This window comes from Pseudomonas sp. JQ170C (assembly GCF_035581345.1).
Lineage (GTDB): Bacteria > Pseudomonadota > Gammaproteobacteria > Pseudomonadales > Pseudomonadaceae > Aquipseudomonas.
Window position 1 is genome coordinate 4232063 of the sequence record NZ_CP141608.1, and the last position, 228481, is coordinate 4460543.

At 61.7% G+C, this 228481-nt stretch carries 207 protein-coding genes, 15 tRNA genes and 1 pseudogene (2 of these 223 cut by a window edge); 80 read left to right on the forward strand and 143 right to left on the reverse strand.

Translation table 11 applies throughout. The annotated features are described in order from the left end of the window. The 3 genes from U9R80_RS19200 to U9R80_RS19210 form a co-directional block, all read right to left on the reverse strand. Positions 1 to 191, reverse strand: partial view of a transcriptional regulator gene (locus U9R80_RS19200; protein WP_301841684.1) — the 5' portion only. 121 nt of this gene lie to the left of the window's left edge; only the first 191 of its 312 coding nucleotides appear in the window; its start codon is at positions 189 to 191; its stop codon lies off the left edge, out of view. A 92-nt stretch (positions 192 to 283) separates the two neighbouring features. Further along, positions 284 to 715 carry a D-Ala-D-Ala carboxypeptidase family metallohydrolase gene (locus U9R80_RS19205; RefSeq protein ID WP_301841685.1) on the reverse strand — a complete coding sequence of 144 codons (432 nt, stop codon included), beginning with the start codon at positions 713 to 715 and terminating at the stop codon, positions 284 to 286. Between the two features lie 94 nt (positions 716 to 809). After that, positions 810 to 1046, reverse strand: a complete 237-nt coding sequence (locus U9R80_RS19210) for a glutaredoxin family protein (protein WP_301841686.1) — start codon at positions 1044 to 1046, stop codon at positions 810 to 812. Between the two features lie 177 nt (positions 1047 to 1223). Between U9R80_RS19210 and U9R80_RS19215 the strand changes: the two genes are divergently transcribed. Further along, entirely contained in the window at positions 1224 to 3182 is a 1959-nt protein-coding gene (locus tag U9R80_RS19215) for a monovalent cation:proton antiporter family protein (RefSeq protein WP_301841687.1), read from the forward strand. A 6-nt stretch (positions 3183 to 3188) separates the two neighbouring features. Here U9R80_RS19215 and U9R80_RS19220 read toward each other — a convergent pair whose 3' ends face one another. Continuing rightward, complete coding sequence (locus U9R80_RS19220; protein ID WP_301841688.1) at positions 3189 to 4397, reverse strand: ammonium transporter; 1209 nt, start codon at positions 4395 to 4397, stop codon at positions 3189 to 3191. 302 nt (positions 4398 to 4699) lie between these two features. On the opposite strand from U9R80_RS19220, the gene U9R80_RS19225 reads away from it, so the two are divergent. The 6 genes from U9R80_RS19225 (at position 4700) to U9R80_RS19250 (ending at position 11730) form a co-directional block, all read left to right on the forward strand. Beyond that, a complete protein-coding gene (locus U9R80_RS19225; protein WP_028945888.1) occupies positions 4700 to 5014 on the forward strand; it encodes a DUF883 family protein in 315 nt (104 codons plus the stop codon). Between the two features lie 10 nt (positions 5015 to 5024). Further along, entirely contained in the window at positions 5025 to 5402 is a 378-nt protein-coding gene (locus U9R80_RS19230; RefSeq protein WP_301841689.1) for a phage holin family protein, read from the forward strand. After that, positions 5399 to 5731, forward strand: a complete 333-nt coding sequence (locus U9R80_RS19235; RefSeq protein ID WP_301841690.1) for a hypothetical protein — start codon at positions 5399 to 5401, stop codon at positions 5729 to 5731. Before U9R80_RS19230 ends, U9R80_RS19235 begins: the two co-directional genes overlap by 4 nt. 78 nt (positions 5732 to 5809) lie before the next feature. After that, positions 5810 to 7141: a deoxyguanosinetriphosphate triphosphohydrolase gene (locus U9R80_RS19240; protein ID WP_301841691.1), complete on the forward strand. Its 1332-nt coding sequence runs from the start codon at positions 5810 to 5812 to the stop codon at positions 7139 to 7141. A 306-nt stretch (positions 7142 to 7447) separates the two neighbouring features. Then, positions 7448 to 8071 carry a response regulator transcription factor gene (locus tag U9R80_RS19245; RefSeq protein ID WP_301841692.1) on the forward strand — a complete coding sequence of 208 codons (624 nt, stop codon included), beginning with the start codon at positions 7448 to 7450 and terminating at the stop codon, positions 8069 to 8071. 8 nt (positions 8072 to 8079) lie between these two features. Continuing rightward, on the forward strand, positions 8080 to 11730 hold the full coding sequence (locus U9R80_RS19250) for a transporter substrate-binding domain-containing protein (RefSeq protein WP_442964916.1): 3651 nt from the start codon (positions 8080 to 8082) through the stop codon (positions 11728 to 11730). Positions 11731 to 11769: 39 nt separating this feature from the next. Here U9R80_RS19250 and U9R80_RS19255 read toward each other — a convergent pair whose 3' ends face one another. Further along, positions 11770 to 12114 carry a YggL family protein gene (locus tag U9R80_RS19255; protein WP_028945882.1) on the reverse strand — a complete coding sequence of 115 codons (345 nt, stop codon included), beginning with the start codon at positions 12112 to 12114 and terminating at the stop codon, positions 11770 to 11772. A 203-nt stretch (positions 12115 to 12317) separates the two neighbouring features. Here U9R80_RS19255 and dacB point away from each other — a divergent pair, with 203 nt between their 5' ends. After that, positions 12318 to 13784 (forward strand): D-alanyl-D-alanine carboxypeptidase/D-alanyl-D-alanine endopeptidase, encoded by a 1467-nt coding sequence (gene dacB / locus U9R80_RS19260; protein ID WP_301841694.1) that lies wholly within the window; start codon positions 12318 to 12320, stop codon positions 13782 to 13784. A 9-nt stretch (positions 13785 to 13793) separates the two neighbouring features. Here dacB and U9R80_RS19265 read toward each other — a convergent pair whose 3' ends face one another. Both U9R80_RS19265 and rlmKL read right to left on the reverse strand, forming a co-directional pair. Next, positions 13794 to 16190: a sensor domain-containing diguanylate cyclase gene (locus tag U9R80_RS19265; protein WP_301841695.1), complete on the reverse strand. Its 2397-nt coding sequence runs from the start codon at positions 16188 to 16190 to the stop codon at positions 13794 to 13796. Positions 16191 to 16290: 100 nt separating this feature from the next. Continuing rightward, a complete protein-coding gene (rlmKL, locus tag U9R80_RS19270) occupies positions 16291 to 18498 on the reverse strand; it encodes a bifunctional 23S rRNA (guanine(2069)-N(7))-methyltransferase RlmK/23S rRNA (guanine(2445)-N(2))-methyltransferase RlmL (RefSeq protein WP_301841696.1) in 2208 nt (735 codons plus the stop codon). A 540-nt stretch (positions 18499 to 19038) separates the two neighbouring features. On the opposite strand from rlmKL, the gene rmf reads away from it, so the two are divergent. Beyond that, positions 19039 to 19254, forward strand: a complete 216-nt coding sequence (gene rmf / locus U9R80_RS19275) for a ribosome modulation factor (RefSeq protein WP_010223328.1) — start codon at positions 19039 to 19041, stop codon at positions 19252 to 19254. A 97-nt stretch (positions 19255 to 19351) separates the two neighbouring features. On the opposite strand, the gene U9R80_RS19280 is transcribed toward rmf, so the two are convergent. After that, entirely contained in the window at positions 19352 to 20374 is a 1023-nt protein-coding gene (locus tag U9R80_RS19280) for a quinone-dependent dihydroorotate dehydrogenase (protein ID WP_301841697.1), read from the reverse strand. Between the two features lie 151 nt (positions 20375 to 20525). On the opposite strand from U9R80_RS19280, the gene U9R80_RS19285 reads away from it, so the two are divergent. The 5 genes from U9R80_RS19285 to cobA all read left to right on the forward strand — a co-directional run bounded on the left by U9R80_RS19285 (position 20526) and on the right by cobA (position 26161). Further along, positions 20526 to 21740 carry a CmpA/NrtA family ABC transporter substrate-binding protein gene (locus U9R80_RS19285; protein WP_301841698.1) on the forward strand — a complete coding sequence of 405 codons (1215 nt, stop codon included), beginning with the start codon at positions 20526 to 20528 and terminating at the stop codon, positions 21738 to 21740. A gap of 15 nt (positions 21741 to 21755) precedes the next feature. Further along, positions 21756 to 22331: an ANTAR domain-containing response regulator gene (locus U9R80_RS19290; RefSeq protein WP_028945876.1), complete on the forward strand. Its 576-nt coding sequence runs from the start codon at positions 21756 to 21758 to the stop codon at positions 22329 to 22331. Positions 22332 to 22502: 171 nt separating this feature from the next. Continuing rightward, entirely contained in the window at positions 22503 to 23714 is a 1212-nt protein-coding gene (locus U9R80_RS19295) for a nitrate/nitrite transporter (protein ID WP_301841699.1), read from the forward strand. Between the two features lie 9 nt (positions 23715 to 23723). Next, positions 23724 to 25394, forward strand: coding sequence for a bifunctional protein-serine/threonine kinase/phosphatase (locus U9R80_RS19300; protein ID WP_301841700.1), 1671 nt, complete (start codon positions 23724 to 23726; stop codon positions 25392 to 25394). A gap of 29 nt (positions 25395 to 25423) precedes the next feature. Then, complete coding sequence (gene cobA, locus U9R80_RS19305) at positions 25424 to 26161, forward strand: uroporphyrinogen-III C-methyltransferase (RefSeq protein ID WP_301841701.1); 738 nt, start codon at positions 25424 to 25426, stop codon at positions 26159 to 26161. A gap of 57 nt (positions 26162 to 26218) precedes the next feature. Here the strand turns inward: cobA and U9R80_RS19310 are convergent, their stop codons facing one another. The 8 genes from U9R80_RS19310 to ppsA form a co-directional block, all read right to left on the reverse strand. Continuing rightward, the gene (locus U9R80_RS19310) at positions 26219 to 27256 is read right to left on the reverse strand and encodes an OmpA family protein (protein ID WP_301841702.1); all 1038 of its coding nucleotides are present in this window, start codon (positions 27254 to 27256) and stop codon (positions 26219 to 26221) included. Between the two features lie 110 nt (positions 27257 to 27366). Further along, the gene (gene sigX, locus U9R80_RS19315; protein ID WP_036990388.1) at positions 27367 to 27933 is read right to left on the reverse strand and encodes an RNA polymerase sigma factor SigX; all 567 of its coding nucleotides are present in this window, start codon (positions 27931 to 27933) and stop codon (positions 27367 to 27369) included. Positions 27934 to 28046: 113 nt separating this feature from the next. Continuing rightward, positions 28047 to 28871: a mechanosensitive ion channel family protein gene (locus U9R80_RS19320; protein WP_028945870.1), complete on the reverse strand. Its 825-nt coding sequence runs from the start codon at positions 28869 to 28871 to the stop codon at positions 28047 to 28049. A gap of 2 nt (positions 28872 to 28873) precedes the next feature. Next, positions 28874 to 29128, reverse strand: coding sequence for a CrfX protein (locus U9R80_RS19325; protein ID WP_425313008.1), 255 nt, complete (start codon positions 29126 to 29128; stop codon positions 28874 to 28876). Positions 29129 to 29223: 95 nt separating this feature from the next. Then, entirely contained in the window at positions 29224 to 30219 is a 996-nt protein-coding gene (locus U9R80_RS19330) for a zinc transporter ZntB (RefSeq protein WP_301841703.1), read from the reverse strand. A 27-nt stretch (positions 30220 to 30246) separates the two neighbouring features. After that, the gene (gene rraA, locus U9R80_RS19335) at positions 30247 to 30735 is read right to left on the reverse strand and encodes a ribonuclease E activity regulator RraA (protein WP_301841704.1); all 489 of its coding nucleotides are present in this window, start codon (positions 30733 to 30735) and stop codon (positions 30247 to 30249) included. A 199-nt stretch (positions 30736 to 30934) separates the two neighbouring features. Then, positions 30935 to 31933 (reverse strand): alpha/beta fold hydrolase, encoded by a 999-nt coding sequence (locus U9R80_RS19340; RefSeq protein ID WP_301841705.1) that lies wholly within the window; start codon positions 31931 to 31933, stop codon positions 30935 to 30937. 107 nt (positions 31934 to 32040) lie between these two features. Further along, entirely contained in the window at positions 32041 to 34416 is a 2376-nt protein-coding gene (gene ppsA, locus U9R80_RS19345) for a phosphoenolpyruvate synthase (RefSeq protein WP_301841707.1), read from the reverse strand. Positions 34417 to 34592: 176 nt separating this feature from the next. Between ppsA and ppsR the strand changes: the two genes are divergently transcribed. Beyond that, positions 34593 to 35411 (forward strand): posphoenolpyruvate synthetase regulatory kinase/phosphorylase PpsR, encoded by an 819-nt coding sequence (gene ppsR / locus U9R80_RS19350; protein ID WP_301841709.1) that lies wholly within the window; start codon positions 34593 to 34595, stop codon positions 35409 to 35411. Positions 35412 to 35523: 112 nt separating this feature from the next. On the opposite strand, the gene U9R80_RS19355 is transcribed toward ppsR, so the two are convergent. After that, complete coding sequence (locus U9R80_RS19355; RefSeq protein ID WP_301841711.1) at positions 35524 to 40389, reverse strand: NAD-glutamate dehydrogenase; 4866 nt, start codon at positions 40387 to 40389, stop codon at positions 35524 to 35526. Between the two features lie 348 nt (positions 40390 to 40737). Here U9R80_RS19355 and U9R80_RS19360 point away from each other — a divergent pair, with 348 nt between their 5' ends. The 13 genes from U9R80_RS19360 to U9R80_RS19420 all read left to right on the forward strand — a co-directional run bounded on the left by U9R80_RS19360 (position 40738) and on the right by U9R80_RS19420 (position 57089). Further along, a complete protein-coding gene (locus U9R80_RS19360) occupies positions 40738 to 41091 on the forward strand; it encodes a hypothetical protein (RefSeq protein WP_301841713.1) in 354 nt (117 codons plus the stop codon). A 75-nt stretch (positions 41092 to 41166) separates the two neighbouring features. Then, complete coding sequence (locus U9R80_RS19365; protein WP_301841714.1) at positions 41167 to 41877, forward strand: FadR/GntR family transcriptional regulator; 711 nt, start codon at positions 41167 to 41169, stop codon at positions 41875 to 41877. 118 nt (positions 41878 to 41995) lie between these two features. Then, positions 41996 to 43189: an L-2-hydroxyglutarate oxidase gene (gene lhgO / locus U9R80_RS19370; RefSeq protein WP_301841715.1), complete on the forward strand. Its 1194-nt coding sequence runs from the start codon at positions 41996 to 41998 to the stop codon at positions 43187 to 43189. A 45-nt stretch (positions 43190 to 43234) separates the two neighbouring features. Beyond that, positions 43235 to 44563, forward strand: coding sequence for an MFS transporter (locus U9R80_RS19375; protein ID WP_301841716.1), 1329 nt, complete (start codon positions 43235 to 43237; stop codon positions 44561 to 44563). 194 nt (positions 44564 to 44757) lie between these two features. Further along, entirely contained in the window at positions 44758 to 45717 is a 960-nt protein-coding gene (locus tag U9R80_RS19380) for an AAA family ATPase (protein ID WP_028945859.1), read from the forward strand. A 4-nt stretch (positions 45718 to 45721) separates the two neighbouring features. Next, on the forward strand, positions 45722 to 46666 hold the full coding sequence (locus tag U9R80_RS19385) for a DUF58 domain-containing protein (protein ID WP_301841717.1): 945 nt from the start codon (positions 45722 to 45724) through the stop codon (positions 46664 to 46666). Then, positions 46663 to 47157 carry a DUF4381 domain-containing protein gene (locus U9R80_RS19390; RefSeq protein WP_301841718.1) on the forward strand — a complete coding sequence of 165 codons (495 nt, stop codon included), beginning with the start codon at positions 46663 to 46665 and terminating at the stop codon, positions 47155 to 47157. Before U9R80_RS19385 ends, U9R80_RS19390 begins: the two co-directional genes overlap by 4 nt. Next, a complete protein-coding gene (locus tag U9R80_RS19395) occupies positions 47150 to 48226 on the forward strand; it encodes a vWA domain-containing protein (protein WP_301841719.1) in 1077 nt (358 codons plus the stop codon). The genes U9R80_RS19390 and U9R80_RS19395 overlap by 8 nt, the downstream gene beginning before the upstream one ends. Next, positions 48223 to 49941 (forward strand): vWA domain-containing protein, encoded by a 1719-nt coding sequence (locus tag U9R80_RS19400; RefSeq protein ID WP_301841720.1) that lies wholly within the window; start codon positions 48223 to 48225, stop codon positions 49939 to 49941. The genes U9R80_RS19395 and U9R80_RS19400 overlap by 4 nt, the downstream gene beginning before the upstream one ends. Continuing rightward, positions 49938 to 51563 carry a BatD family protein gene (locus U9R80_RS19405; protein ID WP_301841721.1) on the forward strand — a complete coding sequence of 542 codons (1626 nt, stop codon included), beginning with the start codon at positions 49938 to 49940 and terminating at the stop codon, positions 51561 to 51563. The genes U9R80_RS19400 and U9R80_RS19405 overlap by 4 nt, the downstream gene beginning before the upstream one ends. Before the next feature lie 50 nt (positions 51564 to 51613). Next, positions 51614 to 52855 carry an exonuclease SbcCD subunit D C-terminal domain-containing protein gene (locus U9R80_RS19410; RefSeq protein ID WP_301841723.1) on the forward strand — a complete coding sequence of 414 codons (1242 nt, stop codon included), beginning with the start codon at positions 51614 to 51616 and terminating at the stop codon, positions 52853 to 52855. Beyond that, on the forward strand, positions 52852 to 56499 hold the full coding sequence (locus U9R80_RS19415) for an AAA family ATPase (protein ID WP_301841724.1): 3648 nt from the start codon (positions 52852 to 52854) through the stop codon (positions 56497 to 56499). The genes U9R80_RS19410 and U9R80_RS19415 overlap by 4 nt, the downstream gene beginning before the upstream one ends. Continuing rightward, entirely contained in the window at positions 56496 to 57089 is a 594-nt protein-coding gene (locus tag U9R80_RS19420) for a glutathione S-transferase (protein WP_301841725.1), read from the forward strand. The genes U9R80_RS19415 and U9R80_RS19420 overlap by 4 nt, the downstream gene beginning before the upstream one ends. On the opposite strand, the gene U9R80_RS19425 is transcribed toward U9R80_RS19420, so the two are convergent. The 11 genes from U9R80_RS19425 to U9R80_RS19475 form a co-directional block, all read right to left on the reverse strand. After that, positions 57076 to 57291: a hypothetical protein gene (locus tag U9R80_RS19425; protein ID WP_301841726.1), complete on the reverse strand. Its 216-nt coding sequence runs from the start codon at positions 57289 to 57291 to the stop codon at positions 57076 to 57078. The genes U9R80_RS19420 and U9R80_RS19425 overlap by 14 nt on opposite strands. A 121-nt stretch (positions 57292 to 57412) precedes the next feature. After that, positions 57413 to 58552 (reverse strand): lactonase family protein, encoded by a 1140-nt coding sequence (locus U9R80_RS19430; RefSeq protein ID WP_301841727.1) that lies wholly within the window; start codon positions 58550 to 58552, stop codon positions 57413 to 57415. Further along, positions 58518 to 58808: a DUF5629 family protein gene (locus tag U9R80_RS19435; RefSeq protein ID WP_301841728.1), complete on the reverse strand. Its 291-nt coding sequence runs from the start codon at positions 58806 to 58808 to the stop codon at positions 58518 to 58520. The genes U9R80_RS19430 and U9R80_RS19435 overlap by 35 nt, the downstream gene beginning before the upstream one ends. A 102-nt stretch (positions 58809 to 58910) precedes the next feature. Then, on the reverse strand, positions 58911 to 61316 hold the full coding sequence (locus tag U9R80_RS19440; RefSeq protein ID WP_301841729.1) for an efflux RND transporter permease subunit: 2406 nt from the start codon (positions 61314 to 61316) through the stop codon (positions 58911 to 58913). Beyond that, positions 61313 to 62359, reverse strand: a complete 1047-nt coding sequence (locus U9R80_RS19445; protein ID WP_301841730.1) for a WD40/YVTN/BNR-like repeat-containing protein — start codon at positions 62357 to 62359, stop codon at positions 61313 to 61315. The genes U9R80_RS19440 and U9R80_RS19445 overlap by 4 nt, the downstream gene beginning before the upstream one ends. A 218-nt stretch (positions 62360 to 62577) precedes the next feature. Then, entirely contained in the window at positions 62578 to 65235 is a 2658-nt protein-coding gene (gene pepN, locus U9R80_RS19450; protein ID WP_301841732.1) for an aminopeptidase N, read from the reverse strand. Positions 65236 to 65247: 12 nt separating this feature from the next. Continuing rightward, complete coding sequence (locus U9R80_RS19455) at positions 65248 to 66078, reverse strand: DUF2797 domain-containing protein (protein WP_301841733.1); 831 nt, start codon at positions 66076 to 66078, stop codon at positions 65248 to 65250. Then, positions 66075 to 66335: a YeaC family protein gene (locus U9R80_RS19460; protein ID WP_301841735.1), complete on the reverse strand. Its 261-nt coding sequence runs from the start codon at positions 66333 to 66335 to the stop codon at positions 66075 to 66077. The genes U9R80_RS19455 and U9R80_RS19460 overlap by 4 nt, the downstream gene beginning before the upstream one ends. Positions 66336 to 66348: 13 nt before the next feature. Continuing rightward, positions 66349 to 67221, reverse strand: coding sequence for a rhomboid family intramembrane serine protease (locus tag U9R80_RS19465; protein WP_301841736.1), 873 nt, complete (start codon positions 67219 to 67221; stop codon positions 66349 to 66351). Further along, complete coding sequence (locus U9R80_RS19470) at positions 67218 to 68189, reverse strand: metallophosphoesterase (protein WP_301841738.1); 972 nt, start codon at positions 68187 to 68189, stop codon at positions 67218 to 67220. Before U9R80_RS19470 ends, U9R80_RS19465 begins: the two co-directional genes overlap by 4 nt. After that, on the reverse strand, positions 68189 to 69079 hold the full coding sequence (locus U9R80_RS19475; RefSeq protein ID WP_028945842.1) for an NAD(+) kinase: 891 nt from the start codon (positions 69077 to 69079) through the stop codon (positions 68189 to 68191). Before U9R80_RS19475 ends, U9R80_RS19470 begins: the two co-directional genes overlap by 1 nt. 136 nt (positions 69080 to 69215) lie before the next feature. Here U9R80_RS19475 and U9R80_RS19480 point away from each other — a divergent pair, with 136 nt between their 5' ends. Continuing rightward, positions 69216 to 70160 (forward strand): DUF1853 family protein, encoded by a 945-nt coding sequence (locus U9R80_RS19480; RefSeq protein ID WP_301841741.1) that lies wholly within the window; start codon positions 69216 to 69218, stop codon positions 70158 to 70160. Positions 70161 to 70237: 77 nt separating this feature from the next. Here the strand turns inward: U9R80_RS19480 and U9R80_RS19485 are convergent, their stop codons facing one another. Further along, on the reverse strand, positions 70238 to 71518 hold the full coding sequence (locus U9R80_RS19485; protein WP_301841742.1) for an arsenic transporter: 1281 nt from the start codon (positions 71516 to 71518) through the stop codon (positions 70238 to 70240). Positions 71519 to 71686: 168 nt separating this feature from the next. Here U9R80_RS19485 and U9R80_RS19490 point away from each other — a divergent pair, with 168 nt between their 5' ends. Beyond that, entirely contained in the window at positions 71687 to 72235 is a 549-nt protein-coding gene (locus tag U9R80_RS19490) for a cytochrome b (RefSeq protein ID WP_301841743.1), read from the forward strand. Here the strand turns inward: U9R80_RS19490 and U9R80_RS19495 are convergent. From U9R80_RS19495 to U9R80_RS19515, 5 genes are all read right to left on the reverse strand, one after another. Beyond that, a complete protein-coding gene (locus U9R80_RS19495; protein WP_301841744.1) occupies positions 72232 to 73128 on the reverse strand; it encodes a 1-aminocyclopropane-1-carboxylate deaminase/D-cysteine desulfhydrase in 897 nt (298 codons plus the stop codon). The two genes, U9R80_RS19490 and U9R80_RS19495, sit on opposite strands and share 4 nt — an antisense overlap. A gap of 72 nt (positions 73129 to 73200) precedes the next feature. Further along, positions 73201 to 75237, reverse strand: a complete 2037-nt coding sequence (locus tag U9R80_RS19500) for an NADPH-dependent 2,4-dienoyl-CoA reductase (protein WP_301841745.1) — start codon at positions 75235 to 75237, stop codon at positions 73201 to 73203. 249 nt (positions 75238 to 75486) lie between these two features. Beyond that, positions 75487 to 77934 carry a TonB-dependent siderophore receptor gene (locus U9R80_RS19505; protein ID WP_301841746.1) on the reverse strand — a complete coding sequence of 816 codons (2448 nt, stop codon included), beginning with the start codon at positions 77932 to 77934 and terminating at the stop codon, positions 75487 to 75489. A 76-nt stretch (positions 77935 to 78010) separates the two neighbouring features. Next, positions 78011 to 78853 (reverse strand): FecR family protein, encoded by an 843-nt coding sequence (locus U9R80_RS19510; protein ID WP_301841747.1) that lies wholly within the window; start codon positions 78851 to 78853, stop codon positions 78011 to 78013. After that, entirely contained in the window at positions 78850 to 79371 is a 522-nt protein-coding gene (locus U9R80_RS19515) for an RNA polymerase sigma factor (RefSeq protein WP_301841748.1), read from the reverse strand. Before U9R80_RS19515 ends, U9R80_RS19510 begins: the two co-directional genes overlap by 4 nt. A gap of 195 nt (positions 79372 to 79566) precedes the next feature. Between U9R80_RS19515 and U9R80_RS19520 the strand changes: the two genes are divergently transcribed. Together U9R80_RS19520 and U9R80_RS19525 are read left to right on the forward strand one after the other, a co-directional pair. After that, positions 79567 to 80688 (forward strand): nitrilase-related carbon-nitrogen hydrolase, encoded by a 1122-nt coding sequence (locus tag U9R80_RS19520; RefSeq protein WP_301841749.1) that lies wholly within the window; start codon positions 79567 to 79569, stop codon positions 80686 to 80688. A 7-nt stretch (positions 80689 to 80695) separates the two neighbouring features. After that, positions 80696 to 81736: an AraC family transcriptional regulator gene (locus U9R80_RS19525; RefSeq protein WP_301841750.1), complete on the forward strand. Its 1041-nt coding sequence runs from the start codon at positions 80696 to 80698 to the stop codon at positions 81734 to 81736. 216 nt (positions 81737 to 81952) lie between these two features. On the opposite strand, the gene U9R80_RS19530 is transcribed toward U9R80_RS19525, so the two are convergent. From U9R80_RS19530 to leuC, 21 genes are all read right to left on the reverse strand, one after another. Continuing rightward, positions 81953 to 82837: a DUF2242 domain-containing protein gene (locus U9R80_RS19530; RefSeq protein WP_301841751.1), complete on the reverse strand. Its 885-nt coding sequence runs from the start codon at positions 82835 to 82837 to the stop codon at positions 81953 to 81955. A gap of 189 nt (positions 82838 to 83026) precedes the next feature. Beyond that, positions 83027 to 83103 (reverse strand) — tRNA-Asp (locus U9R80_RS19535). A gap of 111 nt (positions 83104 to 83214) precedes the next feature. Continuing rightward, positions 83215 to 83291, reverse strand: a tRNA-Asp gene (locus U9R80_RS19540). Positions 83292 to 83390: 99 nt separating this feature from the next. Further along, positions 83391 to 83467: transfer RNA gene (locus U9R80_RS19545), tRNA-Asp, on the reverse strand. 76 nt (positions 83468 to 83543) lie between these two features. Then, positions 83544 to 83619, reverse strand: a tRNA-Val gene (locus U9R80_RS19550). Between the two features lie 156 nt (positions 83620 to 83775). Then, positions 83776 to 84549: an SDR family oxidoreductase gene (locus U9R80_RS19555; protein ID WP_301839545.1), complete on the reverse strand. Its 774-nt coding sequence runs from the start codon at positions 84547 to 84549 to the stop codon at positions 83776 to 83778. Continuing rightward, positions 84546 to 85757, reverse strand: a complete 1212-nt coding sequence (locus U9R80_RS19560; RefSeq protein WP_301839544.1) for an O-succinylhomoserine sulfhydrylase — start codon at positions 85755 to 85757, stop codon at positions 84546 to 84548. Before U9R80_RS19560 ends, U9R80_RS19555 begins: the two co-directional genes overlap by 4 nt. Positions 85758 to 85772: 15 nt before the next feature. Continuing rightward, positions 85773 to 87278 (reverse strand): amidophosphoribosyltransferase, encoded by a 1506-nt coding sequence (purF, locus tag U9R80_RS19565; RefSeq protein ID WP_028945828.1) that lies wholly within the window; start codon positions 87276 to 87278, stop codon positions 85773 to 85775. A 41-nt stretch (positions 87279 to 87319) separates the two neighbouring features. Beyond that, on the reverse strand, positions 87320 to 87874 hold the full coding sequence (locus tag U9R80_RS19570) for a CvpA family protein (RefSeq protein WP_028945827.1): 555 nt from the start codon (positions 87872 to 87874) through the stop codon (positions 87320 to 87322). Positions 87875 to 87973: 99 nt separating this feature from the next. Continuing rightward, positions 87974 to 88639 (reverse strand): SPOR domain-containing protein, encoded by a 666-nt coding sequence (locus U9R80_RS19575; RefSeq protein WP_301839541.1) that lies wholly within the window; start codon positions 88637 to 88639, stop codon positions 87974 to 87976. Beyond that, a complete protein-coding gene (gene folC, locus U9R80_RS19580) occupies positions 88623 to 89930 on the reverse strand; it encodes a bifunctional tetrahydrofolate synthase/dihydrofolate synthase (protein ID WP_301839539.1) in 1308 nt (435 codons plus the stop codon). The genes U9R80_RS19575 and folC overlap by 17 nt, the downstream gene beginning before the upstream one ends. Next, positions 89927 to 90847 (reverse strand): acetyl-CoA carboxylase, carboxyltransferase subunit beta, encoded by a 921-nt coding sequence (gene accD, locus U9R80_RS19585; RefSeq protein ID WP_301839537.1) that lies wholly within the window; start codon positions 90845 to 90847, stop codon positions 89927 to 89929. The genes folC and accD overlap by 4 nt, the downstream gene beginning before the upstream one ends. 280 nt (positions 90848 to 91127) lie before the next feature. Beyond that, positions 91128 to 91748: a phosphoribosylanthranilate isomerase gene (locus U9R80_RS19590; protein WP_301839535.1), complete on the reverse strand. Its 621-nt coding sequence runs from the start codon at positions 91746 to 91748 to the stop codon at positions 91128 to 91130. A 38-nt stretch (positions 91749 to 91786) separates the two neighbouring features. Beyond that, complete coding sequence (gene truA, locus U9R80_RS19595) at positions 91787 to 92632, reverse strand: tRNA pseudouridine(38-40) synthase TruA (RefSeq protein WP_442964985.1); 846 nt, start codon at positions 92630 to 92632, stop codon at positions 91787 to 91789. A gap of 120 nt (positions 92633 to 92752) precedes the next feature. Further along, positions 92753 to 95470, reverse strand: a complete 2718-nt coding sequence (locus tag U9R80_RS19600) for a FimV/HubP family polar landmark protein (protein ID WP_301839531.1) — start codon at positions 95468 to 95470, stop codon at positions 92753 to 92755. A gap of 72 nt (positions 95471 to 95542) precedes the next feature. Further along, positions 95543 to 96553, reverse strand: coding sequence for an aspartate-semialdehyde dehydrogenase (locus U9R80_RS19605; RefSeq protein WP_301839529.1), 1011 nt, complete (start codon positions 96551 to 96553; stop codon positions 95543 to 95545). Between the two features lie 194 nt (positions 96554 to 96747). Continuing rightward, entirely contained in the window at positions 96748 to 97860 is a 1113-nt protein-coding gene (asd, locus tag U9R80_RS19610; protein ID WP_010223256.1) for an aspartate-semialdehyde dehydrogenase, read from the reverse strand. A 68-nt stretch (positions 97861 to 97928) separates the two neighbouring features. After that, entirely contained in the window at positions 97929 to 99011 is a 1083-nt protein-coding gene (gene leuB / locus U9R80_RS19615) for a 3-isopropylmalate dehydrogenase (protein ID WP_301839527.1), read from the reverse strand. Positions 99012 to 99066: 55 nt separating this feature from the next. Further along, positions 99067 to 99831: a class I SAM-dependent methyltransferase gene (locus U9R80_RS19620; RefSeq protein ID WP_301839525.1), complete on the reverse strand. Its 765-nt coding sequence runs from the start codon at positions 99829 to 99831 to the stop codon at positions 99067 to 99069. A gap of 83 nt (positions 99832 to 99914) precedes the next feature. Beyond that, the gene (gene leuD, locus U9R80_RS19625) at positions 99915 to 100559 is read right to left on the reverse strand and encodes a 3-isopropylmalate dehydratase small subunit (protein WP_301839524.1); all 645 of its coding nucleotides are present in this window, start codon (positions 100557 to 100559) and stop codon (positions 99915 to 99917) included. Beyond that, a complete protein-coding gene (leuC, locus tag U9R80_RS19630) occupies positions 100556 to 101989 on the reverse strand; it encodes a 3-isopropylmalate dehydratase large subunit (RefSeq protein WP_301839522.1) in 1434 nt (477 codons plus the stop codon). Before leuC ends, leuD begins: the two co-directional genes overlap by 4 nt. Positions 101990 to 102121: 132 nt before the next feature. On the opposite strand from leuC, the gene U9R80_RS19635 reads away from it, so the two are divergent. Together U9R80_RS19635 and U9R80_RS19640 are read left to right on the forward strand one after the other, a co-directional pair. Next, a complete protein-coding gene (locus tag U9R80_RS19635; protein WP_301839521.1) occupies positions 102122 to 103000 on the forward strand; it encodes a LysR family transcriptional regulator in 879 nt (292 codons plus the stop codon). 67 nt (positions 103001 to 103067) lie between these two features. After that, complete coding sequence (locus U9R80_RS19640) at positions 103068 to 106361, forward strand: EAL domain-containing protein (RefSeq protein ID WP_301839520.1); 3294 nt, start codon at positions 103068 to 103070, stop codon at positions 106359 to 106361. Positions 106362 to 106477: 116 nt separating this feature from the next. Here U9R80_RS19640 and U9R80_RS19645 read toward each other — a convergent pair whose 3' ends face one another. From U9R80_RS19645 to gltX, 10 genes are all read right to left on the reverse strand, one after another. Beyond that, positions 106478 to 106924 (reverse strand): Hsp20 family protein, encoded by a 447-nt coding sequence (locus U9R80_RS19645; RefSeq protein WP_301839519.1) that lies wholly within the window; start codon positions 106922 to 106924, stop codon positions 106478 to 106480. 114 nt (positions 106925 to 107038) lie between these two features. After that, positions 107039 to 107998 carry a tRNA dihydrouridine synthase gene (locus U9R80_RS19650; protein ID WP_301839518.1) on the reverse strand — a complete coding sequence of 320 codons (960 nt, stop codon included), beginning with the start codon at positions 107996 to 107998 and terminating at the stop codon, positions 107039 to 107041. Between the two features lie 49 nt (positions 107999 to 108047). Then, entirely contained in the window at positions 108048 to 108488 is a 441-nt protein-coding gene (locus tag U9R80_RS19655; protein WP_301839517.1) for an acyl-CoA thioesterase, read from the reverse strand. Positions 108489 to 108532: 44 nt separating this feature from the next. Further along, entirely contained in the window at positions 108533 to 109366 is an 834-nt protein-coding gene (locus tag U9R80_RS19660) for an alpha/beta fold hydrolase (RefSeq protein ID WP_301839516.1), read from the reverse strand. Positions 109367 to 109393: 27 nt separating this feature from the next. Then, entirely contained in the window at positions 109394 to 109933 is a 540-nt protein-coding gene (locus U9R80_RS19665) for a TetR/AcrR family transcriptional regulator (RefSeq protein WP_301839515.1), read from the reverse strand. Positions 109934 to 110112: 179 nt separating this feature from the next. Beyond that, positions 110113 to 110188 (reverse strand) — tRNA-Glu (locus U9R80_RS19670). A gap of 44 nt (positions 110189 to 110232) precedes the next feature. Then, positions 110233 to 110308: transfer RNA gene (locus U9R80_RS19675), tRNA-Ala, on the reverse strand. Between the two features lie 53 nt (positions 110309 to 110361). Next, positions 110362 to 110437, reverse strand: a tRNA-Glu gene (locus U9R80_RS19680). Between the two features lie 79 nt (positions 110438 to 110516). Continuing rightward, positions 110517 to 110592, reverse strand: a tRNA-Ala gene (locus U9R80_RS19685). A gap of 244 nt (positions 110593 to 110836) precedes the next feature. Continuing rightward, positions 110837 to 112318: a glutamate--tRNA ligase gene (gltX, locus tag U9R80_RS19690; RefSeq protein ID WP_301839514.1), complete on the reverse strand. Its 1482-nt coding sequence runs from the start codon at positions 112316 to 112318 to the stop codon at positions 110837 to 110839. A gap of 143 nt (positions 112319 to 112461) precedes the next feature. Between gltX and U9R80_RS19695 the strand changes: the two genes are divergently transcribed. After that, a complete protein-coding gene (locus U9R80_RS19695; protein ID WP_301839513.1) occupies positions 112462 to 113511 on the forward strand; it encodes an HlyD family secretion protein in 1050 nt (349 codons plus the stop codon). 49 nt (positions 113512 to 113560) lie between these two features. After that, positions 113561 to 115051, forward strand: a complete 1491-nt coding sequence (locus U9R80_RS19700) for an MDR family MFS transporter (protein ID WP_301839556.1) — start codon at positions 113561 to 113563, stop codon at positions 115049 to 115051. 92 nt (positions 115052 to 115143) lie between these two features. On the opposite strand, the gene uvrB is transcribed toward U9R80_RS19700, so the two are convergent. Then, positions 115144 to 117159 (reverse strand): excinuclease ABC subunit UvrB, encoded by a 2016-nt coding sequence (gene uvrB / locus U9R80_RS19705; protein WP_301839512.1) that lies wholly within the window; start codon positions 117157 to 117159, stop codon positions 115144 to 115146. Positions 117160 to 117453: 294 nt separating this feature from the next. Between uvrB and U9R80_RS19710 the strand changes: the two genes are divergently transcribed. Both U9R80_RS19710 and U9R80_RS19715 read left to right on the forward strand, forming a co-directional pair. Next, the gene (locus tag U9R80_RS19710; protein ID WP_301839511.1) at positions 117454 to 118650 is read left to right on the forward strand and encodes an amino acid aminotransferase; all 1197 of its coding nucleotides are present in this window, start codon (positions 117454 to 117456) and stop codon (positions 118648 to 118650) included. 62 nt (positions 118651 to 118712) lie between these two features. Next, a tRNA-Asn gene (locus U9R80_RS19715) sits at positions 118713 to 118788 on the forward strand. 67 nt (positions 118789 to 118855) lie between these two features. Here the strand turns inward: U9R80_RS19715 and U9R80_RS19720 are convergent. The 5 genes from U9R80_RS19720 to U9R80_RS19740 all read right to left on the reverse strand — a co-directional run bounded on the left by U9R80_RS19720 (position 118856) and on the right by U9R80_RS19740 (position 122345). Then, the gene (locus U9R80_RS19720; RefSeq protein WP_301839510.1) at positions 118856 to 119278 is read right to left on the reverse strand and encodes a cupin domain-containing protein; all 423 of its coding nucleotides are present in this window, start codon (positions 119276 to 119278) and stop codon (positions 118856 to 118858) included. A gap of 90 nt (positions 119279 to 119368) precedes the next feature. Then, a complete protein-coding gene (locus U9R80_RS19725) occupies positions 119369 to 119929 on the reverse strand; it encodes a DUF1285 domain-containing protein (protein WP_301839509.1) in 561 nt (186 codons plus the stop codon). Between the two features lie 9 nt (positions 119930 to 119938). Next, entirely contained in the window at positions 119939 to 120544 is a 606-nt protein-coding gene (locus U9R80_RS19730) for a DUF4823 domain-containing protein (protein ID WP_301839508.1), read from the reverse strand. Positions 120545 to 120610: 66 nt separating this feature from the next. Continuing rightward, complete coding sequence (locus U9R80_RS19735; protein ID WP_301839506.1) at positions 120611 to 121579, reverse strand: GTP 3',8-cyclase MoaA; 969 nt, start codon at positions 121577 to 121579, stop codon at positions 120611 to 120613. A gap of 127 nt (positions 121580 to 121706) precedes the next feature. Then, a complete protein-coding gene (locus tag U9R80_RS19740) occupies positions 121707 to 122345 on the reverse strand; it encodes a TetR/AcrR family transcriptional regulator (protein ID WP_301839504.1) in 639 nt (212 codons plus the stop codon). Between the two features lie 72 nt (positions 122346 to 122417). On the opposite strand from U9R80_RS19740, the gene U9R80_RS19745 reads away from it, so the two are divergent. Beyond that, positions 122418 to 123551, forward strand: coding sequence for an aminotransferase class V-fold PLP-dependent enzyme (locus tag U9R80_RS19745; RefSeq protein WP_301839502.1), 1134 nt, complete (start codon positions 122418 to 122420; stop codon positions 123549 to 123551). Between the two features lie 240 nt (positions 123552 to 123791). Here U9R80_RS19745 and U9R80_RS19750 read toward each other — a convergent pair whose 3' ends face one another. From U9R80_RS19750 to U9R80_RS19805, 12 genes are all read right to left on the reverse strand, one after another. Then, positions 123792 to 124574 (reverse strand): TatD family hydrolase, encoded by a 783-nt coding sequence (locus U9R80_RS19750; protein ID WP_301839501.1) that lies wholly within the window; start codon positions 124572 to 124574, stop codon positions 123792 to 123794. A gap of 45 nt (positions 124575 to 124619) precedes the next feature. After that, a complete protein-coding gene (locus U9R80_RS19755) occupies positions 124620 to 125606 on the reverse strand; it encodes a DNA polymerase III subunit delta' (protein ID WP_301839500.1) in 987 nt (328 codons plus the stop codon). Beyond that, positions 125599 to 126231, reverse strand: coding sequence for a dTMP kinase (gene tmk, locus U9R80_RS19760; RefSeq protein WP_301839499.1), 633 nt, complete (start codon positions 126229 to 126231; stop codon positions 125599 to 125601). The genes U9R80_RS19755 and tmk overlap by 8 nt, the downstream gene beginning before the upstream one ends. 19 nt (positions 126232 to 126250) lie before the next feature. Continuing rightward, positions 126251 to 127396: an endolytic transglycosylase MltG gene (gene mltG, locus U9R80_RS19765; RefSeq protein ID WP_301839498.1), complete on the reverse strand. Its 1146-nt coding sequence runs from the start codon at positions 127394 to 127396 to the stop codon at positions 126251 to 126253. 3 nt (positions 127397 to 127399) lie between these two features. Further along, a complete protein-coding gene (gene pabC / locus U9R80_RS19770) occupies positions 127400 to 128215 on the reverse strand; it encodes an aminodeoxychorismate lyase (RefSeq protein WP_301839497.1) in 816 nt (271 codons plus the stop codon). Continuing rightward, positions 128215 to 129459 (reverse strand): beta-ketoacyl-ACP synthase II, encoded by a 1245-nt coding sequence (gene fabF, locus U9R80_RS19775; protein WP_301839496.1) that lies wholly within the window; start codon positions 129457 to 129459, stop codon positions 128215 to 128217. Before fabF ends, pabC begins: the two co-directional genes overlap by 1 nt. A 105-nt stretch (positions 129460 to 129564) precedes the next feature. Continuing rightward, entirely contained in the window at positions 129565 to 129801 is a 237-nt protein-coding gene (acpP, locus tag U9R80_RS19780; protein ID WP_025261008.1) for an acyl carrier protein, read from the reverse strand. 195 nt (positions 129802 to 129996) lie between these two features. Next, on the reverse strand, positions 129997 to 130737 hold the full coding sequence (fabG, locus tag U9R80_RS19785; protein ID WP_274112872.1) for a 3-oxoacyl-ACP reductase FabG: 741 nt from the start codon (positions 130735 to 130737) through the stop codon (positions 129997 to 129999). 16 nt (positions 130738 to 130753) lie between these two features. Next, on the reverse strand, positions 130754 to 131692 hold the full coding sequence (fabD, locus tag U9R80_RS19790; RefSeq protein ID WP_301839493.1) for an ACP S-malonyltransferase: 939 nt from the start codon (positions 131690 to 131692) through the stop codon (positions 130754 to 130756). A gap of 129 nt (positions 131693 to 131821) precedes the next feature. Then, entirely contained in the window at positions 131822 to 132832 is a 1011-nt protein-coding gene (gene plsX, locus U9R80_RS19795) for a phosphate acyltransferase PlsX (RefSeq protein ID WP_301839492.1), read from the reverse strand. Between the two features lie 3 nt (positions 132833 to 132835). Continuing rightward, positions 132836 to 133018 carry a 50S ribosomal protein L32 gene (gene rpmF / locus U9R80_RS19800; RefSeq protein WP_010223221.1) on the reverse strand — a complete coding sequence of 61 codons (183 nt, stop codon included), beginning with the start codon at positions 133016 to 133018 and terminating at the stop codon, positions 132836 to 132838. A gap of 13 nt (positions 133019 to 133031) precedes the next feature. Beyond that, the gene (locus U9R80_RS19805) at positions 133032 to 133559 is read right to left on the reverse strand and encodes a YceD family protein (protein ID WP_301839491.1); all 528 of its coding nucleotides are present in this window, start codon (positions 133557 to 133559) and stop codon (positions 133032 to 133034) included. A 95-nt stretch (positions 133560 to 133654) separates the two neighbouring features. On the opposite strand from U9R80_RS19805, the gene U9R80_RS19810 reads away from it, so the two are divergent. Beyond that, entirely contained in the window at positions 133655 to 134230 is a 576-nt protein-coding gene (locus tag U9R80_RS19810; protein ID WP_301839490.1) for a Maf family protein, read from the forward strand. 55 nt (positions 134231 to 134285) lie between these two features. On the opposite strand, the gene U9R80_RS19815 is transcribed toward U9R80_RS19810, so the two are convergent. Genes U9R80_RS19815 through rluC form a run of 3 tightly spaced genes read right to left on the reverse strand, consistent with a single transcriptional unit; the run spans position 134286 to position 136899 of the window. Then, complete coding sequence (locus tag U9R80_RS19815; protein ID WP_301839489.1) at positions 134286 to 135269, reverse strand: S49 family peptidase; 984 nt, start codon at positions 135267 to 135269, stop codon at positions 134286 to 134288. 6 nt (positions 135270 to 135275) lie between these two features. Further along, positions 135276 to 135953 (reverse strand): HAD family hydrolase, encoded by a 678-nt coding sequence (locus U9R80_RS19820; protein ID WP_301839488.1) that lies wholly within the window; start codon positions 135951 to 135953, stop codon positions 135276 to 135278. Then, positions 135943 to 136899: a 23S rRNA pseudouridine(955/2504/2580) synthase RluC gene (rluC, locus tag U9R80_RS19825; protein ID WP_301839487.1), complete on the reverse strand. Its 957-nt coding sequence runs from the start codon at positions 136897 to 136899 to the stop codon at positions 135943 to 135945. Before rluC ends, U9R80_RS19820 begins: the two co-directional genes overlap by 11 nt. Positions 136900 to 137646: 747 nt before the next feature. Here rluC and rne point away from each other — a divergent pair. Then, the gene (rne, locus tag U9R80_RS19830; protein WP_301839486.1) at positions 137647 to 140763 is read left to right on the forward strand and encodes a ribonuclease E; all 3117 of its coding nucleotides are present in this window, start codon (positions 137647 to 137649) and stop codon (positions 140761 to 140763) included. A gap of 68 nt (positions 140764 to 140831) precedes the next feature. Here rne and murB read toward each other — a convergent pair whose 3' ends face one another. The 8 genes from murB to U9R80_RS19870 all read right to left on the reverse strand — a co-directional run bounded on the left by murB (position 140832) and on the right by U9R80_RS19870 (position 147660). Continuing rightward, complete coding sequence (gene murB / locus U9R80_RS19835; protein ID WP_301839485.1) at positions 140832 to 141851, reverse strand: UDP-N-acetylmuramate dehydrogenase; 1020 nt, start codon at positions 141849 to 141851, stop codon at positions 140832 to 140834. Beyond that, positions 141848 to 142312: a low molecular weight protein-tyrosine-phosphatase gene (locus U9R80_RS19840; RefSeq protein WP_301839484.1), complete on the reverse strand. Its 465-nt coding sequence runs from the start codon at positions 142310 to 142312 to the stop codon at positions 141848 to 141850. The genes murB and U9R80_RS19840 overlap by 4 nt, the downstream gene beginning before the upstream one ends. After that, positions 142312 to 143076, reverse strand: a complete 765-nt coding sequence (gene kdsB / locus U9R80_RS19845; RefSeq protein WP_301839483.1) for a 3-deoxy-manno-octulosonate cytidylyltransferase — start codon at positions 143074 to 143076, stop codon at positions 142312 to 142314. Before kdsB ends, U9R80_RS19840 begins: the two co-directional genes overlap by 1 nt. Next, positions 143073 to 143258 carry a Trm112 family protein gene (locus U9R80_RS19850; protein WP_011532874.1) on the reverse strand — a complete coding sequence of 62 codons (186 nt, stop codon included), beginning with the start codon at positions 143256 to 143258 and terminating at the stop codon, positions 143073 to 143075. The genes kdsB and U9R80_RS19850 overlap by 4 nt, the downstream gene beginning before the upstream one ends. A 38-nt stretch (positions 143259 to 143296) precedes the next feature. After that, entirely contained in the window at positions 143297 to 144304 is a 1008-nt protein-coding gene (lpxK, locus tag U9R80_RS19855) for a tetraacyldisaccharide 4'-kinase (RefSeq protein ID WP_301839482.1), read from the reverse strand. Next, positions 144304 to 144735, reverse strand: coding sequence for an ExbD/TolR family protein (locus U9R80_RS19860; protein ID WP_301839481.1), 432 nt, complete (start codon positions 144733 to 144735; stop codon positions 144304 to 144306). The genes lpxK and U9R80_RS19860 overlap by 1 nt, the downstream gene beginning before the upstream one ends. Continuing rightward, positions 144732 to 145367 (reverse strand): MotA/TolQ/ExbB proton channel family protein, encoded by a 636-nt coding sequence (locus U9R80_RS19865; RefSeq protein ID WP_301839480.1) that lies wholly within the window; start codon positions 145365 to 145367, stop codon positions 144732 to 144734. Before U9R80_RS19865 ends, U9R80_RS19860 begins: the two co-directional genes overlap by 4 nt. Before the next feature lie 70 nt (positions 145368 to 145437). Continuing rightward, positions 145438 to 147660 (reverse strand): DNA internalization-related competence protein ComEC/Rec2, encoded by a 2223-nt coding sequence (locus U9R80_RS19870; protein ID WP_301839479.1) that lies wholly within the window; start codon positions 147658 to 147660, stop codon positions 145438 to 145440. Between the two features lie 143 nt (positions 147661 to 147803). Here U9R80_RS19870 and U9R80_RS19875 point away from each other — a divergent pair, with 143 nt between their 5' ends. Beyond that, positions 147804 to 148346, forward strand: a complete 543-nt coding sequence (locus U9R80_RS19875) for a DUF2062 domain-containing protein (RefSeq protein WP_301839478.1) — start codon at positions 147804 to 147806, stop codon at positions 148344 to 148346. On the opposite strand, the gene U9R80_RS19880 is transcribed toward U9R80_RS19875, so the two are convergent. The 3 genes from U9R80_RS19880 to U9R80_RS19890 form a co-directional block, all read right to left on the reverse strand. Continuing rightward, positions 148314 to 149093 carry an ABC transporter permease gene (locus U9R80_RS19880; protein ID WP_301839477.1) on the reverse strand — a complete coding sequence of 260 codons (780 nt, stop codon included), beginning with the start codon at positions 149091 to 149093 and terminating at the stop codon, positions 148314 to 148316. The genes U9R80_RS19875 and U9R80_RS19880 overlap by 33 nt on opposite strands. Next, positions 149090 to 150022: an ABC transporter ATP-binding protein gene (locus U9R80_RS19885; protein WP_301839476.1), complete on the reverse strand. Its 933-nt coding sequence runs from the start codon at positions 150020 to 150022 to the stop codon at positions 149090 to 149092. Before U9R80_RS19885 ends, U9R80_RS19880 begins: the two co-directional genes overlap by 4 nt. Before the next feature lie 138 nt (positions 150023 to 150160). Further along, complete coding sequence (locus U9R80_RS19890; protein ID WP_301839475.1) at positions 150161 to 150784, reverse strand: glutathione S-transferase family protein; 624 nt, start codon at positions 150782 to 150784, stop codon at positions 150161 to 150163. Positions 150785 to 150967: 183 nt separating this feature from the next. Between U9R80_RS19890 and U9R80_RS19895 the strand changes: the two genes are divergently transcribed. From U9R80_RS19895 to U9R80_RS19910, 4 genes are all read left to right on the forward strand, one after another. Then, positions 150968 to 153415, forward strand: a complete 2448-nt coding sequence (locus U9R80_RS19895; RefSeq protein WP_301839474.1) for an acyl-CoA dehydrogenase — start codon at positions 150968 to 150970, stop codon at positions 153413 to 153415. A gap of 68 nt (positions 153416 to 153483) precedes the next feature. Beyond that, the gene (locus U9R80_RS19900) at positions 153484 to 153891 is read left to right on the forward strand and encodes a PA2817 family protein (protein ID WP_274112832.1); all 408 of its coding nucleotides are present in this window, start codon (positions 153484 to 153486) and stop codon (positions 153889 to 153891) included. A gap of 160 nt (positions 153892 to 154051) precedes the next feature. After that, on the forward strand, positions 154052 to 155650 hold the full coding sequence (locus U9R80_RS19905) for a DUF6543 domain-containing protein (RefSeq protein ID WP_301839473.1): 1599 nt from the start codon (positions 154052 to 154054) through the stop codon (positions 155648 to 155650). Between the two features lie 11 nt (positions 155651 to 155661). Continuing rightward, a complete protein-coding gene (locus U9R80_RS19910) occupies positions 155662 to 158658 on the forward strand; it encodes a hypothetical protein (protein WP_301839472.1) in 2997 nt (998 codons plus the stop codon). A 59-nt stretch (positions 158659 to 158717) separates the two neighbouring features. Here U9R80_RS19910 and U9R80_RS19915 read toward each other — a convergent pair. From U9R80_RS19915 to U9R80_RS19935, 5 genes are all read right to left on the reverse strand, one after another. Continuing rightward, positions 158718 to 158793, reverse strand: a tRNA-Gly gene (locus U9R80_RS19915). Positions 158794 to 158883: 90 nt separating this feature from the next. After that, a tRNA-Gly gene (locus tag U9R80_RS19920) sits at positions 158884 to 158959 on the reverse strand. 4 nt (positions 158960 to 158963) lie between these two features. Beyond that, positions 158964 to 159039 (reverse strand) — tRNA-Glu (locus U9R80_RS19925). 104 nt (positions 159040 to 159143) lie between these two features. Continuing rightward, positions 159144 to 159219: transfer RNA gene (locus tag U9R80_RS19930), tRNA-Gly, on the reverse strand. 2 nt (positions 159220 to 159221) lie between these two features. Continuing rightward, a tRNA-Glu gene (locus U9R80_RS19935) sits at positions 159222 to 159297 on the reverse strand. Positions 159298 to 159633: 336 nt separating this feature from the next. Between U9R80_RS19935 and U9R80_RS19940 the strand changes: the two genes are divergently transcribed. After that, positions 159634 to 160401, forward strand: a complete 768-nt coding sequence (locus tag U9R80_RS19940; protein WP_301839471.1) for a hypothetical protein — start codon at positions 159634 to 159636, stop codon at positions 160399 to 160401. Between the two features lie 82 nt (positions 160402 to 160483). Here U9R80_RS19940 and U9R80_RS19945 read toward each other — a convergent pair whose 3' ends face one another. Beyond that, positions 160484 to 160966, reverse strand: coding sequence for a GAF domain-containing protein (locus tag U9R80_RS19945; protein WP_301839470.1), 483 nt, complete (start codon positions 160964 to 160966; stop codon positions 160484 to 160486). Next, positions 160963 to 161853, reverse strand: coding sequence for an ATP-binding protein (locus U9R80_RS19950; RefSeq protein WP_301839469.1), 891 nt, complete (start codon positions 161851 to 161853; stop codon positions 160963 to 160965). Before U9R80_RS19950 ends, U9R80_RS19945 begins: the two co-directional genes overlap by 4 nt. An 82-nt stretch (positions 161854 to 161935) precedes the next feature. Between U9R80_RS19950 and U9R80_RS19955 the strand changes: the two genes are divergently transcribed. Continuing rightward, positions 161936 to 164296 carry a response regulator gene (locus U9R80_RS19955; RefSeq protein WP_301839467.1) on the forward strand — a complete coding sequence of 787 codons (2361 nt, stop codon included), beginning with the start codon at positions 161936 to 161938 and terminating at the stop codon, positions 164294 to 164296. Here the strand turns inward: U9R80_RS19955 and U9R80_RS19960 are convergent. Next, a complete protein-coding gene (locus U9R80_RS19960; RefSeq protein WP_301839466.1) occupies positions 164289 to 164774 on the reverse strand; it encodes a glutathione peroxidase in 486 nt (161 codons plus the stop codon). The genes U9R80_RS19955 and U9R80_RS19960 overlap by 8 nt on opposite strands. A gap of 16 nt (positions 164775 to 164790) precedes the next feature. After that, positions 164791 to 165183, reverse strand: coding sequence for a peptide-methionine (R)-S-oxide reductase MsrB (msrB, locus tag U9R80_RS19965; RefSeq protein ID WP_301839465.1), 393 nt, complete (start codon positions 165181 to 165183; stop codon positions 164791 to 164793). 167 nt (positions 165184 to 165350) lie between these two features. Between msrB and U9R80_RS19970 the strand changes: the two genes are divergently transcribed. Together U9R80_RS19970 and htpX are read left to right on the forward strand one after the other, a co-directional pair. Further along, a complete protein-coding gene (locus U9R80_RS19970; RefSeq protein WP_274112816.1) occupies positions 165351 to 166562 on the forward strand; it encodes a pyridoxal phosphate-dependent aminotransferase in 1212 nt (403 codons plus the stop codon). A 223-nt stretch (positions 166563 to 166785) separates the two neighbouring features. Further along, a complete protein-coding gene (htpX, locus tag U9R80_RS19975; RefSeq protein WP_028943751.1) occupies positions 166786 to 167673 on the forward strand; it encodes a protease HtpX in 888 nt (295 codons plus the stop codon). A gap of 44 nt (positions 167674 to 167717) precedes the next feature. On the opposite strand, the gene U9R80_RS19980 is transcribed toward htpX, so the two are convergent. Continuing rightward, positions 167718 to 168368 carry a thiopurine S-methyltransferase gene (locus U9R80_RS19980; RefSeq protein WP_301839463.1) on the reverse strand — a complete coding sequence of 217 codons (651 nt, stop codon included), beginning with the start codon at positions 168366 to 168368 and terminating at the stop codon, positions 167718 to 167720. Between the two features lie 104 nt (positions 168369 to 168472). Between U9R80_RS19980 and U9R80_RS19985 the strand changes: the two genes are divergently transcribed. Next, positions 168473 to 169240 (forward strand): DODA-type extradiol aromatic ring-opening family dioxygenase, encoded by a 768-nt coding sequence (locus tag U9R80_RS19985; protein ID WP_301839462.1) that lies wholly within the window; start codon positions 168473 to 168475, stop codon positions 169238 to 169240. Positions 169241 to 169359: 119 nt separating this feature from the next. Here U9R80_RS19985 and U9R80_RS19990 read toward each other — a convergent pair. Further along, positions 169360 to 171055: pseudogene (locus U9R80_RS19990) on the reverse strand (DEAD/DEAH box helicase). 323 nt (positions 171056 to 171378) lie between these two features. Then, positions 171379 to 172134 (reverse strand): spermidine synthase, encoded by a 756-nt coding sequence (locus U9R80_RS19995; RefSeq protein WP_301839461.1) that lies wholly within the window; start codon positions 172132 to 172134, stop codon positions 171379 to 171381. A gap of 129 nt (positions 172135 to 172263) precedes the next feature. Here U9R80_RS19995 and U9R80_RS20000 point away from each other — a divergent pair, with 129 nt between their 5' ends. Beyond that, positions 172264 to 173610 (forward strand): class II 3-deoxy-7-phosphoheptulonate synthase, encoded by a 1347-nt coding sequence (locus tag U9R80_RS20000; RefSeq protein ID WP_301839460.1) that lies wholly within the window; start codon positions 172264 to 172266, stop codon positions 173608 to 173610. On the opposite strand, the gene U9R80_RS20005 is transcribed toward U9R80_RS20000, so the two are convergent. Beyond that, entirely contained in the window at positions 173591 to 174832 is a 1242-nt protein-coding gene (locus U9R80_RS20005) for a winged helix-turn-helix domain-containing protein (protein ID WP_301839458.1), read from the reverse strand. The genes U9R80_RS20000 and U9R80_RS20005 overlap by 20 nt on opposite strands. A gap of 57 nt (positions 174833 to 174889) precedes the next feature. Continuing rightward, the gene (locus U9R80_RS20010) at positions 174890 to 175093 is read right to left on the reverse strand and encodes a DUF1127 domain-containing protein (protein WP_324805250.1); all 204 of its coding nucleotides are present in this window, start codon (positions 175091 to 175093) and stop codon (positions 174890 to 174892) included. Between the two features lie 124 nt (positions 175094 to 175217). Between U9R80_RS20010 and U9R80_RS20015 the strand changes: the two genes are divergently transcribed. Next, positions 175218 to 176072: a LysR family transcriptional regulator gene (locus U9R80_RS20015; RefSeq protein ID WP_301839455.1), complete on the forward strand. Its 855-nt coding sequence runs from the start codon at positions 175218 to 175220 to the stop codon at positions 176070 to 176072. Here U9R80_RS20015 and U9R80_RS20020 read toward each other — a convergent pair. Continuing rightward, positions 176062 to 176811 (reverse strand): sulfite exporter TauE/SafE family protein, encoded by a 750-nt coding sequence (locus U9R80_RS20020; protein ID WP_301839454.1) that lies wholly within the window; start codon positions 176809 to 176811, stop codon positions 176062 to 176064. The two genes, U9R80_RS20015 and U9R80_RS20020, sit on opposite strands and share 11 nt — an antisense overlap. Before the next feature lie 111 nt (positions 176812 to 176922). Between U9R80_RS20020 and U9R80_RS20025 the strand changes: the two genes are divergently transcribed. The 3 genes from U9R80_RS20025 (at position 176923) to U9R80_RS20035 (ending at position 178948) form a co-directional block, all read left to right on the forward strand. Beyond that, positions 176923 to 177876 (forward strand): LysR family transcriptional regulator, encoded by a 954-nt coding sequence (locus U9R80_RS20025; RefSeq protein ID WP_301839453.1) that lies wholly within the window; start codon positions 176923 to 176925, stop codon positions 177874 to 177876. Between the two features lie 58 nt (positions 177877 to 177934). Beyond that, positions 177935 to 178396 carry a MarR family winged helix-turn-helix transcriptional regulator gene (locus U9R80_RS20030; RefSeq protein WP_301839452.1) on the forward strand — a complete coding sequence of 154 codons (462 nt, stop codon included), beginning with the start codon at positions 177935 to 177937 and terminating at the stop codon, positions 178394 to 178396. Between the two features lie 123 nt (positions 178397 to 178519). Beyond that, positions 178520 to 178948: an organic hydroperoxide resistance protein gene (locus U9R80_RS20035; protein ID WP_301839451.1), complete on the forward strand. Its 429-nt coding sequence runs from the start codon at positions 178520 to 178522 to the stop codon at positions 178946 to 178948. Between the two features lie 59 nt (positions 178949 to 179007). Here U9R80_RS20035 and efp read toward each other — a convergent pair whose 3' ends face one another. Next, positions 179008 to 179577 (reverse strand): elongation factor P, encoded by a 570-nt coding sequence (gene efp, locus U9R80_RS20040; protein WP_028943737.1) that lies wholly within the window; start codon positions 179575 to 179577, stop codon positions 179008 to 179010. A gap of 48 nt (positions 179578 to 179625) precedes the next feature. Then, positions 179626 to 180759: an elongation factor P maturation arginine rhamnosyltransferase EarP gene (gene earP / locus U9R80_RS20045; RefSeq protein ID WP_301839449.1), complete on the reverse strand. Its 1134-nt coding sequence runs from the start codon at positions 180757 to 180759 to the stop codon at positions 179626 to 179628. 121 nt (positions 180760 to 180880) lie between these two features. On the opposite strand from earP, the gene U9R80_RS20050 reads away from it, so the two are divergent. Next, positions 180881 to 181270, forward strand: coding sequence for a hypothetical protein (locus U9R80_RS20050; protein ID WP_301839448.1), 390 nt, complete (start codon positions 180881 to 180883; stop codon positions 181268 to 181270). Between the two features lie 7 nt (positions 181271 to 181277). After that, entirely contained in the window at positions 181278 to 181760 is a 483-nt protein-coding gene (locus U9R80_RS20055; protein ID WP_301839447.1) for a GreA/GreB family elongation factor, read from the forward strand. A 19-nt stretch (positions 181761 to 181779) separates the two neighbouring features. On the opposite strand, the gene U9R80_RS20060 is transcribed toward U9R80_RS20055, so the two are convergent. Next, a complete protein-coding gene (locus U9R80_RS20060) occupies positions 181780 to 182712 on the reverse strand; it encodes a LysR family transcriptional regulator (protein ID WP_301839446.1) in 933 nt (310 codons plus the stop codon). 123 nt (positions 182713 to 182835) lie between these two features. Between U9R80_RS20060 and U9R80_RS20065 the strand changes: the two genes are divergently transcribed. After that, the gene (locus U9R80_RS20065; RefSeq protein WP_301839445.1) at positions 182836 to 183585 is read left to right on the forward strand and encodes a 3-oxoacyl-ACP reductase family protein; all 750 of its coding nucleotides are present in this window, start codon (positions 182836 to 182838) and stop codon (positions 183583 to 183585) included. A 5-nt stretch (positions 183586 to 183590) separates the two neighbouring features. Here the strand turns inward: U9R80_RS20065 and U9R80_RS20070 are convergent, their stop codons facing one another. Then, positions 183591 to 184478, reverse strand: a complete 888-nt coding sequence (locus tag U9R80_RS20070) for a LysR family transcriptional regulator (protein WP_301839442.1) — start codon at positions 184476 to 184478, stop codon at positions 183591 to 183593. Between the two features lie 106 nt (positions 184479 to 184584). Between U9R80_RS20070 and U9R80_RS20075 the strand changes: the two genes are divergently transcribed. The 3 genes from U9R80_RS20075 (at position 184585) to U9R80_RS20085 (ending at position 188595) form a co-directional block, all read left to right on the forward strand. Then, positions 184585 to 185778, forward strand: a complete 1194-nt coding sequence (locus U9R80_RS20075) for an MFS transporter (protein WP_301839441.1) — start codon at positions 184585 to 184587, stop codon at positions 185776 to 185778. A 103-nt stretch (positions 185779 to 185881) separates the two neighbouring features. Then, positions 185882 to 186262 carry a hypothetical protein gene (locus tag U9R80_RS20080; RefSeq protein WP_301839440.1) on the forward strand — a complete coding sequence of 127 codons (381 nt, stop codon included), beginning with the start codon at positions 185882 to 185884 and terminating at the stop codon, positions 186260 to 186262. Positions 186263 to 186465: 203 nt separating this feature from the next. Then, the gene (locus U9R80_RS20085; protein WP_301839439.1) at positions 186466 to 188595 is read left to right on the forward strand and encodes a TonB-dependent siderophore receptor; all 2130 of its coding nucleotides are present in this window, start codon (positions 186466 to 186468) and stop codon (positions 188593 to 188595) included. Between the two features lie 134 nt (positions 188596 to 188729). On the opposite strand, the gene U9R80_RS20090 is transcribed toward U9R80_RS20085, so the two are convergent. Continuing rightward, positions 188730 to 188819 (reverse strand) — tRNA-Ser (locus U9R80_RS20090). A gap of 288 nt (positions 188820 to 189107) precedes the next feature. On the opposite strand from U9R80_RS20090, the gene U9R80_RS20095 reads away from it, so the two are divergent. From U9R80_RS20095 to U9R80_RS20105, 3 genes are all read left to right on the forward strand, one after another. Then, positions 189108 to 189797 carry a crotonase/enoyl-CoA hydratase family protein gene (locus U9R80_RS20095; RefSeq protein ID WP_301839438.1) on the forward strand — a complete coding sequence of 230 codons (690 nt, stop codon included), beginning with the start codon at positions 189108 to 189110 and terminating at the stop codon, positions 189795 to 189797. A 124-nt stretch (positions 189798 to 189921) separates the two neighbouring features. Continuing rightward, a complete protein-coding gene (locus U9R80_RS20100) occupies positions 189922 to 190644 on the forward strand; it encodes a lysophospholipid acyltransferase family protein (protein WP_301839437.1) in 723 nt (240 codons plus the stop codon). Between the two features lie 65 nt (positions 190645 to 190709). Beyond that, entirely contained in the window at positions 190710 to 191681 is a 972-nt protein-coding gene (locus U9R80_RS20105; protein WP_301839436.1) for a magnesium and cobalt transport protein CorA, read from the forward strand. Positions 191682 to 191690: 9 nt separating this feature from the next. On the opposite strand, the gene U9R80_RS20110 is transcribed toward U9R80_RS20105, so the two are convergent. Beyond that, entirely contained in the window at positions 191691 to 192419 is a 729-nt protein-coding gene (locus U9R80_RS20110) for an amidotransferase (protein ID WP_301839435.1), read from the reverse strand. Positions 192420 to 192943: 524 nt separating this feature from the next. Here U9R80_RS20110 and U9R80_RS20115 point away from each other — a divergent pair. Beyond that, the gene (locus tag U9R80_RS20115; RefSeq protein ID WP_301839433.1) at positions 192944 to 193747 is read left to right on the forward strand and encodes a cytochrome c; all 804 of its coding nucleotides are present in this window, start codon (positions 192944 to 192946) and stop codon (positions 193745 to 193747) included. Positions 193748 to 193750: 3 nt separating this feature from the next. On the opposite strand, the gene U9R80_RS20120 is transcribed toward U9R80_RS20115, so the two are convergent. From U9R80_RS20120 to U9R80_RS20145, 6 genes are all read right to left on the reverse strand, one after another. Further along, complete coding sequence (locus tag U9R80_RS20120) at positions 193751 to 194548, reverse strand: transglutaminase family protein (protein WP_301839432.1); 798 nt, start codon at positions 194546 to 194548, stop codon at positions 193751 to 193753. Beyond that, complete coding sequence (locus U9R80_RS20125) at positions 194545 to 195495, reverse strand: alpha-E domain-containing protein (RefSeq protein ID WP_301839431.1); 951 nt, start codon at positions 195493 to 195495, stop codon at positions 194545 to 194547. The genes U9R80_RS20120 and U9R80_RS20125 overlap by 4 nt, the downstream gene beginning before the upstream one ends. Positions 195496 to 195498: 3 nt before the next feature. After that, positions 195499 to 196908 carry a circularly permuted type 2 ATP-grasp protein gene (locus tag U9R80_RS20130; protein ID WP_301839430.1) on the reverse strand — a complete coding sequence of 470 codons (1410 nt, stop codon included), beginning with the start codon at positions 196906 to 196908 and terminating at the stop codon, positions 195499 to 195501. A 164-nt stretch (positions 196909 to 197072) separates the two neighbouring features. Further along, a complete protein-coding gene (locus tag U9R80_RS20135; RefSeq protein WP_301839429.1) occupies positions 197073 to 197405 on the reverse strand; it encodes a ribonuclease E inhibitor RraB in 333 nt (110 codons plus the stop codon). A 189-nt stretch (positions 197406 to 197594) separates the two neighbouring features. Continuing rightward, on the reverse strand, positions 197595 to 197831 hold the full coding sequence (locus tag U9R80_RS20140; RefSeq protein WP_301839428.1) for a hypothetical protein: 237 nt from the start codon (positions 197829 to 197831) through the stop codon (positions 197595 to 197597). A gap of 143 nt (positions 197832 to 197974) precedes the next feature. Beyond that, complete coding sequence (locus tag U9R80_RS20145; protein WP_301839427.1) at positions 197975 to 200059, reverse strand: LTA synthase family protein; 2085 nt, start codon at positions 200057 to 200059, stop codon at positions 197975 to 197977. Between the two features lie 232 nt (positions 200060 to 200291). On the opposite strand from U9R80_RS20145, the gene U9R80_RS20150 reads away from it, so the two are divergent. Further along, positions 200292 to 200765: a methylated-DNA--[protein]-cysteine S-methyltransferase gene (locus U9R80_RS20150; RefSeq protein WP_301839555.1), complete on the forward strand. Its 474-nt coding sequence runs from the start codon at positions 200292 to 200294 to the stop codon at positions 200763 to 200765. Between the two features lie 48 nt (positions 200766 to 200813). Here the strand turns inward: U9R80_RS20150 and U9R80_RS20155 are convergent, their stop codons facing one another. Continuing rightward, complete coding sequence (locus tag U9R80_RS20155) at positions 200814 to 201005, reverse strand: PLDc N-terminal domain-containing protein (protein WP_274112751.1); 192 nt, start codon at positions 201003 to 201005, stop codon at positions 200814 to 200816. 129 nt (positions 201006 to 201134) lie between these two features. Here U9R80_RS20155 and U9R80_RS20160 point away from each other — a divergent pair, with 129 nt between their 5' ends. Next, positions 201135 to 202076 (forward strand): ZIP family metal transporter, encoded by a 942-nt coding sequence (locus U9R80_RS20160; protein ID WP_301839426.1) that lies wholly within the window; start codon positions 201135 to 201137, stop codon positions 202074 to 202076. On the opposite strand, the gene U9R80_RS20165 is transcribed toward U9R80_RS20160, so the two are convergent. Both U9R80_RS20165 and U9R80_RS20170 read right to left on the reverse strand, forming a co-directional pair. Continuing rightward, the gene (locus U9R80_RS20165; protein ID WP_301839425.1) at positions 202073 to 202603 is read right to left on the reverse strand and encodes a hypothetical protein; all 531 of its coding nucleotides are present in this window, start codon (positions 202601 to 202603) and stop codon (positions 202073 to 202075) included. The genes U9R80_RS20160 and U9R80_RS20165 overlap by 4 nt on opposite strands. 60 nt (positions 202604 to 202663) lie before the next feature. Beyond that, on the reverse strand, positions 202664 to 203188 hold the full coding sequence (locus U9R80_RS20170; RefSeq protein WP_301839424.1) for an ankyrin repeat domain-containing protein: 525 nt from the start codon (positions 203186 to 203188) through the stop codon (positions 202664 to 202666). A 274-nt stretch (positions 203189 to 203462) separates the two neighbouring features. Here U9R80_RS20170 and U9R80_RS20175 point away from each other — a divergent pair, with 274 nt between their 5' ends. After that, entirely contained in the window at positions 203463 to 203735 is a 273-nt protein-coding gene (locus U9R80_RS20175; RefSeq protein ID WP_301839423.1) for a DUF3509 domain-containing protein, read from the forward strand. 60 nt (positions 203736 to 203795) lie between these two features. On the opposite strand, the gene U9R80_RS20180 is transcribed toward U9R80_RS20175, so the two are convergent. From U9R80_RS20180 to aroC, 3 genes are read right to left on the reverse strand one after another with little or no spacing between them, the layout of a single operon-like run. Beyond that, positions 203796 to 204314 carry a 1,2-dihydroxy-3-keto-5-methylthiopentene dioxygenase gene (locus tag U9R80_RS20180; protein ID WP_301839422.1) on the reverse strand — a complete coding sequence of 173 codons (519 nt, stop codon included), beginning with the start codon at positions 204312 to 204314 and terminating at the stop codon, positions 203796 to 203798. 41 nt (positions 204315 to 204355) lie between these two features. Then, entirely contained in the window at positions 204356 to 205504 is a 1149-nt protein-coding gene (locus tag U9R80_RS20185; RefSeq protein WP_301839421.1) for an MFS transporter, read from the reverse strand. A gap of 38 nt (positions 205505 to 205542) precedes the next feature. Beyond that, positions 205543 to 206634, reverse strand: a complete 1092-nt coding sequence (gene aroC / locus U9R80_RS20190; RefSeq protein WP_301839420.1) for a chorismate synthase — start codon at positions 206632 to 206634, stop codon at positions 205543 to 205545. Positions 206635 to 206767: 133 nt separating this feature from the next. Between aroC and U9R80_RS20195 the strand changes: the two genes are divergently transcribed. After that, on the forward strand, positions 206768 to 207730 hold the full coding sequence (locus tag U9R80_RS20195) for an alpha/beta hydrolase (RefSeq protein ID WP_301839419.1): 963 nt from the start codon (positions 206768 to 206770) through the stop codon (positions 207728 to 207730). Between the two features lie 107 nt (positions 207731 to 207837). Continuing rightward, positions 207838 to 208629, forward strand: coding sequence for a hypothetical protein (locus U9R80_RS20200; RefSeq protein ID WP_301839417.1), 792 nt, complete (start codon positions 207838 to 207840; stop codon positions 208627 to 208629). Positions 208630 to 208685: 56 nt separating this feature from the next. Here U9R80_RS20200 and prmB read toward each other — a convergent pair whose 3' ends face one another. After that, complete coding sequence (gene prmB, locus U9R80_RS20205) at positions 208686 to 209594, reverse strand: 50S ribosomal protein L3 N(5)-glutamine methyltransferase (RefSeq protein WP_301839415.1); 909 nt, start codon at positions 209592 to 209594, stop codon at positions 208686 to 208688. A 189-nt stretch (positions 209595 to 209783) separates the two neighbouring features. On the opposite strand from prmB, the gene U9R80_RS20210 reads away from it, so the two are divergent. From U9R80_RS20210 to U9R80_RS20230, 5 genes are all read left to right on the forward strand, one after another. Next, positions 209784 to 210374 (forward strand): cysteine hydrolase family protein, encoded by a 591-nt coding sequence (locus tag U9R80_RS20210; RefSeq protein ID WP_028943704.1) that lies wholly within the window; start codon positions 209784 to 209786, stop codon positions 210372 to 210374. Between the two features lie 75 nt (positions 210375 to 210449). Beyond that, complete coding sequence (locus U9R80_RS20215) at positions 210450 to 210770, forward strand: hypothetical protein (RefSeq protein WP_301839412.1); 321 nt, start codon at positions 210450 to 210452, stop codon at positions 210768 to 210770. A 52-nt stretch (positions 210771 to 210822) separates the two neighbouring features. After that, a complete protein-coding gene (locus U9R80_RS20220; protein ID WP_301839411.1) occupies positions 210823 to 211380 on the forward strand; it encodes a Smr/MutS family protein in 558 nt (185 codons plus the stop codon). 69 nt (positions 211381 to 211449) lie between these two features. Then, positions 211450 to 211995, forward strand: coding sequence for a GTP cyclohydrolase I FolE (gene folE / locus U9R80_RS20225; RefSeq protein WP_028943701.1), 546 nt, complete (start codon positions 211450 to 211452; stop codon positions 211993 to 211995). Positions 211996 to 212054: 59 nt separating this feature from the next. Then, on the forward strand, positions 212055 to 212423 hold the full coding sequence (locus U9R80_RS20230) for a glutathione S-transferase N-terminal domain-containing protein (RefSeq protein WP_301839409.1): 369 nt from the start codon (positions 212055 to 212057) through the stop codon (positions 212421 to 212423). Positions 212424 to 212441: 18 nt separating this feature from the next. On the opposite strand, the gene U9R80_RS20235 is transcribed toward U9R80_RS20230, so the two are convergent. Further along, on the reverse strand, positions 212442 to 213044 hold the full coding sequence (locus U9R80_RS20235) for a glutathione S-transferase family protein (RefSeq protein ID WP_301839407.1): 603 nt from the start codon (positions 213042 to 213044) through the stop codon (positions 212442 to 212444). A 145-nt stretch (positions 213045 to 213189) separates the two neighbouring features. On the opposite strand from U9R80_RS20235, the gene U9R80_RS20240 reads away from it, so the two are divergent. Continuing rightward, positions 213190 to 214383: a benzoate/H(+) symporter BenE family transporter gene (locus tag U9R80_RS20240; protein ID WP_301839406.1), complete on the forward strand. Its 1194-nt coding sequence runs from the start codon at positions 213190 to 213192 to the stop codon at positions 214381 to 214383. A gap of 61 nt (positions 214384 to 214444) precedes the next feature. Here U9R80_RS20240 and U9R80_RS20245 read toward each other — a convergent pair whose 3' ends face one another. Beyond that, entirely contained in the window at positions 214445 to 215836 is a 1392-nt protein-coding gene (locus U9R80_RS20245; protein ID WP_301839404.1) for an aminotransferase-like domain-containing protein, read from the reverse strand. A gap of 112 nt (positions 215837 to 215948) precedes the next feature. Here U9R80_RS20245 and U9R80_RS20250 point away from each other — a divergent pair, with 112 nt between their 5' ends. After that, positions 215949 to 217118: an MFS transporter gene (locus tag U9R80_RS20250; RefSeq protein WP_301839402.1), complete on the forward strand. Its 1170-nt coding sequence runs from the start codon at positions 215949 to 215951 to the stop codon at positions 217116 to 217118. On the opposite strand, the gene U9R80_RS20255 is transcribed toward U9R80_RS20250, so the two are convergent. Next, positions 217111 to 217872, reverse strand: a complete 762-nt coding sequence (locus U9R80_RS20255) for an SDR family oxidoreductase (protein WP_301839400.1) — start codon at positions 217870 to 217872, stop codon at positions 217111 to 217113. The two genes, U9R80_RS20250 and U9R80_RS20255, sit on opposite strands and share 8 nt — an antisense overlap. A gap of 230 nt (positions 217873 to 218102) precedes the next feature. On the opposite strand from U9R80_RS20255, the gene U9R80_RS20260 reads away from it, so the two are divergent. Continuing rightward, positions 218103 to 219107: an NADP-dependent oxidoreductase gene (locus U9R80_RS20260; RefSeq protein ID WP_301839399.1), complete on the forward strand. Its 1005-nt coding sequence runs from the start codon at positions 218103 to 218105 to the stop codon at positions 219105 to 219107. Here the strand turns inward: U9R80_RS20260 and pyrF are convergent. Beyond that, entirely contained in the window at positions 219097 to 219798 is a 702-nt protein-coding gene (gene pyrF / locus U9R80_RS20265) for an orotidine-5'-phosphate decarboxylase (protein WP_301839396.1), read from the reverse strand. The genes U9R80_RS20260 and pyrF overlap by 11 nt on opposite strands. Before the next feature lie 177 nt (positions 219799 to 219975). Here pyrF and U9R80_RS20270 point away from each other — a divergent pair, with 177 nt between their 5' ends. Further along, positions 219976 to 220143 carry a DUF2897 family protein gene (locus U9R80_RS20270; RefSeq protein ID WP_301839395.1) on the forward strand — a complete coding sequence of 56 codons (168 nt, stop codon included), beginning with the start codon at positions 219976 to 219978 and terminating at the stop codon, positions 220141 to 220143. A gap of 48 nt (positions 220144 to 220191) precedes the next feature. Here the strand turns inward: U9R80_RS20270 and U9R80_RS20275 are convergent, their stop codons facing one another. The 8 genes from U9R80_RS20275 to U9R80_RS20310 all read right to left on the reverse strand — a co-directional run. Next, positions 220192 to 220518: a ComEA family DNA-binding protein gene (locus U9R80_RS20275; RefSeq protein ID WP_301839394.1), complete on the reverse strand. Its 327-nt coding sequence runs from the start codon at positions 220516 to 220518 to the stop codon at positions 220192 to 220194. A gap of 209 nt (positions 220519 to 220727) precedes the next feature. Then, positions 220728 to 221609 carry a glucose-1-phosphate thymidylyltransferase RfbA gene (gene rfbA, locus U9R80_RS20280; RefSeq protein ID WP_301839392.1) on the reverse strand — a complete coding sequence of 294 codons (882 nt, stop codon included), beginning with the start codon at positions 221607 to 221609 and terminating at the stop codon, positions 220728 to 220730. Between the two features lie 5 nt (positions 221610 to 221614). After that, the gene (gene rfbD / locus U9R80_RS20285; protein ID WP_301839390.1) at positions 221615 to 222511 is read right to left on the reverse strand and encodes a dTDP-4-dehydrorhamnose reductase; all 897 of its coding nucleotides are present in this window, start codon (positions 222509 to 222511) and stop codon (positions 221615 to 221617) included. Further along, positions 222508 to 223578: a dTDP-glucose 4,6-dehydratase gene (rfbB, locus tag U9R80_RS20290; protein ID WP_301839388.1), complete on the reverse strand. Its 1071-nt coding sequence runs from the start codon at positions 223576 to 223578 to the stop codon at positions 222508 to 222510. Before rfbB ends, rfbD begins: the two co-directional genes overlap by 4 nt. A gap of 214 nt (positions 223579 to 223792) precedes the next feature. After that, a complete protein-coding gene (gene rfbC / locus U9R80_RS20295) occupies positions 223793 to 224338 on the reverse strand; it encodes a dTDP-4-dehydrorhamnose 3,5-epimerase (protein ID WP_301839387.1) in 546 nt (181 codons plus the stop codon). Between the two features lie 118 nt (positions 224339 to 224456). Further along, positions 224457 to 225836, reverse strand: coding sequence for an undecaprenyl-phosphate glucose phosphotransferase (locus U9R80_RS20300; protein ID WP_301839386.1), 1380 nt, complete (start codon positions 225834 to 225836; stop codon positions 224457 to 224459). 238 nt (positions 225837 to 226074) lie between these two features. Next, complete coding sequence (locus U9R80_RS20305; protein ID WP_301839385.1) at positions 226075 to 227238, reverse strand: O-antigen ligase family protein; 1164 nt, start codon at positions 227236 to 227238, stop codon at positions 226075 to 226077. Positions 227239 to 227356: 118 nt separating this feature from the next. Next, a protein-coding gene (locus U9R80_RS20310) for an undecaprenyl-phosphate glucose phosphotransferase (protein WP_301839384.1) crosses the window boundary here: on the reverse strand, positions 227357 to 228481 show its 3' portion. The gene runs 261 nt beyond the window's last position; 1125 of the gene's 1386 nt are visible here — the last part of the coding sequence; the start codon falls outside the window, past its right edge — the gene reads right to left on this strand; the stop codon is at positions 227357 to 227359.

Sequence of the window (228481 nt, forward strand, 5' to 3'; positions counted from 1 at the left end):
AGCGGCCGGTGATACCCGGCACGCTGGAACAGGGCTTCGATCTCGGCAAAGCAGGTGTTGAAATGCAGTTTGTTGAACGGCGTCTTGCCCTCCAGCACCAGGCCATCGAGGCGCAACTCCAGCACCGCCTCGCTGACCACCTCGGTGGACATGCGATTGACGGTGTATTTCAGTTGTTCAACATTGACCATGATCCGGACCCTCGGGGTAAACGCCACCCCATATACTGTATTTATATACAGCATATTCAGAGATGTCTGCCGCGTCAATCAGGTAGCGGCTGTCAGACCAGCCCGGAGAGGTAACCGGTGCCCCGGCGAATCGTCAGCAATTGCCGGCGTTGCTGCCCATCGGCAAGACCAATGTGTACCCACTGGTCGTATTCGAGAATCAGCTGGTCGAACACCAGCGGGCTGTCGGCCACGCTTCGTGCCAATGCGGCTGGCGTCACGCCCGGCACGTTGATATCCACGGCCAGGCCCCGGGTATGAGCACTTGCGGGTGCCCCGCCAAGGGCGCTGTTCAACTCGACACTGCGATAGCCGCTGCTGACCAGCACCGGCTTGCCATGCAGCAGGCGTACCTGTTCAAGAAAGGCGCACAATCGAAGAAGGTTGACCTTGATCTGCGGGGTGGGTGAGTTGTCGATACCTCGACGCGCCGCCGTCTCCGACACCGTCATTTCAGCCAGCGTGAAGTGTTCACTCAAGTACATGGCCTGCTCCTTGGCATGCGGTTGCAAAACCAGGATTGTCCATGCCCGCCCCCTGCCACGCACGACAGGAAAACGCTCCACGCCCGTGGCTATTTCACTGCAAAAAGGCCACCACTTGCTCGGCATCGAACGGCCAGTTCAACTCGGCCCCGGTGTCGCAGCGGCGCAACACCGGAATCCGCAGACCATAGCGTTCGACCTGAGTCTCGTCATCGGCAATGTCGACCAGTTCGACCAGCAGGCCGTGCTCGACAAAGGGCATCAACACGGCTTCGGCCACTTCACACAGGTGGCAACCGAGGGTACCGAACAATTGGCATTCAGGAGGCATCTACAGGTACCGGCAAGAGTTACAAAGAGTCATCATTCTAGGTCCGCTGCCCATGACCGTCGAGCGGAAGGCCGCGCCCCTGACTGACATGCGGTCCCCTGATCCAGGTCAGCGCCCGAACAGCGACTATTGTTCAGACTTACTGGTTTTTCGCCGCTTTCCTACATGGAGTGTTTTGTGTTCGCCAACCTGTTAATCATCCTGGCCTCGTCACTGGTCGTCATCGCCTTCTTCAGACGACTGAAATTGCCCCCGGTACTGGGTTACCTGTGCGTCGGCCTGTTTGTCGGCCCCACCGCCCTGAACTGGGTCAACGAAAGCGAAGAGCTGCCGGACCTTGCGGAAATGGGCGTGGTGTTCCTGCTGTTTTCCCTGGGTCTTGAGTTCTCCCTGTCGAAAATGCTCGCCCTGCGCAACGTCGTATTTGGCCTGGGCAGCTTGCAGGTAGTCTGTTCGGCGGTCCTGCTGGCCGGCCTGCTGACCTTGCTGGGCATGCCGACAAACGCTGCGCTGATGCTGGGTGCCGGGCTTGCGTTGTCGTCCACCGCCATCGTCAGCAAGGAATTGACCAGCCTCGGCGAGATTTTCAGCAGCCACGGCCAGAACGCCATCGGCGTGCTGCTGTTCCAGGATGTGGTGGCCGTCTTGCTGCTGACGCTGGTGCCGGTGTTTGCCGGCGAAGGCGGCCAGGCCTGGTACTGGGCGCTGCCGCTGACCCTGGCAAAGACCGTGGTGCTGTTCATCGGTCTGCTGCTGGCCAGTCGCTGGCTGCTGCCCCGGCTGTTCCATGAAGTGGCCAGCTCCCATTCGGCGGAGCTGTTCGTGCTGTTGGCGCTGGTCATTGTGCTGCTGACCGCCTGGCTGACCCACCTGCTCGGCCTGTCCCCTGCCCTGGGTGCGTTCCTGGCCGGCATGTTGCTGGGCGAAAGCAACTATCGCCACCAGATCGAAGCGGATATCCGCCCGTTCCGCGACATCTTGCTGGGCTTGTTCTTCGTCAGTATCGGCATGCTGATCGACCTGCAACTGTTCGCCACTCACGGCCTGGAAATCCTCGGCCTGACGCTCGGCCTGCTGCTGATCAAAGGTATCGTGGTGGCAGCACTGGTCCGCCTACGCGGCAGCGATGCAGAGACGGCCTGGCGTAGCGGCCTGGCCCTGGCCCAGGGCGGTGAATTCTGTTTCGCCCTGATGGCGCAGATGCAGCAAACCCATCTGTTGCCCGAAGCCATCGGTAACCTGTTGCTGGCGGCCACGTTCTGCTCCATGGTCGTGACGCCCCTGATGCTGCGCGCCGCGCCTGGCATTGCTGCCCGCCTGCACCGCAAACCGAACCAGGAAGTCCACCTGGAAGAAATCGAGGCCCAGAGCGCCTCGATGAGTGGCCACGTACTGATCTGCGGTTACGGTCGTGTCGGCCAGTCGATCGGTCGTTTCCTGCGCCGGGAAGATATCCCTTTCATCGCCCTGGATGACGACCCTGTGCGCGTCCAGGAAGCGGCGGCCGGCGAAAACTGTGTGCATTACGGCGACTCGCGCCGGGGCGAACTGCTCAGTGCCATCGGCCTTGAGCGCGCGCGCTTGCTGGTGATCGCCGTGGACAAGACCGATATCGCCATGAGCGTGCTCAAGACGGCGCGAGAGCGTCATCCCCAGGTGCAGATCCTGGTCCGCACGCGCGACGACAGTCAGCGCGAAGAGCTGCGTGCCGCCGGAGCGACCGCCGTTGTGCCAGAGCTGCTCGAATCGAGCCTGATGCTGGCCTCCCATGCACTGGTGATGCTCGGCCTGCCCATGGAGCATGTCCAGCAGCGCATCGACGAGGTGCGCCAGACCCGCTATCGCATGCTCCAGGCCTTCTACCACGGCGCCCAGACCAGCCCGGTGGACAGCGAAGGCCAGCCCAAGACCATGATGCACGCGGTCAACCTCGGTGCCGACGCTTACGCCTGTGGGCGCGCCCTGACCGAGCTTGACCTGGAGAACCTGGGCGTCGAACTGCAAGCGGTGCAACGCAATGGCGAGGAGCTGGCCGTGAATGCTGGCACTTGCCTGCACGCGGGCGATGCAGTGTTGCTCAGCGGCCCGCTGTCGGCCCTTGAAGCATGCGAGGCACGACTGGTCGCGGGACGCTGAGGCGGATCATTCCTGGTTGGTGGCGCCGATCTTGTGAATCGACAGGTCGGCGCCGTAGTACTCCTGCTCCTGGCTCAGGCGCAGGCCATGCACCGCCTTGATCGCACCATACACGGCGAAGCCACCGAGCAGCGCCACCACGACCCCGGCCAGGCTGCCGATCAACTGGCTTACCAGGCTAACGCCCCCCAGGCCGCCCAGCGCTGTCTGGCCAAAGACCCCGCAAGCGATGCCACCCCACACACCGCACACGCCGTGCAGCGGCCAGACGCCCAGCACATCGTCGATCTTCCAAGTGTTCTGCGCCGCCGTAAAGCACCACACAAACAGCCCGCCGGCGATCGCGCCGGTGGCCAGGGCACCCACCGGGTGCATCAGGTCCGAACCCGCACATACCGCGACCAAGCCGGCCAACGGCCCGTTATGCAGAAAGCCCGGGTCATTGCGCCCCACCAGCAAGGCCGTGACGGTGCCACCGACCATGGCCATCAAGGAATTGACCGCGACCAGGCCACTGACCCCTTGCAGCGTCTGGGCACTCATGACGTTGAAGCCGAACCAGCCGACAATCAGGATCCACGACCCCAGCGCCAGAAACGGAATATTCGAAGGGGCAAAGGCCACCAACCTCCCATCCCGGTAGCGACCATTGCGCGGACCGAGCAACAGTACCGCCGCCAGCGCCAGCCAACCGCCCATGGCATGCACCACCACGGAGCCTGCGAAGTCGTGGAAGCCTGCGCCGAACTGCGCTTGCAGCCAGGCTTGCAGCCCAAAATTGCCGTTCCAGACGATACCTTCAAAAAACGGATAGACGAACGCGACGATCAGCACCGTGGCGCACAATTGCGGCGCAAAGCGTGCCCGTTCGGCGATACCGCCGGAAATGATCGCCGGAATCGCGGCGGCAAAGGTGAGCAGGAAAAAGAACTTCACCAGGCTGTAGCCGTGCTCACTGCTCAACACAGCCGCCGGCTGCAAGAAACTAACGCCGTAGGAAATCCAGTAACCCACAAAGAAGTAAGCCAGGGTCGAAACCGCGAAATCGCTGAGAATCTTGCACAGGGCATTGACCTGGTTCTTGTGCCGCACGGTGCCCACTTCAAGGAAGGCAAACCCGGCATGCATCGCCAGGACCATGACAGCACCCAGCAGAATGAACAGTGTGTTGGAGCCGTGAACGAGTGTGTTCACTGCACTTTGCAGGTTATCCATAAAGTCGGCAGGCCTCTCAAAAAGAGCACCAAGACAGCGCGGGACAACTCCTTTTTGCACCAGCCTGGATCACATGAAAGCCACCTCCTTGGCCGATCCTGCTGATAAGTGGAGTTTTTCCTTGGGTTTGTCGTGGATTGGTTTAAGGTTTAAAGGCCCGGTTACCTCCGTGCGCCCGGATTCGGCGCAGGCACCGGACCCGGCGCACCAATCCACAGCAAAAGCTGTACCAGCGTTTTGAACTGAACCTTCGCAAGCGCCCATTACTCGAAATAGCCACACACACCGTTAGGGAGAGCCCCATGGCCAGCAAATCGGCAAAGACTGCTCAAGACATATTGATGGCTGACTTCCAGGCCCTGGTTCGCGACACCGAAAAGCTGCTGGAGCACACCGCCACCTTGGCAGGTGACCAGGCTGACGAGTTGCGCGGCCAGATCCATGAGAGCCTGCTGCGTGCCAGGGAAACCCTGCAACAGACCCAGGACTCGGTACGTGAACGCGGCGAAGCGGCCCTGACAGCGACCGAGGACTACGTCCAGAGCAACCCCTGGCAATCCATCGGCATCGCCGCCGGGGTCGGCTTTCTGATCGGCCTGCTTGCCAGCCGTCGTTGAGGTCCGGGCTATGGAAAGCGAATCGAACAGCACCACCGGGGCATCCAGCAAGCGTCTAGGCGCAGCCGTGCTTGGCTTGTTGCATGGCCACGTCGAGCTGTTTGGCATCGAACTGCAGGAGCAGAAAGCCCGCACCCTGAGCCTGCTGCTCTTCGCCGGGCTGGCCCTGGTGTTCGCCCTGCTGCTGTTGGTCGCCCTCTCGGCCCTGGTGCTGGTGCTGCTGTGGGACAGCTATCGCCTGGCCGGCGTCATCGGCCTGTGCGTGTTCTACGGGGTAGCGGCCCTGTACTGTGGTTTGCGCTTAAAAGCTGCGGTGTTCGATGAGTCATCGCCCTTCAGCTCGACCCTCGAAGAACTCGCCAAGGACCGGGAGCGCCTGTTGCCATGAGCCTGCCTGAACTACCCAACACCACCAACCGCCGCGAACTGCGCAAGGCCCTGGTGCGACTGCGCCTGGAGATGCATCGCCAGGAAATCCGCCATGAGTCCGGGCAGTTGCTCAACCCACTGACTCGGCTGCGCGTCATGGGCGACAGCCTGCAGGGCGGGCTGGGCATCAAGCACGCGCCGTTGTGGGGTATCGGCGCCGTGGTGGTGCTGGGATTCCTGACTGGCAAAGGGGCCAGGGGCGGTGGCGTGAGCCGCTTGATCCGCCTGGGCACCAGCCTGATCCCGCTGCTCAAGCTGGCCCTGCAGGGTGCTGCCAGCAAGCGCTGAAGGCCAAGCACGCCAGGACTTGCAGAGACAGGCCCCACACGGGAAGCTAGGGGCCTGCATCTATCTGGAGTACAGGCCTTGGATTGGCAAACCCTGCTCACCCGCGAACGTCTCGGCAAGACCCTGCACAGCCCCGAAGAGCTGGGCCGCAGCCCCTTCCACAAAGACCATGACCGGATCATTTTTTCCGGCGCCTTCCGCCGCCTGGGACGCAAGACTCAGGTACACCCGGTATCGAGCAACGATCATATCCATACCCGACTGACCCACTCGCTGGAAGTCAGCTGCGTCGGTCGCTCCCTCGGCATGCGCGTGGGTGAAACCCTGCGTGATCGACTGCCGCAATGGTGCGAGCCCAGTGACCTGGGCATGGTGGTGCAATCTGCCTGTCTTGCACACGACATCGGTAATCCGCCCTTCGGCCACTCTGGCGAAGACGCCATCCGCCATTGGTTCCAGCAGGCCGCAGGACGTGGCTGGCTGGATGCAATGAGCGAGGCCGAACGCGGCGACTTTCTCAACTTCGAAGGCAATGCCCAGGGCTTTCGTGTACTCACCCAACTGGAATACCACCAGTTCGATGGCGGTACACGCCTGACCTACGCCACCCTGGGCACGTACCTCAAGTACCCCTGGACCGCTCGCCACGCCGACGCGCTGGGCTACAAGAAGCACAAATTCGGCTGCTATCAGAGCGAGCTGCCGCTGCTCGAACAGATCGCCCGTAAACTCGGTTTGCCCCAGCTGGAAGAACAGCGCTGGGCAAGGCACCCCCTGGTGTACCTGATGGAGGCTGCCGACGATATCTGTTACGCCCTGATTGACCTGGAAGACGGCCTGGAAATGGACCTGCTTGACTATCCGGAGGTTGAGTCGCTGTTACTGAGCCTGGTCGGTGACGATCTGCCCGAGACCTATCGTCAATTGGGCCCGCAGGACTCACGTCGACGCAAATTGGCGATTCTGCGCGGCAAAGCCATCGAGCACCTGACCAACGCCGCCGCCCGCGCATTCGTCGAGCAACAGGACGCCCTGCTGTCGGGGCAGTTGCACGGCGACCTGGTGGAACATATGCATGGGCCGGCCAAGCGTTGTGTACTGCAGGCCAAAGACATGGCACGCAAAAAGATTTTCCAGGACAAACGCAAGACACTCCACGAAATCGGTGCCTACACCACCCTCGAGATACTGCTCAACGCCTTCTGTGGCGCAGCGCTTGAACAACACGGAGGACGAACGCCTTCGTTCAAGAGCCGGCGCATCCTTGATCTGCTGGGCAACAATGCGCCAGACCCTACAGCCTCGCTACACACTTCGTTCTTGCGCATGATCGACTTTATTGCCGGAATGACCGACAGCTATGCCAGTGAAATGGCGCGAGAAATGACGGGGCGCTCAAGCCCGGTCTGAAAGAGTGAGGTGAACGGCCAGGAGGTGCGAGTGCGACAGTGCCCGAACACCTGGCCAGCGACTCAATTGAAGTAAATTAAACGCGAACGCTCCGACGCGTTTAAACACACAGTGCATTTAGCAATACCCCGTTACCAATATCCGGATTGACATTAGTGTATTCCGAGAAGACTTGTAATCCATAACTGCTATTTAAGTAAGACTTTTCCCATTAAGGCTATATCCACCCTTCCCTTCATGTGCGCTCTCCTATAACTGCGTTATGGTGCAAACCTTACCCATGGCACATTAACTGGAAAGTTCAACATGCACTCAGTTTTCATTGTCGACGATCACCCGGTCATTCGCCTGGCGGTACGAATGCTCTTGGAGAATGAAGGCTACCGCGTTGTCGGAGAGTCGGATAACGGCGTGGACGCCATGCAGATGGCCCGCGAATGCCTGCCAGACTTGATCATCCTCGATATCAGCATCCCAAGGCTGGATGGCCTTGAGGTGCTGTCGCGCTTTCACTCCATGGCCGTACCCCTGAAAATCCTGGTACTCACCGCACAATCTCCCGCACTCTTCGCTATTCGCTGCATGCATTCCGGTGCCGCCGGCTATGTGTGCAAACAAGAAGACCTGAGCGAGTTACTCAGTGCAATTAAGGCGGTACTGTCCGGCTACAACTATTTCCCGAGCCAGGCAATCAACCAGCACCCAGGCAACAACGACCCGCACGAACTGGAACTGTTCAAGCACATCAATGATCGGGAATTGATGGTATTGCAACTTTTTGCCCAAGGCAGAAACAATAAAGAAATTGCCCAGGGCATGTTCCTCAGCAACAAGACCGTCAGCACTTACAAAAAACGCCTGATGCAAAAACTCAAGGCCAATTCGTTGGTGGAACTCATTGAAATGGCCAAACGCAACTCCCTGGTTTGAGGCGGGCCATGCGAAGTTGCAGACTTTCACGTTGTCTGTTGAGCGTACTGGCCAGCCTGTTGATGGGGTTGGCGGTACACGCAGATGAAACCCAACCCGTTTCATACAACTTGCTCAGCCGTACCCCCCCGGTTCCTTTTTCCCTTGCCCTGGACGCTGCGCAACGGCAGTGGATCAACCAGAAGGAGGCCCTGGTACTGGGCACATCGGCGCCGGACTACCCCCCTTTCGACATGACCGCCAGTGGCCGTGACTACGAGGGGCTGACCGCCGATTATGCCGGGATCCTGAGCAGCACACTGGGCCTGCCGATCCGCGTGCGGCGCTTTGCCAATCGCCAGGAGGCGGTACGAGCCCTGGTCCAGGGCAAGATCGACCTGCTCGGCAGCGCCAATGGCTTTGAAGCTGCCACCCCCGGCGTAGTGCTTTCCAGGCCTTATGCCGTGGACCAACCGGTACTGGTCACCCGAGAGGACGAAAACCGTCCCCTCGATACCGGCCTGGCCAACTTGCGCTTGAGCATGGTCTACCACTACCTGCCACTGAACGAAATACGGGCCAATTACCCCGAAGCGAGGATCCAGACCTACCCTTCCTACCAGAACGCCCTCAATGCCGTCGCCTTCGACCAGGCCGATGTCTTTCTCGGTGACACCATCTCCACGCACTACATGATCAACCAGGGCCATCTTCAGAACGTCAAGATGGCCAATTTCGGCAAACATGAGCCCGAAGGATTCAGTTTCGCCGTGCAGCAGAACAATCACGAACTGCTGAAGTTGATCAACGCGACCCTCGAGAACGTCTCCAGCAATACCCGCGAAGCCATCTTCAAGCGCTGGAGCGTTGGCAGCGATGTGCTGTTGACCGATCGCAAACTGCAGCTCTCGCTGTGCGAAGAGCGCTGGTTGAGCAAACACCCGGTGGTGCGCGTCGTGGTCAACGAAACCGCAGCACCCCTTACCTTCTTCGACAGCAATGGCAACTTTCGGGGTATCGCTGCCGACTTGCTTGAACTGATCCGCCTGCGTACCGGCTTGCGCTTCGAGGTCCAGCGCGCTTCAGGTGTCAGTGACATGATCGAACGCCTGAACAACAACCAGGCCGATGTCATCGCTGCCATCGCCCCAAATACCCACGCAAGCAACCTGACCATCAGCCGCCCCTACCTGGAAAACTCCTATGTCATGATGACCCGCCAAGGCCCGGACCAACCGGGTTCTGTCGCACAGTTGAAAAACCGGCGCGTCGCCCTGGTGCGCGGCAGTTCCCTGGCTGAAACCCTGTACAAGCAGGCGCCCGGTGTCCAGTTGGTAGAAACGGAAAGCACCAACAACGCCGTCTCCCTCCTCACCAATGGACACGTGGATGCCGTGGTCACCGCCCTGATCACAGCCAATTTCAGCCTGGCGTCCCATCCGGGGTTGACCATTCGCGCAACCGTCGGCGCCGAGCCTGCAACCTTTTCCATGGCCACGGCAGGCACCGTGCCGGAGCTGGCCTCGATCCTGGACAAGGCGCTGCTGAGCATCGCGCCGGAGGAACTGGGGGTCATCAATTCCCGCTGGCGGGGCTATCGCACCGAGACCGATGCCTATTGGCACAAGTACCAGAACCTGATCCTCCAGGTCATCCTGTGCACCAGCCTGCTGCTGCTCATATCGCTGGCCTGGAACGCCCGCATGCGTCGACAGATCAAGCAACGCAAAGCGGTCGAACGCGCCTTGAGCGATCAGCTTGAGTTCATGCGCGCACTGCTGAACGGAACGCCGCACCCCATGTATGTACGTGATCGCGAAGGGATGTTGCAAAGTTGCAACGACAGTTACCTGGAAGCGGTCGAGCTGCAGCTGGACGAGGTTCTGGGCAAAGGCATCGAGGACGGGGTGTTGAGCGACTTCAACTTTGCCGGCCAGATGCAGAGTGACTACCAGAAAGTGATCAACGAAGGCGTCCCGCTGATTGTTGATCGCCCCTTGCTGCTCAAAGGCAAGGAGCTGACCATCTACCACTGGATCCTGCCGTACCGGGACTCACTGGGAGAAGTGCAAGGCATCATCGGTGGTTGGATCGATATCAGCGAACGGCGCCAACTGGTCCAGGACCTGCGCCTGGCCAAACAGCAGGCCGATGATGCCAACCGGGCCAAGAGTACCTTCCTGGCCACCATCAGCCATGAGATCCGCACGCCGATGAACGCCATCCTCGGCATGCTCGAACTGACCCTTGAGAAAGCAGGCCAGGGGCACCTGGATCGCTCGGCCGTCGAAGTGGCCTACAACTCGGCCAAAGACCTGCTGGCGCTGATCGGCGACATTCTCGACATTGCCCGGATCGAGGCCGGGCACCTGACCCTGGCGCCGGAGCAGGTCAACCTGGTCGATCTGGTGGAGTCGGTTGGCCGGGTGTTCGATGGTGTGGCACGGCAAAAAAACATACGCCTGCTGCTCGAAATCGCCCCCGCCGCCCACTGCAACGTGCTGCTGGACCCTCTGCGCTTCAAGCAGATCCTGTCGAACCTGGTCAGTAACGCCATCAAATTCACCGAACAAGGCCAGGTCATCATGGATCTGGCCCTGGAAACAGACAATGCGTCAGGTGCCCAGCGCCTGGAGCTCACCGTGCAGGACAGCGGCATCGGTATTCGTGAGCAGGATCAACACCGCCTCTTCCTGCCGTTCGCCCAAGCTGATCCTGATAGCGAGCTGGCACGTAGCGGTACGGGCCTGGGCCTGGCAATCAGCCGCGACCTTTGCCACATCATGGGGGGGAGCCTGACCTTACACAGTGTCTACGGTGAAGGCACCCGTGCGCATATCAGCATTCCGTTGAACGGTACGGCCAGCGATCCCGATACACCGGCACCCGATCCCGAGCCTTGCGCCGCGGTCTCCGGGCTGAAGGTCCTGGTCGTCGATGATCATCCCGCCAATCTCTTGCTGATAACCCAGCAGTTGAACTACCTGGAGCTACCGCACCGCAGTGCCGACAACGGCCTGGAGGGGCTGGATCTCTGGCGGCAGGAGCTTTTCGATGTGTTGATCGTCGATTGCAACATGCCCCACATGAACGGCTATCAATTTGCCCAGGCCGTCCGTGCGCACGAACAGGAAGCGGGCTTGCCGCCTTGCACGATCCTTGGCTATACCGCCAACGCCCAACTGGAGGTGCGTGAGCGCTGCCACCAGGCGGGCATGGATGATTGCCTGCTCAAACCCATCAGCCTCAAGGCTCTGGGCATGCGCCTGGCCAAAGCCCACCCCCTGCCACCTCGCCCGACGCCTGCACCGCTGTTCGATCTGGACGCCCTGGAACCGGTTGTCGGCGATAGTGCTGCCGACCTGCAAAGACTGCTGGAAAAACTGCACTGCAACTTTGCCAAGGACCGGACCAGCCTTGAAGAACTCGACCCGAGCCATCAAGCCGAACAGTTGATGAACGAGGCACACCGGATGCTTGGGGCGGCGCGGATCATCCAGGCAGACACGCTGATCAATGCCTGCGAACAACTGGAGTCTGCTTGCGAAGCCAAACTGCCCACCGCTACGCTTGAACAACTTCAGCAACAGCTACTGATAGCCACAACAGCTGTAGAGTCGGCGCTGGAACAGCACTTGCTCGAAAACTTCTCAAGCGAAGCGACGGCAAAAACCGGATAAAAAAACGGCGGCCACTGGGGCCGCCGTTTTTATCAGGCATCAGGCAACCGGATTGATCGGCTTTTCCGGATACCAGGCGTCCAGCAGCGGGCTGACTTCGATTTTGGTCAGTTCGTTGCGACCTTTGAGCCAGCTTTCAACAGCAGCGCGCTGTTCTTCGCTGACCGAGCCACGCGCAGCCTTGCAGACCAGACCGAAGTCATCGCCGCCAACGTAGTCCAGACCATTGGCATCCATGGCTTCATCGAGGAAAGCATCGAGGAAGGCATCAACGGCTTCGTCGGACAGATCTTCCTTGAACTCCAGGTTCAGCTCAAAACCCAGCTCCTGGAATTCATCCACGCAGAGTTTTTTGCGCAGACGGCGGGAACGGTTAGTGGCCATGAAACAATCCTCTTGAGTATTAACGCGCGGCACTTTACCAGTTTCGCCGCAAGGTTGCCGGAATAAAAGCCGATAAGCCGCCCTTTTGCACTGCCCCATCGCCCCCCGCCTTGGGGCATAATGCGCGCTATATTTTTTCTAACCGGGGCCTTCACCTTTTCTCGCTCCGACATTCTCCCCTCGCTCGCAGGGTTTTATTGCACATGATCAAATCTCTTCGCCCTTTTCTCCTCGCCGGCCTGTTGCTGCCAGTAGCGCTCTCCACTCAAGCGGCCGCGATCAACACCACCCTTTCACCGAAAGTCCAGCAAGCGCTTAAAACCAACAAGCTGCAGGATTCGGCGTTATCGCTGGTAATGCTGCCATTGAACGGCCCGGGCACTCCCACCGTGTTCAATGCCGATGTATCGGTCAATCCGGCCTCGACCATGAAGTTGGTCACCACCTACGCCGCTCTGGAGCTGCTCGGCCCGACCCATCAATGGAAAACCGAGTTCTACAGCGATGGCCCGCTGCGTAACGGCACTTTGCAAGGCAATCTCTATCTCAAGGGCGGCGGCGATCCGAAGCTGAACATGGAAAAGCTCTGGCTATTGATGCGCGACCTGCGTGCCAATGGCGTGCAAACCATCAGTGGTGATCTGGTGCTGGACCGCAGCCATTTCGTCCAGCCCGTACTCCCGCACTTCAATGACGATGGTGGCGACGTAAACAAACCCTTTCTGGTCAAGCCCGACTCGTTGCTGATCAACCTCAAGGCCCTGCGCTTCGTGGCCCGCAACGACGGCGGCAAGGTACTGGTGTCCGTCGAACCGCCGATCGCCACGATCCGCATCGACAACCAGGTCAAAGCGGTCAACAGCAAGCAGTGCAGCGGCGATGTACGCTACAACCCGGTGACCCAGGCCGATGGCAGTGTCAGCGTGACCGTCAGCGGCCAGCTGGGTGATGGCTGCAACTCGCAAACCTACCTGTCGCTGCTCGACCACCCGACCTATGCTGCTGGCGCAGTACGGGCGATCTGGAGCGAACTGGGCGGCACCATCCAGGGTCGCGACCGCATCGACGCCGTGCCGAAGAGCGCTCGTCTGCTGGCCCGCGCCTTCTCGCCCGATCTGGTCGAGATCATCCGCGACATCAACAAATACAGTAACAACACCATGGCCCAGCAACTGTTCCTGAGCCTGGGTGCGCGGTTCCGTACCGACGCCGACGGCGATGATGCCCGCGCCGCACAGCGCGTGGTGCGCCAGTGGCTGGCGAAAAAGGGCATTACCGCCCCGCACCTGATCATGGAAAACGGCTCCGGGCTGTCCCGCGCCGAACGGGTGAGCACCCGGGAAATGGCCGCCCTGCTGCAAGCCGCCTGGAAGAGCCCCTATGCCGCCGAGTTCATCAGCTCGATGCCGCTGGTAGGTATGGACGGCACCATGCGCAAGCGCCTCAAGCGCACCGCCATGACCGGTGAAGCGCATATCAAGACCGGTACCCTCAACACGGTGCGCGCCATCGCCGGCTTCAGCCGCGACAGCAACGGCAACACCTGGGCCGTGGCGGCGATCCTCAACGACCCTAAACCCTGGGGCGCCTCGGCCGTGCTCGATCAGGTACTGCTGGACCTGTACCGCCAGCCAAAACTGGTCAATAGCACCGCAGCCGTCCAACCCTGATGTGACGGCTCAGGGCAGCTCGGCCTCGACCCGGTCGCGGCCGCCCTGCTTGGCCGCGTACACCCCGGAGTCGGCGCGCAGCAGCAAGGCATCGGCGCCCTCGCCTGGGCGCCAGCCGGCCACGCCGAAGCTGGCCGTGACAATCCCCACCCCCTCTACCGGCACACTGCGCAGCCCCTGCCACAGCTCCATGGCCAGCGAATGCGCCTGGGCGACATTGCTGCCCGGACACAACACCATGAACTCTTCGCCACCCAGGCGACAGAACACATCAGTGCGCCGCAGCCGGTGGCTGATACGCTGGCACAAGCTGCGCAGCACATGGTCGCCCACCGCGTGGCCGAACTGATCGTTGATCCGTTTGAAATGATCAATGTCCAGCATGATGACGGCCAGGTCCTGCTGGTCGCGATGGGCACGCTCCAGTTCCGTCTTCAGCCGCTCCTGGAAATAGCGTCGATTGTGGATGCCGGTCAAGGCGTCCGTCACCGACAACGCCCGCAGCTCTTCCTCGACCCGCTTGAGATCGGATATATCCGTGACATAGCCGTGCCAGAGCGTCCCGCCATCATCCATCGGTTCCGGGGTTGCCTCCCCCCTGACCCAGCGCAACCCGGCCAAGGGCAACAACACCCGGTACTCTTCGCGCCAGGGCGTCAGGTGCTCGGCCGAGTAGCGGATCGACGTACGTACCCGCCCCAGGTCATCCGGATGAATACGATCAAACACCGCCGTAGCATCCAGGCGCAGCAGGCCGGGTTCGATTTCGTAGATGTCCCGCAGCCCTTCGCTGGCATAGCTGAAGCACGAGCTGCCATCCGGGCGCAGACTGAACTGATAAATACCGCCGGGCACCTCGGCACTGAGCTTGTCGAGCAATCGGTCACGGGCCGCCAGGGCGTCATGGATACGTTTGCGCTCGGTGACATCAATGCAAATCGCCAGGTGCCCCACCCACAGGCCATGCTCGTCCAGCACCGCCGTCACCAGCATGTTGGCCAGCAAGTGGCTGCCGTCCTTGCGCTGCAGGGTCCATTCACCCGGCTCGCTGCCGCCTTCCTGGATAGTTTCGGCGAACATCGCCTGGGCCAGGGTGACCTCGCGGCCATAACGCACGCTCAAGGCCCTGGCCCGCTGCTGCAACTCCTCGGGCGACACCAGGGCTTCCAAGGTCAGGCTGCCCACGGCCTCAGCGCTGGTGTAGCCGAGCATGCGTTCGGCGCCGGCGTTGAAGGTGCTGATCACCCCGCGCAGGCTGGTGGCGATGATCGCAACCTGGGTCGCAGCATCCAGCACACTGCGCAATTGATTGTGGGTGTTGCGCAAGGACTGTTCGCTGACGCGCAACTCGCCCGTACGCTGCTCGACCAGGGTCAGGGCGCGCTGACGCTGGCTGAACAGACTGAACAGCAAGGCACTGAGCATCAGGCTGAGCAATCCACCGAGAAAAGCCACTGCGGGCACCGCCGACGACCGATTGGCCTGCATGAACGCCTGGCTGGGGCGTATATCCAGTTGATAGTCGTGGTCCGCCAGATGCAGCAGATGGCTGGCAGCCAGCGCTGTCGTTGCGCTCTGGTTGCCTGACTGGAACAGCACCTCATGCTGGGTGTCCGGCCCGGTCAAGTCGCGGATGCGTACCACCAGATTGTCCTGGGCGGCGTTTGGCAGCCCTTCGGCCATCAGTTGGCGCATGCTGATGATCGCCATGACATAGCCTTGCGGCTCTCGCGCAAGCTGCTGGGCCGCGAACACCGGGGCCGCCATCAGTACGCCACGGGCGTAAGCCGGGTCGACATCGGTTAGCGTCAGTGGCGCCGACACAGCCATGCTGCCCGGTTTCGAGGCACGCTGCAGCGTATCCTGGCGCAGGGCCTGGGAAAGCAGATCCAGGCCAAACGGCTGACGTTGCCAGGCCAGGGCCTGAGTAAACAAGACGGGGTAGTAATAGGGCCGCTCAGGGGAAGCCAGCACGGCACCGCTGTCGGTCAGTTGAAGGATTTCATAGCGCATGCCCAACATCTTGCTGGCGCGCTGCTCGAAATCGTGGCGCTGCGCTGCAAGCACACGGGGCGCCCACGAATAGGCCTGGGTGCGATGCAACAACGGCCGTGCATAACCGTTGAACTCTTCCAGGGTGATCTCGTTGGCAAAAACGAAGAACCGGCGCAGGCCATCCAGGCGCTGCACCTGATCCTCGAAGCGTTCTTCGATACGGCTGTAGCGCTCACTGGCGAGCAACTCGAAGCGTTGGCGCAACTGCTGCTGGTACAACTCGTGAGTGGCCAGCGCCAGTAACGCAGTCAACAACCCCCCGGCCACCAGCGCCACAAGGGCAACCAGCCAGGCAGACACTTCTTCGCTGACAAAGCCGAGCATTTTTGGACGAACGCCATGCATCGACATAGACAACACTCATAACGCCAGCATGCAGCGTTTCCCGGACCCACCTTCAGTTATAGCCATTAGCCATTAATGAAGCAATCAGGTCCGGGAAAGATCCTGCTCAGCGTGCCTGGATGCGCCAGGCCCGATGGATCTTGGTGTTGCGAGCGAAGTCCGGGTCCAGGGTCTGGGCCGTGATCTCCTCCACCGCATAACGCTCGGCCAGGTGCTCGTCGAGCTGGAACTTGCGGAAGTTGTTGGAGAAGTACAGCACCCCGCCCGGCGCCAGGCGGGCTACCGCCAGGTCAAGCAGTTCGACGTGGTCACGCTGGACGTCGAACACGCCTTCCATGCGCTTGGAGTTGGAGAACGTTGGCGGGTCGATGAAAATCAGGTCGAACTCGTCGCGGCAGGCTTGCAGCCAGGCCATGACATCACCCTGCTCCAGACGGTTCTTGTCGGAGAAGCCGTTGAGCGACAAGTTGCGCCGTGCCCAGTCCAGGTAAGTACGCGAAAGGTCGACGCTGGTGGTGCTGCGCGCTCCGCCCTTGGCGGCGTGGACACTGGCCGTGGCGGTGTAGCAGAACAGGTTGAGGAAGCGCTTGCCGGCCGCCTCGCGCTGGATGCGCATGCGCATCGGGCGGTGGTCGAGGAACAGGCCGGTGTCGAGGTAGTCGGTCAAGTTGACCAGCAACTTCACGCCCCCTTCGTTGACCTCCAGGAACTGCCCCTGGGTGCTCTGGCGCTCGTACTGGCGGGTACCGCTCTGGCGTTCGCGACGCTTGACCACCACCCGGCTCTGGTCGATACCCAAGGCCTGGGGAATGGCGGCCAGGGCATCGAACAGACGGGCCTGGGCTTTCTCCGGATCTACCGAGCGCGGCGCGGCGTATTCCTGGACGTGGACCCAATCCTGGTAGAGGTCGATCGCCAGCGCGTACTCGGGCATGTCGGCGTCATACAGCCGGTAGCAACTGACCTGCTCGCGCTTGGCCCACTTGCCCAGTTGCTTGAGGTTCTTCTGCAGCCGATTGGCGAACATCTGCCCGCCTTCGCTCAGGCGCGCCGGCTCGCTGGCCACTGCGGCGGGAGAGCGCTGGACTTCATTGCCGTTACCCGTGCTATCGCGCTCAGGCTGGCGGCGCTCGCCGGTGACGAACTGGTCCGGCTGAACCTTGATCAGCAACAATTTGCACGGCAAGGCGCCGTTCCAGAAGGCGTACTGCTTGTGGCTGCGGATACCCATGCGCTTGCCCAGGTCCGGGGCACCGGTAAACACCGCCGCCTCCCAGTTCAGGCAAGCCTGGCGCAGGCGCTCGCCCAGGTTCTGGTAGAGGTACAGGAGGCTGGCTTCGTCACCCAGGCGCTCACCGTAGGGCGGGTTGCAGATCACCAGGCCTTTCTGGTTCTGGTCGGGACGCGGCTCGAAGGTGCCCACTTCACCTTGGTAGATCTTCACCCAGTCGCTCAGGCCCGCACGCTCGACGTTGTTGCGTCCCGGCTGGATCAGCCGCGGATCAGCCTCGTAACCGCGAATCCACAGCGGTGGACGGGCCAGGCCAGCCTGGGCCCGGGCCAGTGCCTCGTCATGCAGCTTGCGCCACAGCGCCGGCACGTGGCCGAGCCAGGCACTGAAGCCCCAGCGTTCGCGCTTGAGGTTCGGGGCGATGTCGGCAGCGATCATCGCGGCCTCGACCAGGAACGTACCCACACCGCACATCGGGTCGGCCAGGGCGCCCCCTTCGGCGGCAATGCGCGGCCAGCCAGCACGGATCAGGACAGCGGCAGCCAGGTTTTCCTTGAGCGGTGCGGCACCTTGCTGCAAGCGGTAGCCACGCTGGTGCAAGCTGTGACCGGAAAGGTCCAGGGAGAGAATGGCTTCGCCGCGCTCCAGGCGCAGATGAACGCGCAGGTCCGGGTTGAGCTTGTCGACCGACGGCCGCTCGCCATCGCGGGTACGCAGCTTGTCGACAATGGCGTCCTTGACCTTGAGCGCACCGAAGTGGGTGTTGTCGATGCCCGAGCCATGCCCGCTGAACTCCACGGCCAGCGAGCCGCTTGGCTCCAGATGATCCTGCCACTCGACCTCGTGGATACCGTCGTAGAGGTCATCGGCGTTCTTCATGTTGAAGCGCTTGAGCACCAGCAACACGCGGTTGCCCAGGCGTGACCACAGGCACAACCGATAGGCGGTTTCCATGTCGGCCGAGCCGCGGATGGCGGAGGTGTGCTCGCGCACCTCTTCAAGGCCAAGGCCGCGGGCTTCTTCGGCAAGCAGGCCTTCAAGGCCTTTGGGGCAGGTAAGGTAGAGTTCGAAACGGTCCGACATGAGGTATCCAGTGCCTTGAGCAAAAAGTGGAGGACAAGCGCATTGCCCTGCCGATGTTTAATCGAACGCCTTTCCAGCGAGCGCTCGAATGGCACTGCATCAGTGCCGGGCCACCCGGAAAACCCGACCTTCCACCTGGGGTAAAAAGTCTTTGATTGCCGGGCAGAATGAAAATTTCACGATTGTCAGGGTGAAAAATGACCCTTCGTCGTAATGACTGCCTTGTTACAAATTATCTCTCGGCAATGGCCAAGTGACTTCAATTCTTATCAAACCCTGATCATAGCGGGCTTTGCGTCAAATCCTTCTCTGACGCAATTATTTACTTATCCTTTGACCCTCAGAAACGTTACGTCCTTATGACAAAACGATCATTCACACTGTGTCGTGCATTGGTTAGAACTCATCTCAGGTTGTCACCGCAACGGGGCAACACTTTCGCTCGCGACGCCGGCAGCGAGCGCAAACCGGCAGAACGATTCTGCCCGGCCTCCTAGAGGCCGACGGGACATTACAGTCAACAAGTGAGGGCAACACCCTATGAGAAGACTTAAGCGTGATCCGTTGGAACGAGCATTTTCACGTGGCTACCAATATGGGGTCACCGGCAAATCCCGCGAGCTTTGCCCCTTTACTCTACCGTCTGTACGCCAGGCATGGATCAATGGCTGGCGCGAAGGACGCGGCGACAACTGGGACGGTATGACCGGCACTGCGGGTATTCATAGACTCAACGAACTTCACGCCGTTGGCTGAACGAGGATCTGAATTCGATTAACCATGCGCGCCCCATCCGGGCGGCGGGCTAAGGCCCAGGGGCCCCTTCAAGGGGCCCTTTTTTATGCCCGTGCCGTTAGCGCGGCAGCGCGGCGATAGCGTCGACAGCCTCGCGAATCAGCGCAGGCCCCTTGTAGATGAACCCCGAGTAGATCTGCACCAGGCTGGCGCCGGCAGCGATTTTCTGCGCGGCATGCTTGCCTTCGGTGATCCCGCCTGCAGCGATGATCGGCAACTTGCCGCCCAGCTCGCCCGACAGCACCTTGACGATATGCGTGCTCTTCTCCAGCACTGGCGCTCCCGACAAGCCACCGGCTTCATCGCCAAACGGCAGGCCTTCGACCCCTTCGCGGCCCAGGGTGGTATTGGTGGCGATCACCGCGTCCATGCCCGACTCGACCAGGGCACTGGCCACCAGTGCCGTTTCTTCGTCGCTCATGTCCGGGGCGATCTTGATCGCCAGGGGAACGTGCTTGCCATACTGCCCGGCCAGTTGCCCACGGCGCTCGGCCAGTGCGTCGAGCAACTGCTTGAGCGAGTCGCCAAACTGCAGGCTGCGCAGGCCCGGGGTGTTGGGTGAGCTGACATTGACGGTGATGTAGCTGGCGTGGTCGTAGACCTTGTCCAGGCAAATCAGGTAGTCGTCCACCGCACGTTCGACCGGGGTGTCGAAGTTCTTGCCGATGTTGATACCCAGTACGCCGCGGTACTTGGCCGCCCGTACCCGGTTGATCAGGTTGTCGACGCCCAGGTTGTTGAAGCCCATGCGGTTGATGATTGCTTCGGCCTCAGGCAGGCGGAACAGTCGCGGCTTGGGATTGCCTGGCTGCGGACGGGGCGTCACCGTACCGATCTCGACAAAACCGAAACCCAACTGGGCAAAGCCGTCGATGGCCGCACCGTTTTTGTCCAATCCTGCCGCCAGCCCTACCGGGTTGGCGAACTCCAGGCCCATGACCGTCACCGGCACAGAAGCCGGGGCTTTGGTCAGCAACCCGTTCAGGCCCAGGCGGCCACCGGCGCCGATGAGGTCCAGGGACAGGTCATGGGAGGTCTCCGGGGAGAGCTTGAACAGCAGCTGGCGGGCCAGGGTATACATGGGCGGGCTTAGCTCGACGTGAGTGAGGGGGGCGATTATAGCCGTGGCGTCGTCCGGGGGACAGGGCCGCCTTGGCATATGCGTTGCTTTGTCGACAGTAACGCCAGCCTCGCAAACGGCACGGCCTGACCTTCGATACAGGCGCGACACTGTGAACAACGACTTCCCCCCTACTCCCCTGGCCTGGGTCAACGGCAGCGATGCGCCAGAGAAGCACAGCCTGGACATCGGCTTCATGGCCCTGAGCGACTGTGCCTCGGTGGTGGTCGCCGCCACCCAGGGCTTTGCCCAGCCTTACGGGCTGACCCTCAACCTCAAGCGCCAGAGCTCCTGGGCCGGGCTGCGCGACAAACTGGTCAGCGGCGAACTGGATGCCGCCCACAGCCTGTACGGACTGATCTATGCCGTGCACCTGGGCATTGGCGGCACCAGCGCCACCGACATGGCGGTGCTGATGGGGCTGAACCAGAACGCCCAGGGCATCAACCTGTCTTCAGCGTTGCAGCGCCAGGGCGTGACCAGTCCCGAGGCACTGGAGCGCTTCGTGCACCAAAGCAGCACAAAACTGACCTTCGCCCAGACCTTCCCCACCGGCACCCATGCCATGTGGCTGTATTACTGGCTGGCCAGCCAGGGCATCCACCCGCTGCATGACGTCAACAGCGTAGTGGTGCCTCCGGCACAGATGACTGCCCACCTGAAGGCCGGGCGCATCGACGGCTTCTGCGCCGGCGAGCCGTGGTCGGCCGACGCTGTCGAACAGAGCAACGGCTTCACCCTGGCCACCAGCCAGTCGATCTGGCCCGATCACCCGGAAAAGGTCCTGGGGTGCACCCGCGCCTTTGTCGAGCAATACCCCAACACGGCCCGGTCCCTGGTCATGGCCATTCTGGCGGCCAGCCGCTTTATCGAGCACAGCCCGGAAAACCGCCGCAGCACGGCGCAACTGCTCAGTGGCAAGGCCTACCTGGACGCCCCCCTCGCCAGCATCGAACCGCGCCTGCTCGGCGACTACCACGATGGCCTGGGCAATCACTGGCACGACCCCTGCGCCCTGAGCCTGCACGATCAGGGGCGCGCCAACCTGCCCTACCTTTCCGATGGCATGTGGTTCATGACCCAGTTCCGCCGCTGGGGCCTGCTACGTGAGGACCCGGACTACCTCGGCGTGGCCCGGCAGGTGCAGCAACTGGCGCTGTACCGCGACGCCGCCAGCGCCCTTGGTGTGCCCTGCGACGTCCGGAACATGCGCAGCAGCCTGTTGATCGACGGCATCGCGTGGGACGGTAGCGACCCGGCCGCCTATGCCCGCAGCTTCCGCCTTCACGCGCTGGCCGACTCACCCGCCGCGCTTGCCCACCACTGACAGGGAGACGCCACGATGTTGCGAATCCTGTTGATCGATGACACCGAGAAAAAAGTCGGGCGCCTGAAGGCCGCGCTGGTCGAGGCGGGTTTCGAGGTGATCGAAGAGTCGGGGTTGACCATCGACTTGCCGGCGCGCGTCGAAACGGTGCGTCCGGACGTTGTGCTGATCGATACCGAGTCACCCGGCCGGGATGTCATGGAGCAAGTGATCCTGGTCAGCCGCGACCGGCCACGGCCGATCGTCATGTTCACCGACGAGCACGACCCTGGGGTGATGCGCCAGGCGATCCAGGCCGGGGTCAGTGCCTATATCGTCGAGGGCATCCACGCGGCCAGGCTGCAGCCGATCCTGGACGTGGCCATGGCCCGCTTCGAGAGCGACCAGGCGCTCAAGGCCCAGCTGCAGGCACGCGACCAGCAACTGGCTGAACGTAAACGCATCGAACTGGCCAAGGGACTGCTGATGAAAATGAAGGACTGCAATGAAGAGCAGGCCTACACCCTCATGCGCCGCCAGGCGATGAGCAAGCAACAGAAGCTGATCCAGGTGGCCGAACAGATCATCGCGATGAGCGATCTGCTCGGCTGAACCGGCGTTGGCCCGGCTCTTGCTAAATCATCTTCACAGGTAGCCAACGGCGGTTGCCCCCTCACGACAAAGACGTCGCTCCCCACCCGCAACAGCGGGTCGGGTGGCGACGTCTTTTCGTTTCTGCCCCTTGAGGGCGCGACTGCAGTGCAACGTTCAACGAGGTGTTCGATGAATACGAGTTTCTGGAAGTCCGGGCATATCCCCACGCTGTTCGCCGCCTTTTTGTATTTCGACCTGAGTTTCATGGTCTGGTACCTGCTGGGCCCGCTGGCGGTGCAGATCGCCACCGACCTGCAACTGACCACCCAGCAACGCGGCCTGATGGTGGCCACGCCGATCCTGGCGGGGGCCATCCTGCGCTTTGTCATGGGGGTGCTGGTGGATCGCCTGTCGCCCAAGACCGCCGGCCTGATTGGCCAGGTGATTGTCATCGTCGCCCTGTTCTGTGCCTGGAACCTGGGCATCCACAGCTATGAGCAAGCGCTGCTGCTGGGCGTATTCCTGGGTGTGGCCGGCGCCTCGTTTGCCGTCTCGCTGCCGCTGGCCTCGCAGTGGTACCCGGCCCAGCACCAAGGCAAGGCCATGGGCATTGCCGGTGCAGGCAATTCCGGCACAGTGTTCGCCGCCCTGCTTGCGCCCGTGCTGGCCGCAAGCTTTGGCTGGAACAATGTATTCGGCTTTGCCGTGATCCCCCTGGTACTGACCCTGTTGCTGTTCGGCCTGCTCGCCCGCAACGCCCCGCAACGCCCCAAACCCAAGGCCATGGCCGATTACCTCAAGGCCCTGGGCGACCGCGACAGCTGGTGGTTCATGTTTTTCTACAGCGTCACCTTTGGCGGCTTCATCGGCCTTGCCAGCGCCCTGCCCGGCTACTTCAACGACCAGTACGGCCTGAGCCCGATCACTGCCGGCTATTACACCGCTGCCTGCGTGTTTGCCGGCAGCCTCATGCGCCCCCTGGGTGGCGCCCTGGCAGATCGCTTTGGCGGTATTCGCACCTTGCTGGCGATGTACACCGTGGCCGCTGTCTGCATCGCTGCGGTGGGCTTCAACCTGCCAAGCTCGATGGCGGCACTGGCGTTGTTCGTCAGCGCCATGCTCGGCCTCGGCGCAGGCAATGGCGCGGTGTTCCAGTTGGTGCCCCAGCGCTTTCGCCAGGAGATCGGGGTCATGACCGGCCTGATCGGCATGGCCGGTGGGATTGGTGGTTTCCTGTTGGCGGCGGGCCTTGGGGCAATCAAGCAACACAGCGGCGACTATCAACTGGGGCTGTGGCTGTTCGCCAGCCTGGGCGTACTGGCGTGGTTCGGCCTGTACGGCGTCAAGCAACGCTGGCGCACCACCTGGGGCTCGGCAGCCGTCACCGCGGCACGGGTTTGAGACAACGCCATGAGCCTGCAACTGAGCTTCGCTCAAGCCAGCGCCACGGGCCCCAGGGAGCAGAACCAGGATGCCCTGCGTCTGGTCACGCCCAACGCAGAGCTGGCCGCCAGCAAAGGCTACCTGTTTGCCCTGGCCGACGGTGTCAGCCAGTGCGCCGACGGCGGCCTGGCAGCGCGCGCCAGCCTGCAGGCCCTGGCGCTGGACTACTACGCCACCCCGGCCACCTGGAGCGTGCCACAGGCCCTGGACAAGCTGCTGCTGGCCCAGAATCGCTGGTTACGGGCCAACGGCGGCGGGCAACCGCTGCTGACCACCCTGAGCGCCCTGGTGATGCGTGGCCGGCGCTTTACCTTGGCGCACATCGGCGACTGCCGGGTGTATCGCTGGCAAGATCAGCAATTGCAGCGCATCAGCCAGGACCATGTCTGGGACCAGCCGGGCATGCAGCACGTACTCAAGCGCGCCCTGGGCCTGGACCAGCATCTGCTGGTGGACTACCTGGAAGGCGACATGCGCCCAGGCGAGTGCTTTGCTCTCCTCAGCGACGGTATCTGGGCGAGCCTGAGCGAAACCCAGATCACGTCGGTGCTGCGTGAGCAACCTGACTTGCAGGAGGCTGCACAGACACTGGTCAGGACAGCCCACTTATGCGGCAGCCAGGACAATGCCAGCGCGCTACTGGTGCGGATCGAGCAATTGGGCACGGCATCCCTTGGCGATGCCTTGGCCCAGCATCAGCAATGGCCGTTGCCACCCGCGCTGCGCATCGGCCAGGGCATCGACGGCTGGCAGGTCGAGCAGCCACTGGGGCACAGTCGTCAGTCGCTGTTGTATCGGGTACGCGATCACCAGCAAAACCCCTGGCTGTTGAAAACCCTGCCATTGACGCGGGAGAACGAGCCCGGCGCCCTGCAGGGCCTGCTGTTGGAGGAATGGTTTCTACGGCGCATGGCAGGCCGCTTTTTTCCGGAAGTACATGTGGCCGGCCAGCGCCAGCACCTGTATTACGTGATGCGTGAATACCGCGGCCAGACCCTGGCCCAACTGCTGAAACAGTCCGGCCCGCTGCCGCTGGCGCAGTGGCAAGGGCTCGCCCAGCAACTGCTCCAGGCCGTTGGCATGCTGCATCGGCGCAACATCCTGCATCGCGACATCAAGCCCGAAAACATCCACCTGGACGAAAAAGGCCAACTGCGCCTGCTTGATTTCGGCCTGGCGTATTGTCCCGGCCTCTCCGAGGACCGCGCCCATGAGTTGCCGGGCACACCCTCGTTTATCGCCCCCGAAGCATTTGAAGGCCAGGCGCCGAGCCCGCGGCACGACCTCTACAGCGTCGGTGTGACGCTGTTCTACCTGCTCACCGGTCAGTACCCCTACGGCGAAATAGAAGCCTTCCAGCGGCCCCGCTTCACCCAGCCGGCCAGTGCCGCAAGGTTTCGCCCCGATGTGCCGGAGTGGCTGGAGCAGAACCTGACCCAGGCCGTTGCAGCCGACCCGGCCCAGCGCTTTGAAACTGCCGAGCAGTGGCTGTTGTTGCTTGAGCAAGGCGAACGCCAGCCGCTGACGCTACGGCCACGCCCGTTGCTTGAGCGTGAGCCGATGAAAGTCTGGCGCGGCCTGGCATTGCTGTCCTTGTTACTGAACCTGATTCTGCTGATCAGCCTGCTAAAGGGCTGACAGCCTCCGTTGCCGATGAGGAATACCCGATGAATGCAAAAGTCTGGCTGATTGGCGCAGGTCCCGGTGATCCGGAATTGCTGACACTCAAGGCCGTGCGCGCCCTGGGCGAGGCCGAAGTGGTTTTGATCGACGATCTGGTCAACCCACTGATCCTGGAGCATTGCCCACAGGCGAGGGTCATAGCCGTGGGCAAGCGCGGCGGCTGCCGCTCGACGCCCCAGGCGTTCATCCAGCGCCTGATGTTGCGCTATGCCCGCCAGGGACGCTGCGTGGCACGGCTGAAGGGGGGCGATCCGTGCATTTTCGGGCGTGGCGGTGAAGAGGCAGCCTGGCTGCACGACCATGGCATCGAAGCCGAGCTGGTCAATGGAATTACTGCCGGACTTGCAGGAGCCACCCAGTGTGGTATCTCCCTGACCCTGCGCGGTGTCAGCCGCGGCGTGACGCTGGTAACCGCCCATACCCAGGACGACAGCCCGCTGAACTGGCAAGCGCTTGCCCAGGGCGGTACCACCCTGGTGGTGTACATGGGCGTCAGCAAACTGGATGAGGTGCGCCAAGGCTTGATGGAAGGTGGCATGTCGGCTGATACACCGGTGGCCATGATCGAGAACGCATCCCTGCCCCAACAACGCGAACAACGTAGCACCCTGGCCCACATGACCGAGGACGCTGCCAGCTTCGAGCTGTGCAGCCCGGCCATCCTGGTGATCGGTGAGGTGGCAGGCCAACACGCGGCTGGGCTGATCCAACTGAGCGCCTGAATCGCAGGCAAAGAAAAGCCCGGCCTAGGCCGGGCTTTTCAGTAGCGCTTGGACCAATTACTTGGCTTGGGCTTCTACTTGTGCTTCTACGCGACGGTTAACAGCGCGACCAGCGTCGGTGGCGTTGTCAGCAACCGGACGGGTTTCACCGTAGCCAACCGACTCAACGCGAGTCGACTCAACACCGTACTCGTTGGTCAGAACTTGCTTAACGGCGTTTGCACGACGCTCAGACAGTTTCTGGTTGTAAGCGTCAGGACCGACGGAGTCAGTGTGACCTTCAACAGTGGTGGTGGTCTGTGGGTACTGCTTCATGAAGTCAGCCAGGTTTTTGATGTCACCGTAGCTGTTCTGCTTGACGACCGACTTGTCGAAGTCGAACTTGACGTCCAGCTCAACACGTACGACTTCAGCAACAGCTGGGCAGCCGTCAGCGTCAACGGTAACGTTGGCTGGGGTGTCAGGGCACTTGTCGACGTTGTCGCAAACGCCGTCGTTGTCGCTGTCGGAGCAGACTTCAGCTACTGGAGCTGGAGCTGGAGCAACCTTGCCGCCGCTGCCACCGAAGTTCAGACCCAGACCGAGGGATGGACCCCACTCGGTGTTGCCGTTGTCGATGTTGTACATGGCTTCAACGCCGGCACGGGCGAAGAACATGTCGGTGATGTACCACTTGGCGCCAGCGCCAACGTTGGCGAAGGTGGAGTGGTCACGGCCGTTGTTGAAGCTCTGGCCCAGGCTTTCGTGCGCGAAACCAGCCGAGACGTAAGGACGTACTGCGTCGCCTACGGTGCCCAGGTGGTAGGTAGCGTCCAGCTTGGCCTTGGAACCTTTGATGTCCTTGTTGAAGACATCGCCACGAACGTTGTGAGTTTCGTTGTAGCCCAGATCCAGCGACAGGTCGTCAGTCAGGAAGTAACCGAGGCGAACACCAGGGTTGGTGCCGTCGTTCTGAAAATTGCGCTCGCTATCGTAGTACTGCTTGGTAACGTTGCCTTCAATTTCGACCGCGCCTTGGCCTTGTGCCAGAGCGCCGAGCGAAGTTGCGGCTACAAGAGAACCAATGGCCAAGCCCAAGGTGTTTTTCAATTTCATCCGTTAAATCCCCATCTGGTGATAGTTAAGCAGTCCCACCAACATCCGGGGGACAACTCGACGGCAAGTCTAGCAGAACTTGCCGGTACGTTAGAGATATTTGCGCGCCGCTAAGTTTCAGCAAGGCCCGCAAATTTCTCACGTAGCTTGTCAAGCGCACGCTTGTACCGCATTTTCGTTGCGCTCAGGCCCATATGCATGATATCGGCGATCTCCTGAAATTCCAGTTCTGCGACAAATCGTAGCACCAGAATTTCACGGTCAATCGGATTTACATGCACTAGCCATTTATCCAGTCCGCCTTTCTCTTCCGGTTTCGGCGCCTTCTCTTCCGAGGCTTCCTCAAGTGGATCAAGACTCAAGGCATCCATCAGTCGACGCTTGCGCCGCTCCTTGCGGTACTGGGTGATGCATTCGTTATACGTGATGCTATAGAGCCATGTTTTGAACTTCGACTTACCCTCGAAGTTCTTCAGGCCATAGAGCACCTTTAGCATGACCTCCTGACAGACATCGTCAGCATCCCGATCGTTCCCCAGATAACGTGCACACACGTTAAAAAGAGTTCGCTGGTAACGGCGCATGAGTTCCTCATACGCGCGAGTAACATGAAACAGCTCCTCATGCGAACGCGCCACCAACTCCTCATCAGTGAGCTCGCGGGGGTCGTAACGCATGGGCAGCGAGTGAACTTTATTCAAAACGGATCTGGCCGACAGTCAGGTCAATGTCGCCGCTTACCCCTGCCTGGGGCAATTTTGCGGCGGCATACATTAGCAGGATTACTCGGTCAGCGGCTATTGACCCGCTGTTCCAGGAGAATCCGGTTGGACAACGAGACCAGCTCGCCATCGTCAGTCAGCAACGTCGTCTTGACGGTTCCGATCTCTTCGATCTGCCCTTCAACCTCTCCAACCTGCACCTGTTGGCCCACCTGGTACAGCTCACGCACATAGATTCCGGCCAGAATCTGCCCGGCGATTTCACGACTGCCCAGGCCCATTGCCAGCGCAACGGCCAGACCAACGGTAATCAACCCAATGACGATGACGTGGTTGAGCAGGTCAGTCTTGACCTCGAGCTGGCTGATTGCTACCGAGATACTGATGATGATGACCAAACCCTGGGCGATGCGGCCAACACCTGCGGCATATTCCAGGCCAATGCCCTCGGCTGCACCGCGCACCAGACCGTTCACAAGCTGTGCCAGCAACACACCAGCCAGGAGCACCAGCGCCGCGCCAAACACCTTCGGCAGGTACAGGGCGAGCATGTCCAGCGTCGCCGAGACCCGCTCTAGGCCTAGGGATTCGGCAGCAGACACGAGGAAAATCAACAGCACGAACCAATAGACGATCTTGCCGATCAACGTCGAGATCGGCACCTGGATGCCAACCCGGCTGAGCATCTTGGTCAGGCCGGTACCGCCCATCAGGCGATCGAGGCCCAACTTGGCCAGCAACTTGGAAAGCAAGGTGTCGAGCAACTTGGCAACAACAAAGCCCAACAGCACCACGACCAGTGCGCCAAATAGATTGGGGATGAAGTTTGCCACTTTGGTCCACAACGCAGTCATCGCGGTGACCAGGCTCTGGGTCCAGAGATCAAGTTCCATATTCAATCGGCCTTATCAGCTTTACGAGCGGTAGCGTTACGTCGGACCGGCGCGACATGCGCCGAGCCATTGTTGACGGCAATCATCAGTGCCTGGCTCCAGCGGCCAAGCAGGCTGAACAGATCACCCGCACCCACCTGACGGTTGGCGGTTTTCAGGACCCGGCCAAGGCACGCATCGTCATCTCGGTCCTGGCCGGACGACGAAGCCTTGAGCAGGTCTCGCAGGGATTCTTCAAACGGATCGTGCATGGGCACCTCGCGCAATATCTGTCAAAGACGAGATCGCCCCGGCGCGGGTCACATGAACCCGGCAGACAGTAAATGACTGAGCGTTCACAAAAGCCACTGCCTCATACCCAGCGCAGGCGGCGGAACAACCACCACTGCCCCAGCGCCAAACCCAGCACCAGCAGGCTGGCGAACAGGAAACCGTAGGGGCTTTCGGCACCTGGAATGCCCCCGACGTTGATCCCCAGCAACCCGGTCACAAAGCTCATGGGCAGGAAAATACAGGTGATGATGCCGAAGCGGTACATGGTTCGGTTCATCCGCTCGGCCCGGCGACGATCCTCGCTTTCCAGCACCAGGGCCGCCCGCTCGCGGGTCAACTCGAGTTCTTCCAGGTAGCGGATCAGGCTGTTGTTCAGCTCGTTCCAGTAGTCGGCGTCGTCTTCGGCGAACCAGCTCCACTTGTTACGTGCCAACTGGGCGTAGATTTCGCGCTGTGGGGCGAGAAAGCGTCGCAAACCGGCAGCACGACGGCGAATCTGCTGCAAGGAACCCTGCTCTGGCGCATACCGTTTGTCAGCTTCGAGTTTTTCTTCTTCCAGGTCGACCACTTCCGAGAGGTCGCTGAGCAATGCCTGAACCTTCTCGGTGAGCAATTGCGCCATGCTCAAAAGCAGCTCGGAGGCGGTTTTCGGCCCGCGCCCTTCGGCCAATTGCTGCAGCAGCTCGTCGCTGGCGCGCAGGGGTCGCAAGCGGAGTGAAATCACTCGCTGCGCCTGGGCAAAGATACGTACCGAGACCATGTCTTCAGGCTCGGCACCGGGATTGAGATTGACCCCGCGCAGAAACAGCAACATCTGCTCTTCTGGCAAGGTCAGTAACCGAGGACGGGTGTTTTCTTCTAGCAGCAGGTCGCAGGCGAACTCGTTCAGGCCACTGTCGTGGCGCAACCAGGTCCGGGTTTGCGGGTGACTACGGTCCCAGTGCAACCAGAGGCTCTGCTCTGGCTGCAACTGCAGATCGTTCAGTTCAGTTCGAGCGATCGAACGCGCACCGCCTTTGCCATCGAGCACCAGGGCATGTACCAGCCCCCACTGCGCGTTTTCTTCCTCGAACATTCCTGCTCCACTCAGCGGTCTACGTGCTTATTCAGGCATCTTAAGCGGGCTTGGCGAGACAATCACGCCGTTGTTGTCGGCGTAAATGTACTCACCCGGGCGGAAGGTCACCCCGGCAAAGTTCACCACCACGTTGAGGTCACCGATGCCGCGCTTGTCGGTCTTCATCGGGTGGCTGGCCAATGCCTGCACACCAACGTCAGTCTGGGCGATGACGTCGACATCGCGGATGCACCCATAGATCACCAGGCCTTCCCAACCGTTCTTGGCAGCCTTTTCGGCGAGCATGTCGCCCAGCAGCGCTCGCCGCAGCGAACCACCACCATCGACCACCAGCACTTTGCCCTTGCCGTCCAGGTCAACCTGCTCCTTGACCAGGGAGTTATCCTCGAAGCACTTGATGGTAACGATTTCCCCACCAAAGGAATCGCGGCCACCGAAGTTGCTGAACATCGGCTCCAGCACCTGGACCAGATCCGGGTAGGTGTCGCACAAGTCGGGCGTGAGGTAATGCATGGGTAACTCCTGTCGATTGCCAAGACATTGGAAGTAAGTGTCGCAGTGTCATTGAAGAGACGAGGTGCAGCGATACCGCCCAAGGCTACACCGTCCAGCGACGTCCGGTCACCCGATGTCGCGCTGCGCCCACTTTCTCAATGAACATATCAACTTCGTCAAAGCCAAAAATGACCAAAATCACAAAGTGCGTCACATCTTAGCGATAACCCGGCGCTGGCGAAACGCTCGGTGCTACCTCTTCAAACAACGGTTCCAAGGGGTTGCGCAACCAGCGCTCGACCAAGGGCCAGACCTGTACCTGCGCCGCCTTGCTGACCAACATATCGACATGACCGAAGTTGTCGAAGCCCTCTTCACGCCCAAGGCGCACGAACTGCTTGGCGTCACTGCCCACCTGCTCAAACAGCTTGCGGCAGGCCCAGACCGGGTCCTGCAGGTCACCCGCCGCCGCCACGGCCAGTACCGGCACACTCACCTCGGCAAGGCCGGCCCACCAGTCACGCTCCTTGTCGCCGAATCGGCCGAACAGACCAAACCAGCGCATGCTTTCCAGGGCCAGGCCGATGGGCTCGTCTTCCGGTCCGCGCTTGAGCCGAGCACCCGAGATCTGCGCAAAACGCTTGAGCAACACTCGGCCGCCCCATTCCACCGGCGGGATTTTCAACGGCCAATAGGTGCGGCTGACCTGGGTGCCGAAAAACGCGGCGCTGGCGACCAGGTCGGCGTCCAGGTACCGCCCGCCCAGCGCAGCGGCCAAGGTGGTGCCGCCGAGGGAATGGCCCAGCCAATGTGCCGCGTGGCCACTCTTTTCCCTGACGAAGGCACCAATTACCGGCAGGTCATAGCGTGCATAGTCGGAAACCCGATTATTGCGATAGTCGCGGTTACGCGGGGACAAGCCGTGGCCGCGCATTTCCGGAATCCACACATCAAAACCGGCACGCGCCAGTTGCGCACCCAGGCCAACGCCCCGGGGCGAATACCAGAAGCGCCGGTTAGAAAAGCTGCCATGCAGCAAAATGACCGGGATGCCACGCACCTCGGTCTGATCGGCCATGCCCAGGCGGGTAAGCGCGAGTTCCACGGTGCGATCCGGGCTGTTACCGGCCTTGATCCGGTAGACATCTTCGCTCAGATCACCCCGGCGCTCGGCACTGAGCAGGGCCACGGGAAATAGGGTGCTGCTGCTTTGCATAGGGTTCTTGTACGAAAAAGGGCGGGAACCATCACTGGAACTCGCCCTGGAAGATCAACGAAAGGCGCGGCCACGAATTTGGCGGCCGCGCCTTTCACTTCAGTACATCAGATTGCATCCTGACCTTCAGCGAGGAAGAACCAGGTCTCGAGCACCGAGTCCGGGTTCAACGAAACGCTCTCGATGCCCTGCTCCATCAGCCACTTGGCCAGATCAGGGTGGTCCGATGGGCCCTGGCCGCAGATGCCAATGTACTTGCCCGCCTTGTTACAGGCCTGGATGGCATTGGCCAGCAGCTTCTTGACCGCAGGGTTACGCTCGTCGAACAGGTGAGCAATGATCCCCGAGTCACGGTCCAGCCCCAGGGTCAGCTGGGTCAGGTCGTTGGAACCGATGGAGAAGCCGTCGAAGTATTCCAGGAACTCTTCGGCGAGGATGGCGTTGGACGGCAGCTCGCACATCATGATGACGCGCAGGCCGTTTTCGCCACGGGCCAGGCCGTTTTCGGCGAGCAGGTCGACAACCTGGCTGGCTTCGCCCAGGGTGCGTACGAACGGCACCATGATCTCGACGTTGGTCAGGCCCATCTCGTTGCGTACGCGCTTGAGTGCGCGGCACTCGAGCTCGAAGCAATCGCGGAACGATTCGCTGATGTAGCGCGAAGCACCGCGGAAGCCCAGCATCGGGTTTTCCTCTTCCGGCTCGTAGAGCTTGCCGCCGATCAGGTTGGCGTATTCGTTGGACTTGAAGTCCGACAGACGCACGATGACTTTCTTCGGCCAGAACGCCGCCGCCAGGGTGCTGATACCTTCAACCAGCTTCTCGACGTAGAAACCGACCGGGTCGTTGTAGCCGGCGATGCGCTTGTCGACGCTCTCCTTGAGCTCTGGTGGCAGGCCGGCGTAGTTCAGCAGCGCTTTGGGGTGCACACCGATCATGCGGTTGATGATGAACTCCAGACGCGCCAGGCCGACACCGGCGTTGGGCAACTGGGCAAAGTCGAACGCACGGTCCGGGTTGCCGACGTTCATCATGATCTTGAACGGCAGGTCAGGCATCGCATCGACCGAGTTCTGGCGGATGTCAAAGCCCAGCTCGCCTTCGAAGATGAAGCCGGTATCGCCTTCGGCGCAGGAAACGGTCACGCCCTGGCCATCCTTGAGCAGCTGGGTGGCGTTGCCACAACCCACCACCGCCGGGATACCCAGTTCACGGGCGATGATCGCGGCGTGGCAGGTACGACCACCACGGTTGGTCACGATGGCGCTGGCGCGCTTCATCACCGGCTCCCAATCCGGGTCGGTCATGTCGGAGACCAGCACGTCACCCGGCTGGACTTTGTCCATTTCGGACACGTCCTTGATGATCCGCACCTTGCCGGCGCCGATGCGCTGGCCAATGGCACGACCTTCGGCCAGCACAGTGCCGGTTTCCTTGAGCAGGTAACGCTCCATGACATTGGCCTGGGCGCGGCTCTTCACGGTTTCAGGACGGGCCTGAACGATGTACAGCTTGCCGTCGTCGCCGTCTTTGGCCCACTCGATGTCCATCGGGCACTTGTAGTGCTGCTCGATGATCATCGCCTGCTTGGCCAGCTCGCTGACTTCGGCGTCGCTCAGGCAGAAACGGGTGCGGTCGGCCTTGTCGACATCGACGGTCTTGACCGAACGACCGGCCTTGGCTTCTTCGCCGTAGACCATCTTGATGGCCTTGCTGCCCAGGTTGCGGCGCAGGATGGCCGGACGGCCAGCTTGCAGGGTGCCCTTGTGAACGTAGAATTCGTCCGGGTTGACCGCACCTTGTACGACGGTTTCACCCAGGCCGTAGGCGCCGGTGATGAAGACCACGTCACGGAAGCCCGACTCGGTGTCCAGGGTGAACATCACGCCGGCAGTACCGGTTTCCGAACGCACCATGCGCTGCACACCGGCAGACAGGGCGACCAGCTTGTGGTCGAAGCCCTGGTGGACACGGTAGGAAATGGCGCGGTCGTTGAACAGGGAAGCAAACACTTCCTTGGCGGCGCGAATGACGTTTTCCACGCCACGGATGTTCAGGAAGGTTTCCTGCTGACCGGCAAACGAGGCATCGGGCAGGTCTTCGGCGGTGGCCGAGGAACGCACGGCAACGGCCATGTTCGGGTTGCCCTGGGACATCTGCTCAAAGGCAACGCGGATTTCGCTGTTCAGGCGCTCAGGAAACTCGGCTTCCATGATCCACTGACGGATCTGGGCACCGGTCTTGGCCAGCGCGTTGACATCGTCCACATCCAGCGCATCCAGCGCTTCATGGATCTGGGCGTTCAGGCCACTCTGCTCGAGAAAATCACGGTACGCCTGAGCCGTAGTGGCAAAGCCGCCGGGAACCGATACACCGGCGCCCGCGAGGTTACTGATCATCTCGCCGAGGGATGCGTTCTTGCCCCCCACATGCTCCACATCATGGACGCCGAGCTTATCGAGGGAAACTACGTACTCTACCAAGGTGATCTCTCCACTAACTGTGTTGGAAAAGCTCAGGTCGCCCGCCTGCCAGCTCTGACTTGACCGGGCGCTTGTGGCCTGGACCTGGAAAATAAGTGAGAATGCCGAACACCTCGTTCGGCAAACCGAACCTATCATAAACAAGATTCGTCATCAGCTTAAGGCCCAAGGCGCAAATGAAACGAACTGCTTTCTTTATTTCCGACGGCACCGGCATCACGGCCGAGACGCTGGGGCAAAGCCTGCTTGCCCAATTCGATAGCATTCCGTTCAATAAATTCACACGCCCGTACATCGACAGCGTGGAAAAAGCGCGGGCCATGGTACAACAAATCAATGCGGCCGCCGAAAGGGACGGCATGCGGCCGATCATCTTCGACACCATCGTCAATCAGGACATCCGTGAGGTGCTGGCCACGTCCAACGGCTTCATGATCGATATCTTCTCGACCTTCCTGGCCCCGCTGGAGCAGGAGCTGACCGCGCACTCTTCGTACTCGGTAGGCAAATCCCACTCCATTGGCGGCAACTCCAACTACATGGAGCGTATCGAGGCGGTCAACTTCGCCCTCGATAACGACGATGGCGCCCGCACCCACTACTACGACAAGGCCGACCTGATCCTGGTGGGCGTATCGCGCTGCGGCAAGACCCCGACCTGCCTGTACATGGCCATGCAATTCGGTATCCGTGCGGCCAACTACCCGCTGACCGAAGACGACATGGAGCGCCTGCAACTGCCCCAGGCGCTGAAAAACCACCAGAACAAGTTGTTTGGCCTGACCATCGACCCGGATCGCCTGACGGCCATTCGCCATGAACGCAAGCCCAACAGCCGCTACTCGAGCTTTGCCCAGTGCGAGTTTGAAGTACGCGAGGTAGAGAACCTGTTCCGCCGCGAAAACATCCCCAACATCAACTCCACCCATTTCTCGGTGGAAGAGATCGCGGCAAAGATCCTGGTCGAAAAAGGCGTAGAGCGCCGCTTCAAGTAGGAGCGGGCTTGCCCCGCGATACAGGGGAGCCGGCAAACCGCAATCGCGGGCCACGCCCGCTCCCACAAAAAAGCCCCGGCAAGTGCCGGGGCTTTTTCATTTCAGCTCAGACTCAGGACGGCACCACCGCCGCCTGCCCGCTCATGGCCAGATCCACCAGTTCGCGGTTGGCTACCGCATACATGGCGTAATCGGTACCGGTCGCGGCCCGCAGATCGTCAAGCATGGCGCGCCAGCGTTCGACCATCACGCGGTGTTGCTCCATCCACAAGGCCACCCGTGCGTCCATGTCTTCAGGGGCATCGACCATCTGCAGGACCGAGATGGTGATCGCCCGCTGCTGCAAGTCGATGTCATCGCGGAAGGCCTCGCGGGCCAGGGCTTGCCAGTTGTTTTCAACCGACAGATTACTGATTTCCTGCAGGTACCAGGTCAGGTCCAGTGCACTGCCGACGGCGAAGAAGGCCTTGGCCACTTCGGCCGGGTCCTGGCCAGTGACGTCGGACGCCTCGATGATTGGCAGCAAGGTGTACAGGTGGGTGGTACCGGCAACCATGCGCGCCAGCAATTCCGGCACTCCGGCCTCGACGAAGCCCTGGTAGCGGGTCATCCAGCGCTGGCGGGTCGGCCCCTCCAGCAGTTCGTCGAGTTTCAGCCCCAGCTGCGCGATCTTCGGCCCGAAGTGCGCTACGTCGCGACCGGCATCCTGCTCGTTGCGGCGGCTGCGCAGGAACCAGCGCGTGGCCCGACGTCCCAGGCGCATCAGCTCGTCCATCAGGGTCAGCTGGATTTCAGCCGGCACCTGGTAGTCCAGCGCCTCGATCTGACGGAACCAGTGCGGCAGGTGGAAGATGTCACGCACGATCACATAGGCGCCGGCAACGTTCGCCGGGCTCATGCCAGTGGACTCCTTCAGGCGCTGGACGAAGGTGATGCCCATGTTGTTGACCAGATCGTTGGCAATCTGGGTGCTGACGATTTCGCGCTTGAGGCGGTGGCGGCGCATGGCCTCGGCGAACTTGTTGACCAGCGACGGCGGGAACGCGGTTTCCATGTCGCGGGTCAGGTAGTCGTCATCAGGCACCAACGACTTGAGCAACGCTTCCTTGAGGTCGATCTTGCTGTACGAGATCAGCACCGACAATTCGGCACGGGTCAGGCCCTGGTTGGCGGCAATGCGCTCGGCCAACTGCTCTTCGGTCGGCAGGAACTCGATGGCACGGTCCAGCTTGCCGCGGCTTTCCAGGTCTGCCATCAGCCGCTTGTACTCGGCAATGCGCTCCCGGGCACGACGGGCAGCCAGCGACAACGCCTGGGTCTGCTTGTAGTTGTTGCCCAGCACCAGGCCGGACACTTCGTCGGTCATGCTACCCAGCAGCTGGTTACGCTGCTTCTCGGTCATGTCGCCGGCCTGCACCACTTCATTGAGCAGGATCTTGATATTGACCTCATGGTCCGAGCAGTCCACACCACCGGCGTTGTCGATGAAGTCGGTGTTGGTGGCGCCGCCGTTGAGACCGAATTCGACCCGGCCCAACTGGGTCATGCCCAGGTTGCCGCCCTCGCCCACCACCTTGCAGCGCAACTCATTGCCGTCAACGCGCAAGGCGTCGTTGGCCTTGTCACCGACATCGGCGTGGCTTTCCTCACTGGACTTGACGTACGTGCCGATACCGCCGTTCCAGAGCAGGTCAACCGGTGCCTTGAGCAGTGCATTGAGCAGCTCGGTCGGGGTCAGCTTGTCGGCCTCGATGGCAAAGCGCTCTTTCATCTGCGGGGTGATCGCGATGCTTTTTGCGCTGCGCGGGAAGATCCCGCCGCCTTCGGACATGATGCTGGTGTCGTAATCGCTCCAGGCCGAACGCGGCAGGTCGAACAGGCGCTTGCGCTCGGCAAAGCTGCTGGCCGGCTCCGGGTTCGGGTCGATGAAGATGTGCAGGTGGTTGAACGCGGCCACCAGCTGCAGCTTGTCCGACATCAGCAAGCCGTTGCCGAACACGTCACCGGCCATGTCGCCCACGCCCACCACGGTGATCGGGTCTTCCTGGACGTTGATGCCGCGCTCACGGAAGTGACGCTGCACACCGACCCAGGCGCCCCGGGCAGTGATGCCCATTTTCTTGTGGTCGTAACCGGCCGAGCCGCCGGAGGCGAACGCATCACCCAGCCAGAAGCCGTAGTCGATGGCGATGCCGTTGGCGATATCGGAGAAGGTCGCGGTGCCTTTGTCGGCCGCCACCACCAGGTACGGGTCGTCATCGTCGTGACGCACGACATTGGCCGGCGGCACCAGGGCGCCGTCCTTGAGATTGTCAGTGATGTCCAGCAGGCCGGAAATGAAGATCCGGTAGCAGGCGATGCCTTCGGCCTGGATCTCGTCGCGGCTGCCGCCCAGGGGCAGGCGGCGCGGCAGGAAGCCGCCCTTGGCACCGACTGGAACGATGACCGAGTTCTTCACCTGCTGGGCTTTTACCAGGCCCAGCACTTCGGTACGGAAGTCTTCCTCGCGGTCCGACCAGCGCAGGCCGCCACGGGCCACGTTGCCAAAGCGCAGGTGGACGCCCTCGACACGCGGGGAGTAGACAAAAATCTCGAACTTGGGCACAGGCTTGGGCAGTTCGGGAATCAGCTTGGGGTTGAACTTGAAGCTGAAGTACGACTTGGCCTGGCCCTGGGCGTCGGTCTGGTAGAAGTTGGTACGCAGGGTGGCCTTGATCAGGTCCAGGTAGCGACGCAGGATGCGGTCTTCGTTGAGCACCTGGACATCATCCAGTGCCGTGAGGATCGCCTGCTCCAGGCGTTGCTGCTTGTCGTCGAGGTCTTCGCCGGTGAGTTTGCGCGCCAGGTAGAAGCGGGTCTTGAACAACCGGGTCAGCTCGCGAGCGATGTCGGTGTGGTTGTTCAGGGTGCTGGCGATATAGCCAAGATCGAAGCCCAGGCGGATCTGCTTGAGGTAGCGGGCATAGGCACGCAGCAGCGCCACATCGCGCCACGGCAGGCCGGCCGTCAGTACCAGACGGTTGAAGGCGTCGTTTTCCGCATCGCCATTGACGATATGGACAAACGCATCCTGCAGGGTGTCGTTGAGTTGCTGGATGTCCAGGTTCAGGCCTTCGCTGTAGGTGAAGGCAAAATCATGAATCCAGAACTCGCGGCCATTGGCATGGAGCAGGCGGTACGGGAACTCGCCCAGCACACGCAGGCCAAGGTTTTCCAGAATCGGCAGCACGTCCGAGAGCGCCAGCGGGGTGTCGGCGTGGTACAGCTTGCAATGCAGCTGTTGTTTACCGCCGTGGGTCAGCGGCTGGTAGAAGCTCATCACCAGCGGCTTGCGCTCGGACAGGGTCAGCACATGCTGCATGTCGACCACGGCCGAGTGGGCGGCGAAGCGCTCACGGTAGCCCGCCGGGAAACCTTTCGGGAAGTCGGCCAGGACATTGGTGCCCTGGGCTTCACCGAAGCTCTCGACGGTCAGGCTGGCATAGTCGTCCTGCCATGAACGGCAGGCCTGGATGACTTCGTTTTCCAGTTGCTGCGGGTCGATGTCGATGCGGTTCTTCGGATCGACGCGCAGAATCAGCTGCACGCGGGCCAGCACCGACTCGGAGAAGAAGGTCCAGAACTCGCAATCGCTGGCCTTGAGGCGCTCCATCAGCACCTGCTGGATCTTCTGGCGCACCTCGGTGGAGTAGATGTCACGCGGCACATAGGCCAGGCAGTAGCAGAAGCGGCCGTACGGGTCCTTGCGCAGGAACACGCGGATCTTGTTGCGCTCCTGGATCTGCACGATCGACATCACGGTGGTGAACAGCTCGTCGATCGGGGTCTGGAACAGGTCGTCGCGCGGCAGCACTTCCAGGACCTGCGCCAGTTCCTTGCCCAGGTGTGCCTTGGGGTCGAAATGCGAGCGACGCTCGACTTCGGCCACTTTGCCACGGATGTAGGGGATGTTGCGGACGCTCTCGCCGTACACCGAAGAGGTGTACAGGCCCATGAAACGGCATTCCTTGATGACCTTGCCGTCGGCATCCAGCTGGCGGATCGACACGTAGTCGGGGTACGCCGGGCGGTGTACACGGCTTGGGTAAGCCGCCTTGGCAAACGACAGCAGCAGCGGCTCGTTGAGATAGTTAACGGCGTAGTCTTCGATGCGCAGGTCTTCGGCGGTCAGGCCGGCACGCAGCAGGCGGGTCAGGCCGAGGAAGGAGTTTTCGTCATACACCAGCTGGCCGCCCTGGGCATCGCCATGGACCACGAACTCTTCATAACCGAGGAAGGTGAAATGATTGCCCAGCAGCCATTCGAGGAAGGCGCTGACTTCAGTCTTTTCACCCTGGGCCGGGGCATACGGGGTTTGCTCGACCAGCGCGGCGATTTCACGCAGTTTGGCCTTCATCGGCTCGAAATCGGCAACGGCAACGCGTACTTCGGCCAGCACCTGCTCCAACTCGCGGGTGAGCACGTTGAGCTCGGCGTTGTTGGCGCAGCGGTCGATTTCCAGGTACATCAGCGACTCTTGCAGCACGCCCTCGCCCTGGGTGCCCTTGGGCAGGATTTCCAGCAGCTCGCCCTTGGCCCCGCGACGCACGCTCAGTACGGTGGTCTGCAGGGTATGGATGCTGTAGCCGCGGCGATTGAGCTCGGTGCGGACCGAGTCGACCAGAAAAGGCAGGTCATGGTGCAGGACTTCGACCGCCGTGTGGGTCGACTGCCAGCCATGGCGCTCGTAATCGGGGTTGTAGACGTGAACTTCAGGCTTGGTGTGATCGAAACGTTCGATGATGCGCCAGGCAGAGAGGGTGCAACCGGCCAGGTCCGACATGCGGCGCTGGGTGAGTTCGTCAAGAGAGATGATGCCGAAGAACTGTTCGGCGAACAGCGCCACTTGTGGCAGTGCCTGTTCGCTGATGTGCTGCGCCAGCGCCGCTTGCAGTTGATGCTGGAAGTCGGCCTTGCTGGCTGCGGTGAAAAACGCCATCTGTGGTACTCCGCTTGGGCTTTGTTATGGAGTGAAGCGTCGTGCGCGTCCGCCGTATACGGATCAACGATAGCCAACCCGTAGCCGAAAGACGGTAAAACCGGAAGAACAGGTGCAAAACGCGACTCACGGGTCACATCCCCCCTTCCACGGATGGGCATCTGCAAAGACGACTGCGCCAGAGGGGCTGTGTCTTTACGGGTGTCCATCGACAGCGCAGCTTAACGAGTGCCCGCCCGCCCCTGCTTGCGGTGCTGCGACATATTCGGACATTGAGGTGCAACAGCCCGTTTATCCGGGGGCCGAAGACTGGCAGAATCGTGTTTCAACTTATTTATCGAGTCGCCCATGCAACTGACCACCGCCCTGCTCTTCGCCACCCCTTGCGATGATGAAGAAGACAACATGGCCACCCTGTGCTGCCACAGTGACAAGGGCCAGATGTTCCTCATGACCCGCTACCCGGACGAAGACACGGTGGACATCACCCTGGACGACGAGCCCTGCACTGTCGATGGCCTCAAGGTCACCCTGAGCGCCAGCCGCCTGCTGATCGAAGTGGCACCGGGCGATGCCGACGTGTTCAACGGCGATGATCACCTCGAGATCACCCTGAGCAGCGATGGCACCGACCTGGCCGAGGTCGAAGAGACCCTGCACAACATCCTCCAGGGCACCGGCACCTACGTCAGCGAGCTGTAATCGGCGCTGCGGTTTCTTGACAAGGAACCGCGCCAAAGGCATTGTCTGACAACCTGATTAATGAGCAATACCCCCATGCTTGAGCTTCAGCGCCCCGATACGCTGGTCGAACGCGTCGTCGGTGCCATCCGTGCAGAGATCGACTCCGGACGCCTGGCGGCCGAATCGCGCCTGCCCACCGAACAGCAACTGGCCGAACAGCTGAACGTCAGCCGTTCGGTGGTGCGCGAGGCGGTGGCCCAGCTCAAGGCCGATGGTGTATTGATCGCGCGCCGGGGCCTGGGCTCGTACATTTCGCAAACCCCGACCGGCACCGTGTTCCGCTTCCCCGCTACCCAGGGCCGCAGCCCGGACCTGGTGCAGATGTTTGAAGTGCGCCTGTGGATCGAAACCCAGGCCGCCTCCGTTGCCGCCCAGCGCCGCGATGCCGGGGACCTGGCGCGCATGAACACCGCCCTGCAAGAGATGCTCGACAAGCGCAGCGACTTTGCCGCCGCTGCTGCCGCCGACGTCGCCTTCCACCGCGCCATCGCCGAAGCCAGCAAAAACGATTACTTCATTGCCTTCCACGACTTTCTTCGCGGGCAACTGGCTGCCGCGCGCAAGACTGCCTGGGAAAACTCCGCCGCCCACTCGGTGGGAGGTTCGGCCGATGCCAACCGTGAACACCAGGCGTTGTACCAGGCCATTGCCGACGGCGACCATCATGCAGCAGCCGCCTGCGCCGAAGCCCACCTGCGCGCATCGGCCAAACGCCTGAAGCTGGATTTGCCAAGTATCGACTGACCCTTTGATTTTCCGTATAGAGCGGGCGCTGGTGCACAGCGCCCTTTTGTTTGACCTACTTAGTCTGACAACCTGATAAGCAGACTCTCTGATAAGAACAAGCCAAGGTGACACCTGCATGATCTACGACTACTGCATCATCGGCGGCGGCATCGTCGGCCTCGCCACCGCCATGGCGCTGCTCGAACGCCAGCCTGGCGCCTCGCTGGTGATCCTGGAAAAGGAAAACAGCCTTGCCCGCCACCAGACCGGCCACAACAGTGGCGTGATCCACGCGGGCATCTACTACGCCCCGGGAAGCCTCAAGGCCGACCTGTGCAAGCGTGGCGCCCAGGCCACCAAGGACTTCTGCACCGAGCACCAGATCAAGTTCGACGTCTGCGGCAAATTGCTGGTGGCCTCCACGCCGCTGGAAGTACAGCGCATGCACGCCCTGTACGAGCGTTCGCAGCAAAACGGCCTGAAAGTCGAGCGCCTGGACGCCACTGAGCTGCAGCGCCGCGAGCCGAACATCGTCGGCCTAGGCGGCCTGTTTCTCGATGCCACCGGCATCGTCGACTACAAGCAGGTCTGCCAGGCCATGGCCCGGGTGATCCAGGCCGCAGGCGGTGAAGTCCATATGTCGACCACCGTGCGCGCGATTGTCGAGAACGGCGATAACGTCACCGTCAGCAGTGACGACAAGGTCTGGCGCGCCCGCCAATTGGTGGCCTGCGCCGGCCTACAGTCGGATCGCCTGGCCGCGCTGGCAGGCGTGAAGATCGATCACCAGATCATCCCGTTTCGCGGCGAGTACTTCCGCCTTCCGGCGAGCAAGAACGACATCGTCAACCACCTGATCTACCCGATTCCTGATCCGGAGCTGCCGTTCCTGGGCGTGCACCTGACGCGAATGATCGACGGCAGCGTCACGGTCGGCCCGAACGCCGTACTGGGGCTGGGCCGCGAGAACTACAAGAAGTTCTCGGTGAACTGGCGTGATGTTGCCGAGTACGCACGCTTCCCCGGCTTCTGGAAAACCATCTGGAACAACCTGGGTTCCGGCACCACCGAAATGAAGAACTCGCTGTTCAAGGGCGGCTACCTGGAGCAGTGCCGCAAGTATTGCCCGTCGTTGAACATCGAAGACCTGCTGCCCTACGAGGCAGGCATCCGTGCCCAGGCAGTGATGCGTGACGGCACCCTGGTGCATGACTTCCTGTTCGCCGAGACGCCGCGCATGGTGCATGTCTGCAACGCACCGTCCCCGGCCGCCACCTCAGCCATCCCGATCGGCCAGATGATCGCCGACAGGATCTTCAAGACCCGCTGAACCCCAGCTGCACACATAACTACAAAGACAAAAAGGAAACCTCCCATGTCGGTACATGAGGCGGCTGCGGCCGCGACAGAAACCCCGGTACAGAAAAAGAAGCGCCTGCGCAAGGTCGCGGCCGCCACCATCTTCGGCTCGATGCTGGAGTGGTACGATTTCTACCTGTACGCCACCATGGCGGCGATCGTGTTCTCCAAGGTGTTCTTCGACCCCAGCAACCCAGCCGTGGCCTCGCTGCTGGCGTTTTCCACCTTTGCCATCGGCTTTATTGCCCGGCCCTTTGGCGGCATCCTCTTCGGTTACCTGGGCGACCGTTTCGGACGCAAGCAGGTGCTGGTCATCACGTTCTGCCTGATGGGGGTGTGCACCACCCTGATCGGCCTGATCCCCAGCTACGCCTCGATCGGCATCTGGGCGCCGATCATCCTCGTCCTGGTCCGCGTGATTCAGGGCCTGGGGGCTGGCGCCGAACTCTCCGCCGCCGCCGTCACCTCCTATGAGCATGCCAGCGAAGGCAAGCGCGGCAGCCAGGGTGCCTGGCCGGCGTTGGGCCTGAACCTGGGCCTGCTGCTGTCGTCGCTGACCGTGTACCTTCTGACCATGAACGGCAACGAGTTCCTGCTCTCCGGTGGCTGGCGCATTCCGTTCATCTGCAGCATCGTGCTGGTCGCCGTCGGCCTGTGGGTACGCAGAAGCATCCCGGAGACTCCGGACTTCAAGGAACTGGACAAGACCCCGAAAAAAGAACAGGTCTCGCCGCTCAAGCTGCTGTTCAAGAACGACCTCAAGGGCCTGGCCGTGGTGTTCTTCGTGGCCATCGGCTACAACGCCCTGAGCTACATATTCAAGACCTTCTCCCTGGCCTACCTGACTCAGTACAAAGGTGTTGAAGCCCATGTCACTTCGCTGTCGGTGACCATCGCCAGCCTGGTGGCGATTATCGCCGTGCCATTCTTCGGCTGGCTGTGCGACAAGTGGAGCAGCAAGACGGTGCTGATCCTCGGCGGGATTTTCTCGGTGCTGTTCGCCTATCCGTTCCTGGCCCTGCTCAACACCGGCGAGCCGATGATGATCTACCTGGCCATCGCCATCGGTACCGGCCTGTTGGCACCCATGATGTTCGCACCACAAGGCTCGTTCCTCAGCCGCCAGTTCCCGACCCAGACCCGCTCCTCGGGCTTTGGTACCGGCCGCGAGATCGGCACCGCCGTGGCCGGCGGCCTGGCGCCGCTGGGTGGCCTGGCCCTGGTGGCCAGCTCCGCGACCCACTCCACCGATGGTGTGGTGGTGATCCTGGCGGTAGCGGCAGTGCTGGTAGTGGTGTTTGCCCTGTGTGACCAGGGCTACAAGCACTCCAAGTTCAAGAACTGAAGTGATGTGATCACGCGGGGCAAGCCCGCTCCTACAAACAGCTGTAGGAGCGGGCTTGCCCCGCGATACCTTTGCACCTGCACAAATTTACGCGACGCCATTAGTCCCCAACCCCCGGGATGCATTAAAGTATCAGCCCCCGCCCGGGCGCTTTCACGCGGTACGCCCTGGCTTATTTCCAGGAATCGTCAACGATGGAACACCGTGAGGCGCTGATCGCGCTGCGCACCTTTCTTTCAACCCAGATCCTGGGCCAGGAAAAACTCGTCGAGCGCTTGCTCATTGTGCTCCTTGCCGACGGCCACATGCTGGTCGAAGGCGCCCCGGGCCTGGCCAAGACCAAGGCCATCAAGGAACTGGCAGAAGGCGTCGAGGCCGAGTTCCATCGTATCCAGTTCACCCCCGACCTGCTCCCGGCCGACATCACCGGCACCGAGATCTATCGCCCGGAAACCGGCAGCTTTGTCTTCCAGCAAGGGCCGATCTTCCACAACCTGGTGCTGGCCGACGAAATCAACCGCGCCCCGGCCAAGGTCCAGTCCGCCCTCCTCGAAGCCATGGCCGAGCGCCAGGTCAGTGTCGGGCGCAGCACCTATGAACTGTCGCCGTTGTTCCTGGTCATGGCCACCCAGAACCCGATCGAGCAGGAAGGCACCTACCCGCTGCCCGAGGCCCAACTCGACCGGTTCCTGATGCACGTGAAAATCGGCTTCCCGGATGCCTCGGTGGAGCGCCGTATTCTCCAGCAGGCCCGTGGCGAGGCGCTCAATGGCGAGGCCAAGCCCGAACGGCGGGTCAGCCAAACGGCCATCTTCGCCGCACGCAAGGAAATTCTCGGCCTGTACATGGCCGATGCGGTAGAGGAATACCTGGTGCAACTGGTCATGGCCACCCGCACCCCGGCCAAGTTCGACCTGGAGCTGGCCGACTGGATCGCCTATGGCGCCAGCCCGCGTGGCTCCATTGCCCTGGATCGCTGCGCACGGGCCCACGCCTGGCTGGCCGGGCGCGACTTTGTCAGCCCCGAAGACATCCAGGCGGTGCTGTTCGACGTGCTGCGCCACCGCATCATTCTTTCCTTCGAGGCCGAGGCCGCCGGGATCGATCAGGACCGGGTGATCCAGCGCATCCTCGACGTCGTCGCCGTCGCCTGACGCCATGCCCGAACGCCTGTTGGCCGCGCCCGGAATCCGTATCAGCCTCGCCGAGCTGATCGAGATGCGCCATCGCGTGCGTGAAGTGCAGCTGTTCTCCCGGCCCGGCCAGCGCAGCCCGCTGGTAGGCCTGCACCACTCCAAGCTGCGTGGCCGTGGAGTCGATTTCGACCAGGTGCGGGTCTACCAGGCCGGCGACGATGTGCGCAACATCGACTGGCGGGTGACGGCACGTACCCAGGAGCCCCACACCAAGCTGTTTCACGAAGAGCGCGAGCGGCCGATTTTCATCCTTGTCGAGCAAAGCCAACGCCTGTTCTTCGGCTCCGGGCTGATGTTCAAGTCGGTACTCGCCGCGCAAGCCGCAGCCCTGATCGGCTGGGCCGCGCTGGGCCACAACGACCGCATCGGCGGCCTGGTGTTTGGCGATAACGAGCACTACGAGATCAAGCCCCGGCGCAGCAAGCAGAGCCTACTGCAACTGCTCAACCGCCTGGCCCGGGTCAACCAGTCACTGCACACCGAGGCCCAGCCCCAGGCCGACAGCCTGGGCCTGGCCCTGCGCCGTGCCCGCGAGGTGCTGCGCCCGGGAAGCCTTGCGATCATCATCTGCGACGAGCGCGCCCTGAGCCCGACCGTGGAGCAACAGCTGAGCCTGCTGGCGCGCCACTGCGACCTGCTCCTGCTGCCGCTGTCCGACCCCCTCGACCATGCCCTGCCCGCCGCCGGCCTGCTGCGCTTTGCCCAGCACGGTGCACAGCTTGAGCTCGACACCCTCGACCCCACCTTGCGTCAGAGCTACCGTCAACAAAGCGATGCACGCATCGAGCGCTGGGAACTGCTGGCGCAAAAACTGCGGGTGGTGCTGATGCCCTTGAGCACCCAGAGCGAAATGATCGAGCAATTGCGCGAATACCTGAATGCGCAACGACCGGGGAAAGCCCAGTGAACCCGCTGGAGCAACTGCAACCACTGATCGCCCCGCCGCCTGTTGGCTGGTGGCCCTTGGCGCCGGGATGGTGGGTGTTACTGGCCCTGCTGCCGCTGCTGGCCTGGGGCCTGTGGCGCTTTCGCCACTGGCGCCCGGGCAAAAAGCCCATCGTGCGCGCCGAGCTGCCCCTGGACCCGATCCGCGTCGAAGCCCTGGCGGAGCTTGCCCGCCTGCCCAAACCCTACGACGGCGAACCGGCCGGTGCCTGGCTGCAGCAGATCAATGCCTTGCTCAAGCGCCTGTGCCGTAATCACTATCCCGGCAGCCACAGCCATACCCTCAACGGTCGCCAGTGGCTGGCCTTTCTCGACAACCGCTGCCCGGCCGCCGGCCTGACCCGCTGGATGGTGCTGGTCGAAGGCGCCTACAAACCCGAGTGCAAGCTCGACGACAAGGCCATTGCCGGGCTCAATCAGGCGGTCGAAACCTGGATCCGCAAACATGTTTGAGTTGGCCTGGCCGTGGATCTTCGTGCTGTTTCCGTTGCCTTGGCTGGCACGCCTGCTGCTGCCTGCCGCCGACAGCGGCGAGCCGGTGCTCAAGGTCAGCTTCCTGGATGAACTCGAAGGCCTTGCCGGACGCCGCGCGCGCCTGAACCTGCCGACCTGGCGGCAACAGGCCCCCTTTGTGCTGGTCTGGCTGTTGCTGCTGTTCGCCGCCGCCCGCCCACAATGGCTGGGTGAGCCCTTGCCGGTGGCCGCCAGCGGCCGCGACTTGCTGGTGGCAGTGGATGTGTCCGGCTCCATGGACTTCCCCGACATGCACTGGCAGGGCGAAGAAGTCAGTCGACTGAGCCTGGTCAAAGCCCTGCTCGGCGACTTTCTCGAGGAACGCCAGGGTGATCGCGTGGGGCTGGTCCTGTTCGGCAGCCAAGCGTACCTGCAGGCGCCCCTGACCTTCGACCGGCGTACCGTACGCACCTTTCTCGACGAAGCGCAGATCGGTATCGCCGGCAAGAACACCGCCATCGGCGACGCCATTGGCCTGGCGCTCAAGCGCCTGCGCCAGCGTCCGGCCCAGAGCCGGGTGCTGGTGCTGGTGACGGACGGCGCCAACAATGGCGGGCAGATCCACCCACTGACCGCCGCACGCCTGGCTGCCCAGGAGAACGTACGCATCTACACCATCGGCATCGGTGCCGACCCAGAGACGTCCGGCACCGCAGGCCAGCTCGGCATCAACCCGAGCCTGGACCTGGACGAAGCCTCGCTCAGGGAAATCGCCGAGCAGACCGGCGGCACCTACTTCCGCGCCCGTGACGGCGAGGAACTGCAAGCCATCGACAACGCCCTCGACCGCCTGGAGCCGGTGGCCCAGCAGCCCACCCAGGCGCGTACCGCCCAAGCGCTGTACAGCTGGCCGCTGGCTCTGGCCCTGTTGCTCAGCCTGTTGCTGGTGATCCGCGAACAATGGCCGGACAATCTACTGCAACGCCTGCTGCGCCGGCCGAGCTTCCTCGCCCCGCACCCGCAATGGCGCGAGCGGCTCAAACGCCTGCGTCTGAGGAGACGCCGATGATTGACCTATGGCCGCAATGGTTGCGCCCGGCCTGGCTGATCGTGCTGCCGTTGCTCGTCTGGCTGCTGTGGAAACTCTGGCACCGACAAAAGCGCGCCGGCCGCTGGCAGATGATCCTGCCCCCCAGCTTCCATGCCGTGCTGCTCGGCGGTGGCAATGGCCGCACCAGCAAATTGCCGTGGATCGCCCTGGGCCTGGCCTGGCTGCTCACCGTGCTGGCACTGCTGGGCCCCAGTTGGCAGCGCTTGGAAGAAACCCGCCAGCGTCCGGCCGACCCGCTGGTGATCCTGCTGGAGCTGACCCCGCAGATGCTCGCCGAGGATGCCCAGCCCAGCCGCCTGGAACAGGCCCGGCGCAAGATCCTCGATGTGCTCGAGCATCGTCGCGACAGCCAGACCGCCATCATTGTCTATGCCGGCAGCGCCCACACCCTGGTGCCGCTGTCGGACGACCTGGCCACCAGCCGCAACCTGCTCGAAGCCCTCACCCCATCGATCATGCCCCAGGCCGGGCAGCGGGCCGATCTGGCTGTGCGCAAGGGGCTTGCCCTGCTGGCCCAGGCAGGCCTGGGCCAGGGGCGCCTGTTGCTGGTGGGGTCGTCCTTGAGCCCCCAGGAGCGTGAAGGCATCAGCCAGGCCCTCGGTCGCCAGGGCCCCAGCCTGCTGATGCTGGGGATCGGCAGCGCCGAGGGCACCCCGGTCAAGCAGGCCAATGGTGAATTCCTCAAGGATGACCAGGGCGGCATCCTCATGCCCCGGCTGGACAGCGCCAGCCTGCGGTCATTCATCAACAGCACCGGTGGACGCTACCGCACCGCCCGTATCGACGACCTGGACCTGCGCGGCCTGCGCCTGTTCGACTCGCCCAAACGACTGCGCGGCGATGGCCAGACCCTGCAGCTGGACAGTTGGGCCGACCAGGGCTATTGGCTGCTGCTACCGCTGCTTCTGCTGGCGGCCTGCGCCGGACGGCGCGGCTGGCTGTTCTGCCTGCCCCTGTTGCTGGTACTGCCGCAGCCGAGCCATGCCTTCGAGTTCAATGACCTGTGGCTGCGGCCCGACCAGCAAGGCCAGCGCCTGCTCGAACAACAGCGGCCGGCCGAAGCCGCCGAACACTTCGTGGACCGTCAATGGAAAGGCCTGGCCCTCTATGAGGCGGGCGACTTCAATGGCGCCGCCCGCCTGTTCGCCCAGGGCAGCAGCGCCGCCGACCACTACAATCGCGGTAATGCCCTGGCCCGCAGCGGTGAGCTGGAGGCGGCCGTGGATGCCTATGAACAGGCCCTTGAGCGTCAACCGGAGTTGCAGGCAGCACTGAGCAACAAAGCCCTGGTCGAGCGCCTGATGCAGGAGCGTCAGGCTGAAAAACCCGAACAGCCGCCCCAGGACACCGAGCAGAACTCGCCCGAAGCCCAGGCAGACAACGCCAGCAACGCACAGAACAACCAGGCCCCGGCCAGCGAGAAGCCCGCGCAGCAGCCCAGCGACGCCGACAAGGATGCCGACAGCGACAGCGAACAGGCACAGAACCTGGCCAACAATGGCGATGACGAACAAACCACCCAGCCGCCCAAGCGACCGCTGGACAGCACCCTGGATGCCGAACAGCGCCAGGCCCTGGAACAATGGCTGCGGCAGATCCCGGACAATCCGTCCGAACTGCTGCGACGCAAGTTCTGGTACGAACAGCAACAACATCAGGAACCCCATCGATGAGTCGCGTCTGCGTCTTTGTGCTCGGCCTCTTTCTCTGCGTTCAGGCCCAGGCCGCGGCGCTGCTTGCCACGGTCGACCGCACCCGCCTGAACGCTGGCGAAACCCTGGAGCTGACCCTGCAGACCCAGGACGTGACCCAGTTCGGCAAGCCCGACCTGAGCCCGCTGGAGCCCCATTTCGAGGTGCGGGGCACCCGTCAGGTCAACAGCCTCAACAGCCTTGACGATCAGGCTGGAGGCACCCGCTGGATCATCACCCTGCTGCCACGCCAGAGCGGCAGCGTAGAAGTCCCGGCATTGCAGATCGGCGATTTGCGCAGCGAACCCATCAGCCTGCAGGTGCTGGCCGAAGCGGCCAGCAACGAAAACCACGGCCCGGTATTCATCGACGCCAGCCTCGACCAGCCTGAAGTCTATGTGCAGGCCCAGGCGGTACTGACCCTGAGCATCTATCACTCGGTGCCCCTCTACGATGACAGCAGCCTGAGCCCCTTGCAGCTGGCCGACGCCAAGGTCGAACCGCTGGGCGAATCGCGCACCTTTGAAAAGGATATCGACGGGGTACGCCACGGTGTGATCGAAATGCGCTACGCCATCTATCCCCAGCACAGCGGCGATCTGACCATACCGGTCCTGACCTTCAGCGCCACCGCCGCCCAGACCGACACGGATCAAGAACTGAACACCCCCAGGGCCGGCAAACAGGTGCACGTCAGCTCCACGCCGCTGGTCCTTACCGTCAACCCGATTCCCGCCGACTACCCGGCCAACGCGCCGTGGCTGCCGACCAGCAACCTGAGCCTGGAAGAACACTGGAGCCCGGACCCGGCCCAGCAACAAACCCAGATCGGCGACTCCCTGACCCGTACCGTGATCGTTCAGGCCGAGGGCTTGTCCAGCGCCCAGCTACCGCCGCTACCGGCCACCGAAGTGGTCGGCCTGCGCCGCTACCCGGACCAGCCGCAACTGCGCAATCAGGTCAATGACCGTGGCCTGCTCGGAATTCGCGAAGAGCGCGAAGCCCTGGTCCCGACCCACAGCGGCACCCTCGAGCTACCCGCCCAGGAGGTGTTCTGGTGGAACACCCGCGAGGACCACCTTGAGCACAGCAGCCTGCCGGCGCGCAGCCTGCAGATCCAGGACAACCCGGCCTTGAGCGCCGACAAGCCGGCCAGCGTCGACCCCCTCAGCACCAGCGGGCGCCCGCTCTGGCCGTGGCAACTGAGCACGTTCATCCTGGCCTTGACCACCCTGCTGGGCTTTGCCCTCTGGTGGCGGGCGCGTTCGCAACCGGCCATCTTGCGTGCCGCGCAGGCCGGCCCCAGCCCGCGCACCTTGCTGGATGACCTCAAGCGCGCGTGCCAGGCCAACGATCCCCAGGCCACCCGTCAGGCCCTGGATGCCTGGGCGCGCCAGCAACCGGAAACCCTGGCCGAAATGGCCGCCCGCTTCGTGCCGCTGTCCGATGCACTGGACGGTCTGAACGGTGCCCTCTACAGCGAAACCGGGCAGTATTGGCAGGGTGATGAACTCTGGCGTGCCATTGGCACCATACCGGCGGCCGAACAGATCCAGCCGGCCACCAGCGACAACGGCAGCCTGCCGCCGCTCTACCCCAAATAACCCTCAGGCGCAGCCCCCGGGCGCTGCGCCGGCAATCTGCGGAACCCCTCATGCGTCTGTTTCACACCTCCGACTGGCACCTGGGTCAAACCCTGCATGGCCAAGAACGCGATTTTGAACACGCCTGCTTTCTTGACTGGCTGCTCGGCCAGCTCAAGCTGCGCCAGCCCGATGCCCTGTTGATCGCCGGCGACATCTTCGACACGGTCAACCCACCGGTCAAAGCCCAGGAGCGTCTCTACGACTTCATCGTCCAGGCCCACGAACAGCAACCCAAGCTGAACATCGTGATGATTGCCGGCAACCATGACTCGGGCTCTCGTATCGAGCTGCCGGCGCCGCTCATGCGGCGCCTGCGCACCCACGCCCTGGGCCGGGTGCAGTGGCTCGACGAAGGCGTCCTCGACAGCGACCGGCTGCTGATCCCGCTGACCAACGCCCGCGGCAAGGTCACCGCCTGGTGCCTGGCCTTGCCGTTCCTGCGCCCGGCCGAAGTGACCGGCGCCCATCTGGGCGACGATTACCTGCGCGGTATCCGCCAGGTCCACGAGCGCCTGATCGAGGCCGCGCTCGAACGGCGCAAGCCGGGCCAGGCACTGATCGCCGTGAGCCACGCACACATGGCCGGCGGTTCGATCTCGGAAGACTCCGAACGCAGCCTGATCATCGGCAACGCCGAAGCCTTGCCTGCCAGCCTGTTCAGCAAGGACATCAGCTACGTGGCCCTGGGGCATCTGCACAAGCCGCAGCGGGTCAACCGCGAAGAGCGTATTCGCTACAGTGGTTCGCCGATCCCGCTGTCGTTCTCCGAGATCGGTTATCAGCACCAGATCCTCGAAATCGAACTGGACGGCGCCACGCTGGCCAGCGTCGAGTCGCGCCTGGTGCCGCGGGCGGTGCACTTGCAGCGCCTGGGCCCGGCGCCGCTGAGCGAGATTCTCGAACACCTGGCCGACTTGCCGGTGATCGACCTGCTTGAAGACCCGCAACGCCAGCCCTGGCTGGAGATCCGGGTGCAACTGGACGAGCCGCAACCCGACCTGCGCCAGCAACTGGAAACCGCGTTGCAGGGTAAAGCCGTGCGCCTGGTGCGCATCGGCGCCGAATACGCCGGCAACCGCGCAGGCGAGGACCTGGACGAGGATGCACTGGTGGAGCTGGGGCAAATGACCCCGCACGAACTGTTCAGCCGTGCCTGGGCCCAGGCCTACGGCAGCGCCGTGGACGACCAGACCCTGGCCGATTTCGCCCTGCTGCTGCAGGACGTCCAGCACGAGGAGGAGCAGCCATGAAGATTCTTGCCATTCGCCTGAAGAACCTGGCCTCCCTGGCCGGTCCCTTTGAAATCGACTTTACCGCCGAACCCCTGGCCAGCGCCGGCCTGTTCGCCATCACCGGCCCCACAGGCGCGGGCAAGAGCACCCTGCTCGATGCCCTGTGCCTGGCACTGTTCGGCGCGGTACCGCGGCTGAGCAACATCGGCCGCGAAACCAAGCTGCCGGAAGTCGACAGCGACATCCTCACCAGCGACCCGCGCACCCTGTTGCGCCGCGGTACCGGCAGCGGCTTTGCCGAGGTCGACTTCGTCGGCATCGACGGGCGCCGCTACCGCGCCCGCTGGGAAGCCAACCGCGCCCGCGACAAGGCCAATGGCAAGCTGCAAGGCAGCCGCCAGAGCCTGCACGACCTGGACAGCGACCAACTGCTGAGCAACCAGAGCAAGGCTGAGTACAAGCAACTGATCGAATCGCGCCTGGGCCTTAACTTCGAGCAGTTCACCCGCGCCGTGATGCTGGCCCAGAGCGAGTTCAGCGCCTTCCTCAAGGCCGACGACAAAGACCGCAGCGAGCTGCTGGAAAAGCTCACCAATACGGCGATCTACAGCCAACTGGGGCGCCGCGCCTACAGCAAGAGCAAGGAGGCCGAGGAGGCCCACAAGGCCCTGCAGGACCAGGCCGCCGGGGTCATGCCCTTGTCGCCGGAGGCTCGCGCCGAACTCGACCAGCGCTACAACCAGGCCGTGGAACAGCTCAAGGGTGAGCAGGCGCAACTGCGCCAGCTTGAGCTGCAACGGGCCTGGATGACTGAACTGCTGCAACTGCAAGCCCAAGTCCAGGGCAGCAGCGAACAACTGCTCAGTGCCCAACAGCACAGCGACAGCCTGCACGACGAGCGCCTGAACCTGAAACGCCTGGAGCACCTGGCCCCGCAACGGCATCAATTCGCCCGCCAGCAGGCGCTCGACAGCCAGCTGTCACCCTTGGCCGCCAGCATCAGTGCCCAGCACCAGCAGCACAACGCCTTGCTCACGCATCAGCAGCAGTTGCAGCAGCAACAACTCGATGCCCAGCAGGCGCTGGCGCAAGCGTTGGCGCAGCAAAGCGAAAGCGCACCGTTGCTGCGCCAGGCCTTTGCCGAGCAGAACACCCTGGCGCGCCTGTCCCAGGAACTGGCCAGTTGCCAATCCCTCAAGCTGCAAGCGGAACTTGCCTGCAGCGAGGGTCAACAGCAGTTGGCCAACCTGCTCGAACAACAGCGACTGACCGAGCAACGCCTCGGCCAGATCAGCGAGCAACTGGCGCAAAGTGCTTCCCTCGCTGGCCTCAGCGAAGCCTGGAACGCCTACCGCGATCGTCTGCAACAACTGATGCAGTTGGGCAACCGCCTCAACCAGGGCCGCGCGGAGCTGCCCGGCCTGCAAGAGAGGGCGACCCAGGCGAGTGAGGCGCTGGAGCAACAACGTGCCGCCATCGCCCTGCTCTACCACGAAGCCCAGGCCGAGCCCGACGCCCTGGCCGAGCAGGTCGGTCTGCTGGGCGAGCTGCTGCAGAAAAACCGCCAACAGCAACGCCAGGTGGAAGCACTCAGCCGGCTCTGGGGCCAACAACACGAGCTGGACCAGCGCCTCGCGGCCCTGCGCGAGCGCCAGCAGAGCGCCCTCAAGCAACGCGAGCAACTGATCAGCGAAGGCCTCAACGGCAAGACCCGGCTGACCGCTGCCGAGCAGGCGCTGAACGTCACCCGGCAATTGCTGGAGCGCCAGCGCCTGGCCCGCAGCCAGAGCGTCGAAGCGTTGCGCGCACAGTTGCAGGACGACCAGCCCTGCCCGGTGTGTGGCAGCCAGGAACATCCCTACCATCAGCCCGAAGCCTTGCTGCAGAGCCTGGGTCGGCATGACCAGGACGAAGAGCGCAACGCCCAGCAGGAAGTCGATGCGCTGAAGCAGCAGCTCGACGAACTGCGTACACAGCTGGGCGGCGTCAACGGCCAGATCAAGGAGTACCTGCACCAGCAGGAGCAGTTGGCCGAGCAACAGCAGGCCCTGTCACCCACCCTGCAGGCCCATGAACTCTTCCCGGTGCTCTGCGAGCAGGACATCAGCCAGCGAACGGCCTGGCTGGAATTGCAGGCGCGACGCCTGAACGACGACATCAGCCGCGACGAGCAGCGCCAGCACACCCTGCTGACCCTGCAAAAAGACGCCGCCCGCCTGCAGCAACAACTGAACGCGGCGACCGAGGCCTGCCAGCAGGCCAATCAGCAACTGAACCATCAACAGCAGGCCCTGGCTGCCGATCAGGAACGCCTGGAGCAAGACCTGGGCAGTTTCGCCAACCTGCTGCCAGCCGAGATACTCGACGACCTGCGCCAGGCGCCGGCCGCAACGTTCCTGCGCCTGGACCAGCAACTGGCCCAGCGGCTGGACCTGCTGCAACGGCAAAAGGATGAACAGCAAGAGCTCAGCGAACGCCAGCAGACCCTGGACAAGACCCAGCTTCAGCAGCAGACACGCGTGCAGAAACAACAGGAACTGCAGCAGCAGTACGCCGAACTTGAGCGTCAGCAACACGCCAGCCAGGCAAGCCTCACGACCCTGATCGGTGAGCAACCCAGCGCCGAGCAGTGGCAGCAGCACCTGGAGCAGGCCGTGGAACAGGCACGCCAGCTCGATGCCCAGGCTGCCCGCCACTTGCAGGACACCCAGGCACAGTTGATCGAGCTGACCGCGCAGGTGAAAGCCAACGAGGAACGCCTGACCACACTGGAGCAGGAAAGCAACGACGTCCGGGCGCAGATCGCGCAATGGCGCCAGGCTCATCCCGAGCTCGATGACAGTGGTCTTGAGCAACTGCTGGCGCTGGACGACAACGCCGTCGCGCAACTGCGCCAGCGCCTGCAAGACAGCGACAAAGCCCTGGAACAAGCGCAGATCCTGCTCAAGGAACGCCAGCAACGCCTGGAGCAACATCAGGCCCTGGCCACGCTCGAGTTGCCCGCCGAGGCGCTGGAACAGGCGATGGAAAGCCTGCAAGGCCAGCTTGCGATCAGCGAACAGGCTTGCGCCGAACTGCGCGCCGAGCAGGCCGACGACCAGCGTCGGCAACAGGCCAACCAGGCCCTGGCCGAGCAAATTGCCCGAGCGTATAGCGAGTGGCAACGCTGGGCACGGCTCAATGCCCTGATCGGCTCAGCCACCGGCGACACCTTCCGCAAGATCGCCCAGGGCTACAACCTGGACCTTCTGGTGCACCACGCCAACGCCCAGCTTCGCCAGCTGGCCCGCCGTTATCGCCTCAAGCGTGGCGGCAGCCTGCTCGGTCTCTTGGTGATGGACACTGAAATGGGCGACGAACTGCGCTCGGTGCATTCGCTGTCTGGCGGCGAGACGTTCCTGGTCTCGCTGGCCTTGGCCCTGGGCCTGGCGTCGATGGCTTCGAGCACCCTGCGCATCGAGTCGCTGTTTATCGACGAAGGCTTTGGCAGCCTGGACCCGGAATCCCTGCAACTGGCCATGGATGCCCTGGATGGCCTGCAGGCCCAGGGCCGCAAGGTCGCGGTGATCTCCCATGTGCAGGAAATGCATGAACGCATCCCGGTGCAGATCCAGGTGCGGCGCCAAGGCAATGGTTTGAGCAGCGTGGAGGTCAGTGGATGATCCTGTATTCGTTTCGCCGCTGCCCGTGGGCCATGCGCGCACGCCTGGCGCTGCGCTATGCCGAGTGCCCGGTGGAGGTTATCGAAGTAAGCCTCAAGGCCAAGCCTGCCGAACTGCTCGCGCTATCGCCCAAGGGTACGGTGCCGGTATTGAGTACAGGTGAAGGCGTGCTCGATGAGAGCCTGGAGATCGTGCGCTGGGCCTTGGCCCGGCATGATCCGCAGGACTGGCTGCTGCGCGCCGACCCGGTGGCGGCGCAGGCGGCCGATGCGCTGATTGCGCGTAACGACCGTGACTTCAAGGTTCAGGTGAACCTGTACAAGTACGCCGAACGTTACCCGGAGCACTCCCGTGAACACTATCGCCAGCAGGCCGAAGCCTGGCTGGCGGAGCTGGAGGCCCTGTTGGCGCAGCGGCCGTACCTGTTCGCCGAATATCCGAGCCTGGCGGACGCCGCCTTGATGCCGTTGATGCGCCAGTTTGCCGGGGTCGAGCCGCAGTGGTTCGCCGAGGCGCCCTACCCGCGCCTGCGCGCCTGGCTGCAAGGGTGGCTGGAGTCGGCGTTGTTCAAGGCGGTCATGGCGAAGTGATGGATTGAGCGTGAGTCACGCCCGCGCCTGCAGACTTGTGATCCAGCGCCGCATAGAAGTGGGCGCTTTGTTGCAGGTACTTCTGGGTGTAGCTGGGGGTGGAGGATTTGCGCTCGCTGATTTCAACCTGAGCGTGGGCAGGCAACACAACCGAAGCAGAAATGGCAGAAGCGGCAATGACCGGGAAGATGTTGAAGTTCATGGCGCTGACCTCGAAGTCTGTGGTTTGAAGTGGCCGTCTCGGGCCTTGGTCCAAACTTACGCCGCTGACGCGGCGCACAGAAATTCATTGCAGCAGTAGCCATTATCAAGGCGGTTGATAGTCAGTCGACAAACTTCAGGTCGGAGGGCGCGGCCTGGGGCAGCTTCTGTACGGTTTCACCGAGCATGCCGCTGCGCGGATCACGACGGATCACCACGATCTCGTTGCTTTTCTGGTTGGCCACCAACAGGAACTTGCCGGACGGGTCGAAGGTGAACTCGCGGGGGTGATCGCCCTCCACACTGCGCTGTTGCACCTTCATCAGCTTGCCGCTGTCGTCATCCACGGCGAACACCACAATCTCGTTGGCCGTGCCGCGATTGCTGACGTACAGGAATCGCCCGTCGGCCGACAGGTGCAAGGCGCCCGCGGCCTTGGCGGCGGCATCGTTCTGTTCGGTCAACGGCAGGCGCTGGCGCTCGGTCAGCTTGCCGTCGTTGTGCTCGAAGACCACCACTTGCGCGCTCATCTCCAGGGTCAGGTAGGCCTGTTTGCCATCGCTGCTGAATTCCAGATGACGCGGCCCGCTGCCAGGCGGCAGATCAACCGAAGGCGGCTCGGCCGGACTCAGCGGATGCTTGGGGCTGGCACCGTCGTAGCGGTAGATGAATACCTTGTCGGCGCCCAGGTCGCTGGCGAAGACAAAATGCCCATCGGGCGAGGACACCACCGAATGCACATGGGGGCCGGCCTGACGCTGCGGATTGGCGCCGCTGGCCTTGTGGCGGTCCTGCTGTACCGAAGCCTGCAACTTGCCGTCCTTGTCCACCGGCAGCACGCTCAGGCTGCCGCCAGGCGTGGGTTGCACACCGTAGTTGGCAACGAACAGGTAGCGCTGGTCGTGACTGAGGCTGGCGTGGGTCGGCTCGTCGCCGGCGCTGCTGACCTGGTTCAAGGGTTTGAGGGTGCCGTCTTTAGCGCTGATGGAAAAGCTGCTGGCCTGCCCCTTGCCCTCACCGTTCTCGTTGACCGCAAACAGCAGCCGGTTATCCACCGAGAGGGTCAACCAGGAAGGGTTTTCGCTTTTGAGCACCTGCAACGGCTTTTCGCCGATCAGGCCACTGACGCTGCTGAAGGCATAACGGTACAGCCCCTCACTGGCACCATCGGTGTAGCTGCCCACCAGCAACTGCGCACTGTGGGCGGTGGCACAGACACTCATGGCACTAGCGATCAACAGGGTCGTCAGCTGGCGTTTCATCGTCATCCTCGTCCGGTGCGCGAAAGGCACTCATACAGACTAGTCGATGCTCGCTGGCGTCGGCAGCGATCAGCCAGTCCTGGCCCTCGGCACGGGCGGCGGCGATCTGCTCGGTGGTGAAGTTCCACTTCTTCAGGGCCCGACCGTCCATGCACTCGATGTGCAAGCCGGTGTCGTCGAAGGTGAAGTCAAAGGCATGCAGGCCGTCGATCAGGAGCATGTCGCAGGCTTGCAGGGCTTGGGAAAGGGTTGTCATTGCGAAGGTATCGTCAGGCTGAAAGCGGCATGATACCTGAAAGCATCGCGGGGCAAGCCCGCTCCTACCGTGGATAGGAGCGGGCTTGCCCCGCGATTTCACTCAGTGGGCGAAGAGCGACTTGCTCTCCTGGCCCGCCATTTTCTCCGGTTTGATCAGGAACCGTGCCAGTGCCGGCAGCAGCCACAGCGCACCGAACATGTTCCACAGCAGCATGAAGGTCAGCATCAGGCCCATGTCGGCCTGGAACTTGATGGCCGAGAAGATCCAGGTGCACACGCCGATGGCCAGGCACAGGCCGGTGAACAGCACCGCCTTGCCGGTGGACTTGAGCGTCTGGTAGTAGGCTTCCTGAAGCGGCAGGCCAGCCCGCAGGAAACTCTCCAGGCGGCTGTAGATGTAGATGCCGTAGTCGACACCGATACCCACACCCAACGCCACCACCGGCAGGGTCGCCACCTTCACACCGATGCCCATGAAGGCCATCAGGGCGTTGCCCAGCACCGAGGTCAGCACCAGCGGCAGGACAATACACAAAGTCGCGGCGAACGAGCGGAAGGTGATCATGCACATCACCGCCACACAGATGTACACCAGGATCAGGATGGTCAGCTCGGCCGACTTGATCACTTCGTTGGTGGCCGCCTCGATCCCGGCGTTACCCGCTGCCAGAAGGAACTCCAGGCCTTCCTTGTTGTGGGTGTCGGCGAACTCTTTGACCGCATTGACCGCACGGTCCAGGGTCTCGGCCTTGTGGTCGTTGAGGTACACCAGCACCGGTGCCAGCGAGCAATCGGCGTTATACAGGCCGTCGGCACGGGCGATGGAGCTGTTGAGGACGTCCGGGTTGCGCGACAGGCTTTCCCATTTCAGGTTGCCTTCGTTCATGCCCTTGATCATCTGCTTGGACACCGTCACCAGCGAGATGGCCGACTGCACGCCCGGGGTGTTCTCCATCTTCCACATCAGCTCGTCGATCGGCGCCATGGTCGAGTGCACCGAGCAGCCTTCGGACGGCGTCTTGACCATCACCACCAACACGTCGGAGCTGGTGGAGTAATTGTCGATGATGAAGCTGTTGTCCTTGTTGTAGCGCGAGTCCGGGCGCAGCTCCGGCGCACCCTGGTCAAGGTCACCGATCTTCAGGTTCTGGCTGTACCAGAGGCCGCCACCGAAGGCCAGCAGGGCCAGGACGATGGACACCGGTGCCACCTTGGCGCTGGCGAAGTTGGACAGCAGGCGCCAGAACGGGTGTTCGCGGGTCGCGTCCTTCTTGCTGCGCTCGATTGCCTTCTTGCTGATGCCGACATAGGAGATCGCCACCGGCAGCAGGATCAGGTTGGTGAACACGATCACCGCCACACCGATGGACGCACCGATGGCCAGCTCGCGGATCACACCGATGTCGATGATCAGCAGGGTGATGAAGCCCACGGCGTCGGCCAGGATGGCGATCATCCCCGGCAGGAACAGCTGCCGGAATGTACGCCGCGCGGCGGTCAGGGCATTGTCGGCGTCGCTCGATTGCAGGGCGATGCCGTTGATCTTTTGCACGCCATGGGAAATACCGATGGCAAAGATCAGGAACGGCACCAGCATCGAGTACGGATCAAGCCCGAAACCTACCGCGTGCATCAGCCCCAGTTGCCAGACCACCGCCACCAGGGTGGTGATCAGCACGGCGATGGTGCTGCGGATGCACCAAGTGAACCAGTACAACAGCACCCAGGTGATCACCAGGGCAATGCCGAAGAACATCACCACCATGATCAAGCCATCGATCAGGTCGCCGACCTTCTTGGCAAAACCGACGATGTGCACTTTCACATTGGGGTTCTGGGCCTGGAACTTGTCGCGGATCTTCTCTTCAAGCTGGTGGGAGAACTGCTGGTAATCGAGCTTGATCAACTTGCCCTGGTCTTGCGGGTCCGGGTAGGACTCCAGCAGCGGCACGTCGATGATGCTCGATTTGAAGTTGTTGGCCACCAGGCGCCCGACCTGACCTGACTTGAGCACGTTGTTGCGCAGCAGGTCGAGGCTGTCGGCCGAACCGTCGTAGGTGTTGGGGATGACCTCGCCACCGGCAAAGCCCTCTTCGGTCACTTCGGTCCAGCGAACGCTGGGGCTCCACAGCGACTTGAGGCCGGAACGGTCGACACCGGGAATATAGAAGACCTCGTCGTGGATCTGACGCAGGGTCTCCATGTACTCCTTGCTGAAGATATCGCCATCGGTAGCTTCGACCGAGATACGCACGGTGTTGCCGAGGTTGGCCAGGTCGTTGCGGTGTTCGAGCATCTTCTCGATGAAGGGGTGCTCGAGCGGAATCATTTTCTCGAAGCTGGTCGAAGGACGAATCTGCGTGGCCTGCCAGAACAGGAACACACTGACCAGCAGGCAGATGAGAATCACCACCGGGCGGTTATTGAAGATCAGGCGCTCAAGCAGCGTCGCCTTGTCCTGATGGTGCTGCTGCTGATTCATGTTGAACTGCTCCCGACTGGTCATGGCTGCTCTCCTTCGGCGCCCTTGGCCGAAGCCAGGTGCACGCCGCCTTGGCCGACCAGGATCAGCCCTTCGCCATTGCGACCGCTGACACCCGCCAGGGCGATACGATCGGCGCGGTTGAATACACTGAAGGTCTGGCCGTCGTCGCTGCTGCGCAGGACGGTGCCGCCATTGCCGACCAATACCAGGTTGCCATCAGCGAGAAGCGTAGCGCTTGCCAGGCCAAATTCGAGGGCCCCGCGCGCAGCTTTCAGTTCGATCTGCTGCCAACTGTCGCCGAAATCGGTGGAGCGATAGAGATTGCCGCGCAGCCCATAGGCCAGCAGCGTGCGTGGCTGGGCGGTGCCGATCACGCCGAACAGCGAACCCTCGTAAGGGCCTTCGAGCTTCTGCCAGGTCTGGCCGTCGTCGCTGGAGCGGAACATGCTGCCCTGCTCGCCAACGATGAACAGGCCGGCATCCTTGACGGCAGCGATACCGTTGAGGTGCAGCTGGTCTTCGTTGTCCAGGCGGTCACCGACCTCGCTCCACTGCTGGCCACCGTCGGTGGTCTCCAGCAGTGCACCGTAGGCGCCCACGGCAAAGCCGTGCTGGGCGTCCTTGAACCAGACATCCAGCAGCGGCGCTTCACGTTTGAGGTCTTCGAATTGCTTGGTCCAGGTCACACCACCATCACTGCTGGCGAGGATCTGTGCGTCATGGCCGACCGCCCAGCCGTGTTTGTCGTCGACAAAATAAACGGCGGTGAGCAGTTGCCGGGTTGGCACCTTGGACTGGGTCCAGGACTTGCCCTGGTCATCGGAGAAGAGAATATGGCCGCGATCGCCGACAGCGATCAGGCGCGGGCCGGCTTGGGTCACGTCGAGCAGCAGGCTCTTTTCGGCCTTGGCCGATTCGGTGGAGTAGACCTTCGGTTCGGTGGCAGCCGCCTGAACCGTACTGGCCCACATCCCCATTGCCATCACCAGCAACCCGCTGGCGGCCAATGCCCATGGGCGGACGCGCGCAGCGCCGCCGGTACCTGCCATATAAGGCTCGGTCATAGATCTGTCCCCCGATTATTGTTATTTGGGTCAATCTATTTGCAGGTACTGCCAAAAACCGTGTTCCAGAGCCCCGCAATAGCTGGGAGCCATCCTATCGGGGTTTGTGAAGGGCTGACAACGAACGGGACGTTATGTTTTGTTAAGCGGGAAAATATCGCGGGGCAAGCCCGCTCCTACGGGGTTTGTAGGAGCGGGCTTGCCCCGCGAGGTGGCCGTCAGGCCAGGCTTTTGCTCACGACTTCATACACATCGCTGGACAGCGAACCGGAGGCCAGGATGCGCTCCAGTTCGCCCTTCATCAGCGCCTGGCGAGCACCGTCGTACTTGCGCCAGCGGGTCAGCGGTGCCAATTGGCGCGAGGCGATTTGCGGGTTGAGGGCATTGAGCTCGATCACCAGGTCCGCCAGGAAGCGATAGCCGGAGCCGTCCGCCGCATGGAAGTTGACCAGGTTCTGGCCGGCAAAGGCGCCGATCAGGGCACGGACCTTGTTCGGGTTCTTCATTGTGAACGCCGGGTGCTGCATCAGCGCCTTGACCCGCGCCAGACCGCCCGGGAGGGTGCTGGCTGCCTGTACGCTGAACCATTGGTCCATGACCAGCGGGTTGTCCTTGAAGTTCTCGGCAAAGACCTCCAGCGCCTTGGCCCGTTCAGCCTCGAACGGCGAGTTGACCAGTACGGCCAGCGCGGTCAGGCGCTCGGTCATGTTGTCGCAGGCGTCGAACTGCTCCAGGGTCGCGGCCAGCACCTGCGGCTTGCCGCTGAGCATCAGGTACGACAAGGCGATGTTCTGCAGGCTGCGGCGAGCAAAATGCTCGGCCTCGGCCACGTACTCGGTACTGCGCGATACCCCGCGGTTGGCCTGGTAGCGGGCATTGAGGGCATCGAACAGCTGGTCGGCGATCTGCTTGCGGGCGAACTCGCGGGCTGCGTGGATGGCATCGACATCGGCCACTTCGCTGATTTCGGTGAGGTAGGCCTCGCTCGGCAGCGAGAGCATCTCGGCGACCATGGCCTGATCCAGTTGCTCATTGGCCAGCACTGCACCCAGCGCGGTGACCAGACGCTGGTCGAGCACCAGAGCACTGCCCTGCTGGTGCTGGGCGATCAGCTCCTGAAGCACCTGTACCGACAGTTGCTGCCCGGCTTCCCAGCGGTTGAAGCCATCGCTGTCGTGCTGCATCAGGAACATCAACTGGTCGCGATCATACGGGAAGCTGAGTTTGACCGGCGCGCTGAAGCCACGCAGCAGCGACGGCAGCGGCTTGGCTGCAACATCGACGAAGGTGAAGGTCTGCTCGGCCTCGGTCACCTGCAGCACCCGCGAGGTACCCGCAGCCGCCGCTTCGCCTTGCAGGCGCAGGGCGATGTCGTTGCCCTGGGCGTCGAGCAGGCCCAGTTCGACCGGAATCACAAACGGCTTTTTCTCGACCTTGTCCGGGGTGGCCGGGCAGCTCTGGCGGAAGGTCAGGCTGTAGGTCCGGGCGGCGCTGTCATAGTGCTCGCTGACCGCCAGGCGGGGTGTACCGGCCTGGCTGTACCAGCGCTTGAACTGGCTCAGGTCGACGCCATTGGCATCTTCCATGGCCTTGATGAAGTCGTCACAGGTCACGGCCTGGCCGTCGTGGCGCTCGAAATACAGGTCGCTGCCTTTGCGGAAGCCTTCGGCACCCAGCAGGGTGCGGACCATGCGCACCACTTCCGAACCTTTCTCGTAGACGGTCAAGGTGTAGAAGTTGGAAATCTCGATGAAGCTGTCCGGGCGCACGGCGTGAGCCATGGGACCGGCATCTTCGGCAAACTGGTGGGTGCGCAGGTAGGCGACGTCCTCGATGCGCTTGACCGTGCGCGAGTTCATGTCGGCGCTGAACTCCGAATCACGGAACACCGTGAAGCCTTCCTTGAGCGACAGCTGGAACCAGTCGCGGCAGGTCACACGGTTGCCCGACCAGTTATGGAAATACTCGTGGGCAACCACGGCTTCGACCCGCTGATGGGCGGCGTCGGTGGCGGTTTCGGCGCGGGCCAGCACGCAACTGGAGTTGAAGATGTTCAGGCCCTTGTTTTCCATGGCGCCCATGTTGAAGTCGTTGACCGCCACGATCATGAAGATGTCCAGGTCGTACTCGCGGCCATAGACTTCTTCGTCCCAGCGCATGGACTTCTTCAGGCTGGTCATGGCGTGCTGGCACTTGTCGATGTTTTCCGGCTCGACATAGATGCGCAGGGTCACGTCGCGACCCGACTGGCGGGTGAACTTGTCTTCGACGCACCACAGGTCACCGGCCACCAGGGCAAACAGATAGGCCGGCTTCATGAACGGGTCTTCCCAGGTCGCCCAGTGCCGGCCATCTTCCTGCGGGCCGCTGCCGACCGGGTTGCCGTTGGACAGCAGTACCGGGTAGCGATGCTGCTCGGCAATGACCGTGGTGGTGAACGTGCTCATCACGTCCGGGCGGTCGAGGTAATAGGTGATCTTGCGAAACCCTTCGGCCTCGCACTGGGTGCAGAACATGCTGCCGGACTTGTACAGGCCTTCCAGTGCAGTGTTGCTCTCGGGGTGGATTTTCACGCTGGTGTCGAGGGTGAAGGTCGCAGCCTTTGGCTGCACGGTCAGGTGACTGTCATCAAGCTGGTAGTCGCCAGCGCTCAGGGCCTGGTCATCCAGGGCCACGCTCAGCAGTTCCAGGTGCTGGCCATCCAGCACCAACGGCGGCAAGCCGGCACCACGAGCGGGGTTGCGGCGCATGACCAGCTGCGCGTGGACCAGGCTGTGGTCCTCGAACAGTTCAAAGGTCAGGTGCGTCTCGTCGATCAGGTATTCGGGCGCCTGATAGTCCTTGAGGTAGATCACTTGCGGCTGTTCGGTACGCATGTGGCGGTCCTTTTACTGATGCACGGCGAGCTGGTACGCCGTGTATTTGCGGATATTGATCACGCCGGTGTCGAAGATCAGGTACTGGCCCTTGATGCCCAGCAGCGTACCTTCAGCCACGGGATTCTTGTCCAGGTTGAAGCTGACGATCTTGCTTGGATAGGCCTCGACCGGGTAGCGGATTTCCAGCACTTCGCTGTCGTTGAGCGGCTGGATGGCCTGCAGGCCGAAACGCGTCTGCAGGGCACTGAAGCCTTCGGCGCAGCTGTCGAACAGTTGCTCACGCACCGCAAGCAGGTCGACCGCCTCGGCATCGCCCTTGAGCAAGGCGCGCCAGTTGGTGCGGTCGGCCACCTGGCTGCGGAACAGGTCTTCGACCAGCCCCGACTGCTGGCGGGTGGCAACGCGCACGATCGGCAGGGCCTGGCTGGCGCCCTGGTCGAGCCAGCGGGTAGGCAACTGGCTGGCACGGGTGATGCCGACCTTGATGCCGGAGGAGTTGGCCAGGTAGACCACATGATCGGTCATGCAGAACTGCTCGCCCCAGCCGGGTTCGCGGCAGGTGCCCTGGTCGTAATGGCATTTTTCCGGGGCCATGATGCAGACATCGCACTGCGCCAGCTTGGTCATGCACGGGTAGCAATAACCCTGGCTGAAGCTGGTCTTGGTCTTGCGACCGCAGTGGGTGCAATGGATGGCCCCAAGGTATTCCAGGCGCAGGGTCTTGCCGATCAGCGGATTGACCGGCACTTCCTGCTCGCCCAGACGAAAAGCGTACTGCACCACAGGCGCGTCGAGACGCGCCGACATTTTACTGATGGAGCCGCGGCCGAGTTCGATCAATGGATCGCATCCGACTTGAACAGGATGTTCGCGACCGGTGCCGACTTCGAGGCGCATTCCTGCGGGCCCATGTAGCCGGTGCGCTGCTCTTCGGGCAGGTTCTGGATCTCCCAGGCGATCACCGCCTGCAGCGAGAGTTCTTTCTGTTCGGTGGTGAGCTTGCGCCCGTCCGCCCATTTACCCAGTTCCACGGCCAGTTTCAGGCTTTCGTAGATTTCCGGGGTGATGTTTTCGATCATTTGCGCAAAAGTGGACATAGCGTCTCCCAAATCAAGCCGTCAGTTTACGCCGGGCCAGCGCCCCGCCCAAGAGCCCGCTAAGGCAACCGACCAACAACCCACCGACGTGGGCGGCGTTGGCAATCTGGCCAAAGCCGAGCAGGCTGACCAGCCCGGACAGGCACAAGAGCAGCCAGACCAGCATCATCACCAGCACCCCGCGCGGCATGCGATAGACCGGGTTGGGCGCCAGCCACTGGTACAGCCAGACATGCCCGAGCAACCCGTACAGCACCCCGGAAAGCCCGCCAAACAGGCTCGGACCGCCGAACAGGTACTGCGCGGCATTGGATACCAGGCTGAACAGCAACGTCAGGCTCAGCAGCGACCAGGGCCCCTGCCTCAGCTCGATGCGCCGGCCCAGTTCCCAGTACCACAAGGCGTTCATGGCCAGGTGCAGGATGCCGAAGTGCACCAGCATCGGCGTAAACAGCCGCCACCACTGACCATCGGCAAGGCTCGCCGCCAGCGGCGTGAAGTACAGGTACTCGCCCTGCACGCGAAAATCGAGAAAGGTCAGCCAGCTTAGGGTGGCGAAGTTGTCGCCCAGCCCGGTCAGGCCGGCAACGATCAGGCACAACAGCAACACCGCGGCGGTGGCCTTGCTCGCCCGCAGTTGCTCAGCGAAGCCCGGGCGGGCCGGTGGCGCGAGCGTGGCGCCGGCCGGTGGTTCAAAGTCGGCGTTGCCCTCGGGAAAGCGCTGGTACAGTTCGCGCACATCCTCGGCCAGGTTTTCCGCCACCCACAACACCTGGTCGCCGCCCTCCTCGCTGACCCGGTGCGGTACCTGCAGGCGCCGCAGCAGGCCGACAAAGCCGCTCAGATCGGTGTTCAAGGGCATGCGCAACACCACCACTGCACTCATTGGCTGGCCTCCGGCCGGTCCACATCGACCCACACGAACTTGCGCGGGTCTATTCGGGTTTCATCGTCGAGTCGATACGCGACCAGCTTGCCGTACAGCACGGCGCTGTAGTCCAGGCAGGCCAGGTTGGAGCGGATCGGCGCCGGCTTGCCGCTGCGCCAGTAATGGCCGACAAAGAGCATCGGCTCCTCCTCGCCATAGCGCAACAAGGCGTTCTTCTGGCTGTGGCTCAACGGCGTGCTGGCGACTTTTTCCGGCAAGGCGTCGGGCTGGAAGACAATATCGCCGTAGGTTTGCGGGTCTTCTTCCCAGAACTTGGTGCGGAAGAAGGCCCGCGTCAGGCCGTCGCCGCCGGTCAGGGTCAGACCATCCGGCAGGCGCATGTCGGTGCCGCGCAGCAAGCGGTTGCAGACCATCGCGGCAAAGCTGTCCGACTCCCCGGACGCCTGGATGAAATGCTCATCGATGCGGCCCTGCGGGTACTGCTGGCGCAAGGGCTCGATCAGCCGCGGGTCCCAGCAGGCATGGACCAGGCGGAAGCGTCCGGCATCAATAAACAGCGGCAGTTCGTAGAACCATTCGAGAAAGTCATGCCAGTCGCCCGGATGCTGCTCGAACTGGGTCAGGGTTTCGTAGATCAGGCGGCCGTGGCGCGGGGTGTGCTCACGGACAAACTGTTTGCCGCTTTCAGGCAAGGCCGGGGTGTTCCAGCCCAGGGCGTTGTACTCATGATTGCCCATGATGCAGTAGGCCTGGCCCGCATCGACCATGTCATGGACGATGTGCAGCGCCTCACGGATCCGTGGGCCCCGGTCGATGATATCGCCGAGGAACAGCGCCTGGCGCTGGGCATGGCGCCAGACGCCGCCCTGGCGCTTGTAGCCAAGGGCATCGAGCAGGCGTTCGAGGGTGTGTGCACAGCCGTGCACGTCACCAATCAGGTCGTAACTACGGGCTGGATCGAGCATCACTCGCCTCCACCACCCAGGCGGCTGCCCCAACCGAGTTTGGTCCGGCATACCTCGTAGTAATTGTGATCCAGCGGGTGAATCAGGCGCAGCTTCTGCGGCTTCTTGTTCACCGTGATGGTGTCGCCCGGGGCACAGGTGAAATGGTTCTGGCCGTCACAGGAAATCTGCGGATAGATCTGCAGGTCCTTGGACACCACGATCTTCAGCTCACTGTTGCCGTCGACCACGATCGGCCGGCCAGACAAGGTGTGCGGGTACATCGGCACGATGACGATGGCATCGAGCTTGGGGTGCATGATCGGACCGCCCGCCGACAGCGCGTAGGCGGTCGAGCCGGTCGGCGTGGCGACGATCAGGCCGTCGGCCTTCTGGCTGCAGACGAACTGGCCGTCGATGTAGATCTCGAACTCGATCATGCGCGTCGATTTGCCCGGGTGCAGCACCACATCGTTGAGCGCATCGCCCTGGCCGATGGCTTCGGCGTGACGGCGAACCTCGGCCTGGAGCAGAAAGCGGTTTTCCACCAGGTAATGGCCGTCGAGGACCTCGGCGACTTTTACCTCCAGCTCGTCAGGGCGGATGTCGGTGAGAAAGCCCAGGCTGCCGCGGTTGATGCCCAGCACCGGGGTGTTGTGCTTGGCCAGGGCGCGAGCGGCGCCCAGCAGGCTGCCGTCGCCGCCGACCACGATGACCAGGTCGCAGACCTCGCCCAGCAACTTGCGCGAGGACGTCTGCAGGCCGTGGCCAGGCAGGACTTCGGCGATGGTGTCCTCGAGGATCACATGCAGATGCCGCTGCAGCAGGAATTTTTTCAGTCGGCGAATGGTATCGAGCACCTGGGAGCTACCGAGGCGGCCGATGATACCGATATTGCGAAATTGCTCCATGGGGCTCCTGCTAGGCGCTACGGCGGGTAAAGAGGCGAAGTTCGCCAAAGAGTTCGATTATGGGCGAAAGCCCCGGGCAGCGGCAAACGCAGGAGAAAATCCTCAAGGCCTGTGGCTGAAAGACTATGCTCGCTGAATGAACCCTTTCCCCGACCTGTCCGACCTGCCCCGCCAGTTGCGCCAGCCTCAGGTGCGCGACCTGGCCTGGGTCATTCTCGCGCCGCCCATGCTGCGCGAGACGCCCTGGCCCCAGCGTCATCCGCTGGCGGCCAGCAATTGGGTCGCCCATCCCGCACAGCTGCAGCAATGGCTGCTGGATCTGGATCGCGACAGCAGCGCACTGCAGCAGTGGTTGGCCCAGGCCGCTACTCGGCGCCTGGGGCTGTACTACGAACGTCTATGGCAGTTTGCCCTGCAACACGCGCCGGGGGTGACGCTGCTGGCGGCCAACCTGCCAATTCGCACCGGCGGCCATACGCTGGGCGAACTGGATATCCTCCTGCAGGACGACGAAGGCGTTCACCACCTGGAACTGGCCATCAAGCTGTACCTGGGGCCACCGGGAGGCGATGGAAAGGACCCGGCGCACTGGCTGGGCCCCGGCTGTCATGACCGGCTGGACCGCAAGCTGGCACACCTGGCGCAGCACCAGTTGCCGATCTCGGCACGTGAAGAGAGTCGTGAAGTGCTGGCGGCGCTGGATATCACCCAGTTCAGCGCCCAGCTGTGGCTGGCGGGCTACCTGTTCTATCCGTGGCCTGGGCATGCCGATGCCCCAACGGGTGCAGATCCGCAGCATTTGCGGGGGCGCTGGCTGCATCGACGGAACTGGCCGGCATTCCTCACCCAGGACCCTCAGGCCAGTTGGCAGCCCATACCACGTCATGCGTGGCTGGCGTCGGCCCGCTGCAGCGCGCAGGAACGCTGGTCGCGGGATCGGTTTGAAACATGGCTGCAAGTGCTAGACCCACAAGCACCGGCACAACTGCTGGTGCGCTGGGTAGCGGGCGACGATGGCGATTGGGAAGAAGCAGAGCGCCTGTTCCTGGTCGCCGATGCCTGGCCGGATTTCCCCGCCTGATCACCGCCTTGTAGGAGCGGGCTTGCCCCGCGATTGCGATGTGACTGCTAGATCACTATCGCGGGGCAAGCCCGCTCCTACGCCAGCCGCACTGCCAATGCCGCCAGGGTCACCAGCAACACCGGCACCGTCAGCACGATCCCCACCTTGAAGTAGTACCCCCAGCCGATCTTCACCCCCTTGCGCTCCAGCACGTGCAACCACAGTAACGTCGCCAGACTGCCGATGGGCGTAATCTTCGGCCCCAGATCGCTGCCGATCACGTTGGCATAGATCATCGCCTCCTTGACCACACCACTGGCCGAACTGGCGTCGATGGACAAGGCACCGATCAACACCGTCGGCAAGTTGTTCATCACCGACGACAGCAGCGCCGCCAGCAGCCCCGTCCCCATGGCCGCGCCCCACACCCCGCCCGTGGCGAAGCTGTCGAGCCACCCGGCCAGGTTGTCGGTGAGCCCGGCATTGCGCAGGCCATAGACCACCAGGTACATCCCCAGTGAGAACACCACGATGTGCCAAGGCGCCTCCTTGAGCACCTTGCGTGTAGAGATTTTGTGCCCGCGCGCCGCCACCAGCAGCAACACCAGCGCACACAGCCCCGCGATCGCGCTGATGGGAATCCCCAGCGGCTCCAGGGCAAAGCAACCGATCAACAGGATCACCAGCACCAGCCAGCCGGCCACGAAGGTCGCCGGGTCCTGTACGACGCTGCGCGGCCGGTCCAGTTGCAAGGGGTCGTAGTCAGCCGGGATGTCGCGGCGGAAGTACCACAGCAACACCACCAGGGTGGCCGCCACACTGACCAGGTTCACCGGCACCATCACAGCGGCATAGCGGTTGAAGCCGATACCGAAGTAGTCGGCCGAGACGATATTGACCAGGTTCGACACCACCAGCGGCAGGCTCGCTGTATCGGCGATAAACCCTGCCGCCATGACGAATGCCAGGGTCGCCGCCGGACTGAAGCGCAAGGCCAGGAGCATCGCCACCACAATGGGCGTGAGGATCAGCGCGGCCCCATCGTTGGCGAACAGCGCCGAGACCAGTGCCCCCAGCAGGATGATGTAGCAGAACAGGCGCCGCCCGCTGCCCCGCCCCCAACGCGCCACATGCAGCGCCGCCCAGGCGAAGAAGCCGGCGGCATCGAGCAGCAGGCTGATGATGATCAGCGCAATGAAGGTTCCTGTAGCGTTCCAGATGATCTGCCACACCACCGGGATGTCACTCCACTGCACCACGCCACACAGCAGCGCCAGCAGCGCGCCGCCGGTGGCGCTCCAGCCCACGCCCAGCCCCCTGGGCTGCCAGATCACCAAGGTAATGGTCAGGAGGAAAATCAACGACGCCATCAGCATGAACACAGCCTTGCTTTCGAGGAAAAGACGCGGCGAATTCTAGCGACAGATCAATACCGAAGCGGCCATTTTTTGTTGCGATAGCCCAGTAAACGCCGCGACAGCGTTTACAGTTATGTCCATGCGCCGCCAAGAGCGCGAGCCCAGACCTGAAAATGAGGAACGACCATGATCCAAAATACCCCCCAGGCCCGCTACGGCAGCCTGTCAATTGCCCTGCACTGGCTGATGCTGGTGCTGCTTGTGGCGGTCTACGCGCTGATCGAGTTGCGCGGCCTGTTTCCCAAGGACAGTGCCGGGCGCAATCTGATGAAGGAGCTGCACTTCATGCTCGGGCTGACCGTCTTTGTGCTGGTCTGGCTACGCCTGGCCCTGCGCTTGAGCCGCCCTACTCCCCCCATCATTCCCGCACCCCCCGCCTGGCAGACCGGCCTGGCCCACCTGATGCACCTGGCCCTGTACCTGATGATGATCGGCCTGCCGATTGCCGGCTGGCTGATTCTCAGCGCGGCGAACAAGCCGATTCCGTTCTACGGCCTGGAGCTACCCGCCTTGATCGCACCGGACCCGGACCTTGCCAAGTTCATCAAAGGCTGGCACGAGCGCATCGGCAGTTGGGGCTATTGGCTGATCGGCCTGCACGCCGTGGCCGGGCTCTTCCATCACTATGTGCAGCGTGACAACACCCTGGTGCGCATGCTCCCCGGCCACCGCTAGGCAAAACCGCGGCGGCCCTGCAGGCCGCCGCTGTGCAGAAAGATCAGGCGAGTACCGGGGAGAAAGGCACCCGCCTCGACCTGCTCGCGCAACGCCAGCAATGCCTTGCCGGTGTACAGCGGCTCCAGCGGCAGGCCGGCTTCGGCCTCGCAGGCAGCGATAAACGCAAGCAATGCCTCATCAACCTTGGCAAAGCCGCCGCGACTGGCATCGTGCAAGGTGTATCCGCCTGGGCCCACCAGTGCCTCGACCGCGTCCCCGACACCATGATCCATCGGCACCGCCAGTGCGCCGTGAACCGGACGTGTACCGGCTTCGGCCTGTACCAGCCCCGCCAGGGTCGTGCCGGTCCCTGCCGCCAGCCACCAGCCGTCGTAGTCGGCCCAGCCCAGGGCTGACACCTGCGCCCGGGCCTGCTCGACAATCAAGGTGCAGCCCTTGACGCCCAGCGGGCCACCGCCCCCCTCCGGCACACAGTGCCACCCCGGATACTCGGCCTGCCAGGGGTGCCAGAAGTCCGCCCGATGCCGCGCCCGATAGCCGCCGTAGCCCAGCCAGTGCAACTGCATGCCGAACGCTTGCAGGTCACGAACCGTCGGCGTGTCCTGGGCGTTACCACGCAGCAACCCGGCCGTGGCGAAACCAAAGCGCTTGCCGGCAGCAGCCAGGGCATGCAGGTGATTGGAATAGGCGCCGCCAAGACTGATCACGCCCGGCGAGCCCGAGGCCTGGGCCAGACGCAGGTGCTCGAGCAGCTTGAACCATTTGTTGCCACTGATCAGCGGGTCGATCCTGTCAAGGCGCAGCACCGCCAGCTCAACGCCGAACGGGCGCAGCCAGCTCAGTTCGAGGGGTTGCAAGGGGGCTTGGGGAAGGGAATCGAAACCGGTCATGAACAGTTCACTGGCGCAGGGACGCGCCAGTTTACCAGTGCGGCGAGGTGGGCACCCCGCCGCAGGCCACGCTTAGAGCTCTGCCGCCAGGCGCGAGCCCTGGTTGATCGCCCGCTTGGCATCCAGCTCGGCTGCCACATCGGCACCACCGATCAGGTGGACCGATTGCCCGGCCGCCTGCAGGCCCTCGTACAACTCACGCAGCGGGTCCTGGCCTGCACAGATCACGATGTTATCCACAGGCAGCACCTGCGGTTCGCCTTCGCCGATACGGATGTGCAGGCCGGCATCGTCGATGTTCATGTACTCGACACTGTTGAGCATCTGCACCTGCTTGTTTTTCAGGCCCGTGCGGTGAATCCAGCCGGTGGTCTTGCCCAGGCCATCGCCAACCTTGGATTTCTTGCGCTGCAGCAGGAACACCTGACGCGCCGGTGCATGGGGCTCGGCCTTGATCCCGGCGACGCCACCGCGGGCTTCCAGCGCGGTGTCGATACCCCACTCCTTCCAGAAGGCCTCACGGTCCAGGCTGGTGGCCACGCCCTGATGCACCAGGTACTCGGAGACGTCAAAACCGATACCACCGGCACCGATCACCGCCACCTTCTGCCCCACCGGCTTGCGCTCGAGCAGCACGTCCAGGTAGCTCAGTACCTTGCTGTGTTCGATGCCAGGAATGGCGGGCAGACGCGGTGCGATACCGGTGGCCAGGATGATTTCGTCGTAACCGCCAGCCGCCAATTGTTCGACATCGACGCGGGTGTTGAGGCACAGCTCGACACCGGTGGTCTGCAGCTTGCGTTTGAAGTAGCGCAGGGTCTCGTAGAACTCTTCCTTGCCCGGCACACGCTTGGCCACGTTGAACTGGCCACCGATTTCGCTGGCCGAGTCGAACAGCATCACCTGGTGACCGCGCTCGGCCGCCACCGTGGCTGCCGCAAGGCCCGCCGGGCCGGCACCGACCACAGCAATGCGCTTGAGCTGGGTGACGGGCAGGTAGTTGAGCTCGGTTTCGTGGCAGGCACGCGGGTTGACCAGGCAACTGGTCAGTTTGCCGCCGAAGGTGTGGTCCAGGCAGGCCTGGTTGCAACCGATACAGGTGTTGATCTCATCGCCCCGGCCCTCGGCGGCCTTGTTGACGAACTCAGGATCGGCGAGGAACGGGCGGGCCATGGACACCATGTCGGCATCGCCCTCGGCCAGGATCTGCTCGGCCACTTCCGGGGTGTTGATCCGGTTGGTGGTGATCAGCGGGATCTGCACCGCGCCGCGCAGCTTGGCCGTGACCTTGCTGAACGCCGCCCGTGGCACCTTGGTGGCGATGGTCGGGATTCGCGCTTCGTGCCAGCCGATACCGGTATTGATCAGGGTTGCGCCGGCCTTTTCAATGGCCTGGGCCAGCTGCACGATCTCTTCCCAGTTGCTGCCGCCTTCGATCAGATCGAGCATCGAGAGGCGGAAGATGATGATGAAGTTCGGGCCAACGGCCTCACGCACACGGCTGACGATTTCCACCGCCAGGCGCATGCGGTTTTCGTAGCTGCCGCCCCAGCGGTCGGTACGGTGGTTGGTGTGGGCGGCAAGGAACTGGTTGATGAAGTAGCCTTCCGATCCCATGATCTCGACGCCGTCATACTCGGCGCTTTGCGCCAGCAGCGAGCAATTGACGAAGTCCTGGATCTGCTTCTCGATGCCCTCCTCGTCCAGCTCACGCGGCTTGAACGGGTTGATCGGCGCCTGGATAGCGCTCGGCGCCACCGATTTGGGGCTGTAGGCATAGCGGCCGGCGTGAAGGATCTGCATGCAGATCTTGCCACCGGCCTCGTGCACGGCCTGGGTGACGATGCGGTGCTTGTCGGCCTCTTCCGGGGTGCTCAGCTTGGCAGCGCCGGAATACACCCCGCCCTCCACATTCGGCCCGATACCGCCGGTGACCATCAGGCCGACGCCGCCACGGGCACGCTCGGCAAAATACGCGGCCATGCGCTCGAAACCACCCGGCTTCTCTTCAAGACCGGTGTGCATCGAGCCCATCAGGCTGCGGTTGCGCAAAGTGGTAAAGCCCAGGTCGAGCGGGGCAAGCAGGTGCGGGTAACGAGCGGCGGCCATAGTGAACTCCACAACAGGCGTAATCACGGAATGCGGGCACCTCACCGATGTGGCGGGGCCCGTCAGTTATCTGTGAATGACATTAATCAGCCAGCGAGCGGGGTTCAATGATCGAAAGTGACAGGTTAATGATCCTGTTGCACAGGCGGCCTGCCCTCCCGCCTGGACGGCTGGAGGGTCATTGAGGCTGAGGGAGGCGGGATCAGCATCTCGCCCACCTCCCCCTGACCGCCCATCAAGCGCCAGCGCTTACCATTGATGGGTGTAGCTGGCCGTCAGTACGGTGCCGGGTGCCGGCAGGTGGCTGGTGTTGGTGCTGCTGCGCATCAGCTGGCTGTAGAGCGGGTAGTAGTCCCGATTGAACAGGTTCTGCAGGCCTACGCTGACCTGGTCGTCATTGCTCAGTTGGTACTGGCTGATCAGGTCCACGGTGGTGTAGCCATCGACCTTGCGCCGACCGAAGCTGGCAACACCGTGCAGGCGGTAGTCTTCACCCTCAAAGTAGGTGGCCTGCACGCGGTTGCTCCAGACCTCGCTCGGCTTGAACTGTACGTAGGCGGTCAGCTTGAGTGGCGGAATGCGATACCCGGTCATGTCTTGCCAGTCTCCCCCGTCCGGCTGCTCCCGGCCCTTCATCCAGGTGAAGGTACCGCCGGCCCCCCAACGCTCGTCGCTGGTCAGCCAGTCGGCGCTGCCTTCCACACCGTAGATGCGCTCTTTGGTGCGCGTCAGGATCAGGCCGTTGTTGAAGCTCTGCACATCCCCGAGCTTGGAGGTGGTGTAGAACACCGCCAGCGACGCCAGGGTCTCCTCGCCCAGGGCGCCGCGCCAGCCCAACTCGTAATTGTTGGTCTTCACCGGCTCCAGGTTCGAGGCGTCGAGATCAAAGCCGCGGCGGGCATTGCGCAGTTGCACGCCAATATCGGGCAACTGGAAACCCTGGCTGAACGCCGCATACACTTCCTGGCCCGCCACCGGCGAGTAGGTCACGCTGAAGTTGGACAGTACCGAATCGTAGTGAACGTCCCCTCCCTGGACGGTGGCGGGCTGGGCAGCGGTCGACTCCGACAGCGGGATGAAGTCGTCGTATTCGGCGGTGGCGTATTCGTAACGTATACCGCCCTCCATCGACCATTGATCGTTGAACTTGTGCTGCAGCTGCGCAAAGCCGCCGACACTGCGCGTGGTCAGGTCGGGCAGGTAGGTCAGCTTGCCGATCTTGTCGAACACCCTGCCGCCACTGGCGTCGTACACCTGCGGATCGAAGATGTCGATGGGCATGTCGCTGCGTTCCTGGTTGAAGTCAGCGCCCCACAACAGCTCGGTATTGCCCTGGCTGCCGAGCGGAGTGCGCAGGGTGACCCGGCTGCCGAACACTTCGCTGTTCTGCATCACCTGATCGACATTGCGCCCACGCGTGGCCACCGCCCGTGCATCGAAGGGCGTAAAGCGGGTGAAGTAATCCCGGTAGTAGAGCTGCGCATTGAGCGAGCCACCGAGGATGTCGGCGTGGGCATACTCAAGGTTCAGCAGGGTGTTCTTGATCTGGTTCTGCTCGTCCAGCGACAAGCCTGACAGCGGCCGCGCCGGCACCGACCCCGGAGGCAGGCTGGCCACAGACGGATCAGAGGTGTAATCGGTGTTCTGCTCGGCGTTGTAATGGCTCGCCGACAGCTGGATGCGCTGGACTTCATCGAGGCGCAAGCCCAGTTTGCCGCCGATGTTGTAGGTGTTGGAATCGAACAGGTCGCCCTGGCTGGGCTCCGGGGCGATGCGATGGCCGTTGGCGTCATAGGACGAGCCAATGTGCCGGGCACCGAAGTCCAGGGCGTAATCGACCTGGCCCTGGGAGCCGGACAGGTGATGCTGCAACTGGCCGCCAAGGCCATCACTGTCCAGTTGGCTCAGGGGCGATACCGCGGTCAGGCTGGTCTGCGCACGCGGTTCACCACCGGCCGGGCGGGTGGTGATGGAGATGATGCCGCCGGTTGCCCCCGCCCCGTAGATTGCGCTGCTGCCGCGGATCACTTCGATGCGCTCGATCAGTGCCGGGTCGATGTTCGCCAGATTGCGTGAGGAGTCGCGGTTGGTGTTGAGCGGAACGCCATCGACCAGCACCAGCATCGTACGGCCGCGCAGTGTCTGGCCGTAGTCGGTGATGGTGCGGCTGGAGTCGGCCATGCCGGGAATGCTTTTGGCCAGCAAGGTGGCCAGGCCATCGGAACCCTGGCGCAGCTGCTCCAGCTGCTCGCGCTCGATGACATTGACCTGCCGGGCTTGCGGCACCAGGTCGCTGTTGAGCCGCGACGAGCTGATTTCCAGGCTGGCCAGCTCTACCGCACCCGCCCCGCTGGCGGCTGCCTCAGTGACCGGCGCGGAGCCGCTCGGCACCACCAGGTACGTGTGTTCGTCTCGCTCCTGGGCGGTCAGCCCGCTCTTGCCCAGTAGCCGTTCGAGGGCTTCCTGCAAGGTATAGCGGCCGTGCAACGCCGGTGCGCTCTTGCCGGCCGTGATTTCGCTGGCAAACAGGATCTGTGCCGAGGATTGGCGGGCTACGGCATTGAGGGATTTCTCCAGCGATGTGGCTGGAACATCGAAATCGACCGGTGCAGATTGCGCCAACGACCATTGGCTGAGCAGCAGGCTGCTGGCCAGCAAGGATAGGCGCACAGGCGCACGCAGGAGGGGCTGACTCACGTTTTTATTCTCCACGGATTAAGGTTGCATGGAGATAGCCGCCAACCGCGCCGCGAAACCCTACCTCTGTCGAAAACTATTTTTTCCGGTCATGGGCATTGATTCGCACCGCTCCATCGGGTGCGGTGGTGACACTTAGGGGCAAGATGCCGGGCAACAGCGCCAGCAGACGCTCAACGTGGTTGCTGTCGAACACACCGGACACCGGCAGGCGGGCGAGATTCGGCTCCATGAGCGTGATCGGCTGGCGGCGGTAGCGCTGGAGCGTGGCGATCACCTCGGCCAGCGGAGTGCTTTCAAACACCAGCCGGCTGTCTTTCCAGGCGCTGACATCGTCGGCGTTGACCGTTGTCACCGGGCCCGGGACGCCTTGGCGCACGCGCAATTGCTGGCCGGGTTCGAGTAGCGCGAGCGCGTCGGTGGCACCTCCCCGAACAGCCACCTTGCCTTCGGCCACGGTGACCTGCACCTCTTGCTCAAGCCGATTGACGTTGAAGCGAGTCCCCACCACCCGCACCGCGGCCGACCCGGCATCGACCAGGAACGGGCGGTACACCATCGGCGCGACGTCAAACAGCGCCTGGCCCCTTGTCAGCGTGACCTGGCGCGTGCGCAGGTGCCAACTGACCGTCATCTCGCTGTCGCTGTCGAGCAGGACCGTACTGCCATCGGCCAGTTGCAGCGCCTGGCGCTGACCGACCTGGCTGGCGACGTGCTGGGCGTGGTAGGCCGGATCGACCCAGGCCGCGCCGGCAGCCATTGCCAGCAACAGCACGCCAAGGGCCTTGGCCGTTGTGCGCTTTTTCTTGGCCGGGGTGGGCGCGGGCAGCGGAAAACGCTGCTTGAGGTCTTCACGAAAGCGGGCGATTGCCTCGTCTTCCTGGCTGTAGTCCTTGGCATTGCGCGGGGCCCGGCTCATGACAATACCTCGGCACCCAGGTGCTCCCGGCAAGCGCTCATGCCCAGGCGAAGGTGCTTCTCTACCGTTTTCAGGGAAATGCCCATGCGCTCGGCCACCTCGGCCTGGGGCAACTCGTGCACCTTGTGCATGACGAACACCATCTGGCAACGCGGCGGCAGCTGGGCAATCGCTTCGGTCAGCAACTCCAGGGCCCTGGCGCCCTCAAGATGGCGTTGCTGGCTCGGCGCAGCGCTGGCGACCTCCGGCAACACTGGCACCGCCACCATCCAGGCCTCGCGCCGACGATCGCTGCGATAGCGCGTGACGGCCGTGTCGTGGGCGATTTTGCGCAGCAACGCCAGGGGCGAGCGCACATCGTCCTTTTCATCCTTTTCGAGCAATTGGATGCACAGGTCATGCACCACATCGCGTGCGAAGACCCGTTCGCCAAAACGTCGGCGAACGTGATCCACCAGCTCTTCGTAATGACGAACCAGCGTAGTGAGCAGTGATGGCTTGGGAGGGTCGACCTGCACGATGACCTGCGCGAAGGAAAGGACAAGAGCCTGGGTTGGAGAAAAGTGCCGGGGAGTATAAATGCGAATGTATTTCATTTGAAGCATCCGCACACTCAATGTCTTGCGGGACAATCACAGGCTCCGCGTTAAAACCCGCCGTTATGCCATTGATCTGCGGTATTGCTCTGTCGAATTTCAGTGCAAACTATCGCCATGCGAAAAATTCTGTTGAGCGCCCTGGCGCTGGTTGTCATTGCTGCGATGAGCGGCTACGGGTTCTGGACCGAGCAGCGGCCGGCGGGGCATTACCTGTCGGATTTGCGTATCGAGCTGGCCCTGAGCGAAGGCACCCCCGCGGGCAAAGGCAATTTGCTTGGGGTCGAGCCGCAGCTGTACCCGGGTGACTACCAGAACCTGCATCGCCTGCACCGCAAGTTGGCGGCCTATCTGGAACAGGCGCGCACCCAGGGCCTGATCAATGCCCGCACCATTGTCATCCTGCCCGAGCACATCGGCACCTGGCTGTGGGCTCGGGGCGAGAAGAACGAGCTGTACCAGGTCACCGAGCGACGCGAGGCCTGGCAGTGGCTGGAGCTCAGCAACCCGATCCGTTATGGCCTGGCCATGCTGGGCGCCGAAGGCGATGACTGGCGCGCCGATGCCCACCTGCGCATGAAGGCGCAGCAGATGGCCAATGACTACCAGCAACTTTTCGGCGGCCTGGCCAAGGAGTTTGGCGTCACGCTGGTGGCAGGTTCCATCGTGCTGCCCTCCCCCTATGTGGAACACGGCACCCTCCAGGTCGGCACCGGCGCGCTGTACAACAGCACCCTGGTGTTCGCCGGGGACGGTTCGGTGCTCGGCCAGCCGCAACTTCAACAGCACCCTGACGGCGACGTGCGGCGCTACATCGACAGCGGCACCGACCAGCCCCCGCAAGTGCTGCAGACCCCGGCCGGACGCCTGGGCGTGCTGATCGGCAGCGACAGCTGGTACCCGAGCAACCAGCAACAACTGGCCAACCAATCGGCGCAGTTCATTGCCAATCCGGCGTTCCTGGGCGGCAAGGACAGCTGGAACGGCCCCTGGCGCGGCAACCGTCACCAGCCTCTGGCGGCCACACTGCCGTTCAAGCCGGGTGAAGTCAGCGAAGCCCGGGCCTGGCAGCAATTGACCTTGAACGCCAACCCCGGGGGCATGAGCAGCATGAGCGTGTTTCTGCGCGGACGCTTCTGGGATGTCGTCGCCGACGGTCAGGGCTTTGCCAACCGCGACGGGCTGAACCTCAACGGCAACAGCGCCCACGGCGCTCGTTTGCTCAACTTGTGGCTGTAGCCCGGCCATGACCCGCCCACGGATGCGCCTGGGTGATCTCTCGGTGGGTTTTGTCCAGAGCCTTGAAGATGCACTGAAGCAACACGGCATCGAGCCCACAGCGCTTCTGAAGCGCTATGGGCTCGATACTGTGCGCCTGGCTGAAGCGGGTGGACGATTGTCCATCCCGCGCTACATGCACCTGGGCCATGCCGCCATTGAGCTGACCGGCGACCCGGCACTGGGCCTGCAGATGGGCCGCCTCAGCCGCTTGAGCCAGGCGGGCCTGGCCGGCGTCACGGCGGCCCAGGCGCCGACCGTCGGCGACGCGGCACGCACGCTGCTGCGTTTTGAACCGCTGTACGCCTCAAACTACCGTGGCCGCTCAAGCTTTCACGAAGACGGCAACGGTGCCTGGCTGCGTTTCTACTCCATCAGCCCCTACAACACCTACAACCGCTTTGTCGTGGATTCGCTGCTGTCTGGCTGGCTGGCCCAGCTGTCGAACCTGGCCGGTACGCCCCTGCTGGCCGACCGGGTGGAAATCGAATTCGAGGCGCCCGCCTATGCCTCGCACTATCAGGCGCTGTGCAGCACCCCGGTGCACTTTGGCGCCCAGACCAATCAACTGCGCCTGAGCCGAGCAAGCCTTGGGCTGAGCAATCCGGCGCATTGCCCCAGTACCTGGCAGCACCTGCTGAACCTGTGTGAGGCGGAGCTGGAGCAGCGCACGCGGATTCGCAGCCTGGGCGAGCGCATAGCTCACCTGCTGGGGCCGCTGCTCAATGGCGGACGGGAACCGGATCTGGAAGAAGTGGCGCGTCATCTGCAACTGCCCACCTGGACACTGCGACGCAAGCTGACCGAGGAAGGCACGCAGTTTCGCGCCATCCTCAACGATACGCGGCGCGATCTGGCCATGACCTACATCCGTGACACGGAGCTGGCCTTTGGCGAGATCGCCTATTTGCTGGGATTTGCTTCGGCTGAAGCCTTCCAGCGCGCGTTCAAGCGCTGGAACAGCATCACCCCGGGAGAGTTTCGCCGCAGCCAGCGGCGTACCGGCTGAAACTACAGCTCGGTGGCGTCTTCGGCAGGCTCGGGCGGATCAAGCTCCAAGGCGTGCAATTCGAGTAGTTCTTCTTGATAGTCGTCCATCGTCTGCTCCGTCGTTTTTTCATTCATGTCATTGATTCGTTATCGAGCCTAAAGTGCCGCGATGAAAGAAAAATGACAATGACGCTTATCAAAACAACGTAGCAGCAGATGAAGATTTTATCCGCCTTTACAGCGGCGCCTGCTCAGGATTACTGACAGGCGCAAGCGGGGCAACGGTCGGTACCGGCTCAGCCGCTGCCGGGGCCGGCTGCTCGGCGCTGATCGGCGCGGCCTCAGCCGGCGGTGCAACTGGCATCGAACCCTTGCTGTCGTCGACTACAGGGGCCGGTGCAGCCTCCGCAGCTGCTGGCTGCTGGACGGGTGCCGGTTCGCTGGCCTGTGGCGCCACAGAAGCTTCCGGGGCTGGGGCTGGGGCCGGTGCGGCCGCATCGGTTGGCGTCAAGTCAGCAGGCGCAGGCTCAGGGATGCCCAACTCAGGCGCAGGCTGTTCGACAGCCTTTTTCGGTGCCGCCTTTTTCTTCTGTTCCTTAGGCAGGAAGCTCTCGACCAGGGCGAAGTAACGCTCGTAGAACTTGGCCGAGGTCACCGTTTCGCTGGCGACCTTGACCATGGAGTCGTCGGAGGAGCCGATGGGCATCGACACCGAACCCAGCACCCCTACCCCGAGGCTCGCGGAGGTGTTGGATTTTTTCAGGGCATAACGGTCCTGCAGGGCGTTGGCGAACATGGTCGAACGCTTGGCATCACCACTGTCGGGGGCGCAAACCACGTTGAAGCTGATTTGCAGGTGCGAATCGCCTGTCTGCTGGAAGCTCTTGTTGCCATTGACCTGGCCGGCACCGCTACTGGTGATGATGTAGCCCTGGCTGAGCAAGGCACGGCGGGCGGCTTCACACGAACCTGCTTCGCTGACCGGGAAGTTGCGCGAAAAGGTTCCCGAGTCGTCGAAATTCTCGTGTTCGTAGATGGCAGCTTTCTTGGAAGAACAGCCGGAAACACCCGCCAGCACCAGGGCCAGCCCGAGCGCACTGAAGACGGTTGACTTTGACATTGCAAATCCTGAGTAAAACGGTCGGCGCCTATTGTGCATCACATCGGCGGATCACTGAAACCACAGCCGGTCAATCACTGCGGAAAATTCATCGACACCTGCGCCTGGTTTCGACGGGGCCCGTGCTGTTCAGGGCGTAATTGCGGGCACAAAAAAAGCGACCCTAAGGTCGCTTTCTTTGTTGCTGTATGGCGCAGCGGACGGGACTCGAACCCGCGACCCCCGGCGTGACAGGCCGGTATTCTAACCGACTGAACTACCGCTGCGTGTCGTGCAAGCCTGGCTGCGAAACCTCCGCTAGTCTCAGGCACAAAAAAAGCGAACCTTAGGTCGCTCTTTTTGCTACTTCGAGGAGTTCAAGGGCCTCGAAGCAAATATGGCGCAGCGGACGGGACTCGAACCCGCGACCCCCGGCGTGACAGGCCGGTATTCTAACCGACTGAACTACCGCTGCGTATCACACAGACTTTCGCCTGTTTGAAACTGGGATCTGGCCTGAAGGCTTAAGTGCCTTCCGACCTCAAACCGGTCATTCAACCGATCTGGAGAAAAGTGGCGCAGCGGACGGGACTCGAACCCGCGACCCCCGGCGTGACAGGCCGGTATTCTAACCGACTGAACTACCGCTGCGCATATGGACTTGCGTCCGGTTCCTCTCTGGTAACACCTTCTTGCGAAAGTGTCGGGTCAGGAACATCTCAGGAAGTGGTGGGTGATGACGGGATCGAACCGCCGACCCTCTGCTTGTAAGGCAGATGCTCTCCCGGCTGAGCTAATCACCCGTGTGCTTCGCTGAGGTGGCGAAATTTACGCAGGTATCGATGCTAAGTCAATACTCTGATTGAAGTTTTTTTCAATTAGGTGAAAAAAGCATCGGCAAGCTTGAAGTTGTAAGCGGTAAGAAAAAGCAGAATCAACAGCACACTGTCAGCTAGCCGCTAGGCGTAGATCATCTTCTTGGTCATGCCGCCGTCGACCACGAACTCCTGGCCAGTCACGAAGCCGGCATTGCGTGACAACAACCAGGCAACCATGGCGGCTACATCCTCCACTGTCCCCACCCTGCCCGCTGGATGCTGGGCGTGGTCGGTTTCGGTCAGTGGCTCGGCGCGGCGCTGGGACGGATCACGTGCGTCGATCCAGCCAGGGCTCACAGCGTTCACGCGGATCTCCGGCCCCAGGCTCACCGCCAGAGCGTGCGTCAGGGCCAGCAGGCCGCCCTTACTCGCCGCGTAGGCTTCTGTGTCGGGTTCGGATTGGGCCGCGCGGGTCGAGGCCAGGTTGACGATGGCGCCGCCATGAGCGCGCAGATACGGCGCACAGTGCTTGGCCAGCAACATGGGCCCACCCAGGTTGACCGCCAGCACACGATTCCAGTGCGCAAGGCTGAGGGTTTCCAGAGTGGTGTTGTGCGGATCGGCGATGGCGGCATTGCACACCAGCGCATCGAGGCGACCGAACTGGCCGAGCACCTCGGCCACGCCGGTCTTGACCTGACCCTCGTCAGCGACATCCATGCCAATGAACCAGGCGTTGTCACCCAGCACCTTGGCGGCCTTGGCGCCGCGCGCACGATCAAGATCGGTGAGTACCACTTGCCAGCCCTCGGCAATCAGCCAGGCAGCAATGCCCAGGCCGATGCCTTGCGCCGCACCGGTCACCAGGGCGACGCGGCCGTTATGGCTGCTGTCACCCGCTGACCAGTCGATCACAGCGCCGCCAGACCGCGGGCCAGGTCGGCCTTCAGGTCAACGACATCTTCCAGACCCACGGCCACGCGGATCAGGCTGTCGCGAATGCCGGCGGCCTCACGCTCCTGCGGCGACAGACGGCCGTGGGAGGTGGTGCCCGGGTGGGTGATGGTGGTCTTGCTGTCGCCCAGGTTGGCCGTGATCGAAATCAGCCGGGTGGCGTCGATGAAGCGCCAGGCGCCCTCTTTGCCGCCCTTGACCTCAAAGCTCACCACTGCACCGAAGCCGCTCATCTGACGCTTGGCCAGCTCATGCTGCGGATGGCTTTCGAGACCAGCGTAATGAACCTTCTCGATGCCGTCCTGCTGCTCCAGCCACTCGGCCAGGGCCTGTGCGTTGGCACAGTGGGCGCGCATGCGCAGGTTCAGGGTTTCGAGGCCCTTGAGGAAAATCCAGGCGTTGAAGGGGCTCAGGGACGGCCCTGCGGTGCGCAGGAAGCCCACAACTTCTTTCATCTGCTCGCTGCGCCCGGCAACCACACCCCCCATGCAACGGCCCTGGCCGTCGATGAACTTGGTAGCCGAATGCACGACAATGTCGGCACCCAGCTTCAGCGGTTGCTGCAAGGCCGGGGTGCTGAAGCAGTTGTCGACCACCAACTGGGCGCCCTTGGCATGGGCGATCTCGGCAAGCGCCGAGATATCCACAAGCTCGGCCAGCGGGTTGGACGGCGACTCGACGAACAGCAGCTTGGTGTTGGCCTTGATTGCCTGTTCCCAACCGGCGAGATCCACCAGAGGAACGTAGTCGACTTCGACACCGAAGCGCTTGAAGTACTTCTCGAACAGGCTGATGGTCGAGCCAAACACGCTCTGGGAGACCAGCACGTGATCGCCAGCGCTGCACAAGGCCATTACCGTGGACAGGATCGCTGACATGCCAGTGGACGTAGCCACTGCCTGCTCGGCACCTTCCAGGGCGGCGATGCGCTCTTCAAACGCGCGTACGGTGGGGTTGGTGTAGCGTGAATAGACGTTGCCTGGAACCTCGCCGGCGAACCGCGCAGCGGCATCAGCCGCTGTACGGAACACGTAGCTGGAGGTGAAGAACAGCGGATCGCTGTGCTCACCCTCCGGCGTGCGATGCTGGCCGGCGCGTACCGCCAGCGTGTCAAAAGCGACCCCTTCGAGGTCGCTGTCCAGGCGCCCGGCATCCCATTCCTGTGTCATGCCGCTGCTCCTAAATCAGTTGTTGTACAGGTCGATGATGGCGCTGACCGCCTGGTTCTTGACCTTGGAGGCGTCGTTGCGCGCCTGCTCGATCTTGTCCAGGTAGGCCTCGTCGATGTCGCCGGTAACGTACTTACCGTCGAACACGGCGCAGTCGAAATGCTCGATCTTGATCTTGCCACCGCCAACAGCCTCGATCAGGTCCGGCAGGTCCTGGTAGACCAGCCAGTCGGCGCCGATCAGCTCGGCGACATCCTCGGTGCTGCGGTTGTGGGCGATCAGTTCATGAGCGCTCGGCATGTCGATGCCGTAGACGTTGGGGTAGCGCACAGCCGGGGCTGCGGAGCAGAAGTAGACGTTCTTGGCGCCAGCTTCGCGGGCCATCTGGATGATCTGCTTGCAGGTGGTGCCACGGACGATGGAGTCATCCACCAGCATCACGTTCTTGCCGCGGAATTCCAGCTCGATGGCGTTGAGCTTCTGGCGGACCGATTTCTTGCGCGCCGCCTGGCCGGGCATGATGAACGTACGGCCGATGTAGCGGTTCTTGACGAAGCCTTCGCGGAACTTGACGCCCAGGTGGTTGGCCAATTCCAGTGCAGCGGTACGGCTGGTGTCGGGAATCGGGATGACCACGTCGATGTCATGGTCCGGACGCTCGCGCTGGATTTTCTCGGCCAGCTTCTCGCCCATGCGCAGGCGCGCCTTGTACACCGAGACACCGTCGATGATCGAGTCAGGACGGGCCAGGTAGACGTGCTCGAAGATGCACGGGGCCAGCTGTGGGTTCACGGCGCACTGACGCGTGTGCAGCTTGCCTTCCTCAGTGATGTACACCGCTTCGCCCGGCGCCAGATCGCGGATCAGGGTGAAGCCGAGCACGTCCAGGGAAACGCTTTCGGAGGCGATCATGTACTCCACGCCTTCGTCGGTGTGACGCTGGCCGAAGACGATCGGGCGAATGCCATGAGGATCGCGGAAGCCGACAATACCGTAACCGGTGATCATCGCCACCACGGCGTAACCACCGACACAACGGTTGTGCACGTCGGTCACTGCGGCAAACACGTCTTCTTCGGTCGGCTGCAGCTTGCCACGCACCGCCAGCTCATGGGCGAAGACATTGAGCAGGACTTCGGAGTCGGAACTGGTGTTGACGTGGCGCAGGTCGGACTCGTAGATCTCCTTGGCCAACTGTTCAACGTTGGTCAGGTTGCCGTTGTGCGCCAGGGTGATGCCGTAGGGCGAGTTGACATAAAACGGCTGGGCTTCAGCCGAGGTCGAGCTGCCCGCTGTTGGGTAGCGCACGTGACCGATGCCCATGTGGCCCACCAGGCGCTGCATATGGCGCTGCTGGAACACATCACGGACCAGACCATTGTCCTTGCGCAGGAATAACCGGCCATCATGGCTGGTCACAATACCGGCAGCGTCCTGGCCGCGGTGCTGGAGGACGGTTAGCGCGTCATACAGCGCCTGATTGACGTTCGACTTACCGACGATACCGACGATGCCACACATGCGACGCAACCCCTACTTAATGAAACTGGACTGAGCAGCTTTCAAGGCGTTTTGGGCCCCAGAAGCTGATCCTTGAACGGGAGATCAGCCGGTGCGCTGATCCCGCTGGCTAGCCACTGACTGGTGAACCCCAGAATGAGGTTTTTTGACCAGTCAGCCACCAATAGAAATTGTGGCACCAGGCGAGACTCCTGCCACCACTGATCCTGCTGTACCGGCCCCAGGCTCAACAGCCCGACGGCCACTACCACCAGCAAGGCCCCACGGGCGGCACCGAAGGCCATGCCCAGGAAGCGGTCGGTCCCGGAAAGCCCGGTGACGCGAATCAGCTCGCCGATGAGAAAGTTGATCATTGCCCCCACCAGCAGGGTGGCGACGAAAAGAATGGTGCATCCAGCGATGACCCGTGCCGAAGGCGTCTGGATATAGGCTTCCAGGTACTGCGACAGCGAACCACCGAACATCCAGGCCACGGCACCGGCGATGATCCAGGTAAGCAGCGACAAGGCCTCTTTGACAAAGCCGCGCTTGAGACTGATCAGCGAAGAAATGGCGATGATCGCGAAAATCGCCCAGTCGACCCAGGTAAATGCCACAGTGTTGCCTGCAAACGGATAAGGCGGCGCATTTTACCAGAGCGGCGGGCTGTCGGTAAGCAGTGATTTGCCGCCCGGCGCTGGCCGGGCGACAAGCATTCAGCCGCGCTCGGGCTGGAAACGCACCACGATACCGTTGAGCTTTTGCTGGCGGCTGATCACGCCACGCAGGCGCTCGGCTTCGGCTCGCTCGATCAAGGGCCCGACATACACGCGATTCATGCCACCCGCCGAGCGGATATAGGCGTTGTAGCCCTGACTGCGCAGGGTCGCCTGCAGCTTGTCGGCACCCGCTCGACTGGACAGGCTGGCCAACTGCACCGACCAACTGATCGGCAGGCCGTTGGCGTCGATCTTGCCCTGGGCAGGCTTGGCCGCACTGGCAACAGGCGCCGCCGGCTTGGCTTCTGGCTTGACCGCAGGCGGTGGCGTGGCAGCCTTGGCGGCAACCACAGGCTCTGCTGCGGGCGCAGGCGCTGCAGTCGGCACTGAAGTAATCGGCGTATTCGGTGCCTGGGCAGGTGCGGTGGACTCCTCGACGATGACGGGCTGCTCTTCAGGCAATACCTGAGGCTCCGGCACTGGCACAGGCTCGACCTGCACCGGCGCCATGTTCGGTGCTGCCGGCGCCTCGGGGGCCTCGACGCGCACCTGGCGCATTTCGTCTTCGCGGGTGAACAGCATCGGCAGGAAAATCACCGCCAGCGCCACCAGCACCAGCGCACCGACCATACGCTGCTTGACCACTTTATCCAGCAATGCCATTTGCCCCATCCTCCGTGGCCTGCCCGCTCAGCCACTGCAGGGCTTCACCGACACAGAAAAACGATCCGAACAGCAGGATTTCATCATCCGCCGTCGCCAGTGTGCTCTGCCCTTCCAGGGCCGCTGCCACGCTGGCGTACGACACAACATCAGCCCCTAGACGAGTCAGCGCTGCTTCGAGCTCAGTTGCCGGTCGACTGCGAGCGGTATCCAGCGGGGCAACAGCCCATGCCTGGACCTGACCGAGCAACGGCTGCACCACACCGGCAAGGTCCTTGTCGGCCAGCAGGCCGAACACCGCCAGGCGCTTGCCCTTCACCGGCCGGCTGGCCAGGCGCTGGGCCAGATACTCGGCGGCATGAGGGTTGTGTCCGACATCCATGAGGATAGTCAAATCCTTGCCCTGCCAGCGAAAAGTCCGACGATCCAGTCGGCCGACCATGCGCGTGGACTGCAACGCTGCAGCGATCTGCCCGGCATCCCAAGGCAGGTCCAGCAGCAAATAGGCCTGCAGCGCCAGGGCGGCATTTTCCATCGGCAAGTCGAGCAATGGCAGGTCGTGCAGCTCCACTACCTGACCACGACTATCCACACCCCGCCACTGCCAATACTGATCAGTACTGGCCAGGTCGAAATCACGACCGCGCAGGAAGAACGGGCACGCCAGTTCACGGGCTTTATCCAGCAGCGGCTGCGGCGGATTGAGGTCACCACACAGGGCCGGCTTGCCCTGGCGGAAGATCCCGGCCTTTTCAAAGGCTACCAACTCCCGGGTATCTCCCAGGTAGTCGACATGATCGACGCCGATGCTGGTGACCAGCGCCACATCGGCATCGACAATATTGACGGTATCCAGGCGCCCGCCCAGGCCGACTTCAAGCACCACGGCATCCAGTGCCGACTGTTTGAAGAGCCAGAATGCCGCCAGGGTGCCGGCTTCAAAGTAGGTCAGGGAGATGTCGCCACGGGCTGCTTCGACGGCAGCAAAGGCTTCGCACAACTGCTCGTCGGCCGCTTCTTCGCCGTCGATCTGCACCCGCTCGTTGTAGCGCAGCAGGTGCGGCGAGCTGTAGACCCCGACCTTGAGCCCCTGGGCGCGCAGCAAGGCGGCCACAAAGGCGCAGGTCGAGCCCTTGCCGTTGGTACCGGTCACGGTAATGACCCGTGGCGCCGGCTTGTCCAGCCCGAGCCTGGCTGCAACCTGTTGCGAACGCGCCAGGCCCATGTCGATGGCCGAGGGGTGCAACTGCTCGAGATAGGCGAGCCAGTCGCCAAGGGTACGTTGGGTCATACGGTGGCAGGCGCCGGCGGTACGACGATCGGCTCGATGACGGGTGCGACGAATTTCGGCGTCGGCAGGCCCATCATTTGCGCCAGCAGGTTACCCAGGCGCGGACGCAGCTCCTGACGCGGGATGATCAGGTCAATGGCGCCGTGCTCCAGCAGGAACTCGCTGCGCTGGAAGCCTTCCGGCAGCTTTTCACGCACGGTCTGCTCGATCACGCGCGGACCGGCAAAACCGATCAGGGCTTTTGGCTCACCGACGATCACATCGCCGAGCATCGCCAGGCTAGCCGACACACCGCCGTAGACCGGGTCGGTCAGTACCGAAATGAAAGGAATGCCTTCTTCGCGAAGACGTGCCAGCACCGCCGACGTCTTGGCCATCTGCATCAGCGAGATCAACGCTTCCTGCATGCGCGCACCGCCGGAGGCCGAGAAACAGACCATCGGGCAGCGGTTTTCCAGGGCGTAGTTGGCAGCACGAACAAAGCGCTCACCGACGATGGCACCCATCGAGCCACCCATGAAGGAGAACTCGAAGGCGCTGACCACGACCGGCATGCCCAACAGGGTACCGCTCATGGAAATCAGGGCGTCTTTTTCGCCGGTCTGCTTCTGCGCAGCCGTCAGGCGATCCTTGTACTTCTTGCCGTCGCGGAACTTCAGGCGGTCGACCGGCTCAAGATCTGCACCCAGCTCGGCACGGCCTTCGGCATCCAGGAAGATGTCGATACGGGCGCGGGCGCCGATGCGCATGTGATGGTTGCACTTGGGGCAGACATCCAGGGTCTTTTCCAGCTCCGGACGATACAGCACGGCCTCGCAGGACGGGCACTTGTGCCACAGCCCTTCAGGCACCGAACTCTTCTTCACCTCGGAACGCATGATCGAAGGGATCAGTTTGTCTACTAACCAGTTGCTCATGCTTTCTTTCTCCAGTAGCGGCGACCGGCAGGCTTTGGCTGCCTGGTCACGCGTATGCCCTTGAGCTCAATTCGTGTATGACGCGATGATGGGCCGGCCCTGGCGCCTCGCGTACAGCGAGTCGCCCCGATACCGCTCCATCGTCAACCTGTAAGGGCAACGCCTGGGGCGTCACCCGATAATTTCGACCGGCCCTTGGGCGCGATCCGGCAGCACCGGGCTGCGAAAGTTATGGACGATGGCGCGCGACCAGCCGTCACATCCGCAGCAGCAGACGTTATCACGCCTGTTTCACCGCCTTGATGAACGCCTCGATGCGCGCTGCATCCTTGATGCCCTTGGCCTGCTCTACCCCACCACTGACGTCTACCGCATAGGGGCGAACCTGGGTGATGGCGCTGGCGACATTGTCCGGCGACAGGCCGCCCGCCAGGATAATCGGCTTGCTCAGCTTCTCGGGAATCAGCGACCAGTCGAATGCCTCGCCCGTACCGCCCGGCACGCCGGCAACATAGGTATCGAGCAGAATCCCGCTGGCCCGGCTGTACAGCTTGCAGCTCGCCTCCAGGTCATCCCCCGGGCGCACCCGCAGAGCCTTGATCCAGGGCCGGTTGTAGCCTTCGCAATCGGCAGGGGTTTCATCACCGTGGAACTGCAGCAGGTCCAGCGGTACGACCTCGAGGATTTCGCTGAGTTCGCAGCGGCTGGCATTGACGAACAGGCCCACGGTGGTCACGAACGGCGGCAAGGCGGCAATGATTGCCCGCGCCTGTTGCACATCCACCGCCCGCGGGCTCTTTGCATAGAACACCAGGCCAATGGCGTCGGCGCCCGCCTCGGCTGCGGCCAGCGCATCCTCGATGCGGGTAATACCGCAGATTTTGCTGCGAACGGCGCTCATGACCTGTGAACCTCAGCTGATCCGGAAAGCCCCGGATGTTAGCAAATGGCTTGCGGGTCGTCAGCCGCCAATGCTTCGTAGCCGGAGAGGAAGTGCGGACCGATGTAACGCTCGGGCAACGCGAACTCGTCGTGGTACTCCACCTGCACCAGGTACAGGCCGAACGGATGCGCGGTCACCCCGCCGGTACGCCGCTCACGACTCTCCAGCACGTCCCTGGCCCACTCCACCGGACGCTCGCCGGCGCCGATCGTCATCAGCACGCCGGCGATGTTGCGCACCATATGGTGCAGGAAGGCGCTGGCACGGATATCGAGCACGATCATCTTGCCGTGGCGGGTCACCCGCAGGTGATGGATGTTCTTGATGGGCGACTTGGCCTGGCACTGGCCGGCGCGGAAAGCACTGAAGTCATGGGTACCGACCAGATACTGGGCAGCCAGGGCCATGCGCTCGACATCCAGCGGCCGGTGATTCCAGGTCACTTCCTGGCCCATGTGTGCCGGACGGATCTGGTCGTTGTAGATCACATAACGATAGCGCCGGGCGATGGCCTTGAAGCGGGCATGAAAATGCGCCGGCATCTCCTTGGCCCACGTCACGCTGATGTCGTGAGGCAAGTTGATATTGGCGCCCATGGTCCAGGCTTTCATGCTGCGCACGGCCTGGGTGTCAAAATGCACCACCTGGCCGCAGGCGTGAACACCGGCATCGGTTCGCCCGGCACACAGCAAGGTCACAGGCGAATCGGCCACTCTGGACAACGCCTCTTCCAGCGTCTGCTGGACACTGAGCACGCCATCGGCCTGACGCTGCCAGCCGCGGTAGCGCGAACCCTTGTATTCAACGCCCAGGGCGATGCGGAAGAAGCCTTCGGCTGCCAATTCGGCAACCGTGTTATCAATGATTTCCAAGAAGATACAGCCTGTCGATTTTGCAGATGGCGGGAATTATAACGACAACGGCAGCCACTCGGGCTGCCGTCGGACGTTCAAAGGCAGGACTCAGACCAGACGCGCAAGCATCTCTTCGGCTTCCTGGCGCTGGGCATCACTGCCCTCCTTGCAGACTTCGTCGAGGATGTCGCGGGCACCGTCATGGTCGCCCATGTCGATATAGGCCCGGGCCAGGTCAAGTTTGGTTGCCGCCTCATCAGCGCCGCCCAGGTAGTCGAACTCCAGGTCATCACTCAAGTCGTCGCTGACAACCGCGTCTTCAGCAGTGAAATGCGGCTCGATCGAGGGTTGCTCCAGGCTCTGGGACAGCTTGTCGAGCTCGGCGTTGACGTCATCGAGCTCCGAGGCGAAGTGCTTGGCCGCATCGGACTCATCGTCCAGCGACAGCGACAAGTCGAAGTCTTCCGGCAGGTCGAGCTCGCTCAGCGGGTCAAACTCCGGCATCGACTCATCGAACGCAGCAAGCTCGGCGGCGATATCCACCGGCTCGCCTTCCGACAGCACGGCCGGCGGGTCGCCTGCGACATCGAGATCGAAGTCAGCGAGATCGGTCAGATCCGGGACGTCTTCAACCAACGGCTCGACCGGCGCCACAACTTCCGCTTCGACAACCGGCGCCTCAAGCTCAGGCGCTGGCGCGGCCTCAACTTCTTCAGCGACTGCAACCGCCGCTTCGTCGAGCAGCGGCGGCTCTTCCAGCTCCAGGCCGTGCAGATCTTCGTCCAGGCTCAGGTCGAAGGCGCTGTCCAGGTCATCCTCTACAATCGGCTCCAGCTCTGGTTCTGGCTCTGGTTCTGGCTGTAGCTCTGGTTCTGGTTCTGGCTCCTGAGCGGAAATCGCCTCTACCTCAGGCTCCGGCTCCGGCTCCGGCTGAGGTTCGACGTCTGCCTGCGGCTCGTCGTTGAGCAGGGCCTGAACGTACTGGGCGTCCAGTTCGGCAGCCAGGGCCGCCGCCCCGATTCCGCCGGCGGCGGCCACTGCCACCATGGCCGGGAACCGGCTCTTGAGGGCTTCGACATCCGCATGATTCTGGCCGGTGGCGATCAGTTGGCGTTCGTGAGCCACGAAAGCATCGCGATCACCCTGGCGCCCGTAGACTTCCATCAGCTTCAAGCGCAAGTCACTGCGTTGCGGCTCGGCGGCCACGGCCGGCTCAAGCAGGTTGACTGCATGATTGAGGCGTCCCTGGGCAATGCACTGCTGCACTTCATCGAGTAGCGCATCGCCAGTAGGCGCAGGCGCAGCGTCCGCCGCCGGGGCAACCAGGGGTGCTGCCATCGGCTGCGGCTGAGCGGGTTCGACCGGCTTCACCTCGCTGGCAGGCGCTTCGGCGGCAGTGGCTGCGGCAGCAGAAGCGGCTACCACGGCTGGCGCCAGCGTTACCTTGGGCTCTTCTACCTCCAGGCCGTCGAAACTGTCCTGCGGCAGATCAAGTTCCGGTCCACGATCACCCTCTTCGGCCAGGGCGCGAGCCATGCGCAGATGCTTTTCAGCCTCCTGGTCAGCCTTGCGCTTGCGTGCCAGCAGCAACAGCAACAGCAGCAGCACCAGGAAGGCAGAGCCGGCGATCAACGCCAGCAGGAAAGGATTGGCAAGCAGGTCATCGAGCATTTTGCCGGAGCTGGTCGATGCGGGCTGATCGGCAGCCGGAGCCGGTGTCGGTGCTTCAACCGGCGCAGTATCGACCGCGGCCGGTGCTGGCGTGACCACGGCATCTTCGGGCGAGGGCTGCAAGTCGGCGGGAACGGCTGGCGGTTCGCCGGCAGCGCCCTGGGCTTCGAGCCTGGCCAACTGGTCATTCTTGAGGGCGATCAGGCGCTCAAGCTTGCCCAACTGGCTCTGCAGGTCTGCCATGCGGTCCTTGAGTTCGGCATTGTCGCGACGGGTAGTGTCGAGGCTTTCCTGGGCCACCGCGAGCTTGTCGCTGACACCCTTGCCGTTACTGGCAGCCTTGCTGCCTGGAGCGACCAGGCGCAGGTTGTCCTGGTCAGCGATTCGCGACGGAGCGGCCTCGGTGCCTTCCCGGCGTGTGGCGTCCAGCTGCCGGGCCCGCGGCCCCAGGCGCCGGCCTTCACGCCAGGCAGCATACTGCTCGGCCACTTCAGTCACCGCCTCGCTTTGGGGAATGCTGGCGATCTGCTGTTGATCGGGCATGCGCAGGACCTGGCCGGTCTTGAGCAAGTTGATGTTGCCGTTGATGAAGGCATCGGGATTCAACGCCTGGATGGCCAGCATGGTCTGCTGCACCGATCCACCCTGACGGGCCTTGGAGGCAATTTCCCACAGTGTGTCACGACGCACCGTGGTGTAGTTGGCGGCAGCGCTGGTGGCCGGCGTGATCGCCGAATCCGGCTTGGCGCCCGGCAGCGCAGAGGCATTGACCAGCACACTGTAGTCACGCAACAGACGCCCGCTCGGCCACATCACCTGGACAATGAACTTGACCATCGGCGCCGGCAGTGGCTGGCTCGAGGTCACCCGCAACACGCTTTTGCCGTTCGGGTTGATCACCGGCGTGAAGGTCAGGTCATTGAGGTAGGCCTGGCGTTCGATGCCGGCTTTGGCGAACTCTTCGGGCGGCGCCAGGCTGGGCGCCATTTCGGCTGCCGTCAGGTCGCGTACATCGAGCAATTCGATCTCGGCGTCCAGGGGCTGGTTCTGCGCCGACTTGAGCGTCAGCTCACCCAGGCCAAGGGCATGCGCCATACCGGACGACAGCGCCGACGCCGCGGCAATTGCTAAGACCAGTTTGCGAATTCGAAGCATGACCTCTTCCTTTGATAGAACCGTCCCCGGCCACCCGAGAATTATCGGGTAAAAATTATCCGCAAGTATCTTTTACACAATGTGTTTTATCAACAATTGCGCCAGCTGCACGGCGTTCAGCGCCGCGCCTTTGCGCACGTTGTCAGTGGTCAGCCAGAGATTGAGTTGCTCAACTTCGTCGATCCCACCGCGTACTCGTCCAACATAGACCACGTCCTGGCCGACTGCGTCACCCACCGGCGTCGGGTAATCACCCTCCTCCACCAGCTCGATACTGTCAGCCGCTTCCAGCGCAGCATTGACCGCAACCAGGTCGACCGGTTCACGACTCTGCACGGTCACACTGTAGCTATCGCCGAAAAACACCGGGACTTGAATGCAGGTCACGGAAATCTTCAGCGCCGGCAACTCGAGCACTTCACGAAGCTCCTCAACCAGGCGACGCTCCAGTACACCGTGCCCCTGGGCATCGTTGGCACCGACCTGGGCCAGCACGTTGAACGCCATCTGGCGGTCGAAGAAACGCGGCTCCAGCGGGCGGGCATTGAGCAGTTCCGCAGTCTGCCGCGCGAGCTCATTGACCGCCTCGCGACCTTGAGCCGAAACCGCCAGGCAAGCTGTCACCTGGACACGCTCGATATCGAGCAAGCCCTTCAGCGGTGCGAGGGCAACCGCCAGGGCCACGGCTGCAGCGCTCGGGCTGCTGACCTGGGCTGGCGTTGGCAGGTTATCCAGGCGTCCGGCGTTGGCTTCCGGAACAATGGCTGGCGCCTGGTCGGCAGGCAAACCACCGGACAGGTCGATCACCGTGCAACCGGCGGCCTGGGCACGGGGCGCGAAACTGCGGGTAACCGCTGGCCCGGCGGCGAAGAAGGCGAGCTTGACCTTGCTGAAGTCGAAACTGTCGACTTCACGCACCCGCAGGCTCTTGCTGCGAAACATCACACCACTGCCTGCCGATTCGTTGCTGGCCAGCAAGTGCAAGGTTCCGACGGCTACGTCCTGCTCTTCGAGAATCTGCACAAGGGTTTCACCGACTGTTCCGGTGGCACCAATCACGGCGATATCAATAGGCTGGCTCATGGAAAATCCTCTGCTGGAACGGCGGGAGCGGCACTTTACTTGGATTTGTGACGGGGGAATACCTTTGCAGGAGCGGGCTTGCCCCGCGATCGCGGTGTGCCAGACCGTTCGCGATCGCGGGGCAAGCCCGCTCCTGCAATGAAAAAGCCCGTGCTGTTGGCAGCACGGGCTCTGGGTTCATCTCACTGCAGCGATCAACGCTCCAGCAGGATCCGCAGCATGCGGCGCAGCGGTTCGGCCGCGCCCCACAGCAGTTGGTCGCCCACGGTGAAGGCGCCCAGGTACTGCGACCCCATGTTCAGCTTGCGCAGGCGTCCCACCGGAATGTTCAGGGTACCGGTGACGTTGGTCGGGCTCAGTTCCTGCATGCTGATTTCGCGCTGGTTCGGTACCAGTTTCACCCAAGGATTGTGCTGGCTGATCATGCCTTCGATATCGGCGATCGGCACGTCCTTGTTCAGCTTGATGGTCAGCGCCTGGCTGTGGCAGCGCATGGCACCGATACGCACGCAGATGCCGTCGACCGGAATCGGGCTCTTGAAGCGACCGAGGATCTTGTTGGTCTCGGCCTGGGCCTTCCACTCTTCGCGGCTCTGGCCGTTCGGCAGTTCCTTGTCGATCCACGGGATCAGGCTGCCGGCCAGGGGAACACCGAAGTTCTCGGTCGGGTAGGCTTCGCTGCGCATGGCCTCGGCAACCTTGCGGTCGATGTCGAGGATGGCGCTGGCCGGGTTGGCCAGGTCATCGGCCACTGCCGCATGGGTAGCACCCATCTGGCGGATCAGTTCACGCATGTTCTGCGCGCCGGCGCCGGAGGCTGCCTGGTAGGTCATGGCGCTCATCCACTCGACCAGGCCGGCTTCAAACAGGCCGCCCAGGCCCATCAGCATCAGGCTGACGGTGCAGTTGCCACCGATGTAGTTCTTGGTACCGGCATCGAGTTGCTGGTCGATCACCTTGCGGTTGACCGGGTCCAGGACGATGACCGCGTCATCCTGCATGCGCAGGCTGGAAGCGGCGTCAATCCAGTAGCCCTGCCAGCCGGCTTCGCGCAGCTTGGGGAAAACCTCATTGGTGTAGTCGCCGCCCTGGCAGGTCAGGATCACATCAAGGGTCTTGAGCTCTTCAATGCTGTAAGCGTCTTTGAGTGGAGCAATATCCTTGCCCACAGCCGGACCCTGGCCACCCACGTTGGAGGTGGTGAAGAACACCGGCTCGATGAGATCAAAATCCTGCTCTTCCAGCATCCGCTGCATGAGCACGGAACCGACCATACCGCGCCAACCGATCAGACCTACACGTTTCATCGCAACTACACCTTTGCTAAAAAGTGGGCCGCTGCTTCACAAGGAAAAACAGCAGCGGGCCCGAGAGATTACAGATTCCGCAGCGCTGCGACTACTGCGTCGCCCATTTCCTGCGTACCCACTTTGCTGCAACCGGCCGACCAGATGTCGCCCGTGCGCAGCCCCTGATCCAGCACCTGGCTGACGGCCTGTTCGATTGCTTCGGCAGCCGCCTGCTGATTGAAGCTGTAACGCAGCATCATCGACACCGACAAAATGGTTGCCAGCGGGTTGGCGATGCCTTGGCCGGCGATGTCTGGTGCCGAACCGTGGCATGGCTCGTACATGCCCTTGTTGTTGGCGTCCAGCGAGGCTGACGGCAGCATGCCAATGGAGCCGGTGAGCATGGAAGCTTCATCCGACAGGATGTCACCGAACATGTTGTCGGTGACCATCACGTCGAACTGCTTGGGCGCACGCACCAGTTGCATGGCGGCGTTGTCGACGTACATGTGGGACAGCTCCACATCCGGGTAGTCCTTGGCCACTTCCTCGACGATTTCGCGCCACAGCTGGCTGGACGCCAGGACGTTGGCCTTGTCCACCGAGCACAGTTTCTTGCCGCGCACACGAGCCATGTCGAAGCCGACGCGGGCAATGCGACGGATTTCGCTCTCGCTGTACGGCAGCGTGTCGTAGGACTGGCGCTCGCCGCCTTCCAGCTCACGGGTGCCACGTGGAGCACCGAAGTAAATGCCGCCGGTCAGCTCACGGACAATGAGGATATCCAGGCCAGCGACGATTTCCGGCTTGAGCGAGGAGGCATCGGCCAATTGCGGGTAGAGAATCGCCGGACGCAGGTTGGCGAACAGACCCAGTTGCGAACGAATTTTCAGCAGGCCGCGCTCAGGACGAATATCGCGCTCGATCTTGTCCCACTTCGGACCACCCACGGCGCCCAGCAGCACGGCGTCGGCCTGGCGCGCACGCTCCAGGGTTTCGTCAGCCAGCGGCACGCCGTGCTTGTCGATGGCAGCGCCGCCGATCACGTCGTGGGAAAGGCTGAAGCCCAGCTGGAACTTGTCGTTGGCCAGCTCCAGTACCTTGACCGCCTCGGCCATGATTTCCGGACCAATGCCATCACCTGGGAGAATCAGAATCTGTTTGCTCATGGGTTCCTCTTGTTCGACTCAAGCGACACGCCGCACTGGCCTGCCGGAAAAATAATCAGCACTCGGCCCAGAGCACCAGAACATCGGTGCTGAACGAGCCGTCGGCTTCAATCTGGTAATACTGCCGTACTTCTTCGCCCATCGCCTGCTGCAAATGGCGTATGGCGCCGCGCATCACATCCGGGGTACGCATGCGCTCGACCCAGGAGCTGAACTCCAGGCGCAAGCGCTGGCGCGTGTGACTGCGGGTGTACAAGCCAGCCTCGCTGACCTGTTGCAACCACTGGGCTGCCGAATAATCGCGCACATGGCTGGTGTCGCGCATCACTTCGACACTCTGTAGATAGGTGTCGAGCAACGGACTGCCCGGCGACATCACATCGATGAACGCCGCCACCCCGCCCGGCTTGAGCACCCGTCGCACTTCGCGCAGGGCCAGGCCCAAGTCGCTCCAGTGGTGTGCCGAGTAACGGCTCAAGACATAGTCAAAGCTTGCATCGGCGAACGGCAGGCGCTCTGCAGCACCGCACTCGGTGACGATATTGGCCAGGTTTCGCTCGGCAGCCGTGGTCGCTACCACGTCGAGCATCTGTTGCGACAAATCGTAGGCCACCACCTCACGCACCAGCGGCGCCACGTGGAAACTGACATGCCCGGCGCCGCAGCCCAGGTCCAGCACACGCGCCTGCTCCTGCCCGGCAAGCTCGGCCTGCAACAGGGCGAACTCGCTGCCCTGGGCGTGTACGGCACTGCTCAGGTAGGCGCTGGCTTGCTCGCCGAACTGGCGCTGGACGACATCCGTATGGGTGGTGCTGGTCATTGCAGTCTCCGGGAACATGTCGCGGGGCAAGCCCGCTCCTACAGGATTGTGGGAGCGGGCCTGCCCCGCGATGGCATCAGCAATCAAGCATCACGAAACAACCAGGGCTGGCTGGCCCGGTGCTTGGCTTCAAAGGTGGCAATGGCATCGCTGTCCTGCAGGGTCAGGCCGATATCGTCCAGGCCATTGAGCAAGCAGTGTTTGCGAAACGCGTCGATCTCGAAGCGCAACACCTTGCCGTCCGGGCGGGTGACGGTCTGCTCTTGCAGGTCGATGGTCAGCTGATAACCAGGATCGGCCTCGACTTGCTTGAACAGCGCATCGACTTCTTCATCGCTGAGGATGATCGGCAACAGGCCGTTCTTGAAGCTGTTGTTGAAGAAGATATCGGCATAGCTCGGCGCAATGATGCTGCGAAAGCCGTATTCCTCAAGGGCCCATGGCGCGTGTTCGCGACTGGAGCCGCAACCGAAGTTCTCACGGGCCAGCAACACGCTGGCGCCCTGGTAACGGTCGTGGTTCAAGACGAAATCCGCGTTCTTCGGACGCTTGCTGTTGTCCTGGTACGGCTGGCCGACATCCAGGTAGCGCCACTCGTCGAACAGGTTGGGGCCAAAGCCGGTGCGCTTGATCGACTTCAAGAACTGCTTGGGAATGATCTGGTCGGTGTCGACGTTGGCGCGATCCAATGGCGCGACCAGGCCGGTGTGCTGGGTAAAGGCTTTCATGCTGCGCTCCCTTGGATCAACTCACGTACATCGACAAAACGACCGGTCACTGCGGCGGCGGCGGCCATGGCCGGGCTCACCAGATGGGTACGACCACCAGCACCCTGGCGACCTTCAAAGTTGCGGTTGGAGGTCGAGGCGCAATGCTCGCCGCTCTCCAGGCGATCCGGGTTCATCGCCAGGCACATGGAGCAACCGGGCTCACGCCACTCGAAGCCGGCTTCCAGGAAGATCTTGTCCAGGCCCTCTTTTTCGGCCTGGGCTTTGACCAGGCCCGAGCCCGGCACCACGATGGCCTGCTTGATGGTCGAGGCCACCTTGCGGCCCTTGGCGATCACCGCAGCGGCACGCAAGTCTTCAATCCGCGAGTTGGTGCAGGAGCCAATGAACACCCGGTCGAGCTGAATGTCGGTAATCGCCTGGTTGGCGCTCAAGCCCATGTACTTCAAGGCGCGCTCGATGGAGCCGCGCTTGACCAGGTCGGCCTCGGCAGCCGGGTCCGGTACGCACTGGTCAACCGCCAGCACCATTTCCGGCGAGGTGCCCCAACTGACCTGTGGCTTGATCTGCGCAGCATCGAGTTCGACCACGGTGTCAAACACAGCATCGGCGTCGGAAACCAGGTCTTTCCAGGCTTCTACCGCGTGTGCCCACTGCTCGCCACTCGGCGCGTAGGGACGGCCCTTGACGTATTCGACGGTCTTCTCGTCGGTGGCCACCAGGCCTACCCGGGCACCGGCTTCGATGGACATGTTGCAGATGGTCATGCGGCCTTCGACGGACAAGTCGCGAATGGCGCTGCCGGCAAACTCGATGGCATGGCCGTTGCCGCCTGCGGTGCCGATCTTGCCGATCACGGCCAGGACGATGTCCTTGGCGGTAACGCCGAAAGGCAACTGGCCTTCGACGCGCACCAGCATGTTCTTCATTTTCTTGGCCACCAGGCACTGGGTGGCGAGCACATGCTCGACCTCGGAGGTGCCGATGCCGTGGGCCAGGGCACCGAAGGCGCCGTGGGTGGAGGTGTGCGAGTCGCCGCAGACCACGGTCATGCCCGGCAAGGTTGCACCCTGCTCCGGGCCAATGACGTGGACGATCCCCTGGCGCACGTCGTTCATCTTGAATTCGGTAATGCCGTACTCATCGCAGTTTTCGTCGAGGGTCTGGACCTGCAGGCGCGACACCTGGTCGACGATGGCCTCGATACCGCCTTTGCGCTCAGGCGTGGTCGGCACGTTGTGATCGGGTGTGGCGATGTTGGCATCGATGCGCCAGGGTTTGCGATTGGCCAGGCGCAGGCCCTCGAAGGCTTGCGGCGACGTCACTTCATGAATGATATGACGGTCGATATAGATCAGCGCCGAACCATCGTCGCGCTGCTTGACCAAATGCGAATCCCAGAGCTTGTCGTAGAGCGTTTTGCCGGCCATCAGACTGTTCCTCATCAGCGTCTTTCTATGCCAATAACCCCTTGGCTTGTACGGACGATGCTATGACGGTAGATTGAATAACTCAAATTCATAATTTTTATGCTTTGGATAACTCAAGGGAATACCTGAGCCGTGGACCTCGCCAACCTCAACGCTTTTATTGCCGTGGCTGAAACCGGCAGCTTTTCGGGGGCTGGCGAACGCCTGCACCTGACTCAACCTGCGATCAGCAAACGTATCGCCGGGCTTGAGCAACAGCTGGACCTGCGCCTGTTCGATCGCCTCGGGCGAGAGGTCAACCTCACGGAAGCCGGCCGGGCCCTGCTGCCGCGTGCCTACCAGATCATCAACGTGCTGGAAGACACCCGCCGCGCCCTCACCAACCTCACGGGTGAAGTGGCAGGACGCCTGACCCTCGCCACCAGCCACCACATCGGCTTGCACCGTTTGCCCCCGGTTCTACGGGCCTTCACCCGCCAATACCCTGAGGTAGCACTGGATATACAGTTCCTGGATTCGGAAGCTGCCTACGACGAGATCCTCCATGGGCGCGCAGAAATTGCCGTCATCACCCTGGCGCCCGAGCCGCACCCACTGGTCAAGGCGGTGCCCGTCTGGGACGACCCGCTGGATTTCGTCGCCGCCCCGGAACACCTGCTGGCCCGCAATGGCTCAGTGAGCCTTGCCGATGTCGCCCACCACCCGGCGGTGTTTCCAGGGGGTAATACCTTTACCCATCACATCGTCCAGCGGCTGTTCGAGGCCCAGGGCCTGACGCCAAACATCGCCATGAGCACCAACTACCTGGAAACCATCAAGATGATGGTTTCCATCGGCCTGGCGTGGAGTGTGCTGCCACGTACTATGCTCGATGAGCAGGTTGCGCCTATCGCTTTGCCGGGCATACAGCTGTCCCGCCAGCTAGGCTACATTCTGCACACCGAGCGAACGCTCTCGAATGCCGCCAAAGCCTTCATGGCCCTGCTCGACAGCCATGCTCGGCACCCCTGAGCCATTGAGGTAGAACCCGGTCAGTAGGACCCTCAAGGACGCGTCACCTGCCAAAGGTCTGGTACCGATGCCCAAATCAGCAAACCGCTTTCCGCGCCTGCCACGCATCCATGCGGCGGACCCCCAGGCGTCGGAGCAGACCTGGGAGAACGCCCCACAATTGTTGGCGGCGCTCAATGGCGCGCACCTGGGCGCCTGGTTCTGGGACATAGAAACCGGGCAAATCAGTTGGTCACGCGGCACCCAGGCACTGTTCGGCTTCGACCCGGATCAACCCTTGCCCAATGACCTGGACTATCTCGAACTGCTGCCCGCCGAAGACCGCGCCCGCACCCTGCAGGCCTTTCATGCCGTGATCAACGGCGAGCCGGTGGAGCAAGCCCTGCGCCACCGCATTCGCTGGCCCGACGGCAGCTTGCACTGGCTGGAAATCAACGGCAGCCTGGCCAAGGACAAGCTGGGCCGCCCGCAGATGATTGGCGTTATCCGTGAAATCACCCGCCAGCGCGACCGGGAAACCGCGCTGATCAATTCGGAGAAGCGCTTTGCCACGCTGTTTCACCTGAGCCCCAACGTGGTGCTGCTCACCCGCCGCTCCGACGGCCTGATCCATGAGGTCAACCAGCACTTCGAGCAGATCCTCGGCTGGCCTGGCCACCAGGTCATCAACAAGACCACCATCGAGCTGGGCCTGTGGGCCAACCCCCAGCAGCGCAATGCCGTGCTGGAAGCCACCCGGGGCAACAGTGGCCCGGTGACGATGGAGGTGCAGTTCCGCGCCAGCAGCGGCAAGATCCACGACGGCATCCTCAGCACCCAGAACATCGAACTCGAAGGCACGATCTGCCTGCTCAGCACCTTTGTCGACACCAGCGAACGCAAACGCGCCGAACAAGCCCTCAAGGACAGCCAGGAACGCCTGGACCTGGCCCTGGACTCCGCCCAACTGGGCACCTGGGACTGGCATATCCCCAGCGGCATGCTCTATGGCTCGGCTCGCGCTGCCGAGCTGCATGGCCTTGAGCCGGTCCCCTTCCATGAGTCTTTCGAGGCCTTCTTCGAGGGGGTGCCGGAACTTGAGCGCAGCACCATGCGCCAGGCCTACCGCAGCCTGCGCGAAGGCCCGGCCGGCAATTACCAGATCACCTACCAGATCCAGCTGGAAAACGGCACGTCGCGCTACATTGAAAGCCGGGCCCGGCTGTATCGCGACGAAAACGGCAAGCCGCTGCGCATGGCGGGCACCTTGCTGGACATCACCGACCAGGTCGAACGCGAACAGCGCCTGACCAGCTCGGAAGAAAAATTCGCCAGCCTGTTCCAGGCCAGCCCCGACCCGATCTGCGTCACCCGCCAGGACAGCGGCCGATTCATTGAGATCAACCCGGCCTTCACCCAGACTTTCGGCTGGGGCACCCATCAGGTCATCGGCCACACCGCCGAAGAGATCGGCTTGTGGGCCGAATCCGCCGAGCGTGCCCGGCGCATCGAGCAGGTGATTCGCGACCAGGCCTTGAACAACGTCGCCGTGGTGGTCAACCACCAGGAAGGCCAGCCGCTGACCTGCGTGATCTCCAGCCGCCTGATCACGGTCGACAACCACCCCTGCAGCGTCACCACCCTGCGCGACATCACCCAGCAGCAACGGGCCGAGGCCGCACTCAAGGCCAGCGAGGAGAAGTTCGCCAAAGCCTTCCACTCAAGCCCCGACGCCATCACCATCACCGAGCTTGAAAGCGGCCGTTACCTGGAAGTCAACGACGGCTTTTGTCGCCTGACCGGCTACAGCTCGGCCGAAGTCATCGGCCGCACCGTGTATGAAATCGGCATCTGGGCCGATGACAAGCAACGCACGGCGCTGATCAGCGAACTGCAGGACAGGGGCCGGGTGCACCATCGTGAAATGCTCGGGCGCAACAAGCGTGGCGAGATACTCACGGTCGAGGTGTCGATCGAACCGCTCACCCTGAACGAAACCGAGTGCCTGCTGCTGACCGCCCGAGATGTCAGCCAACTGAAGAATGCCCAGGCACAGATCCGCCACCTGGCCTATCACGACCCGCTCACCAACCTGCCCAACCGCGCCCTGCTGATGGACCGCCTGAGCCAGCAGATCGCCTTACTCAAGCGCCATAATCTGCGCGGCGCGCTGCTGTTCCTCGACCTGGATCATTTCAAGCACATCAACGACTCCCTGGGCCACCCGGTGGGCGACACGGTACTCAAGATCATTACCGCCCGCCTGGAAGCCAGCGTGCGCCTGGAGGACACCGTCGCGCGCCTGGGTGGCGATGAATTCGTGGTGCTGCTCAGCGGCCTGGAGGGCAGCCGCGACGAGGTCACGGAGAAGGTCCGGGAACTGGCCGATACCTTGCGTGAACTGCTGGCCGAGCCGATGTCGCTGGACGGTCAACGCCTGCAGGTCACCCCTAGCATCGGCGTGGCGCTGATTCCCGATCACGGCTCGACGCCGGCGGACCTGCTCAAGCGCGCCGACATCGCCCTTTACCGGGCCAAGGACTCCGGCCGCAACACCACCCAACTGTTCCATACCACCATGCAAAAGGCCGCCAGTGAGCGCCTGCGCATGGAGAGCGACTTGCGCCTGGCCCTGGCCCGTGGCGAACTGGCCCTGCACTTCCAGCCGCAGGTCGATGCCCGTGACAATCGCATCGTCGGCGCCGAAGTCCTGTTGCGCTGGCATCACCCGCAACTGGGCCAGCAGCCTCCGGCACAGTTCATCCAGGTACTGGAAGAAAGCGGCCTGATTCTCGAAGTGGGTAGCTGGATTCTGGAAGAAGCATGCGATGCCTGTGCCGGCATGCTGCGTGACCACCTGATCGACCCGGACGATTTCAGCCTGTGCGTGAACATCAGCCCGCGACAGTTTCGCCAGAACGACTTTGTCGAACGGGTGCTGCGCAGCCTCGATGACTTCCGCCTGCCGTACAAGATGCTCAAGCTGGAAATCACCGAAGGGATCGTCATCCAGAACCTGGAAGACACCATCAGCAAGATGCGCGAACTCAAGCGCTATGGCGTGAGCTTTGCCATGGATGATTTTGGCACCGGGTACTCATCGCTGACCTACCTCAAGCGACTGCCGGTGGATGCGCTGAAGATCGACCAGTCATTCGTCCGCGATGCGCCACTGGACCCCAACGATGCGGAAATTGTCCGGGCTATCGTGGCCATGGCTCAAAGCCTTGATCTGGCGGTGATTGCCGAGGGTGTGGAACTGTCGGAGCAACTGGAATTCCTGGAACGACTGGGGTGTTTTTTGTACCAGGGTTATCTGCACAGCCGGCCGCTGCCGCTGATCGAGTTTCGCCGCATGCTGCTTGAAACCCCTGCCCTGTAGGAGCGGGCTTGCCCCGCGATAGCGATGTGTCAGGTGGATCGCTATCGCGGGGCAAGCCCGCTCCTACAGCAATGAAAAAGGGCACCCGAAGGTGCCCTTTTTTTACATCACCGCACTCAGTTCAGCGCAGGCTTGCTGTCCCCATTGATCGGGATGCGCTTGGCCTTGGCCTCTTCAGGCACGATGCGCAGCAGGTCGATGCTGAGCAGGCCGTTGGCCAGCCCCGCGGCCTTGACCTCGATATGGTCGGCCAGGCGGAAGGACAACTTGAACGCCCGTTGGGCAATGCCCTGATGCAGGTAGGTGACGCTTTCACCGCTGTTTTCGCGCTTGCCGCCCGTAACGGTCAAGACGCCTTTTTCCACTTGCAGGTCCAGGTCTTGTTCCTGGAAACCGGCTGCGGCAACAACGATTCGATAGTGGTCTTCGCCATGTTTTTCAACGTTGTAGGGAGGGTAGCTGCTACCCGCCTCATTACGCGCCGCGGACTCGAACAGGTCGTTGAAACGGTCGAAACCTACGGAATGACGGAACAGTGGAGCCAGAGAAAAAGCAGTAGTCATGGTGCATCTCCTGAAAATCAGCGAGGTTTTTAGTGCCGCGACCCGACTTCGGCATCGCGTACTCCCTAGATAAGGACCCCCGCTTTTTTTTCAAGCGACCGTGCAAAAAAATTTTCAGGCCGCCTCGCTGACCGGCATGCCAATCAACTGCCCGACGCGATCACAGTCGGTTTCCCGGCGCAGCTCGGTGAACAGCTCGACGGCTTCCGGGTAAGTACGGGTCAGCATCGCTACCCATTGCTTCAAGCGCCCCGGCGCCTGCCGTGGGGTCAACTGCGCACACGCTTGCCCCCAGAAGTCATGGATCAATGGCAACAGGCTCTGCCAGTCCATGGGCACGAATTCGACACCATCACGCTCAGCGGCGATCTGCCGGGCCAGGTCCGGACGGGACACCAGGCCACGACCGAGCATGATGTCTTCGACACCGCTGACCTCGCGGCAACGTCGCCAGTCTTCAAGGGTCCAGACTTCACCGTTGGCGTAGACCGGCACCTTGACCACGTCCTGCACCCGGGCCACCCACTCCCAATGCGCAGGTGGCTTGTAGCCGTCGACCTTGGTCCGCGCATGCACCACCAATTGTTCGGCGCCGCCTTCGGCCAGGGCCAGGGCGCAGTCCAGCGCGCCATCCGGGCTGTCGAAACCCAGGCGCATCTTGGCGGTGACCGGAATGTGCGCAGGCACCGCACGGCGCACCTCACGCAAGATGGCATGGAGCAACTCCGGCTCCTTGAGCAGTACTGCGCCGCCACGGGACTTGTTCACCGTCTTGGCCGGGCAGCCGAAGTTCAGGTCGATCACCGGCGCGCCCAACTCACACGCCAGGACGGCGTTCTCGGCCAGGCACACAGGGTCCGAACCCAGAAGCTGCACACGCAAGGGCACCCCGGCCAGGGTCTGCGCACCGTGGCGCAGCTCCGGCGCCAGTTTGTCGAAGGTGGCCGCCGGCAGTAGCCGGTCGCAGACGCGAATGAACTCGGTGACACACCAGTCGATACCGCCCACCTGGGTCAGTACGTCACGAAGGATGTTGTCGACCAGCCCCTCCATCGGGGCCAGGGCAATTTGCATGGAATGCATCTCGGGTGAAAAAGGCCGGCAGTCTAGCAAAATCCGCCAGCTACAGTGCCCCGGTCATCAGCGCCGGGCCGTATCCGTCAATGAATTCGCTCGGCATGCGCTTGGGACGCCCTGTGGATAACTCGATGCAGACGAAGGTTGTCTGCGCCCGCAGCAAGGTGGTGCCATCGCTGGGTCGCACCAACTGAAAACGCCGGGACATTTTCAGCCGCTGGTCCCAGTCGACGATCCAGGTTGCCAGTTGCAACTCGTCGTCTTCGTAGGCGGCGGCCAGGTAGTCGATTTCGTGGCGGACGACGGCCATGGCCCGGTCCAGACGGCGGTACTCAGCCAGGTCCAGCCCCAGGCGCTGGGAATGGCGCCAGGCGCAGCGCTCGAGCCAGGTTACATAAACCGCATTATTGGCGTGGCCGAGGCCGTCGATATCGTCGGCACCGACACGCAGGTCGATGGTGAACGGTGTTGCCAGATCCCAACTCATGCCCGCTCCAGGTCTGTGATGAACGGGCAGAGTGTAACGGATGCTCAGGCTGATTGTCGGGCTGGCACATGCTGCCGCGCCAGCAGGGTCATGACGCCTTCGATCAAATGCGGGTCGGACAATACGCGCTGGTGTCCGCCCTCGGGCAGCAGCATCAAGCGACTGTCGAACCAGGCCTCGTGAATTGCCCGGGCCTCGCTAGATGGGATTAGGCTGTCGTCTTCGGCGTGCACGATCAACGCCGGGATTTCCAGCTGGTAACCGCTGACGTTCAGCCGCGAGACTTGAATTCCGACGTCACGCTCAATCTGGCGAACAAAGGCCGCACGCGCCCGTGCCGGCATGCCCAGGCGATTGGCAAAGCCGCGCAAAACACCCATCAAGTGCGCAGGCGCGGCGATGCTGACCGCCCGTTCAGCCCGTAACCCCCACTGCAGGGCGAGCATGACACTGGCCCCGCCCATGGAATGACCGATAACGGCTTTGAGCGGGGGCAATTCGGCGGCCGCTTCCAACAAAGCCCGGGCAAACAGCACGACGTTTGCCTGATGGCCCGGAGAATGACCATGGGCCGGCCCCTCCAGCGACACGGCGGTATAGCCCGACTGCACCAGGGTATCGATCAGATGCGCAAACTGGGTGGGCCGCCCTTCCCAGCCGTGCATCAGCAACACCGTGGGGCCCTTGCCCCAGCGCAAGGCCGACAACCCGAAACGCAAGGTGATGCGCTCTGCACGTGCGAGCAACGGCAGCTCCCACTCACGCGGTGGCAGGTTGCGCGGGGTCATGAAGGCACGACGCATCTTGCTCGCCACATGCTCCGGCGCCAGCCGTCCGAGGGTGCCGTTGACGCTACGAATCCAGGTCAAGGTGTTCATCGCTTCGCTCCGGTGGGTCTCGCAGGTTCAGACAACCGCCGACTTGGCGGCACGCAGGATTCGATCAGACAGCTCGTCAGTGCCCAGGGCACGGGCCAGGGCCAGCCCACCGACCATCAAGGCCAGATCGGCCAACACCTTGTCAGCTTCTTCGGGGCTGTCGGCGAGATTGGCCATCATCAATTCGATGTGCTCGGCCAGCACCTCACGAAAAGCCTCTGGCAGGCGCGACATCTCGCCCAGGGAGTTGGGCAGCGGGCAGGCGCGTTCGGTGGCGTCACGGTGTTTGCGCGACAGGTAGAAGGCCGCGACCAGGGCACGACGCTCTTCGCCGCTCATGTTCGGATCGACTTCGGCAAGCAGCGCCCGGCGCTCATTGAGCAACTGGCTGAACGCTTCGAGCATCAGGGCGTCCTTGCTGTCGAAGTGCGCATAGAAGCCCCCCACGGTCAGCCCCGCCGCACCCATGACTTCATTGACGCTGGGCTCGGCAGGGCCGTGCTGGATCAATGCACTGCAGGCAGCTTCGAGTATCCGTTCGCGGGTTTTTGCCTTTTTGTCGTTCATGACCTGCCTCCAAATATTATGGTTAGAATATTATTCTCATAATATTTTTATGCAAGCGTAATCCCCTGCCGTTTGTCGCGCAGGAGATACAGGGCAGAAAGGGAAACTTTTTTCGAGGCAAAAACAAAAGGCTCATTCAATAATCGAATGAGCCTTGAAATCCCACAAAGTGGGTAAAATGGCGTCCCCTAGGGGACTCGAACCCCTGTTACCGCCGTGAAAGGGCGGTGTCCTAGGCCACTAGACGAAGGGGACTTGTAACCTTCGTACAGATCCGTTTTCACGAATCCTGGCAAAATTGGTGGAGCTAAGCGGGATCGAACCGCTGACCTCCTGCATGCCATGCAGGCGCTCTCCCAGCTGAGCTATAGCCCCAGATTTCTAGCCTCGCGGCCCAGCGATCTCTTTCGATATCGCTTGTGTAAAACTGGCGTCCCCTAGGGGACTCGAACCCCTGTTACCGCCGTGAAAGGGCGGTGTCCTAGGCCACTAGACGAAGGGGACGAACCTTCTTACCTTAACAACCCGGCCGCTGGAGCCCGGCTGACTTCGCAGTCATTGTAGCCGACTACGAATCGGAATTTGGTGGAGCTAAGCGGGATCGAACCGCTGACCTCCTGCATGCCATGCAGGCGCTCTCCCAGCTGAGCTATAGCCCCACTATGTCGCTTTGAACCGAATCGCTTGGCTGGGTGCTTCGCGTTTCGTTTTCGTTCATCGCTGTGGACGGGGCGCATATTAAGATCGGATTGAAGACCTGTCAAATTTATTTTCAACAAAATCCAAAAAAAATTTCCGAGATAACAAACACTTACCGGCCCGATGCGTGAAACACCCCGGTTTTACGGGGTTTGGCAGATCGCGGGGCGGGCTCGCCCCGCGATGTTCCTACCGGAAAATCAATCAGGCAATGGTGCCCAACAGTTTTTCCCACTCTTTGTTTTCTTTCTTCGACACACCACCGAGCAGGTCCAAGGCCTGGCGCAGGCGGTAGCGGGTCAGGTCCGGGCCGAGGATCTCCATGGCGTCTAGTACCGACACCGAGCTGGCCTGACCGCTGATCGCAGCGAACATCAGCGGCATCGCGTCACGCAGCTTCAGCTCCAACGCCTCGACCACTGCCTGGATGCAACCGGTGATGCGCTCCTTCTCCCACTGGCGCAGGCTTTCGAGCTTCCACAGGATCAGTTGCATGACCTGGCGCACCTGGTCAGCCGACAGTTTCTTGTGCTCGAACAGCTTGGCATCGAGCTTGAGTGCACCTTCAAAGAAGAAGCCACCCAACGGCGCGATCTGGCTGAAGGTCTCTACCCTGCCCTGCACGTGCGGCGCGATCTTCATCATGTAATCGCTGTTGAACGCCCACTTCTGCACCCGTGCGGCGAACTCTTCCACCGGCAAGTCACGCAGCCACTGGCCGTTGAGCCACGACAATTTCTCGATATCGAAGATCGGACCACCCAGGGAGACGCGGGACAAGTCGAAGTGGTCGACCATCTCGGCCAGCGAGAACTTCTCGCGCTCATCCGGCATCGACCAACCCATGCGGCCCAGGTAATTGAGCATGGCTTCCGGCATGAAGCCCATGCGCTCGTAGAACGTCACCGAGGTCGGGTTCTTGCGCTTGGACAGCTTGCTCTTGTCGGGGTTACGCAGCAGCGGCATGTAGCACAGCACCGGTTGTTCCCAGCCGAAGTACTCGTACAGCTTGATCAGCTTGGGTGCCGAAGGCAGCCACTCTTCCCCGCGCAGCACGTGGGTGATGCCCATCAGGTGGTCATCGACCACGTTGGCCAGGAAGTAGGTCGGCAAGCCATCGGTCTTCATCAGGACCTGCATGTCCATGCGGTCCCATGGAATCTCGACATCGCCACGCAGCATGTCCGGCACCACGCACACACCTTCGCTCGGCACCTTCATGCGGATCACATGCGGCTCGCCAGCGGCCAGGCGGCGCTGCACTTCTTCAGCCGACAGCAGCAAGGCGCGGCCGTCGTAGCGCGGGGTTTCGCCGCGGGCCATCTGCTCGGCGCGCATCTGGTCCAGCTCTTCAGCGGTGCAGAAGCACGGGAAGGCATGGCCGGCATCGACCAGCTGCTGGGCGTACTGCTTGTAGATATCGCCCCGCTCGCTCTGCCGGTACGGGCCGTGCGGGCCGCCAACATCCGGGCCTTCGCTCCATTCGATGCCCAGCCAGCGCAGGGCGTCGAAGATCTGCTGTTCAGACTCGCGGGTCGAACGCAGCTGGTCGGTATCTTCGATACGCAGGATGAACTCGCCGCCGTGCTGCTTGGCAAAGCAGTAGTTGAACAGGGCGATGTAAGCGGTGCCGACGTGGGGATCGCCAGTAGGCGAAGGCGCGATACGCGTGCGAACGGTGGTCATGGACAGTCTCGAACTAGAGATGAAACAAAGGCTGGATGTTAACAGGGAGCGGGCATCGGGCTCCAGCAATGGGCGCGATCGGCACTTGTGGTCGTGGATCCAAACACGGTTAAATTTGCTTACATTTTTGGAACGATCGTCTCATGCCTGCCCAACTCAAGCGTCGCCTGCTGGTTTTTCTCACCCTTGTCCTGCTGATTGCCCTCGCCTTTCTCGCCCACTGGTACCTCAAGGGGCGCTTCTACGAAAGCACCGACAACGCCTATGTACAGGGCGAAATCACCCGGGTGTCCAGTCAACTGGGTGCGCGCATCGATGAAGTCTTGGTGCAGGACAACCAGCATGTCGCCAAGGGCGACCTGCTGGTGCGCCTGGAGCCGGACGACTTTCGCCTGGCCGTGGAACGCGCCCGTGCTGCGCTGGACACCCGTGAAGCCGAACGCCTGCAAGCCGAAAGCCGCCTGACCCAGCAAGCCAGCCTGATTGCCGCAGGCCAGGCGCAAGTCGCCGCCAACCAGGCCACCCTTGGACGTGCCGAACTGGATCTCAACCGTGCCCAGGCGCTGCGCAAGCCGGGCTACGTCTCAGAGGAGCGGGTCACCACCCTGTCGGCTGAAAACCACGTCGCCCGCTCCCTGGTGAGCAAGGCCCAGGCCGACCTGCAAGGCCAGCGCCAGCAGGTCAACGCCCTGACCGCCGAAATCAAGCGCCTGGACGCCCAGATCGTCAATGCCCGCACCGAACTGGCCCAAGCCGAACTGAACCTGACCCGCAGCGAAATCCATGCGCCGATCAGCGGCATGATCGGCCAGCGGGCGGCCCGCAATGGCCAAGTGGTCCAGACCGGTGCCTACCTGCTGTCCATCGTTCCGGACGAAGACATCTGGATTCAGGCCAACTTCAAGGAAACCCAGATCGGCCATATGCAGCCAGGGCAAAAAGCCGAACTGGTGTTCGACAGCTATCCCGACACCCCGATCCAGGCCCGGGTCAACAGCCTGTTCGCCGCCTCCGGCGCCCAGTTCAGCCTGCTGCCGCCGGACAACGCCACCGGCAACTTCACCAAGGTGGTACAGCGCATTCCGGTGAAACTCACCTTCGATGCCGACAACCCCTTGCACGGCAGAATTCGCCCTGGCATGTCGGTTACCGCGACCGTGGATATCCGAGCCAGCGCCGACAATGGCCGGTGATCAACTGATCCGTCCCGTCGGCGAACCCAGCCGACGCGACTGGATCGCGGTGATGAGCGTCATGCTTGGCGCCTTCATGGCAGTGCTGGACATCCAGATCACCAACTCCTCGCTCAAGGACATCCAGGGCGCCCTGTCGGCGACCCTGGAGGAAGGTTCCTGGATCTCCACCTCGTACCTGGTGGCCGAGATCATCATGATCCCGCTGACCGCCTGGCTGGTGCAGCTGCTGTCGGCCAGGCGCCTGGCGGTCTGGGTTTCCCTGGGGTTTCTGGTGTCTTCGCTGCTGTGCTCCATGTCCTGGAACCTGGAGAGCATGATCATTTTCCGCGCCATGCAGGGCTTCACTGGCGGCGCATTGATCCCGCTGGCGTTCACCCTGACCTTGATCAAGTTGCCCGAACACCATCGCGCCAAGGGCATGGCCATGTTCGCCATGACCGCTACTTTCGCGCCCTCCATCGGCCCGACCCTGGGCGGCTGGCTCACCGAGAACTGGGGCTGGGAATACATCTTCTACATCAACATCCCGCCGGGCCTGTTGATGATCGCCGGCCTGATGTATGGCCTGGAAAAGAAAGAAGCCCACTGGGAATTACTCAAAAGCACCGACTACGCCGGCATCGTCACCCTGGGTGTGGGCCTGGGGTGCCTGCAGGTGTTCCTGGAGGAAGGCCACCGCAAGGACTGGCTGGAGTCGGGCCTGATTGTCGGGCTTGGCAGCATCGCCCTGCTGAGCCTGATCATGTTCGTGATCCTGCAATACTCAAAGCCCAACCCGCTGATCAACCTGCGCATCCTCGGCAATCGCAACTTCGGTTTGTCGAGCATCGCCAGCCTGGGCATGGGGGTCGGGCTGTATGGTTCGATCTACCTGCTGCCGCTGTACCTGGCGCAGATCCAGAACTACAACGCCTTGCAGATCGGCGAAGTCATCATGTGGATGGGCATTCCCCAGCTGTTCCTGATTCCGCTGGTGCCGCAACTGATGAAGGTCATCTCGCCGAAAATCCTCTGCACCCTGGGTTTTGGCCTGTTTGGCCTGGCCAGCTTCAGTTCTGGCGTGCTCAACCCGGACTTCGCCGGCGAACAGTTCAACCAGATCCAGATCATCCGCGCGCTGGGCCAACCGATGATCATGGTGACCATCTCGCTGATTGCGACGGCGTACATTCAGCCGCAGGACGCGGGCTCGGCGTCGAGCCTGTTCAACATCCTGCGCAACCTCGGCGGGGCCATCGGCATTGCACTGCTGGCGACCTTGCTGGATGCGCGCACCAAGGTGTATTTCGATTACCTGCGTGAAGCGCTGGTGCCGAGCAATCCGCAGGTGGCCGAGCGCCTGGCGCAGTTGGCCGAGCGGCTGGGGAGTGATGCTGCGGCACTGGGCAAGTTGAGTGAGATTACCCACCAGCAGGCGATGATCATGGCCTACAACGATGCCTTCCATTTCGTCGGCATCGGATTGGCGATCAGCATGGTAGCGGTGCTGATGACGCGCAAATTGCCGCAAGGATTGAAGGCCGGAGAAGCGCACTGACCTCCAACGTAGGAGCGGGCTTGCCCCACGATAGCGATGTGTCAGGTGGATCGCTATCGCGGGGCAAGCCCGCTCCTACGGTTTGGCCTGGCTTAGACGGTGATCAGCCGCTCGCGCAACGCTGAGATCTCGTCGCGCAACTGCGCCGCTGCCTCGAACTCCAGGTCGCGTGCCAGTTGGTACATCTTCTCTTCCAGCAGCTTGATGCGCTTGGCGATCTCGCCCGGCGAGCGCAGCTCGGCCTCGTAGCGCGCGCTTTCTTCGGCAGCCTTGGCCATGCCTTTGCGCTTCTTGCTGCGCGAGCCGGGCACGTTGGCGCCTTCCATGATGTCGGTGACGTCCTTGATCACGCCCTTGGGCACGATGCCGTTGGCTTCGTTGAAGGCAATCTGCTTGTCACGACGGCGCTCGGTTTCGCCAATGGCTCGCTCCATCGAGCCGGTGATTCTGTCGGCATAGAGAATGGCGCGACCGTTGAGGTTACGGGCGGCACGGCCGATGGTCTGGATCAGCGAGCGCTCGGAACGCAGGAAACCTTCCTTGTCGGCGTCAAGGATCGCCACCAGCGACACCTCGGGCATGTCCAGGCCCTCACGCAACAAGTTGATCCCCACCAACACATCGAAGGTACCCAGGCGCAGGTCGCGGATGATTTCGACCCGCTCCACCGTATCGATGTCCGAGTGCAGGTAGCGCACCCGCACATCATGGTCGGCGAGGTAGTCGGTCAGGTCTTCGGCCATGCGCTTGGTCAAGGTGGTGACCAGCACCCGCTCTTCAACGGCGACCCGCTTGCGGATCTCCGAAAGCAGATCATCGACCTGGGTGATCGCCGGGCGTACTTCCACTTGCGGGTCAACCAGGCCGGTGGGACGCACCACCTGCTCCACCACCCTGCCCGCATGCTCGGCCTCATAGGGCCCCGGGGTTGCGGAGACGAAAATGGTCTGCGGGCTGACCGCCTCCCACTCGTCAAAGCGCATGGGCCGGTTGTCCAGCGCCGACGGCAGGCGAAAACCGTACTCGACAAGGGTTTCCTTGCGTGAGCGGTCGCCTTTGTACATCGCCCCGACCTGCGGAACGCTGACGTGGGACTCGTCGATCACCAGCAAGGCATCGGGCGGCAGGTAGTCGTAGAGGGTCGGCGGCGGTGCCCCGGCCGGGCGGCCGGAGAGGTAGCGCGAGTAGTTCTCGATGCCGTTGCAGTAGCCCAGCTCAAGAATCATCTCCAGGTCAAAACGGGTGCGCTGCTCCAGGCGCTGGGCTTCGACCAGCTTGTTGGCCTTGTGCAGGTATTCCAGGCGCTGCTGCAATTCTTCCTTGATGCCTTCCATCGCCTCCAGCAAGGTTTCGCGCGGGGTTACGTAGTGGCTCTTGGGATAGAACGTGAAGCGCGGCAGCTTGCGGATCACCTCGCCGGTGAGTGGGTCGAAGGCAGCAATGTTCTCCACCTCGTCATCGAACAGTTCGATGCGGATGGCCTCAAGGTCCGACTCGGCCGGGAAGATGTCGATCACATCCCCGCGCACACGAAAGGTGGCCCGGGCAAAATCCATCTCGTTGCGGGTGTATTGCAGGTCGGCCAGGCGACGCAGCAGGGCACGCTGGTCGAGCTTGTCGCCGCGATCCACGTGCAAGACCATCTTCAGGTAGGTTTCCGGGCTGCCCAGGCCATAGATGCAGGACACCGTGGTCACAATGATCGCATCGCGCCGTTCAAGCAGCGCCTTGGTGGCCGACAGGCGCATCTGCTCGATGTGGTCGTTGATCGAGGCATCCTTCTCGATGAAGGTGTCGGAGGACGGCACATAGGCTTCTGGCTGGTAGTAGTCGTAATAGGAAACGAAATACTCCACGGCGTTGTTGGGGAAAAACGCCTTGAATTCGCCGTAGAGCTGCGCCGCCAGGGTCTTGTTGGGCGCCAGCACCAGCGTGGGGCGCTGCACCTGGGCAATCACGTTGGCAATGCTGAAGGTCTTGCCCGAGCCGGTTACCCCGAGCAGGGTCTGGTGCGCCAGGCCCGCCTCGATGCCTTCGACCATCTGGCGAATGGCCTCCGGCTGGTCGCCGGCCGGCTGGAAACGGGTGACGAGCTGAAACTCGGACATGACGAACCTCTGTTTTATCGCGGCTGCAGGCAACTGTATCTATAGACAGTAGTTATACCGAATTAGTGACGCGGAGCGCCAGTTTCAACTCAGTGTTGAGGGCAATTGCTGTATTGGACGGGTCAATTCGACTAACGGTCAAAAAATATTCGGCGAAACAGCAGGAAAAGCTGCGCTGGACTGTCGCCGTGACCGACGGGTATCACTATACTGACTCCCCGTTTGTGCACCGCTCTAGTGCATTCGACTGGAGCGTGCGACCTCTTTCACTCTCCATTCAGAGCCAAGGTAATAATGAGCCTGTTTTCCGCTGTCGAGCTGGCACCACGCGATCCCATTCTGGGCCTCAACGAAGCTTTCAACGCCGATACCCGTAGCAACAAGGTCAACTTGGGTGTAGGTGTGTACTGCAACGAAGAAGGGCGTATCCCACTGCTGCGCGCAGTGATCGAAGCCGAAACCCAGCGCGCTGCCCAGCACGCTTCCCGCGGTTACCTGCCGATCGATGGCATCGCCGCCTACGACCAGGCCGTGCAGAAGCTGCTGTTCGGTGCCGAGTCGCCACTGCTGGCCGCAGGCCGGGTCATCACCACCCAGGCCGTCGGTGGGACCGGCGCCCTGAAGATCGGTGCCGACTTCCTCAAGCAGATTTCGCCAAACGCCGTGGTTGCCATCAGCGACCCTAGCTGGGAAAACCACCGCGCCCTTTTTGAAGCCGCCGGCTTCCCGGTCCAGAACTACCGCTACTACGACGCCGCCACCAACGACGTCAACCGCAGCGGCATGCTCGAAGACCTCAACGCCCTGCCCTCCGGCTCGATCATCGTCCTGCACGCCTGCTGCCACAACCCGACTGGCGTCGACCTGAGCCTGGACGACTGGAAAAACGTTCTGGAAGTCGTCAAGGCCAAGGGCCACGTGCCATTCCTCGACATGGCCTACCAGGGCTTTGGCGACGGCATCCACGAAGACGCCTTTGCCGTACGCCTGTTCGCCGAGTCGGGCCTGGACTTCTTCGTCTCCAGCTCGTTCTCCAAATCCTTCTCGCTGTACGGCGAGCGTGTTGGCGCCCTGTCGATCATCACCGAGTCCAAGGAAGAGAGCGCTCGCGTGCTGTCCCAGGTCAAACGCGTGATCCGCACCAACTACTCCAACCCGCCGACTCACGGCGCCACCATCGTTGCCACCGTGCTCAACAGCCCGGAACTGCGCGCAATGTGGGAAGAGGAGCTGGGTGAAATGCGCCAGCGCATCCACGGCATGCGCAAGCAGATGGTCGAGCTGCTGGCCGAATACGGCGCCCAGCGCGATTTCAGCTTCGTCGGTCGTCAGCGCGGCATGTTCTCCTACTCGGGCCTGACCGTTGAGCAAGTGGCACGCCTGAAGAACGAGTTCGGCATCTACGCCCTGGATACCGGTCGCATTTGCGTTGCCACCCTGAATCAGAGCAACATCCATGTGGTGACCAAGGCCATCGTCGAGGTCCTGTAACTGACCTTTTGCCAAGGGGAGGCTTGACTTCCCCTTAGCAATCAGTAAGATACGCCCCAGATTCCGCGATAGCTCAGTCGGTAGAGCAAATGACTGTTAATCATTGGGTCCCAGGTTCGAGTCCTGGTCGCGGAGCCAAATACCTGAAAAACCTCCAGTTGCGCTAAGCACTGGAGGTTTTTTCGTTTCTGCCCTCGCACTTTTCCTAAGGCTCGTAGGGCTCGGTTACGGGTCGCTGCTCATCCACCAGCGTCCACACCAGCAACTTTGCCGGCTCCGTCTCACTGCCATTGCGCGACACCAGGTGTACAGCTCCCGGCGGCTCGTACCAGAAGTCTCCCGTCTGGTAGGCAGTTGGCTGCTGCTCCCCCTTAAGCTGGGAGACCACGGTCCCTTCCAGCACATACGCCATGACCGCCCCCGGATGCTGATGCGCCACGGACTTCTGCCCCGGCGCATAACTGACTGTCAGCATGATGGCTTTCTTGCCGGGCGCATTGCTGGGCAACTGCTGCTGCAAAATCTTGACTGCTTCCTGCCCCTGCTCCGGGCCATGAGCCCAGGCACCCGGCAGAACAAACAGGCTGGCGATGATCAGTGTACTGAAGGGTAACGGGCGGAGTTTCATTGGCATGACCTTTACTGTGTGAGTACCGGCAGGTTATGCCGGGACCCACGCGGTAAAAAGCGCCAATTCGGGGAAAAACGCGGAGGCTAATCAGCTGCGACCAATGGGATAGAAGGCACCGCCACTCCAGACCCCCAGCCATTCCTGGCCGTCGATCTGCCGCGGCACAGCCAGCTCGACCAACTGATAGAACACATTACGGTGGATCAGCGCTTCGAGATTGCTGCGCATGTGGACATAAGGCGATGGCTCTTGAGTCTGCGCATCGATCTCGAAACGCAGTGGATGCTCGGGACCGGCCTCGACCTGATCCTCGACATTGCTGGTGAACCGCAGCACCTGCTGCTCACCGCTGCCTTGAACCTCCACGGCTACTGCCACGAAGGGCGCATCGTCGACCTTGATGCCGACCTTCTCCACCGGCGTGATCAGGAAATAGTCGTCACCGTCACGACGAATGATGGTGGAGAACAGCCGCACCATCGGCTTGCGCCCGATCGGTGTACCTAGGTAATACCAGGTGCCATCGCGAGCGATGCGCATGTCGATATCGCCGCAGAAATCCGGATTCCACAGATGCACAGGTGGCAAACCTTTCTCCGCTTTGGGAATCTGCGACAGCAGATCGTTTGCCTTGCCGGAATCCGTCATTACATTCTCCTATCGACTCATGCCCAGAAGGCTACGAGCGTAATCCTCAAGGGGTGGGCCGAGCAAATCTTCCGGCTTGTTATCGTGGAACGTCAGCAAACCGCCACGGCTCTTGATCCGCGCGGCATCGATCAAATAGCGGGTATTGGTCTCGATCAGCATCAGCTGGACCACGCCGGTGTCGATACCCAAACGATCGACGGCTTGCTCGTCGTACCACTCGTCACCATTGCCGATGCGATCATCGGTACGCGCAAAGCGGGTGTAGAGCAGGTAGTGGGCGCCCACCGAACGAGCCTCCACCAGCGCCTCCTCCAGGCCCAGGGGGCCTTGGGCGCGTCGCACCATGGGGAAGTACTCGATAAAGCCCTTGTACGCTTCTTCGGCGACCACATTGGGTCGCGGATAAGGGCCTTTGCCCGGCGGGACGAAAGCGCCCTGGCCTATGTAGATGAATGAGTCAGGTTGCAGACGGACCGACAGCGAACGGCGCGTGTCGCTATGATCGAGCAGACCGGCATCGCTCATGTGATAACGGGCGCCCTCGCCCATGTCGCTGACATTCATGCAGCCGCCCAGCGCCATCAGCGCCAGCAGCAGAACCAGGCTACGCATCTATCCTCCAGTGGCCGGTGACGGAAAACCGGCGAACGGCTGACAGATGCAGCTTTTGCGCCAGTCTTAACCGCCAATGATCTTCATCACCGTCGCACCACCGGAAAACGCCACTGGCTGCTTGTCGCCCAGCGCCTTGAGCAGCAACCCCTGCAACGCGGGCAGCGCTTCGTGGCGGGGCTTGTCGAGCAGATCGCCGATATAGTGGCGGTTGCTCGATGACAGGCAGCCGTGCAGCCAGCCGGTAGACGACAGGCGCAAACGCGAGCAGGTACGGCAGAACGGCACGCTCTCGTTGGCGATCACTCCAAAAAAGCCATGACCGGGAATCTGATAGCGCAGGGCCGTAGCATCCACCGGCGCATTGGCCTGCAGGTACTCGTAACGCTCGCCGATCAATTGCAGCAGATGTTCAAGGCTGACGAACTGTTGCAGGAATGCGTTGCTGTCACGCGCCAGGTGCCCCATGCGCATCAGCTCGATGAACCGCAGCTCGAATCCCCGCGCCATGCAGTACTCAAGCAACGGCACTACCTGATCGAAGTTCTGCCCGCGCAAGGGCACCATGTTGACCTTGATCTTCATTCCGGCCGCGCTGGCCTGCTCCATGCCATCGAGCACAGTCGCCAGATCGCCGCCACGTGCGATACGACGGAATGCATCGGGATCAAGGGTATCGAGGGAGACATTGAGTCGGCGAATGCCGGCGGCGCGCAGCAGCGGCAGCTTGCGAGCCAGTAGCTGACCATTGGTGGTCAGGCTGATTTCATCCAGGCCAAGCGTGGCGACGGAGGTCAGGAAGGTTTCCAGCTTGGGACTGACCAGCGGCTCACCGCCGGTCACCCGCAGCCGTTCGATGCCAGCGGCCTCGATCAGGTAAGCCACACCACGGGCCATGGCTTCAGCGGACAGCTCGTCCTGAGCCGCCACCAGACGCTTGCCGTCCGGTACACAATAAGTACAGGCATAGTTGCAGGCAGCGGTAAGGCTGACACGCAAATTGCGAAAACGCCTGCCTTGGCGGTCGACGATCATGGGTGACTCCGGCATGGATGAATCGGGCCTGCAAAACCTGACTCAAAAATCAGGTTTTTGCAAGCCTCATACCTGAGTATATTCCCGCCAGGGTCATCCCAGTAGCATCATCGGGCCCCTGAATGCCTCAGTTGCCGGCGCCGTCCGGGTCACGCTTGCGCTTGTTGCCCATGCGAACACCGATGTCCATCAGGAACTGGAAGAACCCTTCCTGATCTTCCAGCACGTTGCTCCAGAATGGCGAGTGATAGAGCGCTACAGCCCCATGCACCAAGGCCCAGGCAGCGCAATAATGGAAGTACGGCGGCACGTCTTCGAGCTTGCCTTCACTGATGCGACCCTTGATCAGCAGGGTCAGGCGCTCGAAGTTGGAGGCACGGATCTTGTGCAGCTCCTCGACCATCTCGGGTACCTGGTTACCCTTGACCACCTTCTCTTCGAGGCGATCGAACAACCGGTAGCGCTGCGGGTCACGCATGCGAAATTCAAAGTAGGCGCGCGACAGGGCTTCCTTGTCGCGATCGACGTCGGCAGAGTGCAACAGTTCATTCAAGTCGCGCTCGTAGTCGAGCATCAGGCGCAGGTAGATCTCCGCCTTTGACTTGAAGTGCTTGTAGATCGTGCCTTTGCCGATACCGACAGCATCAGCGATCATCTCGACGGTGACGCTGTCTTCACCCTGTTCGAGAAACAGCTTGAGCGCGGTATCGAGAATTTCTTGCTCACGGCGACGAAACTCACGGACCTTACGAGGTTCTTTCTGCATAAGAAGGACTGGATCAAAATCGAAGCCGGTTATTATGCCTAACTTGCGCCAAAATGCACGGATCATCCAACCATGTCTATGTTTCTGGAAGAGTTTGAACAGGCCCCTGGCCTTCGCTATCTGAACCATGCAGCCGTGGCACCCTGGCCGCAACGCGCCAGCCAGGCGGTTGCGCGCTTCGCCCAGGAGAACGTTTTACTGGGTGCTAGGGACTATCCTGACTGGATGCTCATGGAGCAACGCCTGCGCGAACGCTTGATGCGCCTGACGAACGCGCCGTCAACCGATGACATTGCCCTGGTCAAGAACACCTCCGAAGCGCTTTCGTTCGTCGCCGTCGGACTCGCCTGGCAGGCCGGTGACCAGATCGTCATCAGCGATGAGGAGTTCCCTTCCAACCGCATTGTCTGGGAAGCCCTGGCCGACCAGGGCGTTGAAGTGCTCCAGGTAAGCCTCAAGGGCCCGGACCCGGAAGCCGATCTGCTGGCTGCCTGCGGGCCTCGGGTTCGGTTGCTGGCCATCAGCGCCGTACAGTTCGCCAGTGGCCTGCGCCTGGACCTGACACGGCTCGGCCAGGGCTGTCGCGAGCGCCAGGTACTGTTCTGTATTGATGCCATTCAGCAGTTGGGGGCCCTGCCCTTTGACGTTCAGGCCTATCAATGCGACTTCGCCATGGCCGACGGACATAAATGGATGCTCGGCCCGGAAGGCCTGGGGGTGTTCTATTGCCGCGCCGAAATTCGCCCCCAGCTCAAGCTCAGCGAGTACGGCTGGCATATGCTGGAGCACATGGGCGACTACTCCCGCACTACGTGGGAACCGGCACACAGCGCCCGGCGCTTTGAATGCGGCAGCCCGAACATGCTCGGCGCAGCCGCCCTGGAGGCGAGCTTGTCGCTGCTTGAAGCCGTGGGCATGGAACAGGTGGCTGCCGCGCTGGCCGAGCGGGTGGCCTGGCTGCACGATGGCCTGACGGCGATTCCCGGCGTTCACCTGCACAGCCCACAGGATCCGGCACGACGCAGCGGCATCGTTTCATTCAGCATCGACGGTGTTGATAACCTTCAGGTCTATCAACGCTTGAAGCAGGAACAGGTGGTCTGCATCACCCGCGGCCAAGGTGTGCGATTTTCACCGCACTTCTACACACCTAAAGCGATAATCGACGAAACTCTTGCAATAGTAAGGCAAATAGCAGAGCGATGAGTGCTCAGCAGCGGCAGCCGTATTCCAAATCTGTTTAAAAAACGACCAACCAGCGCTGGCAGCCCGCCAATCCTGACCAATACTTCAGATGTTGGCGCGGCGCATCCCCCCAAGTGGCGCGCCGATAAAGGTGCTCAGGGACCGCGTACCTTTGTTTTACTCCTAATGGTCTTAACCCGGATTCACCCCCCAGAACCCGGGTTTTTTTTGCCTGCGTTTTTTGTGTCGACAGGCTTTCCCCTAGCGGACCCGTGCCAGCGGGAACAAACGCTTGAAGTTGGCCGTGGTCTGCTCGGCCAGTTGCTCATAGCTTTCGCCACGCAGCATCGCGACGAATTCCGCCACTTCACGCACGTACTGCGGCAAGTTCGCCTTGCCACGATAAGGGATAGGTGCCAGGTACGGGGAGTCGGTTTCTACCAGCAGGCGATCGGCCGGGACTTGTCGGGCGACATCACGCAGGGCATCGGCGTTGCGGAAAGTAACGATGCCTGACAACGAAATGTAATAGCCCAGGTCCAGCGCCGCCCTGGCCATGTCCCAGTCCTCGGTGAAGCAATGCAGCACACCCGCCTGACTCAAGTCGGCCTCGCGCAACAACGCCAGGGTATCGGCCCGGGCTGCGCGGGTATGGATGATGACCGGCTTGCCGGTGGTTTTTGCCGCCTGCAAGTGAAGACGGAAAGAATCCTGCTGCACCTCGGCCGCTTCGGGCTCGTAGTGATAGTCCAGGCCAGTTTCACCGATGGCTACCACATGCGGGTGCTCAAGCTCCTTGAGCAGCCAATCCAGCGGCGGAGCACCGTCGGGGGTCAGGTCCAGCGGGTGAATCCCCACCGAACAGTCGACATCGCTGTAGCGCTCGCTCAGGTCCTTGACCGCCTTGGCGTTGTCGGCACTGACGCCGATACACAGGAAGTGACCGACACCCCGGGCCCGGGCCGCCTCAAGGGCGGCATCCAGGGAGCCCTGGTGCGCGGAGAGGTCGAGACGATCAAGGTGACAATGGGAATCTACAAGCATGGCTTCACGACAACACTGAAAAATGAATGAATTTGAACGCCTGGCTCAACGCTGACCCGGCAGCATCGCCCAGGACGCCAGCAGCGCCTCAAGCAACAGCACGCGGTTGAGGTTGGCCTTTGACAGCACCTTCTGACGCTGGGCGAGGATCCAGTCCTGAATCTCCAGCACCTTGCCCTTGCTGCTTTTCTGCGCAAGGTACTGCACCACCTTGCGCATGTCGCTCAAGCCTAACCCTTCCTCGTCCTCGGTCAACTGATAGCGCAAAACCAGATTGGACCAATCACAGAACCAGTCGAACAACTGCAACAAGGGGATAGCATTCCAGGCTTCGGCCAACTGGCTGGGGGACTGCTGCTGCTTGAGCAGCTTCTTGACCCCCTCGACCACCAGCGCACGCTGCTCGCGCACGCCCTGAGCCTGAAGGCTGACCGCCGCCAGTGGCGAACCGGCTGCCAGCGTGAGCAACTCAAGGCGCTCCTGCTCATCACAATCAGGCAGCGCCTTGCTCAACCAGGCCAGGCTTTGTTCGGCATCCGGCAGCGGACAGGCCTGCTGGACACAGCGACTCTTGATGGTCGGCAACAAGCGGCTGGGCTGATGGCTGACCAGCAACAGCACCGTATTGCCCGACGGTTCCTCGAGACTCTTGAGCAAGGCATTGGCAGCATTGATGTTCATCGCCTCGACCGGCTCGATCAGCACCACCTTGCGCCCGCCCAATTGCGCGGTCTGAACCACAAACGACACCAGGTCACGCACCTGGTCGACCTTGATAGGCTTGTCGGCCTCTTCCGGCTCCAGCACGTAGTTGTCCGGGTGGCTACCGGCAGCCAGCAACAGGCACGATTTGCACTGGCCACAGGCCAGGAGATTGGCCGGGCGCTGGCACAACAGCAACGCCATCAGGCGCTCGGCCAGCGCACGCTTGCCGATGCCCTGGGGACCATGCAGCAGGTAGGCATGGGCATGCTGTGTACGCCCGGCCAGTTGCTGCCACAAGGCCTGTTGCCAAGGAAAGGCCTCAGCCACGGCAACGCTCCAGGATTTGCGGCAGCAAGGCATCCAGCGACTGCTGCACCTGCGCCAGGGATTGCGAGGCGTCGATCAGCGTGTATTGCTCAGGGGCGGCCTTGGCACGCGCCAGATAGGCCTGGCGTACGGCCTCGAAAAAGACCTGGCCTTCCTGCTCGAAGCGATCCAGACGGCCACGCGCCGCTGCCCGGGACAAACCGATTTCTACGGGCAGGTCGAAGACCAGGGTCAGGTCCGGGCGCAACGCGCCCTGGACGAACTGTTCCAATGTGGCGATGCGCGACACCGACAGGCCGCGACCACCACCTTGATAGGCATAGGTGGCGTCGGTGAAACGATCGCACAACACCACCGCCCCTCGGGCCAGTGCCGGGCGAATCACTTGCGCCAGGTGCTGGGCACGGGCGGCAAACACCAGCAACAGCTCAGTGTCGGCATCCATGAGTTCTTCGCTGGGCGCCAACAGCAGTTCGCGGATCCGCTCGGCCAGCGGCGTACCGCCAGGCTCACGAGTCAGGACCACATCCACGCCCTTGGCCCGCAGGTGCTCGGCAAGGTACTCGCGATTAGTGCTCTTGCCCGCGCCTTCGGGACCTTCCAGGGTAATAAACAAGCCGCTCACAGAGAGTCCTTACAGTTGATCATTGCGGGGTGGGTTCGCTGGCCGGCGCTTCCGGTTCAGGGAGCGCTTGCTCTGCCTCGCCAGGCGCTTCCTCGACGGGAGCTTCCAGGGCAGGAGCGTCGACCGGAACCACGGGGGCCGGGCTTGAACGATAATCGGCACGTCGCTTGATTTGATACTCGCGAACAGCCGAGTTATGCGCATCCAGGTCATCGGAGAAGACATGGCTGCCATCGCCACGCGCCACGAAGTACAGGCTGGTACCCGCCGTCGGGTTCAGCGCGGCATGAATAGCTTCACGCCCCACCATGGCGATCGGTGTCGGCGGCAGCCCGGCATTGGTGTAGGTATTGTAGGGCGTCGGTTCACGCAGGTCGGCGCGGGTGATCTTGCCGTTATAGCGCTCACCCATGCCGTAGATGACCGTCGGATCGGTCTGCAGGAGCATGCCGATACGCATGCGCCGCACGAACACGCCGGCGATCTCGCCACGCTCCTGGGGCACCCCCGTCTCCTTCTCCACCAGCGAGGCCATGATCAGCGCCTGGTAGGGATCACGATACGGCAGGTCGGCGGGACGCGCCGCCCACTCCTTGGCCAGGACTTCGTCGAGTCGGGCGTAAGCCTGCTGGAGAAACTCCACATCGGTCATGCCGCGAACAAAGCGATAGGTGTCCGGGAAGAAGCGCCCTTCTGGAAACACACCGGGATGGCCAAGTTTGTCCATTACTTCGGCATCACTGAGGCCGTCGATGGTCTGTTTGATCTTTTCATGCTTGGCCAGCGCCGAGCGCACCTGGCGGAAGTTCCAGCCCTCGACCAGGGTCAGGCTGTACTGCACCACATCCCCCCGACGCCAGACCTCGAACAGGTCGCGCACGGTCATGCCCGGCGTCATGCGGTATTCGCCCGTATGCAAAGGCACGCCGGTCATGTTGAAGCGCCAGTACAGGCGCAACCAGAACGCATCGTCCAGCAGGCCGTCTTTCTCCATGCGGTAGAACATGCGATTGGGGTTGGTGCCGGTCGGCACGTCGAGCAATTGCTCCTGGCTTACATGCAGGGTCTGCTCAAGCGCCGAGTGCACTTTCCAGGCCGAAAACCCCAGCATCAGGCCTGCCAGGATCAATCCGGTCTCCAGCAGCACCAAGAATTTACGTCTCACAAATCAGGTATCCAGTAACGTACGGGCAATGGCCTGCAGTTTACGGGTGAGTGGTCCCGGCGACCAGTTCAGCGACGCAAATGCGCGCACGGGCCAAATGCCATAAACGCTGTTGCAGACGAAGACTTCATCGGCCTGCTCCAGGTCCTGCAGGGACAGATCGGCAACCCTCACCGCAATCCCAGCTGCACCAGCCTGGGCGATCAGTGCTGCCCGCATGACACCAGCGACACCGCAACGGCTCAGGTCAGCTGTCAGTAACTGGCCGTTACTGACCAGGAACAGATTGCTGAACACCCCTTCGATAACCCTGCCCGAGGTGTCGCGCATCAATCCCTCGGCGTAGTCGGTGTCCTGCCATTCGGAACGCGCCAGGACCTGCTCGAGCCGATTGAGATGTTTGAGCCCTGCCAGCAAGGGTTGTTCCGCAAGACGCGTGGCACAGGGGAACAAAAGAATGCCTTGTTCGGCATTGCGGGCAGGATAAGCGGGCAAGGGATTGCCCTGAAGGATACGTCGTGGCATGGCGCCCGCAGCAGGCGCATAGCCGCGCTGGCTGTCGCCACGCACCAGCATCAGCTTGAGAACGCCGTCACCCAACATACTGGCGTAACGGCATAGCTCATCGCGGATCAGGCCGTGATCGGCACTGATCGCCAGGCGCTGGCAACCAAGCGCCAGGCGCTCGAGATGGTACTCGAGCAACGATGGCCGACCGGCCCGCACGGCGATGGTCTCGAACAGACCATCGCCGTAGGCCAGCCCGCGGCTTTGCAGATTGACTGCATCAGCCGGCAGGCCATCGAGCCAACTGTGCATCAGCCGGCGAACCGGCGGAACACCAGCGAGCCGTTGGTACCGCCAAACCCGAAGGAGTTGGACAGCACGACGTCGATCGACATGTTGCGCGCCTCATGCGGCACGAAATCCAGGTCGCAACCGGCGTCCGGTTCGTCGAGGTTGATGGTCGGCGGTGCTACCTGGCTGTTGATCGACAGCACGCTGAAGATCGCCTCTACCGCACCGGCGGCGCCGAGCAGGTGGCCGGTCATCGACTTTGTCGAGCTGACCGTCAGCTTGTAGGCATGCTCACCAAACACCGACTTGATCGCCGACGCTTCGGCCAGGTCGCCTGCCGGCGTCGAGGTACCGTGGGCGTTGATGTAGCTCACCTGGTCAGCATTGAGGCCGGCGTCGCGCAAGGCGTTGACCATGCAACGCGCGGCGCCACTGCCGTCTTCTGGCGGGGAGGTCATGTGGTAGGCGTCGCCGCTCATGCCAAAGCCGACCAGCTCGGCATAGATGGTCGCGCCACGGGCCTTGGCGTGTTCGAGCTCTTCAAGCACCAGGGCACCGGCACCGTCGGAGAGGACGAAGCCGTCACGGCCTTTATCCCACGGGCGGCTGGCCCGGGTTGGGTCGTCATTGCGGGTCGACAGCGCGCGCGAGGCACCGAAGCCACCCATGCCCAAGCCGCAGGCCGCCATTTCTGCACCGCCAGCGATCATCACATCGGCTTCGCCGAAGGCGATGTTGCGCGCAGCCATGCCGATACAGTGAGTACCGGTGGTGCAAGCAGTGGCAATGGCGTAGTTAGGTCCCTGTACACCCAGGTGGATCGACAGGAAACCGGAAATCATGTTGATGATCGAACCTGGCACGAAGAACGGCGAAATGCGTCGCGGGCCCTGATCATGCAGCGTCCGACTGGTTTCTTCGATATTGGTCAGACCACCGATACCCGAGCCCATGGCGACGCCGATGCGCTCGCGGTTGGCATCGGTCACTTCCAGGCCGGCGTTACGCACTGCCTGAAAACCGGCTGCCAGGCCGTACTGAATGAACAGATCGAGCTTGCGGGCTTCCTTGACCGACAGGTACTGCTCAACCTCGAAGCCCTTTACCGAGCCGCCAAAACGGGTGGAGTAGGCAGACAGGTCCGTATGTTCAATCAGACCTATGCCACTGCGGCCAGCCAGAATGCCCTGCCAACTGCTCGGCACATCCGTACCCAGTGGCGACAGCATACCCATACCGGTGACCACGACGCGTCTACGCGACACAGCACTCTCCTTATTCACATTGACTACATGTCTTGTAAAGAAAAAACCGCACGCCGGCGAAGGCAGTGCGGTTTTTCCATGACAAGAAGCGACGACTACAACGTCTTAGCCCTGGTGGCTGTTGACGTAGTCGATAGCAGCTTGAACAGTAGTGATCTTCTCAGCTTCTTCGTCAGGGATTTCGGTCTCGAATTCCTCTTCCAGAGCCATCACCAGCTCAACGGTGTCAAGGGAATCGGCACCCAGATCTTCGACGAAGGAAGCAGTGTTCACTACTTCTTCTTCTTTAACGCCCAGTTGCTCGGCGACGATTTTCTTGACGCGTTCTTCGATGGTGCTCATACCTTGTTTTCACTCCTAATGGACATATGTCAGGCAGCTGGCCGGTGTGTAAGTGTATAGAAAGACGTCTGCTTTTCAAGCGCAACACGCCTCGCCAGACCACACCTGCCAACCGACTAGAATCTGGTTGCAGCTTTATAACGGATTTTAGACAGCTCGTATGACATTTTTTTGAAGCAATCCGTCACATTAGATTTACATATACATGCCGCCGTTGACCGGAATAGTAGCGCCAGTCACATAACCCGCACCCTCGGAAGCCAGGAAAGCCACCACATTGGCGATCTCCTGAGCCTGGCCCAGACGCCCCAGAGGGATCTGGGTCTGCAGCGCTTCGCGTTGAGCTTCCGGAAGTTCACGGGTCATGTCGGTATCGATGAAGCCCGGGGTCACCGAGTTGACGGTGATGGCACGGGAGCCGACTTCACGGGCCAGGGCGCGGCTGAAACCTTCCAGACCGGCCTTGGCAGCTGCGTAGTTGACCTGGCCGACGTTACCCATCGCACCCACCACCGAACCGATGCTGATGATACGACCCCAGCGCGCCTTGGTCATGCCGCGCAACACGCCCTTGGACAGACGGTAGAGGCTGTTCAGGTTGGTGTCGATGACGTCGAACCACTCGTCGTCCTTCATGCGCAGCATGAGGTTGTCACGAGTGATACCGGCGTTGTTGACCAGGATGGTCGGCGCACCGAACTGCTCCTGGATTGCGGCGAGCGTGGCAGTGACGGATTCGTCGCTGGTCACGTTCAGTTCCATGCCGGTGCCGGTGATGCCGTGCTCCTTGAGAGTGGCGGCAATACGCTCGGCACCCGAAGCGGAGGTCGCGGTACCGATCACGGTCGCGCCCAGACGGCCCAATTCCAGGGCGATAGCCTGGCCAATACCACGGCTGGCGCCGGTTACCAGTGCAACTTTACCTTGCAGGCTCATGCAAGCTTCTCCTAATTCAGGCCAGCGCCGCACGGGTGGCGGCGAAAGCGTCCGGGGTATTGAGGTTAAAGGTGTTCACGCCGTCAGCGCAGCGCTTGTTCAAGCCAGCCAGGACCTTGCCCGGGCCACATTCGACCAGTTGCACCGCGCCATTGGCGGCCAGGGTCTGTACGCACTCGACCCAACGGACCGGCTTGAACAGCTGCTCGAGCAGGTCACGCTTGAGGGTATCCAGATCGGCCGCCACGGCAGCGCTGACATTCTGTACCAGCGGGATCTGCGGAGCCTTCCATTCGATAGCATTGACCGACTCGGCGAAGCGCTCGGCAGCAGGACGCATCAGCTCGCAGTGCGATGGCACGCTCACCGGCAGCGGCAGCGCACGCTTGGCGCCCTTGGCCTTGCAGGCTTCCATGGCGCGCTCGACTGCCGCCTTGGCGCCAGCAATCACCACCTGGCCAGGCGAGTTGAAGTTCACCGCACTGACAACTTCACCCTGGGCAGCTTCGGCACAGACGGCCACAACATCGGCGTCATCAAGGCCAAGAATGGCAGCCATGGCGCCCTGCCCAGCCGGAACGGCTTCCTGCATGAGCTGACCGCGGCGCTCCACCAACCTGACCGCGTCGGCCAGGCTCAGGCTGCCGGCAGCGACCAGCGCACTGTACTCACCCAGGCTATGACCAGACACGAATGCAGGACGCGCACCACCTTCCGCCAGCCACAGGCGCCACAGGGCGATCGAGGCAGTCAGGATGGCTGGCTGGGTTTTGTCGGTTTGATTGAGTTGCTCTTCCGGGCCGTTCTGGGTCAGCGCCCAGAGGTCATAACCCAGAGCCTCGGAGGCCTCGCGGAAGGTATCAATAACCAACGGATACTGAGCGCCCAGCTCGGCAAGCATGCCGAGGGACTGCGAACCTTGACCGGGAAAGACGAATGCGAGGGATGCAGACATTGAACAAGCCCCTAATGATCTTGTCGTCGGAAATGAAGCGCCCAGCGCGCGGCTGAGCACAAGAAACTGAAAACTTGGATGTTAACGCGGACCAAGCGGTCACATTTAACCACTTCCTGATGGATATGCCTAAAGCAACAGATCTTCCAGGCGCCCGTGCAGACGCTGGGGCAGGTTCTCCTGAATTTCGATCAGGGCCCGCTGAATGGCGCTCTGGAAGCCCTGCACGCCCGCAGAGCCGTGACTCTTGATGACGATACCCTGAAGGCCGAGAAAACTTGCGCCGTTATGACGCGCAGGAGCGAGATCTGCCTGCAAGCGCTTGAGCAGCGGCATGGCCACGGCACCCGCCAAACGCGCGCCCAGCCCGCCCCTGAACAGAGCCTCGATGCGCGAACCGATCATGGTCGCAAGACCCTCGCTGGACTTGAGCAGAATGTTGCCAACGAAACCGTCGCACACCACCACATCCGCCTCGCCACGGTACAGGCCATCGCCTTCGACGAAGCCAATGTAGTTAAGGCCGCGAGCGTTCTGCAGCAGGCTGGCCGCAAGCTTGACCTGCTGATTCCCCTTGATGTCCTCGGTACCGACGTTGAGCAGCGCCACACGGGGCCGGGAAACCCCCAGGGCCTGGGCCGCAACGGAGCCCATGACCGCAAACTGAAAGAGGTTTTCGGCACTGCAGTCGACATTGGCCCCCAGGTCAAGCAACTGGCAGTAGCCGGCCTGAGTCGGAATGGCCGCGACCATCGCCGGTCGATCGATGCCAGGCAGTGTCTTGAGTACATAGCGCGACAGCGCCATGAGCGCTCCCGTATTGCCCGCGCTCACACACGCCTGAACCTTGCCATCACGCAATAATTCAAGGGCCACGCGCATCGAGGAATCGGGCTTGCCGCGCAACGCCTGGGAGGGCCGCTCGTCCATACCGATCACTTCGCTGGCGGCGACAATCTGCAGGCGCGCGCGATCCGCAGCCGATTGGCCAGCGATCAGGTCTTCAAGGAGGGAGGGTTGACCGACGAGGGTCAGGTGCAGCGAGGGGGTAGCTGACAGGCAAGCAATACTCGCCTGAACAATGCTGCGGGGACCGAAGTCCCCGCCCATTGCGTCAATCGCGATGATCTGAGCGGACAAGGATTACTCGTCAGCGCCCTTGTCGATCACTTTACGACCACGGTATACGCCTTCTGGCGATACGTGGTGACGCAGGTGCACTTCACCAGTGGTTTTCTCTACGGACAGAGCGTTTTCCGAGAGGGCGTCGTGCGAACGGCGCATGTCACGGGCAGAGCGGGATTTTTTGTTCTGCTGAACAGCCATAATTGATTAACTCCTAAACGTTTGGGTCACGCTTTAACTGCGCCAATACACTGAACGGGTTGGACCGTGTTACCTCGTCCTTGCTCGGTTCGGGCTCATCGGCGCCCGCCGGCTGCTGGCATTCTTCCGGATGATGAGCAGGCACGATGGGCAAGGCGAGCAGAAGCTCTTCCTCAACCAAGGCCTGCAGATCCAAAGGATCTTCGCCCAGTTCCAGCACGTCATAACCTTTCGGTAACGACTGGGTATTCGCACCCTCCTTCACCACGGCGTAGGTACACTCGCTGTGGATCGGCAGGGTGACCAGCTCAAGACAACGCTGGCAAACCATTTTGACCTCGACGTCGAGTGAGGTGTGGACAACCACGGCCTTCTGCTCGTCTCGCTCAAAATCGAATTTAGCCTGCACCGTACCGACATTATCGGAAAGCGGGTCGCAGAGTCTCTCCAAATCGGCGAGTTGCAGCGTTCCTTCAATAGAAACACCACGATCGGCCAATTTGCGCGGGTCAACGTGAGGTGGAATCGGGTCATTCAACATAGGCGCAGCATTCTAGGGACGACCCCCGCCTCTGTCAAAGGAAATTCGGCTCCGTTCAGCATGTTAGAATCGTTTCACCTGCCCAGGAGTTCATCATGCTGCCTCTGTTACTGGCTTCCAGCTCACCGTATCGCCGCGAATTACTCGCCCGCCTGCACCTGCCGTTTACCTGGGCAAGCCCCGACATAGACGAACAACGACACCCAGAAGAGCCAGCCCTGGACCTGGTAAAGCGCCTGGCCCGGGAAAAGGCTCAGGCACTGGCGACAAGCCACCCCGAGCACCTGATTATTGGCTCCGACCAGGTTGCCGTACTCGGCGAACAGATCCTCGGAAAACCACACACCTTCGAGCGAGCCTGCGAGCAGCTGCTCGCAGCAAGCGGCAACCACGTCACCTTCCTCACAGGCCTTGCACTGCTCAACAGCCAGACCGGCCACTGCCAGGTCGATTGCGTGCCGTTCACAGTCAACATGCGCGAACTGGACCTGCCGCGTATCGAACGCTACCTGCGCATCGAGCAACCCTACGATTGCGCCGGCAGCTTCAAGGCCGAGGGCCTGGGCGTCAGCCTGTTCCAGAGCACCCACGGCGTCGACGCCACCAGCCTGATCGGCCTGCCGCTGATTCGACTGGTAGACATGCTCCTGCAAGAGGGCATGACCTTTTAGCCGCGGCACGAAAAAGCCGGCCTCAACGGGCCGGCTTTTTTAAATCGCGGGACAATCAGCGCAACGAAGGCCCTTGAAAGCCCATCCACATCGCCAGGCGCTCTGCAATGCTGGTACCCAGGCGCTTGGAGAAGCGATCAAAGGGCGACTCTTCGATCGTGAAGTCCACCAACTCTTTCTCGCCCACCACCTCACGCGCCACATAACCGGCACTGCCCAAGCCATCCACCAAACCAAGGGCCAACGCCTGCTCGCCAGACCAGATCAGACCACTGAACAACTCAGGGTGCTCCTTGTCCTTCAAGCGCTCGCCACGCCCCTGCTTGACGCTGGCAATGAACTGCTTGTGGGTGGTTTCCAGCACACTCTGCCAGAACGCTGTCTCTTCGGGTTTCTGCGGCTGGAACGGATCAAGGAAGGCCTTGTGCTCGCCAGCGGTATAGGTACGACGCTCGACACCAAGTTTCTCCATCGTGCCGACGAACCCATATCCCGCCGCCGTAACACCAATGGAGCCCACCAGACTGGCCTTGTCGGCATAGATTTCGTCGGCGGCACTGGCAATGTAGTAGGCGCCGGAGGCACCCAGGTCGCTGATCACCGCATACAGCTTGATCGCCGGATACTCCGCGCGCAGCCGGCGAATTTCATCGTAGATGTAACCGGACTGCACAGGACTGCCACCCGGACTGTTGATGCGCAGGATCACAGCCTTGGTTTTCGAGTCCTTGAAGGCCTCACGCAGACCTCCAACGATGTTGTCGGCACTGGCAGGCTCCTGGTCGGCAATCATTCCGCGCACTTCGACCAGCGCCGTATGCGTGACACTGCGTGAGGCGGCCTTGTCCATGTTCATCAAAGGCGAAAACAGGGCAAGGATGCCGAACAGGTACACAAAGGTCAGCAACTTGAAGAAAATCCCCCAGCGCCGAGAACGACGCTGCTCCTGCACTCCCGCCAGGAGGGTTTTCTCCAACAACTTCCAGCTCTTTTGCTCTTCGTTGCCTTCGGCGCCTGGCGCCTTCCACTCATCAGCCATGCTCACCTACCCTGGAAATATCGCGACAGGCGACCGGCTCAACCAGGCCTGCAAGTGTGAAAAATGCTCTAGACAGACCTGCGGCCTGAAGGCGCTCAATGCCTCGAGCGACATCGCCCCATAACCGACCGCGGCCGAATGCATACCGGCATTGCTGGCCATCAGCAGGTCAAATGACGAGTCCCCCACCATCAATGCACGCGACGGCGCCACCTGGCAATGAGCGAGAATCTCTTCAAGCATTTGCGGGTGTGGCTTGCCACGGCTTTCATCGGCAGCGCGGGTGATATCGAAGTAAGCCTGCCAGCCATTGGCCTGCAACACTCGATCCAGGCCGCGACGCGCCTTGCCGGTAGCCACTGCCAGGCGATAGCCCTCGGCACGGAAGGCCTCAAGCGATTCGACCACTCCCTCGAACAACGGCGAAGGCTGCTCATCCAGCGCCATGTAGACGTCGGCATAGTGCTGACGGAAGGTTGCGACCTGCTCGTCGTCCAGGTGCGGATACAAGGTGGCAATGGCCTCAGGCAGCGCCAGACCGATAATGCCCTTCACCGCAGCATCATCGCAGGTCGACTCCCCTGCCCGATCCGCAGCCAGGTGCATGGCCTGAACAATACGCCCGATGGAATCAGCCAGGGTGCCATCCCAATCGAAAATCAGCAGATCGTAATCACGCTGCACTCAAGCGCTCCACAGTCTTGACCCACATCTCGTCCACTGGCGCCTCAATCTTGAGCTCACCGCCATCAGGCAGCGGCACGGTCAAGGCATAGGCATGCAGAAACAGGCGCTTGCCTCCCAGCTCTCGAATTTCGCGAGTGAAGTCCTCATCCCCGTACTTGCTGTCACCGGCAATGCAGTGCCCGGCGTGCAGGGCATGAACACGAATCTGGTGTGTACGGCCGGTGATCGGGCGCGCCTCGATGATGGTGGCGAACTCACCGAAGCGGCGCAGGACGCGGAACAATGTCAGCGCCTCCTTGCCCTCATCGTTGACCTCGACCATGCGCTCACCAGAGCGCAGGTTGCTCTTGAGCAACGGCGCATTGACCTGCTTCTTGGCGGTCGCCCAATGGCCGCGCACCAGCGCCATGTAACGCTTGTCGACGCCATCGCCGCGCAAGGCGGCATGCAGGTGACGCAACATGCTGCGCTTCTTGGCAATCATCAACAGGCCGGAGGTGTCGCGGTCCAGGCGATGAACAAGCTCCAGCTCCTTGGCATCGGGACGCAACTGACGAAAGGCTTCGATCACGCCAAAACTCAGACCGCTACCGCCATGAACGGCGATACCGGCTGGTTTGTTCAACACGATCAAGGCCTTGTCTTCATAGACAATGGCGGCCTCAAGACGCTGAAGCAAACCCTGGGCCACTGGCACAGGCTCGTCGCGCTCAGGCAGACGAACGGGCGGTACCCGCACGATGTCACCGGCCTGCAACTTGTACTCGGGCTTGATCCGCCCCTTGTTCACGCGCACTTCGCCTTTACGCAAAATGCGGTAAATCAAGGTCTTGGGAACACCCTTGAGTGCAGTAATAAGGAAATTATCGATTCGTTGGCCGGCAAGTTCCGGCGCGACCTCGATCAGCTGGACGCCGGAGGTCGGAGGGGCATTAGTCGTCATTTGCCAATCATAACAATTTTTTATGGATTTGAAGCACTTAATGATTGCTGCTATAGTCGCGAACGCCGCCAAAAGCGGCAGGCCAGCGGACTCACGGCTTCTAGCCGGCCCTGACCGACGCAATTCTCGAGGACGCGAGGCCGTCCGACGGGGCTTTTGCCAGTTTACAGAAATGCCTGGAATCGCCACCAGCGCCGTGCAGAGAAGACCGATAAAAAACTATAAGAGCGGTGTTTCGCCCTCCCCCACGTTTTTTTTCGATGCCACTCTGTCAGTGCCGTCAATTTCACGCAGTCTTGGCGAAGGCTTCGGAAATACCAGCCTTGGACATAAAAGGCGCGGGCTCCCCAATCGGAGCTGGCGATAAATGCAACCCGTTGCGGATTCAGCGCGCGGCAGCACCCGAATTATCAGGGATACGTGTAGGGTGGAGATGCACAACCGTCGGACCGTGTAGTACTGCGTCCAGTCCAGCGGCCTTTAGGCCAGGCGACCGGACCCGGTCTTGATCAAGATGCCCCTGGGGCGTCCACGGCCGAAGGCTGATTCCTCCTCCTGACTGAGTGCATTTGACACCACAGCAAGCAGGACGCGTCGTCGCGACTTCGGCAGCACTGGGTTACCAGACTGGCTCGAATGTCGCTGGACACGGGGGTGGCCCGCCACCCCTTGCGCACCTGACACCGACCGTGAGAAGTCGTGTGTGCCGAACGCCGTTTCCGGCAGCCCGGAAACCGACGGTATTACATGAAAAGAATGCTGATTAACGCAACTCAACCCGAAGAGTTGCGTGTAGCTCTGGTGGACGGCCAACGTCTCTACGACCTGGACATCGAGTCCGGTGCGCGCGAGCAGAAGAAGGCCAACATCTACAAAGGCCGGATCACCCGGATCGAACCTAGCCTGGAAGCCGCATTCGTCGACTTCGGCTCCGAGCGTCATGGCTTCCTCCCCCTCAAGGAAATCTCCCGCGAATACTTCAAGAAGTCCCCGGAAGGTCGGGTAAACATCAAGGAAGTACTCAGCGAAGGCCAGGAAGTCATCGTCCAGGTCGAAAAAGAAGAGCGTGGCAACAAGGGCGCCGCCCTGACCACCTTCATCAGCCTGGCCGGTCGCTACCTGGTCCTGATGCCAAACAACCCACGTGCCGGCGGCATCTCCCGTCGCATCGAAGGCGAAGAGCGCAATGAACTGCGCGAAGCCCTGAACGGCCTGGTCGCACCTGCCGACATGGGCCTGATCGTGCGCACTGCCGGCCTGGGCCGCAGCAGCGAAGAAATGCAGTGGGACCTGGATTACCTGCTGCAACTCTGGACCGCGATCAAGGAAGCCTCCCTGGACCGTTCCGCACCTTTCCTGATCTACCAGGAAAGCAACGTGATCATCCGCGCCATCCGTGATTACCTGCGCCAGGACATCGGCGAAGTGCTGATCGACAGCATCGACGCCCAGGAAGAAGCCCTGACCTTCATCCGCCAGGTGATGCCGCAGTACGCGAGCAAGATCAAGCTGTACGAAGACAGCGTCCCACTGTTCAACCGCTTCCAGATCGAAAGCCAGATCGAAACCGCCTTCCAGCGCGTGGTCGACCTGCCGTCCGGCGGCTCGATCGTGATCGACCCGACCGAAGCCCTGGTGTCCATCGACATCAACTCGGCACGCGCCACCAAAGGCAGCGACATCGAAGAGACCGCCCTGCAGACCAACCTGGAAGCGGCCGAAGAAATTGCCCGCCAGCTGCGCCTGCGTGACATCGGCGGCCTGATCGTCATCGACTTCATCGACATGACCCCGGCCAAGAACCAGCGTGCCGTCGAAGAAAAGGTACGCGAGTGCCTGGAAGCCGACCGCGCCCGTGTACAGGTCGGCCGTATCTCGCGCTTCGGCCTGCTGGAAATGTCCCGTCAGCGCCTGCGCCCATCCCTGGGCGAAAGCAGCGGCATCGTCTGCCCACGCTGCAGCGGCACCGGCATCATCCGCGACGTCGAATCCCTGTCGCTGGCCATCCTGCGCCTGATCGAAGAAGAAGCCCTGAAAGACCGCACCGCCGAAGTTCGCGCCCAAGTGCCGATTCCGGTTGCCGCCTTCCTGCTCAACGAAAAGCGCAACTCGATCACCAAGATCGAACTGCGCACCCGGGCTCGTATCGTCATTCTGCCGAACGACCACCTGGAAACCCCACACTTTGAAGTCCAGCGCCTGCGCGACGACAGCCCGGAAGCGCTGAGCAGCCAGTCCAGCTACGAAATCGCTGCTGCCGAGACCGAAGAAGTCCAGCCGACTGCCGCCACCCGCACCCTGGTTCGCCAGGAAGCCGCGGTCAAGACTGCACCGGCCCGTGCCAATGCACCGGTTCCGACCCCAGTGGAACAACCGGCAGCCCCGGTCCACGTCGCCCCTGAGCCAAGCCTGTTCAAGGGCCTGGTGAAGTCGCTGGTCAGCCTGTTTGCCGGTAAGGACGAACCTGCCGCCGCGCCAGTCGTTGCCGAAAAGCCAGCGACCGAACGCCCGCAGCGCAACGAAGAGCGCCGCAACGGTCGTCAGCAGAGCCGCAACCGCAACGGCCGTCGTGAAGAAGATCGTGATCGCAAGCCTCGCGAAGAGCGCGCACCGCGCGAAGAGCGTCAGCCTCGCGAAGCCCGTGAACCGCGCGAGGAAACCCAGGCCCGCGAAGAGCGCGCCCCTCGTCAGCCACGCGAAGAGCGTCAGCCTCGCGCTCCACGCGAAGAGCGTCGCTCCCGCGAAGACCGTCCGGTCCGCGAACTGCGCGAGCCACTGGATGCCACTACTCCAGCCGTACGCGAAGAGCGCCCTGAGCGTGCCCCACGTGAAGAACGCCAGCCTCGTGAAGAACGTGCACCACGCGAAGAACGCGCCCCACGTGAAGAGCGCACACCGCGCGAGGAACGTGCGCCGCGCGAAGAGCGTCAACCACGTCCACCACGCGAAGAGCGCCAGCCACGTGCCGCCGAACAGGCTGCCGAAGCAGCTGAAGAGCAACTGCCGAACGAAGAACTGCTGCAGGACGACAACCAGGAAGGCGCCGAAGGCGATCGTCCACGTCGCCGCTCCCGTGGCCAGCGTCGTCGCAGCAACCGTCGTGAGCGTCAGCGCGATGCCAACGGCAACCTGGTAGAAGGTTCCGAGACCGAAGAAGGCAACGAAGAACAGCCACAGCCAAGCGCGCTGGGTGCCGAACTCGCTGCTGGCCTGGCGGTAACCGCTGCCGTCGCTACCAGCAACATCAGCGCCGACGCCGAGGCCCAGGCCAACCAGCAAGCCGAACGCGCAACTGCCGCCGTCGAAGAGCAGGCACCTGCGGTTGAAGCAGCTGCCGAGCCTGCGGTTGTCGAAGCAGCTCAGTCCGTGACTGAAGTGGTTGAAGTGACCGAAGCCGTAGAAGTTGCCGAAGTCGCTGCAGCCCCGGTTGTCGAGCAACCCTTCCAGGCACCGGTAGAAGCTGCCGAAGTCAGCATCGCGCCGGTGGTTGAAGAAGTCGTTGTCGCCCAGGTTGAAGCTGTCGAGCCAGCCGTTGCCGCCGAGCCTGAAGTCCAGGTTCCAGTGCAGGCTGAGCCTGAAGTGGTTGCTGAAGTCGCCGCAGAACCTGCCCCGGCAGTTGTTGAAGCGCCGGCCGCAGTCGCTGAAGCACCTGTGGAAGCGCCAGCCGTTGTGGCTGAGACGCCAGCTGAAGCACCCGCTCCAGCCAGCGCCCTGACCAGCAGCGGTCGCGCGCCTAACGACCCACGTGAAGTCCGTCGCCGCAAGCGCGAAGCCGAGGCAGCTGCAGCTGCTGAAGCCAAAGCAGCGGCCGAGCAGCAAACCGAAGTCCTGGAAACCGCAGAAGAGCACAAACCGCTCGTCTGATCTTCCAGGCTGAAAAAAAGCCCCGCCAGGTAACTGGCGGGGCTTTTTTATTGCCCATGTCCTGCCGATCAGTACAGGTTAGGCTCCATCTCCAGCGTCACACCAAAACGCTCCAGGATGTCGGCCTGGATCTTCTGCGCCAGCTCATGCAACTGCACACCCGTGGCCTGGCCGTAATTGACCAGTACCAGCGACTGCAGACGATGCACGCCGGCATCGCCTTCACGATGGCCTTTCCAGCCCGCCTGCTCGATCAGCCAGCCAGCCGCCAGCTTGAATTGCCCGTCGGCCTGTGGATAAGCCACCAGCCCTGGATGCTGAACACGGATCTTGTCCGCCAGCACACCCGCCACAACAGGGTTCTTGAAAAAGCTCCCTGCATTGCCGAGTTCAACAGGATCCGGCAGTTTTTCCCGGCGGATACTGCAAATTGCATCACTCACGTTCTGCGCTGTCGGACTGCTGATGCCCTGCTCACTCAGGCGCTGGCGGACCGGCCCGTAATCCAGGTGCGCATGCAACACGCGGCTCAGGGCAAAGCGCACGCGCAGAATCAACCAGCGTCCCGGGTGCTGCTTGAACACGCTGTCACGGTAGGCAAACTGGCATTCCTCCAGGTCAAACTCGCGCAATGCGCCGGTCTGACGATCCAGTGCCGTTAGCCCGACGAAGACATCCTTGATCTCGACACCATAGGCACCGATGTTCTGCATGGGAGCCGCACCAACGGTGCCAGGAATCAAGCTGAGGTTCTCAAGGCCTGCCAAGCCCTGGGCCAGGGACCACTGGACAAACGGGTGCCAGGGCTCTCCCGCCTCGGCCTCGACAATCACCTGCTGACCGTCATCAGACAAAATTCGCAGCCCGGCACTTGCCATGCGCAACACCAGCGCTTGTACATCCGCCGTCAGCAAAAGATTGCTGCCACCACCGATCACCAGCACCGGCAGCCCTTGTGCAGCCGCCTGTGCCAATGCCTGGCGAACGTCCTCGTCGCTGTGGGCCTGGGTGAAGTAGCGCGCCTTCACATCAATGCCGAAGGTGTTGTACGGCTTGAGCGATACCTGCTCCTGCCACTGCCCGCTCATAGACGTCCCTTGAGTTCGATGACCAATTGGCGGCAAGCCGTTTCGATCAGGTCCAGGACCTGCTCAAAACCTTGCTCGCCGCCGTAGTAAGGATCCGGCACCTCGTCCAGTGCCCCGTCGTAACGACGCAGGAACAGGTCGAGTTCGGCTTTGGCACCGGCAGGCTGCATGGCCTGCAGATGGCCAAGATTGCTCTTGTCCATGGCCAGGATCAGGTCGTAGTCATTGAAGTGGGCGCCGCGCACCTGCTGTGCACGCTGTTGCGACAGGTCATAACCACGCAACTGGGCGGCACGCCGGGTGCGGCTGTCGGGCTGCTTGCCGACATGCCAATCACTGGTACCGGCCGACGCTACTTCGATCAGCGCCTCCAGGCCTTCGGCCTGCAACTGATGACGTAGCACGCCTTCAGCCGTGGGCGAGCGACAGATGTTGCCCAGGCACACGAACAAGACCCGCATCAGGCCTCCAGCAAGCGCCGCACGCGCTCCAGGTCTTCAGGGGTATCAACGCCCACAGGAGGGGCCTCGATGGCGTCGGCTACATGGATGCGCACCCCGTGCCAGAGCGCTCGCAACTGCTCCAGCGATTCTGTCTGCTCCAGCCAGCAAGGTCCCCAGCTGACGAAGTCATGCAGAAAGCCTGCACGGTAGGCGTACATGCCGATGTGGCGGCGATAAGGCACGCCCTCAGGCAAGGTATCTCGACTTTTCGCAAAAACATCGCGCGCCCAGGGCAGCGGCGCCCGGCTGAAGCTCAAGGCCAAGCCGTTGCAATCGCTGACGACTTTCACGGCGTTAGGGTTGAACACGGCAGTGACGTCTTCGATCGGCTCGGCCAGCGTAGCGATGCCCGCCTCAGGATGCGCCGCCAGGTTGGCGGCAACCTGGTCGATGATGATCGGCGGAATCAACGGCTCATCGCCCTGGACGTTGACGACAATGGCGTCGGGCGCCAGGCCCAACTGCGCCGCAACTTCGGCCAGTCGGTCAGTGCCCGACTCATGGTCTTCCCGGGTCATCAGCACTTCAGCGCCGAAAGCCTGGCATGCCTGGTAGATGCCAGCGTCATCCGTGGCGATGACCACGCGACTGGCGCCACTCTTGCGCGCCTGCTCCCAGACATGCTGGACCATCGGCTTGCCTGCGATCAGCAACAATGGCTTGCCCGGCAAGCGGGTAGATCGCAACCTTGCAGGAATCACTACGGTAAAGGTCTGGCTCATTTATCCAGACGCTCTTCATCGGTCAGGGTACGGGCTTCGCTCTCCAGCATTACCGGGATGCCGTCGCGAATCGGGTAGGCCAGGCCGGCGCCCTTGCTGATCAGCTCGGTCTTGTCGGCGCTGAGCTTGAGAGGGCCTTTGGTAATCGGGCAGGCCAGGATATCGAGCAGTTTGGTGTCCATGGGTATTCCTCAGGCCAATGGCCGGAAAAAGAAAAGAATCAGAGCTGTGGTCCCTGCAACAGCCGTTCGAGCTGTGCGTCGAACCAGGCCGCGAAAGCCGGCGAAGGCACGGCGTCGACCGCCAGGTACCACCAGTCATCAGCGGCGAAGGCTCGGCACTTGACCGCATCCTTCTCGGTCATGATCAGCGGTAGCGCGGGGGTGAAACTGAGGGCCTGGGCGCTATACACCGCATGATCGGCAAAAGCATGCGCGACTGGCCGCCAGTCTAGCCCTTTCAGGGTATTGAAGAAACGTTGCGGATTGCCAATGCCGGCCACGGCATGCACAGCCTGGCCAGCGGGGAAGTGTTCCAGCCCCACACGCTCGCCGCTGCGGACATTGACCAGGGCGGTGGGCTTGAGGACAAAGGCAAAGCCATCGTCGCGATCGCTCGTGGCGCCGTTGAAGAGCACCGCGTCGACTTCCTGCAGGCGCTCCACGGGCTCGCGCAGCGGACCTGCGGGCAAGCAACGGCGATTGCCCAGGCCGCGGGCGGCGTCGATCAGCACCAGCTCCAGATCGCGAGCCAGGCGGTAATGCTGCATACCGTCGTCACACAGGATCAGGTCCAGCGCTTCACTGGCGAGCAAGGCTTGCACGGCGCGCGAGCGGTCCGGATCGATCATCAGCGGCACACCGCTGCGCTGCACGATCAGCAACGGCTCATCGCCGGCTTGTGCCGCAGGCTGGTCAGCACGCACGCGCCAGGGCAACTGTGGCGGCTTGGCGCCATAGCCACGGCTCACCACACCGACGCGCAGGCCTTGCTGGCGACAGTGCTCGATGAGCCAGAGAATCATGGGGGTTTTACCGGTGCCGCCTACGGTGATGTTACCCACCACGACCACCGGCACCGGGGCCCGATAGCTACCGGCCTCCCCGGCCAGAAAGCGCGTACGCTTGCGCGCCACTACCCGGCGATACAGCGACTCCAGCGGGCGCAGCAGCGCCAATGCCGGATGCCCGGCATACCAGGCATTGAGCAAACGATCGGCAAAGGCCATCAAGGTGTCCCCGAAGCCGCCTCGACCGTGGTCATGCGCAAGTGGCTGAAACCGAGCTTGCCGGCCGCATCCATGGCAGTCACCACCGCCTGGTGCGGGGTCTTGCCGTCGGCGCTGATCGAGAACGGCAGTTTGGTATCCCCTGCGGACGCTTTTTGCAGGGCTTCGATCAGGGTGGGCAGATCGCTCTTGGGCAGCAGGCTGTTATTCACCGAGTAGACGCCATCGGCGCTGATGGTGATGTCCAACTGCTTGGTTTCAGTGTCAGGCGCTGGCGCACCGCTGACCGACTCCGGCAGCTCGACCCGCAACTGGGTTTCACGGGTGAAGGTGGTGGTCACCACAAAGAACAGCAGCAGGATGAACACCACATCAATCAGCGATGCCAGGTTGATGTCCACGGTCTCCCGTGGCTTGCGCCGGAATTTCACGCCTTGCCCTCGGCCAGGTCGACATCGCGATCGCCCTGCACCACTTCGACCAACTTGATGGCCTCCTGCTCCATGCCGACCACCAGTTCATCGATGCGCCGCTGCAGGAAACGGTGGAAGAACACCGCCGGGATACCGACCATCAGGCCTGCTGCCGTCGTGATCAGTGCCTTGGAGATACCACCGGCCAGCACGGAGGCGTTGGCGCTCATGCCGGTGCCCATGAACGAGCTGAAAATGTCGATCATGCCCAGCACGGTACCCAGCAAACCGAGCAGTGGCGCCATCGCGGCAATGGTACCCAGAGCATTGATGTAGCGCTCCAGTTCGTGGATAACCCGGGCTGCGGCTTCCTCGATGCACTCTTTCATGATCTCTCGACCATGACGGGAGTTGGCCAGGCCCGCAGCGAGGATCTCGCCGAGCGGCGAATCGGCGCGCAGAGCCTTGAGCTTGTCACTGGTGAGCTGTTTGTCCTTGATCCACATCCACACCTGCCCGAGCAGGTGCGGCGGGGTAACCCGGCTGGCACGCAAGGCCCAGAGACGCTCGGCGATGATAGCCATGGCAGCGATGGAACTCAGAATGATCGGCAGCATCATCCAACCACCGGACTTGACCAATTCCCACACAGTTAGCATCCCCTAGAAAAAGTCCGCCACTTTACCATAGGACCCTTGGGCTCTCATCTGCCGAAGGTCGTCAACTGGGGTCACGCCAGAAACGCCGCTGATCACGCATTCCCAACGGCTCGCTGAAATCACCCAGGCGCAGGCGCAATGCACCGCGCACGGCGCTGTCGAACACTTCGATGCCATTGGTCCGGTAGCGTTCCATGACCTCGGCGTGGGGGTGGCCGAACGCGTTGTAGCGCCCCCTGGAAATCAACACGCCGCGAGGCGCAGTAGTGTTCAACAACACCTGGCTGGAGGAACTGCGACTGCCATGGTGCGGAGACTGCAACCAGTCAACCCGGGTGGCCTGCCAGTCTCTTGCCCAGGCTCGCTCGCCGGGGGCATCCAGGTCGCCTGTAAGCAGCAACCGCTCACCACTCGCCTCCACCAACAGCACACAGGAATCCTGATTGCTGTCACGGGCGCCAGCCCACTGCCAGACCGAAAAACTTACCCCATCCCACTGCCAGCGCTGGCCGCTTTCGCAGGCTTGGGCGTGTAATGCAGCCGGCAGTCTTGACGACTCCCCAGCCACCACCCTGAGCACTGGCAGACCGCGCAGCACCGCAGGGGCACCGCCGGCATGATCGGCATCGGCGTGGCTGAGCAGCATGAGATCAAGCAGGCTCACACCCAGCCTGCGCAATGTCGGTACTACGACGCGCGCTCCCAGGTCCTGCCCTCCCATCGCCGGCCCTGCGTCATACAGCATCGCGTGGTTTTGGGTACGCAGGACAAAGGCCAGGCCCTGACCGACATCCAGCTGCCAGACCTCCACCTGGCCAAGGGGCAGCCGCTCCCTGGGCGCAAATACCACCAGCAACAACAATGGCCAGCCCAGCACCCGCATCGGCATTGCGCGGGGCAACAGCAGCAACAGCGCTCCGGTACATACCAGCCCCCACAGGAACCAGGGCAAGGGTTCTGGCAGCCACGCCGGGCGCCAATCCGCCAGCGCGCCCAGCAGTCGAAACAAGCCGTCGAGCAGACCACCGACCAACCAGAGCACAGGCTCACCCAACAACGGCACCGGCAACAGCAGCGTCCCCAGTAGCGCCAGGGGCAGTGCCGCCAGGCTGATCCAGGGCACGGCAAGCAAATTGGCCAAGGGCGCAGTGATACTGATCGGCAGCCCCAGTGCCAACAACGCCGGCAACAGGCCCAGAGCAATCAACCACTGCGCCCTCCCCCAGACCAGCCACCGGTTCCAGGCCCCCAAACGGCCACTGAAGGTAAAGGTGAGCACCGCGACAGCGGCAAAAGACAACCAGAACCCCGGCAGCAAACTGGCCAGTGGTTCCCATAGCAACACCGCAACCAGCGCCAGCAACAACGGCAGGCCCACCCCGAGATGGCGAAAGCGCAAGCGCCACAGCAGCACCATCGCAAGCATCATGCAGGCGCGCTGGACCGGCACCTGGAAGCCCGCCAGCAACCCGTACCCCAGCGCGGCGACAAACGCCAGGCCGCATGCCCAGGGCAACCAGGGCAGCCTTTGCGGCCACCAGCCCCATCGGGCCAGCCCTGCGACCAGTCCATAGACCAGCCCGGCCAGCAGGCCGATGTGCTGCCCGGAAATCACCAGCAAGTGAACCGTGCCAGTCGCCTGCAGCACATCCCAGTTCTCCCGGGCCAGCCCCTTGCCGTCTCCCAGCACGAGTGCCACCAGCTCTGCCTCACGCCCCTGGGCATCGACCTTGAGCAAGCGCTGGCGCACACCTTCGCGCCAAGCTGCTTCAGCGGGTGCCAGGCGCTCACCGGCCTTGACGCTGCCAGTGGCGCCGATACGTCGAGCCAGCAAGGTCGCTTCGCGATCCGGACCATGGGGGTTGAGCAGCCCGTGGGGGCGCTTGAGGCTGACGGCCAGGCGCCAGCGCTCGCCACTGAACACCGCTGGCCCGCCAAACCAGCTCAGGTGCAGCCGACGTGGCAGGTCGGCGCGCCGGGAGTGAGCCTCTTCGAGCTCAAACCGCACGATGCGCTCACCCTGCTCAGGCAAACCGACCACCTTGCCCTCAAGCCACACCGTACGACCATCGAGTGTCGGCGCCAGGCGATCATCCAGCGCCTGTTGCGCCGACACACACGCCCAGCTCAATCCCAGCAGGAAAAGCCCCAGTGGACGAGCCCGCCAAGGCAGGCAACTCAACCCGATCAAGGCCATCATGGCCACTATTCCGACCGATGGCACAGCCGGTAGAACCCTCAGGCACAACAGGCCCAGAGCAAGCGCTAACATCCCTGTGCGCATGGTTTGAAGCTCCAGTAAAAATCCACCCTCTGAGGCTTAGTTCACTGGAGTCGAGCGTCCGCTCAATAATTGTCACAAAGTCTGTAATGGGGCGTTTTTAGAATCCGTGCATACTGCCCCCCTTCATATAGCCGAGAGCCTACATGCCGCGTCGACTCTTCAAACGCTACATGCCCGATCCGACCAGCATCAGGGAGCACAAATCCTTACGCTTTCTCGGCCGGCTGTTGCACGACCCGAACCTCTGGCACCTGAATCGACACTCGGTTGCGCGGGCGATGGCGGTTGGCCTGTTCGCCGCGTTTATTCCGATTCCAATGCAGATGCTGCTGGCAGCGAGCCTGGCGATCATGATCCGCGGCAACTTGCCGATTGCCGTCAGCCTTGTCTGGCTGACCAACCCGATTACCATGCCGCCCGTGTTTTTCTGCACCTATCAGATGGGCGCCTGGCTGATGCAGATTCCGCCCAGGACCTTGCCTGAAGAACTGACGTTCGAGTGGATCACCGACCAGCTTTCTACCCTGTGGCAGCCCTTCCTGCTTGGCTCGGTGGTATGCGGCCTGCTGCTCGGCGCCCTGGCCTACTGCCTCACCATGCTCTACTGGCGCTGGTGGGTAGGCCGACAATGGCGCCGACGCAAGCAAAAGGCGTCAGGTACGCATTCCTCGCCCACTGACCAGTAGACGGGCGCAGCCGAAGTACAGCACGGCGGTGGCAATCAACATGAAAGTGATGGCCACACCGATGCGTATGTCCGAGACCCCAAGAATGCCGTAGCGGAACGAGTTGACCATGTGCAGCACCGGGTTGGCCATCGACACCGTCTGCCAGAACGGCGGCAGCAGGTTGATGGAGTAAAACACCCCACCCAGGTAAGTCAGTGGCGTCAGCACGAAGGTCGGAATGATCGAGATATCGTCGAAGTTGCGCGCAAACACGGCGTTGATAAAGCCGAGCAACGAGAAGATGGTCGCGGTCAACACCACCACCAGAACCGTCACGCCCAAGTGATGTACCTGCAAGTCGGTGAAGAACAGCGACAGCAAGGTCACAATCAACCCCACCGCCAAGCCGCGCAACACACCGCCCAGGGTGTAGCCGATAAGAATCGTATGCGGCGAAACCGGCGAAACCATCAGCTCTTCAATGGAGCGCTGGAACTTGCTGCCGAAAAAGCTCGACACCACGTTGCCGTAGGAGTTTGTGATCACCGACATCATGATCAGCCCCGGCACGATGTACTCCATGTAAGTGAAGCCACCCATGTCGCCGATCTGCCGGCCGATCAGGTTACCGAAGATCACGAAATACAAAACCATGGTGATCGCTGGCGGCAGCAAGGTCTGTGGCCAGATTCGGGTGAAACGGCGCACTTCGCGATAGACGATGGTATTGAGGGCGACCAGGTTGGCGCTCAGCTCCGAACTCATACCGCCACCTTCGCCAGGTTTTTCTCAACCAGAGACACGAACAACTCCTCGAGACGATTGGTCTTGTTGCGCAGGCTTTGCACTTCGATGTTCTGCAGGGCCAATTGGCCGAACAGCGCAGTAATGCCCACGTCCTTGTCCACTTGAACTTCCAGGGTATGCGGGGTAACCAATCGGCACGGATAACCGATCAGGTTGGGCGCCTGCGGGAGATCCTGCTTGAGGTCGAGCAGGAACGTCTCTACATGCAACTTGCTCAACAACGAGCGCATGCTGGTGTTCTCGACGATGGTGCCGTGGTCGATGATGCCGATATGACGGCATAGCTGTTCGGCTTCTTCCAGGTAATGCGTGGTCAGGATGATGGTGATGCCCTGCTGGTTCAGCTCGGTCAGAAAGCTCCACATCGAGCGGCGCAGTTCAATGTCCACCCCCGCCGTGGGCTCGTCGAGAATCAGCAGGCGCGGCTCATGCACCAGCGCCCGGGCAATCATCAAGCGACGCTTCATGCCGCCGGAGAGTGAGCGCGACGGCACATCGTGTTTGTCCCACAAGCCCAGCTGGGTGAGGTACTTCTCGGCACGCTCCTTGGCCACCTTGGCTGGAATACCGTAGTAACCGGCCTGGGTCACGACAATATCGAAGGTCTTCTCGAACTGGTTGAAGTTGAACTCCTGCGGCACCACGCCAATGCAGCGCTTGAGCGCGGCCGGCTGGCGATCCAGGTCGTTGCCGAAGATATTCACGGTGCCGCTGGTCTTGTTGACCAGCGTCGACAGGATACCGATGGTGGTGGACTTGCCGGCGCCGTTGGGGCCGAGCAAGGCGAAGAAGTCACCTTCGGCGACGTCCAGGTCGATGCCCTTGAGGGCCTGGAAGCCGTTGCCGTAGGTTTTGGTTAGCTGCCTTATGGACAGAGCAGAACTCATAGCGGGTCATGCACCAGAAAGAAGGGGTCAGGACGCGACCGGACAGACCGGCCGCAGTGAATATGACCATGGTGCTTGCCCAGGTCATACAAGTACAGTCATGTGTATCGATAATAACTATCAGGTTGACCGTAGCGATCAGGTCAGCGCGGTCATCACTGCGGCCTGATAGGCCGGGCGCTCCTGCAAGCGTTCGTACCAGGCGCGAAGGTGACGCATCTCGGGCCGTTCAATGGGCATTTCAAACCACGCGTAGACAAAACAGCCCAGGGGGATATCGCCCATGCCCAATTGCTCGCCCGACAAGTACGGACGCTTGGCCAGCACCTGGTCGGCGATCGACAGCAGTTGTGCACAGGTCTTGTGTGCAGCATTGATCGCCACCCAGTCCTGCTGGTCGGCCGGCGTGCGCAGGATGCCCCAGAACAGAGGCCGGAACGGCGTGGCCAGTGAAGAGGTGACCCAGTCCATCCACTTGTCCGCCTCGGCGCGCTGACGGGGCTCATTGATATACCAATCGACGTCCTTGCCGTATTGCGCGCACAGATAGCGCACGATGGCATTGGACTCCCAGAGCACCAGTCCATCGTCCTCGATCATCGGTACCAGGCCGTTGGGATTCAGCGACCGGTACTCAGGCTCGTTCACCAGGCCGAAGGCGCCACCGGCATCGACTGACTCATACTCAAGCCCCAACTCCTCTGCGCACCACAGCACCTTCCTGACATTGGTCGAATTCTTCCGGCCCCAGATCTTGAGCATGACGTCGTCCTGATGAATGTTCGGGCCGCCCAGTCTACTCCTGACATTTTTCGAGGCAATCGTTTGGGCATCCTGGCGAACTCCCGCAGCTGCGGCCGGTCACTGATCAGGCAAGCCGAATATTGCATGCCGACTAAGCTCTGAGGGGTCGCTTGATACCCCGACGTTCACGGAGGAAAGAATATGTTGCTGTTGTGGTTGGTTGTTTTGGTGATCGGTGCTGCCTATCTGGCCCACCGACGCATTGGCGCCGTCCCGGCGTTGGCCATCCTCGCGGCCTATGTGCTGCTGATGGGTATTTTCAGCCACGCACCCGGATGGCTATTGGCGATCTTCTGGCTGGTACTTGCGGCAAAAGCGGCCCTGGTGCTGCTGCCCGACCTGCGCCGCAAGGTCTTCAGTGGCCCGCTGTTTGGCTGGTTCCAGCGCACCCTGCCGCCCATGTCGCAGACCGAGCGCGAAGCCATTGACGCCGGTACTGTGTGGTGGGATGGCGAGCTGTTCAGCGGTCGTCCGAACTGGAACACCCTGCTCGACTACTCACGGGCAGAACTGAGCGCAGAAGAACAAACCTTCATCGACGGCCCCACCGAGGAACTCTGCGCCATGGTCAGCGACTGGCAGATTGGCCAGGACCTGGACCTGCCGCCCGCGGCCTGGGAGCACATCAAGTCCCATGGTTTCTTCGCCCTGATCATTCCCAAGGAATACGGCGGCAAAGGCTTCTCTGCCTACGCTCACTCCCAGGTTGCCATGAAGCTGGCAACACGCAGCGGCGACCTGGCCTCGACCGTCATGGTCCCCAACTCCCTGGGGCCGGCCGAACTGCTGCTGCACTACGGCACCGATGAGCAACGCACTCATTACCTGCCACGTCTGGCCCGCGGCGATGACATCCCCTGCTTCGCGCTCACCGGCCCACTTGCCGGCTCCGACGCAGGCGCCATGCCCGATACCGGCGTTATCTGCAAAGGCCAATGGCAAGGCGAAGAAGTCATTGGCCTGCGCCTGAACTGGGAAAAGCGCTACATCACGCTGGGACCTGTCGCGACATTGCTGGGCCTGGCCTTCAAGGCCTACGACCCGGAACACCTCTTGGGCGATGAAGAGGAACTGGGCATCAGCCTGGCACTGATCCCCACAGACACCCCAGGTGTCGAGATCGGCCAGCGCCACTTACCCTTGGGGGCGGCCTTCATGAATGGCCCCAACCGCGGCAAGGACGTGTTCGTGCCGTTGGACTTCCTGATCGGCGGCCAGGCCATGCTCGGCAAAGGCTGGATGATGCTGATGAACTGTCTGTCGGTCGGGCGCTCGATCTCCCTGCCCGCCGTGGGTACGGGTGCTGCCAAGTACACCAGCCTGGTCACCGGCCAGTACGCGCGGATTCGTGAGCAGTTCAATGTGCCGCTGGCGGCCTTTGAAGGCATCCAGGAATCCCTGGCGCGGATCGGCGGCAATGCCTTCCTGATGGACAGCGCCCGCCTGCTAACGGCCAAGGCTGTCGACCTGGGGGAAAAGCCTTCGGTACTGTCGGCGATTCTCAAGTATCACCTGACTGAACGTGGTCGCGAGTGCATTCAGCACGCCATGGACGTCCATGGCGGCAAGGGCATCATCATGGGCCCGAACAATTACCTGGGCCGCAACTGGCAAGGTGCGCCGATCTTCATCACGGTAGAAGGCGCCAACATCCTCTCGCGCAACCTGATGATTTTTGGCCAGGGTGCGATTCGCTGCCACCCCTTCGTGCTCAAGGAAATGGCCCTGGCCGGCCGGGAAGACCATGACCAGGCACTCAAAGAGTTTGACCAACTGCTGATGCAGCACATCGGCTTCGCTGTGGGCAACGCCGCCAGCACGCTGATCCTTGGCCTTGGCCTGGGTCACTTCGAGAGAGCCCCCGGCGATGCACTGAGCCAGGGCTATTTCCGGGCCCTCAACCGCCAAGCGGCGGCGTTCGCCCTGTTGGCCGACCTGTGCATGATGCTGCTCGGTGGCGAGCTCAAACGCCGCGAGCGACTGTCGGCACGCCTGGGCGATGTGCTGAGCAACCTCTACCTGAGCTCGGCCGCACTTAAGCGTTACTACGACCTTGGCTCGCCGGAGCATCTGCAACCGTTACTGCGCTGGGCCCTGGAGGAAAGCCTGGGTCAGGCAGAAAAAGCCCTGGACCGCCTGCTCGACAACTTCCCCAATCGCTGGCTCGGCTGCGCGCTGCGCCTGGTGGTTTTCCCGTTCGGGCGCCGGCATACCGGCCCAAGCGACGCGCTGGACGCAGAGGTAGCAGCGTTGATCGGCCGCGCCAAGGGCGACCCGGCCCTGGAGGAGCTGCTTGCCGGCTGCTACCGCCCGCAAGACCCCACTGATCCAGTCGGCGCCTTGCAACAGGCCTGCACCCTGCTCGATGAGTGCATCCCCTTGCAGCAAAAACTGCATCAGGCGCTCAAGAGCGGCCAGGTCAACCCGACGCCAGGAGAGTCGGCCATCGAGGCGGCCCTGCGCGCCGGCGCGCTTGAGGCAGACGAAGCACAGGCACTGCATGCCGCCGAGGCGGCTCGACGCATCGTGATAGATGTCGATGCATTCAGCAAAGAAGCACTGCTGCCCACCCCCGGCAAAATACGATAAGGACCGGGACATCGGGCGCCGGGGGCCGTATACTCCCGCGCCCGTTTTTGCTCATGAGGACCACCAGCATGGCTACCGATCGCCTGGAATATCATCTCGCCCTGCTCTCCCACCTGCGCACTATCCTGGCTGCCCTGGGTGAAGCCGAGCAGGTGCCGGAAGAAAGCCACGCGCTGTTCCTGGAGCGCTTCGACGACCTGATGCTGCAACTGCCGGTCGACCCGGAAAGCACCTACCTGGGCCAGGACCTGATGTGCCAGGTTATCCAGCGCTACCCGCAAATCGCCCATCTGGTCCCACGGGACCTGCTGTGGTTCTTCGGTGGCGACTGCTTGCACTACATGCCCGACGAAGAACTGCAGGTGTACCAGACCCTGGAAGAGCGTCGCTATGAAGCCGAGCAGAACGACGAGCCTTTCGACTGGAACCAGGAAAAACAGCTGCTGAGCATGTCCGACGACGACAGCAAACACTGATGACAACCGCTGTAATTCCCGGCAGGGAATTACAGCGGCCTGGTCACGCCAGGCAGCGTGACCCCGTAATAGATATCTAGCCCCCCGCCGTTACAACACACTTCCATTCTTCCTGCATTCAATCACGGGCCAAACGGCTCAACTACCGCAGGAAGCCATCATGTCAGATCAGGCAAGCCCCCTACCCGCTCATCCCGTCGAAGCTGTTTTTCACACCGCGCGCAGCCACATGGATCAACGCGTCCTGACGCATATCGAGAACAATCTAAAGCTTTATTTCGGACCACTCGACAGCGCAAGTCAGCGACGTTACCTACAGCTAGGCAAGCTGATTGACGCTCAGCGCAACAGCTTGATTCTGTTACTTGCCGATTGCATGGCCAGTTTCGAGCGCGACAGCATCAAACGCCTCCAAGATACCCTTCCCGCTCACGGCCAAGTGCGCATCGATCCGCAAGCCTGGTACTTCCACACTAAAATCCTTGAAGTACCGGTTCGTGGCCGCAGAGACCTTGCCGCCACCGCCGCTAAAGAACGCATCCAGTCCTTTACCCTCTGGGATGCGGCAAGGCTGGATTTATCCAACACCTACCCACCGTCCTACCAAAACAGCTATCTGGAACACAGCTACATCAGTCGACATGCCAATGGTGCAAAAGAGCACTCGCACGTGCTCAGCGCAGAAGCCTTCGAGCAGCATGCCCACCGACTTGATCTGGGGACCGTATTGCGAGCACGTCTGGACTCGGTAATGAATGCTGATGTCCAGAAGCAACTCGCTCAATACCAGGAGAACCTGTTTGAACTTGCCGGTCTGGATGCCGTGCGCCAGCCACACGAAAATGGCATTACACCGCAGCAGGTACCAACAATAGCTGGCACATTCAAAGATGAAACCCAGCCCTGGACCCAGTACAAACTCACTTTCGCCGGCCACTCAATTCCGCTGCCTTTTTTTCTTCAGAGGTTCACGGCATTGGGTACTCACCAAAGCATCAGCTACTTTCCAAACCGCCCCGGCGGTGCACTGCGCCGACACTTCAGTCACGACGAGGCCGTTGATTCAATCATCGAACAAGTGCGGGCGAACCCCACAGATGGCTGGTTCATCGCAGCCTTGAAAGACAATGATCAGCTAACCCTACGCAATTACTTGAAAACCCCTGCTATCAGTCGATCGGACTTGAACTGGGCGGCCAAACTGCTCTATGCAGCCTTCGGAGACAAAGCAACGCCACAACAAACACTCGCGATCAGTCCATACGCATGTAAAGGCTCGCTTTGCGAAAACTTGACCCGATTGGAAAAGTCCACGGTCAAATCGAACCTGGCCTCAATGGCTGTGACACTTGGCGAGCGACGCTTCAAATCACTTTCCGATCACGCCAGCATCGTTCTATTGCAGACCCTGGAGTTGCTCACCCTTCCCGCCCCGGGGGGCGTCACTGGGCTCAATCGGGTGATGATGGCCGCTACTTTCGGCAGTTTGGCCTATCAGACCATCAATGCCGGCGCAGCCCTGAAGCACGGTAATCGTTCTGAGTTCATACAAGCGTTGGGAGATATCTCGGATCTTGCTATCAGTGCCCGCCTACAAGGAGTGGGGGCCAGACTTTCGAGGCGCAGGACCCGCCAACTGATCCAGTCCATGGGCAATCCCAGCATGGCCAGCCTGGGTAATAACCGCCAGGCCTTGTATTGGCCGGACGTCAATCATCGGGGTGATCTCTCCCCCTCGACACCACCACCGGCAATTTGACTGACACACAATTGCTTCAACAGCTCCTGCCTGAGCACCTGCCAACCATCGAACCCCAGAGGGCCCAATGGTTGCTGGACCTGGCAAATGTAGAGCGTTCGCAACTGGACCTGCTCTGGCGCTCAGGAGGCACACCGCCCTGGCAGTTACTCGAAGTACTTCAACTGGAACTCAAGGAATTCAAACCTGGTTTTGCAGACGATCCCGGGGCATTGACTGAGCGATTTCCGGCGCTTTCCCCAGCAGCGCGTGACCATCTGTTTCTACAGCACCCGGAACTACGCACGCTTGACCGCGACAGCCCCCTTTCCAGTGAAGCACTGAGCACCATCCTACAAGTACAGATAGAGCAACGTGTACTGCAGGCTGTGTTCGGCTTTTCGGCGACCACCGATAGTGCAAACCCCGCCGATAGCGAAGCGCTACTGTGCTCTCTTCTCATCAGCCACCCTGGTTGGCCAACGACATTAGGCATTCGAGTCCACGCAGGCGCAATTGATCACGGCGGACAAGTCACTTCTACACCGACTGTTCTTGCCCAGTACGGATTGGAAGCCCCCCAGGCCTTCATTCATCTATACCGTGCATCAAACAACTACGCAGGCAGCTTCCATACCGGCGACTTGATTCAGGTCGGCCCAGGCCAAGCCGGCTTGGCCAAAGCGATACTTCGCACGCTAGATGACGAACAACGCAAGGCTATCGGCTTCGACATTTACGCCAACGACGTCCTGATCAACACCCTTCAACGCCAGGCCGTTAGATTACGCGCCGATCTGGTGGACTTGCTGCCACAAACCAATCACTTTCCACTGAGCGCATCGCGGCTGTCCGCATTTAGCCAGTCAGTGGATCTCGGTGATGCGCAGCCCAACAACGAAGGGATTATCACGCTTAACAACAAATGCTATGTCGTGATGGAAAACCGCACCTATCAAGTACTACGTGACAATCAAGCTTCTTCGCCACAGCAGGTAATCTGGCGCATCGTACGTGCCCAGGACCCTGTCGCTCAGGCAGCGGACAACAAGTATCAGGCATCACGCCCCGGCCGCAGCGAGGCTATTGCCCTGGACGGACAGGGGCACTGGCAAGGCATTCTGATCGGTGGGCTAGGCGGCTCTGGTCGTGGCACTGGTCATCGACGCAAGTTGATGGAGCTGAAAGCCAGGAATGAAAAGATCAAGCAGGAGTTGAATGCTGCAGCAGACAGGCTAGACAGGTTTGTAAAGGTCATGCCGATCATCGCGAACGTTGCACTCCAGCGCGGGGCAAAACGCGACACCGCCAAACTAAAGTACAACGAATACATTAACGATCTGGAGCGGTACAAGGCCTTACTGGAGCAGCACCGGGAGTTCCTCACCCAATTAGACTCGCCTGCTCTTTTCCAAAAAAGTTACCAGCTGATAGTAGGGAAACTGATTCTCGCTCTAAATCATCTTGCCTTGTTCTCCGATCTCGACATGCACGACAGGCTGGACGCCGAGAATCTGGAATTCACTTCGAGCCTGGATACTTTCGACGCTTTACTCTCCCCCCACGTATTCAGTGACTACCGCAGATCTCGACGCATTGCATTGAATAGTTACATCGAAAAGTTCCCATGGATGAATCGACGCGATCAGCACTTGGCCCAGCTTGACCAGAAGGCGCTCCCCCCTATCGAGCATCAACAGATCAATAATATAGACCCGCTGTACACTCACTCCCAAGTGCGTATCGGCACCGTGAGCTTGCGCAGCCAGTTGCTGAGTGTCAGCGACACACACGATGTTAGTGCGCCCGTGACACTCAGGCCTCAACCTATGCACCTGCTACATGACTTCACCCAGGCAGCCTTGCTACTGATCGATATCACCCAAACGCCAGCAGACAAGCAATTTGCACTACTGGCACACCTCCAGGAACGGCTTGATGCAATCGGTGAGGGTTACAAGCTTCTCAAGGACGACTACCCCTCCAATGCTCTCGACTCCAACGCTGAACACATTGATGAGTGCATCAAGGTAGTGGATTTTTTCCGCGACCAAAGCCTGCAGCAATTACAAGTCGTACTGAAACTCAATGAAGGAAAGCAAGCGCCTTCCACCGACTTGATGGGCATTGACATTGAATACCTGCCCGCCCAACCGTCAAATTCTTCACAAGCTCACTCCACCAGCCGACGTAAACGCATCATCGCCATGAAGCATCACGATAACTATCGACTGGTAGTGGCGGAGCAGCGCGGAAACGATATCAACACATTGACCTTGCTGGACGCCGGCGATGGATCGACCCCACGGCAGGTTGAGCACACCCCACTCGATGGGTGGCGGGAAACAGTCATTGCAACTGAGCGTACGCTCGCTCAACTGGGTAATGCTGCGAGTCGAAACCTGAGGGATGTAGATCGACTCATTCGGCAGGCCCGCGCCCAAGCCCTGGGGAACGATGCGGTGGCTGCAAACGTCTACGAACCCTTACTGAACCGAGCAGACACCTTGAATGCCTTGATCGCAGATTTTGATAGGCAAGCAGCTAACGCCCCGCTTGAAAGCAAATGGCTTGAGCAACGCCAGGACCTTGCCAAAAACAGTGAGACATTGCGAAATCTGGCCCACGAACTGACGTTGAAAATCTACAAGAACCCTGAAAAACCCAACGCCAGCTACCTGACCCATCTGATTCGCCTGCAAGAGGTCAACGTCAGAAAACTGAACGCCACCAGGCTTTTGCTGGGTAAAGGCAGCAAACGCAATTATCTGGATAAATACGTGATCACCGACCTGCAAGCCCAGCCCCTTTGGGAGGCACATTTCCATTACCCCGAGGCCAACACTCCACGAGAGCACTTTGCTCACGGCAGTGGACACCTGAAAACGCTGGAGGATGCACGCAAGGGTATCGAGTACCAACGCCGTCAGGCACAGCAAGGCCTGGAAGTACGAAGCATTTTGCGGGTAGAGGTCTCAACGTCGCTTGGGCAGTCGATGTTCAGCCTTGCCGATGAGCATCGCTACTAACGTCGAGGAAATTTCAGGCAAAAAAAAACGCCGTTCGATTGAACGGCGTTTTTTTGATTTGGAGCGGGAAACGAGACTCGAACTCGCGACCCCGACCTTGGCAAGGTCGTGCTCTACCAACTGAGCTATTCCCGCAATTTGAAACATCCGGTTTGACCGGGCAGAAAGAAAGGGCGATTGCCCTTTCTTTCCGATCTGCAGCGTGCCAACGCCACAGAAAGAATTTGGAGCGGGAAACGAGACTCGAACTCGCGACCCCGACCTTGGCAAGGTCGTGCTCTACCAACTGAGCTATTCCCGCAAAATGGCGTCCCCTAGGGGACTCGAACCCCTGTTACCGCCGTGAAAGGGCGGTGTCCTAGGCCACTAGACGAAGGGGACGACGCCCAAAACATGCAACGCATGTTTCAGTGACCAGATTCAAACCTTTAAGGCCTGCTTCTGGATTTTTACAAGCCCTGCCGTTAAGCAAAGCCTTTGTAAACTGGAGCGGGAAACGAGACTCGAACTCGCGACCCCGACCTTGGCAAGGTCGTGCTCTACCAACTGAGCTATTCCCGCATTGGCGTCCCCTAGGGGACTCGAACCCCTGTTACCGCCGTGAAAGGGCGGTGTCCTAGGCCACTAGACGAAGGGGACACACTACAACATTCACTCCCTGCCGCGTTTCGCTGTGTGCTTTACGCTGCAAGTGGCGCGCATTCTAGGGATGCTTTGGGAAGTCGTCAACCCCTCTGTATAAATTTATTTAAATCAATGACTTCCCCGTGCTTTGCAGTGCTGCACCCGAGTGGCGCGCGCCTGGTCCTTGGCGTTTATTTTCTGACACACGCCCGCAGCCCAAACCCTTATAGCTGCGGCAAACCAGGAGCAAAACGCCATCAAGGGGGCCTGGCAACCGCCAAACAACCCTATCCGCCTAAATACTTAGCCACTACACTCAAATGGTAAATCATCCTGTATGAGGCGTTAACGGTGACACCACTTATGATCACCCTGCTTATCGTGGCGGGGATCGCGTTATTGATCGTGATCGGCTACCTCAATAACGTAGTCGAGAGTAACAAGCTCGAGCGCGCCCGACTGAAGATCGAGTTGGCCGATCGCTTGCGCCGTTGTGGCGAGATCACCGAAACCTTCCCCGGCCAGTTGATGACCCCTGCTCTGAAACTACTGCTGACCCGCCTTGAACTCAACCTCAACCAGCGCCAGCTCGCCCTGGACAAGAACAACGGCGAAATCCGCGCACGTATTGCCGAACTTGAAGCCCTGATCGCCCAGGGTGAGGCGCTGCCGGTGAACAACCCACCCGCGCCTATCCAGACCGAAGCCCGGGCCAAGGATGTACGTTTTCTGCTCGAAGGCCTGCATAACCAGATCACCCGCGCCGCCCAGGAAGGTTTTCTGCCTACCAGCGAAGCCAAGGCCTGGATCAAGGAAATCCGCCACATCCTGGTATTGCTGCACATCGAGTTCTTCAACAACCTGGGCCAGCAGGCGCTGCAGCAGAATCAGCCGGGGCATGCACGCCTGGCCTTTGAACGAGGCGTCCAGTACCTGCGCAAGCAGTCAGACCCTGCGCTGTACCGCGAACAGCTCGAATACCTGGAGAAGCTCCTGGCCCGCGCCAACGCCCAAGTGTTGAGCCAGCTTGAGCCCGCAGCAGATGAAGTCAACGAGCTGACCGAAGGACTGAAGACCGATGGCAGCGATGACTGGAAGAAAAAGGTTATCTACGACTGAACTGTAGGAGCGGGCTTGCCCCGCGATAGCGATTTGAAGGCAACATCGCATCGCAGGGCAAGCCCGCTCCTACACTCAGGTTTCAACAGTCGGTCAGGCGCAGAAACATGGCCGCCAACCGCTCAAGTCCTATCTGGTCCTCGGTGCTGAAGCGTCCTGGCTTGGGACTGTCCAGATCCAGCACACCAATCAAACGCCCTTCCTTGACCAGCGGAATCACCAGCTCGCTGTTCGATGCGCTGTCGCACGCAATGTGCCCAGGGAAGGCATGCACATCATCGACCCGCTGAGTCTCACGACTGGCCGCCGCCGCACCACACACACCCCGACCGAACGGGATACGTACACAGGCAACCTGCCCCTGGAATGGCCCGAGCACCAACTCCTCATTGCGATTCAGGTAAAACCCTGCCCAGTTCAGATCTTCAACCTGGCTATAGAGAAAGGCCGAGAATTGCGCCGCATTGGCGATGAAGTCACGCTCATCGGCAAACAAGGCTTCCAGCTGCGCCGCCAACAGGCCATAGCCTTCCAGCCCGGCTCCGGAAGCGTTCAGGTCAATCATTGCTTTTGCTCCAACAGTTGCAGTCCAACCCAATAACGAGCGAACTGATAGGCACAACGGCCATTACGGTTGCCGCGGCCGGTTGCCCAGCGTACTGCGGCTTTTTCCAGTTCTTCATCGCGCTGCCAGACCAGCCCCGGCCCCTTGGCCAGCTCGGTGACCCAGTGCTCGACCACATTGAGGAAGTGCTCCTGGGTAAAGGGGTAAAACGACAGCCACAGCCCAAAACGGTCCGACAAGGCAATCTTGTCTTCCACCGCCTCGTTGGGGTGCAGTTCGCCGTCAACCATCTTCCAGTTTTCATTATCGCTCTGCTTCTCCGGCACCAGGTGCCGGCGGTTCGAGGTGGCGTACAACAGCACGTTGTCCGGTGCTTGCTCAAGCGAGCCGTCGAGTACGCTCTTGAGCACCCGATAATCACCCTCCCCGGCTTCAAACGACAGATCGTCACAGAACATCACGAAGCGCTGAGGCAGCTTGCTCAATTGCTCGACCACACGCGGCAGGTCAGCCAGGTGATCACGTTCGATCTCGATCAGGCGCAAGCCTGCCTCGGCGTGCTCGGCCAGCAAGGCGCGCACCAGCGAAGACTTGCCCGTACCGCGCGAACCCCACAACAACGCATGGTTCGCAGGCATGCCATCGAGGAACTGACGCGTGTTGCGCCCCAATTGGTCGCGCTGCGCATCGACGCCAATCAGGTCCGACAGGCGCATATCCAGGCTGACCTCCAGCGGCATCAAGTAGCCGCTGCGACCGTCGCGCTGCCAACGTGCAGCCAGGCAAAGATTCCAGTCGATGTCCGGACGTGGCGCGGGCAGCAAGGGTTCGAGGCGAGCGAGCACACTTTCGGCGCGCTCCAGAAAAGCATTCAAACGAGAGTCCACAACAGTTCCTCAAGACAAATTCAAGGACAACGACACAACTGAATGCGTGACAGGGCATGCCAGCAGCCGGGGTTGATCGGCTATGCTTGCGCAGCGCACGGAACGTGAAACTGGCTCGGGGCTCATGGATATAAAGTTCACCAATCGCCTGTCCTACAAGCAAGCCCGGCTGACGGTCCTGGTCGGCTTCATCCTGGGGACCTTGCTCAGTCTCATCCAGATCGGTATGGATTATGCCAGTGAAGATGCCTCCATCAACCGTGAGATGCAGGCATTACTGAAAATCAGCCATAACCCGGCCTCACGCATCGCCTACAACATTGATGCCGAGCTTGCCCAGGAGTTGACGGGCGGCCTGCTGCAATCCCCGGCGATCACCCGGGCCTGGCTGATCGACAACAATGAGACCGTTCTGGCCGACGTCCAGCGCCCACGCCAGGAAAGCAACTACCGCTTTATCAGTGACTTTCTGTTCGGTGAAAGCCGGCAGTTTCAGGACCCCTTGTTCTTCAGCCACATGCCGGACGAGTACCTGGGCACCTTGTACCTGGAGGTCGATACATTCGCTTTCGGCAATCGCTTTCTCGAACGGGCCGAAATCACCCTGCTCAATGGCTTCGTACGCAGCCTGGTCCTGACCTGCATCCTCCTTGCCCTCTTCTATTTCATGCTGACCCAACCCCTGGTGCGGGTGATCAGCGCCCTGGCCAAGAGCAATACCCGCCACCCCGCACAGTCGAAACTGTCGTTTCCGCCGGGCCACGAACACGATGAAATCGGCGTGCTGGTCAAAGTGGCCAACCAACAGTTCGTCAGCATGAGCACCGAAATCCAACAGCGACGCAACGCCGAGAATCGCCTCACCGACTACCTCAACGAACTGGAAAACATCGTCTCGGCGCGCACCATCGAGCTCAAGACCAGCAATACCCGCTTGAGCCAGTCCAACGAGGAGCTTGAGCAGGCAAGACGCCAGGCCCTGGATATGGCGCAAGCCCGAGCGGCGTTCCTGGCGAACATGAGCCATGAGATCCGTACCCCGCTCAATGGCCTGCTGGGCATGATCGCTCTGTGCCTGGACAGCCCGCTCAACGCAGAACAACGCCAGCAACTATCCATCGCCCATGATTCGGGAAAAGTGCTGGTGGAACTGCTCAACGATATCCTCGACCTGTCCAAGTTCGATGCCGGCCAGCTGGAGCTTGAGCGCATACCGTTCGACATGGGCGCCCTGGTTGAGGACACCGCCAATCTGCTGTCACAAAATGCGGCGCCCAATGTCGAGCTCACTTGCCTGATCGATCCGCAGTTTCCCTCCATGGTCCTCGGTGACCCTACCCGCGTGCGGCAGATAGTCAGCAATCTGCTGTCCAACGCACTCAAGTTCACCCGCTTCGGTCGTGTCGATGTGCGCCTGAGCGTCTACACCGGCGGCGTGCGCCTGGAGGTGTGCGACACAGGCATCGGCATTCCCCGGGAAGCCCAGGTGCGCATTTTCCAGCCGTTCACCCAGGCCGGCGCCGGCATCACGCGCCAGTACGGCGGCACAGGTCTTGGCCTGGCACTGACCAACAACCTGTGCGAAGCCATGCAGGGGCGCCTGAGCATCAGCTCGGAAGCCGGCTTCGGCAGCCAGTTCTGCGCCGAGCTGCCCCTGCCCACTCACAGCCTGGCTGTCGCCGCCGAGCGCCTGCGCGGCCGTATCGCCGCCATCAGCAATGCCGCCAGCGGCCTGGCCGAACTGCTGGAAACCGTATTGCCCGACTGGGGACTGGACTATCAACGCTACGACAGCCCCGACGAACTGAGCGATGCCGTACCCGATCTGCTGATCACCGATAACCTGGACTGCCTGTTCAATCTGCGCCCGCACATCACGACGCCGATTCTGCTGGTGACCGCCTACGGCAACTTTCTCCCCGGGGAACAGGCGGCGCAACTGGCGCCGCTTCAGCAACAAGCCCGCCCCCTGGCGCGCAGCGCCCTGTACCAGACGCTGCGGCGCACCTTGCTTGGCAATGACAGCACGCACCTGTCGGCATACGACGGCGCCCTGTTCAGCGAACGCCGCGCACGCATCCTGTTGGTGGAAGACAATCCGGTGAATCAACTGGTAGCCAAGGGCATGCTGGCCAAACTGGGCTGCGACGTGAACATCGCCGCCCACGGCGCCGAGGCACTGGAGCAGCTACACGCCACACCGTTCGACCTTGTCTTGATGGATTGCAACATGCCGGTCATGGACGGTTATGAGGCCAGCCGCAGAATCCGCCAGAGCGGACACTGGCCCGACCTCCCCATCGTCGCCCTCACCGCCAATGCCATGCCCGAAGAGCGTGAGCGTTGCCGGGCGGCAGGCATGAACGACTACTTGGCCAAGCCCTTTCGGCGAGAGGAACTACTGGCCCTGATCGACCACTGGGTGCCCTTGACTGCTACTTGAGCAACTTCTCGATAGAGGCGACCAAGGCCTCGGGTTTGGTGCTGGGGGCATAGCGCGTGACACGACCGCTGGCCGGATCGACAAGGAACTTGGTGAAATTCCATTTGATCCTTTCAGAGCCGAGCAGCCCCGGTGCGCGCTTTTTCAGCTCTACGAACAAGGGATGAGCATGGGCGCCGTTGACCTCGATCTTGCGAAACAGCGGAAAGCTCACACCGAAATTCATCTCGCAAAACTGGGCAATTTCCTGCGCATCGCCAGGCTCTTGCTTGCCGAACTGATTGCACGGGAAACCCAACACCACCAGGCCGCTGTCGCGATACCGCTGCCAGAGCTGCTCAAGCCCTTTGTATTGCGGGGTAAAACCGCACTGGCTGGCGGTATTGACCACCAACAGCGCCTTGCCCTGGAAATCCCCCAGGACCTTCTGCTCACCGCTCAGGGTGATGCAGGATTGGCTCAGCAATGCGTCGGCCATGGCCGCTTCTCCTCAGTTAGCGTGGAACCAGGTCCAGGCAGACCGAGTTGATGCAATAGCGTAGCCCGGTCGGCGGCGGCCCGTCGGGGAATACATGACCCAAATGGGCGTCACATTGGGCACAGGTCACTTCGGTGCGAATCATGCCGTGAGAGGTGTCACGAATCTCGATCATCGCGCTGTCCTGGATGGGCGCGTAGAAACTCGGCCAGCCACAGCCGGAATCGAATTTGGTCGTCGAATCGAACAACGGGGCATTGCAGCAGATGCAGTGGTAGACGCCGTCGGTCTTGGTCCCGTTGTATTTGCCGCTGAAGGGGCGCTCTGTGCCTTTCAGGCGGCAGACGTTGTATTGCTCGGGGTCGAGCATTGCACGCCATTCATCCAGGGTTTTCTCGATCTTGTCCATTTGCAGGCCTCGGCAGACTAAAAACCCCGCGTTGCGTCTTTTCCCCAACGCGGGCGGCACGTATATTATTGCGCCTCATCAGACATCAGTCTGGCACCCGCGTTACACGCATTTCAAACGTTTTCACAGCGCAATGCGCGGCGATCTTTTCTAATCGGGATCACATCATGCAGGTCAGCAAATCGAACAAGCTCGCCAATGTCTGCTATGACATCCGCGGCCCGGTGCTCAAGCACGCCAAACGCCTGGAAGAGGAAGGCCACCGCATCCTCAAGCTGAACATCGGCAACCCGGCACCCTTTGGTTTCGAGGCGCCGGATGAAATCCTCCAGGATGTCATCCGCAACCTGCCGACGGCCCAGGGCTACAGCGACTCCAAGGGTCTGTTCAGCGCGCGCAAGGCGGTAATGCAGTATTACCAGCAAAAGCAGGTCGAAGGCGTCGGCATCGAAGACATCTACCTGGGCAACGGCGTTTCCGAGCTGATCGTGATGTCGATGCAGGCGCTGCTCAACAACGGCGATGAAGTGCTGATACCTGCCCCCGACTACCCGCTGTGGACCGCCGCCGTGAGCCTGGCTGGCGGCAACCCGGTGCACTACCTGTGCGACGAGCAGGCCGACTGGTTCCCCGACCTTGACGACATCAAGGCCAAGATCACCTCCAACACCAAGGCCCTGGTGATCATCAACCCGAACAACCCGACGGGTGCCGTGTACTCGCGCGAACTGCTGCTGGGCATGCTTGAGCTTGCACGCCAGCACAACCTGGTGGTGTTCTCGGACGAGATCTACGACAAGATCCTCTACGACGAAGCCGTGCACATCAGCACCGCGTCGCTGGCCCCGGACCTGCTCTGCCTGACCTTCAACGGCCTGTCCAAGTCCTACCGGGTGGCCGGCTTCCGTTCTGGCTGGCTGGCCATCTCCGGGCCCAAGCAGCACGCCCAGAGCTACATCGAAGGCATCGACATGCTGGCCAACATGCGCCTGTGCGCCAACGTGCCGAGCCAGCACGCCATCCAGACCGCCCTGGGCGGCTACCAGAGCATCAATGACCTGGTCCTGCCACCTGGCCGCCTGCTCGAACAGCGCAACCGCACCTGGGAACTGCTCAACGATATTCCCGGCGTCAGCTGCGTCAAACCGATGGGTGCGCTCTACGCCTTCCCGCGGATCGACCCGAAAGTCTGCCCGATTCACAACGATGAAAAGTTCGTCCTTGACCTGCTGCTCTCGGAAAAACTGCTGATCGTCCAGGGCACGGCGTTCAACTGGCCATGGCCGGATCACTTCCGAGTGGTCACCCTGCCAAGAGTGGATGACCTGGAACAGGCCATTGGCCGTATCGGAAATTTCCTAAAGACATATCAGCAGTAACCTGCAGGTACATAGGAAGCGCCCGCGCCTTACGGCGCGGGCCTTTCAGATCAAGCCCTCACCTTTTGCAGGTCTCGGCGCTCTGGCGTGCGGGATAGCGGAATTCGGCCGCAATACCGGAAAGTACACAGTTTGAAATAGTCGCCCGGTTGAATCACTGGAGCCCGCGCCTTATATACCCCGCATACGTGACATTTTTATCCGTCAGGAGAACGTAACAACCATGATGCGCATCTTACTGTTTGTAGCCACCAACCTTGCGGTTGTGCTGATTGCCAGCATTACCCTGAGCCTGTTCGGCTTCAATGGGTTCATGGCGGCAAACGGGGTTGACCTCAAGCTCGACCAGCTGCTGATTTTCTGCGCCGTGTTCGGCTTTGCCGGCTCGCTGATCTCGCTGTTCATCTCCAAGTGGATGGCGAAGATGAGCACCGGTACCCAGATCATCAGCCAGCCGCGCACCCGCCACGAACAATGGCTATTGCAGACCGTCGAAGAACTGTCCCGCGAAGCCGGCATCAAGATGCCGGAAGTGGGCATCTTCCCGGCTTACGAGGCCAACGCCTTTGCCACGGGCTGGAACCGCAACGACGCGCTGGTTGCCGTCAGCCAGGGCCTGCTGGAGCGTTTCTCGCCCGATGAAGTGCGCGCCGTACTGGCCCACGAAATCGGCCACGTGGCCAACGGCGACATGGTGACCCTGGCGCTGGTGCAGGGCGTGGTCAACACCTTCGTCATGTTCTTCGCCCGCATCATCGGCAACTTCGTCGACAAGGTCATCTTCAAGAACGAAGAAGGCCAGGGTATCGCCTATTACATCGCTACCATCGTTGCCGAACTGGTCCTGGGCATCCTGGCCAGCATCATCGTCATGTGGTTCTCGCGTAAACGTGAGTACCGTGCCGACGAAGCCGGTGCCCGCCTGGCCGGCACCAGCGCAATGATCGGCGCCCTGCAGCGCCTGCGCTCGGAGCAAGGCGTGCCGGTGCACATGCCCGACACCCTGAATGCCTTCGGCATCAATGGCGGCCTCAAGCAGGGCCTGGCTGGCCTGCTGATGAGCCACCCACCGCTGGAAGATCGCATCGAGGCCCTGCGCCGCCGCGGCTGATCGACACAGCAATAAAAAAGGGCGACTTCGGTCGCCCTTTTTTGTCAGCGCTGCAAGCGGTACACCCGCTCAAACAGTATCTTCACACCCGCCTGTATAAACTTCGGACTCTGCTCGATCACATCCCACGCCTCCAGCGTCCTGGGCTGCCACGCCGCAAACAGCTGCAGCACTTCCTGATCGGGCACCGAGAACGGCGGCCCGTCCAGACGCTGCTGATCGTAATCCAGGGTGATCATCAAGCCTTTGCAGCCCTGGGGCATGCAATCGTTCAGCAGCGCGGCATAGCGCTCACGCATGGCCGGCGGCAGGGCAATCACCGCAGCTCGATCGTAAAGCCCGGCACAGTCGCTGAGGTCTTCCTTGCGCAAGGCAAAAAAGTCGCCACACCAGAGCTCTAGCTCGCCGTGCCGATACACCTTGAATGCACCCCGCTGACTGACTTCAGGCTGCAGCTGCTGCTCGGCAAAAAAATCCTCGATGGCGCGCTGGGACAGCTCGATACCGAGCACCCGGTGCCCCTGCCCCGCCAGCCAGGCCAGGTCCAGGCTCTTGCCACACAACGGCACCAGCACCTTGCTGCCCTCCTCCAGGTTCAGCGCCGCCCAGTGCTTTTGCAGGTAGCTGTTGACCTGGCCCTGATGAAACCCGATCTGATTGTCTGCCCAGCGCTTGTGCCAGAACTCCGCTTGCATGGCATACCTCGAATTTTTCGATCAAATAATGCTAAAACTTATATTAGATTTAGATTAATGACCTGATTGAAGATAGAGCCATCTTAACCTTCAGGACCTTTGCCATGCTGCCCAGCCTGTTTATTTCCCACGGATCGCCCATGCTGGCCCTGGAACCCGGTGCCAGCGGCCCCGCTCTCGCCCGCCTGGCCGCCGAATTGCCCAAACCCAAGGCCATCGTGGTGGTATCGGCGCACTGGGAAAGCCGTGAGCTGCTGGTCAGCAGCAGCCCGCAGCCTGACACCTGGCATGACTTTGGCGGCTTTCCTGCCGCGCTGTATGCCGTCCAGTACCCGGCCCCAGGCGAGCCTGCACTGGCGCAGCGCGTGAGCGAACTGCTGTGCAGCGCAGGCATGCCCGCCCGCCTCGACCCACAACGCCCGTTCGACCACGGCACCTGGGTGCCGCTGTCGCTGATGTACCCCAACGCGGATATTCCCGTGGTGCAGGTTTCCCTGCCCACCCAGCTCGGGCCGAAACTGCAGGAAATGGTCGGCCGCGCCTTGGCCGGTTTGCGTGAAGAGAACATCCTGCTGATCGGCTCGGGCAGCATCACCCACAACCTGGGCGAACTGGACTGGCGCGCCGGCCCCGACACCATCGAACCCTGGGCCAAGGCGTTTCGCGACTGGATGATCGAGAAGCTTGCGGCCGGCGACACCCAGGCCCTGCACGACTACCGCCAGCAGGCACCGTTTGCCGTGCGCAGCCATCCGAGCGATGAGCATCTGCTGCCGCTGTACTTCGCCCGGGGTGCGGGCGGGCAGTTCGGCATTGCTCACCAGGGCTTCACCCTCGGCGCCCTGGGGATGGATATCTACAGATTCGAGTAGGAGCGGGCTTGCCCCGCGATAGCGATCAGGCTGTCTTACCCCTATCGCGGGGCAAGCCCGCTCCTACCGAGGCAAAAAAAATCCCCGAACATGTCGGGGATTTTTTTATGGCTCGCGGATCAGTCTTCGCGGTAGCGGCGCAGCTTCAGCTGCTTACCAGCAACACGAGTGTCCTTGAGCTTGGCCAGCAGACGCTCCAGACCTTCTTCCGGCAGCTCGACCAGGCTGAAGCTGTCGCGCACCTGGATGCGGCCGATCGCTTCGCGGGCCAGGCCGCCTTCGTTGAGGATGGCGCCCAGCAGGTTCTTGGCAGCGATACCGTCACGCGCGCCCAGCGCGGTACGGCAGCGTGCACGACCTTCGCCCAGTGGCATCGGGGCACGACGCTCACGCTCGCCACGCTCTGGACGCTCGCCAGTGCGCTCACGCGGGGTGTAGGTCGGTACCAGCGGCTGCTCTTTCTCGACCGCGTCCAGGGTCAGGGCCTGACCATTGGTAGCTTTGCGCAGCAGGGCTGCGGCCAGGGCACGCGGGCTGCAACCGATGTCGGCGGTCAGGCGATCAAGCAGATCACCGTGGGTCGATTCGGCTTCGGCAACCAGCGGCGCCAGACTGTTGGTCAGCTTCTTGATGCGGGCATCGAGAACGGCTTGAGCATTCGGCAGGCGAACTTCAGCAACCTTCTGACCGGTAACACGCTCGATCACCTGCAGCATGCGGCGCTCACGCGGGGTAACCAGCAGCAGCGCACGACCTTCGCGACCGGCACGGCCAGTACGGCCGATACGGTGAACGTAGGACTCTGGGTCGTACGGCATGTCAACGTTGAACACGTGAGTGATGCGCGGTACGTCCAGACCACGTGCCGCAACGTCAGTCGCAACAACGATGTCCAGGCGGCCATCCTTGAGCGAGTCGATCACGCGCTCACGCTGGTTCTGAGCAATGTCACCGTTCAGCGCAGCGGCTTTGTAGCCTTTGGCTTCCAGGGCGCTGGCCAGGTCCAGGGTCGCTTGCTTGGTACGAACGAAGGCGATCAGCGCATCGAACTCTTCCACTTCCAGCAGACGCAGGACAGCGGAAACCTTCTGGTCAGCGTGGACCATCAGGTGAGCTTGTTCGATAGCGGTAACAGTCTGGGTCTTGCTCTGGATCTTGACGTGCTTCGGTTCACGCAGGTGACGTTCGGCAATCGCGCGGATCGAAGCTGGCAGGGTGGCCGAGAACAGAACGGTCTGACGGCTTTCCGGCATGGCTTTGAAGATGACTTCCAGGTCATCCATGAAGCCCAGCTTGAGCATTTCGTCAGCTTCGTCGAGCACCAGGTGGTTGACGGTCGCCAGGACTTTCTCGTCGCGACGCAGGTGGTCGCACAGACGGCCCGGGGTAGCAACGACGATTTGCGCGCCATTGCGGATTGCTTTGAGTTGTGGGCCCATTGGGGCACCACCGTACACGGCCACCACGGTTACGCCCGGCATCTGCTTGGCGTAGGTTTCAAAAGCGGTGGCTACTTGCAGCGCCAACTCACGGGTTGGCGCCAGGATCAGGGCTTGCGGCTCGCGCTTGCTCGGGTCAATGCGGTTCAGGATAGGCAGTGCGAAGGCAGCGGTTTTACCGGTACCTGTCTGCGCCTGACCGATCATGTCATGACCGGCGAGAATAATCGGGATCGACTGCTGCTGAATGGCCGATGGCTCTTCGTAGCCGGTAGCCAGAACAGCAGCAACAATGCTCGGATGAAGATCGAGAGCGGCGAAGCCGCCGGTTTCCTGGGTCATGGGTCTGCCTCTAAGTGCATCCGCAAAGACCCATGCTCCAAAGCTGCACATGCCTTGTAAGACCCGAAGGTCACCCTGGCAGCTTTGTCGGCGGGGATTTGCGAAAACGATTGAAGAAAAATAGGAACGTCTAAGGAGAGTCCGCGGTGCGGACGCGCAGCCGAAGCTGGCTTCGGGGAATTGCACTACCTAAACGAGGTCCGGTAAAAGACCGGCGCGTACTATACCTGAATTCGGAATTTACGGGAGATTTTTTTATTGCAACACGCCAGCGCCAGACCCCGTTCAAACGGTGTCTGGGGTGGTAACGCTGCTGGCGGCTGAATCGTTTTTCTGCCGACAGCTCAACGGCGCGCCTCAGGAGGCCGGTCGAATCGCTGCGATGAGCGGTTGCAACGAGTAGCCCAGGCGTGGCGCCAGGGCATCAGCGCGGGCATTTAGCCCGGCCAGGTCCAGTTCCTGGTCAAGATCGGCCGGCACCATGAGGATCACATTACCCTCCTTGACCGGCAGCTCCCAATAATGGCGATGGTACAGTCCGCGCAACAAGGCGGCACCCAACGGCTTGCCGTCATCACCTGCCCATTGGTTGATCACCAGCCAGCCGCCAGGATTCAGGCGCTTCTGGCAATTCTCCAGAAAACGCCAGGCCAGGTGCGCCACCCCAGGGCCGTGATCGGTGTAGAGGTCGACGAAAATCAGGTCGGCAGGCTCGGCGCTGTCCAGCAGCTCCACTGCATCCCCAATGCGGATATACAGACGCGGGTCGTCATCCAGCCCCAGGTACTCGATGGCCAGGCGCGGCACATCGGGACGCAGCTCGATGGCCTCGATGTCGTCCAGCGGCAGGAACTTCATGCAGGCCTGGGTCAGCGTGCCCGCCCCCAGGCCGAGGAACAGCGCGCTCTCGGGCTCGGCATGGCACAACGCACCGATCAGCATGGCGCGGGTGTAGTCATACTCCAGCCAGCTTGGATCGGCGGTAAATACGCAGCTCTGCTCGATGGCCTCGCCAAACTCGAGAAACCGATAGTCATCGACTTCCAGCACGCTGATGGTGCCGTAGTCATCCTGCACCTGGGCCAGCAGCCGCTCCACCCGTTCCTCTGTCATGCTGTCTCCCGGCACACGCCGCTACCCCAGGCAAAAACCGCCATTGTCCGTCAATGGCGCCAGTGCAACAAGGCGCGCGGCAACTGTTAACATGGCACCCAGCCCTTTTACGACAAGATCGAGCCCGTGATGAACCAACCCTGGAGTCCTGACAGCTGGCGCGCCCTGCCGATCCAGCAGCAACCGACCTACCCCGACGCTGCCCATCTGCTCAAAGTCGAGCAGACCCTGGCCAGCTATCCGCCGCTGGTCTTTGCCGGCGAGGCCCGGGAGTTGCGTCGACAGTTTGCCGAAGTAACCCAGGGGCGGGCGTTCCTCCTGCAAGGGGGCGATTGCGCCGAGAGCTTCGCCGAGTTCTCGGCAGCGAAAATTCGCGACACCTTCAAGGTTCTGCTGCAGATGGCCATTGTCATGACCTTCGCCGCCGGCTGCCCGGTGGTCAAGGTCGGCCGTATGGCCGGGCAGTTCGCCAAGCCCCGCTCGGCGGGTGACGAGACCATCGGCGGCGTCACGCTGCCGGCCTATCGTGGCGACATCGTCAATGGCATCGGCTTTGACGAAAAAAGCCGGGTGCCGGACCCCGAGCGCCTGCTGCAGGCCTATCACCAGTCCACCGCCAGCCTGAACCTGCTACGCGCCTTTGCCCAGGGCGGCTTTGCCGACCTGCATCAAGTACACAAGTGGAACCTGGACTTCATCGCCAACTCGGCCCTGGCCGAAAAATACAGCCAGCTGGCCGACCGCATCGATGAAACCCTGGCCTTCATGCGTGCCTGCGGCATGGACAGCTCGCCGCAGCTGCGTGAAACCAGCTTCTTCACCGCCCACGAAGCCCTGCTGTTGAACTACGAAGAAGCCTTCGTGCGTCGCGACAGCCTGACCAACGACTACTACGACTGCTCGGCGCACATGCTCTGGATCGGCGATCGCACCCGCCAGCTCGATGGCGCCCATGTCGAATTCCTGCGCGGGGTGAACAACCCGATCGGGGTCAAGGTCGGCCCGAGCATGAACACTGAAGAGCTGATTCGCCTGATCGACGTGCTCAACCCGGACAACGACCCCGGCCGCCTCAACCTGATCGTACGCATGGGTGCAGAGAAGGTCGGCGATCACTTACCGGCGCTGATCCGCAGCGTCGAGCGTGAGGGCCGCCAGGTCCTGTGGAGCTCGGACCCGATGCATGGCAACACCATCAAGGCCAGCAGCGGCTACAAGACCCGCGACTTCGCCCAGATTCTCAGCGAGGTCAAACAGTTCTTCCAGGTGCATCAGGCCGAGGGTAGCCATGCGGGCGGCATCCACATCGAAATGACCGGGCAGAACGTCACCGAATGCATCGGCGGTGCTCGGCCGATTACCGAAGATGCCCTGTCGGACCGTTACCACACCCACTGCGATCCCCGCATGAACGCCGATCAGTCGCTGGAGCTGGCCTTCCTGATCGCCGAAACCCTCAAGCAGGTCCGCCGCTGAACGCACTGCGGGCCAGCGCCGGGCGCAAACGCTCGGCACTGGCCCGCGGGCAGTTTAGCTGGACCTGTGACAAGCCCAACCAGGCAGCCATGCGCCACAAATTGTCTGCCAAGGCCTGAATCCCGTCCTCGTCCAGGCCGCGCGCTTCCTCATGCACGGCGTGGATCGCCAGGCGGTCACTGGCGCGCTCGGCGCGCAAGTCCACCCGCGCGGCGATCCGCTCGTCATGCAGGAACGGCAACACGTAATAGCCATACACCCGCTTGTGCGCCGGGGTGTAGATCTCAAGCCGATAACGAAAATCGAACAGCCGCTCGGTGCGCTCGCGCGCCCAGACCAGCGAGTCGAAGGGGGACAGCAAGGCGCTACTGACGACCTTGCGGGGTAGCCGGATACGCTCCGGACAATAGGCCGGTTGCGACCAGCCCTGGACCGAACAGGCCTGCAACACCCCCTCCTCCACCAACTCGGCCAGACGCGCCCGACTGTCAGCGGGGCTCAGGCGATAGTAGTCCCGCAGGTCCTTCTCCGTACCCACCCCCAGGGCATGGGCCGCTTGCAGCAACAGGCCCCGCTGGGCCTGTGCTTCCTCCAGCGGCGGCAATTGCAGCAGCGCCTGAGGCAATACCCGCTCGGGCAGATCGTACAGGCGCTCGAAACCACGGCGGCCGGCCACCGCGACCAGTCCGGCGGCAAACAACCACTCCAGGGCGTGCTTTTCCGCGCTCCAGTCCCACCAAGGGCCGGCGAGCTCTTCTCGGGTCGACAGGCTGCCAGCCCCCAGTGCGCCCTGCTCCGTCACCGCCGCCAGCACCCGGGCGATGGTTGGCTGCTGCTCACGACCAAAGCGTGCCAGTTGCGGGTATATGCCCTGCCCCTGCCGCGCCCGGTCCATGCGCCAACGCAGCAATGGATAGAGCGACAGCGGCAGCAGAGAGGCTTCATGGCCCCAGTACTCGAAAACTTTGCGCTGGCGGGTGCGCCCCCAGGCGAGCTGGTCGAGCATGGCCTGTGGATAACTGCCCAGGCGGGAAAACAGCGGCAGGTAATGGGAACGCACCAGGGCATTGACCGAGTCGATCTGCACCACCCCCAGGCGCTCGATCACCCGCGACAGGTGAGCGACCCCGACGTCCGCGCGCGGCGCACGGGCAGCGAAACCCTGGGCCGCCAGCGCCAGACGACGCGCCTGTAGATGAGAAAACGATTGAGTGGTGGGCATGCCGGCTCCTTCTGAACAAGCCCACTCAAGGTAGTCGCGGCGCCCTTGGCACGCGACTCATTTTTTCAGCGGATCATCCCAGAACGGGCGCTCCACCTCTTGCAGCACATCGGCGCGGCTCATACCGATATCGTGCAGCGCCGCATCACTCATGCGCGCCAGCTCCTGGCGTTGCCGATGCAGTTGCCGCCAGCGTGCCAACTGCTGCACCACGCCGTGGACCAGTGGAGTAAACCAGCCCCGACGGAACTGGGGATACATCAGGAAGAGCGTTTTCTGACCTTTCATCGTCGTACCCTCCGTGTTGGATGACGTCAGTGTCAGCCCGGGTCTAAGATCAATCCAACGAATGTTCCTGATGCAATCCATCTAGGAGATTGATGCCTTGTCCCAGTACCAGAGTATCGACTCGGAGGTCCTGCGCACCTTTGTGGCGATTGCCGAGCATGGCGGTTTTACCCGTGCCGGCGAAGTGGTCAACCGCACTCAGTCAGCGGTCAGCATGCAGATGAAGCGCCTGGAAGAGGACATCATCCAGCGCCAGCTATTCGAACGTGACGGACGCCAGGTGCGCCTGACTGCCGAGGGCCAGGTCCTGCTCGGTTATGCGCGGCGCATCCTCAAGCTGCATGGCGAAGTGTTCAACACCCTGCGCATGCCGCATATGGTCGGCACAGTGCGCATCGGCACACCGGATGACTACGCCATGCGCTTTCTGCCGGGCATTCTCTCCAGCTTCGCCCAGGCCTATCCGTTGATCCAGGTGGAGGTGCATTGCGAAAGCTCTCGCCAACTGATGCAGCGCCAGGACCTGGACATGACCATCATCACCTGCGAGCCCGGCCACGAAGTCGGCCAGCTGCTACGCCGCGAACGCGCGGTATGGGTGCAGGCGCAAGGCTTTTGCCCACACGAACACACCCCCTTGCCGCTGGCGGTGTTCAACACCGACTGCTGCTGCCGGACCTGGGCCTGCAACGCCCTGGACGCGCTCGCAAAGGAATATCGCATCGCCTACACCAGTGCCAGCACCCCGGCGATCATGGCGGTGGTCAGCGCCGGCCTGGCCGTCACCGCGCAGTTGCAGAGCCTGATCACCAGCGACCTGCGGATCATCGGCGAGGCCGAAGGCCTGCCGGAGTTGCCGACCGCAAGCATCATGCTGCTGCGCAACGGCCCCCATCAGTCACAGATGATCGACTGCATGGCCGACTACATCATCGAAGGCTTCAGATCTTGAAGGCGAGCATCACGGCGCAAACCACCAGAAAGCCGCAAAACAACGTGCGCAGGACCCTTTCCGGCAAGGCATGAGCCAGCTTCACACCCCAACTGATGCTGAGCAGCCCGCCAATCGCCAACGGTATACCCATGCTCCACTGCACATGCTGGTGGATGCCATAGGTGAGCAATGTCACCGCGGTACTCGGCGCTGCCAAGGCCAGTGACAAGCCCTGGGCAACCACCTGGGTGGTGCCGAAGACACTGGTCAGCACTGGCGTTGCCACCACCGCCCCACCCACCCCGAACAGGCCGCCCAGCACACCGGCGCCGCCGCCCAACACACCCAGCCACGGCCAGCCGTGGCGCATCTCGCTGCTCGGCTGCGCCTTGGGCATGAACATCCGCGCCAGGTTCCAGGCCGCCAGGGCTACCAGAAACAGCACGAAGCCAAAGCGCATGGCCTGGGCATCGACACCTACAGCCCAGATCGAACCCAGCCAGGCAAAGGCAAAACTGGTGATCGCCAACGGCAAGGCATGGCGCAGCTCGATGCGATTGCGCTGGTGATAACGCCACAGCGCCAGCAGCACGTTGGGTACGACCATCACCAGGGCCGTACCCTGGGCCAGTTGCTGATCAAGCCCAAACAGCACACCGAGGGCGGGAATCGCGATCAATCCCCCTCCGATGCCGAACAACCCACCGACGGTCCCCAGTGCTGCGCCCAGCGCTATGTACATCGCCCACTCGATCATTGCTGCCTCTCAAGAAATCCAATCGGTGCATGCTACCGAGACGATGCTAGCGGGGAAACGCACAGCAACGCACAATGGCTGTGCTAATTACGCAAAAGCAGATCACACCAAATGAACCCTGACACCCTCACCGAACAACTCAGCCTGTTCCTGGATGTGCTGGAAACCGGCAGCTTTTCCGCCACCGCCCGCCGTCACCCGCTGACCCCGTCGGCGGTAGCGCGGCGCATCGACACCCTGGAAAGCGCCGTCGGCAGCCGCCTGTTCGTGCGCAGCACCCACGCCGTGCGCCCCACCCCGGCGGGCAACGCCTTCGCCGAGCGAGCGCGGCGCATTGTCGAGGAGCTGCGCCTGGCCCGCGCCGAAGCCGTGTCACTGAGCAATGCGCCGGAGGGCCTGATCCGCGTCGACGCCCCTGCAGCCTTCGGCCGTCGCCACCTGGCACCGGCCATTGCCGACTTCCTGGTGGCCTATCCCGGGCTCGATGTACAGCTACGCCTGATTGACAGCTTTGTCGACCTGCACGGCTCGCACCTGGGCGAAGTCGACCTGGTGCTGCGCGCAGGCCCGCTGGCAGACACCCGCCTGGTGGCAACCTCCCTGGCCAAGATGGTGCGCATTGCCTGCGCCAGCCCCGCGTACCTGGCTGCACGCGGCGTTCCTGCGACACCGGCCGAGCTACCCGATCATGACGGCCTGGATTGGGACGGCCTGGCGCCGCCCTTCGCCTGGCGCTTTGCAGTGGATGGCCAGCTGCGCCTGTACCGCCCGACGCGGATGCGCATGAGCGCCAACAACGCCGAAACCCTGTTGTTCGGCGCCCTTGCCGGCCTGGGCGTCGCCCACTTGCCGACGTGGCTGATCAGCGAGTACCTGTTACGCGGCGAGCTGTTGCCCCTGTTCTGCGAAAGCGGCTTGCCCGCGGCCGAATCCAGCGGCATTTATGCCCTGCGCCTGGAACATGAAACGAACTCTCGCAGCCGTTTGCTGCTCGAATTCCTCAAGAGCCGCTTCAGCCCGGTGCCCCCTTGGGACCTGGCCCTGCAAAGCGAGCTGCGCTGGTAATAAGTGCGCTAATGAACAGCGTGCTAAATTCAAAGGATCAATTGATCAAAGGATCTGCATGAACGCCGATAGCCAAACCCCAGGCCCTTGCGACGAACTGCTCCTGAACAACCAGGTGTGCTTCGCCCTGCACTCCACCTCGCTGCTCATGACCAAGGTGTACAAACCGTTGCTGCAAGCGCTTGGCCTGACTTATCCACAGTACCTGGCCATGCTCGTGCTCTGGGAGCAGGACGGTTTGACCGTGGGTGAAATCAGCCATCGCCTGCTGACCGATCCGGGCTCGCTGACGCCGCTGCTCAAGCGCCTTGAAGCCGAGGGGCTGCTCAAACGCACGCGCAGCCGCGACGATGAACGGGTGGTGCTGGTGCAACTGACCGAACAGGGTCGGGCCCTGCAGGAACAGGCCAAGCGCGTGCCACCGTGCATTCTCAGCGCCAGCGGACAGAGCCTTGAGCGCCTGCAAAAGCTCCAGGCCGAACTGCTGGAGCTACGGGCGAACCTGCAACAAAGCCTCTGAGGTCTATGCTGTGAGTGACCGTTCGTAGCATGGTCGAAAATTAACTTGCGCACTAAATAATTGCGCGATAAGTTAATTCCCGTACCCACTCAGCGCCACGGCGCAATCCATGCGAGGCTCAAGATGCAAAAGGTCACTCCGCTGTACATTGCAGAAGCTACCTCCACCGGCGGTCGCGATGGTCGGTCCAAATCCAGCGATGGCATTCTCGATGTCGCCCTGGCCACGCCCAAGGAGCTGGGCGGCGCAGGCGGCGCGGCTACCAACCCCGAGCAACTGTTTGCCGCCGGCTACTCGGCCTGCTTTATCGGCGCACTGAAGTTCGTCGCCGGCCAGCAGAAAAAAGCGATTCCAGCCGACAGCTCGATCAAGGCCCGCGTCGGCATCGGCCAGATCCCCGGCGGTTTCGGCCTGGACATCGACCTGCATGTGAACCTGCCAGGCCTGGAACAGGCCGATGCGCAGGCCCTGGTCGATGCCGCGCACCAGGTGTGCCCGTACTCCAACGCCACCCGCGGCAATGTCGATGTACGCCTGCACGTCACGGTCTGAGGGTAAAACCCAGGCATAAAAAAACCCGGCCAAGGCCGGGTTTTTAGTGGGCGCAAGAATTACTTCTTGGAACGACCCTTGAAGCTGCCATCGCGAGTGTCGATGTCGATCATCTCGTCGATTTCGATGAAGTCGGCAACCTGGATTTCAGTGCCGTTGCTCAGCTTGGCTGGCTTCATGACCTTGCCCGAAGTGTCGCCGCGAGCAGCGTTTTCGGTGTAGACAACCTTACGGCTGATGGTGGTCGGCAGTTCTACCGATACCAGGCGCTCTTCGAAGAAAACGGCTTCGCAGACGTCGGTCATGCCTTCTTCGATGTATGGCAGAACGGCCTCGATGTCTTCGGCGTTCAGCTCGTACATGGTGTAGTCGGTGGTGTCCATGAAGGTGAAGGTGTCACCGCTGATGAACGACAGGGTCGCTTCTTTGCGATCCAGGATCACGTCGTCCAGCTTGTCGTCCGCACCGTAAACGGTTTCGGTCTTGTAGCCGGTCAGCAGGTTCTTCAGCTTGGTCTTCATGATCGCGCTGTTACGGCCCGACTTGGTGAATTCAGCTTTCTGGACCAGCCACGGGTCGTTATCGATCCGCAGTACGGTACCGGGTTTCAGTTCTTTACCAGTTTTCATTGCGAGATATCCGAATTTGGATGGATTTACAAAAATCGAGGCCGCGTATCATAGCCAATTTCGATAAAACTGTACCAGCGCCGTGGCAAGGTCCGGCTGAGCGGCCTGTGTGGCGCTCCAGCGGCGGGCATGCTGGTCGAGCTCGGTCCAGTGCTCCAGTACCTGCTGCCAGGCCTGGCCCATGTCGCGATCCATGTTCCAGGCGCGCCACAAATCGACGATGGCCGTTTTGGCTGACGGCGACAGCCCTACGACGTAATGATCGAGAAACGCTTCGAGCTTTTCCCAGTGGGCATACTCTTCCTGCACATAGATATGCCAGAGCAGCGGACGCCCTGCCCACTGCGCGCGCACAAACGAATCCTCGCCGCGCACGGCATTGAAATCGCAGCACCACAACAGTTGATCGTATTCATCCTGACTGACGAAAGGCAGGATCTGCACCGTCAGCGCACCGCGCGTCGCCACGCTGCCCACCTGCAGGGTGCCCTCGCCCAGCCAGGCCTGAACATCCCCGAGGATACGGCCCTCGGGCACCAGCAGATGGTTGGCACGGCCGTCGGCGGCCAGGGCATCGAGCCAGCTGGCCAGGCCCGAATTTTCGTAGGCGAACAGCGAAATCAGGCGAGCATCGCGGGCCGGGGTGACGCCCAGGCCCTGGAGAAACGCTGCGCGCGCTGCCGGGTCCTGCTCGAACGCCTCACGCCGCGCCAGCAGGTTCGCCTCACGCAACAGGCCGCCGGTCCTGGGCGTAAAGCCCGGGAAGAAAAACACCTTGCGCAAGCCATTGGGCAGGGGTGATGGCAAGCCATGGCAGCCTTCGACCCAGTCTTCGGCGCTGAGGTATTCAAGGTTCAGCCACAACGGGGCGCGGGGGCTGTCGAGCATGGCCTGCACATAGGCGGCCGGCAGCTGACAGGCAAAGGCACCGATTACGACGTCCGCCACAGCCGTTTCCTGCCACTCGGGCAGCCAGTGACACACCTCGACCCCTTGCTGCCATTGTTGCGCAGCACCGGGCTCGGCCTGGGGACAGATGCGTGCGAAGGCCGTCAGGTCATCCACCCACAGGCGCACCGCCACGTCCTGCTCGGCCACCAATTGCCGCGCAAGACGCCAGGTCACGCCGATGTCGCCGTAGTTGTCGACGACACAACAGAAGATGTCCCAGTGCGCTTTCATCGCGGCCCCCTTGGCAAAAGCGCCGATTGTCCGGGTAAATCATCGCAGACAAAAGCCTGGTAGGAAAAAAACCTCTTGGCCGTGCGAGAATGGCCGCCTGTGACCTGGCCAGGAGGCCACCATGCCCCGTCCTCGCGAACTGAAGATTACCCTCAAGCCTGTGCAATTGATTCTGTGCGTAGCCCTGGGGCTGTGGCTTGGCGCGCTCGCCATTGCCCTGAGCCTGTGGCTTGCCGGGCGCCTGTTGCCTGAAACCGTACAACCCCTGACCCAAAGGTTTGCACCGCCAGCCGCAGCCCCGGCAAGCGTGACACCGGAGGTCGATCAGCAGGTACGGATGTTCGAGCAGTACAAGCAGATCCTCCGCGATCAGGACGTGCAGCAGGCAGAAGAGCAGGCCGAAAGCAGCCTGCGCAACCTGTCCAACCCCAAGTGCCAGTTCTGGCTGCAACAGAACCGCACCGCGCCAACCGAAAAGAGCCGCGCCCTCGTCCTGGAACTGTGTAACTGACCCCCTCATGAACAAAGCCGACCTGCTCACCCGCATCATCGACACCCTGAGCTTTGACCTCGACGTGGCCCAACGCGCGGCGCAGACCGCCTATGAAACCGCCACCGCGGAAGAGAACATTGCCGAAAACAAGTACGACACGCTGGGGCTGGAAGCGTCCTATCTGGCGACCGGACAAGCCCGGCGCATGGAGGAGATCCGTCAGGCGCGGGCTGCCTATCAGCAGTTGGTGCTGCGCGATTACGACCCATCGTGCGGCATTCAGGTCAGCAACCTCGTCACGCTGGAAGCTGAGGATGGCAGTTGCCAGCGTGTGTTCCTCGGGCCTGAAGGCGCTGGACTGAAGATTGGCCAGGGATCGCAGCTGGTGACGGTGATCACCCCGCGCTCGCCCCTGGGACAGGGCTTGATCGGTAAGGCGGTGGATGACGAAGTCACCCTCGTGCTCGGGGGACGGCAGCAGCATTTTTGGGTGACCGCGGCTTGCTGATCGCAGGGCAAGCCCGCGCCTAGCGCTTGAGGCTTCCGTCAAACTTCTGCGCCAGGCCCTGGGCAGCAAACTGCTCGAGAATGAAGTCCACGAAGACCCGCGTCTTGCCCGGCAGCAGCTTGTGCTCGGCGTAGTACAGCGAAATGTTGCCGTCATCCACATACCAGTCCGGCAGCACCCGCACCAGGCTCCCCGCCTCCAGGTAAGGCACGGCGAACGGCATGCTCACCAGCGCCACGCCCAACCCCTGCTGCGCCGCCCCGCACGCCGCCTCCGAATCGCTCATGGTCATGCGCAGGCGAATGTTCAACGGGCTTTGTTCCTGCTGGTGATTGATCAATGGCCAGGAACGCACCCGCCCGGTCTGCGGTGAACGTATCAGAATCCCGTCCAGTGCCTGCAAATCGACGGGCTGACTGATCGGCGGGTGGCGTTCGATAAACGCCGGGGCCGCCACCAGAATCCGGTGCGCCGGGGTCAGCTTGCGCGCCACCACGCCCTGGGGCAGATCGAAGCCGCCGCCGATCGCGGCATCAAAGCCCTGGCCAATCAGGTCGACCTGGCGGTTATCGAAGTGCCAGTCCGGGCTGATGGCCGGGTAGCGCTGCAGAAACTCGCTGAGCAGCGGCACGATGTACAAGCGCCCGAACACCGTGCCCATGCTTACCTTCAAGGTCCCGGTCGGCTGTCCTTCAGCGCTGGCCAGGTTGGCCACCGCGTACTGGATGGTCTGTAAGCTCCCCGCCACCTCTCCCAGAAACCGCTGGCCCGCCTCGGTCAGGGTCAGACGCCGGGTGCTGCGCTGGAACAGACGCACGCCAAGGTTCGCTTCCAGCCGCGCGACGTTCTTGCCCACCGCCGCCGGGGTCAGGCTCAGGCGGCGGGCAGCCTCGGCAAAGCTGCCCACCTCGGCACTGCGGACAAAGCATTCGATACTACTGAAAGTTTCCAAGGCACCGATTCCATACTTGTGGTTTACACAGACTATAGCGATTACCGGCTATTCAGAGGGTAATACGGCGCCGATACTGGCCCCCATCCAAGGCATCCGGCCTTGTTCTTTCGGGAGCACAGTATGTCGACCCAAACTCGCCTCGACGGCAAAGTGGCCCTGGTCCAGGGTGGTTCACGCGGTATCGGCGCCGCTATCGTCAAACGCCTGGCCGCCGAAGGCGCCAGTGTTGCCTTTACCTACGCCCACGCTACCGAACAGGCCCAGGCGCTGCAGCAAAGCATCATTGCCGGCGGTGGCAAGGCCCTCGCCCTCCAGGCCGACAGCGCCGATGCCAGCGCCGTGCAACAAGCGGTGCAAACCACGGTTGAGCGCTTTGGCAGGCTGGACATCCTGGTCAACAACGCCGGTGTGCTGGCCGTTGCGCCCTTGCTGGAGTTCGACCTGGACGACTTCGATCGCACCCTGGCGGTCAACGTACGCAGCGTCTTCGTCGCCACCCAGGCCGCGGCCCGGCATATGGGCCAGGGTGGACGCATCATCAACATCGGCAGCACCAACGCCGAACGCATGCCCTTCGCCGGCGGCGGCCCCTATGCCATGAGCAAGTCCGCCCTGGTCGGCCTGACACGCGGCCTGGCACGGGACCTCGGTCCACTGGGCATCACCATCAACAATGTGCAGCCGGGCCCTGTGGATACCGAGATGAACCCGGCCAAGGGCGAGTTCGCCGAAAGCCTGATGGGCTACATGGCGGTGGGGCGCTACGGCGAAGTCGAAGAGATCGCCAGCTTCGTTGCCTACCTGGCCAGCCCCGAAGCGGCCTATATCACCGGTGCCAGCCTGACCATCGATGGCGGCTTCGCTGCCTGATGTGCTCAACCACCTTCCTTGGCGTCCAGGCTTTGTTCAATCATCTGAACGAATACCCTGGCTGCCGGGGTAGGGTTTTTCGACCAGATCGCATAGAGGTGGCGCCGCGGCGCATCGCGTATGACTGCCGTGGCCACCTCCTTGAACGACCCGGCAGTACGCGCCGGCACCAGCCCCACCGCCAGCTTGCGCTGGACGAATTTCTCGACCAGGCGAATATTGGTCACCTCGAACTGCACCCGATGGCCCAGGCCGGCGGCAGCGAACGCTTCGTCGGTCTGGCGGCGGGCGCCCGTACCGGCAGGAAAATCCACAAGCGGCTGGTTTTCCAGGTGCGCCAGCGACAGGCCCTCCACCAGCACCAGCGGATGATCCACGGGAAATACCGCCACCAACTCCTCTTCGGCCAGAAGGCGGTACTCGACCCCCTCAAGACGCTCCCCCGGCCACACCCCGATGAACCCCACATCCAACCGCCGCTCGCGTACGTCGGCAATCAGCAGCTCGCTCTTGGCCATCAGCCAGCGGATATCCACTTGTGGATACTGGCGATGGAAGCCGGCCAGCAAGTCGACCAGGTCCAGTTCGGTCATCGAGGTTATCTCGCCGATGGACAATTGCCCGCGCACCTCGCCACAGGCGGCAGCCACGTCTTCGGCAATACGCCGGGTGGCCTCCAGGGCAGGCCGGGCGCTCTGCACGAACGCCTCGCCCGCCGGGGTCAGGCGCACCCGCCGCGAGCTACGCTCGAACAGGCTGACACCCAAGGCTTCCTCCAGCCGGGCGATCTGGTGACTCAGCGCCGACTGAACGACATGGCACCGTTCAGCGGCGCGGGTGAAGCTGCCGGTATCGACCACGGCAAGGGCATATTCGATTTGCTTGAGGTTCATGGATCAATCTATTTTCAAGATGGATAGAATGAAAACGATACATTGGCGTCATGCTAGCGCATTTCCCATACTGTCACTTCCTAACTGCCACTGATCGAGACGGTCCATGACCACCTCCACTTCTCCCCTGAGCCGCGGCCTGATCCTGCTGATGGCGACCGCCACCGGCCTCGCCGTGGCCAGCAACTACTATGCCCAGCCGCTACTGCACAGCATCGCCGAGCATTTCGGCCTGACCACTGCCAGTGCCGGGGCCATCGTCATTGCCGCCCAGCTGAGCTATGGCGCCGGACTGTTGCTGCTGGCACCTTTGGGCGATCTGTTCGAGCAACGCCGGCTGATCGTCAGCATGATCGGCATCAGCACCCTGGGGCTGTTGATCAGTGCCTTCTCTCCAAGCCTGTCCTGGTTGCTGCTGGGCACGACACTGACCGGCCTGTTCTCGGTGGTGGCCCAGGTGCTGGTGCCCATGGCGGCTGGCCTGAGCGACCCGAGCCAACGGGGCCGGGTGGTTGGCACGCTGATGAGCGGGCTGCTGCTGGGCATCCTGCTGGCGCGCACCGCCGCCGGCTTCATGGCCGAGCTCGGCGGCTGGCGCAGCATTTACCTGCTGGCCGCCGCATTGATGGCCGTGTGTGCGATTGCGCTGTACCGCGCCCTGCCTGAGCGGCACCAGCATGCCGGGCTCAAGTATCCGGCACTGATCGGCTCGGTGTTTCGCCTGTTCGTCGATGAGCCAGTGCTACGCCTGCGTTCGCTGCTCGGCCTGCTGGCCTTCAGCTTGTTCGCCCTGTTCTGGACACCCCTGGCCTTTCTCCTGGCGGCCGAGCCCTATCACTACTCCGACGCAATCATCGGCCTGTTCGGCCTGGCCGGTGCCGCCGGTGCGCTGTCGGCCAACTGGGCCGGCCGCCTGGCCGATCGCGGCAAGGGGCCGCTGGGGACCACCGTCGGGCTGCTGGCGTTGCTGCTGTCCTGGATTCCCCTGGGTTTTGCCCAGACATCCCTGGTGGCGCTGTTGATCGGCGTGCTGTTGCTGGACCTGGCCGTGCAACTGGTGCATGTGAGTAACCAGAATGCGGTGATTGCCCTGCGTCCGGAAGCACGCAACCGCCTCAACGCCGGCTACATCACCTGCTACTTCATCGGCGGGGCGCTGGGATCGCTGCTCGGCACCCAGCTGTTCCAGTCCCACGGCTGGAATGCCATCGTCATTGCCGGTCTTGTCATCGGCAGCCTGGCCTTGCTGGTCTGGGGCCTGGCCGAACGCCAGCGCAGCCTGGGTGCGCGCACGGCCTGAGCGGCACCGCTCGGGCGACCCTCCGTCGCCTGAGCATTGACTTGTAGCGGCCCCGAGCGCTGAGTAGGGATTGGTCAACAGCCCCTTCAAATCGGATGACACAATGACAAGACTCACGGTTCAGTCCGGCGATTTCTTGCAAGGTGAAGGCGAATTTCGCAACGGATCGCTCACACTCAAGACCTGCCGCAGCCCCAACCCCGGGGAAAAAATCGCCCTTACCCGTATCCGCGACCTGATCGTTGCCAACCAGGAGTCCAGCCGCAGCCTGGGCAGCACCTTGGGTTGGGGCGTGGCTGGCGCGCTGGTGGCAGGCCCCGTCGGCCTGATTGCCGGGCTCTGGCTGGGGGGCAAGGAAGAGGAGGTGACCTTCCTCGCCACCTTCAAGGATGGACGCAAGCTGATGGCCATCACCGACGGCAAGACCTGGTCGAAAATCAACGGCCAGTGGCGCCGACAGGTGTTGCCCGCCGCCAACCGCTGAACCGGGCTGCGCCTCGTTCGTTCATTGATACAACACACCGCGCAAACAGGGGCACCGTGACCCGGTCGCCCCTGCTAAGATGCGCGCCCGCCTGCCTGGCGCAATGCCGGCAAGCCTGACTCCCCCTCCATTCTCAGTCTTCACCCCGGACCGCATCGAGGCATAACGGTGCGTCCGCCACATGCCATCAAGGAGCTTTCTGCATGTCCCTGCCCCGCCCCCACCTGCCCTTGGGCCTGCTCGGCTTGAGCCTGGCCCTGCCCGTCTCGCACAGTCTGGCGCAGGACAGCATCACACTGGCGCCGGTGAAGGTGTCCGAGGTGTACAGCGAGGGTTACCAGGTTCATGACGCGTCGGTGACCGGTTTTGCACCCGCCCCCTTGCTGGATACTCCTGCGTCGGTTGCCGTGTTCAGCGAGCAATTGATCGTCGATCGCCAGGTACGCAAGCTCAGCGAACTCCTGCAAAGCGACGCCTCGGTGGGCGAAAGCTACGCGCCGATCGGCTACTACGAGAACTTCAACGTGCGCGGCTTCGAGCTCAATGCCGCCAGCAGTTACAAGATCAACGGCCAGACCATCGCCGGTGAGCAGAACGTCGCGCTGGAGAACAAGCAGCAAGTGGAGTTGCTCAAGGGCTTGTCCGGCTTGCAAAGTGGCGTCGCCGAACCCGGGGGGCTGATCAACTACGTCACCAAGCGCCCTGAAGACATACGCTCGGTGACGGTGTCGAGCAACGAGCAAAGCGAGCGCTACATCGCCACCGACCTGGGTGGCTGGTTCGGCAGTGAGCGACAGTTCGGCCTGCTCGCCAACCTCGCCCATGAAGACATCCGCTCCTATGTCGATCATGCCGACGGCAAACGCGACTTCGCCGCCCTGGCCTTTGACTGGCAGATCAACCCCGATGCCCTGCTGCAACTGGATGCCGAGTACCAGCACCGTGAGCAGCGCTCGGTGCCGGGTTATCAACTGCTCGGCGGCAACAGCCTGCCCCACGACATCGACCCCCACGACCGCCTGGCCTACCAGCAATGGGCCAACCCGGTGAGCATCGACTCGCTGAACCTGGGCGGGCGCTTCGAGTACCGCTTCAACGACAGCTGGACCGGCACCCTCAGCGCCTCGCACAGCAAGGTCGTGATCGACGACTACAGCTCTTTTGCCTGGGGCTCCAGCGAAGGCGCGTTCTTCAGCAGTGCCGGTGACTATGACATCTACGACTACCGCAGCCCCGACGATAGCCGCCGCACCGACGAAGCACAGGCAGCCCTCGATGGCCGCTTCGACGCGCTGGGACTGGGCCATGAGCTGACTGTGGGGGCCAGCGCCCAACGTCGCACCCTGGATCAGCGCCCGTATTTCAACGAATGGATCGGCAGCGGCAACATCTATGAAGAGACGCCGGTACTCGAGCCGTCCGACAAAACACCGGGCCACAGCAGCCGCCGCCTGGACAGCCGCCAGTACGGCTTGTTTGCCAGCGACCGGATCAGCTTCAACGAGCAGTGGCAAACGGTCCTGGGCGCACGCCTGGTGCGGCTGGATGAAAAAACCTTCGCTGAAGATGGCACCCCTGGTCGGCACACCCGCGATTATCAACTGCTGCCCAATGCCGCGCTGATCTACAAGCCGCGTGCGGATATCTCCCTGTACACCAGCTACAGCAAGGGGATCTCCACGGGCGGCACCGCACCGTGGTTTGCCAGCAACGCCGCCGAAATACTTGCCCCGACCCTGTCCCACCAGCTGGAAGTCGGCATCAAGCGCGACTGGCAACGCCTGAGCCTGAGCGCTGCCCTGTTCCAACTGCGCCAGGCTTATCAATATTCACAGCCGGACGGCGCAGGCAACTTCACCTACGTGCAACAAGGGCAACAGAAAAACGTCGGCCTGGAGCTGGGCGCCAGCGGCTGGCTGACCGAGCGCCTGCAGATCAACGCCAGCGCTGCGGCCATCCGCGCGCGGGTAAAAAACAGTGGTACGGCCGACTTTGAGGATCACCAGGCGATCAACGTGCCCAACTTCCGCGCCGCCGTGCAGGCCGACTACAGCCTGCCGATCCCAGGCCTGGCCCTGCTGGGCGGGGCACGCTACAGCGCCGGCAAATACGCCAACCAGGCCGGCACGGTAGAAGTCGGCAGCTACGCCGTGTTCGACCTGGGCAGCCGCTACAGCACGCGAATCGGAGGGTATGACACCGTGGTACGCCTGATGGTGGATAACGTGTTCGACAAACGCTACTGGCGAGACGCCGGGGAATACCTGGGGGATGGCTACCTGTTCCAGGGCGCGCCGAGAACGGCACGGGTGTCGGCGTCCGTAAGCTTCTGACATTGCTGTAGGAGCGGGCTTGCCCCGCGATAGCGGTGTGTCAGACACATTGCATCGCGGGGCAAGCCCGCTCCTACAACGTGAGCCAAAACAAAAAGCCCCCGGTCTTTTCAGACCAGGGGCTTTTCTAAAAGTGGCGGTGAAGAAGGGATTCGAACCCTTGATACAGTTTCCTGTATACACACTTTCCAGGCGTGCTCCTTCAACCGCTCGGACACTTCACCGGGTATCTTCAGGCCGTTCAGCCCGTCGAGGTGCGCTAATGTAGTCGAAAGTGATTCGCTTGGCAAAGGTTTTTTTCAGAATATTCATGCGCTTAAGCCTGATAACGAAAAAGGCCGGGGGCGATGGCATAGCCGCCAATCTCTGGCGTGCTTCGGCAACCCTTCCCTTGGCTCCCCCGCAGGCCAAGGCAAGCGGCAGCAACGCTGACCGGCCAGTCAGTCACGGCGCTTTACCTCGCTGCCCGGCCTGAGTAACGTCTGCCCCACTCCCCTTTTAGGAACCCTGTCATGAGTGAGCTGATTTCCTACCACCTTGAAGACGGTATCGCGACCCTGACCCTCAACAATGGCAAGGTCAACGCCATCTCGCCTGACGTCATTGCCGCCTTCAATGGCGCCCTGGACCAGGCTGTGCAAGATCGCGCGGTGGTGATTATCACCGGCCAGCCCGGCATTCTCTCCGGCGGCTATGACCTCAAGGTAATGACCGCCGGCCCCAAGGAAGCTGTCAGTCTGGTGACCGCAGGCTCGACCCTGGCCCGGCGCATGCTCTCGCACCCCTTCCCGATCATCGTCGCCTGCCCGGGTCATGCCGTGGCCAAAGGAGCTTTCCTGCTGCTGTCGGCCGATTACCGGATCGGCGTCGAAGGCCCATTCAGCATTGGCCTGAACGAAGTGCAGATTGGCATGACCATGCACCACGCCGGTATCGAGCTTGCCCGTGACCGCCTGCGTCGCTCGGCCTTCCACCGCTCGGTCATCAACGCCGAGATGTTCGACCCGATCAGCGCCGTGGATGCCGGGTTCCTCGACAAGGTGGTGCCTGCCGAGCAACTGCAGGAAACTGCCCTGAACGCTGCGCGCCAGTTGAAGAAGATCAACATGAACGCGCACAAGCACACCAAACTCAAGGTGCGCAAAGCGCTGCTCGACAGCCTCGACGACGCAATCATCCGCGACCAGGAACACATGGGGTAATCCCCCCTACCAAGGCCTGATTGCATAAAGTTACGTAATCAGGCCGTTACGACCTCATTGAGCGTTTGCCCGCGCAAGTGCACACCCGTACACTGCGCCGCGTTTGCCTGGTGTGAGTCGTAAAATGCTTTTTCTTGTACGCATGCTCCTGTTGGGGCTGCACTTTGTTGTCATCGGAATTGTCGGTGTACTGATTGGCCTGTGCCGGCCATTCAACCCGGATAACAGCCGTATCTATGCGCGCCTGTACGGGCTGCCCGCCACCTGGCTGATGCACCTTGATGTCAAGGCCGAGGTCGGCCCGCTGTTCGACCAACCGCCTGGCTGCGTGATCATTGCCAACCACCAATCCAACCATGACCTGTTCGTGCTCGGTCACGTGGTGCCGCCACGCACCGTGTGCATCGGGAAAAAAAGCCTGAAATGGGTTCCCCTGTTCGGCCAATTGTTCTGGCTGGGCGGCAATGTGCTGATCGACCGCGGCAACGCCTACCAGGCTCGCCGCGCCATGCAGACCACCACCCGCACCTTGTGCGAGAACAACACCTCGATCTGGGTATTCCCCGAAGGCACCCGCAACGCCGGCGATCAGTTGATCCCGTTCAAGAAAGGCGCCTTCCACATGGCCGTGGAGGCCGGTGTGCCGATCGTGCCGGTGTGTGTCAGCCGCTATGCCCGACGCCTGAGCCTGAACAGCTGGCGCCGCAGCACAGTCATCATCCGCTCCCTGCCCCCCATTGCCACCAGCGGCCTGACCCAGCAGGACGTGCCGGCCCTGGCCGAGCAATGCCGGATTCAGATGCAGCGCTGCATCGACCTGATGGAGGCTGAATTGCAACAGGCCTGAGTGGTTGCTCAATTCTGTGTGGCAGACCAAGCTACTGGCACGAAAATCAGAAGAAGCGAACCACCATGGGACGAGTCGTTGCGGCGGCGGTGTACAGCGCCGGCAGAAAGGTCACCAACATCAGCATCGATGAAGGCAGTCAGTGGGCGAGTAAACCTGGGCATTTCGTCTGGATCGGGCTGGAAGAGCCCAATGCCCAGGAGCTGGCCAACCTGCAATGCCAGTTCAACCTGCATGAACTGGCCATCGAGGATGCGCTGGAGAAGCACAGCCGGCCCAAGCTCGAGACCTTTGGCGATGCGCTGTTCATCGTCACCTACTCGCCGGTTCGCCACGAAGGCAAGCTGGAGTTCATCGAGACCCACATCTTCGCCGGCAATGGCTACATCATCACCTGCCGCAATGGCCACTCAAAATCCTACGCCCTGGTGCGCCAGCGCTGCGAAGCACGGCCGCTATTGCTGGAGCATGGCGAGGACTTCGTGCTCTACGCCCTGCTCGACTTCGTCACCGAGAACTATCAACCGATCGGCGAAGCCATCCACGGCGAAATCGAAGAGCTGGAGCAAAACGTACTGAGCAACTCGCTCCAGGAAGAAGACATCCGCCGCCTGCACAGCCTGCGCCGCGACATCCTGCGCCTGCGCCGCTATGTGGCGCCCATGGTTGAAGTCAGCGAAGAATTGCAGCGCCTGACCTTCCCCTTCATCGACAAGAACATGCGCCCGTATTTTCGCGATGTGCAGATTCACGTCACCCGCCAGATGGAAGACCTGTCCGGAATCCGTGACATCGCCAGCCAGACCATCGAGATCGGCATGCTGCTGGAGTCGTCACGCCAGAGCATCGTGCAACGCAAGTTCGCCGCCTGGGCGGCGATCCTGGCATTTCCCACGGCAGTGGCGGGCATCTACGGGATGAACTTTCAGAACATGCCGGAACTGAGCTGGCATTACGGCTATTTCGCCGTACTGGGTGGGATCGCCGTGGGCTGCACGGCGTTGTTTGCCAGTTTCAAGCGGTCCGGCTGGCTGTAACGAACAACCTCAGGCCGACGTGCCCTGAGGCTTGTGTGCCACGAAACGCATCATCCATTCGGCGACCGTGCTGCCCTGATGCTCGTGCGCCAGGCTGTCGATACCTTTGCGGTACACCTCCTGGCCGAGGTTGTCCTGGCGCAGCTCCAGCAACGCACGGGAATAGTCGTGGATAAACTCCGGGTGCCCCTGGAAACACAGCACCTGGTCGCCGATGTGATAGGCAGCATTCGGGCAGAAATCGCTGGAAGCAATCACGGTGGCGTTTTCCGGCAGGCGGGTCACCTGGTCCTGGTGGCTGATCAACAGGGTCAATTCTTCGACTTGCGGGCTCATCCACGGCGCCTTGGCGTTCATCACATAGCGGTGGATGCCCACGCCCCAGCCCTGGGTGGCACGCTCGCTCTTGCCGCCCAGCAGCAGCGCCAGCAACTGATGGCCGAAACACACGCCCAGCAACTTGTCGCCGCGCTGGTAGCGATCGAGCAGGAACGTCTTGAGTTTTTCGATCCAGGGATCATCACCGAACGAGTCGGCCTTGCTGCCAGTCACCAGGTAGGCATCAAATACCTGGTCATCATCCGGGTATTCGCCGTTCAACACGTTATAGACGCGAAACTCTGCGGCGATCGGCTGGCGGGTGAACAGTTGCTCGAACATCCGTCCGTAGCCCTGATACTGATCGACCAGCTCGGGTCGCAGGACGTCGGTTTCCAGGATGCAGATGCGTAACGACATAGATTTAGTCCTGAACGACAAAAGGCGGGATTGCCCCCTAGAGCCTGCCCCGAATAAGGCCTGCAAGCAAGTAGGATGCACTGACGAACGGTCACCTGTGGTGGATCCAGGCGCTGAATGCTCGAAAGCGTCTAGCAAGGGGAAATGTTGTCAGATGGCACTTGGCCTCATAGCCAAAAAACACAGTAATGAATAGAAACATACGAAAGCGTTCTAAAACATCACTGACGTTGACCCTAAGGTTAGTTGTATACCCATTAGCAAAGGTTCGCGTCTGGACGTCAAACCGCGTTACCCGTTTGCCGGATCGACGACAAGGAAGCCATTGGGCACTCAGGAATAACAACAAGAAGGCGGTCAGCCATGTTCAAACAATCCAAAGTACGTCAAGCCGGGCTCATTCTCTTCGCCACAACATTGCTGTTGATTCTGCCGAACCTGTCACGCCTGTTCGGCTGACCTCTCTCTGGCCTTATGCGATGGCGCACAGGTACTCTGCCAGCCCTGATGGTTGGAGTCTGCCCATGCGCCACTGCCTCACCCTGCTGTTGACCTTGCTCTGCCTGCCCCTGCAGGCGGCTCAACTGTCCCTGGAACTGGGCACTGTCAGCCGTCAGTGGCAAAGCGCCGAGCTGCTTGCCCATCCGCAGGCGCAAACTATCGAGATCCCGGACGATGTGTCCTACAAGAAAACCATGCACTACCGCGCCGTCCCCCTGGCGGTACTGCTGGAAGGCATAGCCCCCGACGATCACCTGCAAGCGGTGGCCGATGACGGCTTTGCCGCCGAGATGCCCGCCGCGCCCCTGCTCAAGAAAGGCCCCGCACGCGCCTGGCTGGCCATTGAGGACCCTGCCCATCCTTGGCCTCCGCTGGGCCAGGACAAACCCAGTGCCGGTCCGTTCTATCTGGTCTGGACTCAACCGCAAGCCGGACGTATCAGCCCGGAACAATGGCCCTTCCAGGTGGCCAGCATTCGCCGCCTGGCGCCGGTGGCCGAACGCTTCCCCGCGTTGCTGCCTGCAGCCGACCTGGCCAGTGGCGACCCCATCAACCTGGGGTTCACCCTGTTCCAGAAGAACTGCCTGGCCTGCCACCGCCTCAATGGCGCCGGCGATGCGCAGTTTGGCCCCGACCTCAATGTGCCCCACAATCCCACCGAATACTTCCAGCCAACTTTCCTTCGCCGTTACATCCGCGACCCGCAAAGCCTGCGTCAATGGCCACAAGCCAAGATGCCCGGCTTCAGCAGCGCGGTGCTCAGCGACCCGGAACTGGATGCACTGCTGGCCTATCTTTCGCACATGGCCACCCGCAAACACCCCTGACCTCTATTGCTGCTGAGCTTTAAAGCCGGGCGTGACCAACACCTTGGCATGCATCTGCTCGAAGCCGCCGCCCCGACGCATGCCGCGCACCGGGCAGGCATCCAGGTAATCCAGGCCCACCGCAAGCTTCAGGTGACGCTCGGGGCGGTCCAGCTGGTTTGTCACATCGAAGCTGTACCAGGCGTCATCGAGCCAGGCCTCGGCCCAGGCATGACTGGCCATCTGCTGGCTGTCACTGTCGAACAGGTAACCCGAAACGTAACGCGCCGGTACGCCCAGGCTGCGCACACACGCCAGAAAGGCATGGGTATGGTCCTGGCACACACCGGAACCGGCGGCGAAAGCCTGGGCAGCACTGGTATCTACCGCCGTGGTGCCAGGGCGATACGCCATGCGCTGGTTCAACGCATTCATCAATTCGATCAGTGCCGAGCGGTCCCGGCGCTTGCGGCATTGCTGGCTGGCAAAGGCGCGCATGGCTTCATCGGCCTCGGTCAATCGGGTAAAGCGCAAGAACGGCAATGGTGACTGCGCTTCATGCTCGGCTTCACGGCTCTCGTCGATTTCCACCAGGCCGCGGGCACCGATGATCAGGTCCGAGTGCGGCTCGTCCAGACTCAAGACGTGGAGGATGTTACCGAACGGGTCCAGCTGTGCCCGCACCGGGCGCGGCAGGTCTAGCTGCCAGGCGAGAACCTGTTGGCGCTCGCTGTCGTGGGGCGTCAGGCGCAGGTACTGGATACTGGCCCGAACCTGGTCCTCATAGTGATAGGCAGTTTCGTGGCTAATGGTCAGTCTCATACGGCCTCCAGGTACGCGCTTTGAATGGCATTGCCCAACTGGCGCACCAGTGGGATGTAATGGGTCAGCCAGGGGTGCAGGCCTTCGGCAAGGATCTCGTCGATCCCGGTGTAGCGCAGGCGCGCATCGACTTCGGCTGCCAGGCGCTGCGCGGCACGGCCGTTGCTGCCCGGCAGGCTGGCCAGGATCAGGTCGATTTCTTCGGTGCAGGCACGCAGCGAGCGCGGCACATCGGCGCGCAGCAACAACAGTTCGGCCACATGCCGTGCCGCGGGCGCATCGCGATAAATCTCGGTGTAAGCCTCGAATGAAGACAGCGCCCGCAACAAGGCACTCCACTGGTAATAGCCCCGGGCGGAACTGTCGCTGACCGCCTCGGCCTCCTCGCCAAGCATCTCGTAGCGGGCGTCCAGCAGGCGCAGGGTGTTGTCGGCGCGCTCAATGAAGGTGCCCAGGCGGATGAAGCGGAACGCATCGTTGCGCATGATCGTGCCGTAGGTGGCACCGCGGAACAGGTGGGAGCGCTCCTTGATCCATTCGCAGAAACGGCTCATGCCGTACCGGCCAAGGCCCTGCTCGGCAATACCGCGAATCTCGAGCCAGGTGGCGTTGATGTTTTCCCACATGTCGGCGGTGATCCGCCCCCGTACCGCATGGGCACTGGCGCGGGCCGCGCCCAGGCAGCTGTAGATACTGGCCGGGTTGTCCGGGTCCAGGGCGAAGAAGTGCAGCAGGCGTTCGGCGTGCAACTGGCCATGGCGTTCCAGATAGTCGTCCAGCGTGCCGGTGATCAACAACGGCATGGCCACTTCATCCAGGCCGTCGCCCCGGCCGTCCTGGGGCATCAGCGACAGCGAATAGCTGACATCGAGCATGCGCGCGAGGTTTTCCGCCCGCTCCAGGTAACGCGACATCCAGTACAAATCAGAGGCAGTTCTACTCAACATGACTTAATCCTCGACCACCCAGGTGTCCTTGGTACCGCCGCCCTGGGACGAGTTGACCACCAACGAGCCTTCACGCAGCGCCACCCGGGTCAGGCCGCCGGGCACCACGCGGGTTTCCCGACCGCTGAGCACGAAGGGACGCAGGTCGATATGACGGGGCGCGATGCCGTTTTCCACGAAGGTCGGACAGGTCGACAGCGACAGCGTCGGCTGGGCGATGTAGGCCGCGGGCCGGGCCTTGATTCGCGCGGCGAAGGCCTCGATTTCGGCGCGGGTCGCCGCAGGCCCCACCAGCATGCCGTAGCCGCCCGACCCCTGGGTTTCCTTGACCACCAGCTCTGGCAGATGCGCCAGCACATGGGACAACTCTTCGGGCTTGCGGCACTGCCAGGTCGGCACGTTCTTGAGAATGGGCTCTTCGTCCAGATAGAAGCGGATCATGTCGGTGACGTAGGGATAGATCGACTTGTCGTCGGCCACCCCGGTACCAATGGCATTGGCCAGCACCACGTTGCCGCAACGATAGGCCGAGAGCAGCCCGGGCACCCCAAGCATCGACTCGGGATTGAAGGCCAGCGGATCAAGGAAGGCGTCGTCCAGGCGCCGGTAGATCACATCCACTGCCTTGGGGCCGTCGGTGGTGCGCATGAACACCCGCTCGTCACGCACAAACAGATCCGCCCCCTCGACCAGTTCGACGCCCATTTCCCGGGCCAGGAAGGCATGCTCGAAAAATGCGCTGTTGAAACGCCCCGGCGTGAGTACCACCACGCTCGGGTTATCCAGGGGGCTCGCGCTTTTGAGGGTGTCGAGCAGCAGGTTGGGATAGTGGTCGATCGGCGCGATGCGCTGGGCCGCGAACAGTTCGGGGAACAGCCGCATCATCATCTTGCGATCTTCGAGCATGTAGCTCACACCACTGGGGGTGCGCAGGTTGTCTTCGAGCACGTAGTAGCTGCCGTCGCCATCACGCACCAGGTCGACGCCGGAGATGTGTGCATAGATATCGCGGTGCAGGTCCAGCCCCTGCATTGCCAGTTGGTACTGCTCGTTGGCCAGAACCTGTTCGGCGGGAATGATCCCGGCGCGGATGATCCGCTGGCCATGGTAGAGGTCGGCCAGGAACAAGTTGAGCGCCTTGACCCGCTGGATACAGCCCCGCTCCACCACCCGCCACTCACTGGCCGGGATGCTGCGGGGAATGGTGTCGAAGGGGATCAGGCGCTCGGTGCCCTGCTCGTCGCCGTAGAGGGTGAAGGTGATGCCGGCGCGGTGAAACAGCAGGTCGGCCTCGCGCCGACGTTGCGCCAGCAGTTCCGGCGGGGTGTCGGCCAACCAGCGGGCGAACTCCCGGTAGTGCGGACGGACATGGCCGTCTGCGCTGTACATCTCGTCATAAAAGGTGCGGATCATGCCGAACTCCTTGTCACCCGTGCACCTGAGCTATCGCAAGCCCCGTGCCAGCGGCATAACTCCTTGGATTTCAATAGGTTGTATTTAAAACGCAAAGCGGTTGCACCAGATGTGTGCAACCGCTTCGATTGCTTTGCGTTCAACGCCTCATTGCGAAGCGTTGTTCAGGCCAGCGGGCGCTCCTGTTTCACGCCCCAGCCTTCGATTTCCCCACCCAACGGCGCGATCACCGCTTCGAAGTCCTGCTCGAATTCGCCGATACCGCCATAGGTGGCATACATCACTTTGCTCAATTCCAGGTGCCAGGCACCGTCGTCGCGCTCGCGCACCTGTGCGCTCAGCGACTCCCCGCGAAACTGTCCTGCTGCCCGTCGTGCCCGTGCCTCATCGGGAAATACCGCATAAAACTCGATGGGATGAATCTGGGCGAAGTTGAAACCACCCTCTTTCATCTGTCGCAATACGGTGCTGCTGATGTCCTCGTATTGGCTGCTCATGAATCGTCCTCCTAACTACCGATGGATAGACTTTCAGTGCAAAACGCACCTGCCCGCCACACAAGCTGTGCGGGGGCAATTCGAGCTGATGCATGACGTGGATCGGCAAGCCCAGGCTGTTACAAAAAACGACCCGACCTTGATTGCAGCGTAGCGGCAAGTTGACAGCTGTGCCAGAAAACAGCGGGCTCAGGGCTTTTCCGTGATGGAGGTGATCTCCACACCGCTCTGCTCTTTGAGCCACTTGGCGGTGGGTGCGCTGGCGCGGTCCTGGAAATCATTGAGGTCCAGTTCGTCCATGACCGGAAAGAGGTGGGAGCGAATCAGCCGCGCGGCCTCTTCGACACTGGGCTGTTGCTCACAGGTGACGGGGAGCGAGGTACGCTCGCCCTTTTGATCAACAAAAGTAATTTCCCACGCTTTCATTGGATTCTCCTCAGTACGGACACTCAGGGTGAATCGACCTACCTTCCGTTGACCCGCGGCGCAGGTGAATGTTCAGCCGCAACGCGCCATCGGCCAAAAAAAAGAGGCCCGATGGGCCTCTTTTTTCAGTACAGGACTGGCGCTTACTCAGGAATGCCGTGGACGACACCTGCCGTGTTGTCCATCAAGCTCTTGGTGGCGGTCTGGATGAACGACTCAAGCTTGTGAGTCAGGTCCTTCTGGTCCGGGCTTTCGATCAGCTCGGCCTTGAAGTTGGCGCCCAGCTGATAGCGATACATGCGCGGCGACATATCCTTGGACTCGATCAGGATGCGATCACCCTTGATCAGGCCGACAATCTGCTCGCTGCCCGATGGCTTGATCATGCCGAAGCCCTCATCGCCAGCCGGCAGGTTCAGCAGATCACGGCCCCAGCACTGGTGACGGGTTTCGCCGCCCAGTCGACCCATGATGGTCGGCACGATGTCGATCTGGGTTCCCACGGTGTGGTTCACCGCGCCGAACTTCTCCTGAATGCCGGGGGCAATCAGCAGCAGCGGTACGTTGAAACGCCCCAGGTCCAGCTCGGTGACCTGCTGGTGGTTACCGAAGCCGTGGTCGCCGACGATGACGAACAGGGTCTCTTTGAAGTACGGCTCCTTGCGCGCCTTCTCGAAGAACTGGCCCAGGGCCCAGTCGGAGTAGCGCATGGCGGTCAGGTGCTGGTCCAGACGGCCCTGGCCGGTCACAGGCTCTACCGGAAGATCCTTGGGCAGCGCGTACGGCGTGTGGTTGGACAGGGTCTGTAGCAGCGCATAGAACGGTTTCTTGCCGTAGTTCTTGGCCAGTTCTTCGGCGCCACGGTCGAACATGTCCTGGTCGGACACACCCCAGGTCGGGTCGGAGAACACCGGATTGACGAAGTCATTGCGGCCGATGAAGGTGGTCATGCCCTGGTTGCCGAAGAAGCCCGACTGGTTATCCCAGGCAAAGTCGCCGTTGTAGACGTAGACATCGTCGTAGTCACGGGCGCTGAGCAAGGCTGGCAGGCCGGACAATTTGTGGCCGCCCTCGGGGGTCTGCATCAAGTACTCGAAACCTGGCAGGTTCGGGTAGCAGGCCATGGTGGCGAACATGCCCTGGTGGGTATGGGTGCCATTGGAGAAGAAGCGGTCGAACAGCAGGCCTTCTTTGGCCAGCTTGTCGAAGTACGGGGTGATGTTGTTCGGGCTGCCCAACGCGCCCACCGAGTGGCCGGCGAAGCTCTCCATCAGGATCACCACGACGTTCTTGATCGGCAGGGTATTGTCGGCCGGCGGGGTGAAGTCACGGCGCACGGCGGCGCTGTCGGCATCGACCAGTTTGTCGTTGTCGGTCAGCAGCATGTCGCGCACGGCCTGGGTGGCCTGGCCTTGCTCGATGGTCGACTTCCAGATGTTGGCACGGTCTTCACCGAACCGGCTCTTGGCCGCGTCGATGAGGGTCAGGGTGCCGTTGAGGCCCAGTTGGTTGACGAAGTTCGAGTCGGTGGTGAAGGCATCGCCCCAACGCATGGGCGGGCCCTGGCGCAGGGTGCCGCGGGCAGCGATGACCGCGACCAGCAGGATCATGAAGAACACCACGCCACGCACATACCAGGGCGCCACGCTGCGGCTTCCGGCCACGTTGTTCTCATAGGTGCCACGCGGACGGGTCAGGCGGTCGATGCCCTTGAACACAAGGCTCAGCAGCCAGGTACCGAAAATCCACGCCAGCAGGTAACGCACCACCGGGAAGCCGTACCAGAGCATGCTCAGTACGGTCTTGGGATCTTCCTTCACGTATTGGAACACCAGGCCGTTGAGGCGCTGGTGGAACTCGCGGTAGAAGTCCAGCTCCATCAGGCCCAGGAACATCACGATGCTCGAGGTGATGGTCAACCACGCCCGGAACAGACCGCGCGCGGCCATGGCGCGAGCACTGAGGACGGCCAACAGCAGCGGGATGCTCAGGTAGACCACGACCCGCAAGTCGAAGCGCAGCCCATTGAGAAAGCCCTCGGCGACAGTCGACATCGGCGTGTCGCCAATCATGTCGCTGTTGTAGATCAGCAGTGCCAGGCGTACCAGGCTGAGCATCAGCATGATCACCAGGCCGCACAGCAGGGTGTAGGCCAGGTGCGATTTTAGCGTTGGTTGCAGCGGGCGCGACGCAGCCCGCTGATCACTCAAGGCGTCCGTGTTAGCCATGGATTGGAAGATCCCTAGGATTGATTCAAGAAGGCGAAAAAACGAATCGGCAAATGTGCACTAAACCCGAGGGCAATGCACGGCCATTCGGCGAATGGATAATTGCGCGCGCGGATTTTCCATAATCGAATGTGAAAATTTCGTTGTCCTGCCGGCCGCTGGCGTTGCCGATGACGACAAGTCCCCTGTGTGCGGTATCTTTGCCTACTCAACTCGCAACCGGCTTCCTGTCATGTATTACCGCTACCTGCCCAGCCCGCTTGGCCCCCTGTTACTGGCGGGTGACGAACATGGACTGCACCTTGTCCACATGGACGCCGCACAGCCCTGGGAACTGCCGACCCAATGGCAGCTCGCAGGCAATCAACTGGATGAAGTGGCGCGTCAGCTGGATGAGTACTTTGCCCGCACACGGGAGCAGTTTCAGCTCCGGCTGGCGCCTCAGGGCACGGCGTTTCAGCGCGAGGTCTGGGCTGCCTTGCAACGTATTCCCTACGGCACGACCTGCAGCTACGGCGACCTGGCGCAGCAGATCAATCGTCCGCGGGCCGTTCGCGCGGTCGGGACCGCCAACGGTGCCAACCCGATCTCGATCATCGTGCCGTGTCACCGAGTCATCGGCAGCAACGGGACGCTGACCGGGTATGCAGGGGGGGTTGAGCGCAAGCAAATATTGCTGGAGCTTGAAGGGGCGTGGTTGATCTGAAGGATGGATTTCGCGGGGCACGCTGAGCGAGCGTGCCCCGCGAAACGGTTACAACCGCACATTCCCTCGCGGCCCGGCAATCGCCCAGATAATCAAGCCCAGTACCGGCAGCAACAGGATCAACAAGATCCACAGGATCTTGGCGCCCATGCCGGCACTGCTCTTGACCACATTGATGATCGCCCAGATATCCAGCGCGAGGATAATCAGGCCTACCAGGCCATTGAAGGTGGAACCCATGGTCTCGCTCCCGTGATCGCATTCGCCCAGAAGGATAGCTGGCTATAAGCCCCATAGAGGCGATTCGTTGGCTGCGCCATGACAACGCTGGTTACACTCGAACCATCAAATTGCTTCAGTGAGGTCGCTATGCCCCCCGCTCAAAGCTCCAGCAGCCCGGCTCCGGTTTCCCTCTGGAACGCATGGCTGCAACAGGCGCAAACCACGCCCTGGCTGAGTGCCGGATTGGGCCTGAGCCTGCTGGTGGTGCTTGGCCTGTTGATGGCCAGCGCCTGGAACGCCGTACACGGCGATCATCAGGAGAACCTTCATATGGCCATGCTCGGTGGCCTTGCGGGGTTTGCCTCTACGGCCCTGGGCGCGGTCATGGCAGTGGTATTACGGGAAGTCAGTGCCCGCAGCCAGGACGTGATGCTTGGCTTTGCCGCCGGCATGATGCTCGCCGCCAGTTCGTTCTCGCTGATATTGCCTGGCCTGGATGCCGCTCGCGAGATCACCGGCAATGGTCCCTATGCAGCGTTGACCGTGGTGGTTGGCATGGGGCTTGGGGTCTTGCTGATGCTGGGCCTCGACCGCTTCACCCCGCATGAGCACGAAAGCACCGGCCCGTGCGGGCCGCAAGCCGAACGGATCAACCGGGTGTGGCTGTTCGTGCTGGCGATCACCTTGCATAACCTGCCCGAAGGCATGGCTATCGGTGTGAGTTTCGCCAATGGGGATCTGAATGTCGGCCTGCCGCTGACCAGCGCCATCGCCATCCAGGACATTCCCGAAGGCCTGGCAGTGGCACTGGCCCTGCGCGCCACCGGGCTTTCGACCCTGAAGGCCGCGCTGGTGGCCATCGGTTCCGGCCTGATGGAGCCCATCGGCGCAGTCATCGGCCTGGGCATCTCCACCGGCTTTGCCATTGCCTACCCCGTGAGCATGGGCCTGGCTGCCGGCGCAATGATCTTCGTGGTGTCCCATGAGGTGATCCCGGAGACCCACCGCAACGGTCATCAGACCTCAGCCACCCTCGGCCTGATGGGCGGCTTTGCAGTGATGATGTTTCTCGATACCGCGCTGGGTTAAACGTGTACTGCCACCCGCAGCGCCTCCAGTGCCGGTGCTGCGGCAATCCCCACCTCGGCGCACAGCTCCAGCACCCGCGCCAGGTCATCGTTGCCGACCAGCACCATCTGTAGCTCATCATCGAGCAACTGGCTGAAGTTCATCAGCACATAGCCCCCCGCCTCCTTGTTCATCGCCCCCATCTGCACCTGGATACGATTGAGTGCGGTCAATGGCTCGACCTTGGCCAATTGCTTGGATTTCAGGTTAAAGGGGACGCTCTTGTCGAAGGAGTCGACGATCTGGGCGAACAGGTCCTGGTAGGTATCGGCCTGGAACAGCACGGTGTCTGGCAGGCTGCCGACGATGATCCATTCACCCAGGGGGAACGGGAAACTGTCGTCGTAGTTGATGTCCGGGTTGGCGGCGAGGAAGGCTTGCGGGTCGGCGTAGGCCTGGGCGGCTTCGTCGGCGATACGCTCGATATCGTCTTCGCGCATGCAGCCAGCGCTGATTTTGCCGATGAGTTCGACCAGTTGGGATTTCATGAAGGGGCCCTGCGACGATAAAAAAAGTCGCCAAGGATAGCCGCAAAAGCCCCCTGGGGGTTAGCCGACCAGCGCCTGCAACTGCGCAGCGGTGTCGCTGGCGCCCATGGTCTGGGCCGCTGCGAGCGCTGTGGTGCCCTGGGCATCACGGTGCGCAGGGTTGGCACCTTTGCCCAGCAGATACTCGACGATGCCGGTGCGGTTGAACATGGCGGCCAGCATCAGTGCGGTGCGACCATCGGCTGAAGTAGCGTCGACCTGGGCGCCCTGCTCCAGCAGCAGCTGGATCATGTTCAGATTGCCCTTGAATGCCGCGCCGGCGATAGGCAACTGGCCTTTGTCGTTGGCGATTTGTGGGTCGGCGCCATGGCTCAACAGCACCCGCACCGCATCCAGATGACCGTGATAGCTGGCGAGCATCAGCAAGGTATCGCCGTTGCCATTGCGCAGGTTGACCGGCAGGCCTTTTTCCAGCAGGCGATCGAGCATGGTGGCATCACCCTGCCGGGCGCGATCAAATACCTGCTCGGCAAATTCCGCCGCTTCGTCATCATTCATCTGCACGGGCGTACGTGGGTCGGACATGGGGAACCTCCTGGTGGCCGGTAAAGCCCAAGTCTTTGTCACTAGCCACTTCAGGTCAACGTCAGATAAGTCATTGCCCCGACAGCGTAAATCTATTGGCCAGGCCGTCATGCAAAATGCACGGCGCAAACTGCACGGCCCTGCAGAATGCACGGTGAAGCGCCCGGTAAATTACCGCAACATGCTGTTTTTAAAAGGTTTTTAAAGAAAGTAAAAACTGGCACAGTCACTGCACCCATCACTCCATGTCTGCCATCTACAGTCAGGAGCTGATATGGACCTCATCCAGGAAAAATTCGCCTCGGTATTCTCCGCCTACGCCGTCACCACCCAGGCGCGCCCCGACGGCGGCATTCTGCTGACGTTGCGTGCAGCAGATGGCAAGCAGATCAAGCGCTCGCTTTCCTACGGCCAGATGCACTGTGCCGAACAGTTGTCCTGGGCCATCAGTGCCATTCGCCGCGACCTGGCCGAGCAGGCCAGTGAATTGCCGGTGATTTCCATGTTGCAGAGCCAGCAGCGGTTTGCGTTGCCGACTTATCGATAGGTGAATGCAGCGCGGGGCAAGCCCGCTCCCACACTGTGGGAGCGGGCTTGCCCGCGTTTTTCAATCGTCCAGCCGGGGGAACCCTGCAGCGATCTTCTCACCGGTAAACGTCACCACCCCACCCTCTCGACTGTTGCCCAGGCCGATTGCCACAAACCGCGGGTCTTCCCCGAAATCGACCCAGTGCCGAATACCGGCCGGCACACAGATCAGGTCGCTCTTCTCGCACAGCACCGCATAGATGTAGTCCTCGATATGCAGGGTGAACAAGCCACGGCCGCTGGCGAAAAAGCGCACCAGGTCTTCGTCACGCGTGTGTTCTTCGAGCAAGCTGGCATCCGCCTCGCGGACAACATCAACGCTTGTGTACCCGCGTTCGCTCAGCAGCGTGTCGATGTCCTGCCGATAGGCAGCAATCACCTCCTCCTGGCTGGCACCCGACTGCAGCGACGCCTGGGCCTGCCAGCGCTCGAAGCGCACGCCGTGCTCGGCCAGGGTGGCAGCGATATCTTCAAGATGGGTCAGGACTTTGTTCGGGATATCCGGGGTGGACTGGTGATACACGGTCAGGCTGCTCATCAGGGCAACTCCTTATTCCGGCCAATGGTCACGGCCAAGGCTCAAGCCCTGTCCTCTTTCATTCGAGTCGCAATGATAACGGCTGCCGCCAGGGCGGCGACGCTGGCAATACTAAAGGTGGTAGCGGCGCCCAGCAGGTTCCAGCTGTAGCCCGAATACAACGCACCCAGCGCCCCCCCTGTCCCGGCCAGGGCGGCATACAAGGCCTGCCCCTGCCCCTGCTGGCGCGCGCCAAAACTGCGCTGCACAAAGGCGATAGCGGCGGCATGAAAACTGCCGAACGTGGCCGCGTGAAGCAACTGGGCAAACAGCAACACGCCCACATGCTCGGCAAAATTGCCCAGCAGCAGCCAACGCAGGGCAGCCAGGGCGAAACTGGCCATCAGTACCCGGCGCAACGACACGCGGGCCAGAATCCAGCTCATGGCCAGGAACATCAACACCTCGGCCACCACGCCCAGGGCCCAGAGCATGCCGATGATGCCGCGGCTGTAGCCCAGATGCTCCAGGTGCAATGTCAGGAAGGTGTAGTACGGGCCGTGACTGAGCTGCATCAGTGCCACACAGGTGTAAAACGCCGCCACACCCGGGCTGGCCAGTTGCTTGAGAAAGCCTCCCCCGCTGCTGCGCTCGTTCTGCCCGGGTGGCTGGGCGTTGGGTACCCAGAGGCTCGCCAGCACAATACCGGCCATGATGATCACCAGCGCCAGCGGATACACATCCAGGCTCAGGCCATCGAACAGACGCCCCAGGCCCACCACGGTAAGAATGAATCCGATCGACCCCCACAAGCGGATCTGGCTGTAACGCGCAGTCTGGCCCTGCAGGTGCGCCAGGGTGATGACTTCAAACTGCGGCAACACCGCATGCCAGAAGAAGGCATGCAACGCCATCACCAGCGCCAGCCAGGCATAGCTCTTGTCGAAGAAGATCAGCGAGAAGGTCGCCAGCGTGGCCAGCGCCCCCAGGCGCACGATCAGCAGGCGCTGACCGCTGCGATCACCCAGCCAACCCCAGAGGTTGGGCGCAATGCAGCGCATGAGCATGGGAATGGCGACCAACTCGCCGATACGCGCGCTGGAAAAGCCCAGGTGATCGAAATACAGCGCCAGAAAAGGCGCTGTAGAACCGAGCAAGGCAAAGTAGAACAGGTAGAAGCTGGACAACCGCCAGTAAGGAATCGGCGCCACGGCTCAACAGGCCGCGGCGCGATTGGCACGTGCTGGCATTACAGTTGGCCCAGTACCGGAGTGGTCACTTTCACGTCGGCATTCTGCCCGCGATGACGCAGCAGGTGATCCATCAGCACGATGGCCATCATCGCTTCGGCGATCGGTGTTGCACGGATGCCGACGCACGGGTCGTGACGACCTTTGGTGATCACTTCCACCGGATTGCCGTGGATGTCGATGGAACGCCCCGGCGTAGTGATGCTCGACGTCGGCTTCAGGGCCAGATGGGCGACGATTGGCTGGCCGGAGGAAATCCCGCCGAGGATGCCGCCGGCGTTGTTGCTGAGGAAACCTTCAGGGGTCATCTCGTCACGGTGCTCGGTGCCGCGCTGGGCGACGCTGGCGAAACCGGCGCCGATCTCTACGCCCTTGACCGCGTTGATGCTCATCAGGGCATGGGCGAGTTCGGCGTCCAGACGGTCGAAGATCGGCTCGCCCAGGCCAGGCGTGACGCCTTCGGCGACCACGGTGATCTTGGCACCTACCGAGTCCTGGTCACGGCGCAGCTGGTCCATGTAGGCCTCCAGCTCCGGGACCTTGTCGGGATCAGGGCTGAAGAAGGCGTTCTGCTCGACCGAATCCCAGGTCTTGAACGGGATTTCGATCGGGCCGAGCTGGCTCATGTAGCCGCGGATCTGAATGCCCTGGGTCGCCAGGTACTTCTTGGCAATGGCACCGGCCGCTACGCGCATTGCGGTTTCACGCGCCGAGCTGCGACCACCGCCACGGTAGTCGCGCTCACCGTACTTGTGGTGGTAGGTGTAGTCGGCGTGTGCCGGGCGGAACAGGTCCTTGATCGCCGAATAGTCCTTGGACTTCTGGTCGGTGTTGCGAATCAGCAGGCCGATGGAGCAGCCGGTAGTACGCCCCTCGAACACGCCCGACAGAATCTCGACTTCATCGGCTTCCTGGCGCTGGGTGGTGTGCCGGCTGGTGCCGGGCTTGCGCCGGTCAAGGTCGTGCTGCAAGTCGGCCAGCGAGATCTCCAGGCCCGGCGGACAGCCGTCGACAATGGCGACCAACGCCGGACCATGGCTCTCGCCAGCGGTGGTGACAGTGAACAGCTTGCCGTAGGTATTGCCGGACATGCAGGACGCTCCGCGAATCAGCCTGATTTGAACAAGGCCGCCAGTATACGCAGGCTAACCATTCAGTTCATCCCTGACTGCGAACCTTCTGCCATGGCCCCGGTCCAAACTCCACCTTCCCGATAGTGGCCTCATGATGTTGCGCGTTCTCGCGGTAGTCGCCCTGCTGTTCTGCGGCCTGGTCCAGGCCGCCGCCCCCACGGTGCTGCAACGCCCGATCAGTCTTGTTACGAGCAGCGGCACGCTATACGGCAGCCTGCTATTGCCGCGTACCGAAGCGCCGCCGCCGGTGGTGCTGATCATCCCGGGTTCCGGGCCGACCGATCGCAACGGCAACAATCCCGACGGCGCCAATACCGACAACCTCAGGCAACTGGCCCTGGTGCTGGCGAAAAACCGTATCGCCAGCGTGCGCTACGACAAGCGCGGCGTGGCCGCGAGCCAGGCAGCCACGCCGGATGAGCGCAACCTCAGTGTCGAAGGCTATGTCGCCGATGCGGTGGCCTGGAGCCAGAAGCTCAAGGCCGACCCCCGCTTCGGCGCCCTGATCCTGCTTGGACACAGCGAAGGTGCACTGATCGCAAGCCTGGCGGCAGAGCCCAGCGACGCCAGCGCGCTGATTAGCGTGGCGGGCAGCGGGCGCCCGGTCGACGAGGTCATGCGCGCACAATTGGTCGACCGCCTGGCGCCCCGCTACAAGCCCGCCGCCGCCCAGGCGCTCGATGCGCTCAGGGCCGGCCACACCACCCTCAATGTCCCGCCGCCCCTGCGGGACATACTGCGCCCCTCGGTGCAGCCTTACCTGATCTCACTGTTTCGCCAGCATCCGGCTACCGCGTTCGGCAAGGTGAAGGTGCCGGCACTGATCGTCCAGGGCACCCATGATGTCCAGGTCGATGTCAGCAATGCCGAACGTCTCAAGGCCGCCAAGCCGGACGCCGAGCTGGCGTTGATCCAGGGCATGAACCACATGCTGCGCATTGCCCCTGCTGATGCCAGCCAGCAACGTGACAGCTATCTGAATCCGAAATTGCCACAAGCCAGCGAGCTGGGGGAGCGGATTGTCGACTTTATCCACAGGCTGCCTGCTACCTGAACGGCGTTCACCGAAATTGTGCCTCCAGTCCCGGACGATCCTGCCGATAAAGCCGATGCTGGCCTCGTGATTGTGTCCAGCCTGCTGCGCACAAGAGGATCGCCGTGATGACTGAAGCCGCCCCCCAGGACGCCCCCGACACCCAAGAGGAAGCGCCGGAACCTGCCCCACTGCCCTGGGCAGACGTTGCCCCGGAGCATTTCCAGATGCTGCGCCTGGCGCCATCGCCGACCGACCGCAACAGCGGCGCGCGGCCGCTGCGCTTTGTGCAGTACGGCTATGCCGAGCGGCACAACAAGGACACCAGCCTACTGCGCATGGCCATCCAGTTGCCCGGGCAAAAGGTGCGCAAGGAACAGAACCAGCTGGATATCTGGGTCGACCACCCGGAAAAGCGAGTGCACATCGGCCCCGACAGCGGCCTGCAGATCGAACCGCTCAACCGCGGCCTTGGACGCTTCATGCTCGCCCAAGCGGTGAGCTGGGCGCAGCGCAGATGGTCGCACTACCGCGTTGAAGGCGGCGCGCTGGCGAACAAGGATGCGTTGAACGAGGACACCCGCCTGCGCCGCGATCACGTGCTCCACAGCCACGGGCTGGAAGTGGAATACGCGGACGCCCAGCACCTGAAGGGGCGCTATGTCGAATTGCAGGTCGGCGAGCTCAAGGGCGGCTGGAACACCGAGAAGGTGCAGCGCGTGGAAATCCTTGAGGCGGCGCAGATGCTTCAGCAGGCCGAGCAGACCTTGCAGGAAAAAGAAGCACAACTGCGCGAACGCGATGAGCGGGTAAGCAAGTACCGTCGTGAAGACAGCGGCCTGCGATTCACCATCACCTGCCTGGTGGCGTTCTCGGTGTTCCAGGCCGGGCTGTTGATCTGGATTGCCACCCACCGCTGAATGCAACGCGGGGCAAGCCCACTCCTGCAGGAGCGGGCTTGCCCCGCGATCAAGACTCAGACCCTGGAAGCAAACAATCCCTGGTGCTGCCGGCACTGATCCGCCGTGAGCATGAACACCCCGTGTCCACCGCGCTCGAACTCCAGCCAGGCAAAATCCACTTCTGGATAAAGCGCCTGGACGTGAACCTGGCTGTTGCCCACCTCGACGATCAGCAAGCCTTTCTCAGTCAGATGGTCGGCAGCCTCGGCCAGCATGCGCCGCACCAGGTCCAGACCATCGTTGCCACAGGCCAGGCCCAGCTCGGGCTCGTGGTGGTACTCCTCAGGCATGTCGGCGAAATCCTCGGCATCGACATACGGCGGGTTGGACAGGATCAGGTCGAAACGCTGCCCCGGCAAACCTTCAAAGCCGTCACCCTGGACGGTGTAAACCCGTTCTTCCAGGCCATGACGCTCGATGTTCTGATTGGCCACTTCCAGCGCTTCAAACGACAAGTCGGCCAGCACCACTTCGGCGTCCGGGAACACCTCGGCACTGACGATACCGATGCAGCCGGAGCCCGTGCACAAGTCGAGAATGCGCGCAGGTTCGCTGGCCAGCCACGGCTCGAAGCGCTTTTCAATCAGCTCGCCAATGGGCGAGCGCGGAATCAGCACACGCTCGTCGACGATGAAGGACATGCCACAGAACCACGCCTCCCCTAACAGGTAGGCAGTGGGCACACGGTCTTCGATGCGGCGATTGAGCAGGCGTTGCAGGTGCACCAACTCGTCATCTTCCAGCTGGCAGTCCAGGTAGCTGTCGGCAACTTCCCAGGGCAGATGGACCGAACCCAGCACCAACAGACGCGCCTCGTCCCAGGCGTTGTCGGCGCCATGCCCGAAAAACAGGCCACGCTCATGGAAGCGGCTGACAGCCCAACGGATATGATCGCGCAGGGTGCGCAGGCGAGAAGTGATCACGACAGACTCCTTGAAAGACGACCTGCAATTCTAACAGCCCGGTCACAGAAAAGGTCGCCGAAAACGACACGTAGGAGAATTGCCGAGGTGGCTGCAGGCCACTAACCACGCCGCTTGTACGCGAAGCGATTCACATAAGTGCTCAGGCAGGGGACAATAGGTGAAAAGCCCTATCCAAAGGAGCCCTTGATGTCTGTTCCAACGACGATGTTCCACCTCAGCGGCCGCGGCTATCCGCCGGCCAAACTGAGCAACGCCAGCCTGGTCATTATCGACGCGCAAAAAGAGTACCTCAGCGGTCCGCTGGCGCTGTCTGGCATGGACGAGGCTGTAAAGAACATCGCTAAAATGCTCGAGGCTGCCCGCAAGGCCGGTCGCCCGATCATCCACGTGCGCCACCTGGGCACCGTCGGCGGCCTGTTCGACCCCCAAGGTTCGCGTGGCGAGTTCATCCCGGGCCTCGAGCCCCAGGGTGACGAGGTGATCATCGAGAAGCGCATGCCCAACGCCTTCAAGAACACCAAGCTTCATGAAACCCTGCAGAGCTACGGCCACCTGGACCTGATCGTCTGTGGATTCATGAGCCATTCCAGCGTCAGCACTACCGTGCGCCGGGCGAAGGACTATGGTTACCGTTGCACCCTGATCGAGGATGCGTGCGCCACCCGCGATCTGCCGTTCAAGGACGGCGTCATTGCTGCAGCGCAGATCCAGCAGAGCGAGATGGCGATCATGGCCGACAACTTCGCCTGCGTGGCACCGACCAGCAGCCTGATCTGACAGGTCGTCCGACGGGCTGGCGGAACCACCTGGCGGCGTTTCAGTCCAACTGCGGATATCCATAGAGGAATCGGCATGAAGTTGAAGGACGGTTTCGATGCCAAGCGCTTGCGCCAGCGTCAACCACGTAACTGGGGCGCTCGCCTGGCGGCGGCTTTTTCTACGTTGCTGGCCACCGCGGGTGTCTTGTTGGCCATGGCTGGCGCCGCCAGCCTGCTGGGCAACCCTGAAGCGCTGGCCGAGCTCAATGCCAATCGCGCCGGCGCCGCGGTGATTCTCGCGGCTGGCCTGGTGCTGCTGTACCTGGGTATCTGGTTCTGGCGCCGCAGCCGTCTTCGCTTGCGGCGCAGCCGCGAACTGAACCTGTCGCCGCACCTGATGAAGAAGCACGATTGACTGCAACCTGCGGGGGAGTCGCGTAAACTAAGCCGCCCAGGCGGAGGCTTACATGCAAGACAACGATTTTTCCCTGTTCAAAAGCGAGATGCGCGGCGTCAAGCCGATCAAGCATGATCGCGCCGAGGTCGGCAAACCCAAGGCCGACCGCAAGCAGTTGGCCGGCCTGCGCCAAGCCGCCACGGTGCGCAGCGACCAGACTGTGGTCGATGGCCTCTCAGACCAGTTTGTCATTGATGTCGGCCCCGAGGACGACCTGCACTGGAGCCGTGACGGCGTCCAGGAAAGCCAGATGCGCAAGCTCAAGCTTGGCCAGGTCGGCTTTGAAGGCAGTCTCGACCTGCACGGCATGAACGTGGAAAAAGCCCGCGAAACCCTTTGGGCATTCCTCGCCGAGGCGACCCGCTTTGAAGTACGTTGCGTACGCGTCACCCACGGCAAGGCGGTACGCCTGGATGGCAAGAAGCCGATGATCAAGAGCCACGTCAATACCTGGCTGCGCCAGCACCCTCAGGTACTGGGCTTTACCTCGTGCCAGGCCCGCCACGGCGGCACCGGCGCGGTGTATGTGATGCTCAAACGAACCATGCTCGAAGGCCGTGACGAGTAACGCCGTACTTGCAGCGCCGCCACAGCCGCCGTACCCTTCGCGTTTGCGATAATTCCCACAGGTAGATCCATGTCCCTGGAACAGAACTACACCGCTATCCTCGGCCAGCTCGGCGAGGACGTCTCCCGCGAGGGCCTGCTCGACACGCCCAAGCGGGCTGCGAAGGCCATGCAGTACCTTTGCCGCGGTTATGAACAAACGCTCGAAGAAGTGACCAACGGCGCCCTGTTCAGCTCCGACAACAGCGAAATGGTCCTGGTCAAGGACATCGAGCTGTACTCGCTGTGCGAGCACCACATGCTGCCGTTCATCGGCAAGGCCCACGTGGCCTACATCCCGGATGGCAAGGTGCTGGGCCTCTCCAAGGTAGCCCGGATCGTCGACATGTACGCACGTCGCCTGCAGATCCAGGAAAACCTCAGCCGCCAGGTCGCCGAGGCGATCCAGAAGGTCACCGGCGCCCTGGGCGTGGCGGTGGTCATCGAAGCCAAGCACATGTGCATGATGATGCGCGGTGTGGAAAAGCAGAACTCGACCATGATCACCTCGGTGATGCTCGGCGAATTCCGCGAAAACGCCGCGACCCGCAGCGAGTTTCTCAGCCTGATCAAGTAATCGGGCAGGCCTGCAAGCCGACCCTCGTGGGTCGGCTTTTTTCATTCCGAGGAGTTGCCATGATCGTCAAAGCATTGCGTGTGGGCCTTGGCCAGTTGATCGTTTTCGCTGACTGGGCCAGCCGCCCGGCCAAGCTCAAGCGTGACCCGGCCGCCCAGGCCCTGGTCGAGCAGCAGGCCAAGGGCCTGAGTCTGTATCAGTTCCACGCTTGCCCGTTCTGTGTGAAAACCCGCCGCACCCTGCACCGCCTGAACGTGCCGGTAACCCTGCGCGACGCCAAGAACAACGAACAGGACCGCCAGACCCTGCTCACCGAAGGTGGCAAGGTCAAAGTGCCGTGCCTGCGTATCGAAGAAGACGGCAAGACCACCTGGATGTATGAATCCAAGGTGATCATCGACTACCTCAACAAGCGTTTCGCCGCCTGACAGGCACGCCGGCGCCAACTAGCCGATCATGGTCACATGACGGGGATGGCTGGCCACTCGTTCCAGCCATGCCTGGATGCCCGGATACGCATCCAGGTCGAAACCGCCCTGGTGGGCGACATGGGTGTAGGCGTAGAGGGCAACGTCGGCGATCGAGTAGCGATCACCCACCAGATACGGCGTTAACTGCAGCTGTTTCTCCATGACCCGCAGCGCCTTGTAGCCGCCCTTGTGCAAGGTCTTGTATTCCTCCAGGCGGTCCTGAGGCAGCCCCAGGTAAAACTGGATGAAGCGCGCCACGGCAATGTACGGCTCATGGCTGTACTGCTCGAAGAACTGCCACTGCAATACCTGGGTACGCAGACGCGGTTCGGTAGGCAAGTACTCGCTGCCATCGGCGAGGAAGTTCAGAATCGCGTTGGACTCCCACAGGTAAGTACCGTCTTCAAGCTCGAGCACGGGCACCTTGCCATTGGGGTTCATGGCCAGGAACGCCGGGGTTTCCGTCTCGCCCTTGAGGATATCCACCGAGTGCCACTCATAGGGCAGGTCGAGCAGATGCAGCATCAGCTTGACCTTGTAGCAGTTGCCCGACTGGTAATCACCGTAAACCTTGTACATCACTTCCCCCATTCAATGGCTGAAACGTACCCGCCCACATAGTTGGCGACTGTACGGCTAATTGCAATGGTTGCTGTATGGCAAAGATCAAGGACCTGCACGGTAGTCTGAAAAATCTGCTTACACCCTGCACAAGGATTGCCTCATGCCCGACGCCAGTTCCGCGCAATTGCGCCCGTTGGCCGACTCCTCCCCCTCGGCCGTGGTCGCCGGCTTTATCGCCATGATGACCGGCTACACCAGCTCCCTGGTGCTGATGTTTCAGGCCGGACAAGCTGCCGGCCTGACCAGCGCGCAGATTTCCTCCTGGATCTGGGCCCTGTCCATCGGCATGGCCGTCTGCAGCATTGGCCTGTCGTTGCGATACCGCACACCCATTACCGTCGCCTGGTCGACACCGGGCGCCGCCCTGCTGATCACAAGCCTGGGCGGCGTCCGCTACGGCGAAGCCATCGGCGCCTACATCACCTGCGCCGTGCTGGTGGTGATCTGCGGCTTGACCGGCAGCTTTGAACGCCTGGTCAAGCGCATCCCCGCCTCGCTGGCGTCAGCCTTGCTGGCCGGCATCCTGTTCAAGATCGGCAGCGAAATATTCATTGCAGCGCAGCATCGGACCGCGCTGGTACTGGGAATGTTCTTCAGCTACTTGATTATCAAGCGCCTGTCGCCGCGCTATGCGGTGCTCGCCGCACTGTTGGTCGGTACCGCATTGTCGGGGGTGATGGGCTTGCTCGACTTCAGCGGCTTCAGCCTGGAGGTGGCCACGCCGGTGTGGACCACACCGAGCTTTTCCCTGGCGGCCACAATCAGCATCGGCATCCCCTTGTTCGTGGTGGCCATGACCTCGCAGAACATGCCCGGCGTCGCCGTACTGCGCGCCGACGGTTACCAGGTACCCGCCTCACCGCTGATCTCGGTGACGGGCATAGCCTCGCTGGTGCTGGCGCCCTTCGGCTCCCACGGAATCAACCTGGCCGCCATCAGCGCGGCAATCTGCACGGGCCCCCACGCCCATGAAGACCCGAGCAAACGCTACACCGCAGCCGTGTGGTGCGGAATTTTCTATGGCATTGCCGGAATCTTCGGCGCCACCCTCGCCGCCCTGTTCGCCGCCCTGCCCAAAGAGCTGGTGCTTTCGATAGCCGCACTGGCCCTGTTCGGCTCGATCATGAATGGCCTGACCGTGGCCATGAACGAAGCCAAGGAACGGGAAGCAGCGCTGATTACCTTCATGGTGACTGCGTCGGGCTTTACCTTGTTCTCGATTGGTTCGGCGTTCTGGGGAATCGTCGCGGGCGTGCTGACGCTGCTGATCCTCAACTGGCGCAAATCCGTGTAGGAGCGGGCTTGCCGCTATAGCGATCTAACAGTTACATCGCTTTCGCGGGGCAAGCCCGCTCCTACACGGGGCGTCCTGCACGCTGTATGAACGCTTGCGCCCGCTGGTCCTGGGCGTAGGCGACGTTTATCCGCAACCAGTCACTGGCAGCGCCCTGAGGATCGAAAGCACTGCCCGACGCCAGCAGTACCGAACAGGCCTGCGCTTCACGCGTGAGCGAGGCAAAGTCGCGGCCTGGGCAGCGTGCCCAGACGAACATGCCGCCATAAGGCTCGGTGAACACCTCCCACCCGCAAGCCTCCAGCTGCACCAACGCCTTGGCCATGTGCTGGGCCAGGCGCAAGCGCAGGCGCGCCACGCTTTTGCGGTAGGTCCCGGTGGCCAGCATCTGCGCGACTACCTGCTCGGCAAAGCGCGAGGTCCCAAGCCCGGTGACCATCTTCAGCTCGGCCAGCCGGGCGATCAGCGCAGGGGGCGCCACCAGGTAACCCACCCGCAATGAACTGCTCAATGTCTTGGAGAAACTGGCCAGGTAAATTACCCGTTGCTCGGCGTCCAACGTGGCCAGGCGCGTCACCACGCCGTCCTGGAAGTCGGCATAGATATCGTCTTCGATGATCTGCACGTCGTATTCACGGGCCAGTTCCAGCAGGCGATAGGCAACCTTGGGTGCCAGGCTGCTGCCGGTGGGGTTGTGATACAGGCTGTTGATATACAGACAGCGCGGACGATGGCGCTCGAGCATCTCTTCCAGCACCTGGAGATCCGGCCCACTGGCTGTACGCGGTACTTCGAGCATTTCGATCTGATGCTGGCGTAGCAGCCGGTACAGGTTGTAGTAACCCGGGCGTTCCACCAGCACTTTGTCACCCGGCTTGAGCAGCGCCCGCACGAGCAGATCGAGCGCATGGCTGGCACCTTGGGTGGTAAGGATCTGGTTCGGGCCAACCTGGATACCAATCTGCCCCAGCCCTTTGTGCAACTGTGTGCGCAGACTGGCCAAGCCAAGCGGCGGGCAATAGTCGATCAGGTCCTCTACCGCACCGCGACTGACCTGACGCACAGCCAGGGCAATGGCGTCGGCGGCACGCCAGCTGGAAGGCACCCAGCCACAGCAGAGGTTGAGCAACTCGGCATGGCCCTCACTGAATTGCTGCCAGCGCCCCTCGACAGCCTCATCGCGCAATGGCTGGTCGAACAGCGGCTCAATCAGCCGGTGTTCAGCGACAAAAAAACCGGCGCCATGCCGTGCCTCCAGGCAGCCTGCGGCCACCAGCCGGTCATAGGCCTCGATCACACAGGACTGACTAAGCCCCTGCTCCCGCGCCAATTGACGGATCGAAGGCAAGCGACTCCCGGGACGCAAGCGCTTGTGCTCTATCCAGGCCTGCAATTGGGTCGCCAGCTGTTGCACCAGTGGCGTGGATGATTGGCGGTCAAGTATCAGGTGCATGGCAAAGTGTTCGCTATTTTTGTCCGAACAGTTAATCACAAATCCCGAAGGGGTGTGCCTTGTGAGGCCCGGATGAACGCCGGATAGTCGTGCCATCATCAAGGAGCCCCCCATGCCCTCCCAGCGTAACCCTGCCCTGCTGGCCTTTGCCCTGTGCCTGATCACCTTCGCGGTCAATCTGCAGGCACCGCTGTATACGGCGTACGCCGAACTGTCCGGCTACGGCGCCGGCGCCACTGCGATTGCCTTCTCGGCTTATGTGCTGGGCGTGCTGCCGGTGCTGTTGTTGCTTGGCGGCCTCGCCGACCGGGTTGGCCGTCGAGCGTTGATCCTCGTCGCCCTGGGCCTTTCCATCCTCGCCACACTGACGATGCTGCTGGCACCCAGCCTGCAAACCCTGGGGCTGGCGAGATTGCTGCTCGGCATCGGTACCGCGCTGGCGTCCGCCACCGGCACCGCGTACATGAGTGAGCTGATGCACCGCGACGATAATCACCGTGCCGCGTCCTGGGTCACGGCCAGCACCTCGCTAGGCTTTGGCCTGGGTGCGGCGCTGACCAGCGTGTTTTTGCTCAACGGCCCGAGCCTCAAGCCCGGCAGCTTCTACCTGCACCTGCTGCTGGCTTGCCTGGCCATGCTGGCTGTCTGGCGCCTGCCCGACCAGCGCCCGGCAACGCGCGCGCCACTCTTGCGCCTGCCCTTCTACCCGGCCGGCAGCCTGGCCTACGGCCTGGCCATTCTGCTGGCGTGGGCTTGTGTGGGACTGGTCATTGCCTTGTTGCCGTCAATCCTGAAGCAACACGGCCTGGCCAACTGGGCGGGGTTTTCGACGTTCTGCGTGATCAGTTGTGGCTTGCTGTTCCAACCCTGGGCTCGTCGGTTGTCGCCGGTTCGCGCCACGCTGATCGGGCTGATGGTGCTGCCCTGCAGCTATGCGCTGCTGGCCTGGGGCGCTGATCGTGGCGAGCTGATCGCCGTACTGCTGGGCACCGTTGTCGCCAGCAGTGCCTGCTATGGCTTTATCTACCTGAGCGGCCTATCGGCGGTGAACCATCTGGCCGGAGAGGAAAAAACCCGCGCGAGCGCAGGCTTTTTCCTGTTGGCCTACTTGGGCTTCAGCCTTCCGGTGATCCTGACCGGCCTGTTGGTTGATCGCCTTGGCGCCAGCTCGGCCTTGGTGGTGTTTGGCGTAGTGCTGCTGGTCGGCTGCCTGATGGTCGGCCTGATCCTGCTGCGCAGCCATAAAAACCTGCCGTCACCCGCTATGACGCCGGTTAAATAGCGGTAGCGCCTCCATCAACGGCCAGCGCCTGGCCGGTGGTGAACGCGGCACCGTCGCTGCACAAATACAGCACTGCGCTGGCAATTTCCTCAACCTTGCCAATACGTCCCACCGGATGCATGGCGGCCGCAAACTCGGCCTTGCGCGGATCGGCCTCGTAGGCGCGGCGGAACATGTCAGTGTCGATCACCGCCGGGCACACGGCATTGACACGGATTTTCTTCTTCGCGTACTCGATGGCCGCCGATTTGGTCAGGCCGATCACCGCATGCTTGGAGGCGCTGTAGATGCTCATCCTCGGCGCCGCACCGAGACCGGCCACCGAAGCAGTGTTGACGATCGCACCGCCGCCCTGAGCCAGCATCAGCGGCAACTGGTGTTTCATGCACAGCCACACGCCCTTGACGTTGACGCCCATGATCGCGTCGAACTCAGCTTCGCTCCCTTCGGCCAGTCGCCCTTGCTCGATCTCGATGCCGGCATTGTTGAAGGCATAGTCAAGCCTCCCGTACGCCTCGACCGTACGCGCCAGCAACTGCTGGACATCAGCCTCGCGCGTTACGTTGCAGGCCACGAACACCGCCTCGCCGCCGGCGGCGCGGATCAGCTCGACCGTACCCTCGCCACCTGCGCTATCGAGGTCCGCCACCACCACCTTCAAACCTTCGGCAGCGAACGCCTGGGCAGTCGCCCGGCCGATACCCGCAGCGCCACCGGTGACCAGGGCAACCTGGCCGGAAAAAGTCATGCTCATCGCTAGCTCCTGCAACATTGTGAGGTCTGTGGCCAGGAGTCTAGTCAGCGACGGCCCCTGTTTGGCAGCATCATCAGGGTGCCGGTTGGAGGGTCATCGGCTCGGGTTATTATCGAGGCAGGTTTGAATCACCCCGATGGATCACTCTGCATTCGCCAAGCGGGTATGCCTTGCCGGAATGCCTTTCAAGGTCTATCAACAAGCTTTGCCCTTAACGCGAGAGCCCAGCCATGACCTCCCACACCAATCGCCGTTTCCTCCTCGCCAAGCGCCCTGTCGGAGCGGTCAGTCGTGACGATTTCACTTTCGAGCAAGTCCCTGTCGGTGAGCCCGGCGAAGGCCAGGTGCTGGTCAAGAACCTGTACCTGTCCCTGGACCCGGCCATGCGTGGCTGGATGAACGAAGGCAAATCCTACATTCCTCCGGTTGGACTCGGACACGTCATGCGCGCGCTGGGCGTGGGTGAAGTGATCGCCTCCAAACATCCGGGCTTTGCCGTAGGCGATCACGTCAACGGCCCGCTGGGCGTGCAGGATTTTTTCCTGGGGGAGCCCCAAGGCTTCTACAAGATCGACCCGAAACTGGCGCCGCTGCCGCGCTATCTCTCGGCCCTGGGCATGACCGGCATGACCGCCTACTTCGCCTTGCTTGACGTTGGTGCGCCGAAATCCGGCGAAACCGTGGTGATCTCCGGGGCTGCCGGGGCCGTCGGGAGCATTGCCGGGCAGATTGCCAAGATCAAAGGCTGCCGGGTGGTCGGCATTGCTGGCGGAGAGCAAAAATGCCAGTACCTCAAGGACGAGTTGGGCTTTGACGGCGTCATCGACTACAAGGCCGAGGACGTGCTGGAGGGCCTCAAGCGCGAATGCCCCAAAGGTGTGGACGTCTACTTCGACAACGTCGGCGGCGACATCCTCGATGCTGTGCTCAGCCGTCTGAACTTCAAGGCGCGAGTGGTGATCTGCGGCGCGATCAGCCAGTACAACAACAAGCAGGCCGTCAAAGGACCGGCCAACTACCTGTCACTGCTGGTGAGCCGTGCGCGAATGGAAGGCTTTGTGGTGATGGATCATGCCGCCAACTACGGCAAAGCCGCGCAGGAGATTGCCGGTTGGCTCGCAACCGGCAAACTGAAAAGCAAGGAAGACGTCGTCGAGGGCCTGGAAACCTTCCCCGAAACACTGCTCAAGCTGTTCAGCGGGGAAAACTTCGGCAAGCTGGTTCTCAAGCCCTAATCTGGGCAACCACGTCAGCCAGCGCCTGAGCTGGATTCGCAGCCTGGCTGATCGGGCGCCCGATCACCAGGTAGTCGGAGCCAGCATCCAGGGCCTGGCGCGGGGTAAGGATGCGGCGCTGGTCATCCTGGGCGCTGCCCGCCGGACGGATGCCCGGGGTCACCAGCTGCAGGGACGGGTGCGCGGCCTTAAGCGCGGGGGCTTCCAGGGCCGAACACACCAGCCCGTCCATGCCGGCTTTTTCGGCCAGGGCAGCCAAGCGCAATACCTGCTCTTGGGGCTCGATATCCAGACCGATACCGGCCAGGTCCTCACGCTCCATGCTGGTCAGTACGGTCACACCAATCAACAACGGCTGCGGCCCGCTACGCTTGGCCAACTCTTCACGGCAAGCGGCCATCATGCGCATGCCACCGGAGCAGTGCACATTGACCATCCATACACCCATTTCCGCTGCCGCTTTAACGGCCATGGCGGTGGTGTTGGGAATGTCGTGGAATTTAAGGTCGAGGAACACCTCGAAGCCCTTCTCGACCAGCGTTTCGACAATGCCCGACGCGCTGCTGGTGAAAAGCTCCTTGCCAACCTTTACCCGGCAAAGGGCGGGATCAAGCTGATCGGCCAACTTCAGGGCGGCTTCACGGGTAGGGAAATCCAGGGCGACGATGATGGGCGTCTGGCAGGCGGACATGGGCTGGTCTCTTGGCAAGTCTTGAACGGCGCGCATTGTAAACGATGCGCGCGCTTGTGGGGGGCCGGTGATCGCAATTGGTCTGCCAGGCCAGCCACGCCTATAATTGAACTAATGAATGATGCTGCGGCTCGAAATTACAGGTTCGCCATCATTCGTCGCTCAGAGGAGAATGCTATGCCCTGGTATGCTTGGTTGATTTTGGTGCTGGCCATTGGCTCGATCGTTGGCGGGCTGATGCTGTTGCGCGACACCGCGAAAAAACTACCGTTGACCGAGGAACAGCTTAAACGCATCCATGAGCGCAATGCGGAGATGGATGCAAAGGATGCCGAGGATCGCTGAAGTCTGTGTACGGCAAGAAGGCCGGCGGGAACCGGCCAAAAGATCAAGCTAGTCGACCGTCAACTTGTCGCGATTGCGATCGAGCAAGACCTTGCCAATGCCTTTGATCTCAAGCAGTTCATCCACGGATGCAAAGGCACCATGTTCGTCTCGATAGGCCACAATGGCTTGAGCCTTGGTTTTTCCAATACCGATCAGCGTGGCTTGCAGGGCATCGGCATCGGCGCTGTTCAGATCGAGTAGAGCGGAACCCTGCTGGGTTGCGACAATGGGAGCCGGCGTGCTCGCTGGAGATGCGCTTGGCGCAGCGCCAGCGGATAAGCAAATGCTCGCGAACAAGGGAAGTAGCAGGTAGGACAGAACGGTATTACGCATACTGTGACACTCCTTGGGGTTTCAGGGGCAGCGTTTCCTTGGCTGCATCTGAAATCTAGACCCAAGGGTGGAAGAGTCAAACCAGTAGGGACAGAGAGTCGTTTCCAAATCAATCTGATATCACTTCAAGACGATCGCGGTCCCTGAGCCCTGACTCACAACAAGCTGGGCAAATCACCGGCCCGTGAACAGGCCGGCGATGGCGCCAATCAGTAGACTTTGTCCTGCAACAAACGCTTCAAATATTGTCCGTAGCCATTTTTTGAGAGCGGTGCTGCAAGCCTCTCGAGTTGCTCAGCGCTTATCCAGCCCTGGCGGAACGAAACTTCTTCCGGGCAAGCAACCTTCAAGCCTTGACGGCGCTCGATGGTAGCGATGTATTGGCTCGCTTCCAGCAACGAGTCATGAGTTCCGGTATCCAGCCATGCGTAACCGCGCCCCATGATTTCAACCGAAAGGCTGTTGTTTTCAAGGTAGGCCCGGTTTACATCGGTGATCTCAAGTTCACCCCGTGCCGACGGCTTGATGCCCTTGGCGATCTCGACCACGTCCTGGTCATAAAAATACAGCCCCGTCACGGCATAGCTGGACTTCGGTTGTTCTGGCTTTTCTTCGAGGCTGATAGCTGTACCCTGCGCGTCGAACTCGACCACGCCATAGCGCTCAGGATCGTGCACATGGTAGGCAAATACGCTTGCGCCCGCGGCCCGACTGTTCGCATTGCTCAGCAACAACTGGAAGTCGTGGCCGTAGTAGATGTTATCGCCCAGCACCAGCGCCGAAGGATCGTTGCCAATGAACTGTTCACCAATGATGAAGGCCTGTGCCAACCCGTCAGGAGACGGCTGGACGGCATAGGAAATGTTCAGACCCCACTGGTGGCCATCGCCCAGCAACTGCTCGAAACGCGGCGTGTCTTGCGGAGTTGAAATGATCAGGATGTCCTGGATGCCCGCCAGCATGAGCGTAGTCAAGGGGTAGTAGATCATCGGTTTGTCGTAAACCGGCAAGAGCTGCTTGGAGATCGCCAACGTTGCAGGGTGCAGCCGGGTACCCGAGCCGCCTGCCAGAATGATGCCTTTACGTTTCATTGCCGTTATTTCCCTTGTATTTCCGTCAGCATCCTTGCGACGCCCAAGCGCCAGTCCGGAAGCTGGAGTCCGAAAACCTGTTCAAGTTTATGGGTATCGAGTCGTGAGTTGGCCGGGCGGCTTGCCGGCGTTGGATAGTCGTCGGTAGTCAATGCCTTGACTGCATCAGCCTTCACCTTCAACGAGACACCCGCCTCCTCGGCCAGCCCGAGGACGAAACGCGCATATCCACACCAGGTGGTTTCGCCCCCTGCCGCAAGATGGTAAAGCCCGCTCAACGCCGGCTTGGCACGCCATGCAACAATGGCATGGGCGGTGACATCAGCAATCAGCTCTGCGCCTGTCGGAGCACCAAACTGATCATCGATCACCCCGAGCGTGTCACGCTCGGTGGCCAGGCGCAGCATGGTCTTGGCGAAGTTATTGCCTCGCGCCGCGAAGACCCAGGAAGTGCGGAAGATCAGGTGCGGGCATCCGGATGACTGGATGGCACGCTCACCTGCCAGCTTTGTCTGACCATAGACATTCAACGGTCCAACTGCGTCCACTTCCCGCCATGGCGTGCAACCATTGCCAGGGAAGACGTAGTCAGTGGAATAATGAACCAACAGCGCGCCAGAGCGCGCCGCTGCCTGTGCCAGTACCTCAACGGCCTGCGCATTGACTCTGTCGGCATGAGCCTGCTCGGATTCAGCCTTGTCGACAGCGGTATACGCGGCGGCATTGACAATGACATCGGGTGCCCAAGACCGGACCGTCTCTGCCAACCCCTGTAGATCCGCCAGATCACCACAATGGTCTTCACATTTGGAGCTCAGCGCCAAGAGCTCGCCCAGCGGCGCTAGGCTGCGCTGCAGCTCCCAGCCTACCTGGCCATTCTTACCGAGCAGGAGGATCTTCATTCGGCGCGCTCACCGTAGTTTTTCTCGACCCAGTCGCGGTAACTGCCGGATTGGACGTTTTCCACCCACTGCCAGTTACCCAGGTACCACTCGACCGTCTTGCGAATCCCCGTCTCGAAGGTTTCTGCCGGCTTCCAATCCAGCTCCCGTTCCAATTTACGAGCGTCGATGGCGTAGCGGCGGTCATGGCCAGGGCGGTCCGTTACGAACGTGATCTGTTCGCTGTAGGATTTCCCGTCAGCGCGCGGGCGCAGTTCGTCCAGGAGCGCGCAAATGCGATTGACAATTTCCAGGTTTGGCTTTTCGTTCCAACCGCCAACGTTATAGACTTCGCCGACCCTGCCAGCCTCCAGCACGCGGCGGATAGCGCTGCAGTGGTCCTTGACGTAAAGCCAGTCGCGGATCTGCTGACCATCACCGTAGACCGGTAGCCCTTTATTCCCCAAGGCGTTGACGATCATCAACGGGATGAGTTTTTCCGGGAAGTGATACGGCCCATAGTTGTTCGAGCAATTGGTGGTGAGTACCGGCAAACCGTAGGTGTGGTGGTACGAGCGAACGAGATGATCGCTTGCCGCCTTGCTTGCCGAGTAGGGGCTGTTGGGCTCGTAACGGTGCGTCTCGGTGAACGCGGGCTCATTGGTAGCGAGGGAGCCGTAGACTTCGTCAGTGGAAACATGCAGGAAGCGAAAAGCCTGCTGTGCGTCATCAGGAAGTGCTTTCCAAAAGCCACGTACCGCTTCCAGCAGACGGAAAGTGCCGACAATGTTGGTCTCGATGAAATCTTCCGGGCCATGGATCGAACGGTCGACATGCGATTCGGCGGCGAAATTGATCACTGCACGAGGTTGATGCTCGGCCAACAACCGCACCACAAGCATCGTGTCGCCAATATCGCCGTGAACGAAGAGATGCCTGGGGTTGCCATCGATGGAAGCCAGACTCTGCAAATTGCCCGCATAAGTCAGCTTGTCCAGGTTGATGACGAGCTCATCTGATTGAGCTACCCAGTCCAGAACAAAGTTGGCGCCGATGAAGCCGGCTCCGCCAGTTACTAAGATAGTCATTTTTCTGATCTTTTCAGTAGTTTCGTAAGAGTGATGGCGGAATATCCTGGCCAGGCACGGCCTGCTGCGCTCAACGCCCTTGAAAGGATTCGGAGCAGGCCCACCACACTTCGCTTGGAAAACCAGGGATCCAGCACTTACCAGGCGCTAGGCTTCGCGAGTGGCATTGTACTGCTAAAACGGGTCGTTTGCTGGAGAGGTGCGTTAGGAACATTCAGTCGAAACACTCAGCCTCTGCCAGCAGCTTGCCCAGTTTATCTTTATCTGATAACTGTGGTTGTTCGTTCAATGGCCAATCAATAGCGACCTGCGGGTCGTTCCATGTAAGGCAACGTTCGTGGGCTGGCGCATAAAAATCAGTCGTTTTGTAGAGAAACTCAGCCCGCTCACTGAGCACCACGAAACCATGGGCAAATCCTTCTGGAACCCAGAGCTGATGCTTGTTCTGCGCCGAAAGACGGGCGCCCACCCACTTGCCGAAGGTGGCTGACGAACGCCGTAGATCGACTGCGACGTCGAACACTTCGCCCTCAACCACCCGCACCAGTTTGCCTTGGGGCTGCTGAATCTGGTAGTGCAATCCACGCAGTACGCCTTTGGCAGATGCGGAATGGTTGTCCTGTACAAACTCTACGCGCCGTCCGACAGCGTCCTCGAAAACCCGCTGATTGAAGCTTTCGAAGAAGAATCCTCTATCATCACCAAATACGCGAGGTTCAAAGAGAATAACGTCAGAAATAGCAAGTGAGGTGGCTTTCACAAAAATCACCAAATTATATTGTGCAATTGATTAAAATAGGCAAACCACAACTGACCAGTTCACATCGCGCACTGCCAGCTCTGTAAAAACCCATAATGCGCGCCTCGTCTTTGTTGTTTCAGTAGGCATTCTTGTTTATAAATCCTTTGAAAATCGTCATCAGGATGATTTTCAAATCCAATCCCAACGACCAGTTATCGATGTACCAAAGATCGTACTCGACACGCTTTTGCATTTTATCTAACGTTTCTGTTTCACCCCGATAACCACTGACTTGAGCCCAGCCAGTAATACCAGGTTTAACCTTGTGCCGTTGCATATAGGACTCTACCAACTCTTTGTAATATTCATTGTGCTCCAGTGCATGCGGGCGCGGCCCTACGATCGACATACGTCCTTGCAATACGTTAAAGAACTGGGGCAATTCGTCAAGACTGGTGCGCCGCAAAAAAGCGCCGACCCTCGTCACTCGTGCATCATTACGGGAAGCCTGGGTTACCCTCCCTTCGCAATGAACCACCATCGAGCGGAACTTGTAGACCTTGAAGCGCCTGCCATTAATCCCCGTACGATACTGTTTGAACAGGATCGGCCCCGGCGAGCTGACCCTGATGGCCAGAGCTATAACCAAGCAGACAGGAAGAATTAACAGGCTAATAAGGCCGCCAACTAACAGATCTTCTGCCCGCTTCACAACCCGAATCGGGCCATCGATTGGACTGCAACTTAGGTCAAGCGAGTACAGTCCGGCGATATAACTTACCTTATGGTTGAGCAAACGAATATCACCCCAGTCAGGAATGAACCTGACGGCGACAGTATGATGGCGCAAAGCAAAGAGAATAGAACGGATAGCTCCGCCATCGCTTAGCGGTAGGCAAAGCCAGACCTCATGAACACCAGACTTGTCGACTTTTTCAGCCAGTAAATCCAACCAACCGATGTCTTGGCTAAACGCAAGATTTTCGGCGATATGGAAACCGTCTTCTGCGAGCGTTTGCCCGCTGCTCAACTGATTGGCAGACTGCCCAACAACATCAACCAACAGTACATGCTTCAAGTTCCGCCCGGAGCCTCGCACACGCCGCAACAGCAAGAATACTGCGAGGCGCAGCAGCAGGGACAAGGAACCGCCCGTCAACATCATTACGCTGAACCATATACGTGAGTAGTTACTGGAGACTTTTAGCAAGAATGTCAACGACATCAAAATGCCTGCGGCAGAGAGCCAGCAAACTATCAGGATGCTCAACTGACGCCAGATTGGCTGGCCCCGTTGCGAACCGTAGCCCCCCCCCAGAGCCAGACAAACCACAACCACAACAGCCGTAACCGTGACCGCCGTATTGTAGCGGCCAGACATGTCAAACTGGCTAAAGCGGTAATGATAGGCAAACAACCCCGCGACAAAGACAATGATCATGTCCATCAAGGCGATGAAAAAAGGAACCGGATAGCGCTCTGCGAAAGTAGGTTGGTACCTGTGAGTGGTTGGCATGTTATGGAGTATTCCCCGCTGTGTGTGAGGCTTAGCCTGCAATACTCCGTCCCCAGCCCCCTGCCTTGGCATACGTTTCATCCGCTGAAATGCCGAAACCGCTGGAGTTGGCGACTCACCCGCGAAGCCGACCATAGCCACACGGTGTGAAACTTTCCCGTAAACCACCCACCCAGGTAGCTCAGGTGTTTTAGGCCTGGGTGAGCATTAGAAACACATCTAAACTAGCTCAACAAATCTAACAGGAGCTCGCATGGCGATCGCCCGGCCGTACTGGGCGCGCCAAAAGAACAGCCAGGGGCAGCCAAAACACTGTCCAATAGGTCCCCGGACGGCTATAGATCCGCTCGACATCCGTGAGCATAGCAATGAGCGCGAAAACAAGCACCGGCACCGCCAGGCGCACAAAAGGATCATCGCGCAGCTTCCAGGCCTTCAAACCTACCACCAGCAACCCTGCGGCCATCAACGCCACCGACACTAGCCCACTGTCGTAGATCTGCTGCAAGTAGAGACTATGAGCATGCGGCGAAACAGCGTCCTGTGTTGGCCATTTGTACTCGAACGGTGTACCCAATCCATAACCGAATAGCCAGTGGCCAGGCATCAGTTGGAAGAAGTACTCCCAGATAGGTCCACGCCCAGAGAGCTGTCGCACCTGCACTTCTATCAACAAACGATCCCAAAAATGGAAAATCGCCAACGTCAACAGCAATGCTCCGCCCCCCGTCAGCCACCAGCCTCGTTTGGAACGCTGCAACAGAACAACCATCCCTGCTGCGCCTAACAGTGCAAACCAAGCGCCTCGTGTGTAAGTAAGTAGTACATAGATCGTCAGTACCCCGAAAACTGCCAGCCAGAAAAGTGCACGCAGCAAGGATGTGCGCCGCTCCAAGGCGACGCCCAGCGCCCAGACAGCCACAGACCCATGAAAAATACCTGCAACAACCGGCCAGCCGTAGTCGGCAATGTCCCCAATACCCAAGCGGTAGAGCCTATAAGCTCGATATTCCAAAGGCTGACCCAACCAGAGAAACTGATAAACAATCGTGATCAAGGCACCTGCTGCAACCACAACCACCGCGCATAAAATCGCGTTTAGTAAAAGTTGCGCATCGCGGTCATGCAACATCTTTACTGCCAACAGAAAACACGCCATGTATAGGCCACGCTTGGCCAACGACAGTGGGGCTTCGGCGCCAGTCGCCCATTGCGTGCTCAGTGCCATCCAGGCCAACATCAACAGCCAAGGGTAGTACTCGAAGGAAATTCGGATTGACCTGCGCACGAGAGCAACGCACACCCCGTACACTAGTGCGGGCAAGAGCAGCCAGATATACACCTGAGCGTTACGTGCACTTCCAGATTCAAACCAGACATACCCGCTGACCAAAATGAACACGCCTAGCGCGAGAGCCCAACACAGTGCACGCTCCCACTTCCCCCCACCGATAAGGCAACTCAATCGATCTGACACACAACTCTCCGCCATCGGCTAGGACGCGCTCCTAACCTGTTAATCAATAGGCTGCTTTTCCAGTAAACCCTTTGAACACAGTCCAAAAAATAATCTTGATATCTAAGGCCAAGGTCCAGTTGTCAATGTACCATAGATCGCACTCCACCCGCTTTTGCATCTTGTCCAGCGTGTCGGTTTCCCCCCGGTATCCGTTAACCTGCGCCCAACCGGTGATCCCCGGCTTTACCTTATGGCGCTGCATGTACGATTCGACAAGGTCCTTGTAGTAGTCGTTATGCGCCAGGGCATGTGGGCGCGGCCCAACGATCGACATGCGTCCTTGCAATACGTTGAAGAACTGGGGTAGCTCATCGAGGCTTGTACGACGCAAGAATGCACCAATGCGTGTCACCCTCGGATCATTGCGCGTCGCCTGAGTCACATCCCCCCCGCCCTCCTGATGTACGACCATGGAGCGGAATTTGTACACCTTGAATTTTCGCCCATTGATGCCCGTCCGGTATTGCTTGAACACCACTGGCCCTGGGGAGGAGAGTTTGATTGCCAGTGCAATGCACAGGCACACCGGCAAGATCAGCAAGGATATTACGCCACCGATGACAATATCTTCGATGCGCTTGAGAGTTGCCGCCGGCCCGTCCATCGGGCTGCAACTGAGGTCGAGCGAGTAGACCCCTGCAATATTACTGACCTTGTGGTTCAGTAACGGTAGGTCGCCCAGTTCCGGCATGAAGCGCACTGCTACCGTATGGTGACGTAACGCATACATAACGGAACGCAGGGTTGTATCTGCCGACAGCGGCAAGCACAACCAAACTTCATGCACCGCCTTCTCGTCCACTAGGCTGACCAGAAGATCCAACCAGTCCGGATTAATGGAAAAAGGTAATCTGCACGCAACCCGGAAACCGTCTTCATCCAGCGCCGTACCACTGTGCAATTGCAGGGCGGTGCTGCCACCGGCATCAACCAGCAATACTGACTTGAGATTTCGCCCCGAAGAACGCAACTGCCGAAGGCCGAGAAACATCATGATGCGAAAGGCAGCAGTGAAGGCACTGCCGGTCGCGACAAAGTACAGGAACCACTGGCGTGAAAACTCTTCCGAAAGTTTCAGAAAGAATGCAACGCTTAGCAGGGCTCCAATGGCCACCAGCCAGCCAAG

Excerpts from the sequence above, each read along its gene's own strand:
- U9R80_RS19205 (WP_301841685.1), bottom strand. The coding sequence starts at position 715 with ATGTACTTGAGTGAACACTTCACGCTGGCTGAAATGACGGTGTCGGAG.
- U9R80_RS19210 (WP_301841686.1), bottom strand. The coding sequence starts at position 1,046 with ATGCCTCCTGAATGCCAATTGTTCGGTACCCTCGGTTGCCACCTGTGT.
- U9R80_RS19220 (WP_301841688.1), bottom strand. The coding sequence starts at position 4,397 with ATGGATAACCTGCAAAGTGCAGTGAACACACTCGTTCACGGCTCCAAC.
- U9R80_RS19225 (WP_028945888.1), top strand. The coding sequence starts at position 4,700 with ATGGCCAGCAAATCGGCAAAGACTGCTCAAGACATATTGATGGCTGAC.
- U9R80_RS19230 (WP_301841689.1), top strand. The coding sequence starts at position 5,025 with ATGGAAAGCGAATCGAACAGCACCACCGGGGCATCCAGCAAGCGTCTA.
- U9R80_RS19235 (WP_301841690.1), top strand. The coding sequence starts at position 5,399 with ATGAGCCTGCCTGAACTACCCAACACCACCAACCGCCGCGAACTGCGC.
- U9R80_RS19245 (WP_301841692.1), top strand. The coding sequence starts at position 7,448 with ATGCACTCAGTTTTCATTGTCGACGATCACCCGGTCATTCGCCTGGCG.
- U9R80_RS19250 (WP_442964916.1), top strand. The coding sequence starts at position 8,080 with ATGCGAAGTTGCAGACTTTCACGTTGTCTGTTGAGCGTACTGGCCAGC.
- U9R80_RS19255 (WP_028945882.1), bottom strand. The coding sequence starts at position 12,114 with ATGGCCACTAACCGTTCCCGCCGTCTGCGCAAAAAACTCTGCGTGGAT.
- dacB (WP_301841694.1), top strand. The coding sequence starts at position 12,318 with ATGATCAAATCTCTTCGCCCTTTTCTCCTCGCCGGCCTGTTGCTGCCA.
- U9R80_RS19265 (WP_301841695.1), bottom strand. The coding sequence starts at position 16,190 with ATGTCGATGCATGGCGTTCGTCCAAAAATGCTCGGCTTTGTCAGCGAA.
- rlmKL (WP_301841696.1), bottom strand. The coding sequence starts at position 18,498 with ATGTCGGACCGTTTCGAACTCTACCTTACCTGCCCCAAAGGCCTTGAA.
- rmf (WP_010223328.1), top strand. The coding sequence starts at position 19,039 with ATGAGAAGACTTAAGCGTGATCCGTTGGAACGAGCATTTTCACGTGGC.
- U9R80_RS19280 (WP_301841697.1), bottom strand. The coding sequence starts at position 20,374 with ATGTATACCCTGGCCCGCCAGCTGCTGTTCAAGCTCTCCCCGGAGACC.
- U9R80_RS19290 (WP_028945876.1), top strand. The coding sequence starts at position 21,756 with ATGTTGCGAATCCTGTTGATCGATGACACCGAGAAAAAAGTCGGGCGC.
- U9R80_RS19295 (WP_301841699.1), top strand. The coding sequence starts at position 22,503 with ATGAATACGAGTTTCTGGAAGTCCGGGCATATCCCCACGCTGTTCGCC.
- U9R80_RS19300 (WP_301841700.1), top strand. The coding sequence starts at position 23,724 with ATGAGCCTGCAACTGAGCTTCGCTCAAGCCAGCGCCACGGGCCCCAGG.
- cobA (WP_301841701.1), top strand. The coding sequence starts at position 25,424 with ATGAATGCAAAAGTCTGGCTGATTGGCGCAGGTCCCGGTGATCCGGAA.
- U9R80_RS19310 (WP_301841702.1), bottom strand. The coding sequence starts at position 27,256 with ATGAAATTGAAAAACACCTTGGGCTTGGCCATTGGTTCTCTTGTAGCC.
- sigX (WP_036990388.1), bottom strand. The coding sequence starts at position 27,933 with ATGCGTTACGACCCCCGCGAGCTCACTGATGAGGAGTTGGTGGCGCGT.
- U9R80_RS19320 (WP_028945870.1), bottom strand. The coding sequence starts at position 28,871 with ATGGAACTTGATCTCTGGACCCAGAGCCTGGTCACCGCGATGACTGCG.
- U9R80_RS19330 (WP_301841703.1), bottom strand. The coding sequence starts at position 30,219 with ATGTTCGAGGAAGAAAACGCGCAGTGGGGGCTGGTACATGCCCTGGTG.
- rraA (WP_301841704.1), bottom strand. The coding sequence starts at position 30,735 with ATGCATTACCTCACGCCCGACTTGTGCGACACCTACCCGGATCTGGTC.
- U9R80_RS19340 (WP_301841705.1), bottom strand. The coding sequence starts at position 31,933 with ATGCAAAGCAGCAGCACCCTATTTCCCGTGGCCCTGCTCAGTGCCGAG.
- ppsR (WP_301841709.1), top strand. The coding sequence starts at position 34,593 with ATGAAACGAACTGCTTTCTTTATTTCCGACGGCACCGGCATCACGGCC.
- U9R80_RS19355 (WP_301841711.1), bottom strand. The coding sequence starts at position 40,389 with ATGGCGTTTTTCACCGCAGCCAGCAAGGCCGACTTCCAGCATCAACTG.
- U9R80_RS19360 (WP_301841713.1), top strand. The coding sequence starts at position 40,738 with ATGCAACTGACCACCGCCCTGCTCTTCGCCACCCCTTGCGATGATGAA.
- U9R80_RS19365 (WP_301841714.1), top strand. The coding sequence starts at position 41,167 with ATGCTTGAGCTTCAGCGCCCCGATACGCTGGTCGAACGCGTCGTCGGT.
- lhgO (WP_301841715.1), top strand. The coding sequence starts at position 41,996 with ATGATCTACGACTACTGCATCATCGGCGGCGGCATCGTCGGCCTCGCC.
- U9R80_RS19375 (WP_301841716.1), top strand. The coding sequence starts at position 43,235 with ATGTCGGTACATGAGGCGGCTGCGGCCGCGACAGAAACCCCGGTACAG.
- U9R80_RS19380 (WP_028945859.1), top strand. The coding sequence starts at position 44,758 with ATGGAACACCGTGAGGCGCTGATCGCGCTGCGCACCTTTCTTTCAACC.
- U9R80_RS19385 (WP_301841717.1), top strand. The coding sequence starts at position 45,722 with ATGCCCGAACGCCTGTTGGCCGCGCCCGGAATCCGTATCAGCCTCGCC.
- U9R80_RS19395 (WP_301841719.1), top strand. The coding sequence starts at position 47,150 with ATGTTTGAGTTGGCCTGGCCGTGGATCTTCGTGCTGTTTCCGTTGCCT.
- U9R80_RS19400 (WP_301841720.1), top strand. The coding sequence starts at position 48,223 with ATGATTGACCTATGGCCGCAATGGTTGCGCCCGGCCTGGCTGATCGTG.
- U9R80_RS19405 (WP_301841721.1), top strand. The coding sequence starts at position 49,938 with ATGAGTCGCGTCTGCGTCTTTGTGCTCGGCCTCTTTCTCTGCGTTCAG.
- U9R80_RS19410 (WP_301841723.1), top strand. The coding sequence starts at position 51,614 with ATGCGTCTGTTTCACACCTCCGACTGGCACCTGGGTCAAACCCTGCAT.
- U9R80_RS19415 (WP_301841724.1), top strand. The coding sequence starts at position 52,852 with ATGAAGATTCTTGCCATTCGCCTGAAGAACCTGGCCTCCCTGGCCGGT.
- U9R80_RS19420 (WP_301841725.1), top strand. The coding sequence starts at position 56,496 with ATGATCCTGTATTCGTTTCGCCGCTGCCCGTGGGCCATGCGCGCACGC.
- U9R80_RS19425 (WP_301841726.1), bottom strand. The coding sequence starts at position 57,291 with ATGAACTTCAACATCTTCCCGGTCATTGCCGCTTCTGCCATTTCTGCT.
- U9R80_RS19430 (WP_301841727.1), bottom strand. The coding sequence starts at position 58,552 with ATGAAACGCCAGCTGACGACCCTGTTGATCGCTAGTGCCATGAGTGTC.
- U9R80_RS19435 (WP_301841728.1), bottom strand. The coding sequence starts at position 58,808 with ATGACAACCCTTTCCCAAGCCCTGCAAGCCTGCGACATGCTCCTGATC.
- U9R80_RS19440 (WP_301841729.1), bottom strand. The coding sequence starts at position 61,316 with ATGACCAGTCGGGAGCAGTTCAACATGAATCAGCAGCAGCACCATCAG.
- U9R80_RS19445 (WP_301841730.1), bottom strand. The coding sequence starts at position 62,359 with ATGACCGAGCCTTATATGGCAGGTACCGGCGGCGCTGCGCGCGTCCGC.
- pepN (WP_301841732.1), bottom strand. The coding sequence starts at position 65,235 with ATGCGTACCGAACAGCCGCAAGTGATCTACCTCAAGGACTATCAGGCG.
- U9R80_RS19460 (WP_301841735.1), bottom strand. The coding sequence starts at position 66,335 with ATGTCCACTTTTGCGCAAATGATCGAAAACATCACCCCGGAAATCTAC.
- U9R80_RS19465 (WP_301841736.1), bottom strand. The coding sequence starts at position 67,221 with ATGAGTGCAGTGGTGGTGTTGCGCATGCCCTTGAACACCGATCTGAGC.
- U9R80_RS19470 (WP_301841738.1), bottom strand. The coding sequence starts at position 68,189 with ATGCTCGATCCAGCCCGTAGTTACGACCTGATTGGTGACGTGCACGGC.
- U9R80_RS19475 (WP_028945842.1), bottom strand. The coding sequence starts at position 69,079 with ATGGAGCAATTTCGCAATATCGGTATCATCGGCCGCCTCGGTAGCTCC.
- U9R80_RS19480 (WP_301841741.1), top strand. The coding sequence starts at position 69,216 with ATGAACCCTTTCCCCGACCTGTCCGACCTGCCCCGCCAGTTGCGCCAG.
- U9R80_RS19485 (WP_301841742.1), bottom strand. The coding sequence starts at position 71,518 with ATGCTGATGGCGTCGTTGATTTTCCTCCTGACCATTACCTTGGTGATC.
- U9R80_RS19490 (WP_301841743.1), top strand. The coding sequence starts at position 71,687 with ATGATCCAAAATACCCCCCAGGCCCGCTACGGCAGCCTGTCAATTGCC.
- U9R80_RS19495 (WP_301841744.1), bottom strand. The coding sequence starts at position 73,128 with ATGACCGGTTTCGATTCCCTTCCCCAAGCCCCCTTGCAACCCCTCGAA.
- U9R80_RS19500 (WP_301841745.1), bottom strand. The coding sequence starts at position 75,237 with ATGGCCGCCGCTCGTTACCCGCACCTGCTTGCCCCGCTCGACCTGGGC.
- U9R80_RS19510 (WP_301841747.1), bottom strand. The coding sequence starts at position 78,853 with ATGAGCCGGGCCCCGCGCAATGCCAAGGACTACAGCCAGGAAGACGAG.
- U9R80_RS19520 (WP_301841749.1), top strand. The coding sequence starts at position 79,567 with ATGCGAAAAATTCTGTTGAGCGCCCTGGCGCTGGTTGTCATTGCTGCG.
- U9R80_RS19525 (WP_301841750.1), top strand. The coding sequence starts at position 80,696 with ATGACCCGCCCACGGATGCGCCTGGGTGATCTCTCGGTGGGTTTTGTC.
- U9R80_RS19530 (WP_301841751.1), bottom strand. The coding sequence starts at position 82,837 with ATGTCAAAGTCAACCGTCTTCAGTGCGCTCGGGCTGGCCCTGGTGCTG.
- U9R80_RS19560 (WP_301839544.1), bottom strand. The coding sequence starts at position 85,757 with ATGACACAGGAATGGGATGCCGGGCGCCTGGACAGCGACCTCGAAGGG.
- purF (WP_028945828.1), bottom strand. The coding sequence starts at position 87,278 with ATGTGTGGCATCGTCGGTATCGTCGGTAAGTCGAACGTCAATCAGGCG.
- U9R80_RS19575 (WP_301839541.1), bottom strand. The coding sequence starts at position 88,639 with ATGGCATTGCTGGATAAAGTGGTCAAGCAGCGTATGGTCGGTGCGCTG.
- folC (WP_301839539.1), bottom strand. The coding sequence starts at position 89,930 with ATGACCCAACGTACCCTTGGCGACTGGCTCGCCTATCTCGAGCAGTTG.
- accD (WP_301839537.1), bottom strand. The coding sequence starts at position 90,847 with ATGAGCAACTGGTTAGTAGACAAACTGATCCCTTCGATCATGCGTTCC.
- U9R80_RS19590 (WP_301839535.1), bottom strand. The coding sequence starts at position 91,748 with ATGAGCGCCGTTCGCAGCAAAATCTGCGGTATTACCCGCATCGAGGAT.
- U9R80_RS19600 (WP_301839531.1), bottom strand. The coding sequence starts at position 95,470 with ATGCTTCGAATTCGCAAACTGGTCTTAGCAATTGCCGCGGCGTCGGCG.
- U9R80_RS19605 (WP_301839529.1), bottom strand. The coding sequence starts at position 96,553 with ATGAGCCAGCCTATTGATATCGCCGTGATTGGTGCCACCGGAACAGTC.
- asd (WP_010223256.1), bottom strand. The coding sequence starts at position 97,860 with ATGAAACGTGTAGGTCTGATCGGTTGGCGCGGTATGGTCGGTTCCGTG.
- leuB (WP_301839527.1), bottom strand. The coding sequence starts at position 99,011 with ATGAGCAAACAGATTCTGATTCTCCCAGGTGATGGCATTGGTCCGGAA.
- U9R80_RS19620 (WP_301839525.1), bottom strand. The coding sequence starts at position 99,831 with ATGACCAGCACCACCCATACGGATGTCGTCCAGCGCCAGTTCGGCGAG.
- leuD (WP_301839524.1), bottom strand. The coding sequence starts at position 100,559 with ATGAAAGCCTTTACCCAGCACACCGGCCTGGTCGCGCCATTGGATCGC.
- leuC (WP_301839522.1), bottom strand. The coding sequence starts at position 101,989 with ATGGCCGGCAAAACGCTCTACGACAAGCTCTGGGATTCGCATTTGGTC.
- U9R80_RS19640 (WP_301839520.1), top strand. The coding sequence starts at position 103,068 with ATGCCCAAATCAGCAAACCGCTTTCCGCGCCTGCCACGCATCCATGCG.
- U9R80_RS19645 (WP_301839519.1), bottom strand. The coding sequence starts at position 106,924 with ATGACTACTGCTTTTTCTCTGGCTCCACTGTTCCGTCATTCCGTAGGT.
- U9R80_RS19650 (WP_301839518.1), bottom strand. The coding sequence starts at position 107,998 with ATGCAAATTGCCCTGGCCCCGATGGAGGGGCTGGTCGACAACATCCTT.
- U9R80_RS19655 (WP_301839517.1), bottom strand. The coding sequence starts at position 108,488 with ATGAGTTGGGATCTGGCAACACCGTTCACCATCGACCTGCGTGTCGGT.
- U9R80_RS19660 (WP_301839516.1), bottom strand. The coding sequence starts at position 109,366 with ATGAACACCTTGACCTGGATTCGTAGCGTCAACGGCACCCTCGGACGG.
- U9R80_RS19665 (WP_301839515.1), bottom strand. The coding sequence starts at position 109,933 with ATGAACGACAAAAAGGCAAAAACCCGCGAACGGATACTCGAAGCTGCC.
- gltX (WP_301839514.1), bottom strand. The coding sequence starts at position 112,318 with ATGACCACCGTTCGCACGCGTATCGCGCCTTCGCCTACTGGCGATCCC.
- U9R80_RS19695 (WP_301839513.1), top strand. The coding sequence starts at position 112,462 with ATGCCTGCCCAACTCAAGCGTCGCCTGCTGGTTTTTCTCACCCTTGTC.
- uvrB (WP_301839512.1), bottom strand. The coding sequence starts at position 117,159 with ATGTCCGAGTTTCAGCTCGTCACCCGTTTCCAGCCGGCCGGCGACCAG.
- U9R80_RS19710 (WP_301839511.1), top strand. The coding sequence starts at position 117,454 with ATGAGCCTGTTTTCCGCTGTCGAGCTGGCACCACGCGATCCCATTCTG.
- U9R80_RS19720 (WP_301839510.1), bottom strand. The coding sequence starts at position 119,278 with ATGAAACTCCGCCCGTTACCCTTCAGTACACTGATCATCGCCAGCCTG.
- U9R80_RS19725 (WP_301839509.1), bottom strand. The coding sequence starts at position 119,929 with ATGACGGATTCCGGCAAGGCAAACGATCTGCTGTCGCAGATTCCCAAA.
- U9R80_RS19730 (WP_301839508.1), bottom strand. The coding sequence starts at position 120,544 with ATGCGTAGCCTGGTTCTGCTGCTGGCGCTGATGGCGCTGGGCGGCTGC.
- U9R80_RS19735 (WP_301839506.1), bottom strand. The coding sequence starts at position 121,579 with ATGATCGTCGACCGCCAAGGCAGGCGTTTTCGCAATTTGCGTGTCAGC.
- U9R80_RS19740 (WP_301839504.1), bottom strand. The coding sequence starts at position 122,345 with ATGCAGAAAGAACCTCGTAAGGTCCGTGAGTTTCGTCGCCGTGAGCAA.
- U9R80_RS19745 (WP_301839502.1), top strand. The coding sequence starts at position 122,418 with ATGTCTATGTTTCTGGAAGAGTTTGAACAGGCCCCTGGCCTTCGCTAT.
- U9R80_RS19750 (WP_301839501.1), bottom strand. The coding sequence starts at position 124,574 with ATGCTTGTAGATTCCCATTGTCACCTTGATCGTCTCGACCTCTCCGCG.
- pabC (WP_301839497.1), bottom strand. The coding sequence starts at position 128,215 with ATGCACAGTTGGCTCGATGGCCTGCCGGCTGATGCAGTCAATCTGCAA.
- acpP (WP_025261008.1), bottom strand. The coding sequence starts at position 129,801 with ATGAGCACCATCGAAGAACGCGTCAAGAAAATCGTCGCCGAGCAACTG.
- fabG (WP_274112872.1), bottom strand. The coding sequence starts at position 130,737 with ATGAGCCTGCAAGGTAAAGTTGCACTGGTAACCGGCGCCAGCCGTGGT.
- fabD (WP_301839493.1), bottom strand. The coding sequence starts at position 131,692 with ATGTCTGCATCCCTCGCATTCGTCTTTCCCGGTCAAGGTTCGCAGTCC.
- rpmF (WP_010223221.1), bottom strand. The coding sequence starts at position 133,018 with ATGGCTGTTCAGCAGAACAAAAAATCCCGCTCTGCCCGTGACATGCGC.
- U9R80_RS19805 (WP_301839491.1), bottom strand. The coding sequence starts at position 133,559 with ATGTTGAATGACCCGATTCCACCTCACGTTGACCCGCGCAAATTGGCC.
- U9R80_RS19810 (WP_301839490.1), top strand. The coding sequence starts at position 133,655 with ATGCTGCCTCTGTTACTGGCTTCCAGCTCACCGTATCGCCGCGAATTA.
- U9R80_RS19815 (WP_301839489.1), bottom strand. The coding sequence starts at position 135,269 with ATGGCTGATGAGTGGAAGGCGCCAGGCGCCGAAGGCAACGAAGAGCAA.
- rluC (WP_301839487.1), bottom strand. The coding sequence starts at position 136,899 with ATGACGACTAATGCCCCTCCGACCTCCGGCGTCCAGCTGATCGAGGTC.
- rne (WP_301839486.1), top strand. The coding sequence starts at position 137,647 with ATGAAAAGAATGCTGATTAACGCAACTCAACCCGAAGAGTTGCGTGTA.
- murB (WP_301839485.1), bottom strand. The coding sequence starts at position 141,851 with ATGAGCGGGCAGTGGCAGGAGCAGGTATCGCTCAAGCCGTACAACACC.
- U9R80_RS19840 (WP_301839484.1), bottom strand. The coding sequence starts at position 142,312 with ATGCGGGTCTTGTTCGTGTGCCTGGGCAACATCTGTCGCTCGCCCACG.
- kdsB (WP_301839483.1), bottom strand. The coding sequence starts at position 143,076 with ATGAGCCAGACCTTTACCGTAGTGATTCCTGCAAGGTTGCGATCTACC.
- U9R80_RS19850 (WP_011532874.1), bottom strand. The coding sequence starts at position 143,258 with ATGGACACCAAACTGCTCGATATCCTGGCCTGCCCGATTACCAAAGGC.
- lpxK (WP_301839482.1), bottom strand. The coding sequence starts at position 144,304 with ATGGCCTTTGCCGATCGTTTGCTCAATGCCTGGTATGCCGGGCATCCG.
- U9R80_RS19870 (WP_301839479.1), bottom strand. The coding sequence starts at position 147,660 with ATGCGCACAGGGATGTTAGCGCTTGCTCTGGGCCTGTTGTGCCTGAGG.
- U9R80_RS19875 (WP_301839478.1), top strand. The coding sequence starts at position 147,804 with ATGCCGCGTCGACTCTTCAAACGCTACATGCCCGATCCGACCAGCATC.
- U9R80_RS19880 (WP_301839477.1), bottom strand. The coding sequence starts at position 149,093 with ATGAGTTCGGAGCTGAGCGCCAACCTGGTCGCCCTCAATACCATCGTC.
- U9R80_RS19885 (WP_301839476.1), bottom strand. The coding sequence starts at position 150,022 with ATGAGTTCTGCTCTGTCCATAAGGCAGCTAACCAAAACCTACGGCAAC.
- U9R80_RS19890 (WP_301839475.1), bottom strand. The coding sequence starts at position 150,784 with ATGCTCAAGATCTGGGGCCGGAAGAATTCGACCAATGTCAGGAAGGTG.
- U9R80_RS19895 (WP_301839474.1), top strand. The coding sequence starts at position 150,968 with ATGTTGCTGTTGTGGTTGGTTGTTTTGGTGATCGGTGCTGCCTATCTG.
- U9R80_RS19900 (WP_274112832.1), top strand. The coding sequence starts at position 153,484 with ATGGCTACCGATCGCCTGGAATATCATCTCGCCCTGCTCTCCCACCTG.
- U9R80_RS19905 (WP_301839473.1), top strand. The coding sequence starts at position 154,052 with ATGTCAGATCAGGCAAGCCCCCTACCCGCTCATCCCGTCGAAGCTGTT.
- U9R80_RS19945 (WP_301839470.1), bottom strand. The coding sequence starts at position 160,966 with ATGATTGACCTGAACGCTTCCGGAGCCGGGCTGGAAGGCTATGGCCTG.
- U9R80_RS19955 (WP_301839467.1), top strand. The coding sequence starts at position 161,936 with ATGCTTGCGCAGCGCACGGAACGTGAAACTGGCTCGGGGCTCATGGAT.
- U9R80_RS19960 (WP_301839466.1), bottom strand. The coding sequence starts at position 164,774 with ATGGCCGACGCATTGCTGAGCCAATCCTGCATCACCCTGAGCGGTGAG.
- msrB (WP_301839465.1), bottom strand. The coding sequence starts at position 165,183 with ATGGACAAGATCGAGAAAACCCTGGATGAATGGCGTGCAATGCTCGAC.
- U9R80_RS19970 (WP_274112816.1), top strand. The coding sequence starts at position 165,351 with ATGCAGGTCAGCAAATCGAACAAGCTCGCCAATGTCTGCTATGACATC.
- htpX (WP_028943751.1), top strand. The coding sequence starts at position 166,786 with ATGATGCGCATCTTACTGTTTGTAGCCACCAACCTTGCGGTTGTGCTG.
- U9R80_RS19980 (WP_301839463.1), bottom strand. The coding sequence starts at position 168,368 with ATGCAAGCGGAGTTCTGGCACAAGCGCTGGGCAGACAATCAGATCGGG.
- U9R80_RS19985 (WP_301839462.1), top strand. The coding sequence starts at position 168,473 with ATGCTGCCCAGCCTGTTTATTTCCCACGGATCGCCCATGCTGGCCCTG.
- U9R80_RS19995 (WP_301839461.1), bottom strand. The coding sequence starts at position 172,134 with ATGACAGAGGAACGGGTGGAGCGGCTGCTGGCCCAGGTGCAGGATGAC.
- U9R80_RS20000 (WP_301839460.1), top strand. The coding sequence starts at position 172,264 with ATGAACCAACCCTGGAGTCCTGACAGCTGGCGCGCCCTGCCGATCCAG.
- U9R80_RS20005 (WP_301839458.1), bottom strand. The coding sequence starts at position 174,832 with ATGCCCACCACTCAATCGTTTTCTCATCTACAGGCGCGTCGTCTGGCG.
- U9R80_RS20010 (WP_324805250.1), bottom strand. The coding sequence starts at position 175,093 with ATGTATCCCCAGTTCCGTCGGGGCTGGTTTACTCCACTGGTCCACGGC.
- U9R80_RS20020 (WP_301839454.1), bottom strand. The coding sequence starts at position 176,811 with ATGATCGAGTGGGCGATGTACATAGCGCTGGGCGCAGCACTGGGGACC.
- U9R80_RS20025 (WP_301839453.1), top strand. The coding sequence starts at position 176,923 with ATGAACCCTGACACCCTCACCGAACAACTCAGCCTGTTCCTGGATGTG.
- U9R80_RS20030 (WP_301839452.1), top strand. The coding sequence starts at position 177,935 with ATGAACGCCGATAGCCAAACCCCAGGCCCTTGCGACGAACTGCTCCTG.
- U9R80_RS20035 (WP_301839451.1), top strand. The coding sequence starts at position 178,520 with ATGCAAAAGGTCACTCCGCTGTACATTGCAGAAGCTACCTCCACCGGC.
- efp (WP_028943737.1), bottom strand. The coding sequence starts at position 179,577 with ATGAAAACTGGTAAAGAACTGAAACCCGGTACCGTACTGCGGATCGAT.
- earP (WP_301839449.1), bottom strand. The coding sequence starts at position 180,759 with ATGAAAGCGCACTGGGACATCTTCTGTTGTGTCGTCGACAACTACGGC.
- U9R80_RS20050 (WP_301839448.1), top strand. The coding sequence starts at position 180,881 with ATGCCCCGTCCTCGCGAACTGAAGATTACCCTCAAGCCTGTGCAATTG.
- U9R80_RS20055 (WP_301839447.1), top strand. The coding sequence starts at position 181,278 with ATGAACAAAGCCGACCTGCTCACCCGCATCATCGACACCCTGAGCTTT.
- U9R80_RS20065 (WP_301839445.1), top strand. The coding sequence starts at position 182,836 with ATGTCGACCCAAACTCGCCTCGACGGCAAAGTGGCCCTGGTCCAGGGT.
- U9R80_RS20070 (WP_301839442.1), bottom strand. The coding sequence starts at position 184,478 with ATGAACCTCAAGCAAATCGAATATGCCCTTGCCGTGGTCGATACCGGC.
- U9R80_RS20075 (WP_301839441.1), top strand. The coding sequence starts at position 184,585 with ATGACCACCTCCACTTCTCCCCTGAGCCGCGGCCTGATCCTGCTGATG.
- U9R80_RS20080 (WP_301839440.1), top strand. The coding sequence starts at position 185,882 with ATGACAAGACTCACGGTTCAGTCCGGCGATTTCTTGCAAGGTGAAGGC.
- U9R80_RS20085 (WP_301839439.1), top strand. The coding sequence starts at position 186,466 with ATGTCCCTGCCCCGCCCCCACCTGCCCTTGGGCCTGCTCGGCTTGAGC.
- U9R80_RS20095 (WP_301839438.1), top strand. The coding sequence starts at position 189,108 with ATGAGTGAGCTGATTTCCTACCACCTTGAAGACGGTATCGCGACCCTG.
- U9R80_RS20100 (WP_301839437.1), top strand. The coding sequence starts at position 189,922 with ATGCTTTTTCTTGTACGCATGCTCCTGTTGGGGCTGCACTTTGTTGTC.
- U9R80_RS20105 (WP_301839436.1), top strand. The coding sequence starts at position 190,710 with ATGGGACGAGTCGTTGCGGCGGCGGTGTACAGCGCCGGCAGAAAGGTC.
- U9R80_RS20110 (WP_301839435.1), bottom strand. The coding sequence starts at position 192,419 with ATGTCGTTACGCATCTGCATCCTGGAAACCGACGTCCTGCGACCCGAG.
- U9R80_RS20115 (WP_301839433.1), top strand. The coding sequence starts at position 192,944 with ATGCGCCACTGCCTCACCCTGCTGTTGACCTTGCTCTGCCTGCCCCTG.
- U9R80_RS20120 (WP_301839432.1), bottom strand. The coding sequence starts at position 194,548 with ATGAGACTGACCATTAGCCACGAAACTGCCTATCACTATGAGGACCAG.
- U9R80_RS20125 (WP_301839431.1), bottom strand. The coding sequence starts at position 195,495 with ATGTTGAGTAGAACTGCCTCTGATTTGTACTGGATGTCGCGTTACCTG.
- U9R80_RS20130 (WP_301839430.1), bottom strand. The coding sequence starts at position 196,908 with ATGATCCGCACCTTTTATGACGAGATGTACAGCGCAGACGGCCATGTC.
- U9R80_RS20135 (WP_301839429.1), bottom strand. The coding sequence starts at position 197,405 with ATGAGCAGCCAATACGAGGACATCAGCAGCACCGTATTGCGACAGATG.
- U9R80_RS20140 (WP_301839428.1), bottom strand. The coding sequence starts at position 197,831 with ATGAAAGCGTGGGAAATTACTTTTGTTGATCAAAAGGGCGAGCGTACC.
- U9R80_RS20145 (WP_301839427.1), bottom strand. The coding sequence starts at position 200,059 with ATGGCTAACACGGACGCCTTGAGTGATCAGCGGGCTGCGTCGCGCCCG.
- U9R80_RS20150 (WP_301839555.1), top strand. The coding sequence starts at position 200,292 with ATGTATTACCGCTACCTGCCCAGCCCGCTTGGCCCCCTGTTACTGGCG.
- U9R80_RS20155 (WP_274112751.1), bottom strand. The coding sequence starts at position 201,005 with ATGGGTTCCACCTTCAATGGCCTGGTAGGCCTGATTATCCTCGCGCTG.
- U9R80_RS20160 (WP_301839426.1), top strand. The coding sequence starts at position 201,135 with ATGCCCCCCGCTCAAAGCTCCAGCAGCCCGGCTCCGGTTTCCCTCTGG.
- U9R80_RS20165 (WP_301839425.1), bottom strand. The coding sequence starts at position 202,603 with ATGAAATCCCAACTGGTCGAACTCATCGGCAAAATCAGCGCTGGCTGC.
- U9R80_RS20170 (WP_301839424.1), bottom strand. The coding sequence starts at position 203,188 with ATGTCCGACCCACGTACGCCCGTGCAGATGAATGATGACGAAGCGGCG.
- U9R80_RS20175 (WP_301839423.1), top strand. The coding sequence starts at position 203,463 with ATGGACCTCATCCAGGAAAAATTCGCCTCGGTATTCTCCGCCTACGCC.
- U9R80_RS20180 (WP_301839422.1), bottom strand. The coding sequence starts at position 204,314 with ATGAGCAGCCTGACCGTGTATCACCAGTCCACCCCGGATATCCCGAAC.
- aroC (WP_301839420.1), bottom strand. The coding sequence starts at position 206,634 with ATGTCCGGCAATACCTACGGCAAGCTGTTCACTGTCACCACCGCTGGC.
- U9R80_RS20195 (WP_301839419.1), top strand. The coding sequence starts at position 206,768 with ATGATGTTGCGCGTTCTCGCGGTAGTCGCCCTGCTGTTCTGCGGCCTG.
- U9R80_RS20200 (WP_301839417.1), top strand. The coding sequence starts at position 207,838 with ATGACTGAAGCCGCCCCCCAGGACGCCCCCGACACCCAAGAGGAAGCG.
- U9R80_RS20210 (WP_028943704.1), top strand. The coding sequence starts at position 209,784 with ATGTCTGTTCCAACGACGATGTTCCACCTCAGCGGCCGCGGCTATCCG.
- U9R80_RS20215 (WP_301839412.1), top strand. The coding sequence starts at position 210,450 with ATGAAGTTGAAGGACGGTTTCGATGCCAAGCGCTTGCGCCAGCGTCAA.
- U9R80_RS20220 (WP_301839411.1), top strand. The coding sequence starts at position 210,823 with ATGCAAGACAACGATTTTTCCCTGTTCAAAAGCGAGATGCGCGGCGTC.
- folE (WP_028943701.1), top strand. The coding sequence starts at position 211,450 with ATGTCCCTGGAACAGAACTACACCGCTATCCTCGGCCAGCTCGGCGAG.
- U9R80_RS20230 (WP_301839409.1), top strand. The coding sequence starts at position 212,055 with ATGATCGTCAAAGCATTGCGTGTGGGCCTTGGCCAGTTGATCGTTTTC.
- U9R80_RS20235 (WP_301839407.1), bottom strand. The coding sequence starts at position 213,044 with ATGTACAAGGTTTACGGTGATTACCAGTCGGGCAACTGCTACAAGGTC.
- U9R80_RS20240 (WP_301839406.1), top strand. The coding sequence starts at position 213,190 with ATGCCCGACGCCAGTTCCGCGCAATTGCGCCCGTTGGCCGACTCCTCC.
- U9R80_RS20245 (WP_301839404.1), bottom strand. The coding sequence starts at position 215,836 with ATGCACCTGATACTTGACCGCCAATCATCCACGCCACTGGTGCAACAG.
- U9R80_RS20250 (WP_301839402.1), top strand. The coding sequence starts at position 215,949 with ATGCCCTCCCAGCGTAACCCTGCCCTGCTGGCCTTTGCCCTGTGCCTG.
- U9R80_RS20255 (WP_301839400.1), bottom strand. The coding sequence starts at position 217,872 with ATGAGCATGACTTTTTCCGGCCAGGTTGCCCTGGTCACCGGTGGCGCT.
- U9R80_RS20260 (WP_301839399.1), top strand. The coding sequence starts at position 218,103 with ATGACCTCCCACACCAATCGCCGTTTCCTCCTCGCCAAGCGCCCTGTC.
- pyrF (WP_301839396.1), bottom strand. The coding sequence starts at position 219,798 with ATGTCCGCCTGCCAGACGCCCATCATCGTCGCCCTGGATTTCCCTACC.
- U9R80_RS20270 (WP_301839395.1), top strand. The coding sequence starts at position 219,976 with ATGCCCTGGTATGCTTGGTTGATTTTGGTGCTGGCCATTGGCTCGATC.
- U9R80_RS20275 (WP_301839394.1), bottom strand. The coding sequence starts at position 220,518 with ATGCGTAATACCGTTCTGTCCTACCTGCTACTTCCCTTGTTCGCGAGC.
- rfbA (WP_301839392.1), bottom strand. The coding sequence starts at position 221,609 with ATGAAACGTAAAGGCATCATTCTGGCAGGCGGCTCGGGTACCCGGCTG.
- rfbD (WP_301839390.1), bottom strand. The coding sequence starts at position 222,511 with ATGAAGATCCTCCTGCTCGGTAAGAATGGCCAGGTAGGCTGGGAGCTG.
- rfbB (WP_301839388.1), bottom strand. The coding sequence starts at position 223,578 with ATGACTATCTTAGTAACTGGCGGAGCCGGCTTCATCGGCGCCAACTTT.
- U9R80_RS20300 (WP_301839386.1), bottom strand. The coding sequence starts at position 225,836 with ATGCCAACCACTCACAGGTACCAACCTACTTTCGCAGAGCGCTATCCG.